We start from the raw sequence: 225,105 nt of genomic DNA on the forward strand, positions 1-225,105 counted from the left end.
TGGACCTCTACGGCAAACCCCGCCTTGCCGACCTTCTCAAGGCACTCGGCGACGTGGAGATCCCCTGGATTCGCGTGCACTACGCCTATCCCACGGGCCTCACGCCTGAGGTTCTTGCGGCCTATCGCGATGTTCCCAATGTGCTGCCCTATCTGGATTTACCGCTTCAGCACAGCCATCCTGAGGTGTTGAGAGCGATGAATCGCCCTTGGCAAGCCGATGTCAATGAACGATTGCTGGATCAGATTCGTGAACAACTGCCTGAGGCCATTCTTCGCACCACATTGATTGTGGGATTTCCCGGCGAAACAGAGGAACAATTCGAACATTTGGCCGGATTTTTAGAACGTCAACGCTTTGATCACGTTGGCATCTTCACCTTCTCGCCAGAAGACGGCACGGCGGCTGCAACCCTCCCAAATTCAGTCCCTGAGGAGATTGCCATCGCGCGCAAGGACAAGTTGATGACCTTGCAACAGCCCATTTCCGCTGCTCGCAATGCCTCTTGGATTGGCAAAACCGTGGATGTTTTAGTGGAGCAACACAATCCCTCCACCGGGGAAATGATTGGCCGATGTTCCCGATTCGCGCCGGAAGTGGACGGAGAAGTGCTGGTGCAGCCAGGGGATAACGGACTGCAAGTCCATCCCGGAACCATGGTGCCGGTTCAGATCACAGGCGCAGACATCTATGACCTCACAGGCCGAGTGGTCGGTGCTGCTCACATGGTCGCCGCAGCTCGCGGTGCGACGTGAACAGAAGCCCCAGCTGGCATGAACGGCAACGCACCATTTTTCTCATTGCCTCAGGGTTAAGCACAGCTGGTTCTTTCGCAGGTCTCACCGCCAAAGGTTGGATCTTGATGAGCGGCACCGACAACGCCATGTTGCTCGCCCTGCATTTTGCAGCTCTCTCACTCCCGACCCTGATCGTGAGTGGAGCCGCGGGTGTTCGCACCGATCGAATCGGCTGCGAGCAGGTGCTCATTCAGGCGCAGTGGGCGCTCCTCGGAGCAGGGCTCCTTGGGGCCCTATCGATTCCTCTTTTGGAGGGAACAGCCCAGGTTGCTGTGCTGCTCGCCAGCACCCTGCTCATGGGGATTGCCAGTGCCTACGAACTCACTGCCCGCAACAAATACTGCGCCTTGCTGGTGGATGACCCACGCACATTGGCGCCGTACCTCACCAGTTTTTCGGTGGTTTTCAATGTTGGGAAATTAGTCGGACCTCCGATCGGGGGGTGGCTTGTGGCTTTGACGGGACCAGCCACAGCCCTCAGCCTCGATGCCCTCACCTATTTATTACCCATTGCCAGCGTGATCTGGCTGCTGAAGCCAAACCGATCGATTGAACAACTCAGCAGCACGACAAGCTCCACCACTTTGAAGGCTGCCTGGAAAGAATGCGGACCCGTTTTACGGCACGTGCTCAAGTTCACAGGCTTGATCTGCATCGTGGGGTTCTTTCACCCAGGCCTGGCACCCCTGATTGCCGCCGACACCCTCGGTCCAAGCCCTCAAGACCTCGGTTTATTCACAAGTGTGCTGGCCGCAGGAAGCATCACCGGTGGGATTGTCTTGCAACGCAACAGCCACAAATTCAGCAGCCGTCCCGGCCTCACGCTCGGTTGTTTCGGCTTGATTACAGCGATCGCTCAACTTGGAATGGCCAGCAGCAAATTTGTTCCCATCGTGCTGTTGATGGTTTGGCTGATTGGCGCTGGAACCGCTGGACTTCTCAGTAGCGCCAATTTGATCACCCAGGTTGGCTCAAAGCAGGTGCTCAGAGGACGGATGGCCGGATTAAGCCAAATCGCTTTTCTGGGTGGTGGAGGGTTAAGTGGCCTGATCGCAGCTCAACTCACAATCAGTCTTGGACTGCAAACAACATTCGCGATTGCAGGAGGAATTGGCCTGATTCTCTCCTTAGGTGAGATCTGGCGTCGCGGTGGAATGCCGATGAACGAAATCAAATCAGCTTGATGCCGCGCAGAATCGTGCTGAGAACAAAAGCTGCGACCAAACCGGCAGCCACAAGACCCAAATAGATGGCGACGCCCATAACAGACACAGATTGCAGTAACCATTAGATCAGAAACCTTGCCGAGATGCTTGCAAACACGCTTAAGCTTGTACGCATCGAAATCTACGGATTAATATCCGGTCTGCATTGAGGGTTGGCCGGCTTCCCAGAACGCTTAGCTCTCCCGATACCACCATGCGCACCCTTTTCGTCTATCCCCAATTTCCCAAGACGTTCTGGAGTTACGAAAAAATTCTGGAACTGGTCAACAGAAAGGTGTTGCTACCGCCTTTAGGCCTCGTCACGGTTGCAGCCCTCCTTCCCCAGGAATGGGAGATGAAGTTGGTGGATCGCAACGTGCGCGAAGTGACCTCTGCCGAATGGGATTGGGCCGAGCTGGTGGTGATCTCAGGAATGATCGTCCAGAAGGACGACATGCAACAACAGATCAACGAAGCAAGGAGTCGTGGGATTCCAGTAGCGGTTGGAGGCCCCTACGCCAGCTCCACCCCTGATGCGCCAGAAATTGCGGACGCCGATTTCAAAATCTTGGATGAGGGGGAAATCACCCTGCCCCTGTTTATCGAAGCCATCCAGAGGGGGGATCGCAGCGGTCGGTTCAGCGCAGAAGGAGAAAAGCCTGATGTGACCTCCACCCCAATCCCCCGCTTTGACCTGCTGCAGCTCGAGGCCTATGACTCCATGAGCGTCCAGTTCTCGCGGGGCTGTCCATTCAATTGCGAATTTTGCGACATCATCGTTCTCTACGGACGCAAACCACGCACCAAAACACCTGAGCAGTTGGTTGCTGAATTGCAATCGCTTTATGACCTTGGATGGAGGCGTTCGATCTTCCTGGTCGATGACAATTTCATCGGCAACAAGCGCAACGCGAAGCTTTTGCTGCCGCAAATCAAAGCCTGGCAAGAAGACCGTGGCTACCCATTCAGTTTTGCAACTGAGGCATCCGTCGATCTAGCCGATGACGACGAAATGATGCGAATGATGCACGAAGCTCGTTTTGAAAGCGTGTTCCTTGGCATTGAAACCCCCGATGAAGCCAGCCTAGAAACCGCGAGAAAAGTTCAAAACACTCGCAATCCACTTGATGCCGCTGTTGACCGCATTACGGCCAATGGCATTCGGGTGATGGCTGGATTCATCATTGGTTTCGACGGAGAAAAAGATGGTGCTGGCTTACGTATCGTTGATTTCGTAACCCGTACAGGAATTCCTGCAGCCATGATGGGAATGCTGCAAGCCCTTCCCAACACAGCCCTATGGCATCGTCTTGAAAAAGAAGGTCGCTTGATTCAAGACGAATCGGCTGCCAAGGGTGTTAACCAAACGAATTTGCTTAATTTTAAACCAACCCGACCCATTCGTGACATTGCCAACGAATATGTCGAAGCATTTTGCACGCTTTACGAACCCAATGCCTACATGGATCGGGTTTATTCCTACTACTTAAAAATGGGAGCGCCACGCTGGAAAGGAACCAGCAAGTTGCCTACCTGGACTGATATCAAAGCACTATCGATCGTGATCTGGCGTCAAGGCCTAAAACGCGATACTCGCGGGCGCTTTTGGCGCTATCTGTTTGGAATGGCTCGCCAGAATCCAGCCATGCTTGAGCAGTTCATCGTTGTCCTTGCACACAACGAACATTTCATGGAGTACAGAGCAATTGTGCAACAGGAAATCCGTGAGCAGCTGGAATCATTGCCACCAGAAGAACCCAGCAACTCTCGCGAGCTTCAGCCTGTTTGAGGGATTAATCCTGAACGTAAGGACTTCCTTCGCGCAAACACTGTTCTGCCTTCTGAAGTTCCCGACCCAAATACATCGCATGATCCAAACGGCTTAGGGGATGGTTTCCGTCCCCTTCGCACAAGGCAATCCCCAATTCTTTTGCCGTACGCCCACGCAACACGGCCGTGGGCGTTCTAGGACCACCCTTCCGGCAAGCAATCACTTCCCCGGAATCTGGATCCCGCGCAAGGCCTTGCTCATCAATCGTGTTGCCGTAGTGCTCAACAACCAATTCAGCGGCAGCAACATCCACGCGAATCAAGAAATAACCCAACGGATCTAAGGCTATAAATCGCTGCGACAACTGATCATCCAGCTGAGCACAGGCGTTGAGGTCTATGGCACTGTTGGTCTGGTTCAATCTGGCTGCAAGGCTCTTCTCAACTTACAGAGCAAGGGATGGCGTCTCTTTTCGAAAAGGGAGCTCAGCATTGATCGCCTCAATCTCCTCGAGCATCAGTGGATTGACCTTGCCGAGCCAGCCACGAATCAATCCTTCCATCTGGGGCTCATACCAGCGATGGAGGCTGGTATGAGGTCGAGCCACAAACCCACGCCGACGTTTGTGGCTCCCCCCTGCTCCTGGATCAAAACTCTTCAGTCCCTGCTTCAAAGCCCACTCAATCGGAGCGTAATAGCAAACCTCAAAATGCAAACAATCAATCTCTTCATGGCTCCCCCAGTACCGCCCCCAGAGCGATGCATCGTCATGCACGCAAAGTGACATAGCCACTGGCTCATGGGGGTTGCCACGATGCGCACTAAAGAGAACAATCCGCTCACGCAATGCATTCGTAGCCAAGGCATCGAAAAACGATGCTTCGAGATACTTGCTACCCCACATCCCCCAACGAGCACAGTGCTGTTCATAAAATTGATGCATGCATTGCATCAATGAAGGATCGAGATCCTCACCACAAAGGGGGGTAATCTCGATGCCTGCTGCACGAACCGCCTTCCGCTCTCGTTTGATATTACGGCGCTGATTGGCATTAAACCCTGCCAAATAGTCGTCAAAATTGGCCTGCCCATCTGATGTCCAGAGACTCTGCTGATTCAACCAAGCAGCACAACCTGCAGCTTCTGCTAAAGGACGCCAGAGCGGATCAACGTAGAGAAAATTACAGCTGAGGATGCCATTATTACGAGCAAAGGTATCAATCAACTCCAGCATGAGTTGGGTCAATGCCGCAGGATCTTCATCTGCAGCTATGTGGAAGCGATAGCCCTGTACCGGGCTGACGGGGCTCATCCCAATCAACTTTGGGTAATAACGAAGACCAAGGTCGCCAGCGAGCCGAGCGAACGCTTGATCAAACACAAACTCCCCATAACTGTGACCCTTGAGATAGAGCGGAGCGACCGCACAAAGATGCTCCTCTCCGCGCCACAGGGATAGGTGCAGTGGCTGCCATCCCTGATCGGGCGCCACGCTCCCAGAATCTTCAAGGGCCGCCAGCCAATTCCAGCGATAGAAGGGAATGACCTCAGGACCAAGCAGCTGTTCCCACTGCTGTTCGGGTATCTCCCGAATCGAGCGATGCCAACAAGCCTTCAGGGATGCCATGACCGGCGAAGACAGCGGCGAAGAAGAAGACCCTAACCAGTGAGAGCCAATGGAGTCACACTGAACGCAAGCCAGTTTTTGCCAACCTGCTGTGAACCGTGCGACGCCAGGAAAACAGCAGGTGGTGTTCACGCTCTTGGCGCTCAGCTTGATGCTGAGCGGAAGTGCCGTCCAAGCAGGGCTACTGCAGCCATTGCTGCAAATGATGCGTCCAAAACTAGAGAGCCAGCTGGCTGATCAATGTCAGCAACTCGCGAAACAAGCCCTTAAAGAGGCTGAACTCAACCTTGAACCATTCAGCCGCATGGGAGAGCAGTCGTGTCAGGCGCTAGCCAAGCCCGTCAGTGAATGCCTGATCCGTGAAACCAGTCGCGCTGGCAGAGAGTTGGGTGTGATCAGCGAACTCTTGTCAGGGCGAATTGGAGATGACGCCGAAGTGGTGATCAAACGCTGCCTGGCGTCGCTGCTGGGACTCCAGGCAACGGACCTAGAGAAGGTCCCGCTCAGCGAGCTTTTTCAGCGGCTGCGTCCATAACGAACCAACAGCTCATTTCCGCTCAGTCGATCGGCCGATAACAGCGTCCAAGCATCGGGCTGCGATAAAGCCAATGGCATGGTGCATCCTTCATACGGAATCCAGCTGAACCGACCTCCCAGCAGGCATGGGCTCAGAGTCAGCTGCAGCTCATCCACTTGATCGGCTTCCAGAAGGGATGAACAGAGGCCCGCTCCTCCAAGAAGAACGAGGCGATGAAAGCCCAATGCCGCAAGCTCCACCAGGGTGGTCTCCCAGGATGGTTGCAAGCGATGAATGGCAGAGAAACCATCCACGGAGATCCGATCTGGGGTCAAGAGCTGACGCTCAAGCGCTTGTTGAAAAAAAGGCCACTCCAGACCAAAGTCTGGACGGCGACTCACCACCAGCGCCGTTGGCTGTAACGGCCTGCCCTCTTGCTTGCGCTGCGCCAGAAGCTGTGGTTCATGAATCAAACAGGTGCAGCGATGGGCCCGCAGCGTTCCTGCACCGATCAGAACCGCATCGGCCCAAGCCAAAGCCTGTTCAAGGACGTGCCGATCGCCAGCACCGCCGAGCTGAGCAGCCCCTCCAGACGCAGGAGCAAGCCGCCCATCCAAACTGACGGCTAGCACCAGACGAACCGATGGTCGCTGCACGTGGAAACAGCCTCAGTTGAAACAGCCCTAGCCGTTAACGGCAGAATGCATTGCTTCGGGCATCGCATTGAGTGCAGGAGCTTCGGCGTACACCTCTGCAGCGTTGTTGGGGCTTTCCTGAAGCCGCACCTTGTGCAACTGAGCACCAATAGCGCGAACGGGGGTGCTCAGTCGATCAACGATATGCAGGGCAATGTTTTCAGCCGTCGGAACACAATCGGCGAAATGGGCGACGTCCTTATTGAGGAAGGTGTGATCGAAAGGCTCCACCACGAGGTCGCTGACGAGACGTTGAAGCGCCGCTAGGTCGCAGACCATCCCCGTGCGGGGGTCAATGCTTCCGCGCACCGTGACATCCACCAAGTAGTTGTGGCCGTGGCCATGGGGACGGGCACATTTGCCGTAAATCTGCTCGTTCTCCTCTTGGCTCAACTCTGGTCTTGCCAGACGGTGCGCAGCAGCGAAATGAGTGCGGATAGTGAGATAGGCGTCCATGGTTTGTCCGAGATAGTCGGCCCACAGGCCTGATGATTCATAAAGGCGCAGCGCCACAAGCGGCAGCTGATTGGCCAACCGAGACCAGATGATCCGAACCAAAGCTTCGGTGGTTGGCAGGCAACCCTCCGGATTGGTCACATCGAATTCTGGCCAAGCCTCATTGAGGAAGCGAAAATCGAGTTGTTCGGTGACTTCCGAACGAATCGCATGCTTCACATCAGAGAGGTTCAGCACCATGCCATTGGCGTCAAGGCCACCGGCCATGGACACAATGAGTTCGTAATTGTGTCCATGGCCAGGGGCAATCGCACAGGATCCAAAACGGGCTGCGTTGTCGTCAGCACTTAATTCCGGCAACCAATAACGGTGGCTGGAGCTAAAACAGGCTCGGCGGGTGATGACACAGCCACGACCTTGGCCGTGCGGTGCCGTCGTGATGGCATCAGTCATGACGTGGTCTGACCAGCGATCATCCTAGTGAGTTCTCCCACCTGCCGAACCGATGGCTGACGGCGCGACGACGACACCCCATCCTTTGAAAGCCCGTTTGGGCGGCCGGAACCTCTACCTGATCGGAATGATGGGGAGTGGTAAAAGCAGCACGGGGCGCCCCCTAGCCCAACGCCTGGGCTACGGCTTCGTTGACGCCGACGGCGTCGTGGAAGCGCTGGCTGGCCGCCCGATCCCCCAAATCTTTGAGACAGAGGGAGAGCCAGGCTTCCGAGCACTCGAAAGTCAGGTCCTGCAAGCCATTGGCGAACGCCATTCGCTCGTGGTTGCGACCGGTGGTGGTGTGATCACGCAGCCAGAAAACTGGGGCGTTCTGCATCAAGGGATCGTGATCTGGCTTGCCCCTGAACGGGACCAACTCCTGGCGCGTCTCCTCGCAGATCCAGGAGCCAGGCCTCTGCTTCAAAATCAAAATCCTGAAGCGGCTTTAGACGCGCTCCTGGAAGCTCGTACCCCTCTTTACGCCGAGGCCGATCTGCGGATCACGGTGGGCGACGAGACGGTCAACGCTGTGACAGATCGAATCCTTGAGGCCGTCCCTGGCATTCTCAAACCCCATGAACTCATGTTCCAGGCTCCAGGCGCACGGCAAACCACTGAAGATTGAACCCTGGAGCCAGCTCGAGATCGCAGGCTGTGTCCAAGAGCCTTTCTGCGGCGGCAGATGACGATCCAAACGCACGCAAATCACTTGGTAGCACTGACATATTGTCCAGCTGATCCGTCAGCCATGTCAGGGTGTCATCGGAACTGAGCAGTCGTTCTGGCTTGCCCGGCTCAAGCACCACATAGTGATCACAAGCACGGATGAGGGGATCGGACATGACGCGGCCACTGCTGGCACTGATCATGGCCGTGCTTCTTCTCGCTGGACCAGCAACACCAGCCTTAGCGGACAACACAGAACACCATCAGCAGCTCGAAGCACGCCTCAAGGATTGGCCAGCCTGGTCGGATCCTGCTCCTCTGCCGCGGCCACGCGCCAACCAGGACCTGGTGTATCCGGATTGGTTTGCAGGGCTTTGGGAGGTGGAAAGCCTGGATCTTTTGGCGAACGGCACGGTGGACGAAACATTGCCCCCCTTGCAGCATCTGGCCCAGTTTCAGCTCAATCCGCAGAACGAGGTGGTGGGGAATCGACCGTTTAATGCCAGAGCGATTGGTCAGGCGCTCTTAGGCGAGCAACTGATCAGCGTGGAGCAAGCCCCTCAGCAAGTGAACCGTCAGCTCGCTCGACTCAGCGACGATCGCCTGCTGGAAACGACGGTGATCGGCAGGGAACAAACATCGATCAACGCCGCAACCTTTCTGAGTGATGAGCTTGTTCTCCAGGTGATGCATGGGGCAAGGGCCCCAAGACTCAGCAGAATTGAAACCCTCAGTCGCTATCGGCCATGCCCAAACGAGCCAGGCGCTGAAATTATCAGTCGAATCTGCGGGGAGCAATGGCAACAGACCTATCAAGCTCCAGGGGAAACCAGCGAATCGTTTGTGCAACGACCAAGCCGTTACAAGCTCACGCTCACACGGCTGCAGGATCCTGCTGAAGCAGGCGAGCATCCAGCCGATCGCGCCACTCAAACAACGGCTGAAGGCGGGGATGATCACTGAGACCAGCGACCCCACGGCCAGCCAATTGGGGGCCTGATGAAGCGGGGAAGCGCAACAGGGATAGCTGCGCCGCTACGGCCAAATCAGCCAGGCTGAGGGACTCGCCAACCAAGACGCTGTCCGCCGTGAGTCCATCCGCAATCGCAATCAAGTTGTTGAGCATGGCGGAACGCTCCTCCTGGCCAAACAGCTCATTCATCCCACTGAGCCAACCCGTGGGAACGCCGGTCATCACCTGCCGAATCGGGCCCGGTACGTCATCGGGCAAAAGGGCCGCACGCAAATCTGGGTCATCCACAGCAGCCTGAAGCAGAGCCGCGCGGACGGATCCAGCCAAGGTTGTATCGGCCCAATCTTCGATCAAATGAACCTGGGCCACAGCGCGGCGATCCTTCGGGAAGAAGGGCGGTTCGGGCTGAAGCTCCTCCAAATAACGACAAATCGCGCTGGAATCTGCCACCACCGTGTCGCCATCCACGAGCACCGGAACTTGCCTTTGCCCTGACAAACGGAACACGGCTAATTGACCGATTCCAGGCGTAACTTCCACTTCTCGAAAGCTCAAACCTTTGGCGTGCAACGCCATCCGCACCTTGAGGCAGAAGGCGGAGTGACGGAATTGATGCAGCTCCAACATGACCGTCTTTGCCCTATGCCGGCACAGTAGCTATCAGATTGATTTTCCTGCCAGGACCATGCGCGAGTTTTTCGTCAATGTGACGCGTTACCCGCGCTACCTCATTGCCTTCAGCCTTGGAGTCCTCAACTCCGTTGCAGAGCCTTTAGCGAAGCGGCGCAGCAATCCCGTCACGGCAGTGGCTCTGATCGGGGCCTTGATCAGTGGCTTCATCACCCTTGGGCTGGTGCTCCGTGCCATGGTGACCTCAACAGCACCACTGAGCTGACGATGGCCCAGGGACGTCGAGTTGAACGGGTTGCCGCCTTAATCCGCAAGGAAACCAGCGAGCTGCTGATCAATGGGATCCGTGACGAACGGGTCCATCAAGGCATGGTCAGCATCACCGAGGTGGAGGTCAGCGGAGACCTCCAACATTGTCGAATTTTCGTGAGTGTCTTCGGCGAACAGGCGCAAAAAGACGAAGTCATGGATGGACTAGAGGCCGCTCGAGGATTCCTTCGTGGGGAGCTTGGCCGTCGTCTGCAAATGCGCCGCGCCCCTGAGATCGTGTTCAAACTCGATCTTGGAATTGAGAAAGGCACCAGCGTGCTCCATTTGCTTGGGGAACTCGAACGGGAGCGGGATGAACGAGGAGATGTTCCAGAAGGAACCGAACTCCCGGAGAGTCCATGAATGCGGGTGAGCTCGGTCAGGGCGAGCTCCGAGAGGCCGTCGCCCGATTGTTGGTGGTGCGCGCCAGCGGTCATGCCACAGACAGGCAACGGCGATACCCACGCTGGGAGCTCAGCAATCACGAGCTGGAGCAGCTCCTAGGCGCTGGGGTCGGGGGCGTGATCCTGCTCGGTGGAACAGCCACAGAATTGCAACAGCGCTGCCGCACCTTTCAGCGCTGGGCTAGGCAACCCATCCTGTTGTGCGCCGACGTTGAAGAAGGCGTGGGCCAACGGTTTGAGGGAGCCAGCTGGCTCGTGCCGCCGATGGCGCTCGGACGGCTCCATCGCAGAGCTCCGAGACAGGCCGTAGAACTGGCTGAAAACTACGGACGTTGCTGCGGCAATCAGGCAAAACGCTGCGGGCTGAATTGGGTCCTGGCACCGGTTTGCGATGTCAACAACAACCCCGACAACCCGGTCATCAACGTGCGGGCATGGGGTGAAGATCCAAACACCGTGGGGGAGTTAACAGGAGCTTTTCAGCGTGGACTGGCGGCAACAGGCGTCTTGGGGTGCGCCAAGCATTTCCCTGGGCATGGCGACACCGCCAGCGATTCCCACCTGGAACTTCCTCTGCTGCAACACAGTCGCGAACGCTTAGAGAGCCTTGAACTTCAGCCGTTTCGCACCCTGATCCAGGCGGGAGTCAGCAGTGTGATGACCGCCCATCTTCTTATTCCGGCATTGGATGAACAGTGGCCGGCCACCCTCTCCACCAACGTGCTCACCAGGCTGTTACGGGATGATCTTGGCTTCAAGGGCCTTGTGGTCACCGATGCCTTGGTGATGGAGGCCATCGCGGCTCGCTACGGAGCAGGCGAAGCCGCAGTGCTGGCATTCGCCGCAGGTGCTGACTTGATCTTGATGCCGGCCGATGCCGTGGCCGCCCTCGACGCTCTCTGCGATGCGCTGCTTTCCGGTCGCGTGCCCATGGCCCGTCTTCACGACTCGCTCAATCGCCGCCAGACGGCTTTGCAATCCATCCAGCTGCCGCTCGATTCGAGCGACAACGAGCACACGATTGAAACAGCGGAGGAGAGAACGCTCAGCTTGGAGCTCGTCAAGCAGTCGCTGGAGATCGCCAGCCCTGCCTTCGCCAACGAGTTAACCCAGCCCAAGGAGTCAAGCCAGGCCAACCCCATCGAGGTCATCAACCTGATCCGGGTGGATGGTGTTCTTCCCTGCCCGGTGCTTCCTGCCAATGCACCTGCCATCCTTCTTCCCAAAGCCCTCGGCTTCCAATCCCTCGTCAGCCATCCCCTAGGCATTTCCCCGTGGGCGAATCCAGCGGATCCAGCAGCCCCGCTGGCGCTCGATCGCATCGGGGAAGGGCCTCTGCTCCTGCAATTATTTGTCCGAGGCAATCCGTTTCAAGCCAACCGCAGCGCTCAGGAGCCCTGGACTGATGCCATCAAACAGCTGATTGGCTTGAACCGACTTTTCGGCTTGGCGGTGTACGGAAGCCCCTACGTCTGGGAGGCACTGAGCGCCCTGCTGCCGAGATCCATTCCAGCGGCTTACAGCCCTGGGCAAATGCCTGACGCACAGCAAGAGTTGCTTCAACAGTTGCTTCAACAGTTGAAGCAACATCGCCTGAATCCGGATCCTGCTTCAGCGCCATCAACGTTTGCCATCAACGAATTCACCGACTGAACGCGCCTAGCCTCTGCCCCAATTGTGCCCAAGACCATGCTCAGCCTCTCCATGATCGTGCGCAACGAGCAAGAGCGGCTAGGAGCCTGCCTGGACTCCGTAAAAGCCTTCGCCGATGAAATGGTCATCGTTGACACGGGCTCGACCGATCAGACCATGGCCATCGCGAAGGCGGCAGGTGCACGGGTCGAACAGTTGCCTTGGCCAGGCGATTTCGCTCCAGCTCGTAATGCCGCCCTGGAATTTGTGACTGGCGACTGGGTGCTCGTGCTTGATGCGGATGAATGCCTAAGAGCTGAAGCGATTCCTGCGCTCAAGGCGCTCATGGCCCAACCTGATGTGCTGGTGATCAACCTGTTGCGCCATGAGCAGGGTGCTGCCATGGCCCCTTATTCCAGCGTGAGTCGCCTGTTCCGCCGCCATCCCCGCATTTGCTGGAGCCGCCCGTATCACTCGATGGTGGATGACAGTGTGCGCGAACTGCTCAAGGACGAACCCCACTGGCGGATCGCCGACTGCCCAGAGCCAGCACTGCTTCACGACGGTTACCGGCCGGAGCTACTGCAAGGAACGGATAAGGCTGCCCGTCTCCGCCGGTCCATGCAGGAATGGCTGGAACAGGAGCCAGGACATCCCTACGCCTGCGCCAAGCTCGGGGCCCTCGAGGTGGCAGATGGGGATCGGGTTCAAGGCATCGCCCTGTTGCGCGAAGGGCTTGCCAACCTTGGCGAAGGTGAAGAGCACGCTGCAGAACGCTACGAGCTGTTGCTCCATCTGGGCATTGCCCTGAGCGCGGAGGACACCGACCAGGCCATCGCGTTCTACAAACAAGCCCTAGCGCAAGCTTTGGACGTCCGTCTTGGCCTTGGCGCCAGGTTGAATTTGGCCGCCCTGCTGTTGCAAACCAACAAGCTCGATGAGGCCATCCAACTCACCAAAACGGCATGCCAACGCGCTCCGGAAGTAGCCCTTGCCTGGTACAACCTGGGGCTGATGCAACGCCGCAAGGGTGAGATCAAGGACGCGTTGCAGTCCTATGAACGAGCGATCAGCCTGGAACCCAGCCATGCCGAATGCCATCAGAACCTTGCTGTTGCAAGGCTCGTCGGTGGAGACATCGACGGGGCGAGAGCCTCGTTCCGAACGGCGATCGCCCTGCTCAACAGCCAGAGGAAAGGAGACCAGGCAAGAGCCTTGGAACAGCAGGTAAGCGGACTGGTGAAACTGAATGAGGTGAATGCATGATTGCCGGAAGCAGTCCCGGTCTGCAGGGGCGCACCATCGTCGTCACCAGGGCTCGTGAACAACTGGGGGAAGCCCGGAAACTTTTGGAACAAGAGGGTGCCAGGGTGCTCGACCTACCGGCTTTGGAAATCGGCCCTCCCGATGAATGGGGACCTTTGGATGATGCCCTGGCTGAATTGGATGAGTTCCACTGGGTGGTCTTCTCCAGTGCCAATGGGGTGCAAGCCGTTGATGAACGTCTGCGGCTACAGGGAAGCAGCCTGGGCCGTAGGCCTGCCGGTCTCCGTATTGCTGCTGTTGGACGCAAGACCGCACGCGTTCTGGAGCAACTGGGAGCCCCCGCTGATTTCGTGCCACCAGATTTCGTGGCAGACAGCCTGATCGAACACTTTCCTGTTTCAGGTTGGGGACTAAGACTCCTGCTGCCAAGAGTGCAAAGTGGTGGCCGCACGCTGCTCGCTGAAGCCTTTGGAGAGGCGGGCGCCAGGGTGGTAGAGGTGCCTGCCTACGAATCCCGCTGTCCAGCCGACATCCCCGACACGACGGCCACAGCCTTGGCCTCAGGGGAGGTGGATGCCATCACATTCAGCAGTGGGAAAACCGTGCTCCATACAGCGGCACTGCTAGAGCAAAGATTGGGAGCTGAACTAGCAGCTCGAGCCATGCGCTCCGTAGCCCTGGTCTCGATTGGCCCCCAGACCAGCCGACATTGCCTTGAACAATTCGGACGGGTCGACCAGGAAGCCAACCCCCATGATCTCGATGGTTTGACCCAAGCCTGCCTTCAGGTGATGCAAACCCGCTGAGATCTCCCGGCCTGAAGCACGGTTAGGCAGCCCGTACGGATGTTGATGGTTTGCACCTCAACGTCCATCGGGAAAAGCTGCTGAGCCTCGCCAGGGCAACGGCCTCCTGCCCCCAGACACACCACTCCCGATCCCTCAGTCGTGCTGATCAGTGCACGCAATTGATCAGCCACAGAGAGCACACCAAGGACCTTCCAGTCCTGATCTCCCGCGGCACCGAGATCGGGCCCAGAGGTGCGTTGCGGGAAAGGGGCAAAGGGATCGGTGCGCCCCTCTGGAACGGAGACGAGCACCTCATCAACACTGGGTAAAACGGTTAAAGCTGTTGGAGGGAGGGACGGCTCAACCGTCTCCTCAGGGAACTGCAAGGGGGGTGCATTCACTTCACTGGATTGGCTGACATCCGTTGGATCAGCGGAACATCCAGCGATCAACGCCCCGAACATCAGCGTTGAAAGGGCAAAGCTCGAGACTTGACGCAACTCAAGGCTCCGACCGTGGTGAGTAACCGCTTTCCACCAAATCCCTAAAACGATCAAGGTTTGCCTGGAGCTCCTTGGTAACGATCCCTCCCAGGATGCTCGGTTCCATCAACGGTGCCAAGACTCCAGGAAGTTCGTAGCTCACGCTCAGCTTCACAGCTGTGAGCTCTGGCTGCTCTTGATAGAACCGAACGCCACCTTTGGTGGGGAGTCCCCCCACCGATTCCCACAGCAGTTGCTGCTGTTCGATGCGGCTGGTGATCCGCGCTTTCCATTGAAAACGAAAACCTTGGGCTGCCAAAGTCCAATCCGTTAGGTCCGGGTCTTCTCGGGTCTTCACGGATTCAATCCAGCGCATCCAGCGAGGCATCGCTTCGAGATCACTCCAAACAGTCCACACCTGATCGACAGGTGCTTGAACTTCGGTGGTTACCGTGTGGTCGAGCCAACGTCCCATCGGTTCAGGCCACCGCGGCGTTTGTGGCCAACTTTGCCGACGTGCCAAGAATGGCTGCAGCAGCAAGATGACCACTCATCGTGGCTCCCTCCATGGAATCGATGTAGTCCTGTCGGGTGTAACTACCAGCAAGGAAAAAATTGCTGACCGGTGTGCGTTGATCAGGGCGATAGGGCTCCATTCCAGGGGCCTCTCGATACAGAGACTGAGCCAACTTCACAACATGGCTCCAAGTGAGGTTCAAGTGCTGCGCTGATGGGAAGAGTTTGCGCACCTGAGCATCGGTGTGGGCAACGATGTCATTAACTGATTTTGGAATCCAAGGGTCGCCTGGGGTCAGGACGCACTGCAGCAACGATCCTTCTCCTGGCTTTCGGTAATCCTCAGGACTCGCCAATGCCAAATCCGCAAAACAACTGAAGTCTGCGTCAGCGGTATAGAGCAAATTGTTCAAACCAATGGGATGGGACAGATCCTTCCGGCGCGTGTCTGCCATATCTCCGTCCGCCAATTCCGTCACCCATCCGTCGTAGCGCAACTGCACCGTGGCGACCGGAACAGCTTCCAAACGATGAATGGCATCGAATTGCTCATGCTTACGCCATGCATCGGGAAGAAGGCGCTGGATCCCTGGAACATCACAGGCCGCCAAATACACATCCGCCTGAACATTGCACTCACCCTCGGGAGTGCTCAGGGTGAGGGAGGTCACCTTCGGGGTCTCACCCTCCTCGTAATGCACCTCCTTCACGCGGTGGCGAAGATGCAACGTGGCGCCTCGTTCTTGGATGTATTCCAAAATCGGCCCCGTGAGCCAGCGATGCGGAGAACCTTTCAGCAAATTGAGTTTTGAAGCCTCTGTTTTGGAGGCAAACATCATAAAAATGGTCAACATGCAGCGCGCCGAAATGGCTTCGCAATCGATAAAGCCCAAAGCGTAAGCAATCGGATTCCACATCCTGCGAATGCTCTCCAAGCTGCCGCCATGGCTGACAAACCAGGTCTGGAAACTCACGGAATCCAGGGCACGAATCGTGCGCATCGCCCCTTCGTAATCCACAAGGCCACGCACAATTGGACTGGTGCCTAAGGCCAATGCATTACGCAACTTGTCGATCCAGGTCAGCTGCGGAGTCGTAAAAAAAGCCTTGAGTCCATTGAATGGAGCACCAATCGGGAAACGGAAATCCAGTTCCCGCAGATCACCGCCGCTATTCACAAACAGGTGAGTGTGATCTTTTGGCAGCAAATTATCAATCGCGCCCACCTTGCGCATAAGAGCAAAGAGATTGGCGTAATTGAAAAAGAACACATGCAATCCCATCTCGATGTGATTGTCGTTTTCATCCACCCAGCTGCCGACTTTGCCGCCCATGAACGGGCGCGCTTCGTACAGATCCACCTTGTGACCTGCGTCCACGAGGTCGACGGCAGCGGCTAGGCCGGCCAGTCCTGAGCCCACAATCGCGACCTGCACCAGCACTTCTACCAATAATTCAATGACTCTATGAATCCGAACGCCTCAACTGCTTTAAGCAAGAGACGCGCGGGTTCAATACAGTGACGGCAGGCCAGCTGGACTCTTGACCCATGACCACCTCCACCCCCAGTACTGCGACCCACACAGCCAAAGGTGGAAAAGGCATTCAGATCACGGATCCAGCAATGCTTCAACTCTCGAAGCTCTGCCGAGAGCAAGGAGATGAGCAAATCCTTCGTGTTGGTGTGCGCTCTGGCGGTTGCAGCGGCATGAGCTACACCATGGACTTTGTGCCCGCCTCTGAGATTGAGGAAGGCGATGAGGTTTACGACTATGCCGCCCCCTCGGGTGCCGCCTTTCGGGTGGTCTGTGATCCCAAAAGCCTGCTCTACATCTATGGCATGCAGCTGGATTTCAGCACGGCCCTGATTGGGGGCGGGTTCAATTTCACCAATCCCAATGCCACCCAAACCTGTGGATGCGGGAGCTCCTTTGCGGTCTGAGCGACACCGCGTGGGAATCTGATGACAATTTCCAGAGAATCAGAATCAGCAATGGAGTCCCAGGAATCTCAGGAATCCAGCCTGTTCGAGCAGGCGATGGCCCGTTATCAAAGTGGAGCACCAGCGGCAGAGTTGATCGATGATTTTGTCGCGATCACCGAAGCCGCACCCCGGCAATCGTCTGGCTGGACCTGCTTGGCTTGGCTTCTGTTGCTCTGCGATAGGCCAGACGATGCGTTGCGTTCTGCTCGGTTGGCGGTAAAGCTCAATGGTCAGGATCCTCAGGCTCGGATCAATCTGACCCTGGCCATGCTGGAAACCAAAGCGAAGGGCGTTCGTGATCAAATTGCTGTCGTGCAACAGGTCTTAGCGGTTGCTCCCGAAATGGGAAATGAGCTGAAAGAGTCGATCAATGATGGCTTTAAACGTCGGCCGGACTGGCCCGCCCTTCTCAAAGTGAAGAGTTGGTTGGAGCTCTGACGTGGCTCGGCTGCTGCTTTTAAGCAATGGTCATGGCGAAGACCTCTCGGGTGCTTTGCTTGGACAAGCCTTGAAAGCGCAAGGGCACTCCGTGGAAGCACTGCCCCTGGTGGGTCGCGGCAATCCCTACAGCGAAGCAGCCATACCGCTGGTGGGTCGTACGCGTGAATTCAGCACGGGTGGGCTTGGCTACACAACCTTTCGAGGGCGCCTCACGGAGCTGATCCAGGGTCAGGTGATCTATCTTCTAAGCCGCCTACTCAGGTTGCTTCGCAACGCAGGCCGTTATGACTTGGTGGTAGTGATCGGGGATGTCATCCCCGTGATGGCGGCATGGCTCTGCCACCGGCCCGTGGCGACGTATCTGGTGGCTTACTCCAGTCATTACGAGGGTCGATTGCGACTGCCATGGCCCTGCGGAAGCTGCCTCAAGTCTCAGCGGTTTAAAGCGGTGTTCAGTCGCGATGCCCTCACAGCCTTGGATCTCAGCGAACAGCTGAAGCGCGAGGTGGTGTTCGTGGGCAATCCTTTTATGGATTCTGTGTTGAGCCCTAGCCAGCGCCTTCCCTACGCCAAAAGACGTCTGGGGCTCTTGCCCGGCAGCCGTCGACCAGAGCTGGAACACAATCTGCTGCTGCTTCTAGGCGTGATCGACCAGATCCCGCTCTCGCAGCACAGGCCTGGGGCGCTTGAAATCGATCTAGCACTCGTTGGAGCGCTCGGAGATGACCCCTTGCACAACCTTGCCCAGTCCCATGGCTGGTCTCTTGTTCGGGAGCAAGGCAGCTTTCCAGCACGCTTGGAGAAGGACGGGCGGCAGATTCAGGTGAGACGGCAGGGTTTTAACTCCGTGCTTCTCGGCTCAGACCTCTTGCTATGTATGGCCGGCACCGCGGCTGAGCAGGCCGTGGGCATGGCCAAGCCAGTGCTGCAACTCCCTGGCCAAGGGCCCCAATTCACCGCTGGCTTCGCGGAAGCTCAGCGACGGTTGCTTGGTCCAACCGTTTTTTGTGCTGCGGCCCCTGATGAAGGAGAGCAACGTCTAAAAGCAACAGCCAAACTGGCGGTCGAACTGCTGGAACGAAGCGTGAATGACCCAGACCTTCGTCGTGATTGTCGGGAACAAGCGATGCAACGGTTGGGCCCCCAAGGCGGAGGCAGCAAAATGGCTGACTGGATCAGTGGGCTGCTGGGAAAGAGCTAGATGACATCAAAAAACCTTGAACCCCCATGGAAAAGCTGGCTGGATCGGCTCCTCGTTGTGGATGTGTTTCTAGTCTTGGGGGGTGCGGTTTGGTTTGCCGTGGCCGTCATCGCAGACGGACAAGGCCTCAAAGCGCCCATGCAGCAATTTCAGCGGCTCTGGGACCCCCTCTTCACCCCAGCGATTGGAGTCCTGATGGCAGCCGCCCTGATCAACGGGCTGTGGAGCTGGTGGCAGCGTCGAATGCAGCAGGCAGCTCAGAGAAACGACAGCTGAAGTCCAACGCGGCTTGACGTGCTGACTGGACCCGCTGTCCTTCCAGCACCACCCTCGCTCCATCGCCAAGCAACAATTTCAAGAGTGGGCCGGGGACCGGCAGCAGGCTTGGACGCCCCAAACAACGACCCAGACTTGCCGAAAATGTGGCCATCGTGACCGGCGTTGGAGCCACGGCATTCACGGCCCCCGACCAAACATCATTCTCCACAGAAGCAAGGATCATCCGACAAAGGTCGCTGCGCTCAATCCAGCTCATCCACTGACGACCTGTTCCAATCGGTCCACCGAAACCGATCCGGAAGATCGGCAGCATTTTGCCTAGCGCACCACCATCGGCCGCCAGCACGATCCCGATGCGCAATACCACCAATCGCGTGGCGTCAGGCTTGTCCGCCGCTGCCGCTTCCCAGTGTTGGCACAGCCCAGCAAGCACATCGTCGCCACAAGGGCTGGATTCTTCAAAACACTGGTCTGCACTGGTTCCGTAATACCCAACAGCTGAAGCGTTGATCAACACGTTGGGAGGCTGGGCCAACTCCCTCATCGCCTTCACAAGCTGGCGAGTGGTTTGCAGGCGACTGTCTTCCAGCAATTGAAGATGCGTTGAAGTCCAACGCTTCTCTGCAATCGGTTCCCCTGCCAAGTTCACAACCCCTTGCGCTTGCGCCAATGCCTGCTGCAGCGGACTCGATGGCGCCCAACTGCTCGAATCGGCTGGATTGCACTGCACCCACGACAAGCCTGTGAGGCAACGAGGAGGAAGTCCGGCCGGAGCTGACCGACGACTCACGATGGTGAGTTCGTGCCCAGCGCTTTGAAGCATGGGAACCAAGGCACGACCGACCAGTCCGGTGCATCCGATCAGCAAAAGTCGCATGGTGGATCCATCTTGTCTGCTTCGAGAGGCTAGGCAGCAGCGTCCGGATCATGTTGCCGAGAGGGCAGCGTGAGATTCATGCGTTCAGCCAACGGAACAAGCGCAAAGCCCTGAAAAAACAGGCCACAAAGCACAACGGCAAGGGCAAGAGGAGGCATCGACGCCCCCCAGGGAATGCCAGACGACCAGGCATCGATGGCCAGTGCGATTGGAACCGCTCCACGCAATCCCGCGCAGCTCACGAAAATTCGTTCATGCCTGGTGAAGGTGGTATGCCAAAGCAGGGCATGCACCATCAGGAATCTCACCGCCTGCATCAACAGAAAGAGAACAAAAGCCCAACCAGAGGCGTACACCACATCCTGCGGGGCAACGACAAGCCCCATGCACAAGAACAGCAAAAGCTCAGCCATTTTCGCGTAACTGGAATGGGCCCCAGCAAGCGCCGTTCGATCCAGGGTTGGGCCATTACCAATCACTAAGCCCGCCACATAGGCCGCAAGCAATGGGCTCCCACCCAGCAACAAGGTTCCACCGGTTAAGACCATCAGCAACGCCAAGCTCACGACCGGGAGCATGGCGGCATGGTTAAGGGTGAGACGCGTTCCAAGCAGTTGGAGGGTGAGGGTGCCGCCGATGAACCCCAGCAAGATCCCGAGCACAAACTGGCGGACGACATCTGTGACCAACACCCCAGCAGCAACGCCATCTCCACCGGCTAGAGCCAACGCCAATCCAGCCAAAACAACAGCCATTGGATCGTTGAAACCCGACTCACACTCGATCAAATCAATCAATCGCTTTGGCAATCGCCCAGCCAAGGGACGGAGAAGGACCAAAACGGCAGAGGCGTCCGTACTTGCCACCATGGCTCCAATGAATAGAACCCGCGGCAGGGTTGCTGGATTCGTTCCAACACCACTGGCTGCGCTCAGTCCGAATCCGGCCCATCCAATCAAGGCCGCTGTGATGACCACTCCAACCGTGGCCAAACGCGCAGCAGGTTTGATCACACCGCGAACCGCAGACCAATTGGTGGTGAGACCACCAAAAAAAAGCACGAGCACCAGGGCGGCCTGACTGATCTGCTGCGCTTGATTGAGGTTCAGCAGAGTGATTTGCTGGCCTCCCACCACGCCCATGTGGTTTTCAATCAGCAGGCCCAAAACCAGCACCATGAGGATGCCGGGGACCCTGATACGCGCGGCAAGATCGTCAAGAAGGACTGATACGAGCAGCAGCCCTCCAAAGGCCACTAAATACAAGGCAAGAGGGTGGGACAAACATCAGCCTTGTTGGTAGGGAGGTTTTAGCCTGGTTTCGATTGATCGTCTCTCCATGGCTGAACCATCCGCTGAGTCCACCCCAACCACCAAACCAGCGGCAACGCTCAAAAAGGGGGCGCTGGTTCGCGTCAACCGCTCGTCCTATCTGGGAAGCGTCGAGGCATCAGCCAGTGATCCCAGACCACCCGAATACATCTTTGAGGGACCGGGAGAACTTCTTTTGGTGAAAGGGGACTACGGCCAAGTGCGCTGGAGGCGTCCTGTTCCAGACGTCTGGCTGAAGCTCTCTCAATTGGAAGTGTTTTCCTGACTGTTGAGGGAATTCTCCACAGCACGCACGGCCGCAGGGAGTGACTGCACTGCCTCTGGCAACCTCCAGAGCGCCCCACCCAACACAGCAGAGATCGCATCCAAACCCACCAAAACAGGCTGATTGCCATGCTTTTGCCGAGCAGCAGCAGCCACAAAAGAGGCTCCCCAGGGATTCCAACCGGCAAGGGTCACGACACTTCGATAGGCACTCGGCCAAGGATTGTCAGGAAGCAGAGCTTCCAGAGCAGCAAACTGCTCGGCCGCCTCTGTTGGCCGATTGGCCAACACAGCGAGGAGAGCCAAGGTCCAGCGCGCTTCTTTGTCTGAAGGATTGGTAGCGAGACGGCTTAGAGCCTCCTTCTTCAGCGGGTCGCGATAAAGGAAGTGTCCATCAAGCATGTGCTCCACAGCAATGGAACTGAAGACAGCGTCTAAACCCGCAGGTCCCTGAGACAGACCTGCCGCGAGAGCGGGAAATCGTTCCTGAAAGAACACAGGGTCCACGCTGCCTGCGTCACGACGCCACAGTGAATACGTCCCACCCTGCGGCCTAGGAAAGGTTTCAACCTGCTCAAACACTCCGCTCGTGCGCACGGCGAGATCAAGTTTTTCAGCACTGCCTCGCACCGAGCCCTGACCTCCTTCCGCCAGCAACACCCATTGCGCCTGCTCGAGCACAGGCTTCACATCGGACCTGCTGCTGCCCAATTGCCTGCCAACCAGCCGTCCTCCTGCTCGGCGACCGTAGTAGCTCACATTGTGCTGATTGAGATCAGGCGTACTTGGCACCACAATCAGCGTCACGGGCTGCGATCGGGGATCTGCGCCGCCAGCCCGACGCACAATCGCGTCCAAAGGACCTTGATGGCCTTGGCTCAAGCGCATGGTCTGCATGGACCACCCCGTCCAAACCATGTTGCAACCACCCAACAGCAAAGCCAATCCGGGCAACCAACTGAAAGGCGCCGGCCAGCGCTGTTTGACCCAGAGGCCCCACTGCCAAACGCCACGCGTCAACAGAATCAGGAGCATGGGCAGCAAGGGGGCGATGTAGCGGTCGTCCTTGTTGGGGCTGAGATGGGTAAAAATCCAACCCGCCATGAGGCTGAGGATCAACCAACGCCATGCAAGCCCCTCATCGCCGTTGCGAGTGTGACGCTGCCAAGACCAAAGGATGACCCCACTCCCGCCCAGCAATAACAACCCCCAACCAATCTGATCGGGGAGCAGACGGACATACCAAAGCCACCCCTCCAGACTCAACACCCCGGGATCACCCTCGAGAGCCGCCGACTCGAGCACGGCGCGGTTGGTGCCACCCAAGGTGGTGATCCAGTTGTGCCTTAACCAGGGCAAAAGCGCCGCAATCACGAGACTCAAGCCCATCACAAACTGCCAACGGCGCGCGACAAAGCGACTGCCACGGCCAAGCGAAACGCTCACCACGACCAACAGAAGCACTGGGATCAGAATCAACAGCGCGCTTTGCTTCACGAGCAACGCCGCCGCGATCGAGAGCGCAGCCCAGAGCGCCTGCCTCCAACGCCCCCCATGCACGGGATGCCACCAAGAACCAAGACGCCAGAGCGCTAGGGCGACCATGGCGGTGAGCGGCAGCTCCAGCACGTAATCGGTCCGAAGCTCCAGAAGGAGGGGAGCCATCGCGACGAAACCGCTGCAAAGCAGGGCAAATTCGCGTGCCGCTTTCAAGGGCTGACGCAACTCCAGCGCCCAGGACGCCACCACAAACAGCAACAGTCCATTCCACAGGCTCAGGCTCCAGGCCGCTTGCTGAGGCCCGTCACCGGCGAAGGCCATCACCGTCCCATTCACCAGTGAGGCCAGGGGGGGGATTTTGGGCGAAAGATCTAATAAAGATCCCCAACCTTGCCAGCTGCCACCAGGGAGAGCGGCCAAGGCACGACCATGGTCAAGAGCACTGTTGAGGTAATCCGCCTGATCCCAAGCGGGCAGGCCTCCATCACTGCGCCACCAGACCCTGTCGATCAAGGTTGAGAGCAGCCAAATCAAAGCCAGCAACCCCCGAAATTGCCAAGACTTCATCAACCGATCTCCAAGCGGCGACGTTCCTCCTGAAGACGCTTGCGCCTTTGCCTGGCTTCTCGCAACATCTCACGACCATCGTGGAGATAACCATCCACGTAGCCCATCGTGTAGCGCTCCAATTCGCCAATCGCATCCTCTACCTCCGACAGACAGTGATAAAGACTCAGCCCGAATCCTTTTGCCGATGAGGGCGTAGGGAGGGATTGGAAGAGATCTTTCACCTTGTCCAGTTTGCTGCGACTTTGCTCCAGGTAATGACAGAAACCTTCCATCAAACGGTCGTCATAGGGATCTGCCGATAACTCACGCAATTCGCTGGCAAAGGGATTGATCACCTGGCCGAGCATGCGATCAATCGGTGTGTACACCTTCTTCAACCAATTCGCTAGGGCATCATCTTCAGCGGCACCATGCCCAGAGGCACGACGAGCAGCCTGACTCGCTCGAGCATTTCTTACGCCACGGCGGCGTGCTTCGTCTTTCTCTGCAGCCCTAGGAGACCGTTGCTGGTCGAAGGCGCGCCGTCGCTCGCGATCGCCAAGCAACTCCCAAGCAGCATTCAAAACAAGGATTCGTTCGGCATCTCCACCCGCATCGGGATGATGTCTCTTCACAAGTTGGCGATACGCCGCCTTGATTTCAGCCGCAGTGGCGCTACGACTCACCCCGAGCGCCACATAAGGATCACCACCTTTGGCCTCAAGCTGAGGGGAATGGCTCAAAGCTGACCATCCCGCCACGCCGTTGGAGCAGCCGAAGCACTGAACATCGGTGTGGACAGATAACGCTCACCGAAGCTGGCAAGAATCACAACGATCCTTTTCCCTGCCATCTCGGGCCTTTGGCCAAGCCGGAGCGCAGCCGCCACAGCAGCTCCACTACTGACCCCGGAGAGCAGGCCTTCTTCCCGGGCCAAACGGCGCCCCACGTCCATCGCTTCTTGATCACTCACCCCAAGGATTTCATCAATCAAGCTGTGGTCAAAGACAGAGGGAACAAAACCAGCACCAATGCCCTGAATGCGATGGGGGCCCGGTGCTCCACCCGCCAAGACAGGACTGGCTGCCGGTTCTACCGCAATCACTTTTAGGTCAGGATTGCGCTGCTTTAGGACCCCGGCACAGCCTGTGATCGTGCCACCCGTCCCGACTCCAGCCACAAGAGCATCAATCTCACCTTCGGTATCACTCCAGATCTCTTCTGCCGTGGTGGCGGCATGGACCGCTGGATTTGCAGGATTATTGAACTGCTGCAGCAGATAAGCCTCGGGGATCTCGGAGACAAGCTCTTTGGCGAGATCTAACGCCCCTTGCATTCCTTCATTCCCTGGGGTGAGCTGCAACTCAGCCCCATAGGCCCTGAGCATGGCGCGACGCTCGGTGCTCATGGTGTCCGGCAAGGTGAGGATTAACCGGTAGCCCCGAGCTGCTGCAACCATCGCTAAAGCGATTCCCGTGTTTCCACTGGTGGGCTCAACAAGCACGGTGCGTCCTGGAGCGATGGTTCCAGCTTGTTCAGCAGCCTGAACCATTGAACCTGCAATCCGATCCTTCACCGAAGCCGTGGGATTGAAGCTTTCCAGCTTTGCGACCAATTCAGCCAGGCAACCACTGCGCTCGGGAAGCCGGTTGAGACGTACAAGCGGAGTATGACCCACCAGATGGGTGATATCAGGAGCAATTGGCATGCTTTTATCCAATCAGATGACGCCGCGGAGTCTTTGTGGTCTAAGACACAAACAGAAATCTACATAAAAAAGACTTTCACGCCTGAGGCATGCCCCAAAAGAGATCAGTTTAGGAACAAAATCTCCATAAAAAAATCCCATATTGCATCTGCAATATGGGAGACAAGTCAACAAGGAGATCCCTCCCAAGAGGGATCAAGCTTTAAGTGATCAGAACTTGAAGGTGGTCTTCAGGAGGCCACCGAAGTTGTTGAAGGTGTCATCGTTGTTACGATTACCACCGAAGGCGCGGCCACGACCATTAGTCAGATCGCCGTAAGGGCGGCTGAGGTAGTAGATCGCAGGAGTCACAGAGATGTTGTCGGTGACTTGGAACTGGTACCACCACTCCCAAGCGTAGTTGCCGTCAGCAACGAAATTGGACTTTTCGTCAAAGTCGTTGCGGTAGGAGACGTCAGTCACGAAGGATGGCTGACCAACGGCCATACCCAAGGTGTTGCCTTTCAAGAAGGCATCGGCCCACTGAAGACCCACGTACCAAGACTGCGTTGTTGCAGAACGGAACACAAACGTGTCGTCACCGTCGGTAAGGCTGTTGTAACCGTAACCAGCACTGATTGAAGGGAACCAACCTGCTTCTTCAGGAGACCACCATGCACTCAGGCCAACAGAAGATGTATTACCAGCGTTGGTGAATGCAGCCGAAAGAGGTGTTCCGTTGAGCTGACCAACACTTGTGGAATTCTTGGAAGAATACGTGTAAGCAGCTGCTAAGCCCCAATTCTCGGGAGCGTAGGCGATCTGAACAGTACCGTTGGAACCGGCACCATCAGTGGCGATACCACCCTCGTTGGGATCAGAGAATGAACCATTCGTGCTCACATAGTTGGCACTAATGCTGAAATCATTAGATTCCCAGCTCAAACCACCACCAGCACCCAGTGCAAGGTTGTAGGTAGAAGGAGCACCGGCGTAGGTGAAGAAGTCGAGAATCGTGTCAGCTGGATAAGCACTAGGCCATACAGCCAGCATGTCGTCCTGACGAACCACACCACCAACGGTTGCAGTGAAGCTGCTACCAACGGGGAACTGATACCAAAGGCGGTTCACGCCAACGCTGTTCGGACCAGAATTCTCTTGGAAAGCAACCTCAAGTGCGTCCAAGCCGACATAGCCATCTCCACCAAAAGCAGAGTTAGCGAAGTTGCCTGAGCGCAGAACGGTACGAAGCAAATCCTTGCCAGTGAAGCTGGTATCAAGGAACAACTTAAGGTCGTAATTGAAACTTGTACCTCCTGATGAAGCTGCAGCAGCATCAGCACGCTTGGTACCAGCGCCGCCAGATCTCCAGCCTGATGAATCTATTCCATCTTGGAAGTTTCCATCGCGCACTGAAGCATTGGTGCTAAAAACCGCATCCAGTACACCTTGCTTGGCGTCGCCACCGAAGCTGTTAGCACCGATCACGAAGGTGGCTACACCTTTCAGCTTGGTGGTGGTGGAGAACTGAGTGGCTTCCAGTTCGCCAACGCGGGCCTCAAGTCCGTCAACACGGCCCTTGAGGATGGCGAGTTCCTTTTCAAACTCTTTCATCAGGCGCTTGAGCTCGTCGGTCACTTCGGTGACGCGGTCGAGACAGGCGTTCAACAGAGCAGCCGCTTCAAAGCGGGTCATCGCCCTGTTACCGCGGTAGGTGCCGTTGGGATAACCAGCAACACAGCCGTAGCGCTCGATCAGGTTGCTGAGTGCCTGATAAGCCCAGTCGGTTGGGTAAACGTCAGAAAACTGAGTGATGCTGGTGACTTGCTCGCCAGTAGCGGCGTAGTCAGACACACCGTTGATGTTCAGCTCAGTGGCGTTAGCAGCCACAGGCGCCAGAAGGCCCAGGGCAGCTGGGGCCACCAGCAGTTGATGGAAAAGTTTCATTTTCGGTCCTCACACCAAAAAATTGAGGTATCGAGACGCTAGGCGTCGTGTGTAATTTGATACCAAGTGATCCTGACGCCAATTCTTTGCGTACCAGATGAGGTAATGGCACACAGGCAAGAGCCCTTGACTTCATCAATCCATCAATGACTGCACTCTCCGCAGCCAGCCTGAAAAAAAAGACATCTTGCGAATGCCTAGACGCCAGCCTCATGGCATGACAGTTGCTCGATTGACCCACGAAAAAAGAGCTGCCCCCGCCCTCTCAAGATTGGACACCAACAGCGCCAAGGCACAACTTTTTCAAAGCGGAGCGGCAAGAACAAGAACCGGCGGTATGGGGCACACATGCCAACAATCAGCCAAACAAAAGCCCCCTGGAGGACTAATTATCTTCCAGGGGGCTAATAAGGATTTCAGCCTCAAACAAGGACTCGAAACAAGTCCTTATGTGTCAAAGAGATCAGAACTTGAAGGTGGTCTTAACAAGTCCACCAAAGTTGTTAAAGGTGTTGTTGTCATCCCCACGGTTGCCACCGAAGGCCTTGCCTTGACCATTCGTCAGATCGCCATAAGGGCGGCTGAGGTAGTAGATCGCAGGAGTCACAGAGATGTTGTCGGTGACTTGGAACTGGTACCACCACTCCCAGGCGTAGTTGCCGTCAGCAACGAAATTGGACTTTTCGTCAAAGTCGTTGCGGTAGGAGACGTCAGTCACGAAGGTGGGCTGACCAACGGCCATACCCAAGGTGTTGCCCTTCATGAAGGCGTCGGCCCACTGGAGACCCACATACCAGGACTGCGTGGTTGCAGAACGGAAGACGAGCGTGTCGTTGCCGTCAGTGATGCTGTTGTAGCCCCAACCAGCACTAATGCTGGGGAACCAGCCTGCTTCTTCTGGGGACCACCAGGCACTCAAACCAACGGAAGAATTGTTACCTGCGCCAGTGAAGGCGGTTGCAAGGGGAGTGCCGTTACCTCCGTAGAGCGTTCCAGCATTCAGAGAGGTGTAGTTGTAGGCAGCTGCTAGACCCCAATTCTCAGGTGCGTAAGCAATCTGAACGGTACCGTTGGAACCTGCGCCATCAGTGGCGATACCACCAGCGTTGGGATCGGAAAGAGCACCATTGGTGCTGACGTAGTTAGCACTGATGCTGAAGTCGTCAGACTGCCACCACAAACCACCACCAGCGCCTAAGCCGAGGTTGTAGGTCGCAGGAGCACCTGCATAGGTGAAGAAGTCAAGAACGGTGTCGGCTGGATAAGCACTAGGCCAGACAGCCAACATGTCGTCTTGACGAACGACACCACCAACGGTTGCAGTGAAGCTGCTACCGATGGGGAATTGATACCAGAGACGGTTTACAGCAACGCTATTAGCACCTGAAGGCTCTTCGAAAGCGGTCTCCAAGCCGTCGAGGCCAACATATTCACCACCACCGAAGGCACTGCTACCGAAGTTACCGGCACGCAACATCGTGCGGAACAAATCCTTACCAGTAAAGCTGGTATCCAGGAAGAGACGCAGGTCGTAGTTGAAACTTGTTGCGCCCGATGAGGCTGCAGCTGCACGTGCACGCTTGGTACCAGCGCCGCCAGATCTCCAGTCTGATGAAGAGATACCTCCAGAAAAGTCTCCGTCTTGGACGGAAGCATTAGTGCTAAATACCGCATCCAATACACCTTGCTTGGCATCGCCACCGAAGCTGTTAGCACCGATCACGAAGGTGGCTTGACCCTTCAGTTTGGTGGTGGTGGAGAACTGAGTGGCTTCCAGTTCGCCAACGCGGGCTTCCAGTCCGTCAACACGGCCCTTGAGGATGGCGAGTTCCTTTTCGAACTCTTTCATCAGGCGCTTCAGCTCGTCGGTCACTTCGGTGACGCGGTCGAGACAGGCGTTCAGCAGAGCAGCCGCTTCAAAGCGGGTCATCGCCCTGTTACCGCGGTAGGTGCCGTTGGGGTAACCAGCAACACAGCCGTAGCGCTCGATCAGGTTGCTGAGTGCCTGATAAGCCCAATCGGTTGGGTAAACGTCGGAAAACTGAGTGATGCTGGTGACTTGCTCGCCAGTGGCGGCGTAATCAGACACACCGTTGATATTGAGCTCAGTGGCATTCGCAGCCACAGGTGCCAGAAGGCCCAGGGCAGCTGGGGCCACCAGCATTTGATGGAAAAGTTTCATTTTCGGTCCTCACACCAAAAAATTGAGGTATCGAGACGCTAAGCGTCAAAAAGAAAGATATTTAATCAACCAATTAATTCGAGCCTTGATGTGCCAGAAAGTGCTATTGGATGTATCCAATACGACAAAAAGCAGTCCGATTTGTATTGCAGGCAACAAAAAAAATTCCAAAATGTATTGCATGACACAAAATGTCTGCGAAAAGTATCAAATTTAACAAAAACATCAAATTAAGTATCGCAAGCAACAAATCAATCGCCTGGGGAATCGCTCCATCAGCGGAAGTGAGACAGCATTTTTGGCAAGAGGCTGGCCTCAGGCTGGCCTCAGCATGGAGATGACCATCCACTATTGATAAGGAACTATCCCAAGGCCTTTGCGGATGCCTGCACCGCTCTCAAAGCCCACCAGGTCAGCTCTGGTTGCTGCGCTGATCTTTGCAGTTGCCGCAATCCTTCTGCAGGCTTGGCGCTCCCACGTGCTGCTCGCCAGTTACGACCAAGGCATTTTTCAGCAAGTGCTGTGGAACAGCCTGCGCGGGCACCCCTTTGAGAGCACACTCTCCTCACAGCTCTCTACCAATGTGATCCACAGCGGTGAACCCGCAGGCTTGGGCTATGCGCGTTTAGGGCAGCATTTCACACCCTCCCTACTGCTTTGGGCACCTTTATTCGGGTTGATCGGAGGCGCCGCACTTCCGATTGTGCAAGTGGGGCTGATCGTCTTTGCAGGATTCGTCCTGCATCAACTCGCCCTTCAACTTGTTCCAGCAAGGACGGCGAACTGGCTTACGTATGGGTTCTACGGAGGGAATGCACTCATCGGTCCCACCCTGGGAAATTTCACTGATCTCTGCCAGCTTCCCCTCGCTGTTTTTGCCCTGATGCTGGGTCTTCAGAGGCGAATGGGGTGGTTGATCCTGATCGCCGCTGCCCTGATCCCGCTCATTCGAGAAGACACGGGCATCATGCTGATTGCCATCGGATTGTGGTTGCTCTTACGAGAGCCAAAACGCTGGCCAATCGCGGTCGCCCTCATCATCTGGGGAGCGGGATGGATGGTGCTGGTCACCAATGCCTTGATGCCGCTCTTCTCGGACGACAACAGCAAGAGATTCATGGTAGAGAATTTTGGCCAATATCTGGATGGGGATCCGAGCGAAGGAGCCAGCAGCCTCTCGATGTTGCAACAGGCTTTGAGCCAGCCGCTGATCGTGCTCAGGGAACTGATCTCCCCGCCAGGTCAAACCTTTTTGTACCTGCTGGGTCATGGACTGCCATTTCTGATGGTGCCCCTGATCAGCCTCGATGCATGGATCCTTGCAGGCCCGTCACTCCTGGGCCTATTTCTGGCCCAAGGCAGCAATGACCCGCTCTCGATCACCATTCGCTATACGCTTCTCGTGGTCCCCGGCTTCAGCCTCGGGGCCCTGCTCTGGTGGAGCCGTCGCCAGCTACCAACCCCCGGCCGCCGCACTCGCCTGGCGTGGGGAATCGCCATCAGCCTTTCTCTCCTGCTCACCGTGAGCAGCAACCCCCATCGCAGCCTGTCGTGGATCGTGCCTGACAGCATCAAACCGATGGTTTTTAGCAATCCCATTCAGCAATGGGAGCACGGACAAGATGCCCGCCAAGTTCTGGATCTGATCCCCCAAGACGCTTCTGTGAGCGCGAACACGCCTCTCATTCCGTTGATCGCTCGACGTGAGGTTGCGGTCCGTTATCCCGAATCGCTGCATTACCTCGACCGAAACAAAAACAAACTCTCGGTGGATTGGATTGCCGTCGATCTCGACTGGCTGGAGCGCTACAGCGTGGCGTTTAGAAGTGATTGGCGTGAGCTGAAACGCATCCAGCAGGAGCTGCCTGATCAGATGGACAAGTACCGGGTGCAAGCGTTCAAAAATGGCATCGCCGTTTTGCAACAGAACGGGCCTCACAAGCCTGAATTAGAGAGGCAGTTACGTGAACGGCTCGCAACGCCTTTGGCCCCTCACCCAAAACGGCCTCCCAACAAAAAGTCCTAAAACGATGCCCCCGACCAGAGACTGGCCGGGGGCTCTCGCCGGGTCCGCTCTGGCGCGGAACCGATTGATCAGTTAGAGGACAATGCCGTCAGCCGGCGTTCTCCGCGATCAGCAGACCCTGGGTCAAACAACTGGAACTCATGGACACCTCCTCCTGGATGGATAGATGAACGCCGGCGATGCATTCGATCTCATTCATGGACCCGAAGGTTGAGGATGAGACCACATCACTGCGATCTAGTCCCTTGCAAGATAACGGACGCTGGCGGCTTGTGACAGTGCCATTGCCTCTTTTGCTCTGGTTGCTCACCCTGCTGGTTTGGCTCCCTTGGATGGGGAATCTGCCGTTGCGCGATTGGGATGAAGCTCTCGTCGCAGGAGTCTCCCGCTCCACCACAGCACAACCGGCTTGGGACTGGCTTTTAGCCATTAAAAACAGTGAGGCGATTTACCTCAACAAACCACCAGGACTGCACTGGCTCATTGGGGCCTCGATCCAGCGATTTGGGGAAGATGAATGGGCCGTACGGCTGATGCCAAGTCTGCTCTCCAGCTTGGCCGTACCACTCATCGTGATCCTGCGTCGCCAACTGAGCCATGGACAAGGCGCTGAGCGCTCCGCCCTTTGTTCTGGTTTGATCCTGATGACCCTGTTGCCCATGGCTCGCCATGGCCGGCTCGCGATGCTGGACGGAACTCTTGTGAGTTGCAGCCTGCTCCTGATCAGCGGTTGGCTCAGCAGCAAGCGCTGGCCTTGGCGTGGCTTGCTTGCCGGATTGGGGGGAAGCGGCATCTTGCTCCTGAAACCACCGGCCCTAATTGGCTACTTGGCCATGATCGGGATCATCACTCTGCTCGATAGGCCCTCCAGCAGAAAATGTTCAGCCTTGGGCTGGGCGATGAGCGGCCTGATCCCTGGAGCCATCTGGCACCTTTGGCACCTTGGGCAGCGCGGCAGCGATGCACTCGTGATGTGGGGCGGCCAGGGATTTGGTCGCGTGACCGAAGTCGTCGGCGAAAACAGTGGGGCCTGGGTGATGCCACTCACAGAGATTCTTGAAGGCGGGTGGCCCTGGATCCTGCTCCTACCCAGCGGCGTGGTCTGGGCATGGCGCCATCGCAAAACATCAACGGGCCGATGGGAACTCGGTCTCCTGGTCGGCAGCGCGCTGATGGTGTTGCCCTTGCGGACCCAGTTGCCTTGGTACAGCCACCTGCTCTGGCCACCCATCGCCCTTCTATGTGGAGAAGCCCTGGCTGAACTCTTGAAGGAGGGGCGTCCCCATTGGATCCCAAAAGCATGGCAATGGATGGGAGCTCTCCTCCTGGTAAGCACAACGGTTCTTGTGGCGATGAAGGCCAGGGCGGCGCTTCCCTTCCCAGCCTTGTTTGCCGCAGGCCTTGGCTTGCTCATCGGCGGAGTGATGCTCTCCAAACCCCCGCAACGTCAACGCCAACAGGGACTCGCCGTGCTGATCACGGGGTGGAGCCTTGGCCTGCTTGCCCTTTGGCACAGTCATCTATGGCTATGGGAGCTCAATGAAATCTGGGATCCAAGGCCTGTAGCAGCACAAATTCGATCGCTCCCACCTGATGCGGTTGTGATGCTGGATGGATCCACGCGCCCCTCACTCAACTGGTACGCAAAGCGTCCTTTAAAGGAATTGAAGTCCAAGACTCCAGCGGAGTTTTGGCTCGTGAGCAAGCGCTCCCGCCAAAGCTGTTCGAGCACGACCAATCCACCACACGCTGATGATTGGGCGCTCTGGCACTGCTCTTCCACCGACCAGCCATGAACAGCACGCCACCCGCACGCCTCTGGTGGACATCCTTTGGCATTGGAGTCCTTGGTTGGGGCTTAGCGGCTTCTCGCCATTGGCTGCTTCAGAGCAATGCCTATGACCTTGGGCTCTTTGATCAATGGGCCTGGTTGCTCGGCAATGGGTTACCACCTGTTTCCTCAATGGAGGATGTTCATGTGCTGGCTGATCACGGCGCCTGGATGTTCTATGGGTCCGGCTTGCTGTATTGGTTTCAACCATCCGTTCATTGGCTGCTCGCAAGCCAAGCGCTGGCCCTCAGTCTTACCGCAATCCCTGTTTGGATCTTGGGAACTCAAGCAGGTCTATCCAGACGACTCTGCTGGTTCAGCTGCCTGTTGTGGTGGCTGCAACCATTGGTTTTCAACGTCAATTTGTTTGATTTCCACCCTGAAACCTGGGTGATGCCAGCGCTCGCCTTGGCGATTTGGTGCCAACGCCAGCAGCGCTTTGGTGGGTGGCTTTTGCTTCTGGTCTTGATGTTGGGATGCCGCGATGGCCTCGTTCTGATCACGCTTGGGCTCAGCCTCAGTTTGCTAATCCAACGGCGCTGGCGTTGGGCCATCGCGGGCGCAGGACTCTCCGGCGCCTGGGTTCTGCTGCTGAGCCAGTGGCTGTATCCCTTGTTCAGGGGTGGAGAAGGGCCAAAAGCCGCCGGTCGAATGTTTTCTCATCTCGGTAACAACTTTGGCGACATTCTGTTCATATTGATGAGCCGACCATGGCTTGCATTCACACACATCGACTTCGGCGACGGTGCCTTCTACCTCCTGGTCTTAATCCTTCCCACTCTGCCTTTCTGGAGACGTCGGTCGCTCGTGATCTTGAGCGCCGCAGTCCCACTTTTGCTCGTCAACCTGAACGCAGAGGCATCGTCCTATCGAACGCTGATTCACCACTACAGCCTTCCTCTTGCCGTCCTCAGCGTGACAGCCGCAATCGACGGATTAGCCCTAAGGCCAAGACAAACTTTTCCTTGGAAAGGTGTGATTTGGGCAGTCACTCTCTGGATCGCGCTAGCCAAACCCTGGTTTTTCACTGGCCCCTATCTCAACAGAGTAAATGTGATTGGTGATGCACAACAAGCCATCTCCAAACTCACACCACAGGATCGCGTTCTAACAACCAGTTACTTCGTACCCCAGATTAGTCAAAGGCAGCACGTTGCCTTCGCCAAAAAATCGCAAAGCAAGCAAGCCTTTCGCAATGGCTGGACAGTGTTCTTACTTAATCCAAACGATCCAGGCTGGGGGTCTAAAAAAAGACTCCAGGCTGATTTGCTCAGTCAGGCAAAAGACAAGAATTGGACTTGTCAAAGCTGGGATTCTGGTCTTGAACTTTGCCGGAAACCCGACGCAAAATCAACGCTCCTCCCTCACAAAAAACCGGTTCATAGCGTCCCTCAGCCGTAAGTCTTTCCACAGCATGCAAAATGCCTCTTTGCTGTTCGGTTTCTCGCTTAAATAAGGGCACAAGAGGTGAGTAATAGCCAGGAAAAGCGGCGATCCAATCCACCTCCTGAATTTGGTCCTCTCGATCGAGGTAGCGCACACCATGAGGGAAGCGAATGGCTACCTCACGCTGAGCCAGCCATGGGAGCAGAGGAGTATCTGCACTAACTGAAGCTGTCGGCGGAATCAAGGAGAGGGCTTTGCGCCCCACGGCACGTCGCTTCACCATCGCCGAGGGAGACACATGAACCCATGGTGAAAAACTGTCTGGCACTAAGGCCGAAAAGGTTCGGTGCGGATTACTCACAATCGTAAGCAACAGCCCCATACTCAACGCAGCAGTCCAACAGGGTCGCAACCAACGCTTCTTCCAAATTGACGGGTTGGATTGCCACCACAGCAACGTACCGATGTACAGGCCTGGAACAAGAGCCAACACGTAGCGAAGCGTCACAGCCAGAGCAGTACGACCCTGCGATAACAAAGCAATCAGCAATGGTGCACTCACAATCAACGCCGCATCAACTGAGAACAGAGGCACCAGTAAGAGCGGCAGAGAAAGTGCAATTAGAAAGCCCAGGGTGGCCCCTGGCGGACTGACCAAGGCTTGCAAAAGGGCTACTGGCTTTTGCAGCATTTGGAACAACACTGACCAAGTTCCGCCAGAGACATCCTCAACCAGATGCCCAAATTTTTCTTGGAGAAAACGATCAGATAAGGAAGCATCGACAGAAGGCTGAATCAACCCCGTCACAAGAAAGACCCAGGCAGATGAGATCAGCATCAACCCAATACCTATTCCACGCACATCAGACCTACGAACAGCGGCCCAAACACCAATCGAAAAGAGCAATAAACCACTGTCTTCTCTCACCAACAACAAGGAAAAAGACGAGACAATGACCAGTCGCAAGCGGCGATCGAGCAATCCCCCCAGGATCAAAAATCCAAGCAGGGGGTACCAAATCAGGTCATGAAAGTTCTCCAACATCGGGCCAAATACAGCCCCACTCAAGAAGTAACTCAACACGAGACGCCAAGCCAACTCCTCAGGCAACCGCGATTGAGCGATACGCCACAGGACTAACCCGGCCGCTGTTAATGCTGTGACTTGTGCAAAAGGAAGAACAACCCAACCGAAAGCAGCGACCGCTGGAGCCAAAAGCAGCGTCAATGCATTGGCGTGCTGACCCAAATGGAGATAGGAAACTTTCGGCAGATCGCCATTCACCGCAACAGCAGATGACAGAACGGATGACAAACTGCTTTCGAAAGGGCGGCCTTGCGCAGTCGACCACAACTCCTGAAGGAATAAGGCTTGGTCGTAGGTAGACCCGAAACTTTCCAGCCGCCAAATCTGAAGGAAGAAACCAATCAGCCAAAATCCAGCCGCTAAACATAAAACAGCAGGTGGCCAATATCTGGTGAGCCGATTCCAGATCTTGAACGACGCCATCGGATCGGTTCTTTTTTCCAAAACGCCCCTATTAAAAGACAGCAGCCCGAAGGCCCGAAACTATCGCAACTTCATCCCCTTGCCCTATGTACGCAAACGGAGAGTCAACAGAGCATCAAAGCTTCCGCAATCCATACAAACAGGGTTAAAAGGCTACAGCAACTTCAATCAAAACCAATCACTCCTTCATACGGCATAAGCGAATGTAACTATTCGGCTGATCACAAGTCATACCAGACGCCTTTGCCTCTTCAAGGATGCGGCTCATTTTGCGTCCAACTTTTGTCTTGCCAACCTCCCGAAGCCTTCCCCGTACATTAATCAAGGCCTTTTCGCTAGGAAAAATAATTACATCAAAAGGCCATTTTTGCTGATAATCATCTTTTTCAATTTGAGATATGCGCTCACGCCCTGCCAGGTGAACCACATAATTAGAAGAGGCCAGAACAGACTCTTGAGGACCTATATCAGAAACAACTGACTGAAAAGCAACTGCTTCTGGCAAGCGTGGCAGGTATCGGGATTTAAAATAAATCATTCTTGAGTAACCCAAGAAAGCCACCAAGGACAAGACCAAGGTGGTATTGAATATATTCTTCTGAATATGACGCGCCTTGACTGAGATCGCTGGCAATGAATCAAGACAGCCGGCAATCAAAAAGGCCAGGATGGGAATGGAGTAGTGATGATTCAACTCACGCTGAATCCCCGAATCTGAAATAATGTTCACTAAGTAAACTGGAGCTGCGCCAAGCAAACATGCCAATGCTGGCTTACGCAGAAGAGCAAGAAAGGGAAGCGAGAGTCCCAAGGTATAGAGAAAAATATCTGAGGGGGAGGCAACACTAAAAACAATCCATGGCCGCACAAGCAATGTCGTAAGCATCTCGAGCTTCGTATCACCTAAATAACCCAAACGGATTGCAACATGATCTCCTCCAGCAGAAGAAAGATGCGTTGCCAAGAACCACCAAAAAATTGAAATTACAATTGCAATCAACCCCCTTAGATATCTACTCCTAGCGATCGCATACAAGCCCAAACCTAAGCCAAACAGAGCCTGAGCATTCTTGGCAAAGAGTACGATTAACAGACAAAAATAGTATCGCCATCTTCGCTCCTGAGTCGCCTCAAAAATCGCAATAATCATGAATGGGATCGTGAGGACATCTGGATGAAAGTCCCCCCTGTTGACCAAAAAGCCATAGGGACAAAGAACAATGGCGCACATTAAAGCCCAAATAAGCAACTGCTTAATTTGTCGCTTCACAGCCAAATAAGCAACAACAGCAGGGAGCGATCCCAACGCCATCGACTGCAAACCGATCAAGGTAAACGTAGAAGGGAAGACTTTATAAATTGCTCCTAACGGCAGGAGGAGAAGCGAAAAATGATCCTGCAAAGGAGTGACCTGCCTCAAGCTACTAATCGCCGCAGCCTTGCCTTCAGCAATCAGCCAACTAAATTGCTCAAAAAGCCCAATATCCCAAACTTGAGTACCAAACAGATAATGCTGAACAGCAGCCGTTAAAAAAAGAATACCGGCATAGACGACAGAAACAATCAAGGCTGCGCGCTCAATCGAGGAACGATCTTTAAGACTGAAACCCATTTAGCCTCACATCTACCACAAAAGTCTTAAAACCAATCCATACGGTAAACGATAACTCCGCAACACCACTTCTATCCCCATTGATTTCAGCAGTCAACCCTTTACTCCATTAGCCCCACAACAAAAAGATGGCGTTCAACATTGTCTTGAATTGCACAGGTCTTGCAAAGCACGGTTCACGGCTTGCCTTCATCCAACACCCATCATCCATGGCTTCTAAACCAATATCCGCAAACAAACGCTTCCAAACAAAAGCTTTCAACTAAGAACTTTCAACTAACCATTAAAAAAGCCCCCATGCGGGGGCTATAAGAAGACCAAGTCGGAAATCAGAGAGCGTTGCCGCGGGGCAGAACCTCTTCAGGGAAGACGAAGTTTTCGTGCGGCTGGTCAGCCGGTGCCATCCAGGCACGCAGACCTTCATTCAGAAGAATGTTCTTCGTGTAGAAGGTTTCAAATTCAGGATCCTCAGCAGCGCGGATTTCCTGTGACACGAAGTCATAGGCACGCAAGTTGAGTGCAAGGCCGATGATGCCAATGGAACTGGTCCACAGGCCCATCACTGGCACGAACAACATGAAGAAGTGCAGCCAACGCTTGTTGGAGAACGCAATTCCGAAGATTTGGCTCCAGAAACGGTTGGCGGTGACCATCGAATAGGTCTCTTCTTCCTGGGTGGGTTCAAACGCCTTAAAGGTGTTCGACTGTTCACCATCCTCAAAAAGGGTGTTTTCCACAGTCGCGCCGTGAATGGCGCAAAGCAGTGCACCGCCAAGAATGCCGGCCACTCCCATCATGTGGAATGGATTCAGGGTCCAGTTATGGAAGCCCTGGAGGAACAACAGGAAGCGGAAAATTGCAGCCACACCAAAGGAGGGCGCAAAGAACCAGCTGCTCTGCCCCAAGGGGTACATCAGGAAGACACTGACGAACACCGCAATCGGACCTGAGAAGGCGATGGCGTTGTAAGGACGAATGCCGACCAAACGAGCAATTTCGAACTGACGCAGCATGAAGCCGATCAGTGCGAAGGCGCCGTGGAGTGCGACGAAAGCCCAGAGGCCTCCAAGTTGACACCAGCGGACAAAATCACCCTGGGCTTCTGGGCCCCAGAGCAAGAGAAGGCTGTGACCCATCGCGTCAGCGGGGGTAGACACAGCAGCGGTGAGAAAGTTGCAACCCTCGAGGTACGACGACGCAATGCCGTGGGTGTACCAAGAAGTTACAAAGGTGGTTCCCGTTAACCAGCCACCAATGGAGAGGTAGGCCGTGGGAAGAAGGAGAATGCCGGACCAGCCGACAAAAACAAATCGGTCGCGTTTGAGCCAGTCATCGAGGACGTCGAACCATCCCCGCTGCGGCATGCGACCTGCAGCGATCGTCATGAGAGAGCTTCATGAAGCTTTACGTTTGTGAGCCTAGAGGCCTTGGCTCTTTTTGCAGGGGCAACACAGCCGAGAAACTCATAGATGAGTGAAAATACCCAAGCCTCCGTTTCCAGCTCCTAGTGAGGAGAATGGAATCACAAACACTCTTTTATCTGTGTACGTCGTCGAATTAGCTCTTCGCATGAGCCCGATGCCTATCTCTGTTCAACGCAAGGAATCGGGAGATGCCGAATCTGTGTATCAGCAGGTTCGGCAAGCCCTTGAGCAGGGACAGCCACGCTTGCTCGAGATGACCTGCGAAAAAGTAGAAGGCAAACGACTCAGCGTTCTAACGAGCGACGTTTTAGCGGTTCAGATTTACGAGAAGACAGCAGCATCCGTGGGGAGCAAACGCCCAGGCTTTTCACTCGACAGCTAAATCCCTGTGGGAACGGACACCAACGAGCGGGTTCTTCAGTTTGAAAGCGTGAGTTTTTGCTGGCCCTCTGGCACCCACGCTCTGGACCGCTGCAGCTTCAGCGTTCCAGGGCCAGGCCTTTGGATGCTTGTAGGGAGCAACGGCAGCGGAAAGAGCACTCTCTTTCGCATGATCGGAGGCTTGATCCAACCTCAGTCAGGACGAATGGACTGCAACGTCCAAACAGCCTTGGTGTTCCAAAATCCCGACCATCAACTGCTACTTCCCAGTTGCGGCAGCGATCTTCTCCTCAACCTTCCCCCCACGCTTGCCCCGGCCCTCAAACGAAAGCGGATCGCCCACCTGCTCGAACAGGTTGGGCTCGCCGGTATGGCTGGCCGCCAAATTCACACTTTGAGTGGAGGCCAAAAACAGCGCCTAGCGATTGCTGGTGCTCTAGCCAGCGAAGCCAAACTTCTGCTGCTTGATGAGCCCACAGCCCTGTTAGACCCATGCAGCCAAAGCTCTGTCCTGGCAACCGTTCAACAGCTTTGTCACCGCTCACTCAATCCACTCACAGCTCTTTGGATCACGCATCGACTGGATGAACTGGACCATGCTGACGGTGCAGCACTGATGGAAAAGGGCATGATTGGCCCCTGGGAAAAAGGCCTCGCCTTGCGCCGCACACTCAAGGCACTTGCCTAAGTCAGGGCCTGGCAGTTAAGGTCTTTTGGTCTCAATCCTCGGTAGCTCAGCGGTAGAGCGGTCGACTGTTAATCGATTGGTCGCAGGTTCGAATCCCGCCCGGGGAGTTTCAAACGAATGTCATCACCTTCACGGTGGTGACATTTTTTTTGCTTAGGCAGCAATGATTTTTCTTTATTCAGAAAAAACTGAAGCCCAGCATCCTCCAAATCAGAAGATTTCCTGTAGAGCCTTAGGCGTCAATCTCCGCGTTACTCCAGCAAAACCCAGTCAGGCATTCAATTTCCAGGGACATGCCAACCAAAAAAGCAAGCACCGGAATTCTGCACAAACAGGTTGATGTTGAGAGAATAACTCCTTAAAGACGCGGCCTTACCTCGTCCAACTGTTTTTTCGCCAGCATTTAGATGAAGCCTTCCATCCTGCTGATCGAAGACGACAGGGACATGAGCGAACTGGTAGGCGGCCACTTAGAACACAGTGGTTTTGATGTTCAACGCGCCGACGACGGTATTAAGGGTCAGGCTCTCGCACTGCAATACACCCCGGATTTAATCCTTCTAGATTTGATGCTGCCCAAGGTGGACGGGCTCACGCTCTGCCAACGACTACGCAGAGATGAAAGAACAGCTTCCATTCCCATCCTGATGTTGACAGCTTTAGGTGGCACGAAGGACAAGGTGAGCGGATTCAACTCAGGAGCTGATGATTACCTCACAAAACCCTTCGACCTCGAAGAGCTTCAAGCACGCGTGAAAGCGCTTCTGAGGCGTAGTAACAGAGCTCCTATCGGAACATCCGGGAATCATCACGAAATCCTTAGCTATGGACCGCTAACCCTGGTTCCGGAACGTTTTGAGGCCATTTGGTTCGATCATCCCGTCCGCCTCACCCACCTGGAATTCGAGCTTCTTCATTGCCTGCTCCAACGCCATGGTCAAACGGTTGCCCCCTCGCTCATCCTTAAAGAGGTTTGGGGTTATGAGCCAGACGACGATATTGAAACGATTCGCGTTCACGTCCGTCACCTACGCACCAAATTAGAACCAGACCCACGCAAGCCCCGTTTTATCAAAACGGTTTATGGAGCTGGGTACTGCCTTGAACTGCCCACCGGGTCTCAACTCGATGGACTCCAAGATGTGCTCGCTCAAGCGCGCCAAGATCGAGAGCAAAAAGCTGAAGCCACGAATCGGGCCACCGCTTGATCTTGAGCGATTAGAGCCCCATCAAATCCAGAAACGTCACTTCCCAGGCCAATCTGGGTTGCACAAACGAAAGCAATTGAACGCGTAATTTCTCGAGTTTTCTGAGAATATGCCCGCTCTTTTGTTTCCTCCAATTGTGCTGCTGTAGCCAATTGATGAGCCAAAGCTGTTGCTCACCATCAAGGGCCTCAGTGAGATCACGGGCGAGTCCGAGGGCTTCAATCGGCTGGGTTGGCAAGGCGTGCAAACGTCCCATCAAATCGGCAGAAACCCGGGACCACTGCTTGACATGACCCAGTAGCGCGCCTGGAGAGCCCCCAGCCATTGCAACCAACTCAGGCTGCATGAGCGCTTGCTTTGCCGACTCTTGGTCGACTTCAGCGGGCAAACGCTGGAGCACGGACTGCATGTCTTCCACACTTAGCTGGATCAATCGAATCAACTGACAGCGGGAACGAATCGTTGAGAGCAACCGTTCAGGAGCCGCTGACAACAAAATCAACACTCCATGGCCTGGTTCCTCAAGAGTTTTGAGCAGAGCATTCGCGGCGGCTTCCGCCATCGCTTCAGGCTCCTCAAGCACAACAAGACCTCGCGACGACTCCAGAGGTTGGCGTGACAAGAAACGACTGATGTCGCGAATCTGATCCAACCTCACAAGGGGAGGGGTTCGCCGACTCACGCCGGCCTCTTCAGCTTCAGAGCGGGAGAGCAAACGTCCCTGATGGCTGTAGCTGGGTTCGACCCAGAGGAGATCAGGGTGGTTGCGCTCTGCCAAGCGACGCCGCTGGCGCGGATTGCACTGGCCTTCACTGAGCACACCCTCGAGGAATCTCAAAACAGCCAGGCGACGGCCTACGCCTTCTGGACCAGCGAAGAGATAGGCAGGAGCGAGGCGGTCTTGCTGCAGAGCTGCCCTTAAAAGGGTCTCAGCTAGAGGCTGGCCCACCAAATCAGCAAACAGATCTTGCTCTTCGCGCAACACCTGGCTCATGGCTGCCAAGCTGCCGCCCGGGTGAGCAAGGCGGTTTGAATCGCCTCCGCAACCTCCAGAAGCGGACGGTCAGCCACAACCGACACCCAGCCTCGCGTCTTAGCCAAATCAGAGAAACCCTTGGCAACGCGTTCTAAGAAAGCAAAACCTTCTGCTTCCATTCGGTCTTCCTCACGACTTCCGCGGCGCTGAACGCTCAATTCCAAAGGGAGATCAAGCCAGATCGTCATGTCGGGGCTGAGCCCTCGCGTGGCAATGCGTTCAAGCTCAGTGATAAGCACACGGTCGAGACTTCGTCCATATCCCTGGTACGCCATCGTCGATCCCGTGAACCGATCACTGAGCACCCAATCACCCCTCTCCAAAGCAGGCTGAATGACTCGGTCCACATGTTGGGCACGATCCGCTGCATACATCAACAACTCTGCTGTTGGCCCCGGGTCAGCATCTTGAGGGGGGTGGAGCAGAAGCTCACGCAGGCTTGTCCCCAAGGCCGTTCCTCCCGGTTCTCGAGTGACAATCAGCTGAGACCCCGCGGGCATCAGTCCGCTCGTCGGGAGCCAACTCGATAGCTGCTGAAGCTGGGTGGTTTTGCCACAACCATCAATGCCTTCCAGCACCAGCAGTCGTCCCTTGCTCCTGCCCATGGTTAACGAAGCCGCAGGCTGAGGGCATTCAGCACAACTGACACCGAGCTAAAGGCCATAAGCAACGCTGCTAAGGGCGGGGACAGGAGAAGTCCAAAGCCGGGCAGAAGCACACCAGCCGCAATCGGCAAAGCAATGAGGTTGTAACCAAAAGCCCAAATCAAGTTCTGACGGATCTTGGACATCGTTCGCTTCGCCAAGCAAAGGGCCTCTGGCACCGCTTCAAGCCGGTCACCAAGCAGCACAAGATCAGCCGTGTCCTGAGCGATTTGAGTGCCAGTGCCGACGGCGATGCCAAGGTCGGCTGCCGCCAAGGCGGGGGCATCGTTAATGCCGTCACCGACCATCGCCACAGCTCCCTGCTCGCGCAAAAGCTCAAGCCGTTCAAGCTTTTGATGCGGCAAGAGCTGCCAAGCCAGATCAGAGTCCGCAAAGCCAAGCTCACGTCCCACCCGTTCCACGGTCTGGCGACGGTCTCCACTCAGCATCGCGACGGACTGGCCCTGATCTCGTAAACGCTGGATCGCGAGCGATGCATCCGGGCGAAGTCGATCGTCGACGGTGACGAGACCCAGTGGATTTTCAGCCAAAGCAACAGCCACTAACGACTGCCCACGCTGGACAGCCGAATCGAGCGTTTGTTGCTGTTGCTCCGTCCAGGACACCCCTTGATCCCGCAGCCATTCCGGAGAACCAACGCGGACCAGACCTTCCACTCCCTGCAAACGACCTTCCATCCCCGCACCCGGAGTGGTGCGGCTGGACTCAACCCCGAGAAGAGGCAGCTGAAGTCGTTGTGCCTCCTGCAACAGCGCGTGGGCCAGTGGATGACGGCTCGTCTGCTCAAGACTGGCAGCCAGCTGAAGCGTTTGAGGAGGATCTTCGCTGGCTAATACCGAATCAACCAGGGGTCGCCCGAGCGTGAGCGTGCCCGTCTTATCGAACACCATGCGCTGCACGGAGGCTGCCAGCTCGATCACATCTCCTCCTCGAAACAACCAGCCCTGCTTCGCGGCCAAGCCTGACGAGACGGTGATCACGGTGGGAGTGGCCAATCCCAAAGCACAAGGGCAAGCCACCACAAGCACCGCAATGGAGAGTTGGAGAGCGAGACCAAGAGGCGTCTCAGCTCCCGCACCAAGAGAGCCATGGAGACCATGCGCATGGCCGTGATCCATCAAGGCCACAGGGACATCAAGGACCTGAGGCCAAAGACGACAACCGACCTGCCACCAAAACAGGAACGTGAGAATGGCAAAACTCACCACCGCATAACAAAACTGGCCGGCTACACGATCGGCAAGCCCCTGAATCGGCGCTTTTCTTGCCTGGGCTTGCTCCACCAAATCAATGATCCGAGCCAGAGCGGTTTCACGACCAATCCGCTGCACCTCAACCATCAGGGTGGCTTCCAGATTTAGGCTGCCGGAACTGAGCTCAGCGCCTGGAGAAGCATCCAGCGGTAAGGGTTCACCCGTCAGGCTGGAAAGATCCACAGCCGAATGCCCCTCACGCACGATTCCATCCACCGGGACGCGGTCGCCGGCCAAAAGCTGAACACGCTCTCCTGGGCGCAGCGCCGAAACGGGCACCTCACGGATCGTGCCATCGTCCATCAACAGGCGCGCCACATCAGGCTGGAGAGCCGCTAAGTCCTGCAGCGCCCGGCCCGTGCGGCGGCGCGCCCGCTCTTCCAGAAAGCGGCCGAGCAACACAAAGCCCAGGAGCATGACCGGCTCGTTAAAGAAGCAGGGCCAACCCACCTGAGGCCAAACCAAAGCGACCAAGCTGGCCAGGTAGGCACTTCCAACACCAAGGCTCACCAAGGTGTCCATCGTTGGCACCCCCATGCGGGCGGATCGCCATCCAGCGATCAGGATGGGTCGCCCAGGCCCCACCAAAGCAACCGTGGCCAAGCCGGCGTGAAAAGGAAGCGAACCAAGAGGTGGAACGTGGACGGTTCCGGCTTCAGCCAGGTGCCCCACCACGGACAACACGAGCAGGACAAGAGCAACGATTAATTGACGCCACTGCTGCCACCACCCCCAGCTGCGATCAACCTCAACCGATGAACCGAACGCATTCATCTCTCGAGGATGGGCACTGAAACCTCGCGCCGTTAAAGCCTCTACGACGCCATCAAGATCAGCAACGGCATCGTCTTCAAAGCGAAGCCAAGCGCTCCGCGTGACCAGGTTGACACTGGCTTCACACACCCCGGGTTGATCCAGAAGCGTGCGCTCAACCGAACGCACACAACCACCGCACTTCATGCCTTCCACGTCTAGAAGCATCGTGGGGGGCGACTTTGTGGCGTGAGCGGAATTTGTCACAACTGCAGAACGCATCAAAGAACGCTAGGCAGGGCTGCTGATTCCAGTCAGGATGGAGTCACACCTTTTTTGGCTTCCTGTGCCGCGCAGCAACCGAAACGACAATTTTATCGACAAAAGCTTCACGGTCATGGCCGATCTGATCGTGAAGCTACTGCCGATTAATGCACGCGCCAAAGAAGCTTATGTGTATTACCGCGACGGGCTCTCGGCCCAGAACGACGGTGATTACGCCGAAGCCTTGGAAAACTACGAGGAAAGCCTGAAGCTTGAGGAAAATGCGATCGACCGAGGCGAGACCCTGAAAAACATCGCCATCATTTATATGAGCAATGGCGAAGAAGATCGAGCGCTAGAGACGTACCAAAAGGCCTTGGATGAGAACCCCAAGCAACCATCGTGCCTGAAAAACATGGGCCTCATTTATGAGAAACGCGGCCGCACGGCGGAAGAAGAGGGGCGTCGTGATGATGCTGACGGCTGGTTTGACCTTGCCGCAGACGTTTGGACCCAAGCCGTCAGGCTCAATCCAGGTGGCTATCTCGATATCGAGAACTGGCTGAAATCAACCGGACGCAGCAACGTCGACGTGTATTTCTGAAGGTCACGCTTGGTCATCGGCAGGATTCACACCCAAAGCAAGGACAAGCGCTTCCGTGATCGAGCCCGCTTCGTGCAGCTCCAAGTTCAAGATGGCTTCCCCCGTTGCAAGTCCGCAACCTTTCGGCACCACCGCTCGTCTGAATCCAAGACGAACGGCCTCTTGCAAGCGCAACTCCAGCTGACCAACAGGCCTGAGCTGACCACCAAGACCAAGTTCACCGAGGAGGACGGTGCCTGCCGGCAAAATGAGATCGCGATAACTAGCTACAACGGCCGCAGCTACGCCCAAATCGGCCGCTGGCTCCTCCACATCGAGACCACCCGCCACAGCGAGGTAGCAGTCAAAACGCGACAAGGGCAGGCCCATGTGCTTTTCGAGCACAGCCAAAATTTGATGCAAACGATTCACGGCAATCCCTGTGGCCGTCCGCCTTGGGCTCGCATAGCTCGTCGTACTTACAAGGGCCTGAAGATCCACAACAAGAGGCCTGGTGCCCTCACAGGCCACGATCGTGGCCACTCCGCTGGCCTCATCTCCACTCAGGAACAACTCACTCGGGTTATTGACCTCCACAAGACCTTGGCCCTGCATTTCGAAGACGCCAAGTTCATGGGTGGCACCAAAGCGATTTTTAACCGCACGAAGGAGTCGATGACTGGCAAAACGATCCCCCTCGAAGGTGAGCACGGCATCGACCAAATGCTCGAGAACCTTCGGTCCTGCCAACATTCCCTCTTTGGTGACATGACCGACAAGCAACAAAGCCGTGTTTTGACGTTTGGCTAAGCGCTGCAGAGAGGCGGCGCATTCGCGCACCTGAGCCACAGATCCGGGAGCGCTCGACAAATTGGCGTCATGCAGGGCCTGAATGCTGTCGATAATCGCCACATCGGGCCGCAGAGCCTCGAGCTCTTCCAACACCAACTCCAGATCTGTTTCAGCAAGCAACTGGAGCCCTTCACTCTCTCCTCCCAAACGCAACCAGCGCAACTTCACCTGCTGGGCTGATTCCTCAGCGCTGACATACAAAACGGAAAGTCGGTTGGCCATCACCGATGCGCTTTGCAGCAACAGCGTGCTTTTGCCAATCCCTGGGTCACCTCCCACAAGCACGAGCGAACCGGGCACAACGCCTCCGCCCAACACCCGATCTAATTCTGGGTAGCCACTCTCAAGGCGTTGAATCGGCCGATCACCCAGATCGGCCATGGCGGTGGAACGTCGCGCCACTGGAGCCGCTGCTGACTCAGCAGGAGCGCGTCTACGCCGACCGTCCTGTTTCGGAGCGGATTGCTCGACGAGGGAATTCCAGCTCCCGCAACTGCTGCAGCGGCCAAAAAACTGCCGCGTCTGCGCACCACAGCTCTGGCAAACGAAGACTGAAGAGGGTCGGGACACGTCGAACTATGAAGAAAGTTGGCTTTCGGTGAATGAACGGGGCCTCCGTCCACTTATCTGTAGCCAATACCTGTACGAAATAAGTTCGGATATGACGGCCACAGCCGCCAGCAAGGAAACGATTCTGGTTGTCGACGACGAGGCCAGTATTCGACGCATTCTGGAAACTCGTCTGTCGATGATTGGTTATAACGTTGTAACCGCCTGCGACGGCACTGAAGCTCTCGAAAGCTTTGAACAGTGCAATCCAGACCTGGTGGTCTTGGACGTGATGATGCCCAAGCTGGACGGCTATGGCGTCTGCCAAGAATTGCGCAAGGAGTCGGATGTTCCGATCGTGATGCTCACCGCCTTGGGTGACGTTGCAGACAGGATTACTGGCCTTGAGCTCGGTGCTGACGACTATGTCGTCAAACCGTTCAGTCCCAAAGAGCTAGAAGCAAGAATCCGCTGCGTTCTTCGCCGCGTTGAGAAAGAACAGGTGGCTGGCATCCCCAACTCTGGGGTGATTCAAGTCGCCGATCTCCGCATCGACACCAATAAGCGTCAAGTGTTCCGTGCGGATGAACGCATCCGCCTCACCGGAATGGAGTTCAGTCTCCTCGAACTGCTCGTGGGTCGCTCTGGCGAACCATTCAGCCGCGGTGAAATCTTGAAGGATGTGTGGGGATATACACCTGAGCGTCACGTGGACACGAGGGTCGTGGATGTTCATATCTCACGGCTTCGCTCCAAACTCGAAGACGATCCGGCCAATCCCGAGCTGATCCTGACGGCTCGGGGAACCGGTTACTTGTTCCAGCGCATCATCGATTCCGTTGCACCCGAAGGATCCTGAATTCAGCCCGGCTGACGAAGCCCGGAGCAAACCACGCCGATCAAAGGCGGTAAGGAGGCTTGTGATTTGGTACCGGCGCAATAGCGCCGTGACCAGTCTCGTCGACACCGCCACCACCTCTGCCAGCGCTGCAGGCAACGTTGCTGAATCGGTGGGATCGATGGCGGGGCAAATGCTCCAACCGGTGATGGACCCGCTACGCCGCTTGCAAACCGCAGAGGTCGGTGATGACGGACGCATCAACGACAGTGATCGCCTTTGGGTCGCTGTGGATGGAATGGGTGGAGATCATTCCCCTGGGGAGATCCTGGAGGGCTCTCTTCAAGCCATCGATCGCCTGCCCTTGCGAATCCGCTTTGTGGGCGAAACCAACCGGGTCATGGAGGCTGCTGCAGCCTCTGGACTCACTGAGCCACTCAACAACGCAATCAACGCGGGGCACCTAGAGCTGATCCCCAGCGGACCCTCCGTGGAAATGCATGAGGAGGCCACCGTTGTGCGCCGAAAGCGTGATGCCAGCGTCAATGTCGCGATGGATCTGGTGAAGCGCGGAGACGCTTTAGCGATTTACTCCGCGGGAAACTCTGGTGCTGTGATGGCTTCGGCCATCTTTCGCCTTGGTCGCCTTGCCGGGATTGATCGCCCCGCCATTGGAGCCCTATTCCCCACCAAAGACCCGGGCCAGCCAGTACTGGTCCTGGATGTGGGAGCCAATATGGATTGCAAGCCTGCCTATATGCATCAATTTGCGTTACTCGGCAACATCTATTCCCGAGACGTTCTCCAAGTTGATCGCCCGCGAATTGGCTTGCTCAACATTGGCGAAGAGGAATGCAAAGGCAATGAACTCGCCCTACGCACCCATGAATTACTAAGGGAAGAAACCCGTCTTCATTTCGCAGGAAATTGCGAGGGGAGAGATGTTCTATCCGGTGAATTTGATGTGGTGGTTTGCGATGGCTTCACCGGAAATGTGCTTCTGAAATTTCTTGAATCGGTGGGCAGTGTTTTGCTCGGCGTGCTCAGAGCTGAATTACCGAGGGGGCGACGCGGCAAAGTTGGTTCAGCCTTCCTGCGCAGCAATCTCAAACGGATCAAGAAAAGGCTCGATCATGCTGAACATGGCGGCGCACTTCTCCTTGGGGTGAATGGGATTTGTGTGATCGGCCATGGAAGCAGCAAAGCCCTCTCCGTCGTGAGCGCTCTTCGCTTGGCTCACTCCGCTGCAAGTCATGGCGTGATGGACGATCTCGCCGAACTCAGCAAGCCAGCACCGCGCAAAAGCTGAAGCGACCTGTCTGGACTGTGATTGACTGACGCCAATCACAGCGCTTCCACATTGGCTGGATCTCCCCCACCCTTCCGTGGCATGGCTCTGGTCGCAAGTGGCAGCGCCCAGGCGAACCAAACCATCAGCAATGCTGCCCTCAGCGAGCGGGTGCAGACGAGTGACGATTGGATTCGCACACGCACCGGAATCCAGTCGCGACGCGTCAGCACGCCGGACGAATCGCTGAACGATCTTGCAGTCCGTGCTGGGCAACAGGCCCTGGCGATGGCCCAGTGGGAGCCTGACAGCCTCGATCTGGTCTTACTCGCCACCTCCACCCCTGACGACCTATTCGGATCAGCACCAAGAGTTCAGGCCGGATTGAAAGCGCACAATGCCGTGGCCTTTGACCTCACGGCGGCCTGCAGCGGCTTTCTGTTCGCACTCGTGACAGCCGCCCAGTACGTGCGCACTGGCGCCATGCAACGGGTGCTAGTGATCGGCGCCGACCAATTGAGCCGATTTGTCGACTGGGACGACCGAAGCACCTGCGTGCTGTTTGGTGACGGGGCTGGCGCCGTTGCCCTCGAAGCCACTTCTGCAGAAGCGGACGGCTTGTTGGGTTTTCGGCTGCGCAGCGATGGCAGCCGCGGCCATTCCCTGACCTTGCCTCAGATCCCCACCAGTCTTCCCCTGGTCAACACCACCCGCCATCAATGCGGTGGCTATCTACCGATTCGGATGAATGGACAAGAGGTGTACAAATTTGCCGTGCGCGAAGTGCCTGCCATCCTCAAGGAGCTTCTAGAACAAACATCCACAACCCCAGAGCAGCTGGACTGGCTGCTGCTCCATCAAGCCAACCAGCGCATTTTGGATGCCGTGGCGGATCGATTTTCGATCCCCCACTCCAAGGTCTTGAGCAACTTGGCGTACTACGGCAACACCTCTGCCTCCACGATCCCGCTCATGCTTGACGAAGCCGTGCGCGACGGACGCGTAGCACCTGGTCACCTGCTGGCCAGTAGTGGCTTTGGCGCTGGCCTCAGTTGGGGAGCCGCATTGTTGCGTTGGCAAGGTCCCGCTTAGGCTCCCAGCCATCTTTACCTGCCAACCGATGACGATTGCCTGGGTGTTCCCCGGACAGGGGTCTCAGAAGTCGGGCATGGCTGCGCCCGTGCTGACCCTTCCTGGAGCGGAAGAACGATTTGCACTCGCCTCCCGTCTGCTTGGCCGAGATTTGCTGGCGATCTGCCAAGGCGAGGCCGATGGGGACGCTGATCCAGCCGATCTCAACGACACCCGCAACACGCAACCAGCGCTCTTCGTCATTGAAAGCCTGATTGTGGATGAACTCCGCAGGCAAGAGCGCGAGCCCGCGTTTGTCGCTGGCCATAGCCTCGGGGAATTGGTAGCTCTTTATGCCGCTGGTGTCTTTGATGTGTCCACAGGCCTTGCGTTGATGCAGCGGCGCTCAAAGCTCATGGCAGCCGCTGGAGGCGGAGCGATGACTGCCGTCATCGGCTTTGACCGCGATCAGCTTGAAAGCCTTGTCAACAGCACGGCCAGCGTGGTGATCGCCAATGACAACAGCGCTGCGCAGGTGGTGATCTCAGGGACAACGGACGCTGTAAAAAGCGTGAGTGAGCAACTCACCTGCAAGCGCGCGATTCCCCTCCCCGTCTCCGGGGCCTTCCACTCGCCCTTGATGGCAGAAGCGGCTGCAGCCTTCAAGGACCATCTCGAGGGCCTGCCTTTCGAAGATGCTCGCGTCCCCGTGCTGAGCAATAACGATCCAACCCCCTGCAGCGACGCCGGTCAACTGAAGCAGCGCTTGTCTCAGCAGATGACCACGGGCGTTCGCTGGAGAGAAACCATGGAGACACTGACCTCAGCAGGAGTCGACACTTTGATCGAAGTGGGGCCAGGGAAAGTGCTCAGTGGCTTGGCTAAAAGGTCCATGAAGGGTGTGACAATCTCCCAGCTCTCGAGCTCCGCTGATTTGGGTCTCTAAAAAGCCATGTCTCCACTTGTGTCCACCACGGACGACAGCTCGGCTGTTGTGACATCCATCACGCCTAAACCCAGCCTGATCTACCAACTCGTTAGCTACTTGCTGGTTTTTCCTGTCTTTCGAGGACTCTTAAAAGGTCGCACGAGCGGCAACGCTTTGGTGCCTCTTCAGGGGCCATTGGTGGTGGTTGCGAATCACGGCTCCCATCTCGATCCACCGTTGCTTGGCCACGCCTTGGGCCGTCCTGTGGCCTTTATGGCCAAGGCCGAGCTCTTCCGGATTCCAATCTTGGGGGCCCTGATTCGGGCCTGCGGTGCGTATCCGGTGAAACGGGGAGCCAGTGATCGAGAGGCGGTTCGTACAGCAACAGCTCGGCTGGAAGAAGGCTGGGCCATTGGTGTCTTTCTGGATGGCACCCGTCAAACGGACGGCCGCGTGAATCAACCAAGACCAGGCGCAGCCCTCCTTGCAGCGCGCAGCGGCGCCCCCCTTCTCCCGGTGGCCATCATCAATAGCCATCGCGCCCTAGGCGCGGGGAGAAGCTGGCCAAGACTCGTTCCCGTTGAACTTCGCATCGGAGAGCCAATCCCTGCTCCTACAGGACGCAGAAAGCCAGAGCTAGAGGCCACCACCCGGGAGCTTCAGCGGCGCATCAATGCCTTGATCGATCAAGGCGTCGGAAAGCCTTGAGGCCAATTCCTTAGCGCCCAAGGCTTGAGATCCTGACCTGTGATGACCCAGGTCAGCGCCCTGATCCCATCACCCAAACGCTTGCCCCACGTCTCCTCTAGACAGGCGGGCTGACAGGCCACAGGCACTCCCGTTAAGCGAATCCCCCGGCTTCCTGCCACAAGCCGTCCCACGGTCATGGCGCGGGCCAAATGATCTTCACTCGTCACCAAATAAACGTGCCGCACACCGTCGCGTTTCAAGTCATCGACCAAGGATGTGAAGTTACTGAAGGTGCCTTTGGCTCTGTAATCCAGCAAGACACGGCTCTGATCCATCCCCGCATCCCTGACGAGCCACTGTGCGTACTCCGGATTGCTGCCACCACTGACAACCAGGGGCAAAGACAATTGCTGAGCCAAGCGCAGTCCCACCCTTTCGCGATCAAGGTCTCCGCCCAGCACGAGAATCCGTTGAGGAGGCTGAACGGTGGTGAGGGCCTGACGAAACGGCCTTAAGGGGCCTGCAGTGCTTGCCCACGCCAGAGCCGCAAGGATCACAAACGTGGAACGCCAACCTGGGGCCATCAGACAGGTCCCACCGGAGACGTGGGGTAAATGGGCAGCACAAGCTCCCAGGGCCCTGGAGCGGCCTCCTGCTCCCAGTGACAACAACGCTGGAGCAGATGCAGCACATCCGACGCAACATCCAGCTCCATGCTGAGAGCTGGAGAGGGGTCCTCGTCCTCGCTGAGTAAATGAGGACGTTCCAGCTCTTCCACCGGAATGGAGCCAGAGAGTAGGCGGTAGCGACCCGCCACTCGACCACGACGGGGAAGGATCTGCACGATCGAGAAGGGCTCCAAAGCCTGACTGGCCGACAAGGCCACGGATAACCGTGGGGCCATCAAAGCGAAACTGCTCTCACCGTGTAAAGGGCACCCCAACTGCTGGGCCAGGGTGCGTGCCATCACCACGGTCAGGCGAGTTCCCGTGAATCCTCCAGGACCTGTGCTCACAGCCAAACGGCCAATCGAAGCCCATTCCGCTCGTGGGAGCAGCTCCTCAACAGCAGAAATCAAACCATTGGTGAGCTGACGTCCCATCGAGCGAGACAGGATGCGAGTCCCCCCAGCAGGGTTTTCAGCGTCGCAAACGGCAAGACCAAGGGTTTCGCTCGAACTATGCAAAGCCAACAGCCAACGGCTCATCGAGGCAACTCCTGCTCAGGGCACAACCGCTGCCATCGTCCGTAATCAGCCACAAAGCTGGTGCAAGCGCGCACATCCCATTCCACGCCGACACCACCCCCGCTCAGGTCATGAAGACTGATATGGATGCGAGGTTCTTCAGGACACACGTCAGGCCTGTCCGTGAGATGAGCCACACCATGCTGCCGCTCCACCGCGTGATAGGCCTGACAACGATCCACCCAGCGGCAATCCACGCAGATGCACATGCACCCCACCTCTGCAGAGGACTCCATTCTGGAGGGGGATGCCGGCCAGATGGCAGGTCAACTCATGACCCGGCTGCAGCCACAACGCTGGCCGATCCCTCTCGATCGCTTCCCCGCAGAAACGGTGCTGGTGGGCGGAGCCGTCCGTGACGGATTGCTTAACCGTTTAACGGAGCATCCAGATCTCGACATGGTGGTTCCAGACGATGCGCTGGGACTGGTCCAAAAACTCTCTCAAGAGTTTGGGGGCGCCTGTGTGGTGCTTGATCGATACAGGGACATGGCCCGCCTGGTTCTGGGGAGATGGACCATCGATCTTGCAAGACAAGACGGTGATGATCTCACCGCTGATCTGTTGCGAAGGGACTATCGAATTAACGCCATTGCTCTCACCCTCACAACGGAACCAAAACTGTTGGATCCCAGCGGTGGACTTGCGGATCTACGCGATCAACGCATTGCGGCCGTTCACGAACAGAACCTGCTGGATGATCCCCTGCGGTTGCTTAGAGCTCCAAGACTGGCCGCCGAGCTCTCGATGAGGATCGACGAGGCAACACTCGAGATGATCGCGCGCCATCGTCAGCAATTGCCCAGGGTGGCACCAGAACGGATACAAGCGGAGCTGCTGAAGCTCGTTCAAGCCAACAACGCCGATCAAGCGATCAGCTTGCTGCATTCTTTGCAATTGATCGCGCCATGGTGTTCCGATCAAACGCCAAAAACTTTCAACACAAGCGCTTTAACAGCAGCAGAACAACAACTCGCCTTGCCGCTAGCGCGCATAACGCAATTACTCAGCGATCAAGGCTTGCGCGATTTACGGTTTAGCAGGAAACAAATCCAACGCTGCTTGCGACTGAGAACCTGGTGGTTGAGAGATCAACAGCAAAGCGCTGACACCCTGGAAGAGCAGAAGCGCTTAAAACTGCATCAAGAGCTTGAAGAGGATCTCCCGGCCTTCACATTGGCTTGGCCATTTGAGCGCCAAAAGGAATGGCTCAGTCGCTGGCGTGACCAGGAGGACACGCTGTTCCATCCCAGTGCACCACTGAATGGTCGAACGTTGCAGGCAGAACTTGGCTTGCGTCCAGGCCCCGAGCTGGGGGAGCTGATTCATCATCTTTGCCTTGAACGGGCCTTCGGGCGGATTGGCAACAAAGCCGAAGCCATTCAGTGCGCGCGCGACTGGATTAATAGGCCGCTGTGATTAACTGACTTGCCTTAACGACAGCGATCGGCCTGATAGGCAGTTTTCTTCTCTCCCCCCCGTCTCATGAGCGTGCGTCTTTACATCGGCAACTTGCCTCAAACATTCGAAGCCAAAGAGTTGGAGACCCAACTCACCAGTGTGGGGGAGGGAATCCGCTTCAAAACCGTTCTCGATCGAGAAACGGGAGCGTGTCGTGGCTTTGGATTCGCCAATGTTGACGACGAAAAAGTTGCCGATGCTTTGATCGAGCAATTCAATGGCAAGGATTTCAACGGCAACACCCTGCGCGTAGAACGCTCTGAACGACGCGAGAGCAACGCGGGTGGTGCAGGTGGTCGCCGTGGTGGCCCGGGCGGTCCTGGCAATGCCCCAGGCTCAGCACGGAAAGCCGTCAACAAGGTGGTTCACAGCGACGCAAAAGCAGAATCGGCACCCGATCCCCGCTGGGCTGGAGAACTATCCAAACTCAAAGATTTACTGGCAGATCAGAAGACAACAGTCTGATTTTCTTGGGCTTTGTGATCACTTAGCGAGACTGAGCGATCACAAAGCATCTTGGAAGTTCAAGAGCTTTACTCAATTTTCCAACGAAGGCGCGTCGATTAAAGACGTCATAATTGTTGCGCTCAATTGCATTAAGAATCCCTCTATACATGCGCAGTGACGTCCACACAGGCCAGCGGGCGTCTGCTGACAGCCAGCGCACCCCAGCTTCCGAACGAACGAACCATTCCCTGGCACGGGCCAGTTGAAACATCATCAGCTCGATCCAAGCCTCATTGATCTTTCCGGCCAAAAGATCATCTTCACTGACTCCAAAGTGGCGAAGATCTTCTTGTGGGAGATAGATACGACCTCGCGCACGATCTTCACCAACATCACGAAGAATATTGGTGAGTTGATTCGCAATCCCCAAGGCAACGGCTGCGTCAGAAGGATCAGGACACTCACTCCAAGGGGCTGAAGTGTATGCCTCATCGACACCCATCACTCCCTGAGTCATCAAGCCAACAGTTCCTGCAACGCGGTAGCAATAGAGCTTTAAATCTTGAAAAGTGGGGTAGCGGGTCCAAGACAGATCCATCCGCTGACCTTCAATCATGTCTAGGTAAGGCTGAATACCCTGCGGATATCGCTGCAAAGTGTCTTGCATCACCGCATCCAAATTGTCCTCGACATGGCCGTCGAAAAGTGCTCTGGTTTTTTCTTCCCAACGATCGAGTCGCTCGGCAAGCTCCTCGACCGGACGTAATTGAGCTTCCTCGCTATCCATGAGTTCGTCGGTCCGTCGACACCAGACGTAAATGGCCCAAATTGCCCGCCGCTTCTCAAGCGGCAATAACAAAGTGCCCAAATAAAACGTCTTTGCCCACTCGGCTGTCTCAGAGCGACAAGCCTCAAAGGCTGCATCGAGATCCGAAGCTGCGAGGGTCATGACTCAGGCCGAGACGGGCTCGCTGACAGAAGAGGATGATGACAGCTGATCATGCTTGCGGTCTACAGCCTCAGCACAAAGTTTGCCGCTCAACACAGCACCCTCCATTGAGGCCAGATAGCGCTGCATGGTGTAGTCGCCCGCCAGAAAGAAGTTTTTAATAGGAGTCGTTTGATCAGGTCGAAGCTGCTGACAGCCAGGCGTCGTTTTGTAGACAGACAAAGGTGTTTTTACAACCTTAGACTTTCGAAGCTTTGCAGGATTATCAGTCCCAAAATGCATTGGGAACAATTTCTTAAGTTCGCCCATTGTTGCTTCAATAATATCCTCATCACTCCGGCCAATCCAATCCTTCGCAGGTGCAAAGACAAGCTCAAGCATTGAACGATCCGGGTCTTCGTACTCCTTACACGCAATACTCATATCGGCATAAACACTCAGCAGAGGTGAACGACTGAACAGCAAGTGATCGATGTCCGTGAGCTTTCGATCAAACCAGAGATGAATATTGATCACCGGCACTCCGCGGAGACCATCCAACTTGCGAAAGACATCCATTTGTTGCCATTCCTCTGGTATCAGCAACTTGAAAGGGTCCACAGGAAGTGCGCTCACGTAAGCATCAGCAACAAGATCAAAACTTTCCTTACCCTTCACTCCTCCGATATGAAAAGCAGCAACGCTTCCATCAGGGTTGAGTTTAATCTCTCTCAATGGGCTATCCAGATGAACTTCACCGCCTAATGATTGGACATGTTCCACAATTGGGTCGCAAAGACGTTCTGGAGGCGCTCCATCGAGAAAAGCCATCCGAGAGCCATTTTTCTCCTGCAAAAAACGATTGAGAGCGGTTAGCAAGACCGTGGATGAAATTTCGCCAGGATCAATAAAGTTCAAAGCCTTGCTCATGGCAATGAAGACTTCATCATTCACACGCTCAGGAATGTTGTGAAGCTTGAGCCACTCAGTCCATGAATATTTATCGCACTCTTCCACATAACCCTGCCCCCTCAGCATTGCTGGCACCAGGCCAAGACCAAAACTGATTTTTTCTGGCCAGGACAGCATGTCATTGTTACCCAAAATTGCCGCAACACCATTAATAGGTGCCGGTAAGTCTGGAAAATCAAAGCGACTATAAGTACCAGGCTCTTCTGGCTGATTGAAAATCATGGAGTGGCTCTTCCATTGCAGCCTGTCCTCAATATTCAATTCTTTGAACAACTGAAGCATATTTGGATAAGCCCCGAAAAAGATATGCAGACCCGTTTCGTACCAGTCGCCGTCTTCATCTTTCCAAGCAGCAACTTTCCCGCCAAGCACGTCCCTGGCTTCCATGAGGATGGGGGTATGACCGGCGTCCGCCAGATATTTCGCACAGGAGAGACCCGCCAGACCTGCTCCCGCAATGGCGATACGCATGCTTCAAACCACAATTTGAAGACAACCTTAAAAGGATCACTGCCCGGTTCGCTTCCTAAAGTCTTCGACAACCGCAAGCGCGGTGTCCTTACGCAATACAAGCCCCATGGCCGACACCCTGCTGAAGAGCACCACTCGCCACGTGCGCCTATTCACAGCTCGAGTGGATGACGGGCGGCTCGTCCCAGACCCCAGTCAGCTCACTCTCGACCTCGATCCAGATAATGAGTTCCTTTGGGACGAAAGCTGTGTTCAGACGGTTCAACAACGCTTCCGTGAGCTGGTTGAAGACCATGCAGGACAGCCTCTGAACGATTACAACCTTCGACGAATCGGCTCGGAACTAGAGGGAAGCATCCGCCAGCTCCTGCAGGCAGGCCAGCTGAGCTACAACCCTGATTGCCGGGTTCTGAACTATTCCATGGGCCTGCCCCGCACACCTGAACTGCTGTGAGCCGCTCCCCCTACGACCGTCCACGGGGCGGAGATCCCCGTCGTCCTGATAAGCGCAGAGGAGGTCGGTACAACCCTCCGCCACCGGGCAACAACGAGGGTGGAGATGGAGGCGGTCGTTTCAACACCACCAGAATTGCTGTCCTCGCTGGAGTTCTGGTGGTGGGGATCGGAATCGGCAGTGCCGTTACAAGCACCACCCAGGGAGATCAAGGCAACATCGCCAGCAGCCAGCAGTTGGATATGGCGGTGCCCGATCCAGAGTTCTGCAGGCAATGGGGAGCCAGCGCCTTTGTGATGGACATTGAGATGTACACCACACTCAACCCATCCAGCAGCTTCGTCACGCAGCCCACCCTCCAACCAGGCTGTGTGATTCGCCGAGAAAACTGGGCTGTATTACGCAAAGAAGGCGCCGTCACCGCCGCTCAGGAAAGGCAATGCAAACAAAGGATGAACACCTTTGCTTACATCGGATCCGTGAGGGACAAACCCGTTGTTCGCTGCGTCTACCAAACCGATATCACGCAGAACAAATTCCTCACCAAGGGGATCGCCGACGACACCGTGGGAATCACCCCAGAAGCTGATCAGTTTTAAGGCGCGTCAAGATCTGTGATCACGGGCTCTGGCCCAACAACCGCAGGTCTTGGCTGACGCAAAGGACTATCGGCGCTGGCAAACACCGGCAAAACATCACACCGAAACGCCTCTGCCGCCCGTGAGCAGTAGCGAGCTGGATGGGTAATCAGCCTTAATTGACGCCGCACCTGCAGGCCGGCCACAGATGGCTTGTGCAAACTACCTGCCGTGAGCTCCCTCTCAATCGAGACCACCGGCAGGAAAGCCGCACCCAAGCCTGATTGCACAGCATTTTTGATGGCCTCAAGGGAATTGAGCTCCATCTCAATCCGCAATCTCTGCACATCCAAACCAGAACGCGCCAGCAGCTGATCCACCATCTTGCGCGTGGTGGACTGGGCATCTAAACAAACAAATCCCAAGCGATAGAGATCCTCCTTACTCAGTTCAGGCAGGCGAGCCAGGGGGTGCTTCACCGGAAGCACCAAGGCCAATTCATCACTGGCGTAAGGAACCACCTGCAGCAACTCGTTCAACTCAGCGGGTAATTCGCCGCCGATGATGGCGAGATCGATCTGGCCATTCGCCACGCTCCAACCGGTTCGTCTCGTGCTGTGAACATGCAGCTGCACGGCCACATCTGGGAATTTTTGCCGAAACAGACCAATCATTCGGGGCATCAGGTACGTCCCCGTGGTTTGGCTAGCACCCACCACGAGAGATCCCCCCTTCAGGTTGTGCAAGTCATCCAAAGCGCGACACGCCTCATGGCATTGACTCAGAATTCGATCGCAATAGCTCAGCAGCAAGTGACCGGCTTCGGTGAGCTGAGCCTTGCGACCTCCACGATCAAACAAGGACACCTCAAGCTGCTTCTCCAGGTTCTGGATCTGCAAACTGACCGCTGGCTGCGTCACATAAAGACTGTCAGCAGCTTTTTTGAAGCTGCCTTCGCTGACGATGGCGCGGAGAATACGCAGCTGATCCAGTGTGAAAGGCAGATCGGCCATATGCGACAGCCGACCCGGCAGGGATAGCTTCAAAATTTTATAGGGAAGAAACCCACCGCCCGGCAGAATTACCCTCCATGCAGCAACTCTTTGGATGAGCTCCTAGGCGGCGGAAGGCATCACTCCAGCGTGGTGATGCTGGTGCTGCTTTTGGTCTTCGCTGTGATTCACAGCGGTGGGGCTGCCCTTCGCACGCGCGCTGAAGCCAAAATTGGGGCCAGGGCCTGGCGCTTGCTGTTCGCTTCCTTGAGTATTCCTTCCGCGATTGTCGTCATCGGCTATTTCCTTGCCCATCGCTATGACGGCATAAGGCTCTGGAATCTTCAAGGCATGGAGGGCTTGGTGCCCGTGATCTGGGTGCTCACAGCCATTAGTTTTCTGTTCCTTTATCCAGCCACCTACAACCTGCTGGAAATCCCCGCTGTCCTAAAACCGCAAGTGCGTCTCTACGCCAGCGGCATCATCCGGATTAGCCGTCACCCTCAAGCCGTTGGCCAGGTTCTCTGGTGCTTTAGCCATGCCCTATGGATCGGCAGCAGCTTCATGGTCGTGACCTGCATCGGCCTGATCGGACATCACCTGTTCGCTGTTTGGCATGGAGATCGACGCTTACAGGCTCGATTTGGTGATGACTTCGTAAAGCTGAAACAAAGCACATCCGTGCTGCCTTTCGCAGCTGTCCTTGATAGACGTCAGACCCTGATTTGGAGCGAATTGCTGCGGCCAGCACAACTCGGCATCGCGATCGCGGTGGGGGTTTTCTGGTGGGCCCATCGGTTCATTTCATTGGGAGGCATCGCGTTCCTTCACTCACCTCTTGAAGGGCTTTTGAGCTGAGCTGCCTACACTCAAATCACTCTGCTTCACTCGGATGCCTTCGGCTGCCGATTTTGCCTGGCTGATCCCAGTGCTCCCCCTCGTTGGGGCACTGATCACAGGTCTTGGTCTTATTAGCTTCAATCGCACCATTAACCGGCTCAAAAAACCGGTGGCCTTGCTGCTGATCAGCTGCATTGGAGCTGCAGCGGTCATTAGTTATGCCGTTCTGTTTGAGCAGTTGGGTGGAGCCCCCCCCGTTGAGCATCTGTTCATCTGGGCGAGTGCTGGAGATTTCAGTCTTCCGATGGGGTACGTCGTCGACCCGCTTGCAGCAGTGATGCTCGCCTTGGTGACTACGGTGGCGCTGCTGGTGATGATTTATTCCCACGGCTACATGGCCCACGACAAGGGCTATGTGCGCTTTTTCACTTACCTCGCCATCTTCAGCAGTTCCATGTTGGGACTTGTGGTGAGCCCCAACCTTCTGGAAATTTATGTGTTCTGGGAGCTGGTGGGGATGGCCTCCTACCTCTTGGTGGGCTTCTGGTACGACCGTGAAGGCGCTGCTCACGCCGCCCAAAAAGCATTCGTCGTCAATCGCGTTGGCGACTTCGGTCTCCTGCTCGGCATCCTCGGGCTTTATTGGGCCACTGGAAGCTTCGGCTTCCAGGGCATTGCCGATGGCTTATCTGCAGCCATTAGCAGTGGTGTCGTGCCTGGATGGGCTGCACTCGCTCTCTGCCTATTTGTCTTTATGGGGCCAATGGCGAAGTCGGCCCAATTCCCACTCCACGTGTGGTTGCCTGATGCCATGGAGGGGCCCACACCGATCTCTGCTTTGATCCACGCGGCCACCATGGTCGCCGCAGGCGTTTTCCTCGTCGCCAGGCTGGAACCTCTTTACAGCCAATTCCCAGCGGTAGAAACATTTATTGCCGTCATTGGAACGATCACCTGTTTCTTGGGAGCCTCCATCGCTCTCACGCAGATGGATCTCAAGAAAGGGCTTGCTTACAGCACCGTGTCGCAGCTGGGTTACATGATGCTGGCCATGGGGTGCGGCGCTCCCGTTGCTGGCATGTTCCACCTGGTGACCCATGCCTTCTTCAAGGCGATGTTGTTCCTTGGATCTGGATCTGTGATCCATGCCATGGAAGATGTGGTGGGTCACGAACCTGTCCTCGCCCAAGACATGCGGCTGATGGGTGGACTGCGCAAAAAGATGCCGATCACGGCCATCACTTTTTTAATCGGGTGTGTTGCCATTAGTGGAATCCCCCCCCTGGCTGGCTTCTGGAGCAAGGACGAGATTCTTGGCCAGGCCTTCAACAGTTTCCCGCTGCTCTGGGCTGTTGGCTTCGCGACTGCAGGCATGACCGCCTTTTATATGTTCCGCCTTTACTTCCTGACCTTCGAAGGGGAGTTCCGGGGGAACAACTCTGCTCTGCAACAGGAGCTCATGGCTGCCGCAGGGAAACAAGTCGAGGAGGGTCACGATCACCACGCCGCCGGCAGTGTCCACGAGTCACCCTGGTCCATGACCCTTCCCCTAGCGGTTCTCGCAGTGCCCTCAGCCCTGATCGGCCTGCTCGGCACCCCCTGGAATAGCCGTTTTGCTGGGCTGCTGAATCCCGAAGAGGCTGCGGAAATGGCCGAACACTTCAGCTGGGGAGACTTCCTTCCGCTCGCCGGAGCGTCCGTTGCGATTTCCGTCACCGGACTCACGGTGGCCGTTCTCGCCTACGCCCTGCGCAGGATCGACCTCGGCGAACTGGTGGCAGCTCGCTTCCCAACCATCAATGCCTTTTTGGCGAACAAGTGGTACTTAGATGCCATCAACGAGAAATTATTTGTACGCAGTAGTCGCAAGCTGGCCCGCGAAGTCCTGGAAGTGGATGCAAAGGTTGTCGATGGCGTGGTGAATCTCACCGGTTTGCTCACCCTTGGCAGTGGCGAAGGCCTCAAATACTTCGAAACGGGTCGAGCCCAGTTCTATGCCCTGATCGTGTTCGGTGGAGTGATTGCCATGGTGGTTCTCTTCGGCGCTCTGGGCTGAGCGATTCGTTGATTTGCAACCTTCAGGAGTGAGGGTTATGTGTGTCAACGCCTATCGAGTGGATGCGCATTCGCCCAAGATTTCTACACTGCCAAAAGTGGTGAAAGACCTGTCCCGTGCTCGAATTTGCCGTTAGTGCACCCTTTGATCCGGCATTCGACATCTCAAGCGGTATCGTTCCGGCCACTTTCCCGTGGTTGAGCCTTTCGATCTTGTTTCCCATCGTTGGGGCCTTCATTGTTCCCTTCGTGCCAGACGATGGAGATGGCAAACAGGTGCGCTGGTTTGCACTCGGAATTGCCCTCACCACCTTCCTGATTACAGCGGCGGCCTATCTCACGGGATATGACCCCAGTTACAGCGGACTCCAACTATCGGAACGGGTCAGCTGGCTGCCCAATCTCGGGCTCACATGGGCTGTTGGGGCCGATGGCCTCTCCATGCCGCTGATCCTGCTCACAAGCTTCATCACAGCCTTGGCGGTTTTGGCCGCCTGGCCAGTGACGTTTAAGCCCAAGCTGTTCTTCTTCCTGATCCTGGCGATGGATGGCGGCCAAATTGCCGTCTTCGCTGTTCAAGACATGCTTCTGTTCTTCCTCGCCTGGGAACTGGAGCTACTTCCTGTGTATCTCTTGCTGGCCATCTGGGGAGGAAAAAAACGTCAATACGCGGCCACAAAGTTCATTCTCTACACAGCTGGCAGCTCTCTGTTCATCCTCTTGGCGGCCCTTGCCATGGGCTTTTTTGGAGGGGGCGTGCCCAACTTTGAATACAGCGTTCTTGCCCAAAAGGGTTTCAGCACTGGATTTGAGTTGCTCTGTTATGCGGGGTTATTGATTGCCTTCGGGGTGAAATTACCGATTGTTCCCCTCCATACCTGGCTTCCTGATGCCCATGGTGAGGCCACGGCACCTGTTCACATGTTGCTGGCAGGCATCTTGCTCAAGATGGGTGGCTATGCCTTGATGCGCTTTAACGCCGAAATCCTGCCCGTCGCGCATGCCCAATTCGCGCCCCTCCTGGTGGTGCTGGGAGTCGTGAACATCATCTATGCAGCGCTCACCTCCTTCGCTCAACGCAATCTCAAACGCAAGATCGCTTACAGCTCCATCAGCCATATGGGTTTCGTGCTCATCGGCATTGGCAGCTTCAGCGAGCTGGGGACGAGTGGAGCCATGCTTCAAATGATTAGCCATGGATTGATCGGCGCCAGCCTGTTCTTCCTCGTGGGTGCCACCTACGACCGCACTCACACACTTCAGTTGGATGAGATGGGGGCATTGGCCAAAAGATGCGGATCATGTTTGCCCTGTGGACTGTTTGCTGCCTCGCCTCCCTTGCCCTGCCTGGGATGAGCGGCTTTGTGAGCGAACTGATGGTCTTCACAGGCTTTGCCACCGATGAGGCCTACACCCTCAGCTTCCGAATCGTGATTGATGGCCTGGCTGCCATCGGCGTGATCCTGACTCCGATCTATTTGCTATCGATGTTGAGAGAGATCTTCTTTGGGAAAGAAAACAGAGAACTCGTTTCTCACTCCAATCTTGTGGACGCTGAGCCCAGGGAGGTTTACATCATCGGTTGCCTGCTCGTTCCAATCATTGGCATCGGCCTCTATCCAAAGCTGATGACCGACAGCTACAGCAACACGATCTCAGCGCTTGTCAGGCGTGATGTTGACGCCATGGAGAGGGTGACGCGACCCACAGCGCCTCTCATCCGCAGCAGTTCCCTTGTGCCAGCGCTCTTCTCGGCACCAAAACTGACACCAGCGTCTCAGCCCGTCTCGTAAAGATCTTCTTCCTTTCTCTGGAAATGCGATTCAGACCCTGAATCGCTCCTTAATTTTTAGACGCCTGTCGCACACTCTGTTCGCCATGCGTCAGATCAATTTCAGTTTAATTTTCATCTTCGGCCTCGGCACGGTGTTTTTCACGTTGGAGAACACCGCCCCCACAACGGTGAATGTTTTGCCATGGATGCACTACACCTTGCCTCTGGCCGCTCTGCTGCTCTTAGCAGCGGGGATCGGAGCTGCTGCTGCCTGGCTTTTTGCAAGCTGGAGCGGAATGCTCAATACGGTGGAGCGATTGGGCAAAGCCACTGAATTCGAAGCTCAGCAGGTTCGCATTCAAGAATTAGAAACCGACCTCGATCGCTACCGCTCAACGGTGCAGACCCAGTTAGGACTGCTGCCATCAGGCAACAGTGACTCGGCCTCAACCACAAGCGCGAATCCCACCGTCGACATCGATTCCAATTCCTAAAAACGAAAGGCTTGACGGGAAGAAGGAAGCGAATCTCCTGTGGGGACTGGCGTCCCCTGGATTGGGCCGATACCTTGCCATCAGATTGAGGTTGTTTTTGTCTGATGCTGGCCTGACCTCAAAAGCGGATGCCGGCGCCCGTCTTGCAATCCGTCTTCTCCAAGATGCCGCACAAAGTGGCACGCTTGATCCTTGGGATGTCGACGTCATCTCAGTGGTCGACGGATTTTTAGATCAACTCAGACAACGCATCGACGTTCCCCGACGGGTTGCTGCTCAGCTGGGCCAACAGGGCGGAAGCTACGAACGTGATTTGGCCGAAAGCAGCGAAGCCTTTCTTGCTGCTTCCGTGCTGGTGGGGCTCAAGGCGGAGGTGCTTGAAGCCAGCACCCTCCCTCCAGACCCTGTCGTGGAAGACGCCTTTGACCCCGACTTCATGGAACAGGGTTGGCTGGATCCCCGTTTCAATTTGCCGCACCATCCTGAACGCCACCTCTTAAGACGCCCTGTGGCTCCACCTCCCCTGAGGAGGCCGGTCACGCTTGGTGAACTGATCGAACAACTGGAGACCATTGCCGAGCAACTGGAGACAGACGAACTGGACATGCGCCGGCGTCAGCGCCAGAAGCGCTTCAGCAATCGAGAGGCGATTGCCCAGGTCGCAGCCTTGGCCCATCGGGAAAAACTTCCTGAAACCACTGCCGCCTTGGGAGTTTTCTTGAAAGAATGGGAGCAGGCCTTGCACTGGGTTGATTTTGAGCTTCTTGTCAGCCGTTGGGCAGAGGCGGCGGCTCCCGACCTCGACACAGACCGCGTTGGGGTGTTCTGGGCCCTGTTATTTCTGTCCTCTCAGAGTCAGGTGGAACTAGAGCAAGTGGGCTCGCTGCATGCACCCATTCGTTTAAAACGCCTGCTCGTTGCCGGTGAAATCACTCAGTTGCCGATTAAAAGTCCGGAAGTGCCAGATATCACGCCGACCTTGCCCGCGATTGCCGCTTAATCACCCTCGTATGTTGAAGGTCACGTTTTCAAGCTTGGTACGTCAATGAAGGCCATGATCCTGGCCGCAGGCAAGGGAACCCGGGTACAACCGATCACGCATGTGATCCCGAAACCGATGATTCCGATCCTCCAGAAACCGGTGATGGAGTTCCTGCTGGAGCTCCTCAAAGAGCATGGTTTCACTGAGGTCATGGTCAACGTGTCCCATTTGGCCGAGGAAATCGAAAACTATTTCCGAGATGGTCAGCGTTTTGGTGTCGAAATCGCTTATAGCTTCGAGGGAAGCATTCAGGACGGCGAACTGATCGGAGACGCCCTGGGTTCTGCGGGTGGTCTCAAAAAAATCCAAGATTTTCAGACCTTTTTTGACGACACCTTTGTTGTGTTGTGTGGTGATGCCCTCATCGACCTCGACCTCACCGAGGCCGTCAGACGTCACCGCGCCAAAGGCGCATTGGCCAGTCTTGTCACCAAAACGGTCCCGAAAGACCAGGTGAGCAGTTATGGCGTTGTGGTGAGTGATGACGATGGCAAAATCCAAGCCTTTCAAGAGAAACCCAGTGTTGAGGAAGCCTTAAGCGACACGATCAACACCGGCATCTATCTCTTCGAGCCTGAGATTTTCGAGCACATTCCCTCCGGAAAATCCTTCGACATCGGGGCAGATCTCTTTCCCACTTTGGTGAAGCAAGGAGCTCCGTTTTATGCCCTCCCCATGGATTTTGAATGGGTCGACATCGGCAAAGTGCCTGATTACTGGCAAGCCATTCGCAGCGTTCTCCAAGGAGACGTTCGTCAAGTTGGCGTTCCGGGGAAAGAGGTCAAGCCTGGTGTGTTTGCGGGCCTGAATGTGGCCGCCAATTGGGACAAAATCAACGTTGAGGGCCCGGTCTATGTCGGCGGAATGACCAAAATTGAGGATGGTGCCACCTTGATCGGTCCCACGATGATTGGACCAAGCTGCTATATCTGCGAGGGTGCAACCATCGATAACTCGATCATTTTTGATTACTCAAGGATCGGGGCGGGCGTGCAATTGGTGGAAAAACTCGTGTTTGGCCGCTATTGCGTTGACAAGGAAGGCGATCACATCGATCTCCAGGAAGCTTCACTCGATTGGTTGATCACGGATGCCCGTCGCCAGGATTTGGTGGAGCCTTCTCCTCAACAGAAAGCGATGGCAGAACTCCTGGGCACCGATCTCACCCAGGCAAGCTGACGCCAGCCTGTTTCAAAATCGCTGGAATGCGTTCTTCTGCTTTGATCGCCATCAGATGAACGCCTTGAGCCACTCCTAGGTATCGCTGAACCTGTTCGGCAGCAATTTGAATGCCTTCTACCGCCGGGTCCGCCGCGGCCTCCAAGCGGGTGATCAGAGTGTCGGGAATGCAAGCACCAGGCACCATCCGATTGATAAACCCTGCATTGCGCGCCGACTTCAACAAGAAAACACCCGCTAGCACTGGAAGCTCCATGGGCTCTGCGATCTCACGGCAAAACCGTTCCAACACAGAAGCATCCATCACCATCTGCGTCTGAACAAAACGCGCTCCTGCGGCTTTTTTTCGCTCCATCCGTCGCACCAAGCCTGACCAACTTGCACATTGGGGATCTGCCGCCGCTCCAGCGAAGATGTCGGTAGGACCATCGGCAAGATCACCCTTCACCGGATCATCTCCCCGATTGAAGGCCGTGACCTGCTGCAGCAAGCGCACAGATTCCAGTTCATTCACAGGACGGGCCTTGGGCTGATCACCAGCACGAACAGGATCCCCGGTGAGGCAAAGAAGATTACGGATCCCCAATGCATGGGCACCCAACAGATCCGATTGAATTGCAATGCGATTGCGATCGCGACAGGCCATCTGCAGCACGGGCTCGATGCCTTCGTCCAGAAGGAGGCGAGCCACAGCAAGACTGCTCATCCTCATGACGGCACGACTGCCATCCGTGACATTGACCGCATGAACAAACCCCTTGAGGGCCCTTGCCATCTTGAGAGCATGGGATGGGTCTCCACCTCGTGGAGGCATCACTTCAGCCGTAATGGTGACGGCTCCAGCCTCGAGGCTGCTTTGCAGCGCTGAACGCAAACGAATGATCGCTACTGAAAACCACTATGGAAGATCAGGTTCTCCATACCTGCTTAAGATGCAAACCATGGTCCAAGAAGAATGGCCATCGGTGAGGAGCCCTGTTCAATGACTGTTTCCCTCTCCAGCCGTGAAATAGAGATCATCGAACTGGTAGCCGAGGGGCTGACCAATCAAGAGATCGCTGAACGACTGACGATCAGCAAACGTACGGTCGACAATCACGTGAGCAATGTGTTCACAAAAACCGGCTCCAAAAATCGCGTGGCTTTGTTGAACTGGGCAATGGATCACGGAAAAATTTGCCGAGATGGCTTCAATTGCTGCACCCTTCCCCCTGATGCCTCCGACGCGTCCTGATCGGAAGAGGAACAGGGATTGGGATATCCGTTAAGGAGCAGCTCGCCAAAGAAAGCCCAAACAAACTGGCATAAGCGAGGCAGGCTTCACGATCCAATCCTGTGAAACGCAGGATCCCATCAGAGTCATATAGACCGAACATGCCGTCTCACCTTGCAAACCATGCTCCAATTCTAAAGGAAATCAAAAGATTTTTTAGGTTTGCAGCCGATATTCGTCGATCCAATCCTTAGGCCAGGTGGCAAAAGGCTGATAAGCCAGTGCTGCATTGCTCCAGCGCGGATCCCCTGTGATCTCAACACCACACCAGTCGGGGATCGTTAAGGGGCTATCGGGGGCCTCAAGCTCAACCTCAGCAAGAATTAACGGTGAATTGCTGCCTTCAAAGCAATCAACGACCCAATCCCCCCCTCCCTGCTGAAGGGAATAGCGCGTTTTCGTGACGCGATGGGACGCAAGTGCCCAAAGCTCTTCCGCATCCGTTCCGGGAATGTCATACTCGAATTCATGGCGAGCAATCCCGGCAGCAGGGGCCTTCAATGTCAGCCATGCCTTGCCGTCAGCGCGCAACCGCATGCGAACGGTGAATCCATCGGGCGAGGCGGACAGATACCCCTGTCGCAGCGCTTGGGGGGGACCTGCCACACGACGCCATCCGGGATGGGTCACCAGGAATCGCCGTTCAATCTCCAGGGCCATCTCAGTTTGAGGAGGGAGCACTATCCAGCAAACTTCCCGCCCAGTGAAGTTTGCGTGACAAGGTTCGGTAATAGGAAGGACTTTGATCCAGCTGGACCATCAACGCATGATGGGCAGCCTGCTGAATCACGCAGCATTCACCTGGGCCAAAAACCTCTCCAGCCGCCCCATCTTTCCAAAGTTTCACCTGACGACTGGCATCACCCAGAGGCCAAATCACAACCCTGGAGCGAGGAGGCAGCACCACGGTGCGACTTGACAAACTCATCGGACAAATTGGACTAACCACAATCGCATCGATCCCTGGATGCAAGATCGGGCCGCCAGCCGCCATCGCATAACCCGTTGATCCCGTAGGCGAGGCCAAAATCAAGCCATCTCCTCGAACTTGATCCACAACCTCTCCATCGATCTCCATTTCAAGAATGCAGGTTGGAGACAAATCCTCGTGATAGGGCTTTAGGTAGAGGTCATTCAGTGCCCAGTGAATCTCCTGATCGTCAGGGAGACCATCGTCTGCTCCAGAGGTCTCCTCATCCTCAGAACCATGCAGATCCCCCATGCGCTGGATCACCGCCTGCAACATCATGCGCCGCTCCAAGGCAAAACGATCTTCCAGCACGCGCTCCCAGAGCCCTTCACTCCGAAGCAAACCGGGATCATGCGTGAGAAAGCCAAGATGACCTCCTACGTTGAAACTCAGAATCGGGACATCCAGAACGGCGAGATGTCTGGCGGCACCGAGCACGGTTCCGTCACCACCAAGCACCACCGCCAAATCCGGTAGCCGAGGCTCAGAGGCCAGCAAACCGGGGAACGGGTCTGCCGTCAGGCCACTCATCGCCAAGACGCAGGTCACGCCAATCGTCTCAAGCTCATCGGCGCAACGACGCGCCTCTTTGAGGGCCAGTGGGCTATCTGCGCGATAAATCAGCCAGACCCGTTGAAGGCGCATAACAGCGTGACGTCTTTACCAGCGCAAAAGATTGAAGCGCTCCATGTCCACAGTGACTCTGTTCCTGTAAAGCGACAACAAGATCGCCAAACCGACGGCAGCCTCAGCGGCGGCAACGGTGATCACAAACACTGAGAACACCTGGCCACGAATCAGTTGGCCATCGACGTAGGAAGAAAAGGCCATCAGGTTGATGTTCACTGCATTGAGCATCAACTCAATGCTCATCAACACGCGAACAGCATTTCGGCTGTTAATGAGACCCCAGACTCCCGTACAAAACAGGACTGCTGCCAAAAGCAAATAGGCTTGGAGAGGAACAGAACCAGAAAGCAGCTCAGAGAGCATCACAAAAAAGGAGAAAGAATTCAGGCGCGAGGCTGGTCGGTCAATAGAGGGGTGCGTGCCTTTTCGATTAGGCCCTGATCAACCTCTTCGCCAGTGACAGGATCTACAGATTGAACGTCACGACGGGCCAGAACAATGGCCCCAATCATGGCCATCAACAATAAAACAGATGCCAACTCAAAAGGGAGCAAGTAGTCGGTGAACAGATGTTCACCGATGCGCACGGTTGAATCCTCCCCAATCGGCATTGGGCCCTTGGCCCAGGGCGTGGTGACCACAACACGGGTCAAGAGTGCAAACAGGCCTACACACACACCACCGGATAGAAGACGGCGTATGGGGAGTCCGGGGATCGGAGCCAGATCCTCCTTTTTGTTCACCAGCATGATCGCGAACAGGATCAAGACGTTGACGGCACCCACGTACACCAGGACCTGGGCCGCCGCGACAAAACTGGCGTTAAGCAGGAGGTAGAGACCTGCCACTGCCAAAAACACACCGCCTAGGAGGAAGGCTGAATAGACGATGTTGCTCAAGAGCACCACGCCGAGGGCTCCCAGGACGATGACGGCACTCAGAGCCAAAAAACAAATGAGCTGCGTTGACGCGGCGATCGTCATCCTGCGCTCTCCTCCTCGTTGGAAGCTGATGAAGATGATTCTCTCCCATCCTCGGCAGCCTTCCTGGATCCAGCGGCCTTGAGCTCCTCAAGGATTTGCTCAGGAAGCTTGCCCGCTCGGGGGCGATCAGGAGAAACGCCATGGGGCTGAACTTCCCCAGCGGGCAAATACACCAGTTCCCGCAACGGCTGGACCGATGGATCTGTCGTCACACTGGTTGGCAGGCGACCTAAGGCAACGTTGTCGTAATTCAGGCTATGGCGATCGAAGGCGGCCAATTCATATTCTTCGGTCATCGATAAGCAATTGGTGGGGCAGTACTCCACGCAGTTGCCGCAAAAAATACAAACCCCAAAATCAATTGAATAATTGCGTAGCTCTTTTTTCTTCGTCTCCTTGTTCATCACCCAATCCACCACGGGAAGATTGATGGGACAGACGCGCACACACACCTCACAGGCGATGCACTTGTCGAATTCGTAATGAATCCGTCCTCGATACCGCTCCGACAGGATCAGCTTCTCATAGGGATACTGCACCGTGACCGGACGGCGCTTCATGTGGTCGAAGGTGACCGACAGACCTTGCGTGAGATTACGGGCCGCATCCACTGCATCCCTGGTGTAATCACCAACCTGTTTAAGGAAGCCGAACATGGTTTGGAATCGGGGAAGGGAACGATCGAGGAATCAAAACCCGGCTTTCATGATGCCGCCGGGAGAGGGGAAGTGACGAGATCAGCCGCCAAAAGCAACCGGAAAGGCCAGCTTGAGGGCTGCTGTGACCAGGAGGTTGACCAGGGCCAAAGGCAACAGGAATTTCCAGCCAAGATCCAACAGCTGATCGATCCTGACCCGTGGAGTGGTCCAACGCAAAAGGATCGCGATGAAGACCAGCAGGTAGGCCTTCAAGACCGTCATCACGATGCCCACGGTGCCTGTGATCAACTGCACCAAAGGCGCATCAATCGGCTGGTTTAACCAAGAAGCCAACCATTCAACGGGGATCGGGAAGCCCCAACCACCTAGATAGAGGATGGAAACAAGGAGAGCAGAGAGAACCAGATTGATGTAACTGCCCAGGTAGAAGAGGGCAAATTTCATCCCTGAGTATTCGGTCTGATAGCCAGCAACCAGCTCTTCCTCCGCTTCTGGGAGGTCAAAAGGCAGACGCTCACATTCCGCAAGCGCACAGATCCAGAAAATCAGGAAGCCAACCGGCTGACGCCAGATGTTCCAACTCAGAACACCAGCTCCAGTTTGTTGATTGACAATGTCGACGGTGCTTAAGGAGTTGCTCATCATCACGACGGCCAGGACGGCCAACGCGAGCGGAATCTCGTAACTGATCGATTGGGCTGCCGCACGAAGACCTCCCAACAACGAATATTTATTGTTTGAGGCGTAGCCACTCATCAGAAGGCCAATGGGCTGAACGCTGCTCAGCGAGATCCAAAGGAAAATGCCAACGCCCACATCGCTGATCAAGAGGTTCTGACCGAAGGGCACGATCAACCAAGATAAAATGACCGGCACCACCACCAGCACAGGGCCGAGGGTGAAAAGAATGCTGTCCGCTCGGTCAGGAATGATGTCTTCCTTGACGAGCAGCTTGAGCCCATCGGCAAGAGGCTGAAGAACACCGAGGGCTCCGGCGTACTCAGGCCCAACCCTTTGCTGCACGGCTGCAGAAATCTTTCGTTCCAGCCACACCGTGACCAGAACCCCCACAACAGCGGCCACAAGGACCAGCAACATCGGGAAGGGAAGCCAGAGCATGCGAGCAGCCTGGGCCGAGAGCCCAAACCCCTCCAGGGCCTGACTAAAGCTCTGCTCAAGGTCAAGACCCGGGCTCACCAGAGCCGGCGCGGTGGTGGCGAGGGAAGTCACCATGGTCAGAGAACAGATAGATGCAACTTAAGCGCCCGCGGCATTCACCCGCTCGTCTGCAGGGACCCAATGACGCATGGATCTGCCGGTATAAATCTGAGAAGGGCGAAAAATTCGATTGGCACCGAGCTGCTCCCTCCAATGTGCCAACCACCCGGCCACCCGGGAAATCGCAAACACCGGGGTGAACAGATCTCTTGGAATCCCAAGTTTCCTGTACACAAGCCCTGAATAAAAATCAACGTTGGGATAAATCCCTTTGGGCCCGAGGCGAATCGCGGCAGCCGTTTCAAGGGCATGGGCCACGTCATAAAGATCGTCGTGACCAAATCGAGCAAACAACTCCTCAGCCAAGGACTGAAGGATCACGGCACGCGGATCTTTCACTTTGTACTCGCGATGCCCAAAACCCATCACTTTGCGTTTGCTCGCCACGGCTGACTCGAGGTAGGAGTCGGCCTGTTCCGGAGTACCAATCTCCTCCAACATCGCCAGAACATCTTCGTTAGCGCCTCCATGGAGAGGGCCCGCCAGCGTTCCGACCGCCGATGCCACGACGGCATAGGGGTCGGTCAACGTGCTCGCCGTCACCCTGGCGCTGAACGTACTGGCATTGAGGCTGTGCTCAGCGTGGAGGATCAAACAGCGATCAAAGATTCGAGAGGCCAGGGGATCGGGCTCTTGCTCCGTGAGCATGTACAGAAAGTTGGCGGAGTAAGCCAGGTCGTCGCGGGGCTGGATTGGATCCTGGCCTTTTCGGATCAACTGGAAGGCCGCCACCATGGTTGGAATCTTGGCAATCAGCCTGACAACAGCGTCGTAGATGTATTGCGGATCATCGATGGCCCGGCGGGAATAGAAAAGCCCCAAGGAAGCCGCGCTCGATTGCAGCGCATCCATCGGATGCCCGTTGGCGGGGAAGCACTTCATCATGTCGCGCACCCGAAAGCTGACGCGGCGATGCATCTGCACTTCGTGCTCAAAATCACGAAATTGCTGCGGTGTAGGCAGTTCACCCCAGATCAACAGATAGGTGGTCTCCAGGAAACTGCTGTGGACCGCAAGGTCATCGAGGGAGTAGCCCCGATAGGAGAGACGCCCTTGGAGGCCGTCAATGTCGCAAATCGAAGATTGGGTGGCCGGGACACCCTCCAGGCCGGGTCTAAACACCAACCCCGTGCGTTCATGCCTGATTTCGCTCCCGCCGGTCTGACTCACCACCACCCACAACGACAACTCATCAACGCAACTTAAACGCAGCCCGGCAACAACAGACGTGGCCTAAGTAACCCCTGCAGCTGCGCTATCCCACGGGGATCTTGATGGGATGGGTCCCAACGGAGATGGCAGAGCCCAGCCTTGCGCAGGCGCAGGCCATCCGATCGCGCACCTATCAGCTCCGCAGCCAGCTGGCTCAAATCAGGTTCATGACCCACAAGCAAACACGAGCCTTGCAAGCGCTGAACCAAGGGCCATGGATCCCCTCCAGGCTCAAGACAACGGGCGAGCTCAAGCTCAGAAGCCAAACCACTTTTCACCGCAAGCTCAGCTGTTTCACGCGCTCGCCGATAAGGGCTGCTGTACGAGCGGTCGGCGATCAATCCGAGATCGCGCAGACGGCAGCACACCTTGAATGTGCGCTCGACTCCCAAAGGCGTCAGACCACGATCTGGATGATCCACGCCTTGGTGGCGCTCAACCGCGATGCCATGACGCAACAGCAGCAGGTCAACCAAATCGCAGCTGGGCGCGGAGTCGTAAGCGGTTAGAGCCTGCTTGACCAGCGCCTTCCTCTTGGTCCGGACCAGCAGCCAAAGCAAGTTCCTGCACCGCTGGGAGCAGGGGCTTGCCAGCCACCGACTGAATCAAACTCCAGAGCCGCCACTTTTGGAGCTGAGCGCGGCTGGGCTCCGTCGCCAGGGCCAACTGCTGTGCCAGAGGCGCCGCCCCATCGTCTTGCAAGGCCCGTAGTTGATCCAAGCGCGGCTCAAGGGCGGAGTGATCCTGACGCATTGTCAGAGCATCCAGGGTCTGCCCCCACCAGTCTTGACCAGATTCACGCTCCAAGGCCACCGCAAGCTGGGCCTGTAGAGAGGCTTCACCCCGCTGCCGCTGCCGGGCCAGCCGGGTCCATACCTCAAGGGCCGATCCATCAGACGGCAGGGCTGAACGCACGAGCCCCTTGACCTGGAGGTCCGCATCCACGGCCTCCAAACCAGGCTGATCACTGGATGTTCCCAATAGCCATCCCTCTACACCCTGCTTCCAAAGCAGGGGGCCCGCATCCAACCCCACCACAGCGGAAGCCCCCTCGGCTCCCAGGGTTTGGAGAGACTCCTCAAGAACAGGCGCCAACCATTGAGCGACGGGGTCCTGATCATGAGGACTTAGGAGCCCTGCAGGATCCGAGAGCAAAGCCAGGGCAGAGGCTGATCCACCGGCTGAACGCATCAAGGATTGCGACTGCAGGCCGTCAGTCCCTGAACCTCCAAGCGGCTGACGAAAACGCAAGACAGCATCCAGATCGAGAGCGGTCCCTTTAGGTTCAAGTGCTGCGACCAGACCAACCAGGTCGTCGTCATTAGCAATGGAGCGTGGCATTCCAAGCCACTTCGCCATCGCGACAGGATCAGCCGTTAGCAGCGCCGCACCCCGACCAAGCTGCTGCAAATCAGCCATGAGAGCTTCGTCTCCAAGCTGGTGCAAAGCATCCAGTTGAGACACATCCAAAGACTGCTCCAGCACACCACGACCGGAGGCGATTAAGAGCAGGTCATCGTCGATCAAGGCTGTAGCGATGGGCTGTGGGTCTTGACCGAGCAGCGCTCCGCGGCCGCTGATCACCCCCATTCCCCGGTAACGACTGATTTGCAGATCGGTGCCTGCCAAGCTGCGCGTTTGCCAAAAGCGTTGCAGGAAACGCTTGGCCCCGTCTTGATCAAGGCTGGTGAGAGCGAGCACCCAACCCGCAGGAGCATCGGAGACGGGCGCAAACAAAGACAAACTGACCTGGGGACCGATCCAATCCGCGAGTTCTCCCACAAAATCCAAGCCCGCTAGAGCAAAGGCGCCATCCCGCAATTGCTGGGTGCTGTCCCGCGCTTGGCGTCGGCGTGACACCGGAGCCACGGCCTGGGCATAGGCGGGCATGCGCCCAGGATCAGCAAGCAAATGCAAACTCAGGGACGCATTTCTCGGAACGAACCGAGCAGCTCGTGGCAAGACGAGGGGTTGCCCGACAATCTTGAGGGGACTCTGCTGAGCCATCGCCCACCACAGGCCCAATGCGGTGATTAGCAGCAACACCACCGTTGCAGCGACAGCTAAAAGGAAGGAACGCGCCTTCATGAAGCAGCAGGCGTGGGACTGGCCTCATCTTTGTTCATGATGAATCCCATGACACCCTCTTCACCCCAATCGATCAGCGCCAAAGACCTTCACGCGTGGCTAGCGAGCGGCAGTGCCCTTCAGCTCGTTGATGTTCGCGAGCACTCCGAACTGGAGATCGCTCCCTTCCCCGGGCAGGTGGAACATCTACCGCTAAGTGAATCAAACCTATGGCTTTCCGATCTGCCCGCAAGGCTGACCACCAGCAAACCCATCGTGGTCATTTGTCACGCCGGGATCCGTAGCCGAAATTTTGGCTGCTGGCTCTTAGAACAAGGACCGGATTATGAGGTATGGAACCTAGAAGGCGGCATTCATGCCTGGAGTGTGGACGTCGACCCGAGCGTTCCCCGTTACTGAGCAGCGGTTCATGACAACGCCACCAATCCGAGGGGAAACCTCCGTACGATCACAACGCTGATTGTGTGCCTGTGCAGCCGCTGCCCCGCCGACAACAGGAGGTGCTCAAGGCCACGGTGCATCACTACGTTGACACGATTGAGCCAGTAGGGAGCAGAACCCTCGTTCAGAGGTTCGATCTGCAAGCCAGTGCTGCCACCGTGCGTTCAGCCATGGGGGCTTTAGAGCAGCGGGGTCTTCTCACCCAACCACATACATCTGCCGGACGGGTTCCAAGCCCCAGTGGATATAGGCATTACGTGGATTGTCTGCTTCCGAAGCCTGGAACCATCGCCCAACATCTTGATCAGGAGTTAACCCAACTGAGCCTTCGATGGGCAGCGCTTGATGATCTGCTCCAAAATATGGCGAGAAGGCTCACCGATTTCACGGGACTGATGAGCCTGATCACGCACCCCAGCCAAGGGCACCCCGCACTGGAAGCGATCCGACTGGTGCGCAGCGAGGAGCGCTTGCTGGTGATGTTGGTGAAGAATTCCAGCCAAGCCAGTCACCTCAATCTTCGGCTGCCCCACGGCAGTGAGCATCAAATCGAAGCGATGGATCAATGGGCGCGTCGGCAGCTCGACGGCAACGGCCGTTTGAATTGGAATGCACTGCCAAGAGAACTGCAGGCCTGCGGCAGAGCCCTCCGCGATGCCATTGACAGCCATCAGACCTTGCAAACCACCCAAGAAACCAAAGCGCTCTTTCATGGCGTGTCTCGGCTCGTCGCCGAGCCCGAATTCAGCCAAAGCTCCAAGCTCAGACCACTCCTTGAATTGATGGATCAGAGTCCTGCAGCCCTAACCCTGTCCGCTTCCGGTCCTGGATATGGCGTCTGGATCGGCCAAGAACATCCCGAACAGGCTTTGCACCACTGCTCAGTGGTCCAGGCCACCTACACAAGCGCCACAGACGGCGTGGGGCATGTGGCGCTTGTGGGGCCAATGCGCATGGCCTACGCCACAGCACTCGCTGCCGTTAAGAGTGCCGCCCATCATCTCGACTATCTCCTGAACTGACATGGCATTCCAAGGAAGAGCCCTGTCCCCCCCGCTGACCATCGTCCTAGGACTCGCCATCGGGGGGGCCTTGTTTGCCCTTTGGAGCGGTGTCAACCAGACAACAAAACAGGAGCGACTTGAGCCCGCGCAGAGCAGCTCGATGACCTCGAACGAGGCGGGACGAAGCCTTGCCAGTGAGAACCTTGATTCCCTTCTTAACGAAGAACCCCGCCCTTGGTTGCTGGCACAGTCCCTTCCCCTGAAAGGCCCCTCTGGACATATCGGAGAGCGCTTCGCCCTAGGAATCGACACCGTTTTACGGGAGCTCAATGATCGGGGGGGCATCGCCGGACGCCCCGTCAAGGTTTGGCGGATCGATGATGGCTATGAGCCAGAAAATACGCTGCGTAACACCCGCTTGTTTGCGGCCGAGCCTGATGTTTTGGCCCTCTTCGGCTTTTTTGGCACGCCCACGAGCAAAGCGGCCCTACCGATTGCCAAGACGGCGGGACTCACCCTTGTTGCTCCTCTCACAGGTGCTAGCGCCCTCAGAGAACAAGGTCAGACCGAGGTGTTGCACTTCCGAGCCAGCTATGCGGAAGAAGCTCGGCGGATCGTCAATCACCTCGTCAACGACGGCTTCGTAAGGATTGCAGTGGCATATCAGAACGACGCCTATGGAAAAGACGTGCTTGCCAGCACAGTGGAGGCCCTGAAAAAGCACAATCTCAGTGCTGTCAGCACAGCGGCTCTGCCACGAAACTCCATTGAAACAACGCAAGCCGCCAACACGATTATCAAATCAAAGCCCGATGCCCTCATCGTGATCTCACTGAGCAAAACGATGGCCTCATTGGTGAACAACCTGCATCGAAATGGCAGCCGCCCGCAATTAATGACCATCTCTCCAACAGGAACCAAAGCGCTGTTTCGGGATCTGCCGCAAGCAGCCGCCTTTGGCGTTGGTGTCACACAAGTTGTGCCCTTCCCTTGGGATGCACGGCACCCAGATGTCGCGAGCTATCAACGACTCCTACGCCAGCAGCAGCAGGATGGTGAAGTTGATTTCGATTTCTACAGCCTCGAAGGCTTCATGGCAGCGCAATGGCTCGTTGAGGCAATGGAATCGATCGCTCCAGATGTCACCCGGGATCGACTCGTCGATGAACTGAGACGCACCACTCCAGGATTACATCGCAGTATCGATTTGGTCTTCCTTGGCAGCGATCCCTGGGAGCCCTAAAAAGGTTGCTAGATCAACAACCAGCTAGCTATTGACAACAAAACCATAACGACAAGAGAAATAGGAGGCCAAAATTGCTCATAAAAGTGAATACGTCCCAAAATCAAATCTCGACGCTCATTGGTCTCCAAACCCGCTCGTCTCTTGAGACTCTCAAGATAGAGAACGAGCGCAAAACTAACGATTGAAAGGATGTAAGCAATCGCATAAATCGAGTCTAGAAACGAAAGGTAAGGGAGACTTGGCAGCTCTGATCTATATCCATCTTGCAAGAAGATCAGCGTTAGCAAAACGGCGATCGGAATCTCAACACGAAACTCTGTCAGCACCCGGGTAATCAAAACAATCGAGGCCATCACCACAACCAGGGGCTGAATCAAAGTCCAGAATGCAGACCAAGAAGACTTTTGATAAGACACATCAAAAATAAGCTGGCTGTATTCCTCATCCACAGTGCTAACGCCAAGTCCCGAGGCAAAGTGATGCCGAAATTCCCCAAAAGACCAGCCCCGTGTGAGCCAGCCAAAGAGATCAGAATACTGACCAATCCCGCTATCCCTTAAATCAGGAATCAAACGAAGACTTTGATAGGTCAGATCACCAACAGGATCATCAGCTTCAAGAACAACAGGGAGACTCACCGAGTTAAAAGGAAACCTCCGTAAGTCCAAGTTGTCGATGTAAAAATCCCCTGTGTACAACATCCCTTGCCCAAAAGTGCCGTCTTCAAATTCACGGACATCCCGCAAAGGCGTGATTACAGATGTTTCCGGATTGATATCATTTTCAAGTCCAATTACCTCGGAAATAGCCAAGCCTCTTTCTTCCAAGTAATCCTGGAAAGGCTTTCCCCAACGCATCCAGATATATCCCTTGCTAGAAAAGCTAGGAACCTCCAGGTCCAAACTGAAGTTATTCGCGACGTAAATACCTGCATAGACCTTGTATTTTGCCGCTTCCAGAAGTTCCGAATCACGCAGAACTTCCGCCCCCTTTAATGGCCTGCCACGAGCCGCAGCATCAGGCGCTTCATTACGAATGTGAGGAGTACTCGTGAGCCGAAGCAATTCTCGAGAACTGATCACATCTAAATTTTCTCTACCAAGAAATTGAACCAAAAAAATCCCAGAGATTGCAATCACCAGGACGAGGAGAAAGTCCCAAAAGTTCAATCTGATGCGCAACATCTTGGGATGCTTCAACAAGCGCTGAAGCACAGTCTTCAAAGCTGACTTCCAAGTTTTTCCGCCACGGTGTTCACATCCTTATCACCACGACCAGAACAATTGATCACAATTTCGCTGCCGCTGGGAAGCGTGGGGCACAACATTTCCAGCCAAGCAAACGCATGGGCGGTTTCCAAAGCGGGAATGATTCCCTCCAACTCACTCACAAGCCGTAAAGCGGAGAGCGCCGCATCGTCCGTAACGGCAGCGTATTCAGCGCGGCCGATATCCCGCAGATAACTGTGCTCTGGCCCCACACCGGGATAGTCAAGACCAGCACTGATGGAATGCGCTTCCTGCACTTGGCCGTCCTGATCTTGAAGAAGCAGGCTCATCGCCCCATGCAGCACCCCCACTCGGCCCTCCGTAATCGTGGCGGCATGACGGCCAGTTTGCACTCCATCACCTGCGGCCTCAACGCCAATCAGACGAACAGAGGTGTCTTGCACAAACGGATGGAAGAGCCCCATCGCATTGGAACCTCCACCCACACACGCCAACAACACATCAGGAAGCCGCCCAAACGACTCCATGCATTGCTCACGCGCTTCATTGCCGATCACTGCATGGAAGTCACGCACCAACATCGGATAGGGATGGGGACCAGCCACGGATCCAAGGATGTAGTGGGTGGTTTCCACATTGGTCACCCAATCGCGGATGGCTTCGCTCGTCGCGTCCTTCAAGGTGGCGGTTCCTGCCGTGACCGGCTGAACGGTGGCTCCCAATAAGCGCATCCGGAACACATTCAGCGCCTGACGGCGCATGTCTTCAGCCCCCATGTAGACCACGCACTCCAGGCCGAAACGAGCGCAGACCGTTGCGGTGGCCACGCCATGCTGACCGGCACCGGTTTCAGCAATGATTCGCTTCTTGCCCATACGCAAGGCCAACAACGCCTGACCAAGGGCATTGTTGATTTTGTGCGCACCCGTGTGATTGAGATCTTCGCGCTTCAACCAGATGCGTGGACCCCCATCGGAACGGCGATAGTGAGCGGTGAGACGCTCCGCTTCGTAGAGGGGTGTGGCTCGCCCTACATAGGATTTCAGCAGCCGATTGAGCTGAGTCGTGAAGGCTGAATCCTTCCACGCTTCAGCCGCCGCTTGTTCAAGCTCAGCAAGCGCTGGCATCAGCGTTTCGGGAACGTACTGCCCTCCATAACGACCAAACCGACCGTGAGCTTCAGGCCGAACCGAAGGCGTCAGGCTGGCTGGATCTGGGGTGCTGGCAGTCGGCAGAGTGCTTGTCACAGGTCTGGCATGCCGCTGAAACGGCGTCTTGCGGTAAGTCAGCGTAAACAGGCAATTACACGATGTCGTGGATCACAGGCCTCAATACGCAGATCTCGAAACCCTGCCTGCAGAAGAGCGGCGCCCATATCGAGGCCGAAATAGTCCTCGATGTAGGGCTCGGTGCTCTTCAGCAGGGTCGCAACGGCGGCTGGCAGGCGTTGCAATACCGATGAAGCTGGATCCTGATCCACCATCAGCAACACGCCCCCCGGCTTCAGAAGACGCGCTGCTTCTTGCAAGACCTCACGGGTGGCGCTTTGAGGCAGCTCGTGGCAAACGAACTGAAGGCTGATGAAATCAATGCTCTCACTCACCAAAGCGGTGTGTTCGGCAGCGGCATGGCGCCACTCACTGATCAAGCTGTCGCGATCTCTGACCCTTGCTACAGCCAGCATCTCCGGAGAGAGATCCAAACCGATCAGCCGTGGCCTGTTCAGACCACGTTGATCGGCCCGAGCGTTCAACCAACGGGCAAGCGCCTGGGTGCTGACGCCAACGGAACAACCCAGATCCAAAACCTCGCGGGTGGAATCGCTGAGAAGCGGTTCCACCACCGCATGGATCGCATCGCGGAGTCGCGTCTGAGCCTGGAGCGGCTCCAGCGCTTCCTTTGGCCAGATTCGCAGGGCCATCGCATCGGTGGCTTGCTCAGCCTCCGATGCCGCCTGCCAGCAGAGATTGCCCTGCTCATAGGCATGGAAACGCGCTTGGTAGTAGGCGGGAGGAACCAGGCCCTCGGTGCGACTCTCCGCCAGAAGGGGAGCGGCCGCCTCCCACAATTCCGACCGTCGCTTCCGCCAAGGAATGCCGTTGCGCTCAGCCGTTCGGATGATCAGCTGTCGTGCCTGAAAAAACAGGGGGCGACGCAACAGGGGGATGCCGATCAACCGTTCAATCCAGCGGCCGAGCCCCCGACTGGAATCAGCCCATTGGGGAGCGGGAGCAGACCCACTCATGGTGAGAAACGGCAGGATAGGAACGGATGCGAATAGCTCATGCGCAAGGGAGGCTGGCAAGAATTCAGCAGTGCTGACAGTCTGCAACGCCCAACTGGACCATCAGCAGGCGCCACACCCAAGAATGAGCAGGTGGTTCGCGTGCAGCCCACCCGCGGGGGGAAAGGGGGCAAAACCGTCACGGTGATCCGCGGTCTTGAATTAGATCCGGATGGCTTGAAGTCCCTCCTCAAAAAGTTGAAAACGCGCATTGGCAGTGGCGGCACCGCAAAGGATGGCGTGATCGAGTTGCAGGGGGATCAGGTTGAGCTCAGTCTCGAATTGCTTAAAAAAGAGGGCTACAAACCCAAAAGAGCTGGAGGCTGAGACCTCAGCGGCTTCATGCCGAGATTGTGCCGTCGTCGTTTACGCCAGGAGATAATGCCATCTTTCGCGCTCCGTTCATGGCCGCCGCCGACAACACAAAAGCAACCAACATCGTTTGGCACCAGGCCTCGGTTGATCGCGACACTCGCGCTAAACAACGGGGCCACGGCAGCTCAATCCTCTGGTTTACGGGCTTAAGCGGGGCTGGCAAAAGCACCTTGGCCAATGCCGTGAACGCTGCTTTGTTTGAGCGTGGACTGGCGACTTACGTGTTGGACGGCGACAACGTTCGCCACGGCCTCTGCAAGGACTTGGGCTTTTCCGACGCCGACCGAGAAGAAAACATCCGGCGCATCGGCGAGGTGGCGAAGCTGTTCCTCGATGCCGGCGTGATTGTGCTGACGGCGTTTGTGTCTCCTTTTCGGGCTGACCGCGACAAAGCAAGAGCTCTTGTGAACGCAGGAGACTTCATCGAGATCCACTGCGCAGCCGATCTCAGCGTTTGCGAAGAACGTGACACCAAGGGGCTCTATGCCAAAGCGCGTGCGGGGGAAATCAAAGAATTCACCGGGATCTCCAGCCCCTATGAAGCACCGGAACATCCTGAACTCAATATCAACACCGGCAACAGCAGCCTGGACAGCTGCGTCGAGCAGGTGATCCATTATCTGGTTGAGCAAAAGATCATTCCTGCGCAGATCTGATCGCTTTTGAAGGCAGATCAAAGCCCTGACGATCAGCCCAGGCATCAATCAGGGTTTTGATGCAACTCGCCACTGGCACGGCAAGCAACAGGCCCAGAAGCTCTCCAAAACCGAACAAAGCGCCCGCGCGTGCACCAAGCGGGAGAGCAATCAGCAGCCAAGCCGGCTGCAAGCCAACGATGCTCCCCATCAAGCGTGGCTGGATCAACTGATCCACAACCTGACCGACGCCAATCGCGGCCGCCAGGATGGCGAGGCCCATTCCAGGATCTTGCACGGCCAACAAAACACTCACCGCAACGATCGTGAAAGCACTGGCGTAGGGGATCAACGTTGTTAGGCCAATCAAAACAGCAAACAACACGCCATAAGGAATCTTCAGCAAGGTGAACACCGCAATCTGACCAGCGCTCAAAATCAAAGCGAGCACGACCTGACCGGCGAAATAGCCCCGAAAGGTGCGCGTGATGGTGACCACCACCAGCTCACGCCACTCCTGCGGCAACCACCGCACCAACCCTGCCGTAATGGATTCGCCTCCCAGCAGAAAGAACACCGCCAGCACCAGGACGATGACGGTGTTGATCGTGGTGCCGAGGGTCGCCCCAAGAAGGCCTAGCAACTGTTGACTGAACTGGCTCGCTAAACGACTGGCACGCGTCAAAACATCGCTGCTCAGATCTCCGAATTCACTTGGCAATCCACGGGCCATCGCCCATTCCTGGAGACGGCCGATCAACCCTTGGGAGGCTTCAAGCCAACCTGGCAAGGCATTGATCAATTGCGCGAGTTGGTCAATCAAAAGGGGCACCAATGTGATGCCTGAGATCACCAAAATTCCTACGGCCAGCAAAAACACCAGGGAAATCGCAAGCCAACCCGGAAGCCCCCGGGCACGAAGCCAGCGGGAAGGAATGCTGAGGAGGAAGGCGATCAGGGCCGCGGTCAAAAACAAACCCGGAAAGGGCGCCAGCGGCACAAGCAACTGACGCAACACGAATAAGTTGAGCGTTAACAGAGGTAGGGAGAGTCCCCAACGCATCCAGGCAGGACCGAACATCAAACGTTCCGTTGAGATTGAATTGTGAAACTGACCACGACCAACGGTGTGTGATCAGCTACTCGACATGGAATCCAGATACGCGTCAGCACCGAGATTTTTGAGGCGGGCATCCTTGGCAACCACCATGTCGTGGAGTTGCTGGCGGTAGGCCTCAAGTCGTTCAGAGAGGGTCGAATCACTGATCGCCAGAATCTGAGCGGCCAGCAAACCAGCGTTTAAACCGCCGCCAATCGCCACCGTGGCCACAGGGATACCACCAGGCATCTGAACAATGGAGTGCAGGGAATCGACCCCGGAGAGCGCGCGACTCTTCACAGGAACGCCGATGACAGGAAGCGTGGTGAGCGAGGCCACCATGCCTGGGAGGTGGGCAGCACCGCCGGCACCAGCAACGATTACCTGAAATCCCATGGATTTTGCATGCCTTGCAAAGTCCACCATTTCCAGGGGAGTGCGATGGGCCGAAAGCACACGCACCTCAACGTTGACACCCAGGTCTTCAAGGACCGAAACCGCTGGCTTCAGGGTCGGCAAATCAGAATCACTTCCCATGATCACTGCAACACGGGACGTCGCAACGATTGTGGGCTCCGATGGCTTGGACACAGCAAGCTTGCAGCGAGACTGCCATCGTCCCGCACTGGCTTCAGAGGACCCTTCCCCATGCGCCGGATCACACACGTCTGTCTGCCCCAAAGCACGAGCAAGGACGGGCACTCACAGCAGTGGTGGCTGCAACTCGATCGAGAAGCCCGCATTGTGGATCGAGGATTGATGCCTGAGGGGACGGCCCTAGCCGGTGAAGGCTGGGGCGGAGACGTGCTCAGCCCGATGGGTGTAGACCTCCAGATCAATGGGGGTTTGGGACTGCCGTTCCCAGAGCTGACCGATGCTGCGTTGCCACAACTCCTGCAGCTCCTCGATCAGCTCTGGCGCGATGGCGTGGAAGCGATCAGTCCCACTCTTGTGACCTGCGGCGTCGAGCCCTTGCGTGAAGCTCTCACCGTGCTCAGGCAGGCGCGTGCCGCTCACCAGCCCTTCCGCTGCCAGCTGCTTGGTGCCCACTTGGAAGGACCTTTTCTGGCCGAGGCAAGACGGGGAGCCCATCCACGCCAACACCTCGCCAGTCCCACCATGGACGAACTCAAGGCACGCATCAGCGGCTTTGAGCAAGAGATTGCCCTGGTCACCCTCGCTCCAGAACGCGATGGCGCCGCGGCCTTGATCGAACACCTGTGTGGTCTGGGCATTCGCGTGGCCCTTGGTCACAGCACTGCGGATGCCACCACGGCCAATGAAGCCTTTAACAAGGGCGTATCGATGCTGACCCACAGCTTCAATGCGATGCAGGGGTTGCATCACCGCAATCCCGGACCGATCGGAGCTGCCTGCCTACGGGATGACGTTGCACTCGGCCTGATTGCTGATGGGGTTCACGTGGACCCCACGATGGCGGTGCTCTTGCAGCGGCTGGCGGGCGATCAACTCGTGCTGGTCAGCGATGCACTCGCCCCCTACGGACTCGAAGACGGAGTGCACCATTGGGATGAGCGTGCGCTTCTGGTGAAGAACGGCACCTGCCGGCTTGAGGATGGAACCCTTGCGGGCGTGACCTTGCCGCTGCTTGAGGGAGTGAAGCGGCTGGCACGCTGGAGCTCCCATCCAAGTGCTGCCATTTATGCCGCAACCGTTGCACCCAGGAAGGCCTTGAATTCCCAAGAAACCTTCCAACTGCTGGGACGACCTCTGAACGAGCTGTTGCGCTGGCATTGGGATGACGAAACCAACAACCTCAGCTGGCAACACGCTGCCTAAAATTCCGCGACCCTTCTGACTGATGCCATGCCACCCGAGTCCCTGCTGGACGACACGCAGGCTGAAAAGCAGGAGGTAAAGGGGTACTTCGAAACCACAGGGTTCGAGCGCTGGAATCGTATTTACAGCGAAAGTGATGATGTCAACAAGGTTCAACGCAACATTCGCATCGGACACCAAAAGACCGTGGATGAGGTGTTGAGCTTGATCAAGCAAAGTGGCGAGCTCAGTGACGTGAGCTTCTGTGATGCAGGGTGCGGAGTGGGCAGCCTCAGCTTGCCTCTAGCAGAGATGGGAGCTGGCTCCATCGATGCCAGTGACATTTCTGAAGCGATGGCGCAGGAGGCTCAGCGCCGCGCAGAAGAGGCGGGCTTGAACATGGGCAAGCTCCATTTCTTCGCCAGTGATCTCGAAAGTCTTAGCGGCTCCTTTCACACCGTCTGCTGCCTGGATGTGTTCATTCACTATCCACAACCAGCTGCGGAGGAGATGGTGCGCCACCTCTGCAGCCTCACCGAGCAGAGGCTGATCGTGAGCTTTGCTCCCTACACCCCTTTGTTGGCATTGCTCAAAAGCATCGGCCAACTGTTTCCTGGTCCAAGCAAAACCACCCGCGCTTACACCCTGAAAGAAACAGGAATTGTGAAAGCTGCTGAATCCTGTGGATTCAAGTTGATTCGTCGCAGTTTGAATAAAGCACCTTTTTACTTCTCGCGCCTTGTGGAATTCCAAAAGAGCTGAACTCAGTCAACGCATTTCACTCAGTTCGAATCACTTCAGTGGTTGATCGTCGCTTCAACGCTCAGCATCGTCTCCATCTCTCAACCACTTGGGCGGCTGAGCACGGAGTGTTAACTGCGTAGTGGGCGGCCAGCACAAACCCTCCAGGCGCCAAGCATGCAAGTGATACCCACCATCACCTGGTGTTGCTGTTGCAGACAGCCCCTGATCAGATTGATACAAGGGATCTCCCAACAAGGGACAGCCCAGTTGGGCGAGATGGATGCGGATCTGATGGGGGCGGCCTGTATGAATCCGCACTTCCAAGAGATCTCCCGTTCGCCTTCGCTCCCTCAATTGCACTGCAGAGTGAGCCGATAAGCGCTTCCGCAATCGCTCCAGCGTTGTTGGCTCTGGCCCCCAAATCCAACCGAGCAAAGGATGTTGCCGTTCGACAACGTCGGTTTGGATGACAAGCGTCTCACCGTGCTGAAGGCTCTCCAAACGAGGCGTCAAGGCCAGGTACGTTTTACGGCAATCACCTTGCGGTCGAAATTGCTTCGACAATGCAGCCCGGGTTTCGGGACGACGGGCGCAAACCTGAAGACCAGACGTGAACCGTCCGAGGCGATGAATGGGCTTCGGCACCAAGGCCTCGCCCTCAGAGTCGCTACTCCGCTCCAACAATGACGTCAGCGTGTGTGCCAGGAAGCCGCCACCTGGCATCACCGGTAATCCTGAGGGTTTATTGACGACCAGCACATCGCCGTCATCGTGAATGACCTCCCATTGATCCGGAACCGCAGCCTCAACCCAGGGAGGACGCGCCCAACGAATCCAATCGCCAGCCTTGACCTCGACGTCATCGGGACAAGCCAAACCATTCAGGGTGATTTCCCCGCTCGCCAAGCGCTGCTGCCAGATCGCTGCACTGGAATGGTGGTGGCGTCGTTCCATCACATCGCTCAATCGGGTGGACTGTTCCCCTGGTCGAACACGATCGCAATACGTCCAGCCGTGGTTCAACGCCGCCGGCCGCCATCCCGCCGGCACAGCCATCAGTTCACGAGGTGATGTTGAAGGGCATAACGCACGAGCTCCGTGCGGCTGGAGGTTTCCGTTTTGATGAAGAGCCGGCTCACATACTTCTCCACATTGCGAATCGAGGTCTCCAGCTGCCGGGCAATCTCCTTATTCATCAATCCCTCAGCCACGAGCTGCAACACACTGGCCTCCCTCGGCGTGAAATTGTGTTGGGCTGGGTCCTGATTGGGTAGGGCATCTGCCTGGGCAAGAAGCGAGCGGATCTCTGTGATCTGCTTGGCCATCTGACCCATATCGGTGTCAGCGAACCGTGCTGCCTCCTGCAATAACCGCTGCTGCCGCTGGGCCACATTTCGGACCCTGGCGACGAGTTCATCAGGGTCGAATGGTTTGGGGATGTAGTCATCAACGCCCGCGAGATAGCCCTGCGTGCGATCCGCCGTCATCCCTTTGGCAGTGAGAAAAATCACTGGCGTTCCGCCCAAACGCTCGTCTTCGCGCAGCTTGCGAAGCAAGCCATAGCCGTCAAGGCGAGGCATCATCACGTCGCTGATGACGAGATCGGGCAGCATTTGCTGAGCTTTACTGAATCCTTCTTCCCCGTCCTCGGCTGTCGTGACATCAAATCCCTCATCCTCTAAATAGGCCTGAACGGCAGTACGCAAACCAGGCTCGTCATCAACGAGCAGCAACCTTGGGGTCAGAACCTCGCTGGGAGTCTCCGTCATGGACCTGACGCATCTACGCGAAATCTAGAGGCGCTATTGGCTTGGCAACCGCAAAATCTCTTGGGATTCCTTCTGGAGCGTGGAGAAGCCCAACGCCTTGGCCTTCTCTGTCAAGGCAGAGGGATCTTCACCAGCAAGCTCTGGCTGACAGGCAGCCCACCACACCAAATGGTTTTCCCGATTCGCCAAGGTAACCAAACCACCCGGGTTGAGGCGCTGAAGATAAATCGCATTCTGATCGCGTGTGACACGCATGGGATCAGTTCGACTGCAACGCACCGATTCCGTTGGGATGATCAGATTCTCAGGAGATTCCCTCCAAAGCTTGTATCGCCTTAAATCAGGATCAGCCGAATCCACCTGGATGGCAAAAATTCCGAGAAGGGAAGTGCCACCTAGCTCACGCGTCTCGAGAACGACCAAGTCGGCAGGCCTCGACGCCCGCATCTGTTCAAGAACCTTCTCACGCAGAGATGGCTCTGCCAAGCCGGGTTGCAGAACACTGATCGCGAGCACACTCAAGCTGGTCATCCAATAAGCCGCACGCATCAGATAGAACGACAGACTCACACCATGCTGCCAAGCCCCGAAGCCGTCTTGACTCAATCGGCACCGATTGCCCTCGACCATCAAGCCACAACGCCGTGTCACCAGGATGTGGTGACGGCCATGGAGCCCTGGTGGAGTGAACAATGGGGAAATCCTTCCAGTCGGCAACATCGGCTCGGACTGACGGCCGCCGCTGCCGTTCAGATGGCCCGAGAACAATTAAGCGATTGCCTGAACTGCTCAGATGAACAGCTGATCTTCACCAGCGGGGCCACAGAGGCCAACAACATTGCTCTGCTCGGACATGCACGCGCCATCGCTCGCGAGAGGGGAAAACCAGGGCATCTGATCAGCATGGTCAGTGAACATCATGCTGTTCTCGACCCCCTGCAGCAGCTTCAGCGCGAAGGCTTTCGCATCACCCTTCTCTTACCAGAGCCGGATGGTCTCCTCGACCCAAAAAAGCTTGAGGCCGCCATCACGGAAGACACCCAATTGGTGAGTGTGATGCTGGCCAATAACGAAATCGGCGTCATCCAGCCACTTCCTGAAGTCGCCGCCCTTTGTAGAGCTCACGGGGTGACGCTGCATAGCGATGCCGCTCAAGCCTTCGGCCACATCCCCCTGGACAGCCAACGTCTTGGCGCAGATTTCCTCAGCCTGAGCGCCCACAAACTGAACGGGCCCAAAGGGGTTGGTGCTCTGATCAGCAACCCAGACTTAACGGTCGAGCCGCTGCAATGGGGAGGGGGGCAAGAACGGGGGTTGAGACCTGGCACCTTGCCGGTGCCGCTCATCATCGGATTTGCCAAAGCGGCGGAGTTGGCCCTCAGCGATCTCGCTAGCCGCCGTCATCGCCTCGAACGTTTGCGCAATCGACTTTGGGAGGGCCTCAAGCAGAGTCAGCCAGCGCTACTTCTCAACGGACATGCCACGGCTCGACTGCCGCACAATCTCAACATCACCATTCCAGACGTCTCGGGAAGCAAGCTGCATCGAGCCCTGCGATCTCGCGTGGCCTGCAGCAGTGGCTCGGCCTGCAGTCGCGGCGAACCTTCCCATGTGCTGATGGCGTTAGGTCGAAGCCGCCAAGAAGCTGAAGCTTCCCTGCGGCTCAGCCTGGGGCGCAGCACCTCGGACCGCGACATCGACCTAGCCATCCAGGCCATAAACGATGCCATACACCAATTACGTCATAAAGCGTGAAATAAATAGTGCGCGTCGCTACTTTCCGGCCAAGCCTTTCAATCAACATCTGGCAATGAGCGACACCACGGAGAGCAGCAGGCTCCACGTCCTGCAAGCCATCGAAGATGGCTGGAACGCATTCGCTAAAGCACCCTGGACCTTTCTTCTGTTTCAAGCACTGGTCGCAGTCATTGCATTGCCCTTTGCAGCACTCGCGGGCCTAAGCGGAGCTCGTTTAGCAGCAGTGGAAGGGATTCCTGAAATTCACCCTGCAGGTGCGGCATTCCTTTTGGTCGTTGGCCTGGTTGGCTATGTGATTGTCGTTCTTTGGGGTGTGGTGGGCATCGTGCGCGGTGCCTGGTGCAGCCTTGAAGGCCAAAAGCCTTCTTTCAGCACTTTTGTTCGCTGGGATGGCAACGCAGCTGGACGACTCTTTATTCGTGGAATTGAACTCTTTGTTGTCTTGTTGATCATTGGTTTGATTTGCTCTTTGGTCGGTTTTGGTCTCGGCCAGATCAACCAGGCGCTTGCTGTCATTCCTGCGCTCGTTGCTCTTGTTCTGTTCATCTATTTGGGGATTAACCAGAAGTTTTTGCCCTTCATCGCTTTATTTGGCAAGAACGCCTCTTTTGCAGCAATCCAACGCGGACGCTCTGTGGTTGACCCCTCTTGGTGGACGGTCCTGTGGTTCTTCATCCTGGAAGCGGTGATCAACGCCATTGCCGCTGGATTCCAGTACGGCGGTTTGTTCGTTGTTGTTCCTGTCTTGGTGTGCATCTCGACAGCGGCTTACCGTCAGCTTTTCGGCACTGAGGACCAAGCCGGTCTGATCAACGAAAACTGAGCCCAATAAAAGCCGCAATCCCAAGCAGCGCCAGGAACAGTTGAGCCAGACGGCTGACGAGGAGGCCGGCCACTACCGCCAAGCCCACCACGGCTCCTTGGCGTAAGGCTTTGAGCCACCCGAAATTCACGGGTGGCTTTTTTTTGACCCAGGTCTCCACCACTAGAGCCCCAAGCCAGGGGCCGAACAAGGCTCCAAGCAATGGACCTCCAAAAGGGAGGGCCGGGAGAAGGCCGAACACCCCTAAGAGCAGACCCACCCCCGCCCCCGCCGCTGACCAACGGCTGGCCTTCAGGCGCATCGAGGCCAGGCCCAATGCCAATAGGTCGGCCACAAGGCCAAGACCGAACAAGACCAAAGCAACAACGAGCTCAGGCCAGGCCTGTTGCCAGCCAACAGCACCGGTCCAAATCAATCCACCTACAGGAAGCCAGATCAAGCCTGGAAGCAGGGGCAAGAGCGTGCCAGGAATCGCCAGCAGCTGCACCAACAGAGCAATCCACCACCACCATTCGGAAGACCAAGGAATGCTCATCGCTCAGACGAAGCGGTATCGGGCCTCCGCCTGGCAATTCTTAGTTTTGCGCTGCGACTGCGCGGGTTGTCCGCCTGCTCCTGTTCTGACGCCATCAACGGTTTACGCGTCACCCGCTCGAGCCGCTCCTCCTGAAGGAAAGCGGTTTTAACCCGGCGATCTTCCAACGAATGAAAACTGATGATCGCCAGGAGACCATCAGGCTTCAGCCAACCGGGCGCAATCTGAAGCAATTGGTCCAGCACTCCCAGTTCATCGTTCACAGCAATCCGCAATGCCTGAAAGGTGCGCGTGGCGGGATGAATCCTTCCCCGCCTGGCTTTCGGGGGGTAACAACCAGCGACGGCATAGGCCAACGCCGCCGTGCCTGCATAGGCGCCTTCTGCCGCCAAATCCGCCTTGATCCGTCGCGCAATCCTGCGCGACAAGCGTTCCTCGCCAAAGGCATAAATCAAGTCGGCCAGGGCATTCACGTCCAACCGCTCGATCAGCTCCGCTGCCGTTTCAGCTCCAGCCGCTGGGTTCATGCGCATGTCTAAGGGCCCGTCCAGCCGGAAGCTGAATCCTCTGGAAGCCACATCCAATTGGGGACTACTCACCCCAAGGTCTGCCAGCACCAGCGACACCGGTTCCTGTGGTTCAAACGAAGCAAAGTTGACCGGAACGATCTGCACACGCTCCAGGAAGGGCTCCAGCCTTGAAGCAGCAGCAGCCCTGGCCGTGGGGTCCTGATCCAATCCAATCAAATGCACGCCAGGACAGCGTTCGAGGATGAGCTTGCTATGACCGCCACCGCCAAGAGTGGCGTCGATCACAGCTGTGTTCTGCCAGAGGGATGGGGGCTGCTCAGACAAAATCTGCAGCAGCGTTTCAGCCAATACGGGCACGTGGCTGAAGGCCACACCAGAAGACAGCGAGTGATCGGGCATCGGTCCTTCCTAAGATCCCGATAACGCAATGAACCTCGGCTCACCATGACGCAGCTGGAAACGCGCACCGAGCCGATGGTGGTCAACTTCGGCCCCCATCACCCCTCTATGCATGGGGTGTTGAGGCTCGTCGTCACCCTTGACGGAGAAGACGTTGTGGATTGCGAGCCGGTGATCGGCTATCTCCATCGCGGCATGGAGAAGATCGCCGAGAACCGCACCAACGTGATGTACGTGCCCTACGTGAGCCGTATGGACTACGCAGCGGGCATGTTTTATGAAGCCATCGTGGTGAACGCTCCAGAGCGCCTCGCCAACATCCCGGTGCCCAAAAGAGCCAGCTACATCAGGGTGTTGATGCTGGAGCTCAACCGGATCGCCAACCATTTGCTCTGGCTTGGCCCCTTCCTTGCTGATGTTGGTGCTCAAACACCGTTCTTTTACATCTTCCGTGAACGGGAGATGATTTACGACCTCTGGGAAGCGGCCACTGGCCAGCGACTCATCAACAACAACTATTTCCGCATCGGTGGTGTTGCCGCCGACTTGCCCTGGGGCTGGTTGGAAAAGTGTCGTGATTTTTGCGACTGGTTTGGTCCAAAAATTGATGAGTACGAAAAACTGATCACCAACAACCCCATTTTTCGTCGTCGCATCGAAGGGCTCGGCGTCATCGGCCGAGAAGAGGCCATCAATTGGAGCTTGTCAGGTCCAATGCTGCGGGCCTCCGGAGTGCCTTGGGATCTCCGCAAGGTGGATCACTACGAGTGTTACGACGATTTCGATTGGGATGTGGTCTGCGAGAAGGAGGGTGATTGCTTTGCTCGCTACCGCGTGCGCATCGAAGAGATGCGTCAATCGCTAAAAATCCTGCGCCAAGCCTGCGACATGATCCCCGGCGGCCCCACCGAAAATCTCGAAGCCCAGCGCATGGCGGAAGGCAAAGACAGCCCCTTTGCCGGATTCGACTATCAATATGTGGCCAAAAAAGTGGCGCCTACGTTCAAAATCCCCAATGGTGAGCTTTACACCCGCCTGGAATCAGGCAAAGGCGAAATCGGGGTGTTCATCCAGGGCAACAACGACGTCACCCCCTGGCGCTTCAAGATCAGGGCCGCTGACAGCAACAATCTCCAGATCCTTCCTCACATCCTCAAAGGACACAAAGTTGCCGACATCATGGCGATCCTGGGCTCGATCGACGTGATCATGGGATCGGTTGATCGCTGATCGCCCTGAACGTCGTTCTGCGCCGATTCCGCCAGTCAGGGTTCCTCGTCCCAAGCACCCTGACCATGCTCCTCTGGTTCAAAGGACGCTACCCGCAAATCCCAGGCTGGGACTGCCCATTTCGCGGTATCACAGGAATTCCCGGCCCAGGCTGCTATCTAACGAGGGCCACCTCCGCCGCTCTCACTGGTGACCTTCACCGTGCCTTGGAGTTCCATCTGTTTGGGCCGATTGTGGCGGCAGCATTGCTGAGCTGGAGCGTCATGGCCCTTTGCAAACGGCGGCTCATCCCGGTGCGTTTCAGGCTTGCAACCATCAGCATCGTTGCTTCAGCCTTCGCTCTGTATTGGCTCCTTCGGCTGGTGGTCAGCTATGGCTTTGGAGTGGTTGGTTCGCCGGGCTTTCCAGCTCCAGGCTGAACCAATCCACCGAGCTTCTTCGTCCCCTTGTCCATCACCGTGCCATCCCCCAACCACTGGCTTCAGCTTCAACGCAACGTGCGCTTTGGGGAGACCGATGCGGCCGGCGTGATGCATTTTTATCAGCTGCTTCGCTGGTGCCATGAGGCCTGGGAAGAGAGCCTTAACCGTTATGGCATCGGCGCAGGCACCATCTTCCCTGGCTGTCGAGATGCCAGTGAAAGGCCCACCATCGCCCTACCGGTGGTGCATTGCGAAGCCGATTTCCAACGGCCAGTGCATGGCGGCGATGACCTGAGAATCCTGCTCGAACCTCAACGGCTCAACCCCGGCTGTTTCGAAGTGAGATACCGCTTTCAGATCGAGGAAACGGAGGTTGCCCGTGGTCTCATTCGGCACCTTGCCATCGAAACCGAAAGTCGCAGGCGCTGCGCCTTACCCGAGCCGATTGATCTCTGGCTGGAGGCCTCAACCGTAGGAAGACTCGAAGCGATCTAACGGCAGCGGCGCTGCAAAGACACAGCCGTGATCGCCCACACCAATCCAGCCACCTGGAGCGGCAGCATGCAAGCCGCAATCACCAAAGGGTGAAAGCCGTCATGGGCGTGGGTTGATAAGGCCGTTCCACTCACGCAGGCTGCGATCGCGAGCAGCAGGGTGGGGGCGGATGGCCAGAAACGGGGCTTCGCCATTAAAACCAGGCCTTTTGCTGCTCGAGATACATCTCCCTGAATTCATCTGTGGATTAGGTGAGGTAAATGATGCCTTCAATCATTCCGATCACGGACATCACGCCGGTCGCGACACCACAGGTCACAACCCCGCCAGCCAGGCTCACCACCAACATGATGATTCCGGCGTTGTTGTATCCCAAAACAAACTTGTGAATACCGAATGAGCCCAAAAAAATTCCCAACAGACCTGCTGCCAGCTTTTTGTTGCTGATTTCGGTTTCCGACAGCACGGTCATGGACTTAGCGCAGAAGACTTAATTCTTGCGACTCCAGCCAGCGCTGCCAACGACCCCGCTCCCATTTGCCCTCCAACGAGGGTTCAAGAACCGCGCACTCAAGCCATTGCAACGGTTGCTCGGCCGGTAGCCAGCCTGAGGTCATCTTGCGCATCGATGCTTGCACCGACGCCCAGCCCTCGGTCTCAATCCAGCCATCACGGCAACGAACCAACGCCACCAAACGCTGCCCCCATTCCTCACTAGGGACGGGCAGCAGCAGCACCGCTTCCAGCGGCAGACCCTGCTCCTGCGCATGAAGCAGGAGGCGTTGGCTGAGCTGCTCAGGAAACACCGTTTCACCCCCGGAATGGATGGCACCATCAACCCGGCCTCGTATCTGCACGCGCAGATCCCCCTCCCCTGCGGAAACGAGAGCGGCCGCATCTCCGGTGCACCACCAGCCCTCGGCATCCACGAGGGGATCCAGCCGACCATCACGCCAGCGAGCCAGCGCTAAACGCTCCGTTCGCACCCTCAACACACCAGCCCGGTCCAGCTGCAGCTCCACATCATCGAGGGGCGCACCACAGCCCAGCTCCCCTTGAAGGAAGCGATCGGGCGCCTGCGCCACCACCATCGCAGCGGTTTCGGTGGCGCCATAGCAAGGAGCAAGGCGAATCCCCTGATCGCGAGCACGCTCCGCCAAGGGGCCAGGCAGCCCGGCTCCTCCCACCCAAACCAATGCCAAATGCCGCAACCAAGCCAGCCCCTCGGGGTGATCCAGCAAGCGTTTGAGCTGGGTTGGAACCAAAGACACCACGGCCGGTTTCTGGCCCCAACCAGGGACGTCCCGACAGGTCGCCAGCAAGGACGGCGGATCTTTCATCAGCAAAGGCGGAAGCAGAACGTGCTGTGCTCCCCAAAGGCAACTGCGCCACCAAGGCATCAAGCCACTGATGTGGTGAACCGGCAGGGGATTGAGCAGGATCACCCCCTCTGGGCTGAGGCCAATCCCCCCGAGCCAGCGTCCACACGCTGCCGCAGAGCCATCGAGGTGAGCCCACGGCTGCAGGCACCAGCTCCGCCCCCCCTGACTACCACCACTGGCCAACACCACACCCCCCTTGCGCGGCCAAGCAAGGTCGGAGAGTGCATCAGGGAGTGAGTCGGGGAGTGAGAGGTCTCCATCGGTTAGACGTTCACCATCCTGGCCCACCTGCAAGTGCAACCAGGCCCCCGCCTCCACCGCTTGCTCCAGGGCGGCGAACGTCGCCATGCCTCCCCCAGGCTGCACCACCCATCGAACCAATCCTTGGAAGCCTGCGCTCACCCGCCCCCCCCGGCTGCTTCCCACACCTCTGCAGGATCAGAACTGAACAGGGGGCCAGCCGGACACCATCCCGGAGCCAGCCCAGGCGCCGCCGGTATTTCCCCCTGTGCCTGCAGGGCCGCCAAGTGCGCCAACCAGCGGCCACCGATCCCGGTTTCAAACGTTGTGCTCAGCATGAGGCGAGGCTTGCCCCGAAGCAAATCCCGCAGTAGAGGCCTTGGGTCTCCTTCCAACAACGGTCGACGCACCTGCCAGCCCTCCCACTGATCGCGCCAGGTGGGATGCGCCTGCAAGGACTCATCCAAAGCGACCGGCACCACAGCAGCGATCGCCTCAAGGCCCTCCCAATCATCAGCGGCAAGCGGTTGCTCGAACCACTCCAACCGTGAATCCCCGCGCAGCTGCTCCACCCATCGCCAAGCCTGCCGCCTGTCCCAGCCGCCATTGGCATCAAGCCGCAATCGCGCTGAAACCGGAAGCTTGTCGAGCAGACCCTGCAGCAAGCCCAACTCCTCCTCGTGGTCGCAGGCCGCCACCTTCCACTTCAGCGTGAACGGCAGGTTGGGATCCACTGAAGACAGCAGGCAATCCAGGGCATCCCCCATCGCCACTCCTGCCGGCAACAAGAACGCCGAGGTTGGCGCCTGTAGCCAACCAGCAGAGGAGGCACTCCCCAGCTCACCATCCAGCTCAGCCAGGGCAGCCCCAAGGGCGAAAGCCAACGCCGCTGGAACAGATACGAGCAAGTGTTCAAGGCTGCTGGCAGTCCAGACCACCCCAGGCTCCATCATCGGCACCATGGCCTCTTGGCAGGCCTCGAGCTGCTGGAGATCCAAGGGCGACACCTCTCCCCATCCAAGACGGCCAGCCGAGTCCTCCAAGCGCAACAACCAACCCCGACGTTGCTCCAAGACACCATTAGCAGTCCGGAGTGGGCGCGTGAGCTTGAACGCATAGGGCCTGATCTGCACGCGCAGCTCCATGGGTGTCAACTCAGGAGGGGGCCGAGCGCTAATCCCGCACTTAAGCCAAGACCGTTGAGAGCCTGAAAACGGAGCGCCAAAAATTTGCTGCCAGCGATTCGATCAGGTTCGGCATGGTGATCACGAAGCAAACGAATCAGCGCTGCTGCTGCTGGTAGGCCAATCGCGCTGAACAGGGCCGTGAGCGGCCAATCACCGTGAACAACTGGCACCCACTCGAGCGCGAGGGTGCCGGCCACAAACCAGGGCACCAAGGAAGCCGCTTTGGCCGTCCCCAAGCGCACCACTGGGGAGCGTTTGCCATGGGCTGCGTCCTCATCCACCTGATGAAAGTGGGAGCAAAACAACACCAGAGACGTGGCCAACGCAGGGCCTGAGCCCAGCAACAACGCGAGCTGCCAAGGCACTCCCGCCTGATCAGTAGGAGCCAGCACCAGCAATGCCGCCGCCGTCGCAAAGGGACCAAAAGCAAGCCAGCAAAGCGGCTCCCCCCATCCCCGATAGGCCAAGCGAAAGGGTGGACCCTGATACAGGTATCCGAGTCCACAGCTCACCAGCACAAGGGGGAGCACCACGAACGAGCTGCGCAGGGCGAGGATCAGCATCAGGCCTAAGCCCAGCATCAACGCCAAACAGGCCCAACGACGGACAGACCGTCGCTGCCCTACCAGCGCCACGATCGAATGGGGCTTGCCAACCACATCCACACCGGTGTCGGCATCAAACAAATCATTGCTGAGGTTTTCCCAAAGAAGAAGCAGCACCGCCGCGAGCAAAAAGCCTGAGAACTGGGACCAACGCACTGACTCCTGGGCCCCCAGGCGCCAACCTGCCGCCAACAGCACGGGCATCACAGCAACCGAGTACATCCGCCACTTGATGGCGGCCTTCCACAGACGTCGGCGATCGGACATGGAGTAACGGGTTGCAACAGCCTGGGGACCTGGCATGGGCAGGATCGAGACACACTGCGATGTGGCTCATACATTTGAGCAGGACGCTGCACTGATTCGCCGGGCCATGACAGCCGCACTTCAACAACCAACGGCTGCTCAGCGTTTCGGCACACTGCTCGACACCGCTCAGCGCGCTTGGCATGAGCGCCAAGTGGAGGAGGGCACCTTCAGCATCGCCGTGCAGGTTCCCGCTCAGGATCCGCTCAAGCAATTGCCATGCCTGGCGGGAGAAAGCGCTTTCCGGTTCCTATGGGACAGCGCCCCAGGCCTCTGCCTCGCTGCGGCCGGTCAATGCCAAAACCTTGAGCTAGCAGGTCCGCGGCGATTTGAGCTGGCCCAACGTTTCAGCGACACCACCCTGCAACGCCTGATCGATGCCAGCCCTGAGGCGCCGTGCCAGGCCCGCTCCCGGGTTTTGCTCGCCTTCAGTTTCTTCGAGCAGAACCGGGAACAGCAGGGCAGTCTGAACACAGTCCCCTGCCTGCAAGCGCTGCTCCCCCGCTGGCAACTCAGCAGACATGGCCAACAAAGCTGGTTGCGCATGCATGGCCATGCCTCCGATGCCTCCGATGTGCGGGTCTTGGTGGAAGCGCTTTGGCAGATGGCCGAAGCGCTCAACGCAAGCTCGCCTCATGATCGGCCAGGCGATGCAACGGTTCTGGGGACCCCCGTGGGCTGCTGGCAAGAGCGCTATCAACCAGCACTTGAACAAGGCTTGGCGTTGGTAAATGAGGGAGCACTGCACAAACTGGTGCTGGCCGTTCGTCAGTCGATCGAACTCACCACACCTCTCTCCCCCTTGCCGCTGCTGGAGAGCCTGCGGCATCAGCAAACCGGGAGCTGCCGCTTCCTCTGGCAACGAGGACCCAATGATGCTTTTTTTGGCGCCTCGCCGGAGCGTCTGCTGAGCCTGCGAAACGGACGGTTGCGGAGCGATGCCCTAGCCGGCACTGCTGGTCGAGGTGAAGGCGGCGACACCCTGATGCAATCGAGCAAGGACCGCCATGAACATGAGCTGGTGGTGAAAGCGATCAGCGAGAGCCTTCATGAGGAAGGGCTTGAACCCCAGAGCCCCCTGCGGCCCCAACTGGCGCGCCACGGGCAACTGATCCATCTGCACACCCCGATCAGTGCCGATGCCACAGGGCATCAAGCCCTTGCCCTCGCCGCCGCACTGCACCCAACCCCCGCCGTCGCGGGACTGCCCAGGCGGGAGGCCATGCATTGGCTGCAAACGCTTGAACCCTTCGAGCGGGGTGGGTATGCAGCACCCATCGGCTGGATCGACAGGGCTGGCGATGCGGAATTGCGGGTTGCGATCCGCTGCGGACACCTGCGCGGGCACCAGCTCGACCTCACCGCAGGCGCTGGCCTGGTGCGGGGATCGATTGCGGAGCGGGAATTACAGGAGGTCAGCCAAAAGCTGGCCGTCCTCGCCGACCAGCTTGATCTTCATTCAGGGAGCAGGGAGCAGGGAGCGAACGCAGTCGCCACTTCATTGATGACGGCTTGAGAGGATCTCTCGCCTGAATTCAGGACGAACCACTCAGACGTGCAATCACCATGTCGGCCAAAGGCACATGCATCAGCCGCTCAACCTCACGAATACCGGTTGGGCTGGTGACGTTGATTTCACTGAGCATCCCGCCAATCACATCGATACCCACAAAAAACAAGCCTTCCGAGCGCAACGCGGGAGCCAAGGCCTCGCAGATCAAGCGTTCCCGCTCCGTGAGCTCCGTGGCCTCTGGAAATCCCCCAACAGCGAGGTTGCTGCGAAACTCCCCCTCTTTGGGCTTGCGGTTCACGGCTCCCAGTGGTTCTCCATCCACCAACAGGATCCGCTTATCGCCATCGGTGACGGCCGGCAGAAACCGTTGCGCCATCACCGGAAGGGAACCCTGTTCCGTGACCAGTTCCAGCAAAGCCCCTAGGCCTGGCGCTGACGCGGAGACGCGCACAACACCTAAACCGGCACGGCCACCGAGGGGCTTGAGCACCACTTCCTCCTGTTCGCGCGCAAAAGCCGATAGCTCCGAAATTCGGCCCGACACCAACGTTGGGGCCATCCAGCGACTGAAGCGCAGGGCACCAAGCTTTTCGTTCCAACTGCGCAGCGATGCCGGACGGTTCAGCACCAGGGCTCCTGCTCGCTCGGCCACATCGAGCAGGTGGGTTGCGTAGAGGTAGGCCTCATCAACGGGAGGATCTTTCCGCATCCAGATCGCTCCAAAGCGCCTGAGCGGGCAGCGTTCTGGTTCACCGATCTCAATCCAGGGATCCGGCTGCACCGGCACAGCCACCGCTAGGGGCTCATCACCGAGGGCAATCAAATCAGCAGGCGTAGACGCCCAGACCGCATGGCCGGCGCGCTGGGCCGCCTGCATCAACGCGGCTGTGGAATCTTTGGCGGGGTTGATCCGATCCAGCGGATCCAACACAAAGAGGTGGCGCATGGCAGACACCGATTCAGCCCTGACCGGCGAGCAGGGCATCCAGTTTCCCCGCACGCTCGAGGCCATGAAGTTCGTCGCAGCCACCTACGTGTTGGTCATCAATGAAAATCTGAGGAACACTGCGTTTGCCGTTGCCTCGCGCGGCCATCGCATCACGTCCAGGCTCATCCCCATCCACCGAGACTTCGCTGTAGGTCACACCCTTTCGGTCCAGCAAACCCTTGGCGCGCACACAAAACGGACAGGTGCTCCAGGTGTAGATCTCAACCTTGGCCATCGAACTGCCGCATACGAAGGCTGAATCTTATGCAGGACGACCGCGCTGATAGCGTCGAGATCAGAAGACTCCCTTGCTCCATTGCTGGACCTCACAGACTTCAAACGCGATCTTTCCGAGCTCACTGACCGCCTGGGCCATGCCCAGGACTGTCTTTGACGTCCCTGCACTCAACGCCAGGCAGCAGGATCTCGAGCAACTCGCCGCTCAACCCGAGTTTTGGAACGATCAGCAAAACGCCCAGAAACAGATGCGGCGCCTCGACGAAGTCAAGGCGCAGTTGCAGCAACTGGTGGATTGGCGTGGAGCGATCGACGATGGACAAGCCACCCTTGAGCTCTATGACTTAGAGCCTGACGAAGACCTCCTCGAAGAGGCTCAGCAGGGACTCAATCAGCTACGACAAGCCCTGGATCGCTGGGAGCTGGAGCGCCTGCTCAGCGGTGAATACGACAAAGAAGGTGCTGTTCTAAGCATCAACGCCGGTGCCGGGGGCACTGACGCCCAGGACTGGGCCCAGATGCTGCTGCGCATGTACACCCGCTGGGCCGAAGACCAAGGGATGAGCGTGAGCGTCAATGAGTTGTCGGAGGGTGAGGAAGCAGGCATCAAAAGCACCACGATTGAGATCGAAGGTCGTTACGCCTACGGCTATTTACGCAACGAAAAAGGCACCCATCGGTTGGTGCGGATCTCACCCTTCAATGCCAATGACAAGCGGCAAACGAGCTTCGCGGGTGTGGAAGTGATGCCCAAGCTGGATGAGGAGGTAGAGCTCGATATTCCTGAAAAAGATCTCGAGGTCACCACCTCCCGCTCTGGCGGGGCCGGTGGGCAGAACGTCAACAAGGTGGAAACGGCCGTTCGCATCCTTCACGTGCCCACCGGCCTGGCCGTGCGCTGCACCCAAGAGCGCTCCCAGCTTCAGAACAAGGAGAAGGCCATGGCCCTGCTCAAGGCGAAATTGCTGGTGATCGCCCAGGAGCAGCGTGCAGCAGAAATTGCCGACATTCGCGGTGACATCGTTGAAGCGGCCTGGGGAAATCAGATCCGCAACTATGTGTTTCACCCCTACCAAATGGTGAAAGACCTGCGCACCCAAGAAGAGACCACCGATGTGCAAGGCGTGATGGATGGAGATCTCAACCCCTTCATCCAGGCGTTATTGCGCCAAGGTGTGGATCGCCCAGGCAGCGACGACGACACATGACTCAGGCTCCCGAAAACGACAGCAGCCCCTCCACCCCCCAAAGCGACGACAAGGGAGCGCCACCGCCGAGCTTCGTGAAATTGGCCATGCGCAACATGGTGCGCAAAGGCGGGCAGAGCCTGTTCCACTTCGGCCTAACCGCTGCAGGGTTCATTGGTTTCATTCTTGTGGTGGCCTGGTTAGGGCGACCCACACTCCCGCAATGATCACCCTCGACCTGGCCTTCAGCCCCGCAGCCGCTGATCTCATTGATGCGGCGGATGACGCGAGCACGCGCTCCAGGCTGCAGCAAGCCAGAGACTGGGAGTGTGACTTAAGCGCTTGGATTGAAGACCTTCGCCAGGGTCGCGACCACCCCTGCCCCGAAGCTGTGAGGAGCTGCGAGTCGGTCAGCCTTGGGGTCTCGCTGCACGATGACGCCAGCGTCGCCGAACTGAATCTTCGCTGGCGCCAGAAACCCACGCCAACAGACGTGCTCTCCTTTGCGGCCCTGGAGAGTGAGATGCCGATGGGTGCTGGTCAGGAGCTTGAGCTAGGAGACATCGTCGTGTCGGTACCCACCGCCCGTCGTCAAGCCTTGGAACAGGCGCATGACTTGGAACGGGAACTGCGTTGGTTGGTCAGTCACGGGCTTCTGCACTTATTGGGCTGGGATCATCCCGATGAAGACTCCCTCGCTGCCATGCTTCAGAAACAGGAGCACCTACTTGGCATGGGCGGTAACGTTCGTTCCTTAGTTGAGATCAATTGTGAATCAGCAGACGAAGTCACTGCTGAACCCTGAAGAGGGAGCACCGGTGTCAGAGGAGATCAGCCAGCGCAGCACCAAGCGAGCCCACCGTGCCGCGAAGCGGGGTGCTTGGCGGATCGCGGGAGATCTCCCCTCCAGCTTCCGCTACGCAGCTCAAGGTCTGGGCTACGGCTTCGTTAGCCAGAGGAACTTTCGTATCCACGTTTGTACGGGTGCGCTGGTTCTAGGAATGGGGATTTGGCTCCAGCTGCCCGCGATCCAGCTGGCCGTGTTGGTGCTCACGGTGGCTGTCGTGTTGGTGCTGGAGCTGCTCAATACGGCCATCGAGGCGGCCGTGGACTTGGCGATCGGCCGCCGATTCCATCCCCTCGCCAGAATTGCCAAGGATTGTGCCGCTGCCGCTGTGCTTGTCTCTGCGATCAGTTCCATGCTGATTGCGCTCCTTCTTCTCGTACCACCCCTGATCCTGCGCCTGGGCCTCTGAACAATGCTCCTGGTTATCGATAACTACGACAGTTTCACGTTCAACCTGGTGCAATACCTGGGAGAACTCGCCAGCCAGTTCCCCGTGGCGACCGACTGTCGCGTCGAGCGAAACGACGCCCTCAACCTTGAGGAGATTCGCGACCTGAATCCATCCGCGATTTTGCTTTCACCTGGGCCAGGCGATCCGGATCAAGCCGGTGTTTGCCTTGAAGTTCTCCGCCAACTCTCACCCACCATCCCAACCCTTGGTGTGTGCCTCGGCCATCAATCGCTTGCGCAGGCCTACGGCGGACGCGTTGTGAGAGCCCGCGAACTCATGCATGGGAAAACATCACCTGTTCAGCATCGCGGTGAAGGCGTCTTTGCCGGGCTTCCCCAACCCCTGACCGCGACCCGATATCACAGCCTGATTGCTGAACGGGAAACCCTTCCTGAGTGCCTTGAAGTCACTGCCTGGCTGGACGACGGAACCATCATGGGGCTGCGCCATCGCGACTACCCCCATCTCCAGGGAGTGCAGTTCCATCCGGAAAGTGTGCTCACAGAAGCAGGGCACCAGCTGCTGGCCAACTTCCTGCGCCAAGCAGAACCCCAGTGACAACACTGCTAGCTTCCAGGACAAGAAGACGATCAACAATGTCGGTCCACGAACGGGTTCAGAGTCTTTTCCGCATTGTTCTGAGTGGTTCCGCCCTGCTGGCGGTCGGAACGGTGGCTCCCGTTTGGGCCGCAGGCGTCACCGTGACCAATTACGGCCATAGCGCCTTGCTCATCCGCGGAGGTGGCCAATCCGTGATGGTGAATCCATTTCGGGCGGTGGGCTGCGCCAAGGGACTGGCTGAGCCTCGCGTGAACGCAACGGTGATCCTCGCCAGTTCGGAATTACCTGATGAAGGGGCCCGCATCGGGGGCGGCACCTACTTGGCCAAACCAGGCTCCTATCGGGTCGGTGGCCTCAAGGTCGAAGGGTTCGGCGCTCCCCATGACCGGGTGGGTGGCCGTCGTTTTGGCCAAGCCACGGTGTGGCGCTGGCAACAGGCTGGTCTCAACTTCGCCCATCTCGGCGGCACCGCCGCCACCCTCAGCGGTGAGGACAAAGTGCTTCTCGGTCGCCCCGACGTCTTGATCATCGGTGTCGGCGGCGGGGGCAAGGTCTACAACGGAGAGGAGGCTGCTGCAGTGGTGCGCGCACTCAATCCCCGCCGGGTGATTCCCGTTCAATACGTGAATGGGGAGCCTCCTTCCGGATGCGACCTCGGCGATGTTCAGCCTTTTTTGGATGCGATGTCCGGTACCGAAGTTCGCAAAGTGGGGCCAAACCTCAACTTGCCTGGAAACCTCGGTGACAACACCGTGATCGATGTCATGCGTTAATCGCGAACGAAGCCAACAGCGCTGATAGCTCGGCTCGTTCCATCCCAGCCATTAAGGCCAAGATGAGCAGAATCCTTGCCTTCTGGGGGTTGAGAATTCCTGCAGGCAACAAGCCAAGCTCATCCTGAAGCTCAGACGGATGGACAGGACCACTACCGCAACGACTCGACCGCAACATCAGGGGCAACACACCAGGCCAGGTTTTTATGGCCTCAAGCTCTCCCGCAGACAACTGACCTGCCCCGGTGCCGGTCCAGACCACACCTTTAACGCCTTCGCGAAAGAGAGCCGACACCATGGCCAACGACGGATCCACGCAGCCATAGAGAATGGCCACCTCGGGCCACTGAGCAGGCAATACAAGCGTGGCGAACGGTACGGATCGGGAGCTTGGCGCCACTGGCAAGTGCACTCCGCCGTCATCCACCCAGCCCAGGGGGCCCACATCTGGGCTTTGAAACGCACCCACACCCTGGGTGGCCACCTTGGTGACAGCCCTGGCTCCATGGATCTGGCTATCCATCACCACAAGCACCCCGTGGCCACAGGCCTGAGGGCTACAGGCCACTTGCACCGCCTGAAACAGATTCAGCGGACCATCGGCACTGAGCGCTGTGGCGGGACGCATCGCTCCCACCAACACTACGGGCCGCGGATCATCAATGAGTAACTCCAACAACCAGGCCGTTTCTTCCAAGGTGTTGGTGCCGTGGGTGATCACCACTCCCGCCAGTTCAGGGGACTGAGCCAACGCCTCACGGATGCGCTTCACCAGCTGGATCCAATGCTGAAACTGCAGATCCGCACTATCCAGATTGGTGAGTTGCTCCACCTGAACCTGAGCCAGCTCCTGCAGCTGCGGCAGCTCCTGGAGCAGTTCCGATCCCGCCATCGCCCCCGCGATGTAGGCGTTAAGGGAGGTGCTTTTGTCAGCGCGGCCAGCGATCGTGCCGCCCGTGGCAAGCAGGAGCAACTGCGGTGATGATGCGGACTGATCGACCATCAAGGCTCTGAATCGATCGCTTGATAAGCCTGCCAAAAGCGCTGCATCTGCTCAGTGGTGCCAATGCTGATGCGCAGCGAACCATCGATCTGGGGCTTCCCCGCCATGGAACGCACCAAAATCCCTGCCGCCCGCAGCTCCGCTTCAACGGTTTCAGACGAACGACGGGGCCAAAGCAACAGGTAATTGCCGCCAGCCGCATGATAAATAGCACGCTGACGAGTTAACTCAGTAACGAGCCAGTTACGAGCTCGTAGCACTTCCTCGACATAGGCATCGGTATAGGGCTGATCGGCCAAGGCCGCCATCGCTGCCGTCACGACCAAGCTATTGACGTCATAGGGACCCGTGACCCTTCCCACCCGGTCCACAACATCGGGATGACCAAGCGCAAATCCGATGCGCAAACCAGCAAGGCCAGCGGTTTTCGCCAACGACCGGAGCACGAGCAGATTGGGAACGTCGTGAAAATCAACCGACGGCAAGACGCTGTCTCCCGTGAACGCCTCGTACAACTCATCCACCACCACGAGCGTTTCAGGCGCCGCAATCGCTAGCTCCAACACCTGGGCCGCAGGCAAACGGGTTCCCGTGGGGTTGTTGGGATTGCAGAGCATCAAAATGCGCGGCTTGCGCAACAAGGCGGCGCGAATCGCCTGCATCGGGAACACAAATCCGGGCAGCTCATGGGGCACGGCCTCTATCGCCATCCCCTGCATGCCCGCACAGGGGGCGTAATACCCAAAGGTGGGGCTGGTGGTCAGCAAGGTGTCGCCGGCCGCGCCATAGGCATGAATCACGGCATGAATCGCAGCATCGACACCGTTGAAGATCCCGACATGCGCGGGCGTCAATGCAGAGGCCAGGCCTGCTGGCGACGACTCGAGATTGGCGAGCAGGGCTTCGCGAAGGCCGTCGTACTCGGGATAAATCGCGATCTGGTCGACCGGGAACGCGCGAATCGCCTCCGCGACCCTCGGGCTGGGGCCCATCGTGTTTTCGTTGAAGTCCAGCCGCAACAAGTTGCGTCGCCCTTCAAGAGGAGCGCTATAGGCCTTCAACCTCTCAACCTCCGGCCGAGCTTGGGGAGAAGGAAGGGCCACTAGCTCCAAGGGTTTTAGATCTCTCAACACTGACAGACAACAGCGTCAAGCGCTCCCTCCCGTCCTCAACGGGGCCGTTCAGGGAAGGGGGGAGGTTCACTTGTTTTGATCCCCTCTGGATGCTCACCAACCAGCAAGGGAACATCAAGCAGAGCGCATTGCGCCGTTGGTGACCTCGGGAACCATTCGCTATCCCTCCAAACCATGTCTCCAGCACGCAAACCATTTCGGTATTGATTTAATTCAGCGAAAAATCCTTCCAGTTCAACTCTTCGAGGCCCATCAGGGCGTAATTGGGCTCCAGGCCCAAAGAAGAGAACGATCAGAAACACAGAGCATGAGGCAACAACGAAACCCCGATCGATCTGTCGGGGCGTCGCGATACCCACAACATTCATCTGCGCAATCAACGCCTCCAACACCAAGGCCATGCCCAGCAACAGGAAGGGCAAAATCACCATCCCAGCGTAAATATGAAAAACAAACAAATTTTTCATGACGACAATCCAAAGAAGTGACGTCAGCCCCGTGCTCCAGAGCATCGAGTGCCGCAATTGATATTTTTCAGTAGAGAGCGAATCAACGGGAGCAACATTAAAAGCTGATGCCGAATAACCCAGGCGTGACATTATCAAACAGATCAAAATCAACAGCGCAACAACAATCAAAAGCGGAGATAGATACTCCGACAGGTAGGACGCCAACTTGGGAATTGCCCCTCCTAGCCAGCGCGTTCGCTCTACGGCACTCCCAGGAATGTCGACGAAGCCCAAACGACGCAACGCTGATTGAACCACTGAGGTGCTCTGCCAGGAGACCTGATTGAGGCGAGCTTCCCAGACCACGTTGTATGCGGTGGCAACAAAAACCGCCCCAAAGGCGAGGGGCACCCCGAGCCATACCCAGGGCAGGGCTCGGGCGCCGGCTTGAGACTCTCCATCAAAGGGGGAAGGCTTGAGCACAAGCAAAAGCAACGGCAAGACCAAGGAAAAAATGAGCACAACCGCGGAACGACCCGTCATTGCCCCCAACAACAGAACCCCCAGATACCAGCGCAGGTTGGGAGAAGGCTTGATCAACTGGCGCACCACCACCACCAACAGAACCCCATAGGCCAGCAAAGCCGGCTGATCAAAATGAAACATGCTGCGGTATTCCAAAACCACAGGCGCTGAAAGGGTTAACAAGATCGATGCGATGGCAACCACCCGAGAAAATCGCAAGGTGCGCAACAACCCCCAAAAGGCAAAGCCTGTGGCGATGAAAATTAGATTCATCCACTGCCTAGCTGCATACAGCCAAGACGCTGCATCACTCGAAAAAGGCTGCAGAACGAGACGACTCAGGACAGCGAATGGAAGCGGATAACGGTTGAAATATTCATAACGATCGCCTGTTAGTCCATCCAACTCTTTGCAGCCGTAGCCAACACCTCCATGATCAAAACTACTGTTATTTGCGATCGCTAACGAATCAAGAGAAACCCAATTAACATGGCCTCTTTGAAAGAAATCTATGATTCTTGGCTCAGACAGAAGAACCGCGAACGACACCCCAATAGCAACCGCTATCAACCACCGGTTCTTGAAGCATCTGAATAACTGAAACCGGTTCAATCCACTTCTTCCAGGAAGATTTAGAAAATATTATCAGCAAGAAGCGCGAAGACGATTCAGCCTTCTATTTCTTAACCAAGTGGGCTCACATTCGCTCCAAAGTGGAGATACCCAATAATCCCAATCCTGATTTCAGGGTATCGGCGGTGAGTCGGCACAACGCCAAACGGGATGACAAAGATTTGCCTTCGGCTTTGAGCACTGGAACCTGGTCATAAAAGCGATTAAACACCTGCGACAACTCGAACAAATAACTGCAAAGACGATTGGGCAGCAACTCCTCCTCAACCTCGGCGATCACCGCATCGAATTTGAGCAATTCCCTCACCAAAGCCCACTCCTGAGGCTCGCTGAACTGCAGCATTCCGGCATCCACCTCCAGGTCCCCACCCTTGCGTGCAATTCCAGCAATGCGCACTACCGCATACAGCAGATAGGGGGCCGTATTGCCTTGCAAGGCGAGCATCCGATCGAAGCTGAACTGGTAATTGGTGATTCGGTTCTGACTGAGGTCGGCGTACTTGACCGCCGCGAGCCCCACCGTGCCAGCCACGTGCTCAATGAACTGGTCATCTTCATGACGCCCCTCCTCCTCCAAGCGCCGACGTAGATCAGCTTCTGCCCGTTCCACCGCTTCATCGAGCAGATCGCGCAGACGAACCGTGTCACCAGAACGGGTCTTGAGTTTCTTGCCGTCCTCGCCCTGAACCAGCCCAAAGGGCACATGCTCCAGTCGGCCGTCCTCAGGAATCCAATTCGCCCGTTTTGCCACTTGAAACACGCCGGCAAAATGATTCGCCTGTCCTGCATCGGTCACGTAAATGACCCGGCGTGCACCATCTCCCTCTGGGTTCTGGGCAAAGCGGTAGCGAATCGCCGCCAGGTCGGTGGTGGCGTAATTGAATCCACCATCACTCTTGCGAACAATCACCGGCAAGGGCTTGCCATCCTTCCCGTTCACGCCCTCAAGGAAGACACACTCCGCACCGTCATCAGTGACGAGCAAACCAGCCTCCTTCAGGCCACTGAGAACATTCGCCAAATAGGGGTTGTAGAACGATTCGCCTCGTTCGTTCAGACGAATATCAAGCCGGTCGTAAATCGCCTGGAACTCTCTTCTGGACTGATCGCAGAGCAATCCCCACGCCTTGAGGGACAGCGGATCCCCGCTCTGCAGCTTCACCACCTCCTCGCGAGACGTGGTCTGAAAGGCTTCGTCGTCGTCGAAACGCTTCTTGGCCTCGCGATAAAAGGCCACCAAATCTCCAAGATCAACCGCATCGGCCCTGTTGAGGGTCTCGGGAGCCACCTGCTTGAGGTGAGTGATCAACATCCCGAACTGCGTTCCCCAATCCCCCACATGGTTGAGGCGCAGCACCCGATGGCCGCGGAACTCGAGCACCCGTGCCAACGAATCGCCGATGATCGTGGAACGCAGATGCCCCACATGCATCTCCTTGGCGATGTTCGGGCTGGAAAAATCCACCACCACTGGTGCAGCGTTCTCCACCGCCGGCACCCCAAGCCGTTGATCCCCCAGTCGAGAGGCCAATTCCGCAGCCAAACGCTCAGGGCGGATCGTGAGGTTAATGAAGCCCGGCCCTGCGATCTGTGGGTCAAAACAGAGGGCTGTGAACTCGGCATCGGCCTGCAACTGCTCCACGATCGCCGCTGCGATCTGACGTGGCGACTGCTTCAGGGGCTTCGCTAGGGGAAGAGCTCCATTGACCTGGAAGTCGCCGAATTCCGGCTTGCTCGCTGCTGCAAGTTGGGGATCCAGCGGGGCATCCATCTCCGGAAAGGCACGCTGCATCGCACCACGCAACTGGGTGTTGAGAACCTTGGCGATGCGCAGCATGGAAAGCGGAGAGGAACGAAGTCAGCACCCGATCATCCCCCGGCGCAGGGGTCCCCCAGGCACCAACCCACTCAGCCGCTGCAGACAAGGGAACACCAAGCCAGCGACAGGCGGGCCATCTAACCTGCGATTTTCAGGCTGAGGGCAACGTTTGGACCGCAAGATCTTTTACGACTGCGTTCGAGATGATTTGTTCAACGGGGTGCTCAGGCAGCAGAACGTGAATGGCATGGAGGCCATCCTGAACTTCTGGGACGCACCACCCAACCCACCAACAGGCGTATTCAAAACCAACTGGGACATCCGCTCCATCGGGTGGCTGGCTTACATGCTCGCCACAACAAAACACGAAACAGCCTCAACAATGCAACCAATTGATGAATACGGAGATACCGCCTATTTCACGCGGATGTATGAGAATCGCTCTGACCTTGGCAACACTGAGCCTGGTGATGGAGCGAAGTTTCACGGTCGAGGATTTGTGCAGCTCACGGGCCGGGCGAACTACACAGCAATGACCAGCGTGGTGCAATCCATCTTTCCTGACGCTCCCGATTTCACAGACCAACCCGATGCTGTGAAACATGATCGCTATGCAGCAGTGATCATGTTTGACGGCATGTTTTGTGGAGTATTCACAGGATGGGCTCTGAAGAACTTCATCGGAGATCCTCTTCAAGGGCAGATCGTGGACTACTTTCATGCCCGCAAAATCATCAACGGCATGGACAAGGCCGATCTAATTGAACGTTATGCCAAAAAATTTGCCACCGCACTCGACAAGGCAGGGGCGACGGGATAAATAGTTTCTAGAAATGCTGAACAGACCTTCTCAACCTGGTCCGCTTGGACGACTGGGAACCGCGATCCAGCTGATCTGGTGTTGACGCAACCTTGCGTCTGTTGCGCTCAACTCCTGCTCTCGATTGCCATCTCCATAAAGAGCCAGCTCGTAGAGCAGATTCATGCAGAATTTGCCTTGAAAATTAACCACCGTGGCAATCAATTTTGCTGATTTTTAAAGGGCTGGCAAGCACCATGAGCAACGTGGCAGCGTAATTGAAAAACCTCTGCGCGGCATTGCGAGCCGTGAACGCACTGAGATAACGCACCCCATCGTCGTAATCGGTGCAGTCGATCACATTGAGCGGGTAGCCAATCCATCGCTGACAGCGGAATGTTCTGTTATCACAGATGCTTTGCGTCCGCAACGCCCCATGCAGCTCAAGGTCACTCAGGTCGCCCACATGCTTGCCATAACCTTGCGCTTGCGTGCGGCCTTTGATGCTCAGATTGCCGAGCCGGTAGCCACCAATGCGCGTCCCCGAGGGAAACACGAAGTAGTTGGCGAAGGTTGAGGCCAACCGCAACACCATGTCGGCATCATTGACGAACAGAAAGGTCTGGCGAAAACGGCGCAGGCAACTGGCCAGGTAATTGGACCGTCCTGTGGTGATGGTCCAGACAGGAATGTCGGCAGCAACGAGGATCAGACGATCAAGGCTGAACAGATCGCCAATTTGCGCCAGCTGTTCTGGCTGTCGTTCGTTCGCTTGCTCATCGAAGGACACCGGGCAACTTGGACCACCAAACGGACCCGAGTGGGCATTGGCCGACAAGAGGTGAGAATCCGCTTCGGGATCGAAGACATTGGTGAGCACACGGATGAGCATGGTTGTGAGAAAAGTGCCCATGCTGTGACCCAGGAAACTGAGGCTGATCCGCGGCTCCTTGCCACTCTTGAGATCCGCCAGATAAGGGCTGTCAGCAAGGATCTCCTTCACCAGATGGTGAAGGACTCGCACCATCTCCACGGCATCAAACACACCAAATGTGCTGGCCCGTTCACGATCGCGGAAGTAGGTGACCATGCGCAGCAGCGTGAGCGTGATGCCAATCCCTAAACACAACTGGCCGATAGACGCAAGCCAACCGCCGGCAAAGAAAGCGAGCAAGTTGCCGAGCGCGAACAGCTGCCACAGCTCCATCGGCATGGAACAAATTCAACGAAAGGGACCCCCGGCACCGATCCGTTCGGGCGGCCAGGCGTAGTGCACAAACAGCAGGTAATCATCCGGTGGTGAGTCCGTGAGCCGGCAGGCGTTATCTCTGAAGGTGCGCTCCGCCTGATGGTATTCCTCCTTCACACTGCTCAGGGGAACGTTGTAGCCGTGGATGCGAACCACCTCCGCACACTCTGCGGACTGCCGCTGTTCTGCTGCCGTTGGAAGAACGCGGAGCGATGGGTTTGAGCTCTGCAAAATGCTGAGCGGTGTGGTCGAAACCAGCCTGGGTGAGATCCAGCCGACAGGGCCGCTCCGCCTCAAGGGGAGCTGTGCTGCACACCAACAGGTGGCAGAAGCAAGGGGTCCGCTCTAAGGGGAAAGGCTTGTATTCGAGAAGCGCCAACGCCCCAGGCTGCTGTGTGGTGGTTGACATGGTGAGTGGCTCCACACACGGATCACCCCTTTGGTAGCCATCTCCCAAGAATCAGCAACGGACCTGAATCGCTACCTGCAATCCATCCTTGAATCGCAGCATCAACGCAGTAACGACAGCATTCCATTTGAGCTTCCTGTCGCAAAGAATTACTCCACTGACAATTTAGTTATCAAGTCGAAATCATGAATGCGTCTCCTCTTGACGAAAGGAGTCCTAATTTAAGGTCTGATCCCCAGAAAACGAGAATCGACAATCTCAAGCAAGAGGCAATCTAACTTGAGCATGCATAGGCAAAGCCTTACCCAAAACATCTCTAAAAAAATTGGCATCCATAGGAAGGCACATCTCATGGCGGGAATCCAGCAAAAAAGATGCAGAATCAAATGAATGCAATGACCCAATAAATTCCAGCCAATTTAAACAGGCGGAACTCAGATATTTATCACCATGGCGTGCATTCTTTCAAGAAGAACTCATTGCCGTCCGAATAAAACTTGTCATCATCGTCAAACACATGAACCTTCCCTTTTATATACCTATCGCCAGGACCTTTATCAGCATCACAAAGTAACATATGATAAACGGCTGTATAAGGCGGCCAACCAGGACTTCTGCCATCACTTAAGGCATTGGCTCGTTGTCCGCAAATTGCATCAAATCAAGCCTGCCGTACTGATCAAACCTTCCATCGTCAATCGGAACCCACTCTTTTTTACCGGATCCCATGCTTTTTTACCAGGACAATCAGCCTCTCTCCAGCTGAACAAAATAAACTGAATAGCGTAGCAATGTTTAGCAGGATCATGCCATTAGATATAAGGCTTTGGAATTTTTTTTGCCAGATCGCTAATGCATCCGTGCGACCTTGATCCCCACAATCCTCTACTTCCATCTTGATTACAGCCAGCACTTACCTGCCAATCAGCAATGCCATTTTCATGAGTTTTGGGTGATCCATCAGGATTGTGACCATCACGACCACTAACCCACCAACCCGAGTCGCACCATTTGCAAGTCTTTTTTGAGCACTCCTTATAGAAAGCAGTGTATCTCCTTCCATCTTTATTCCAGGAAGCGTAGCTATCACAATTAGAGACAAATTGCTCTACATACTTAACATCACCGGCATAGCCTGACTGAATGCAAGAGCCATCAAAGAAATGAAAAACAAAATAGTTTTAATATTGATTGTGCGGATCTTTGCTCGGATCGTACGAGTAATCAAACCAAGCAGCGCTCGTAAAATACATGTTGTCGCTGCCCGTCAATGCAGACGTGCAATCACTTGTATAATAATTGGTATCGCCACCACTTTCAATCCACTTTACCCAATCCTGATTTGTTTTGTTAATGGTCCATGGACGAGTACAGAAAGGTGTGCAAACCAAGGATTTCGGCACAGACTTGTCTTTATATTCTTTGCAGCAGTTTGCATAATCTTGTATTGTCACGGCCGATGCAATGCGAACAGCATCATATAGCTAAAGCGTATCGAGTCAAGCAATTTTTAAGCATTATTGATATTCGCATTTTGCTAATTGTTTGCTAAAAAATTAAATTAATGCAAATCCTGCAGGTGTTCAAGCTGGACTCCATGAAAACCCAAGACTTCAACAAGGGTCTGAAATTCCACGGCGCAAAAGTTCAGCTCATGAGAAAATGTCCGATTTTACAATTCGCCGGGTAACTAAATCAACGATTTTGTTTCCCGACCCAGCAAAGAAAAAATGACTTCGTGCAGCACTGCGCGCTTTCGTGACGCAATGAATTTGACTCGCTCAAGAGAACTAACCACCTGCAGAGCCAAGTCTAAAACCGTTAATTAACTCTGATGTCCGCAAAATTTTATCGAATTTATCAAACATTATGTAGAATGAATGTTGTCTCGACTTGCTTTACCAAGGCAGCCCTTGTAGGCAACATCAGGAATGGAAAGCGGACTGAAAATGGACACGATTCAATCAATCCATGCTCAAAAGATTATGGACACCAGCATGATTGTCATCCACCTTCATTCCGTAGAGCCTCTTGTCAAACGAAACCCAACCCACCTTGAATCACTCAATTCAAGACAATCACTGAAGACACTTTGAAATGAAAGTTTCCGAACGATTAAGGCCAGGCCAGGCCACAACTCAAGAGGCTTTGGAGGTGTTCGATTCCCTTGAACCCGTCGATGTTGATTTTATGATTGGCACCTGGAAGGGCGAAGGCTTCCATACCAACCACCCCATGGATGGTCTTCTCGAGAGCTATCACTGGCATGGGAAACACTTTGAAAGCCTTGAAGATGTTCATCCATTGATTTTTTCAACACTTCGCGGTGGCTTCGCCCGTGTCAACCCCGGCTTGATGGAACCGACATTAACTGTGCCCATGCCAAGGTCAGCCATCGTGGGGCGCCTCTTCCAGACACTGTTGCCCTTTCTCGCAACATCCCGCTCCTCAGCGTGGTTGCGCATGACAACGTATCGAGGCCAATCAAGCGCAACCATGATTTACGACCAGCTACCGATTCACGACGTGTTTCGTCAAATCAATCAGGATGCCGTTTTAGGCGTTATGGATATGAAAGGAATGAACTTACCATTCTTCTTTGTCCTTCGGCGCGAAACAGAATCCAATAATTTCTAGACGGCTTTGAGATTGATTGAGCTTGCTCTAGTACTTATGAGCGGTTCGTATTCATGACGGTTAGATTCATAACAAACAACGGGCCAATTCGAATCTGCGTTTCAAACCAAAACCAAAAGCTGTTGCCTAGAGGAAAGTTAATTCACACAAGCCTTAACTCAACAATTGCATTCGCCTCAATCCAGCATCATGACCCAGTCATCAGGCAACTCTGCTCCCTTGGACATCGCGATTATCGGTGCAGGGCCTGGCGGACTCAGTGCTGCACACGCCTTGGCAAACCGTGGGTTTTCTGTCGGTATTTTTGACCGAACCCAGAGTCTGCGACCGATTGGCGCGGCTCTTGGACTTGCCGAACAGGGATACGAAGCACTCAACAACATCAGTTTGAGTCTGTCCAAGCAGGTTCGTTCCAAAGCCATCAATCCAAGACAACAACTGCTCATGCGACCAAGTGGAGAAGTCTTGTTCGCAGATGAATCGCCGATGGCAGGCACGAGCTTCACCTGGCTGGGATGGTTCAACTTGCAATCCTGTCTTAATGCAACCTGAACCACAGCCTCACTGCATTCATGACTGATCGGCCCGATGCACCGATTTGCCTCAAGTTTCGGGATCAGGCTGACCAATGGGCTCGGATTCTGGTGGGAGCCGATGGCTATCGCTCAGTCGTCAGAAACAAAACAGTTGGAGATGGTCCACCTCTCTACACAGGCACGATGACCTGGCGAGGCATCGTGCACCGAGAACAGTTAGAACTTTTGGAGATACCTTTCAGTGAAGGTGCTGGTTTTCAGCTGGTTGTGGGAGACCAAAAGAATTTCTGGATGATGGATGCTGGTTCCGATCAGATCGCCTGGGGTGGCACAGCGCCGCAAGACAGCTCAGAGACAAGTGAATCTGCTTTCAAGACTGCACTCCTTGTTTTCAAGGATTGGCCTTCCATTGTGCAAACGATGATTCAGACAACTGATCCCTTGAGCATCATTGAAACAGGCGTCTTCGGTCGGAAACCTGTGTCTCAATGGGGAGATGGTCAACGCGTCACCCTCTTGGGTGATGCCGCCCATCCGATTCGGCCATCCCTGGGTCTTGGAACCACTCTCGCTCTCCAAGATGCAGTGACGCTTGCCGCAATGCTTGACGGCGTACAACTGACAGACATTGCATCGGTTTCAGCTGCGCTCACGCGATATGAACAAAAGAGGATTGAGATCACGACACCCCTGCAACAAAAAGCCTCGGAACAGGGCTTGGCGTCCCACGCTGATGATCAAGCGGATCGACTCAAAATGGGGTTTGAGGCCGCATTAGCGAGCCGAAGAAAATACTTGTCTCCCCTTGCGTTGCCATTCCAGTGATCTTGCGCTGAACCACGGATTCAACTCAGATGTCATCTTCGGAGCGCAGGGCCCATCAATCATTCGGATTGACCGCAACATTCTCAACCAGGATGGTGCCAAACATGCTGTGCAGTGCTGCGAGATGGATTGGAGATAGGGGCGTTTGTTCGCGATCAAAGAAGATTCATGCAAGCTTTCAGGGTGCGATCCCAACGTCCGCTGTCTGGCTCTCTGCTGAGGAGCCGAACACTTGAAAGCGCATAACACCGTGACAGCGACGAACACATCGATGACGCATTCCGATTCTGAACCAACCGCCGGGGAACAGGGAGAGAAGCCATTGGATCCAGTCGTCCTGGAACGATGCCGTTTAGTGGGATTGCTCTTCCCATGGGACATGAACCGGGCACTGGAACTGACCCTGCTCAAAACCTTCTGCCTACCGTCGATCTCAGGCTTGCTACACCAGACCGGTGAGTTCGAACAACGCCCCCGCAAGCGCTAAGACGATACGGCCTTGATCGTTGCAGAACTGGTCAGGCTTGGCCCTGATACCCCTGGAGGCCGGGCCGTGATCCAGCGGCTCAACCGCATTCACTCCACCTACGCCATTCGCCAGGAGGATTACGCCTACGTGCTCTCCGGCTTTGTGGCCGAACCGATTCGCTGGATCGAGAATTACGGCTGGAGAGTTCTCCACCCCTTTGAAGAAGAGGCCTTGTTTCTGTTCTGGGATCACGTGGGCAGCTTGATGCAACTTGAGCAACACCCCGCAGTTTGCACTGGACCAGATTGGCCCGCCTTCACTGTTGCAACGACTGAGCCCGCTCCAGTCATCCTGATAACTAGAGCGGCCAAAGGTTTTGAAATAACCCAACTCTTTCAATCAATTCTACAAATTGATCATTTGTAGAATTGATCAAGCATCAAGTACGAGTGCAATAAATGATCAGTTCATTGCATTTTTTTGCATCGCCACAGGGATACGAGGTACGGGGAATCCGGCTTGGCCTAAAACATCTACAATCATGCGATTGGTGTCAAAATAGACCTGCCAATAATTGCTGGTGTGTGTGTAAGGACGGACCGCCAAACGAGGCCCTCTCTCACCGAACTCAAGAACCTCGACGTCGGCTTCAATTCCACTCGCTTGATTGGAAATTTTTTTAATCCCTTCCTTCAACAATTTGATCGCCTTGGCCACATCGGCACTATTATCGAGTTGAGCAACAAGCTCAACACGGCGATAAGGGTTTGCTGAATAATTCTTTATTGTGTCGCCAAACAGTTTGGCATTACCAATAATGTTCACGACGTTGTCGGGGGAGGTGATCGAAGTGACAAAGATGTTCACTTCTTTCACGGTGCCTTCCACACCACCGCCCTCGACGTAATCGCCAACCGAGATTGGCCTGAACAGTTGCACGAACACACCTGCAGCGAAGTTGCCCAGCATTCCGCTCCAAGCGGCGCCAATTGCTATACCAGCACCGGCGAGCAGGGCAGCAAAACTCGTGGTTTCGATACCAAAGAACCCGAGGATCGCAACAACAAGAACAACCCGAAGCCCCACACCGATGATGGTCAACAGGTAGTTCACCAGTGTTGGGTCAAGCGAGCCCTGTCGGAAGAATCGACGCAGCAGCTTGAGAGCCAGACCAATCAACCAGCCGCCGACAATCCAGAGAGCAACCGCACCTAACAGCTTGAAAACAAAAGGAACGATCAACGCCGTAATGGCATCAACACTCAACGTTGCAAACATCGAAGGGTAAAACCCCATGAGATCAAAAAAGAGAATTACTGCATAACAAGGCTGGCGAGCCTGTCCACTGGTGTCAGCCTTCAGGCCGCAAAATTAACAAAATCTTGATACCCACAATCAACCAGGCAGCAGCTCAGCTGAAATCCATCTCAATGGATGCCTAAATCAAATCAATCGCCCGAGACGAAGAAGGACAAGGCAAGAATCCTAATCACAACTTTCTAAATAGCTATTAAGATAAATCATATTGGAGAGCTGGTCTTTTCATTACATTCACCAACTCTTGAATGCATAGAATCCACATGATCCATACCGAGCCTTTCCCTCTATTCTTTTACTCCATAAAAAGCATACGATGCCATGACAACAATGTGCACGCAAAGAGGACTCGCTGTCCGATCGTATCGAGAGGAAACCAATACGGGAACAAGATTGATTTCCAACTAAAAACAAAAAGTCAAAAGACAATGCTTTCCGTCCCTGCATTCATTAAAAATACAGGGTTAATGATGAGTGATTGCATGCTTGATGGAGGCAGCATGGGTTTCTTCACTCCTGACCAACCATCACCAATGAGCCCTTCGATCTGACTCATCACAACATTCACACATGGGTTCGTCGATCACGCTCCAACAATCCAATGAATGAAGACACACTCAGTGGACGCTTGAAGGCGCAAAATCGCCTTCAAGGGGTGATGCAATCCTGAAACTAATGCCTAACGACAACCAAAACACAATGGCTTGCCAACCCAGATCTGAACGCAACACATGACATTCAGCCGGCTCGCTGCAGAGCACCTGCGGTTCTCGCCGCTGTTCTTAGCCTTAATGATCTGAACTCCATCCGAACGATGCATTTCACCAATCTGAGAGACCTTGAGGAAATCGGCGTCTCACATAATCACAACATCCGAAAGAAGGTGTTCATTGAACCCAACACCCTGCAAAACCTAATCTATTTTTCACGCGCCGTGTTCCCACCAGGTGAAACAGCAAAAACACACAATCACAGCGATATGGCGGAAGTTTTTTATGTCTCATCAGGCTGTGCGCAGGTCACTGTGAATGGCAAGGATTTCATCTGCCGGGAGGGTTCATGCATCACTATCGAACCGCACGAGAATCATCAACTCACCAATACCGGCGATCAGGACTTGATCCTTCTTTATCTCGGGATTCAGGCCTGAACAGCATGGTGCATCCAACACTTGCACCGATTCATCAATCTGAGAAGAGATCAGCAGCAAGCAACGCGTAAGGCACAACCAGCGACGAGCAGGGACGGATGAAACAGGGTCTGTTGCAAAGCCTCTCAACAACGGTGGCTGCAATCAGAGCAGCCTGCTAAGAAAAGGAAGCTTAGTTTGACTGCTCTCGTCACACGACAGCAGTTGGAGGTAGAGACATGGCAACAGATCGAATCAATGACAAGTCTGACCCCAAGCTTGGTTATTATTAAGATCCCGGCTGGGAATGGCAGAAACCAGCACCAAAGCGTTACTTAGTTGATCACCATTTAGATCAGTATGCCCAAGGCTGGATCCTGAACTTAGTGGAGCTGGTGCACTGGCTCCCCTTCATCCCTACCTTCATTCTTGCTTACCTGATTTCTCAACACGCCAATGATCTCAACCCCCTTCTCGGAGGCAGCGACCTGCGCGTGTTTCTGCTGCTACTCATCCCACTGATCCAGACCTTCGGCGGCTTGATGGGGATCACCATGCATGAATACAAAGGCTGGCAAGTTGCTTTTTTTCAGAACCCACTCGACAGTGATGTTGCACTCAAAGACTGCAACAACGAATGGTTGCGTGAAGTGGCCTACAAGCTGCTGTTTCTGCTGCAGGGTGCTGGTTTGCTGGCGTTCTCCCTCGCCGTGTTCGGATTCAACGCCATCACCATCCCGTTCGCAGTGCTCAGTGGTCTGATTGCCTTCATCGGCCCTCAGAATCCCAAGGCCACCTTTCCATTCAACGGCCAGCCGGTCTTTCCCCTGGCGGTTTCCATCCTGGTGGTGTTCATTGTCAACGCCGTCGTTAATTTGATCGCCTATTTCGTGCTGCTTGGTGACCCCCTTGCCTCAGCAGGCCTGCCCCGTGCCCTGGCAGCACTTGCACCCCTGCTGCTGATGCTTGGAGGCATGATTGAAGGTGTGATCGCAGAATCCAGCTTCAATCAATGGTGGCACTTCACTGCCGTTGTAGTATTTCTCAACCTTGGAATGATTGCTCAAATCGCTCTCTTCCCTGTGCTGTGGCGATCAATACTGATATGACGCACTTTTCTTATGATTTTTGCCGTCCAATCAAGCGCTATTCACTGCCCGACCAATACAAGGAAATTTCTGGCTTATCACCGTTAGGAAGCAACAATACCCTGGCTTTCGTGCAAGATGAGGCTGTTCAGATTCATCTGTTTGATCTCAATTCCGGAACAGTAACGGAACATGCCAAGCATGATGATGGTGATTCGGAAGACATTGTAATTACAGGCAAGACGGCCTACTTGCTGAAAGCAGGCAAGCAGCCGGCGATCTACAAAGTAACTCACTTCAACCGTGAAGATGCTCACTGTGAACGGTATAACCTGGACCTTCACAAGGACCAAGACCCGGAGGGATTATGCCACGACATTCCACACAATCGCCTGTTAATCGCCTGCAAAGGGTCATCCAAAAAAAAGACCAAACGCGTGGCATCTACGCCTTTAACCTTCAATCCATGCAGATGGATTCTTCGCCGTTGTTTGCAATCGATAGCCGAGATTTTCTTGACAGCGCAGAAGACACCTTCAACCCTTCCGGTCTTGCCATCCATCCGCAATCCGGGCTGCTCTACATCATTGGTTCCAAAGGAGAAAAAATGATTGTGTGCTACGGATTGGACGGCAATTTCAAAGAAGCCCTGAAACTGGATAAGAATCAGTTCATCCAGCCGGAAGGAATCACGTTCATGCCTTCCGGGGAACTTGTGATTTCCAGTGAAGGCAAAAAGGGCAAGGATGCCGCAATCATGATCTTCTCTGGCCAGTAACCGGTTTGCGCCACCCTCATCGCCAGCTCAACCGTGTTCAGGCCCTCCAGACCCAAAGCCACAGCAAGACAGTGACACGATTCATTCAACGCCGCTGGCTCCACCTGAGCGCCATCCTGCTTGCGTGCATCACAGCGTTGTCGTTACATCCCCTCAACACGCTTCCCGAGGTTCCAGGTTCCGATAAAACCCATCATTTCGTTGCCTACGCAGCGCTCGCCTTTCCAACCGCACTGCGCAAACCCAGGCGATGGCCGCTGATCATCTTCGGTTTTGCGCTCTACAGCGGCCTCATCGAACTGATCCAGCCCCATGTGAATCGCTATGGAGAGTGGGAAGATTTTCTAGCCAATGCCTGCGGACTTTTGCTTGGAGTTGGGTTGGCCTTTTGCATCAACAGGCTGGAGAGACATCACAGCATCCCTTAACTCCGTCCATCGATGATAGGGATGAAAACACCTTGCCTTGAAGGAGCCCTCTGCCGGGTGATGCCGGCCACGCGCATCACCCGGCAGAGGTGAAGCGCATGCTCAGATCCAGCCAAGAGCTGCGCGTCATCGGCGCACTCGTGGAGATCAGATCAATCCCAGTGGCCGCATAGGCGGCGAGCGCAGATGGCTGGATCCCAGAGGCCTCCAGCACCACCGGTGCAGCCCCCCTACGGCGGGTCGCGTGGTCCCGAAGTCGCGGCACCAACGCCACCAGCTCCTCCGGGCTGAATTCATCCAGCAGCACCCCATCGGCTCCGGCCTGCACCGCCGCGATCGCTTCCAAGTCAGTTTCCGCCTCCACGATCACACGGGCAGGCCAGGGGGCCTGAGAGCGAACCGCGAGGATCGCAGCGGTGACCCCACCCGCCCAGGCCAGGTGGTTTTCCTTCAACATCGCCGCATCATCTAAACCCATGCGGTGGTTCACTCCACCACCACAACGCACGGCATATTTCTCCAGCTCCCTCAGCCCTGGGGTGGTTTTACGCGTATCAGCGAGTGCTACACCAGTGCCTTCCAATTGGGCCACAAGAGCGGCCGTTGCCGTGGCAATCCCCGACAGCCGCATCGCCAGATTCAGGGCCGTGCGTTCCATCGCCACCAACTGGTCCGCCGGCCCCCTGAGCTCCAGCAATCGCTGCCCAGCCTCGATGGGCGTGCCGTCATGCACGAGCACACGCGATTCGAGCCCCGGTGCTGAAGGCCCCAGCAATTCCTGGAGCAAGGGCTCCACCAACACGCCGCCACAGAACATCCCGTCCGCCTTGGCCTGCCACTGAGCTTCCCCCTCTCGCCCGCGCAGGGCGGTAGCGGAGAGATCGCCGCGACCGAGATCCTCCTGCAACCACTCCCCCAACTGCCGGCGAAGCCGTGGTGTGATCGAGAGATCTGCTCGTGCCAAGGCTCATAAAACAGTGACTGCTTCCATGATGAACTTCAGCTCCCTGCCCGAATCGCACGCCGTGCCCCCGAAGCGCAGCACTTGCGGCAGGGATGACGACTCTTGGAACCGGGTCAGACATGGGTGGATCCACGCGGATTCCCTGTGCCTTCAATGGCCTCTACGGATTCAAGCCTCCCTATGGACGGAACGCACCGCCTCCGGCTTCAACCTTCATGTTGCCTGCAACGGAAGGGCCGATGGCCCGAACATTCGAAGGAATGGTGCGTTTGCAAAACGTGCTCAGCGGCCCAGCTCCATACACTCCAACTGCCCTGAGACCCAAGTTGGAGCTTCCCCTTCGTTACCCCTCGATCAAGGGCATGCGGATTGCCTTCAGCATGAATCAAAGCTGGGCCGAAATCGATGCCGATACGCAGGCGAACACCCGTGAGGCATTACGGGTATTTGAGCGACAGGGAGCTGTGATTGAGGAGGTTGACCTGAATCTCGGCGTGGACGGCCCCGGATTGGAAACCGCCCTCACCAATGCCCTGCTCAGCGGTGGATTCGGAGCAGATCTACAGCAGCTCAACACCTACAGCGACCAGCTGACCAGCTATGGCCGTTACTTCTCCGAGATTGCCGCGACAGCTCGTGGCAGCGCCGAAGCCAAGCAAGCAGAAGACATGATCAATGCGCTCTACAAACGGATTCAGGATGCTGTTTTCCTGAATGGGTACAGCGCTGTGCTGATGCCGACACTGGCTACCAGCGATGTCGCAGCCGACTTCGACCCAACGAAGGACACCATCAGCATCAATGGACAACCCGTGGAGCCCAACGTGGGCTGGGTCCTCACAGCTCTTTGGAATCTCCTGAATTGGAACCCGGTCGTCTCCATCCCCACGGGTCTCAATCGCAATCAAATGCCAACGGGTCTTCAGATCTGCACAACCACCTATGACGACGCAACCGCGATGCGGATTGCTTCGGCCTTTGCCTCCGAAGCACCCGCCCTCTTCACAGGCGACCAGTTCCCTGAATTCCTGAACCAATCTGCAGTCATGTGAATGCGACCAACCACAAGGACACACGTGCAGCGGCTGTCATGTCCTGAGAGGAGCTCTTACGGCGCTCAGGGTTCAAAGCTGGTTCCCAGCAGATCGAGCTGGCAGCTGAATCCTGGCTTCAGGCCGAAAGCCACTGCAACGACACCCTGCGCTGGCGTGGTCCGTCTAGCTCAACAAGCATCACCTCTTGATACTGCCCCAACTGCAACTCTCCATTGCTGACATTCACGGTGACCTCATTGCCAAGCATCAGAGCTTGTAGATGAGCATGGGCATTGCGCGGTTCATCATCAGGAATGCCCTGCCTCAGTTCCAGGTCGTCATGCTTCCAGTCAGCTCCTGGGGGGACCTGCTGGCTCAACCACCGCTGCAGATCCATCAGCAGCCGTTCCTCCATTTCATTGATGATCACAGCCGTGGTGGTGTGCTGACCTGACACCACCACGGCACCATCCTGTCCACCATGCACCTGAACGAAGCGACGGAGCTCGGTGGTGAGGGATAAGCATTGAAAAGGAGCCTCGGTGCGGAGGCTCAGGAACTGATGGGTCAAGGAAATTTTGCAAGGCCCTGAATCCACTTTGAAAGGAAATCCGCCGAAAGCAAGGAGCTGGTCATCGCGATCGTGGCGTTAAGAGCGCAGAGGCGCCGATGAAGACAAAGCATGATGATGACGCCAGTCTCAGCTGACCATGCGGTTCAAGGTACAGCGCCTCATCGGACCATGGTGGCCAGGCGACCTGGATGGGTTTCTAGCCCTGGGGCTCAACAACCTGATCCAAATTTTGCTGATCATCAGCCTCTGCCGAAGTGTGCTCGGCTATCCGAATGCATTGTTATTCGGACAAATCTTGCCTGCCGCCGGCGTGAGCCTTCTGGTGGGGAACCTCGCCTACACACGACTGGCCAGGCAACTGGACGCCGATGAGCAACGGGACAACTGCACCGCCATGCCCTACGGCATCAACACCGTCAGTTTGTTTGCCTACATCTTTCTCGTGATGCTTCCAGTGAAGCTGGCAGCACTCAATGGTGGGATGACAGAGGCTGAGGCCATCAGCCGTTCTTGGCATGCGGGAATGGTGGCCTGCATGGGATCCGGCCTGATCGAAATCGCAGGAGCCTTCAGTGCCGACCGCTTAAGACGCTGGCTCCCGCGAGCCGCCCTGCTCTCCACCCTTGCCGGGATCGCCCTCGGTTACATCGCACTGGGCTTCCTGCTGCGGACCTATGCCCACCCTCTGGTCGGACTCACGAGCCTGGCTGTGATCGTTCTCGGTTATTACGCCAAGGTGCGCTGGCCGTTGCCCACAGGCCTGATGGCGGTTCTTCTGGGCATGGTTCTCGCCTGGACTAGCGGCTTGATCGCTCCCAGTCCAGGCGCTTGGCAGGACAGCATCCGCACCATCGGCTGGCATCCACCAACCCTTCAGCTGCAGATTCTTTGGGACAACCGAGCCGACCTCTTCCCCTGGCTTGGGGTGATCGTGCCGATGGGGCTTTTCAATGTGATCGGATCCCTGCAAAACCTTGAAAGCGCAGAAGCCGCGGGTGATCGCTACGCCACCCGCACCTGCCTGCTAATAGACGGTGTTGGGACACTCGCAGCGGCAGCACTCGGCTCCTGCTTCCCCACCACCATCTACATCGGCCATTCAGGTTTTAAGGAGATTGGGGCCCGCTCGGGCTATTCCTGGCTGAACGGTGTCGTGATGTCGGCAGCGTGCTTCTTTGGCTTGTTTGAGTTGCTCGCGCTCTTGATTCCGATCGATGCCGGCATGGCGATCGTGCTGTACATCGGGATTGCGATGACCGCTCAGGCCTTTCAGGCCACACCCTCACGCCATGCACCCGCCGTGGTGCTCGGACTTCTGCCTGGCCTGGCTGGATGGGGCGCCCAATTGCTGAAAGCTGGTTTACGCGCAGGCGGTCTGGGCACTGCAGAACGACCTTTCAACCAAGAGATGGTTCAGCAGCTCTCCAGGGGAGATGTCTGGGCGGCAGGTGCGTTTGCGCTGGAGCAAGGACAAATCATCACAGCCATGCTGCTTGCCGCTTTGCTGGTGTTTGCCATTGAAGGCCAGTTCCTCGCCGCCGCAAGCTGCAGTGGATGCGCGGCCGTATTCGCTTGGTTTGGCGTGATTCATGCCTGGCAATTTTCCACCGGTGACACCGTTGTGCACTTGGGTTGGGGAACGGGTCAGCCCTGGGCCATCGCCTATGCGGGGATCACCGTGTTGGTGTTGATCGCCCGACGCTTACCCAAACAGCAGCAAGGGAACTGATCACTTGCCGATGCAGAAGCGAGAAAAGATCCGATCCAACACCGATTCCGTGAGTTGCTCACCGGTGATCTCACCCAGGCTGCGAATCGCCTGACGCAAGTCAATCGTCCAAAAATCCCAAGGAAGGCCATCGGCCGCCACCTGCTCACTGCGGGCCAGGGCCTCAGCCGCAGTGGACGCCAGATCGGACTGACGCTGATTCAAGGCCAAGAGCAAGGGCTGCTCGCTCAAGCCTCCACAACGCTCCAACACCGCACGGACGAGATCCTCCTGCCCCTCTCCAGTGACGGCGCTGAAGCGCACATCGGCAACCGATAGGGAAACCGACGAGGAAAGAGGCCCAGCAACGCAATCAGCCTTGAGAGGAAGGTCGGCTTTGTTACCCACCCGTATGCAGGGAACTCCCTCAGGGATCAGGGCAAACAAGGCCTGATCGTCATCCGACCACCCCTGGGCGAGATCAAACAACAGCAGCACCAGGTCGGCACTGGCCAGGGCATCGCGGCTGCGGGCAATCCCCAACTGTTCCACGGCATCATGGGTGGCCCTGATCCCTGCAGTGTCGAGCAGGGTGATCGGTACACCATCCATCACGATCTCACTTTCCAGCAAATCTCTTGTGGTGCCTGGCCAGTCGGTCACGATCGCCCGCTCCCGACGACTTAACAGGTTGAGCATGGAGCTCTTCCCCACGTTGGGCCGGCCCACCAGCGCCACCCTCAATCCATGGCGCACAACTGATCCCCGCTCGCCATCAGCCACCAGCGTGTTCAACTCCATCCGCACAGCCTGCAACTCCTGCAGAAGCGCCTCACCATCCAAAGGGGGAAGATCCTCTTCAAAGTCCACACGGGCCTCCAACTCACTGAGCTGATCGAGCAAGCGCTCCCGCAGGACCACCATTTTTTTCTGGATCCCGCCATCAAGACCCGCCATCGCCAGCTGCGCTGCCCGCTGGCTGCGCGCTCCCACCAGATCACCAATCGCCTCCGCCCGGGTGAGATCAAGACGGCCATTCAGCACAGCCCGCTGGCTGAATTCACCGGGCAGGGCCCGTCGCACTCCTGGCTGCTCCAAAACGCGCGCCAGCACCTGCTGCACAGCGATCACCCCGCCGTGACAGTGAATTTCGACCACGTCCTCCCCGGTGAAACTGCGCGGCGCCAACATCACGAGCACCAGCACCTCATCGAGCCGTTCCACACCACCGGCAGCCACCACATGGCCATACAAAATCCGGTGGCTCTCCCACAGCTGTTGACCAGGAATCACCGTGATCGCAGCAGCGGCGCGCACAGCACTGGGACCCGACAAGCGAATCACGGCGATGCCCCCCTGCCCCGGTGCCACAGCCGTAGCGATCGCGGCGATCGAAAGTGCCTGATCTGGCCCAATCCCAGACATTCCCCGATCCCTGCCGCCATCACGCACTCCTTCCTACGATCCCGAAGCTTCCACAGCCGCACGATCGGCAAGCAGTTTCGATGAAGCGGTTGCGGAACAAATTTCAGCGACGCTTAAACCGATGGCTGCAGTGGATCTGGCGGCAGGAGGGAACGGCAGGCCAACGCGCCCGCGGACTAGCCGCAGGGGTGTTTTGTGGCTGCTTTCCCTTTTTTGGATTTCAAACCCTGCTGGGAATTGGCTTGGCAAGCCTGGTACGCGGCAACCATCTGCTGGCCGCCGCAGGCACCTGGATCAGCAATCCATTCACCTATGTGCCGCTGTTTTGGTTCAACTACCGCCTAGGGGCCATGATCCTCGGGGAAGGCGCTGGCTGGCCGGGGCTCAACAATCTCAATCAAGAGCTGCTCGCCACGGCGGGGTGGGATGTGATGAGCCGGCTTTTGCTTGGCTCCAGCCTGACTGGAACAGTGTTTGGTGGCCTGAGCTGGTGGCTCACCCTTCATTGCCTGCAACCCAAAAGAACTGGCAACCGCAACCCTCATCGTCGCGAGCGCGTCCAAAGGTAACCCCCTTCCGTGCGCTCTCAGGCCTTCATCACAGAGGCAATCCACGTTCCAAGAGGCAGCCAATCATCTTCTTGATCAATCGGCTCCCAAAGCGATTCGATCACGGGGCGGGTGGGTGTCTGGCTCAAGTTCCAGCGCCTCAAGCGTTCCGACACCGAGGCTTCTGGCTCAGATGCTGCTCGTGCCGCTCCTCGTGCCTCGCTGGCCTGGGTCTGCCACCACCAGGCATCGCGCCAGGCTTGCCACACCTCCCTGCTAGGTGCTTCTCCATCGCTCAAGACAACAGGCAAGCCGTCAGGCTCTTGGGGCAAACCAGCGGATTGAATCGTCGAAGCGAGACCAGCAAAAAAGTCTCCATAAGCAACGGGCCAGCTCGCGATTAGATCCAGCGTTGCGCTCACCAGGCGATCATCACTGTCCACCTCAGGATTGGGGGTCAATCCCAATCGCCTCAGCAAACAGAAGCGAAAGTGATTTTGATAGGTGCTTGCATACTGCTCAAGCGACTGCTCCATCGGCGACCGAGCGAGCAACATCGCCAAAGGGTTTTGGAGAAGCTGCAAATTCTTTCGGCAGATCGCTGGCTGGCGTCCATAGGAATACAGCCCGGTCTGATCGAAATAGGCCGCCGTAAAACTCGGATCCCAGCGATCTAAAAATGCAAACGGTCCGTAATCAAAGCTTTCACCAACGAGTGACATGTTGTCGGTATTGAGCACGCCATGCACAAACCCTGCTGCCATCCACTCAGCGGCCAAGCGAGCTACCCGCTCCACCAACTCTCCATAGAAGGCGAGAAGCTGATGCTCCAAAGCCGGGCGATCGCCATCAGGGGCTGGATGGGCTGCCGCCACATCGGGGTAATACTCCGCCACCACATGGCGGAGCAAGCGCTCCAACCCCTGGGGGTCACGCAAATAAAGCAGCCGTTCACAGCTCCCGAAACGCAGATGGGTCCGTGCCATCCGAACCATCACCGCACTCCGCGTCGGCGATGGTTCGTCACCACGCCAAAGGTCCTCACCGGTTTCGATCAACGACAACGTACGGCTCGTGGTCACACCAAGACGATGCAACGCCTCGGAGGCGATCACTTCACGCACCCCTCCTTTCAAGGTGAGGCGTCCATCCCCACCACGACTCCAAGGGGTGGTGCCACTCCCCTTGCTGCCGAGGTCTTGAAGCAAACCGGTTCGATCGCGCAGTTGGCCATAGAGAAAGCCGCGGCCATCTCCAAGCTGGGGGTTGTAGGTGCCGAACTGGTAGCCGTGATAGCGCAGAGCAAGCAGGGGCACACGCTCTTCAAAACGGCCATAGGCTCCCTCGAAGTCTGGATCCGACACAGCCTCTGGCTCCAACCCCAGCTGACGCAACAGGGCGTTGTTGCGAAAGCGCAACTGCGTTCTCGGGAACACCGCCGCCTCCACCACATCCCAATACGACTCACCCAAACCCTCGATGGAGGGTTCGAACGGCAGGGACAACAGAGGATTGCTCAACTCTGGCCAGTTCGGGCGATGTCGATCACATCGGCCATCGAGCGGATCTGGTCCATCGTGCGCTGCAGCTGCGCTGAACTCCCAAGCTCCACCATCAAATCGATCCGAGCCGGCTTGCCGTAGGCCGTTCTCACCTGCGCATCACTGACATTGATCGAACCATCGGACAAACGCATCAGGATGTCCTTCAAAATGCCAACGCGATCAATCACCTCAATGCGCAATTGAGCAGGGAATCTCGATCCCGCTTCTTGTAGCGATGGATTCCAACGAACCGGTAAGCGACGTTCCGTCGGGATCGCTTCCAGGTTGGCGCAGTCTTGACGATGGATGGTGATGCCGTGATTACCAAGGGCCACAGCACCCAGGATCGGCTCTCCTGGCAGCGGACTACAACAACCACCAAGGCGATGATCCAAGCCCTCCACCCCAAGGATGGCCGCCGCTCCCGCAGACGGCACCTCACGATGGGGCGTGTGCTCGGACTGCTTGAGCAGTTGCTTGGCAACCTCCTCATTGCTCAGGGGGGCCTCCACCGCAGCCGTTTGCAGGCGAATTTCTTCGCGCAAACGATTGAGCACCTGATGCAGCGTTAACGCCCCAAAGCCCAGACCAGCCAGCAGATCTTCCGTGGTTTGCAGGTTGCAACGCTCAGCCACCCTGCGCATCGCTTCACTGCCCAGCAAGGCATCAAAACCACTGCGTCCCAGCTCGCGCTCAAGCAACGCTTTGCCGCGATCGATCGTCTCATCACGATGGCTACGTTTGTACCACTGACGAATACGATTTCGTGCGGTTGGCGTGGCTACAAAATTGAGCCAATCCAAACTTGGATGGGCACTTTTTGTGGTGAGAATATCAATGAAGTCACCATTTTGAAGCGGGGTCGACAAGGGCACCAGCCGATCATTAATTCTCACGCCATGGCAATGATTTCCCACCTCGGAGTGAATGCGAAAGGCAAAGTCAACGGCCGTTGATCCCTTACGAAGCCCCACCACATCGCCCTTCGGCGTAAACACAAACACTTCCTCGTCGAAGAGGTCTTCCTTGATCGACGCGAGGTAGTCGTTGTGATCATCCGAGCCCCCCTCCTGCTGCCAATCCACCAGCTGACGCAGCCAGTTGAAACGCTCGGTATCCCCTCCGGTGGCCGGGGATCCACCCTCTTTGTATTTCCAATGTGCGGCAATGCCAAATTCCGAGACTTGATGCATTTCCCAGGTTCGGATCTGCACCTCGATCGGACGATGCCGACCAATCACAGCGGTGTGAAGGGATTGATAACCATTGGGCTTCGGCAGCCCGATGTAGTCCTTGAACCGGCCAGGGATCGGCCTGAACGTGTCGTGAACAACGGCGAGGGCGCGATAACAGCTCTCAACATTCGGCGCAAGGATCCTCAACGCCGCCACGTCGTAAATCTCGTGAAACTCCTTTTGCTGGCGCTGCATCTTTGTCCAGATGCCATAGAGATGTTTCGGACGACCACTCACCTCACAGTTGTCGAGGCCCACGGCAGCCAAGCGACCGCAGAGCAACTGAACCGTGACCGAGAGGCGATCCTCCCGCTCACTGCGCTTGGTTGAAACCTCCTGCTGCATTTCACGGAAGGCCTCAGGCTCCAGCAACTTGAAGGAGAGATCCTCCAGTTCCCATTTGAAGCGTCCAATCCCCAAGCGATTGGCCAGCGGGGCATAGATCTCACGCGTTTCCCTGGCGATGCGCTGCCGTTTCTCCTCTTTGAGCGCCCCAAGCGTGCGCATGTTGTGCAAACGGTCCGCCAGCTTCACCAACACCACCCGGATGTCACTGGCCATAGCCAAAAACATCTTGCGCAGATTCTCGGCTTGCGCCTCCGTGCGATTGGTGAAATGCAGGCCGCCCAGTTTGGTAACGCCCTCCACCAACTCACGCACCTCCGGTCCAAAATGGCTTTCGAGCTGATCGGGGGTGACATCGGTATCTTCCACCACGTCATGGAGGAAGCCCACTGCAATCACGCTGGCACTGGCACCGATGTCTCGCAAAAGATCCGCGACGGCCACCGGGTGGACGATGTAAGGGTCACCGCTGGCGCGGAACTGCCCCTCGTGCAGTTGAAACGCAAAATCAAAGGCAGCCGCTAAGAGGGCCTCTGGATCGGTTGGACAACTGTGTCCGATTCCAGGAGGAACGTGCGTCAAACATTGCTTCAACCACTCGGGAAGCTCGATGCCGTAGTCATCCGGCGAGCGAGCGGGACGTTCACGCAATGCCGTTAAACCGCAGGCCGCAGGAGTCGATCCAGACTGAGTCTGGGAGGGATCCGGTGCAGAGGTTGCGTTGAGCATCCGACCCGACGGGTGCATCCATGGTATGTAGGCATGAGGCACCGTGCTTTCTTTCATGCCCAACGCGCCAGGAACGGTTCTGTCGCTGAATCAGTTGCGTCTGCGCTACCCGGGAAGTCCGTCCTGGACGCTGGATGGATTGGATCTCAGCCTGCAATCGGGAGATCGCTTGGCACTCGTTGGTCCGTCTGGATGTGGGAAGAGCACCGTGGCAAGAGCGGCCTTGCAACTGCTGCCTCCGGGGAGCTGCTGCGAAGGAGATCTCCTACTGAATGGTCAAGATCCACGCCAACTGAGTCGGCCCGCCCTGCGCGCCCTGCGCGGGGAAGCGGTGGGCCTGGTGTTTCAAGACCCGATGACGCGGCTCAATCCATTGATGACCGTGGGCGGCCACCTCCTGGACACCTTGGCCGCTCACCGGCCAGGCATGGGGCATCACGAGCGGAAAGACCGCGCAGAAAGCTTGCTGGAACAGGTAGGCATCGGGGCCGAGCGCTTTCAGGCCTACCCCCACGAATTCAGTGGTGGCATGCGCCAGCGTTTAGCCATCGCCCTGGCCATTGCCCTGGCACCACCGCTGGTGATCGCCGACGAACCCACCACCAGCCTGGATGTGGCAGTGGCGGGGCAGGTGATGGCGGTGCTGCGCAATCTCTGCGAAGAGCTGGGCAGCGCCCTGCTGCTCATCACCCATGACTTGGCCATGGCCAACCGCTGGTGCGAAGACATGGCGGTGTTGGATGGGGGCCGTCTTGTGGAACAAAACAGCAGCGATCAGGTGCTGACCCATCCCCAATCCGAGATCGCCAAGCGGCTTGTTAGCGCCGCCAGGGCCAGAGAGGGAGGCGATACGCCGGAAACACCTGACGGCACCCCCGTCCTGCAGGTGGAAGGCTTGCGCTGTTGGCACAACCTCGGCGGACCGCCCTGGTCTCCCAACTGGCTGAAAGCGGTGGATGGCGTGAGCTTCAGCTTGCAATCCGGAGAATCACTGGGAGTGGTCGGCGGCTCTGGCTGCGGGAAAAGCACCCTGTGCCGGGCCTTGATGGGACTCACGCCCATTCGCGGGGGCGACGTTTGGCTGCAAAACCAGAACCTGCTGCAACTGCGCGGCAGCGCTGAACGCCAAGCACGACGCACCATTCAGATGGTGTTTCAAGACCCGCTGGCCTGTCTGAATCCAGCCCTCAGCGTTGCCGACGCCATCGCAGACCCCCTGCTGATCCATGGACTCGCCTCACGGGCAGCCGCTCGAGAACGGGCAAGGGAGCTCCTGGAGCTGGTGGGACTATCACCAGCGGATCATTTTCAAAATCGACTGCCCAAGCAACTCTCTGGTGGCCAGCAGCAACGCGTCGCCATTGCACGCGCCCTGGCCTTAGACCCGCAGGTGCTGATCTGCGACGAAAGCGTGAGCATGCTCGATGCGGAGATCCAAGCCGAAGTCCTGGCACTGCTCAGAGGTCTGCAGCATGACCTCGGCCTGGCGATGCTTTTTGTGACCCATGACCTCTCGGTGGCGAGCGGCTTCTGCCACCGCGTGATCGTGCTCGATCACGGGCATGTGGTGGAAGAAGGCCCCGGAGATCGGTTGCTCCATCAACCGCAAGCGGCCATTACCCGCACCTTGGTGGAAGCCTGTCCACTGCTGCCAACCAGCACCCCATGAGCAGCGGCCAGCATCCTCTCAGTGATGCCAAAAGGGTCTTACGCATCAAGGCACTCGTCCATGACATCGACGTCGTGGTGTGCATGTACCCATACACCTTCATGTTCCAGCAGCTGGCCAAGGTGATTGGGATGGACAGCGCGAAAAGCAGACATTTTCTTTCAGCAAGACACGAGGCCCTGAGCGTTCTCAAGCAAGCCCAGGCTCCCCATCTGGTTTTGATCTCTGATCAGCTGAATGATGGATCTGGACTCGATCTCCTCCGAGACATCAAACGCTTGGATCCTGATCATCGCTGCATCGTGGTGCTCAACCAAAACAGCGTGAACGCCCAACGCCTGGCTCGACAGCTCCATGCGGACGCCTGCATTGATGAAAACAGCCTCCAAGAACGCACGGGTGCGCTGATCAAAGCGCTTGAGGCGGTTCAACAAGGCAAGACCTACACGGATCCAAGACTTCAAGACCTCAAGCCGTCCGTCCACCCCGCTGATGGCCAGCCACTCTCGGAGCGCCAGCAGGAAATTTTGCACTGGGTGGCAGAAGGCCTCAGCAATCGTGAAATTGGCCTCCAACTCAACATCACGCCCAACACCGTTCGCGATCACCTGAGTGAAGTGATGCGACGCCTTGAAGTCTCCAATCGGGCCAGCGCTGTCTCAACAGCCTTCCGTCTGGGTTTGCTGCCTTAAACCAAATAATGGGGAACAAAACCATCCATTTGCAGGATGGTCATTCCGATCGAATCGGACGGGAATGGGGAAGCACAACCACCCATCTCTGCCCTGAAAACATTCAGACACAGGTTCTGCTTTAGGAGTCAGAACTTGGTTGGAATTCAGAGCTGAGATGACATCGTTCCCCCATATCGAGAACCATGCCATCCACACATTCCCTGCGAGCCTCCATCAGCGGTGATCGCTGGTGGGGAGGCTTCACAGCTGAGATAACGCTTACCAACACATCCACACAAGATCTTTCGAGCTGGAGCTACAGCTTTGATAGCCCCCACCTCATCAACACCGCTCCTTGGGGAGCCGAGATCAGTGCTGTTCTTCTCGACAACGGCCTCACCCGCTACACCCTGACGGGAAAAGACTGGGGAGAAAAGATTCCAGCTGGAGAGTCGATCACCATTGGATTCAATGGAACCCAAGGCACAGATCTAGGCAATGAAGGGGAACTGTCTGCGGCCATGCTCTTCGGCTCAGATAGCGCGGAAGCCGTGATATCTCAGGTAAGTGAAGTGAGCTCTGAGAGTTCTGCCACGACGACTAATCCAGGGCTTGAACCAGTTCTTGAAACACCTCCGATGACGTCACCGATGGAGTCAACCATGGCGTCACCGATGTCGGAGCACGGCATGGGAGATCACGAGATGCCCCATGGTTCCAGTTCTGGGGATTACATCGACATCAGCACCTGGGGTTCGTTTCATGGCTCCAATCACAACTCCGAGCACAACGAACTCGTCGGTGGGCGAACAGCGATCACGACAGAAGCGATGGTTGCCTACAACGGCTTGCGTGCCTTTGCGGGCCTGGATGTTGTTGAGATTGAGGCGGTTGGTGAGTGGGCATTCGCCCAGGGTCTGACGAACAACTCCCAGGCTTGGGGTGATGACACCAAAGGGGTTGGACTTTGGTTTGCCATGCAGGGAGCCAAGGTGGGCTGGATCGCCGATGCGTCTTACGACCCGCAAATTCTGGCCGACATTCAACGCACGGCCCGGTTGGGCAGCAGTGGCGACGTCATGCAGATGGTTGAACAGTTTGGCCATGAAGGATTTGCCACTTATCTAACAACCAATCAACTCGAAGAACATTTCATCAATACCCTCAAGATGGAGCCGCATTATGGCGGCTGGATGCATGCCAGAACCCATGGCTTTCTTAGCATCGAAGGGGTGGCTATTGCCCACGATATTCATCATTTAACAGTTTTGGGATGGGATCAAAACGAACCCTTTATGAATGACACCTTTGACTGGCCTCAGTGGCCGGCCCTCGATGTCAGCGACAACACTGTGATCAACTATTACCAAGGCATTGTTGAGCTGGGAGATCCACTCTCAGAGAACCTAAACAATCTTTCTGGAACCACACCACTGATTGTCTCAACCGATTCAAATTCTTCCCTTAACCCCTCACCCTCTGATCCCGGAACTGTGCAACCGGATCCTCTCACTGGCTCTCCCCTGGAGATTCAGGTGAGTGGTGATCTTTGGGAGGGTGGCTTCACCGCCTCACTGAACGTGACCAATCAAAGCAATCAATCAACCGACGATTGGGGGGTGAGTTTCATCAGCACGCATCAATTTTACGGAGAATCTTGGGGGGTTGATGTCTCTACGCAAGAGCTTGGAGACGGCCTTTACCGCTACGAGCTCACAGGGGCTGATTGGGCGCAATCGCTCGCCGCTGGGCAAAGCATGACGGTGGGGTTCAATGCGTTGAGCGGAGAGGACCTCAGCGGGGATTCGTCTCTCACATCCGAACTGCTGATGGCCCCTGGCACAGAGCTCGCGCTCCTTTAAGTGGTCCTCTAATTGCTCCTTCTCCGCAGCACGTTCAACAGTTTCTCCATCACAGGAGGCGTTGGGGCTTCAAACAACATCCGCTCTTTCGTAATCGGATGATCGAGGCCCAACTGGAAGGCATGCAGGGCTTGCCCAGGAAGCTCCACCGGCAGTTTCCTGCAACGGCTATAGGTGATATCTCCCACCACGGGATGATTGATGTGGGCGCAATGCACGCGGATCTGGTGCGTGCGTCCCGTATCGAGCTTGAAGCGCAACAGGGAGTAATCGCCAAGCCGCTCTTGGAGGGTCCAGTGCGTGCGGGCGTAGCGACCGCTTTCATCACTCACCACCGCATATTTTTTGCGATCCACAGGATGACGGCCAATCGCTCCAAGGATCGTTCCCGACTCTCCATGTGGCACCCCATGCACCACAGCCAAGTACTCGCGGGAAGCAATCCTTTGTTGGATCTGCGCCTGCAGACGCACCAACGCCTCCTGGGATTTCGCCACCACGATGCAGCCCGTTGTGTCTTTATCGAGGCGATGGACCACCCCAGGCCGTAATTTGCCGCTGATTCCCGGCAAGTCCTGGCAGTGATGCAGGAGACCATTCACCAGGGTTCCATCCTTATTCCCAGGAGCCGGGTGCACCGTGAGTCCAGCCGGCTTGTTGATCACAATCAAGTGCTCGTCTTCAAACAGCACATCGAGCTCCATCGGCTCGGGCTTGAGGTAGGGAAGCGGCTCTGGCGGTGGCATCCAGAGCTGCACTTGATCTCCGTTGCGCAAGGGGGTTTTGGCCTTCCCCGTCTTGCCATTCACGCGCACGTAACCGGCATCAATGAACTTTTGAATCCGAGACCGACTTTGCTCAGACCGCTGACTCACGAGCCAGCGGTCCAAACGCATCGGAAGTGGTTTGGAATACGTAAGGGTGACGAGTTCTCCTTCCCCCTCTCCGAATCCATCCGTGAACACTTCCTCAGGCAAAGGGGGGCGCTCAAACCCTTGGCCCTGTCCGCTCAAGACTCCCCCTGTTCCGGTAATTCCAAAGAGATCGAACCCAACAGCGAACGTCGGAAATCATCCAGCAAACGCTGTGCCATTCGTGCCGTATCCCCAGAGGTATGGCGTTCGGCTGTGGCCTCCAGCCAAAACGCTGGATCAGCGGTCTGCCCAGACACCGGAGTGCCATACCTCTGTTCAAGGACGGACAGCACAACCCCGGAAGCCTCCCGTCCCTGCGCATCAATCAAGATTCTCAAGAACGCCTGAGCCACCAACTCGCCGTCATAGGCCGCTTGGCCGATGTCATCACAGAGGGCAAGATGCAGCGCCGCCCGTTGATCATCCAAACGAGGTGGCAAGACGCCAGGAGCATCGAGCAAATCCAAGTCTTGACCAAGCCGCACCCAGCGCAAGGTGCGCGTCACACCGGCCCGGCGGGCACTCGCTACCACCTTTTTCTTGACCAGCCGATTGATCAAGGCCGACTTGCCCACATTGGGAAAGCCGAGGGTGAGGGCGCGCACCGCCCGCGGGCGCATCCCCCGAGTCTTCCGCCTCTCATTGAGCTGATGTCCAGCCCGAATTGCCGCCTGCTGCACCAGCTTCACCCCGGTACCGGCCTTGGCATCACACCAAACCGTGCGCTGCCCCTGCACCTTGAACCACTGATCCCAGGCCTCCCATGCCGCAGTCGTGACCATGTCGCGTCGATTGATCACCAGCAAATGCTGCTTCCCTTTCAACCAACGGTCGAGATGGGGGTGTCCGGTGGCAAGAGGGATACGGGCATCACGCACCTCAATCACCAAATCCACCTTGTCGAGGTTGCGCTTGAGCTGCTGTTCCGCCTTAGCAATGTGCCCTGGATACCACTGAATTGGAGGTGTTTTCACGGCACCACCAAAACTGGACAAGGCGCGAGCTGAATCACACGCGCTGCCGTGCTGCCGCTCTCGGCTTCAAGATTCACGCCGCGGGTGCCCATCACAATCACATCCACATTCAACTCGTCTGCCACGTCGCAAATCACAAACGCTGGCATCCCCTCACGCTCCACCACCTCACAGGGCACCCCAACCTGCTCAAAGCGGGCTTTGGTTTCGGCCAATAGCGTTGCCACCACTGCATGGTCATGCATCTCAGGGCGCTCGGACTGAACCACGGACAACAGGATCAGCCGGCTGTTGTGACTGCGTGCCAAGTCCAGAGCTTTGCTCGCCGCTTCCAGAGCTTCTCGGCTGTGATCAACGGGAAATAAGACGGTTTCGAACATTGGGCCAGCTCCGGTAGTACCCCTCTTTTGCAGTGCTAGCGCGTAATCGGGTTAATCTCGCCCCGATTTCACACCTCACGACATAACCACATGGCGAAGCGTTCCCTGGCAAAACTGAATACCGGCGACTTGAGCGGAAAACGCGTTCTCGTGCGGGTCGACTTCAACGTGCCTCTGAACGACGCCGGTGCCATCACAGACGACACCCGCATTCGTGCAGCACTGCCAACCATCAACGACCTGATCAGCAAAGGCGCGAAGGTAATCCTCGCGGCACACTTCGGCCGCCCCAAGGGTCAGGTCAACGACGCGATGCGCCTCACCCCAGTAGCGGCACGCCTTAGCGAGCTGCTCAGCAAGCCTGTGACCAAGACCGACAGCTGCATCGGACCTGATGCGGAAGCCAAGGTGGGCGCCATGGGCAACGGCGACGTGGTGTTGCTCGAGAACGTGCGCTTCTTCTCAGAAGAAGAAAAGAACGATCCCGCCTTCGCTGAGAAGCTCGCCGGCCTCGCCGACGTTTATGTGAACGACGCCTTTGGTGCTGCTCACCGCGCCCATGCCTCCACACAAGGCGTGACCAAGTTCCTCAAGCCATCGGTGGCTGGCTTCTTGATGGAGAAGGAACTTCAGTACCTCCAGGGTGCCGTGGATGAGCCCAAGCGTCCTTTGGCCGCCATCGTTGGTGGCTCCAAGGTGAGCAGCAAGATCGGCGTCCTTGAAGCCTTGATCGACAAGTGCGACAAGGTGCTGATCGGCGGCGGCATGATTTTCACCTTCTACAAAGCACGCGGTCTGGCTGTCGGCAAGAGCCTCGTTGAAGAAGACAAGCTGGAACTGGCCAAGGAATTGGAAGCCAAAGCCAAGGCCAAAGGCGTTGAGCTGCTGCTTCCCACCGATGTGTTGCTTGCCGACAACTTCGCTCCTGATGCCAACAGCCAAGTGGCAGACGTCACAGCGATTCCCGACGGCTGGATGGGCCTCGACATCGGCCCTGATGCCATCAAGGTGTTCCAAGCTGCCCTAGCTGATTGCAAAACCGTGATCTGGAATGGCCCGATGGGCGTCTTCGAGTTCGACAAGTTCGCGGCTGGAACGAATGCCATTGCCACAACCCTGGCTGAACTCAGCGGGAAAGGCTGCTGCACGATCATTGGCGGTGGCGATTCCGTTGCTGCCGTTGAGAAAGCAGGCCTGGCCGAAAAGATGTCTCACATCTCCACCGGTGGTGGCGCCAGCCTCGAGCTGCTGGAAGGCAAGGTGCTTCCCGGCGTCGCCGCACTGGACGACGCCGCTTGATTCAAACCACTACACCAATCAGCTGATCGATCAGCTGAATTCAGGGCCGTTCCAATTGGAGCGGCCTTTTTTTTGTAATCTTCGCCGCTCTGGCATAGGAGGAAGTCCCAGTCGCTGCCGTTCAGCCGTCATGGCAGCGCGTGCCTCCTCAAATAATTCACGTCGGCCTTGGCGTTGCTCCTGCTGACACACCCGAAAGGCATCGATGGTGTTGGCCGATTGAATACATCGTTGCTTGGCTGCCAACAAAGCCTTTTGCTGATCAAAACTGCTCAACTCCCAGCGGCGCCGTGCCTCAAAAAGCTGCTGCTTTTGCGCATCCGTAAGTGTTAATCGAGCCGCGCGCGACTTCATTGGAGACTCAGCCCATCCCGTAGCGGGGTGGAGAGCGGCGGCGGCAAACGCGGCACAAGGGATGACCAGATACCGCTTCCAATGCTTAGGCGTAACCATGGGAATCATTCACACAACGCATTCATCCTGAAAGCAAGATTCCGTCAAAGTCTGACCAAAATGGGCCTCAAGCATGACCGGATCTAACCAGGACGCTTGATCATGCCGCTCCACTGCGATGCGCGGATGCGATGCCTGGATGCGATGCCTGGAAAAATGAATCAGCTGTCGACCAACCATGCGCCTATGAATTCGCCTGCTGCGGTGGCCATGGTGGGGCTCGGCGCTCTGGGGTTACCCATGGCGATCAACCTGCGCGAAGCCGGCTACAGGCTTCATGTGCACACCCGCAGCCGCATCGCAGAGAGCGATCCAAGCCTGCAAGCAGGTGACTCCTCAGCAGCGGCTGTCTGCTGTGCCTCCCCCGCCGCAGCCGCCGGCGGCTGCCAAGCCCTATTGCTCTGCGTCAGCGATGACGCCGCCGTGGAAGCGGTGCTATGGGGAGAGCACGGAGCAGGCTTTGCCCTCGCACCAGGAAGCTTGGTGATCGATTGCTCCACGATCGCGCCAGCCACAGCGGAAGCGATGGCGAAACGGCTCGCGGAACGCAACGTGCACTACATCGATGCGCCTGTCACCGGAGGAACGGAAGGCGCCAAAGCCGGCAACCTCACCGTGCTCTGTGGTGGCGAAGCCATGGCACTGGAGCAGGCCAGGCCGCTCTTGGAGGTGATCGGTGGCTCGATTCATCACTTCGGGCCCGTTGGCAGCGGCCAACAGGTCAAAGCGGTGAACCAGGTGCTGGTGGCCGGCAGCTATGCCGCTGTGGCAGAAGCCATCGCCCTGGGGCAACATCTCCAGCTGCCCATGCACCAGGTGGTGACCGCCCTGCAGCACGGAGCCGCGGGGTCATGGGCCCTGCAACATCGTTCAGCCGCGATGCTTGCGGATCACTACCCGCTCGGCTTCAAGCTCGCACTCCATCACAAAGATCTCAAGATCGCGCTGGAGGCCGCCAAGGAGCAGCAGTTGGAACTCCCCATCACGCAACGCGTCCTGGAACAAGAGTCGGAACTCATGCAACAGGGGCTCGGAAACGCCGATGTGTCCGCGCTAAGGCGTTGCTACCCAGCTGATCCCCATTAAGGCTGGAGCTGGCGTTTGTCATCGACAACGCGCACCTGCTTGCTGACGCTCACCACACCCTCTGGGTGCACCAACAACGCTGCCCACGTTTGGATGCCGGGTTGCAATGGAGCTTGCACTGACTTAAATAAGCCGCCCCCGCCGAGAGGCTTAAGCTGGATATCTGGACTTTCTTGCCCCAACACCTGCTCAGGGGTGAGGGCGATCAAACCACCCGCCAACAGTGCATCACCCAAGGGCTTGTCCACCACAACATCAACGTCATAGCGACTGCCGGTGAGCACACTGTCGGGAATGAGCAAGCTGATCGGCAGAGACTCCTTGGCAGTGGTCATGACCGATTGATCGCTCAGAATTTCCTGATTCGTAATCAAGCCGCTGTCCGTGGTCACCGCGAGATGCTGATTCGCATAAAAGGAAAAACTCAAGCCATCCTGCTGGCGTCTCCCGCTGACGGCAATCCGCATGGTCGAGCGACCATCTGAGGTGGCAGTGCCGGGCCTCACCGACCAATTCAGCTGAGGGAAACGGCTGCTGAACAGGCGATAACGCTCCTCCAGGCCAGCGAATTGCTCCGGCGTAAACAGAGACTTCAACGCGGCAACATTTCCCTCTGACTGATTGAGGGCGGTTTCCAACCGCTCACTCAAATCAAACGGAGCTTGGGTCACAGCCCGCCCGGACAAGGGGAGTGCCAGAGCGGAGCCAAGCAGAAATGACACCAACGAGGCACGGAGAGCCCGAGACATGAAAGACAACCCCTGAGTGCCTTTAAGTTAAGTCGCTCTTTCTCATCCTGCTCGTCCTCATGCCTCGGCTTCTAGTTGCTGCCAGCGGCACCGGAGGGCACTTGTTTCCGGCCCTTGCCGTTGCGGATGCCCTGCCGGAGCCATGGAGCGTGCGTTGGGTGGGCGTTCCCGACCGCCTGGAAACAAGCCTGGTCCCAGGCCGCTACCCCCTCACCACCGTCAAAGCCGGTGGATTGCAAGGTCGAGGACTGCGCAAACTGATCCAACTGATCCAATTGCTGGCCGCCAGCGGCGGCATCCGCCGCCTGATCCAACGGGAAGGCATTGATGCGGTCTTCACCACAGGCGGATACATCGCTGCACCAGCCATTTTGGCAGCGCGATGGTGCGGGATCCCCGTGGTGCTTCACGAATCCAATGCCATTCCCGGCCGGGTCACACGCTTGCTGGGACGCTTTTGCACCCGCGTTGCCGTGGGGCTTGAAGCGGCCGCACCACGCATCCCTGGCTGCCGAGCGGTGGTGACCGGCACCCCGGTTCGGGCTGCTTTTCTCCAGCAACACTCCCTACCGGAGTGGGTGCCTCAGGGCGACGGCCCCCTGCTTTTGGTGATTGGCGGCAGCCAAGGCGCTCTGGGGCTGAATCGGATGACGCGCGTGATTTTTCCCTCCCTGCTCAATGGCGGCTGCCGCATCGTGCATCTCACCGGCAGCCATGACCCCGACGTGGGTTGCATCGCACACCCCTTGCTGGTGGAGCGACGGTTCAGTGATGAGATTCCGGCCCTGCTCCAACACGCCGACCTCGCCATCAGCAGAGCCGGTGCAGGCAGCTTGAGCGAACTTGCCGTGAGCGGAACACCCACCGTGCTGGTGCCCTTCCCCCAAGCCGCCGATCGCCATCAAGACGCCAACGCTGTGTGTGCAGCCGCCATCGCCGCTGCCGTGATCGTGCATCAACACGACCCGAGCGAGACGACTCTTCGCGACACGGTTTGGCGCCTGCTCGGATCCAAACTGCAGGGAGGCGATTCAGGCGCTAATCCACTGCCCGAGATGGGGCAGGCCATGCGGGAACTTGGCGTGGAGGATGCGGATCAGAAGCTGGTGGCCCTGCTCCAAGCCCTGTTGGCCTGAGCACGCTGGAGCGCGCGAAGGATGCGTTGATTGCCTCGCCGATCTTGCAAGCCAATCCGCAGCCAACACTCCCCCAGACATTGGAAGGATCGGCAATCCCGGAGCAAAACGCCCTGTTGCGCAAGCTGCTCGCGCAGCTCCAGCAAGGACTGCTCTCCTTGAATCAACAGATAGTTGGCAGCTGAGGGGTAAGGCTTGACTCCAGGAATGGCATCGAGTTGTGCCCGAAACCACGTGCCTTCCTGTTGCACCCACTGCTGAACGCGGCCTTGCCAACGCTGCAAGCCAACTGGGTCGTTCATCACAGCCACTCCAGCCGCAATCGCCAAGCCATTCACCGGCCAGGGATCTCTCCATCCATGCCATCGCTGCAGACGATCGGGTGCCGCCACGGCATAGCCAAGACGCAAACCCGCAATCGCAAACAATTTCGTGAGACTGCGGATCACCACAAGATTGGGGTGGTCTGCCACCAAGGGCAGTAACGACTGATCTTCCCCCCCTGGCACCAGGGGCAGGAAGGCCTCATCACAGATCACCAGCTCGTATTGAGCCAGCAAGGGTTCCAACGAAGCACGGCTCCAAAGCTGACCGGTGGGGTTGTGAGGATTGGTGATCCAGATGACATCGCTCGCCTCGCTTAAGGCAGCCAACGGGAAGGGTTGCGGCCAACCATCGCCCCACTCCAAAGGCAAAGGCTGCTGCTTTATCGCGCCACCCCAGCAGGCCAAAGCGCGGGAATAGTCGGCAAATCCAGGCTGTGGCAGAACACTGAGCCCAGCGGCGGTGGCATCACGAGCCGCCCAGGTGAACAATTCCGCGGCCCCATTCCCTCCCAGCACCTGCTCAGGATCCAGCCCATGCCATGAGGCGATCGCCGAGCGCAAATCAGCCTGAGAGCGGTCGGGATAATCACGCAGGGCCTGACCCTGAATGGCAGAGGCGAGAGCCCTACGCAGAGCGCGAGGGGGACGAAATGGCACCAAGGAAGCGCTGGCATCCAGCAGCTGGGAGGGCTGCATCCCCAGCCGCTGGGCTTCCTGGCTGAGATTGCCTCCATGGGGAGGAAGGCGGTTACTCACGCCGGCTGGTGCTGGATTCACCCATCCTGCCCCGACTCCTCTCGGAGCCAAGGTCGACGTAGACCAAGAAGGCCGATACAACGCAGTACAACCAAGCAAGTTCACGTGTTGAACCCGTCCCGCTGGATGCCCTTGCTGGGTTTATGGCTGATCGCCATCCCTGTGCATGCCGAGAACATGGACGATCTCATCAAAGTGCTCGAGGACGGTGAGTGCCGCAACTGCCGTCTGGCCGATGCCGACCTTGTGCATGCCGATCTACGCGATGCCGACCTAAGGGACGCGCGCTTGCAGCGAGCCAATCTCGGCGAAGCCCAATTGGATGGGGCTGACTTGAGCGGGGCCAATCTCAGCTTCACCAGCTTGCGCGGGGCTTCCCTCCGTGGCGCCAATCTCGAAGGCAGCGTCTTGCATGGCACCGACCTGCGCGATGCCGATCTCAGTGGTGCCCGGCTGAGTCCAAACGCTTTGGAGGAAGCCCACTGGCAGGGCGCAACAGGAATCAACCGAGCGATGCAGAGCCATGCCGCTCTGCACAACGCCGGGGTGGAAGCCTCGCAATCTGGCCGTTGGTCTGAGGCTGAACAGCTGTTCAGTGCAGCGATCCTGCGCACCCCAGAGGAGCCCCTGAGCTGGGTGGCACGAGGGATCAGCCGCAGCGAACAGGCCAAAGACCAGCTCGCGGAGCAGGACTTCCGTTACGCCGCCGTCTTGTATGAACAACAAGGGGCCGATGCCTGGGCCAACCAGCTCTACAACGCTGCCGATTCAATCAGCACGCGCCGGTTCGAACCAACAGAGCAAAAAGCTGGCAACGGTCTCGGCAATCAGCTTCTGGAAGGAACCATCAATGGGTTCAAGATGCTTGCCCCATTGGCAGCCAAGGCACTGATTCCACTGGGGTTAGGCCTTTGACATTGGGGAGAAGCAATGATTCAACTTCCCCCTAAAAACTGCTCATCACTTGCCTGGCTGCAGGAAGACTTGGCCTGTAACCGTAACCAAAGCGACCTCCCTGCTCGTCATTGATGATTCGAGGGGTCACGAGAATCACTAATTCGTTCTTCGTTCGATCTCCAGAGGAATTACGGAAAAACTGTCCAATCAACGGCAAGTCACCAAGAATTGGCCATTTTCTGACTGCTTGAACATCAGAATCCGAAATAACTCCAGTCAAGATCAACGTTTGGCCATCACGAACCCGCACCGTACCAGTATCAAGAGACCGCTTGTTAATTGTAGTAATATCACCACAATTTCCTCCAGTTTGAATACCAACAGCAGCCGAGATTTCCGGAGACAACGAAAAAGAAACGAATCCGTTGTCATCAATTTTTTCAACACGGGCGCCAAAAGTAAGTCCCGCATTATCTAAATTAGGAGAACAGAATAAATTCCCCTGTTCATCTTTCAACAGGTCAAAGCTAGTAACAAGCTCAGTGCCAACCCTGACCAAAGCCTCGTTGCTATTTTCTCGACCAATCTTGCCATCATTTGAAATTGGGGCATCATCAGTTCCAGAAGTTTTACTAGAACCCTCTTGCAGGATCAGAGTTGGATTAGCAAGAATCTTGGCCGAAGAAGAGGTAATTTGCGCTCTTAGAAAATCAAAAAATTGGTTCTGAGGATACTGGAACAGGGTAGGAGATTCATATGTAAGCTTTCCATCATCATCAATTTCATTAACACCTGGCTGCAAAGGATTTCGCTCCGTACCAAATTTTGGTCGTGCCGGAAACCCGCGCACTCCAAGTACATCAGAATTAGATCCGGGCAAAGGGAAGGACCCTTTAGGTTCATCTACAAATACACCTGCATCATTAACAGATCCGGTTCCCGTTACAGGAGTGGTACGCTCTAATCCTGTATAAGTACTAGGCAATCCACCGGCGTCGCTTCCTGGCGGTTTATAAGCTCCAAAGTTGGCCAGCAATTGCCCATCATTATTGACTATAAAAGTATTACCAGTTCGAAACGCAAAACTGTTATCAATTTCAGAGTCGTTTTCAAGGCTGATATCAAGGATTTGCACGGTCAAAGCCACTTGCCTCTGGCGCAGATCAATCTGCTTCAGGTAACTTTCCCCAATCGCAACAAGCCTGGAATCCCCCACCAAAGTGATCGTCTGTAGACGCGAATCGGTGGTTCCAGTTAATCCTCGCAAAGGGCCGATTGATGCTCCATAGGTTTCAACATTACTGAGTGTTGTTGTACTGGCCGTGGAGTTAGCCGTATTATTGGCTGGGGTCCCTGTTGAAGCTGTTTCCTGTGACGTTAATCGCGTCGTGATCACCTTGCTGATTGAAGCACCCAGGCTTGCCAAATAATCTGCTGCCGATGTCGCACTTGCCTGATTGAGCCTGTAGATCTTTGACACCTGCGGCCCAAAGGTCTTGGCAGACACCGCAGTTCCCACCAACAAAGTCCGCCCGTCGAGCTTGCCCTGATACCCAGAGGCCAGTAACACCCCATTCAAGGCTCTGGCATAACTCTCACGGTGGAAGGACATGGAAACGGTCCGCACATTGCCAGCGGCACTGGGGGCAGACCCCGAATCAGACTCATCAGCCACATAGACAAAGCCATAACCACCCAACCTTGCCAAAGCCATCAAGGCATCTTTAGCTGGAGCATTGTTGAGTGTGAGTGTCACCGGCGGCCCGCTCACATTCACAAAGCTACGGTTCTGCAGCACCATCGTCCCCACTGCCATATCGCCTAAAGGAGGCGCAACGGCGCGCGGGCGCAGAGGGGGGGCGTACTGCGTTTGAGGCACACGCCCCGGCGTGTTCAGGTTGAGGCGTCCCGTCTGAAGCGTGGGAGCTGCCCCCAACCCGGAAAAGGTGAGGATCAGATTGCGGCCATCCGCGCTGACCAGCGGATCCTGCAAAGGCCTTCCAGCCACTGGCTTCAGTTTGAGTTCATAGGTGCTGCCGCTACCGACCAACGTGGCGGACTCAATCCCAACGGCACGGTCGGAGAGGCGGACCTGACCATTGCGCACCCCGGGCTCGCCTTGTGTCTGCAAACGCCCCTCCCAAACGGAGCCGTTCAGGCGCTGCTGCAGAACGGGCTGATCTCCAACTCCTTCAATGACAAGTTCCACGCCTTCATTGCCGCGGCGCAAGCGCAAGTTCATGGAGCCCTGGCTTTGAGCCCTGATCACCCCAGCACCTCCGAGCCCGAACACCACATCACACTCAGCGAGTGCAAGGCTGCCAATCAACGCCAATGGAATCAGCCGGGAGGGTCTCGAGGGCATGCCCACGCCTGATTCACAAACACTATGGGCGGATGGTATCGAGCGAAACCCTTAGGAGCCAGCCCTAAAAAGCAGCATTGAATTGATTCAGGATGGTGCCCTGACCCTGGACTGAGCCTCCGATTCCACGGGCTCCTTTGCGTCCGGATCCCCATCCGTTGTCTTGTCAAAAAAGCTCAACCTGAGCTTGAGATCGGTCAACGGAGGTCCCTCAGGACCCCCTTCAGCCTTGGTCTCTAGCGGGACTGCCTTGAGCTCAAGATCACTGGGCTGAACTAGGAGTTCCAATGTCTCCATGGCACGCAAGAACTGCAGAACCCCTACATAAGGTCCACGCACCTGCAGCAGCACCGCCGTTTTCTCATATCCCTTCAAATCAGAAGGAGCATCATCTTCACCTCCAGCGTCCCCTTTTTTGTTTTCTTGTCGGGGAGAATCAGTCACAACAGGTGCATCTGGGACCGGTTCATAACGTTCAATCACCACACCAGTCTCAGCCGCCGTACGACTCAGCTGGGTGAGGAAGGTCTCGATCTCGCCGCGACCCGCCACCAAGTTCACCACCAGATCTTGCTGTTGTTGCGCCAACACAAGCTTTTGTTGCTCTTGCTTGACCCGAGCGGCAATCAAGAGAAGTGACTGCTGCTGCACTTTGAGCGCAGCGATCCGACGCGTCCGTTCCGATGATGCCAACCAATGGGGAAGTCCAAAAGTTGCAAACAGCCCGGCACCTACTAAGACACCCATCAGCAATGGGGCACCAACCAACACCCGTTGACGAGTGACATGCTTTTGCCATGGACTCCCACTACCAATCAGATTCGTCACAAGCTCACCCCACGTCGCTTGAGGAGTCGATATCGATAGGCCAAGCCGATAGCCTCCAAATCCTGAAGCTGAATCAGGGATAAGCGCACCTTCGGATTGAGCGCCCAATCCACGCTGAAGGTCACAGCAGGATCATCCCCGTCCTCCCTCGTGATCTTGGTCACCTCGACGCCCTGTTCTCGGGTGATGGGCAGTTGAGACAGGGAGAGCACAAGGGCATTGATGCGTTCCAAAGGACCTGGAGTCTTTCCAATCTGTACCCAGCCCAGCAATTTGATTTGCGCCTCACCAACCAACAGCTCCTGCAATTGAATGCCCTCAGGCGTAATGCGTCTGAGCTGCTCCAACAGAGGAGATCCACCGGGGAACGCCACCAGCTGTTGCGCGAATACATCGGTTTTCTTGTTCACCGCGGTGGTTTTAGTCTTCAGCCGCCGCAACTGTGCTTCTGCAGCCGTGACACGTTGTGCGACCGGCTCAAGCAACTTCAGCTGCTGCTGTTGCTGCTGTCCCCGCCAGTTCACAGCTGCGGTGATGGCTCCACTCACTAACAACACAGCCCCACCCAGCAACGCACCTCGACGCAACAAAAGGCGGGTGGGAACAAACGGGGCGGGCTGAGCAGGCAAACCCAACTCGATGCGCCGCTCCCGGAGCAAATCAACAGGGGCTCCTGCCTGTCCCCTCACGCTGCGATCTCCGCGGGAGGAGCCTTCAAGGCCAACTGAAGCAGTGACATCTCACCATCTGAAACAAGCGGGCCTTGGAGACCAGCACCATGACCTTCCGCCCAACGTCCCTTCCATCTTGGCCCTGCCGTAATCCACCAGCTGCGCCTTGCACCAGCCTGCCGTTGTTTCTGATCCCATGCCTCGAGCAGGAACAGCACCTCCTCTCTGATGGACGGAAGCTGCGTGGCTTGCAAGCCAACATCCAACTCCGGCAGGCCATCGCACAGCAACACAAAACGCCAAACCCCTTCCGACTCAATCAGCCAGGCCCACTCTCCTTTGAGGGGTGCGTTGAGAGCCTGCAGTGCTCGCCAAGCAGCAACCAACAGCCACTCCGCTTGGCAGAGATTGAGATCTGCTAATGCCACCGTATCGATCCAAGCCTGCAAGGTCAGGCGATCAACTCCCACCACCATCGCCATCTCCTTGTCTTTCAACGAGGTCAAAGCGAGGTAAGACTCCGTCCATTGCAGCGGCCACTTCATCTCAGGCGCAATCGCACGAAGCGAAATGGCATCTTCCAGACCAGGGGCACCTTCCAGCAATCGCCAATGACAACTCGGAAAAGGCAACAACAGTTCCAGATCCACAGTGACCGGCGCCACACCTTGTTCCACCAAAAGGTCGGCAACCATGTCAGCCAGCACTTGGCGTTGGAAGGGCACCCCCTTTGCACAGAGATCGGGGGGAAGATCGAGATGAATGATTTGCTGCTCACCCTGATCCCACCACGCCAAACTGAGAACACGATCAGAAGCAGCAAGAACCACACGCCGTGGCGCGAAGAAGCCGATGATCCGAACCAACAGGCCATCAAGGGCAGGGAAGCGATCGCGCAGATCAGCCAGCTCCAAGTTCTGCTCCTCGATGCGTCTGAAGGATGTGCAGGAAGCGTATCGACTACTTCCAGGGCGCGCCGCTTCCGATCGCCTCACTCAGATGGCGAAAGCCATGGAGATCGAGCTGGCTGATCAAACCCTCAAGGATGCGTGGAACCAAATCAGGACCTTCAAAAATCCAACCGGTGTAAAGCTGCACGAGGGATGCTCCAGCAGCGATGCGTTCCCAGGCCGCCTCGGCCGATGAGATCCCCCCCACACCAATCAACGGCAAAGCCGGACCGGCACTGGCACGCAGTCGCCGAATCACTTCTACAGCGCGATGACGCAGAGGGTCCCCGCTGAGGCCACCCGCCTCTTCTGCGAGGGTGCGGCCGGTCTGCACGATCAGCCGCTGGCCTAAGCCCAGTCGATCCAGACTGGTGTTCACAGCAATCACACCGGCCAAACCCTCCTCGTAGGCCAATCGAGCGATGCCATCAATGGCATCGTCCTCAAGATCCGGCGCAATCTTCACCAGCAGGGGCGGGCAAGCGGGCAGCCGACGCAAGCGCTCAACCAAACGACGCAATTGGGTTGAATCCTGCAGATCTCGCAAGCCAGGAGTGTTGGGAGAGCTCACATTGATCACGGCGTAGTCCGCCATGGGCGCCAGACATTCCAATGACGCGGCGTAGTCATCAGGGGCCTGGTCCAGAGGCGTGAGTTTCGACTTCCCGAAATTAATCCCAAGCACCGCTGGGCGATGACCTGGCGCCGGCAACGCCTGCCGCTCAAGGGTGCGTTGCATCGCCTCAGCACCGTTGTTGTTGAACCCCATACGGTTCAGAGCAGCCCGTTCCGCGGCTAAACGAAACAGGCGGGGCCTGGGGTTGCCTGGTTGACCATGCCAAGTGACGGTGCCCACTTCGGCAAATCCGAACCCAAAGCAATCCCAAACCCCAGCTGCAACTCCGTTTTTATCGAACCCCGCCGCCAAACCCACTGGATTGCTGAATCGACAGCCAAACAGAACTTGCTCGAGTCGCAGATCCCGACGCTGAAGCTCCGTGGTCACACCATCCAGCACGGAGGAGATCCCAGGCCAACGACGGCGCAAGCTCACCTGAGCGAGAGCCTGCAGCGCCGTTTGGCTGAGCTGTTCGGCGTCCACCCCATCATCCCGGGACAATTGCGGGCCCAACCAGCGCCGATAAAAACCGGCGGTGGATAACACCCCGGGGGATGACGCATCAGCCATCTGGGCTCCTAGGTCTGTTTCGATCCTGACGGATCGCGTCGCAACCGCCAACGATCACTCCCTACAGGCTCCACCAGCCAGTCACGCCATCGCCAAGAACCTTGACGTTCTGACAAACGATTGAGGGGCTGCTCCACCAACTGAGCCAACTCCACAGCCGTTAACGCATACCCTCCGGATGCCAGGCGATCCGCCAGTTCCATTCGTGTGAGGAGCTTCTGCAGAGACACCGGAGCTGGATCGACCGAGGCCTGATGTGGAGCAGCTTTCGCTGAACCAGACGATTTCGATGAACCAGAAGATGGAGATGGAGATGGAGGAGCTTGCTTCCGTCCTTTGGAATAGGCCACGGCAATTTGATCCACCCTGTCGTTGTCAGGGTCTCCGCTGTGGCCTTTCACATAGCGGAGTGGCACCTCAGCAAGCCGAGCCTGATCCAACGCCTGCCAGAGATCCTGATTGAGCACTGGCTTGCCTGCCGCAGTCCGCCAGCCCTTGCGCTTCCAACCGGCCATCCAACTGCCGAGTCCGTCGATCAGATATTTGCTGTCGGTGCGCAGCGTGAGATCGGGATGAAGCGGTAATTCAGCCAGGCGTTGCAACGTGGCAAGTGCAGCTTGTAACTCCATCCGGTTGTTGGTCGTGGCCGGATCCGCACCGCCAAATTCCTCCACACTCCCGTCTTCAAAACGAATCAACGCACCCCAGCCACCAGGCCCTGGGTTGCCACTGCAGGCACCATCCGTCGCTGCTGCCACGACGCGACCACGTCCATCAGGTCCATCAGCCATTGATTCCACCACCGGATGTTCGGTACAACAGGTCGTTGTTCTCCACTTTGGAGCCCCCGTTTATGCGGCGAACCTACCTCCGGCGGCTCCTTTTGACTGGAACAGCCCTGATCCTGGGGGCCAGCTCCGCTGCCTTGCCAGGGGGGACCCGATCGCTATTTGACAGCAAGCCCCTCAACCAAGAGCAGTTTGCGATCCTGGCCCGCGCCGTTGGTCGTGACAGCTGGAAACTGTTGGTGCTTGAGCAGATCAAAGCCCGTCCTCTTTGTTGGAAAGATCAAGCCGATGGATTGGTTGAACCATCGTTGAACAGCTTTGACTTCACGGGCATTTGCAGCCGCTATCTCGATAGCAATGGATATTCACTGCGCACGGCAGGAGAAGACACACAAAAATCGGTTCGCTTACGCCTTCGACAAGGACAACGGGGGCTGGAGCTTCACGCCCTGGACCCCAACCGCAGCACAGCAGTCGTCGTAGCCAGGGCCCGACAAGCCAGACGCAACAAAGATGCTTTCGTTAAACTCAAACTGGAACCAGGTTGGCAACTGGAGCGTCGGGCCTATCAGGGGCGAACCCTGAGCCACGTGTATTTCGCCAACAGTGAATCGCTCAATCAATTGCGAGCAAAGGCCTCAAATCGTCCAAGCCGTTCGGTTCGGATGGCGACAGTGGCCCAAGCGCCAAGGGCACCACGATCCCCATCCAGCTACGCCGGGAAGGGGCCCATCCCCCTTGAAGTGATTCCATTCCGCCCTTAAACAAAGCATCAGGGACAGTTGGATGAGCGACAACCTGCCATCACCCCAACCAAGCAAATCTGCTTAGGTTCCAATTGTGAGGAGTGCTGTTCGCCTCTTCAGGGTCGAAACAAGGAAAGACTCCTGAATGCGTTGTTCTTTAAAAACTCTGCCTTTGGCAGGTTTTTTTTATGGGCAAAAGCCGCAGGCTGGAGGCCATCAAAAAAGCCGGTTCAGAGAACCGGCTAGGGATGATTGGAGGGATAGAGCCCTGTTGCTTAGAAGCAAGGGCTCCAACAGATCACTTGATGGTGACCTTGCCACCCACCTCTTCGATGGCCTTTTTCAAGGCTTCAGCGTCATCCTTGGAGACACCTTCCTTGATGGCCTTTGGAGCAGCCTCGACCATGGCCTTGGCATCGCCCAGGCCGAGACCTGTGGCTTCGCGAACAGCCTTGAGCACTTTGATCTTGGCGGCAGCATCAAAGCTTTCCAGCACAACATCAAATTCGGTCTTCTCTTCAGCCGCTTCACCACCACCGGCAGCGCCAGGAGCAGCCATCACTACACCAGCAGATGCAGCAGCAGACACACCAAAAGCGTCCTCGATTTGCTTGACAAGCTCGGAAGCTTCAAGCAATGAGAGTGTCTTCAGTGATTCAAGAATTTCGTCGGTTTTTGCAGACATGATTGGGAATCAGCAACAGATCAGGAAAAAAAAGTGAGGTCGAAGACGTTCAGCTTTCGCCGCTATCGGCGTGCTGCTTGAGCGCTCTTGCAAGACCGGATGGAACCTCGTTGACACCCACAGCAACCTTGGTGGTAACTGCGTTGATGGCGCCTGCGATCTGGGCCATGAGCGCTTCCTTGGAAGGAAGTTCCCCAATAGCTTTGATCTCATCCTGAGACAGAAGCTTGCCTTCGAAAAGGCCGCCCTTGGTCTCGGATTTTTTCGTCTCTTTTTGGAAAGCTTGCAGAGCTTTACAAGCACCGCCGACATCACCCTTAACAAGGATGAAGGCGTTGGTGCCACTCAAAAGAGAGTCGAGGCTTGACCAGACACTGTCACCATCAATGGCACGACGCATCAAGGTGTTTTTAGTCACCTTGCAAACGCCGTTGCTGGCCTGCAGACGAGTCCGCAAATCAGACATTTCCTTGATGGAGAGGCCCTGATAATCCAGGACCAGTGCCATTTCGGCCTCGCCAAGAAGCTGTTTAAGCTCCTCGACGATCTGTTGCTTGCTCTCCAGAGTGCGGCCCATAGGGATTAGATCGGAGGAACAAGCTGGACACGCGGACGTTTCAGGGCTCCAGAGGGAGACGAGGCCGCGTGTCGATCCAATCCAATGGGAAAAAATCGTCGCATTTACCTCGGCAGGACTTATGAAACATGCTCAACGCTGTTGAGATGGAACAACCTGCTGTCTTAGGCCGGGCGCGTGCCCGTGGACTGGCTAGTGCCAGTCCATAAATTTACATCACTGTGTTCAAGCTTCCTGCTCGATATCCTGCAGCAAAGCAATATCAACTTCGACAGAAGGTCCCATCGTGGATGTGACATACAAACTTTTCCAGTAACGACCTTTCGCGCCACTGGGCTTGTTGCGATCAATGGTTTCCTGCAAGGTCTTGAGGTTTTCCAACAAGGCCTCAGCCGTGAAACTTGCTTTGCCAAAGCGGACGTGGACAATTCCGGTGCGATCAGCACGGAATTCAAGCTTGCCTGCCTTGAATTCCTGAATCGCTCCAGCCAAGTCGGTGGTTACCGTTCCGGCTTTGGGATTAGGCATCAAGCCCCGTGGACCAAGAACACGACCCAATTTGGCCACCTTCGGCATCATGTCCGGGGTCGCGATCAGAAGGTCGAAATTCATTTCGCCCTTGGAGATGGCCTCCACAAGGTCCTCATCACCGGAGAGTTCAGCGCCGGCGGCCTTGGCCTCAGCAACTTTTTCACCGCGGGTGATCACCGCGATGCGGACGGTTTGACCCGTTCCTTGTGGAAGAGCGACTGTTGTACGCAGCTGCTGGTCGGTGTATTTGGGATCGATCCCAAGGCGCACATGCGCCTCCATGGTTTCGTCAAATTTGGCGTTGGCGTTCTCCTTGACCAATTGAATGGCTTCAAGAGGTGAATAGGCACGGTCCTCGATTTTTGTAACGAGGCTGGCCAGGCGTTTGGAAAGTTTTGGCATGACAGGTGTGGGGTTCGAACGGCACTGAGGCCTCCCCCGAAATCAGTGAACGGAACAAACAACGAACACAAGGCGTTCAGTCGCTAACGGCAACACCCATGTTGCGGGCGGTGCCTTCAATGATGCGCATCGCCGATTCAACACTGGTGCAGTTGAGGTCGGGAAGTTTGGTCTTGGCGATCTCCTCAAGCTGGGAGCGATTGATGGAGCCAACACTGCCCTTAGCGGACTCACCGGAACCCTTTTGAATTCCAGCGGCCTTGGTAATCAGAACCGAGGCAGGAGGGGTTTTCGTGATGAAGGTGAAACTGCGGTCTTCGAAAACCGAAATTTCAACCGGAATCACGTATCCGGCCTTGTCCTGGGTACGAGCGTTGTACTCCTTGCAGAACGCCATGATATTGACCCCGTGCTGACCGAGGGCAGGACCCACCGGTGGTGCGGGGTTGGCTTTGCCGGCCTGAAGGGCCAGCTTGATCACAGCTACGACTTTCTTGGCCATCGGCAAGCGGAGTTAAACATCTGCGGATCACCGACCTCGGGGGGCGGTGCGGCGAAATGGCGAACCATTTCATAAGGCCGTCCTCCGCAGGAGACGGCCGCCGAATCAATCAGTTTTGTTTGCTGATTTGAGAGAACTCAAGCTCAACTGGGGTTTCTCGACCAAAGATCGACAACAAGGCTTTGAGCTTGCTGCGTTCCCCAGACACTTCGATGACCTCGCCTTGGAAGTCTTTGAAAGGGCCCGCGGTCACAAGGATTTGATCGCCCTCTGCGAGATCGACTTTGACGACGGTCTTCTTCTCGGCTGCGCGCTTGAAAATACGGTCCACCTCCTGACGACTAAGGGGGCGGGGCTTGATGTGACCACGGGCTTTACCCGTGGCACGACGATCTTCAGCACCCACAAAGTTGATGACATTTGGCGTGCTTCTCACCGCCATCATCGTGTCTTCATCCAGAACCATCCGGACGAGCACATAACCGGGGAACACCTTCTCCTCGGTGGATTGACGACTGCCATCCTTTTTGACTTTCACCGCCGGAGTCTCGGGAATTTCGATCTCAAGAATGCGATTGCTCACCCCAAGGGTGACGGCACGCTGCTCGAGAGTGGCCTTGACCTTTTTCTCACAACTGGAAGCCACCTGAACCGCATACCAACGGGCGACCGATGTGCGTGCAGGCATCGACTCAAGCGTGCCTTCCTCTCCCTCATTGGGTGCTGGCAGATCAAGCACCTCGGTGCTCTCCTGCTGGGTGGTATCGAGGTCAGACACGGATGCGGACAAAAAGTTGGGACAAAGGCGATCTGCTGTGAAAGCAACAGATCAAAGGAACACCTGAGAGGCGGCCCAAGCGTAGAAACGACTGAGGGCTGAAATGGCCGCGGCCGAGAGGCTCACCATCAAGATCACAGCCACTGATTCGCTGAATAGCTGCTGACGGCTGGGCCAAACCACCAGCTTGAGCTCTTCGAAGGTGGCAGCTAAAAAACCACCCCTTCGGCCTGTTTCAGCCGGTGTTTGCGGGGAGGCTGTTTCGGTGTCCTCGGAGGTAGGGCTGGTCACGAATCTTGCGATGCCGGAACTGACGCCGGTGCCTTGGGCACGTGACGGCAAACAAGCATCCTACTGGACGCTTATCAACTGTTCATTCCGCTTCGAATCGAAACGACTCGGTTGAAGTATCACCGGAATACACCCGAACCGCCTGAGCCCCGTTAAACCGCTCTTCCAGCAATTCGGTCGCCAGCGGATTTTCGATGCGACGACGCAACACCCGACGCAACGGTCTCGCGCCATATTCCGGCTCATACCCCAGGGTCGCCAATTCATGCGCCACCGCATCATCCACGCGCAGTTCAAGTCCTTGTTCCGAGAGCAAGTGGGCTAGATCGTCAAGCTGCAAGCGCACAATCCGCTCCAGATCTTCCACCCCAAGCGGACGGAAGCGAATGACCTCATCGATCCGATTCAAAAATTCTGGTCTGAAATGGTGGGCCAAGGCATCGTCCACAGCGGTCTGGAGCGCCTGAGCAACTCCGGCCTCATCCCCCGATTGCGCTTGTCGGGCCGAATCGAGAATCGCCCGACTGGCCAGATTGCTGGTCATCACCACCACGGTGTGGCGAAAGTCAACGGTCCGTCCCTGCGAGTCGGTGAGCCGTCCATCGTCCAGCACCTGGAGCAGCACGTTGAACACATCCGGATGGGCTTTCTCCACTTCATCCAGCAGCAACAGCGCATAGGGGCGACGCCGAACAGCCTCCGTGAGTTGGCCGCCCTCCTCGTAGCCCACATACCCCGGAGGAGCCCCAAGCAAACGCGCTACAGCGTTGCGCTCCATAAACTCACTCATGTCGAGGCGAACAAGAGCCTCCTCCTCGTCGAATAACAGAGCGCCAAGCGCTTTCGCGAGCTCCGTCTTGCCCACGCCTGTCGGTCCTAAAAACAAAAATGAGCCCACCGGACGGCGTGGGTCTTTCATGCCAGCACGGGCACGACGAATCGCCGCCGCTACGGCCTGCACTGCCTCCGGCTGACCAATCACCCGCTCGGCGAGGCGTTGTTCCAGTTCCAACAACTTTTGACGCTCACCAGCGAGAAGGCGCTGGATCGGAATCCCCGTCCAACGCGCCACCACATCAGCGATATCAGCCGCTTCCACCTGTTCTCGCAACAGCGCAGATCCCTCCTCCTGGGCCTGACTCAGCAACTGTTCAAGATCGGCGCGGCGTTGCTGGACGCGATGCAATTGGTCGTACTGAAGCCGGGCAGCCTCCTCCAAATTCCCGTCCCGTTCTGCTTCGGCAATGGCATGGCGAAGGTCTTCATCGTCCTGAAGCAACTGACGCAACTCCTCGAGCTGCTCGCGTTCGGCCTGCCAACGCTCCCGGAGCTGACCAAGTTGGTCAGACGCCTCAAGACGATTGCGCTGGAGCTGAACCCGTTCCCCTTCCGGCGCATGCTCCGCAGCGAGAACCGCCAACTCCACTCGGCGGAGATCAGCCTCGGCATCCTCCACCACCTGGGGCTTGGAGGTCACATCCATCTTCAGCTGAGCAGCGGCTTCATCGATCAAATCGATCGCCTTGTCCGGTAAACAGCGGTCACTGATGTAGCGATCCGCCAACTGTGCAGCCGCCATCACCGCCTCATCGGTGATGGTCACCCCGTGATGCAGCTCATAGCGCTCCTTCAATCCACGGAGGATCTCCACACTGAGGTCGATCGATGGTTCCTGAATCGGCACCTTCTGAAAGCGCCTGTTCAAGGCCGGATCCTTCTCCACGGTGCGGCGATAGTCCTCTGGAGTGGTGGCGGCGATACAACGCAACTCCCCGCGTGCGAGGGCTGGTTTCAACAAACTGGCCGCATCCGCACTGGATCGGTCACTGTTCACCACCGTGTGGAGCTCATCAATGAACAACACAACGGCCGCTTCCGGATCGCTCACCTCATCGAGCACAGCCCGAAGACGTTCCTCGAACTGACCGCGGAACTTGGCTCCAGCAATCAAAGCCCCACCATCCAGCGCCACGAGCCGCAAGCCCTGCAGTGATTCGGGCACCTCACCAGCCACAATCCGTTGGGCCAAGAGCTCTGCGATCGCGGTTTTACCCACGCCAGGCGCACCAATCAGCACAGGGTTGTTTTTGCCGCGTCGAGACAGCACCTTGATCAAGCTGCGAATCTCGCCATCCCTACCAATCACTGGATCGAGCCGTCCAGCAGCTGCAGCAGCGGTGAGGTCGCGGCCATAACTCTCCAGCGCGGTGGGTTCACTGATTAGCTCATCAGCCCCGTCCATCCCATCGCCCATTCGCTGAGGCAATGCAGCCGACGCCCCTTGCTGTATTTGAGCTGAAGGCTGTTGGACTGAAGGCTGTTGGACTGAAGGCATCTGCTCTGGAGAGATGGACGCAAGGGCAGGCGGTGATGCCGGAGGACGAGATCGTTGGGATCGCGGGGATCGTTGGGGAGGAGGCGCAGCAACGCTGGAAGGTGAGCGATCGGGAGCACGGGTCAGTTCTGCTTCAAGGCGATCGGCGGGCAGTCCAAATTGCGCAAAGAGCTCTGCACCCACACGAGGGTCGCGCCCCATCGCAATCAAGAGGTGGGAGACATCGATGAAACGGGAGCCCCAAAGCGAGCGCACCCGATCCGCCTCCTCCAGCAAGGATTCGAGATCCTCGCCAACGAACAGATCTTCGCCCCGCGCCATCGGCTGCTCAGCCAAAAAGCCCTCGAGTCGATCGAGCAGGCGATCCATCGGCAGAGGTAAAGCCCCAGCGACACGTCGATAACGCTCATCGCTGAAGAGCACTTGAAGAAGATGCTCAACATCGAGATCCTCATGACGCCAACGACGGGCCACATCCTGCCCAGACAGCAACAGCTCCCATGCGTCATCACTGAAGCGATCAGGCTCTGACGTCAGGCTGATCGGAGGCTCAAGGCTGGTGCGGGAGGTGGATGTCATTGGGTTGGGGCGCGATTAGGCCGCGTCTGATCGGGAGGACAGCTGAATGAGCTCCACCTTGTAACCATCTGGATCCTCCACAAACGCAATCACAGTGTTGCCATGTTTCATCGGACCTGGCTCACGGACAATCCGCCCACCTTTTTCTGCAATCGCAGTGCACGCGGTATCAATGTCATCGAGACCAAGGGCGATGTGGCCATAGCCATCCCCAAGGGAGTATTCCTGCGTATCCCAGTTATGGGTGAGCTCAAGAACGGTGTTGTCGCGCTCATCCCCGTATCCCACAAACGCAAGCGTGAAGCGACCGGAGGGATAGTCCTTCCGACGCAGAAGCTGCATCCCCAACACCTCGGTGTAGAAACGGATTGATTTCTCCAAATCGCCCACCCTGAGCATGGTGTGAAGCATGCGCATGCTGCTGAGTCCGCCTGTTATGCCTCCATGCTGCCAAAGCACAAAGAGACGCGGCAGGGGGCGTTCCATAAGATCTGTTCAGTCTTATCACCACCGCCCGTGCTCGATTCTCTCGATCTCGTCATCGACACCATCGTGGCCAGGGAGGTCTTGGATTCCCGTGGGAACCCCACTGTGGAAGCAGAGGTCTTGCTGGAAGGCGGTGCCAGTGGCCGCGCCATTGTCCCCAGCGGAGCCAGCACCGGCGCCCATGAAGCCCATGAGCTCAGGGACGGAGGCGACCGGTACATGGGGAAGGGCGTCACCAAGGCCGTCGATCACATCGAAGATCGGATTGCTCCAGCGCTCTGTGGCCTGTCGGCTCTGGATCAGGCCAGCGTGGACGCAGCCATGCTTGAACTCGACGGCAGCGACAACAAATCAGGCCTGGGTGCCAATGCGATCCTCGCGGTGAGCATGGCCACAGCTCGCGCCGCCGCCAATGGCCTCGGCCTGCCTCTGTATCGCTATCTGGGAGGCCCCATGGCAACGCTGCTGCCGGTGCCTTTGATGAATGTGATCAATGGAGGCGCCCACGCCGCCAACAACTTGGATTTCCAAGAGTTCATGCTCGTTCCGCACGGAGCACCCAATTTCAGGGAAGCCCTGCGAATGGGCACGGAGGTGTTCCACACCCTGAAGAATCTGCTCAGCGAACGAGGCATGAGCACCTCGGTGGGAGATGAGGGCGGCTTCGCTCCGGATCTGGGCAATGAGGAAGCCGGAGAAGTGCTGGTCCAGGCCATCGAAAAAGCTGGATACAAGCCAGGCGAGCAAATTTCGCTCGCATTGGATGTAGCGAGCACCGAGTTCTACAGCGGCGGACGCTATGCCTTTAGCGGCGGCAGTTATTCCAGCGCCGAGATGGTGGACCAGCTGGAGCAACTCGTGAATCGTTTCCCGATCATTTCGATCGAGGACGGCTTAGCAGAAGACGACTGGGACGGCTGGGCCCTGCTCACCGAACGCCTCGGCAAACGCGTTCAACTCGTTGGAGATGACCTGTTTGTCACCAACACCAAACGCCTGCAGCAGGGGATCGATGCCAATACCGCCAATTCAATCCTGATCAAAGTGAATCAAATTGGCTCGCTCACCGAAACGCTTCAAGCCATCGACCTGGCCGGTCGGTCTGGTTACACCAGCGTGATCAGCCACCGCAGCGGTGAAACAGAAGACACCACCATTGCTGATTTAGCCGTCGCCACGCGCGCCGGGCAGATCAAAACTGGCTCGCTAAGCCGCAGCGAGCGGGTCGCTAAATACAACCAACTACTGCGGATTGAGGACGAACTGGGCAATCAAGCGGTGTATGCCGGAGCAACAGGCCAAGGGCCACGGGGTCGCGAGTAAGGCTCCAGATCCCTCGTCCCCACTCTGGGGGGACACCAGCAAAGGAGCAAAGGGTCACTGCTCATGCAGCTGACCCGACGAACTCCACGCATCTCAACGGAAGGTCTGTCGCTAGATCAGGGATGCAAGGAGCTGGAGCTGCCACTCCAAGCACCAACGAAAGCAACATAAAGCAGTTTCAATTCTGCAGGGATTGAGAGCTTTATTCGAAGAAATAGCGCTCGACAATTGTCACTTAGCAATCGATCGGCTCGAACAATGAGTCAATCGTTCCATTAACCCAACGCAAGGCATTCATCCTTAAAAGAAACAGTGCCGATCAGGATCAACGTTCCGTTCCTGACAAATTCTCAATCCGTGCATCCCGGCGCAGTTTCATTTGCAGCTTTAACCAACCCATCCCAACCGGAAGGGCCGCGCCTAATGGGAGTAATGCCCAAAGGGGCCGAGAGCTGGCACCCATCAAAGCGGCCGCTACGGCAAGGCCGCCAAGCAACACCGATTGACCGATCGAATGCTGAGCCGCCACCATTCGTCGGAACTGACGGTCTGACTCACCCATGCGGATCTGGAGTTGCAGATCCCCTTGCTCAAGGCGCTCCAGGCTTTCATCCAACCGACGAGGCAGGCCAACAGCCCTTGAACTAATAGCACCGACCTGACGGCCAAATTCATTCAAAAGATCGTTGGAGCCAGATCCACTGGAAGTCATGAGCGGCAGCAGATAGGGCTTGGCAATCGCTACAAGGCTAAAGCCGGGATCAAGGCTTTTGCCGACCCCTTCAAAGGTGGAAAGGGCACGCATCACAAAGATCAGCTCCACTGGCAAGCGGAACGGCTGCCCATACACCAGTTCGTAAAGGTCGCCCGAGAGTTTGTCAATCACGGAGCTACTGAATGGCGGCGTGAGCGCCTCCTTCAGCATCAAACGCACCAAGCGCCGCACCGGCCCCACATCAACACCCGTGGCGATGACGCCAGCCGCTTGCATCTCATCCACAAGGGACGCAGCATCCCTTGCCGCAGCAGCTCTCACCATCCCCCCCAACCGCCTGCGTAGGCGTTCAGAAAGCTGCCCCATCATCCCGAAGTCGTAGTAGATCAGCGCTCCATCGGCCGCGACCGCCAAATTCCCGGGATGGGGATCGGCATGGAAAAACCCGTAGCGCACCAACTGCTGCAGATAGCTCGCCGAGCCGATTTCCGCCACCTGGGAGGGATCAATGCCAGCGTCTAAAAGGGCCGCACGATCGTTGATTTTGATCCCTGGTAAATAGTCGAGACACAGCACGCGCCTGGTACTGAGTTCCCAGACCACCCCAGGCACTCGGATGTTCGGATCATCGAGAAACTGCTGTCGAAACCGTGCGGCGTGCTGAGCTTCAAGACGGAAATCAAGCTCTCGGAGCAACACACGCCTGCACTCCTGCGCCATCGCCACCCAGTCGCGCCCACGTCCCCATTTGGGATGACGCTGCAGCACAGCAGCCACCTGCTGCATCACCTCGAGATCCAGCCGAAACACGCTCTCCAATCCAGGGCGCTGAATCTTCAGCACCACCTGGCGACCACTGCGAAGACTCGCCCGATGCACCTGGGCCAAAGACGCCGCCGCGATCGGCTGCTCATCTAAATCAATGATTTCTGCGCAGCGCGCACCAAGCTCGTCCTCAAGAACGGACTGGGCACGGTCAAAGGAAAAGGAGGGAACACGGTCCTGCAGTGCCGCTAATTGAGAGACCCAACCAGCTGGCAAGACATCAGGCCGAGCCGACAGCAATTGACCGAGCTTGATAAACGCCGATCCCAGGTGAAGCAGCTCCTGCGTCAGCCAGCGAGCACGCAACTGCTGGCGCGCTTCACGCCGCTCCGGTGTTGGACCTCCCGGATAGCTGAAGGCTCTGGCATCCCACCACAAAAACAACAGCAGGGTGAAAACAGCACGCCAAATACGTAGTCCGCGGAAGGCCCTTCGCAGCAGGGCCTTCAAGCGAGTGAACAGGATCACGGCCGCTCCTCCATGCGCATCCCGAGTTCAGCGACCCGGGCTCGCAATTGATCAATCTTGGTTTGCAAACTCTCCTCTTCCGCAGATGAAGCAGGCGAGGACTCCGCATCCACGCCACGTCCAGCCCCTTCGCGATCAAGCCTCTTGGCTTCAGCTTTCACTTCTTCCTGAAACAAATCCCATTCCTGGCGAACGCGATCGGGAGCATCTTGCACAATCACCGCCAATCCAGCCGCGGCATCGGCCATGCCATGACCCATCCGAGCGAGCACACGATGCATCGCAGCTCTAAGCAGAGCATCTCGGGAGGTCATGGCCATACATCTCGACACTGGAACTGTGGCAGATTCAGCCCCCGATCAGCGACATGCGATCAAGGAGCAGGAGTCGACTCCACTGGCGTCACGAAAAGCTCAGGCTCAACCGGTTCAACCGGTTCGGGTTCGACAACGACGGACTCCACCATTACTGAAGCTTCCAGCTCTGCTGCGGGGGTCGGCTGGGTCAACGTTGAGGGCTCTGTCGGAAACGCGTTTGGCGCATCCAAAGGGAGTTCTGGATCCAGCAACTCAGTAGGAGCGTCGGCCTCCAACAGAATCGTTTCATTCAGGGTTGGCATATCTTCAAGGGGACTGGGCGTATTCAGTACGGCTTGCTGACTGCGATCACGCTCCATCGCTGCCGCAGCAATGCGCTCGGCTTCCTCTTTCGCTTTGCGCTGCTCCAATTCCTTAGCGAGCTTGGCTTTTTTCAGCGCATTCGCCTGCTTGGATGCCTTCGCTTCGATTAATTCTTTGGCCGCGACATCAGCCTCAAGCGTCCCGGTCTCTCCATAGCGAAGCCGCAGCGCCTCGAGGCTTTCCCCTGGAAAGGCACGCGCCCTAAAAGACTGAGGCTCAGCCTGCTCCAAGCCAGATCGGATCAAAACAACGCGCTGTGTAATGCCATAACCAAGCGCGAAGCACGCCCCTGCAACCAGGGGACCAACCCAAAAGCGCGGACGAGCCGGACGCTTGGAGTTCGGCTTAGAGGCATTGGTCTCGGCGGGCATCAACAGGTCCTCCTCAGCGCAACCATCTTTGCAGCGATGTCCAGGCCTTAGGTGGTGTAGTCGGCATTGATGCGAACGTAACCTCATGGCTCCAGTCATACCAACGGTTCTGGGTGAATTGCAGAGCTGTTACCCAGGTGTTACCCTTGACTTACATCGAGCAAATCCCAGTCGTGACGACGTTGGTGTTACCCATCCGTTACCCAATTCGGCATTTTTAGAGATGCCTGACGGGAACATCCTCGACAAGAGAGGCATACCAACAGACAAAAATGCTTATGTATATCGCCGAGCAGACAAAGGCGGACGATGGTATCTCTATTTTTACGATAAAGAGTCGGGAAAGAGACATCGTTTTGCCTTAAAAACTCAAAGCGATGACATTCCTGAGCCAACACCAGCAGGATCAGAGAAGGCATGGATGCTAGGCGTCGAGAAGTTTATCGAATTAAAAGGAAAATCCGAAAGAGGAGAATCAGTTAGAGGGCTAAAATTTGGCGATATGGTTGACAAGTTCTTAGCAAAAGAGCACAAGAAAATAAGCAGAACGCCACATACAGGAATATCAGAAGCACGATTCCGGTTGCTTAAAACTCAATTGCGATGGATGAGTGAATTTGTTGGAGATACTCGAAAAGAGATACACAAGATAAGGCGGAACACGTTTCTCAACTATGAGGTATGGAGAAAAGAACGCGCTTTTCAATATGGCAAAGATACTCCACAAAACACAACCATCAACCAAGAAATATCAACACTGCGACGAGCATTCAACGAAGTTGCAGTGGCAGAAGGATTTATCAAAAGGGATTCAATACCAGAACTACCAAGTGTCAAACTTCCAAAAGACAAAAAGCACAGAAGAGATGATTTAACCGAGAACGAATGGTTAGAACTAGAAAGATGCTGTCGACTCTATTGGATTAAGGGAAAGACAAGAATCCTGAATGATGACTATGAGATGGAGAAAAACTCTCAAGGCAAATGGAAGACAGAGACAAACATACAAATAGGTAGCGAGAGAGGAAGGACTCAACTAATACACCGCGAGATGCTTTATCTTGCGATGAGAATATCAATGGATAGCGGGATTCGTCCAGGCTCACTAAGAAAAATACAGTGGCGGCATATATCAGAAAACACGACAATTCCAGTTGCTGAACGTAAGACTTGGGTATTAATTGACGTTCCCGCAGAAAACACAAAGACTGGGAGAAGTTATCGCTGCAGTGCACCAATAGCAAAGCACTTGGAAAGATTGAGAAAAATAAGCACATACACCAAGCCAAACGACTTTATCTTCCTCAACCAATCAAGAGGAACACAGATGAGCGAGCGTTTGTGGAAAGATTCCATCTCAGAAGCATTGGTAGAAGCACGTCTTGCAGACTGGAGTGAGGATGACAGTAACAACTGTCGAAAAGTTGACGTACACAGCGGCAAGAACATAACTTGGTACAGTTTCCGCCACACACATATCACTTTACGACTGAATGCGGGAACACCAGTTCCTGTGATTGCTGCCAACTGCGATACGAGTATGAAATACATCGAAGAGCATTACTTCCATTACCGCGCTGCAGAACAAACCGAGATACTTGGCAAAGGAAGAAAATCACTGGGCAAAGCAGAAGAACATTTGGATTGGGTTGACGAACTTCCAAATACCCACGTAGGAAAAGTAACAACTGTCGCTACTAACCGTCGTCGCTCTTCTGCAGAGCAGGTAAACAAATAACCACAACTTCTCTATACACTCTGTAAGACTCTCAAGCGGCGATTAAATGCGTGTTAGAGAATTCCACCTATCATACCTTTAACGCGCCTTGTAGAAGCGCAGAGGTGTCAGTTATTCACATTCACCACCCATATCTATGCCAAAAAAGCTAACCAAAGACCAAAAGTACAACCGAAAACTGAGGAAAGAGGGACAAAAGGACTTCAAGCGTGTACCTCGAGAAGGAAAGACTGCAAGTATGAGAGTTACTCGACGCCCACTGTGCGTTCGTGTCTCTACAGAAGTGGCAGAACGGTTAAAGACAATGGCGGATGACGCTGATGTTCATCTATGGCAGATGGCGACACGCATCATTCACCTAGGAATTCCTGGATACAACAATGGTTATGGGTATCGCTTCTATAATCCAGAAACTGGCGACATGGAAGAGTATGAGATGGATTCGGATTTATCCAAGAGCATCAGATACAAAGGTGAAACTGGTGATGTTCAACTCAATCTGAGAATCAACTCAACTGCTTGGAATAAACTTGATAGTTATTCAAGTGATGTCAAAGTCAGACAGTCAAAAGCACGTGTCTTCCAACGACTTGTTCTTGAACACAAACCACTAACGAAGGAACAGCGAGAGAAACAAAAACAGAGACGTAGAGAGCAGCAAGAGTATTACTCTGAATGGAAAGGAGTTGCAAATCAACCTGCTAAGAAACCCAAATTCAGAATCGATAACTATCAAATCATTCACGTCAAAGGCATTTCCAACGAGTTATGGGATGACGCTGAGTGGGAAGAATATGAGCGGTTGCAAGCGGATGTAGAGCAACGTATGCAAGAAAAACTCAATGGTGATTAATCGCCTATCACAATTGACGCTAGTTGCCTCTTAAACCTCAGTCATAGTCTTATTGGCGCACGTATGAGGGAGAGATCCCCCCCGTATACAGGGAGAAATAACCCTAAAACCAACACGACACAAAGTCAATGAGTCTCCAAGAGCGTAGCGATTGGACAGACGAATTGATTAACTAACTACTAATAAGAGGATTCAAAGAGACTGAATACTGATGAAACAGATGTCCCATGGATAGACATAATGTTCATCCTTATTCTACTACCCCTGAACCCTTTTAATTAATTAAATCAAAGTATTATCTATGGCATCTAACAACGGCTTGACTCTTAAAGACTACAACTGGATTAATAGCAAGTGTCGCTCCATCGCCAAACTAGAAGCGCATGGAGTTACAGATAAGTTTATTAGGAACGAACTATATGTGCTTGGTGTCTTTGCCTTCCGTCAGTTTCATAAGGCGGGAATGCCAGCAGATATGCTCCATCCTTCTTTGACTTATCAACCGCAACCCAAAGAGTTGGAAGCGGTTTAAACCAATACCTACCACCTCAATATGAATACCTTAATGCGTATTCAAGGATATGTGACTAATGCGCATGTCCTTGAGCCATACGCTAAACATTCCTACGACATCAAGCGATATGAATTGCTCTTGTGTCCGTCTGATTACACTCACTTTTACGACTTAGAGTATCGCATAGAGGAGTTAAAGCGTGAGTATGAACAGCAACAACCTTTCCATTCCTCACGCGACTCAAATCACGATACCCATCCTGCTCTTAAAGATAGAGTATTCGATGGTGATTGTCTAAAATTCGAGTCACTACACAGTCCAAGATTGGAAGGCGAGTTCTCATTGCTCGCCTATGATGATCAGTTGATTGGCAAGTTTGTCCAGGTTGTTGGACATATGCAAATACAAGAGCTAGGTAATTGTTTCTTGTCTTTCCATATCCTTGAACCAGCAGTTCATCCCGCTCATGGATGGGATGACTGACTTTATCGCTGGCATTGCACCAGCACTCGACTGAGTTGATACAGACGAAAAATTTGGTGGTGTTTGTTCGTCTCGATGGTTTGATTCCATCTTCAGTCATTGCCATCAGAACAGCGCATTCTGAATGGTGTTGAACGTAAGAGCGCGTTTCTAGAAATAACTACTAAAACAAATGCATAAAAATAAATATCAGAAGAGGAGAGGAATGCGTCCTTCAACTTCTGCTGCTTCAGCAACACAACAAGAACTTATCCAAGGACCAATTCAACAACCTTCTGGTTCTCAATTGTCTGATGATTTAGGTAGAGAGACAGCAAGACAACTAAGGGAGAATGCAAATCCCAATACAAGGTTTATTGATAAGCCAACACCAACTACAGATAGGAACCTTGTGGATCAAGCTGCAAAACGACAGCAATCAATGATTAGGGATGCTCAAAGACAAGCCTTTGGACAACCTCGTTTGTCTGTACCCACTAATCAATTCAACGCACCAAGGATTCCTCAATATGAAATGAAGCCAGTATTGAAGGGAGGTTCAGTACGTCTACAAGCAATACCAAGAGCGTCAATCATAACTGGTGTTGCTGGCATTGCAGCCGATATGCTTGTGCAACCAGTAGGTGATGTTATTAGTGACTATTTAATAAATCCATTGATTGGTGCTGTCTTAGGCAAGGACATCCCATCTGCTGAAGAACTTCGTCGTATCGAAACGATGAAGAAAGAGATTGAATTAAGAGATGCAGAGAATGAGCGTCTTTATCAACAGAAATTAAATGAAGCTCAATTACCAATTATTGAAGGTGAAGCACCGCTACCTCCTGTGCTCCCTGAGCGTGCTTCATATGCCTCTAGAGCAGCTCCAAGCCCATATCCGCATAGAAACAATGGTGAAGTTCATTTAGGCTCGTCACAGAGCCATCTCAGCGGAGCGTCTAAAACACATTCACGATCAGAAGTTGATCCCAATCGTGAATACAAGATTCAACGAGCTGCACTTGGAGACAATCCAACAAAAGAAGAAATGGATGCTGTTGTTGCTTATGGATTACAGCAGCATAGAAAGAATTTTCCGCATATGTATTCCAGCTAAACTTTCTTACGTAATGAATTGATTATTGGACAATATTTATCCGCAACAGCCCTTGCAGTTGGATCGTAATAAACGTCCATCCATCCTTTATTAATCAAGCCTTTTGCCTTATCACCTTTACGGTTATAAGTTCTATCTCGACAATCAAGCTCGTACTCAAACCATCTAGCTTGAATGCCACCAGACGTACCAGGTGTATAGCTAGGAGCTACATAGCCGCTTCGAGAGCAATTAGTAGAAGTTGATCCATAGCCATAGCTTGTAGAGGTACAGTTAACACTTCCTGCGCTGCCAGGATTGTACGAACCTGATGTTCCTTGGTATTCATTCTTGCTTCTACCCCAAAAACTCAAATATCTTCCATATGAACCCCTTATTTTCAATTGTCTGACTGAACTATTTCTATAGGTAAATCCATTCTGGACTTCAGTCTCGTCTTTTTCAAAGAATCTATTGGCATCTACCGAATTATTTATTGTTAATTCTTGGTTGCTATTTATTGGATTTTCAAACAGAGAGCTTCCCTCACTGACTTGTACAAAAACTGAACCGCAACCAGACATATCTTGTTTAGCGCATATGCCTGACGTTTTTAAACTTTTCTTTTCATTGGCTTTTCCCTCCTGTATTAATACGCATCCCGCATAATCCTTTGCTTCTATGCAAAGCTTATGAATCTTGGGATCAACCTCTGCAAAGGCTGGCAGTGAAACTGCAAGGAGCAATGGCGCTAATAGGATTTTCATTTTTGTTGATGAGTGTAGTTTTTTAGTCAATTACTATCCACTCCCGTTGAGCATCTATTATCTCATAGTCATCTATCACTTCGTCATCCTTGCAAAGAATTAACTCCATATCAATCTTGCTGAACTTATCCTGTTCGGTCTTTTCCTCCTCCCATAGTTTCATGATCTCCTCGTGAGATTCAGAAGACCATTGGGTTTCTGTCTCTCCAGTTGTTTTGTTAAGGATGATTGTATAGGTAGTCATTGCCTTTACTTAGAACCTTTGACACAATAATAGCTTTTATCCTTGCCATTGATTCCATCTATCGCTGTAGTCTTCCATCTCTTACCTTCCTTCTCGCACTGACTGATGTCTGGCATTGGGAAGGTTGAGTGAGCTGAAGATTTCACTCCTCGGACACTAGGTTCAATGTCCAATCATAAAGTATTCTCGGCTATGCAATAAATAGTTATCGAAGTAAATTATTCCATTGCTGTTGTCTCTGATATTGCTGTTGATTTCTATTGTAATTTTGCTGCTGGTTTAGCTGCTGCTGTTGTCGCCATTGTTGGGCTTGTAATCTTCTCAGGTCATCTCGTTGTCTTTGCTCTCGCTGTCGTCTATAAACATCTGCACCCTTATTTGAATATGGATATTGAGCGTTTGCTGCAATTGGCATTGAAATCGCTATCAATGCAAATACACAATTAAAAAGAAAGCGCAAAATTCAAAAAATAGACAATGCAGAACCTTAAGGCAATTTTTTTATTTTTCGAGTGATATTAGCTTCTGCAATGATTATGCGTTAATTGCATAAATTTTTATGATTATTGGTGGTTACCGTTTGTGGCGTTACTTGCAATGCACCTTTGAAGCACCCAAGACGCTTCTAAGTGCTGCTTTAAAGCGTTATTGGAGCAACTTCTCCTCCAAAGAAAGGATTCAACGCTTCTCAGGAGCACTCAGAGCACAACGACGAGCACCTAAAAAGTGACAGAAATTTTTGAATCGATTTACATATACCTTTCTGCATACAATATCCCCCATGCGTTACCCGTAGAAGCTCAAATAGATAGAGCGGTATTAATTAAGGCGACATTATGCCTGGCAAGTATTGCTTTGCTGGACTTCTTCACACAGAGATGCACTTTCTTGGCAACATTTGTATCACAGTGAACACTCTTAGCGAATTATTGGCTTTTTATCTGTTGAGGTAGAACCAGTATCACTTCAGCTTCTGTTGCTTTCGATAGACTGAAGTAGACAACAGTTACGTTGTTGAAGGGTGTTACCGAGGTGTTACCCATGAAAACAGAACCTCGACTAAGACCATGATTACTAGGTTCTTGGCTTACGTAGTATAATCGGCATTAATGCGAACGTACTGATCCGAAAGATCGCATCCCCAGGCGATTGCCTGACCTGCACCATCACCAAGAGACAGGCGAATCTGCACCGTGTCATCCACGAGATAGCCACCACAAGCGCGTTCACTGAGATAAGCCGCCGCTCTAGCCCGATCGAATGGCAACGGCTGTCCCTCTGACATCAGCTGATGGGGGCCAATCCAAAGAGCCACCGCACCGGCGTCAAACCCAACACCTGCACGACCCGCTGCCGCCACGATCCGTCCCCAGTTGGGATCCCTTCCGTGAACGGCCGTTTTGACCAACGATGAGCCACAAATGGTGCGCGCGATCTGTCGCGCCTCCGCCTCTGAATCGGTGCCCTCCACCTGCACTTCCATCAAGCAGGTGGCGCCCTCGCCATCCCGGGCAATCGAGCGAGCCAGATGCTGGGCCGCCATCGTGACCCCCTCCTCCAATGCCTCGAGCTGATCCTCTGGCAGTGGCTCTCCTGCCGCGAAGGCCAAGAAGGTGTCATTGGTGCTGGTGTCACCATCCACGGTGATGGAGTTAAACGAACGATTCACCGCCCGGCGCACCATGTCTTGCCACAGGTCACAGGGCACAGCGACATCACAGCTGAGATATCCGAGCATCGTGGCCATGTTGGGGTGAATCATCCCGGACCCCTTCGCCATCCCACCGATCCGCACCCGGCGCCCGCCCAACACAGCCTCCAAGGCGATCTGCTTCTCCACCAGATCCGTCGTCAGGATGGCCTGAGCAGCTGCACCACCACCATCAGGGGCTAAGGAGCTCACCAAGGGATCCACCGCGGCAAGAAGGGGATCGATCACGATCGGTTCACCGATCACCCCGGTCGAGCAAATCAAGACCTCGTCCTGAGATAAACCCAGACGATCTGCAACCGCTTCTGTGATCAGAAGGCTGTCGGCAAGACCCCGATCACCGGTACAGGCATTGGCCTGCCCAGAATTGGTCACCACGGCTCGCACGCGACCGGACGTCACTTGCAGACGATCCGCACAAAGATCCACGCAGGCGGCGCGGACAACGGATGTGGTGAAGGTGCCAGCACAGACCGCAGCCTCTGGTGCCAGCAAAAGGGAGAGATCAGGTTTCCTGGATGGCTTGAGACCTGCGCTTAATCCCGCCGCCTTGAAGCCGGAGGGAGCAGTGATTCCTCCGGAGATTGGAGACCAGGTCACAGATGGCGTCATTGATCAGGTTGCAAAACCAACCGAGCAGCTCTTTCTATGCTTTTTACGACGGCATCGCCCAGCTCTGAAAGAGACGGCAAGGTCATACTTTCAAGGGACGAACCCCTTTCCTTGAGTGAAAGACAACGCTGGGAAGGACGGCAACGGCGCATCGGCCTAACCGGTGGCATCGCCAGTGGAAAAAGCAGCGTGGGGCATTTTCTAGAACAACAGGGCATTGCCGTTCTTGATGCAGATCTCTATGCCCATGAAGCGTTGGCTCCGGGCACTCCGGCGACTCGTGCGGTGCTGGAGCGCTACGGCGTAAAAGTACAAAGCGAGCTCAGTGAAGGCCTTGACCGTGCGGCACTCGGCTCCATTGTGTTCAACGATCCACAAGAACGGACTTGGCTGGAATCTCAACTGCACCCGCTGGTGCGACAACGTTTCGACCAGGAGCTGCAGACGCATGTCGGCGAGAGTGTTGTGGCATTGATGATCCCTCTGCTGTTTGAAACTGGGTTGGAGAGTCTTTGTTCGGAAGTCTGGGTGGTGTACTGCTCGCCAACCCAGCAAAGACAACGACTCATCACCCGTAATCAGCTCTCTCTTGAGGAGGCCGAGCAACGCATCAGAGCCCAATGGCCTACGGATCGCAAGATTGAACTTGCTGACTCTGTCATTGAAAACAGGGGCTTTCCGCAGAGCTGGACGTCACAGGTCCGTGAGCTGCTTTATGCACCGCCGCAACTTGATTGATCCGATTCTTTCAACGGACAGCAAACTCCACGCAATGACCGAAGCAGCGGCAAACCCCAGGCAACAGGAGGTGCAGAGATAAAGACGAGCGATCGGCAGAGCATGAGCATCACGCGTGACGCCTCAGTCGGACCCTGTCACATCAGACGCCTTGACCAATCGACAAATAGCTCACTACGTTCCAAGGCTTTAATGCACCAGGTGGCCATGAAACGGTTGGCTAGCTCACTGGGATGGACAACGCTGCTATTCCTCACTGCGCAATCTGCACAGAGCGACCCAGTCGAATATCAATGTTTTGAGAGGAGCACGCGACGTCCGGTGGCGGCAAGCCTGGTCGACCTCAGCACGCCTGAGGTGAGCTGCGAGCCCACCACACTGAAAACCCCAAGCGTTGCAACCCCCGAGCTGGAGAGCAGCGCCAAACCTGACCGGCCTCCTGCAGATCCAGAGGTCAGCACCGGCCCCAGCCCTTACGCCGACATCACACCCGACCCAGAGTCCGTGAATCTGTTTGTCCGCGACAATCCTCTTTCGGCAAGACGTGCCCTGAATCTGGCCCGCGGTGCTGCAACTCGACGTAACGGGGGCCTTCGGGTCTATCGCCCGGGAACCTGCATGTATGGGAGTGCGACCAACAATCCTTGCCTCCTCCATGCAGGTCCAGAAGGCTTTGAATTCAAAATTCCTGGCGGTACACCCGGCTGGGAACAGGCCGGAGATCCTCCAGCCCTGACAACGCGGATTCTGATCGCAGCCGATGGCCGCTCATTAATGCAGAGCGACCAATCAGAAGCCGCTATCCCTTGAGTTTCATGCTGAGGATCTGATTGGCCAATTTGGGATCAGCTTTACCGCCAGTTTTCTTCATCAGCTGCCCCACAAAGAAGCCCTGCAGTTTATTTTTTCCACCACGGAATGCCTCTACCTCATCAGGATGAGCAGCCAGCAGCTCTTCCACGATCGCAGTGATGGCCGCAGGATCGCTGATCATCCCCAGTCCACGTTCATCCACAATCGCTTTAGGAGAACCACCCTTCTCAAGAAGCTCGGGGAGAATCTCCTTGGCGATCTTGCCGCTGATCTTGCCGCCATCAATCAGCTTGACCATCTCGGCGAGCTGTTCAGGGCGAAAGGCCAAGGCATCGAAGTTCAGGCGATTGCTGTTGACGTAAGCGGCAATATCACCCGTAATCCAATTCGCTGACAACTTGGCGTCTGCGCCGGCGGCCACAACGGTTTCGAAATACTGCGCCATCGAACGTTCGTCGGTCAGCACGCGCGCGTCGTACTGAGACAGCCCAAGGGCATCGGCATAACGATGGCGCTTAGCCGATGGCAGCTCCGGCAGTTCACTCCTCCAGGCTTCGCGCTGATCAACGCTCACCTCAATTGGACCAAGATCCGGATCGGGGAAATAGCGGTAATCGCTTGCTCCCTCCTTGCTGCGCATGCTCTTGGTGAGCTGTTTGCTCTCATCCCAAAGACGCGTTTCCTGAACGATCAGCTCACCACTTTCATAAGCCTTGATCTGCCGCTGAATCTCGTATTCGCAAGCCTTCTGAATAGCAGAAAACGAGTTCATATTCTTGATCTCCACCTTCGTGCCAAAGGGAGCATCAGGGCCCCGACGCACGGAGATATTGACGTCGCAGCGAAGGGAGCCCTCCTGCATGTTTCCATCGCTCACACCCAGATAGCGCATGATCCGGCGGATCTCAGAGGCGTATTCCGCCGCTTCCCGACCGTTGCGCAAATCGGGCTTGCTCACGATCTCGGCGAGGGCTACGCCCGCTCGGTTGTAGTCCACGAGCGAATGCGTCGAGCCCGCCAGGCGATCGCTTCCTGCGTGCACCAACTTGCCAGCATCCTCCTCCATGTGCAGGCGCTCGATTCCGATCTTTTTCAGGTAGGTGTCTTTACCTTTCTCTGCAACTTCCACCTCGATCCAGCCCTCTTCTGCAATCGGCTCATCGAATTGAGAAATCTGGTAGTTCTTCGGCAGATCTGGATAGAAATATTGCTTGCGATCGAATTTGCTGTGTTCGGCAATGTTGAGATTCAGCGCCATCGCCGCCTTAACGGCGTACTCGAGCACCTTTTGATTCAAAACCGGAAGCGTGCCTGGCAGTCCACACACCACGGGATCGATATGGGTGTTGGGGTCATCCCCGTAGGCCGTGGAAGCGGACGTGAAAATCTTGCTGTTGGTACCCAGCTGCACGTGGGTCTCCAAACCGATCACGGCTTCCCAGGCCAGTTCCGTTGCTACAGGTGCTGCCATCAGCTGTGAGCGTCGTCAAAGCAAAACAATTCTATGGCGTGACAGCAATCAGCAGGTTGGGAGGCTGCAGCAAGTCATTCCGACCTCCCATACAGCAACGCTTCACAACTTCGTTAAAAGAAGCATCACCCAAATGAAAAAGATCAGCGGCAAAAGCGATAACGTAAGTCATCACTGAACCAATAAAATGTATCTCGACTGCCCAACACCGCCGATCCCTATCGAAAGATCGTACAGGGCAGATGATAGCCATAAAAATATTCTAAACATCACTGTCTTCGGCGACAGCATGAGCGATTTTGGCTCAAGATCGGCCGCCATGTACAAACAGGTTCTCTATCCCAACGCCCGTCCTGGATGGAGCGGCAAAACGTTTAACTATTCGAACAATAACTGGCAAACCTTCTTACGCCAATCCATTGGCACATCCACGCAGAACAAGTTTTGTTCAGACATTACCAATCGCTTCATCGGGGGAGGTCCAAGCCCAATCACCGCAACCGACGAGAACCCCTCCTATGCACTTGGCGGCGCCCTGACTGGCCGAAAGACGATCTTTGATGTTTTGAATGCTTTTGGACAGTTCCCAACAGAGCTCCTTAAGCCTCCTTATGCCGTCAGCCAACTAGGGATACGCTCACAGATTGAGCATTTTTTCCAACGCGATCGCCGCGATCTTTCTGCCCAACTCACTGTGATATGGGGCGGAGGAAATGACATCCTGGCGACGGTACTGCAACAACAGAATCTCAACACCGCTTTTGAGCAGATTCTGAACAACAGCAAAGCCAATCTGATCACCTTGCTGCGCAATAGCAATGCAAAAACTGTTTTAATCTCTAGTGGGGCCCCGATCATTGGCAGCGTGGATGGGGTGAACTATGTCCTGCCCTACATCAGAGATCTTCCACAGAGCTGGCAGGAGCAAATTCAGTCTGGCGCCAACTCGATCCTACACATCAAAACCCAACAGATAGCAAACGAAATCACAAAAATGTTCCCCTATGCAACGATTATTTCCTTCAATAACGAATACGAATACAACTGGAAGCGTTTTGGTGACAAACTCGGAAACTTCAAACAATATGGCATTATCAATACAACTGATGCTGCACAAGAAGAAGCTCAGCTTGACCAGAAAGACGGAATTCTATACAATCTGCCTACAGTTGCTGCAGAGAATCAGACATCCCACCGGAAACAAACCGAAGCTGGTTTTCTCTACTTTGACTCATTACATCCGACCGAAGCCGGCCACAGAATGCTTGCGAAAGCAATCGAGCTCACACTTGCGGAGCATCAGGCAGCAATCGAATCATCATTAACACAAACAATCACCTCTGCAGAAAACTTTATTTATACTGGAACATCAGGCAACGATTTCATCACTTCATCTCCCGATGGCAGCACACTTCATGGTGCAGAGGGGAATGACATTCTTCAAGGTCAAGCCGGAGATGATGATCTCAAGGGTGGGCTTGGCAACGACAAACTTGATGGCAAGGGCGGAAGCAATCGCTTGCAAGGAGGACTTGGTGCAGACGTGTTTGTCATCAGCCTCAAAGGGCTGATCGATGGCCCGCAGATCATTGAAGATTTCAACAGTGGGGAAGGAGACAGAATTCTGCTTTCACCTGTTCTAAGTGAACTAATGGGAGACCCCTTTCTTGTTCCCACAGCTGCCCAATGGGAACAAGCTGTTAAAATCGGGCACACCAAAGATGGAAATCTGAGGCTTGAGATACCTCTAAGCCCAATCAGCGAACGGACTGGAATCATGATCCTGAACAACATCAAGGCCTTGAAGTTCAATTCTCTGTCCTGACCGACAGCTGAGGCTTAGGGAGAGATACGAGCAGCACATCAGACATCATCCTGAGACAACACGACGGGAAATAACAGTCCGGAACCCGACATGAAGGCAGGCAGCAACACTTTCAATAATCAAATTTTAATCCTCGGCGGAGGACTCATGGGCCTCGCCATCGCCCATCAGCTAGCCCGGCGCGGCCGTTGCGTCACCGTTCTGAGCAGGCGACGCAACGAGGCAGCTGGCTTCGTGGCTGCAGGAATGCTGGCTCCCCATGCCGAAGGATTGCATGGCGATCTCTTGCAACTTGGCCAGCTGAGCCTGGAGCGCATTCCCCGCTGGGTGGCGCAGATTGAAGCCGACAGTGGACTTCCCTGCGGGCTGCGCGCCACGGGGATTGTGGTGCCCTTTCTTGATGCAAAAGAACGAGATTGTTATCCGACGGCCGCTTTTGGCGAAGCCCTGAATCGAGAACGGCTTGAACAACTGCTACCGGGTATCGCACCGGCCTGGCAGGCCGGCCTGCTCTTTGACCAAGACGGGCAAATTGACAATCGCCGTCAACTCATGCGCTCCTTAGAAAGTGCCTGCGTTGACAGGGGCGTGAATTTCCAGGAAGGAGTGGAGGTTCTCGACGTCCTGCAACGAGATGGTCGCCTCAAGGGTGTGCAAACCCGTGATTCCGAAGGCCAGGTCGCCACTCTGGAATGCACGACAGCCGTTCTGTGCAGCGGGGCCTGGAGTGCTCAACTTCTTCCTGAATTGCCGGTCTTCCCAGTGAAGGGGCAGATGGTGTCACTACAAACCCCTCGCGGCGCCCTCAAACACGTCATTTTCGGCCCGGGCACGTATCTCGTCCCTCGCGAGGATGGTCTCGTGGTTGTAGGGGCCACCTCAGAGCCAGAAGCCGGCTTCAAGGAAGGGTTAACGCCTCAAGGGCAGCAACATCTCAACAAGGGGATCGCGGCCCTGCTTCCGGAAGCAGTGAACTGGCCGCCCATGGAACGTTGGTGGGGTTTTCGTCCCTGCACTCCTGATGAAGGTCCTTTACTGGGAGAAGGGCCCATCCAAGGACTATGGCTGGCCTGCGGCCATCACCGCAATGGCGTTTTGCTAGCAGCAATCACAGCGGAATTGTTGGCTGGCGCCATCACCAACCAAACGTCCAGTCCCGATACATCAAAGCTTTTTAATGCCTTTCGCTGGAACCGTTTTCAGTGATCCAGAGTGATCAAAACATCCCCCCAGGAGGTCTTCCCGAGGGGATATCAAGCCAAAAAGGCCTATCAACTTCTAAGGATCAACCTTCGACGCGCCAGGCTTGATCGGACGGAGTCCAATCGCTCAATTCAGAGGGTTGAAACCAAAGCCCAATTTCAAACTGAGCCGTTTCTGCTGCATCAGAACCGTGAATCACATTGCGGCCGATGTTGACGGCCAAATCGCCACGGATGGTGCCGGGCTCAGCCTCCAAAGGCTTCGTGGCACCGATCATTTTGCGCGCGCTGGTGATCACACCATCGCCCTCCCACACCATGGCCACCACAGGGCCTGAGGTGATGAAGTCCACCAAACCAGCAAAGAAAGGGCGCTCTTTGTGTACGCCATAGTGCTGTTCAGCCAGCTCACGGCTTGGGGTGAGCTGCTTTAGGCCCACCAGCTTGAAGCCCTTTCGCTCAAAGCGACCCAGGATCTCGCCCACAAGACCGCGTTGAACGCCGTCGGGCTTGATGGCAATAAAAGAGCGTTCGGCAGCCATAAAATTGAAAAAACAGTCGTCATCGTCAACGCCAGATGCCCTAATTGGCAAGCGCAAGACTGGCAATGGGGTTGAAGCTCCTTAGATTTCCCCCATCTGATTGATCTCCGTTCCCATGGTGCTCGCCGATTCCATCACCTGGACGGGGAGCGATAGCGCCCAGCTTTATGGGCTGGAGCGCTGGGGTGATCCTTATTTCTCGATCAACCCACGTGGACATGTCAGTGTGCAGCCACGCGGAGACCGTGGCGGAAGCCTTGATCTGATGGAGCTGGTAGCTGGCCTGCAGGACCGCAGCCTTGGACTCCCCCTCCTGATCCGCTTCGACGACATCCTTGAAGACAGGCTGGAACGCCTGCACGCTGCATTTGAACGGGCGGTTACTCGCTACGACTACGAGGGCCGCTACCAAGGCGTCTTCCCCGTGAAGTGCAACCAACAGCGTCACGTGGTGGAAGAGCTGGTGACCTGCGGGAGGCGCTGGCATTTCGGTTTAGAGGCAGGCAGCAAAGCCGAACTCCTGATCGCTCTCTCTTTGATGGACGATCCTGAAGCCCTTCTGATCTGCAACGGCTACAAAGATCAGCGCTACATCGAAACGGCCATTTTGGCCAGAAGGCTCGGCCGAAGGCCCGTTGTGGTGATCGAACAACCCGACGAAGTGCAGCGCATCATCGATGCCAGCCAGGAGCTGGGAGCCGCACCGCTGATCGGCATTCGTGCGCGTCTCTCCAGCCGAAGCACCGGACGTTGGGGTAGCTCCGTGGGAGACAAGGCAAAATTTGGGCTACCCGCTCCCGAAATCATCAGCGCCGTTGAGGCCCTGCGCGACGCCAACCTGCTCAGCGAGCTGCGCCTTCTGCATTTCCATGTCGGCAGCCAAATCAACGACATCGCCGTAGTAAAAGATGCATTGCAGGAGGCCTCTCGTCTGTATGTGGAGCTTCATGCCCTTGGAGGCCCGATGGGCTACTTGGATGTAGGCGGTGGTCTCGGAATCGACTACGACGGCAGTCGCACCGCCACGGCAGCCTCAACAAACTATTCCCTGCAGAACTACGCCAACGACGTTGTCGCAACGGTGAAAGAGGGGTGCGAACCCAACAATGTTCCCGTACCAACGCTCGTCAGCGAAAGCGGTCGAGCGATTGCGAGCCATTTCTCAGTGCTGGTGTTCAACGTTCTGGGTAGCGGTGGGCTGCAGCAACCGGTACCGCCGGTTGAAGAGAATGAACCCCTGATCGTTCGCAATCTGCGTGAAACCTTTCAAGGCATCCAAGCCTTACCCACCGAAACTCCTGTTGACCCATCTCGCCTGCAGGAAGCCTGGAACGATGCTCTCAAATTCAAAGAGGATGCCTTGGCCGCCTTCCGGCTCGGCTACTTGAGTTTGAAAGAGCGCAGCATGGCGGAACAACTCACCTGGGCATGCGCCAGGGCCTTGCTCGACCGCCTGTCCGATCAAGCCAAACTGCCCGACGACCTCAAAACCCTTCCGGCTGTCTTAGCGGAAACCTATTACGCCAATCTTTCGATCTTCCGCTCCGCACCAGACACCTGGGCCATCCAGCAACTCTTCCCACTGATGCCTCTGCATCGTCTCAACGAACAACCCACACGGCTCGGGCATTTCGCCGATTTAACCTGCGATTCCGATGGCAAGCTGAACCGTTTCATCAACGACGGCCAAAACAAACCCCTGCTCGAGCTTCATCCCCTAAAGCCAAGTGAGCCCTATCTGATCGGAATGTTTCTCGGTGGTGCCTATCAAGAGGTGATGGGCAACCTGCACAACTTGTTCGGCAGCACTGATGCCGCTCACATTCGGCTAGCCCCAGGAGGCGACTACCAAGTCGATCATGTCGTGCGTGGCGACACCAACGCCGACGTGCTGGAAATGATGGAACATGACCCAGTTCAACTCCTCGAACGACTGCGGATGGCCAGTGAGAAAGCAATCAGCAGCGGCACATTACGCATCCATGAATCCAGACGATTGATGGATCACCTGGAAATCAGTCTGCGCCAGAGCACCTATTTACAAAGCTAAATCAATCCGCACTCCATTCCATCAATGTGCAGATGTTTCATCGCATTTCGCTTCGATCACATTCCCTGAGGCCATCGTCAAAGAGAGACTGGCTAGGCAAACTGGATCATCCACACATTTGAAATGCACCTCAAATTGCGCGAGCGTCTGCAAAATTTGAAAATGGTGGCCGCTTTAGCCAGCTTTCTTAAAACCCCAGGGTCCTTAGACAGCGTTTTTGCTGTAGCAGACAGTGTTAAAGACGGTCCTCTTGGGGAACAAGCCCTTCGCCACCTTCTCTCTGACAGACACTTCAAAGCCCTTGTTGATGAAGAGTGGAGACCGGACCGAATTGATCTGCAAAATCTACAAACCCTGCCGGAGGGCAGCCTCGGACGTTGCTATGCCGATCAACTCATCAGCCAAGGCATCACTCCCGACACCTTGATCGATCCAACACCAGTCACCAATGCCAATGAATTCGTTGTTCACAGGGTCAGGGAAACCCACGACATCGTTCATGTACTGACCGGTTTTGGCCTTGATGGTGATAGTGAAATAGGCCTTCAGGGCTTCAACCTCGCTCAGAATCGATCCCCAGTGGCGGTGATGCTCATTTTTGGGGCGATGCTCAGCAGCCTTCAAAACGATGAACCACTTGAGCCACTACTCCGCGCACTGGCCCACGGATTTCAGATGGGCCTGAATGCAGATCTGGTGATCGGCCGCAAGCTGGAGGAGGGCTGGGAACGTCCACTCAACGACTGGCGTGAAGAGCTGAAATTACCCGTAGACAACCACGCATGAACCGTGAGAAACAACTGTATTCAACTTGTTAACTTTGGTCTGTCTTGCTTATGAGTCAATGATGAAGTTCACGCTCAATGATTGATGAGAGCGAGGAATTACCACGTATCAACAATCAGATCGATCTCACACGTCCGGACGGATCGTTCGATCCGGTTTAAACCAACGCGCTTCCAAATTCTTGATGAAAACATAAACAGAGGGGACCACACCTAAAGAAAGAATGGTTCCCACGAGAAGGCCGCCGAACACAACCGTGCCAATCGACTGCTGAGCATTTGCTCCTGCATTCCTTGCAACCACGAGGGGCAAGAAACCTGCCAAAGAAGCAATGGATGTCATTAGAATCGGGCGTAATCTAGATTTTGCAGCTTCGAGAGCTGCTTGAGCCGCCTCCAAGCCATTAGCCATACCCTGATCAGCAAATTCTACAACAAGAATGGCATTCTTTGCAGCAAGGCCAATCAGCATGAGCAAGCCCACCTGAGAAAATACATTAATATCCATAGACCTCATTTTAACAAAAAGCAGACTTCCCAATATGGCAAGAGGAACAGTCAATAAAATTGTAGTAGACGTAATATAGCTTTCATATGTTGCCGAAAGAATCAAAAACACCGCCAATCCAGCCAAAGCGAATAATATCAAAATCTGACTACCGGATTGAACCTGAGTACGCGCGAGACCATCAAACTCAACACCAAGATCCTTGAAATTATTCTCAGCAAAGATTGCTTCGAGGCGATCAATCACTTGCCCCTGCGAGAATCCAGGAGCAGCCTGAATCGAAAATTTAACCGACCGATTAAAACTAAAATGATCAATAGATGGAGGAGTACTGATTAATTCAACATCAGCAAATTGTCTTACTTTAACCATATCACCAGTCTTCTCTGACTGAACAGAGTAATTCAAAAGGTCATCAATTTCATTCCTCCCTCTTGAATCACTAATCATTCGAACATCCCTGAGGCCGCCAGGAATTGATGTCTGATTCACTCTGGAACCCCCAGCAAGCTCAGAGAGTGTATTCATCGCCTTATCAAAATCAACACCTAGAGAAGAAAGCTTAGAACGATTAATTGTTATTTCATATGCAGGAGAATCAGGGGAAAAGGTTGTATTAATACTCGCAATTGACGGGTCTCTTTGAGCCGGTCCTCTGAAGCGCTGTGCAAATTCATTCAACTCCTCAAATGTGTACGTCCCATTACTCTTATCTACAAGCAACATAATGATAGAAGAATTCTGCGCAACATTAATCATTGGCTCCTGAAAAAATGTAGGAGGGAAAGAAGTTGGTAGAGTGAATAATTTTGCAGCGAGAGATAGCTGCTGCGCATCTGCACCTTGTGATTTCTTAGGACGATCCTCAAGGGGCTTAAGAGAGGCATAAACAAACATGCTTTCCGGGCTTCCAGCACCTGCAATGACAATTGCATCTTTAATGGCAGAGTCTTTCGATTGCTGCTCTTTTTTCAGAATAGAAGATGCTTGCGCAGCAACCTTGGCCGTTGCTGGGAGGGACGCACCTGAGGCTAACTGCATTGTACCAAGCAAAGTATTCATATCTTCTTGAGGAATCAAACCTGAAGGCGTTGATTTAAATAAGAAGAACGTAAGCATGAAAGCTGGAACCAAGCAGGCAGTCACAACACGATGCTTATGGATCAAATACTCCACAAGAACCGCAAATCTTTTTTCAATAGCGGCGTATACAGACTCAAAAGCCTGGAACACTTTGTTTAGATAGAATCCTGCAACACCAAAAAAAGCAATCGCAATTGGGACAATCAAATCACCGAAGTTTGCACGAGTGAACATGCCAAATAGAGCACCTACTATTAATCCCCCTATTCCAGTCACCCATTTAGATGCAGTTTTTTGGTCACCAGGAAGCAGTATCAAACCCGCCATCATTGGCGAAAACGTTAAAGCATTAAATGTAGATATTGCAATCGCAAAAATAATTGTAACGGCAAACTGCTGATAAATCTTTCCTACAGAGGAAGCTATCAAAGTGACTGGGACAAACAAAGTGATCAAGACCAGAGAGGTAGAGACCACAGCACCTGAGAGCTCATTCATCGTGGAGAATGCAGCTCGTTTTGGTGGCATGCCTGCTTCCATATTTTTGGACACAGACTCAACCACCAGAATTGCATCATCAACCACTAAACCGGTGGCAAGAACAAGTCCAGTAAGAGTAAGAAAATTTAGAGTAAAATCAAATAAGCCTAAAAACAAAAAAGTACCAACGATTGCCACTGGAATAGCCAAGGCAGGGATCAATACTGTTCGCCACTTTTTTAAAAACAACACAAGAGTAACTAACACCAAGACAACGGCCAACCCAAGAGCATCTGTTACATTTTCAATAGAATCCAAAATAAAAGACTTTCTATCTGTCATCTGCACAACCCGTATACCAGGGGGGGCTAATTTTTTAAAGTCGTTGATAACTTTTTCTATTTCTCTCGCAACCTGGACCGCATTACTGCCTGATTTTTGATTAATAACTATAAAGCTTGCAGGATAACCATCAAGAGTCTTCAAAGAAGAGGCTGGGTTTGAAATATATTCAACGTTACCGATATCCTTCACTCGAATCAGTGCTCCAGAGGGTGCTGTTCTCACTGCAAGATTTTCAAATTGCTCTACTGTCTGAATATATCCACCATCTTTAACCAGTACTGGATAAGAGTAGGAGGCATTATCAGTAATAAAAGGTGCTCCGACATTACCGGCTGATGATGGGGAATTTTGTGATCGTATTTGTTGAGCAACTTCCTCAATTGTTAAATCATAGGCTTTAAGCAAATCAGGGTCTAAAAACACCTGAAATCGGGAATCTGTGGGATAAATAGTAACTGTACCTACACCATTAATGAGCTGAATCTGCTTTTTCAGAGTATCCTCGATCAAGGTTGCAAGATATGCTGAATTATATTGACCTTGATCAGATGTGATCATATAGCCACTGAGCGTAGTATCAGTAGACTGGCTAACACTCACACCCATATCTTGTGTGACTTGTGGCAAGTTTTGGATCCCTTTTTGAATGCGATTTTGCGCATCCAACATTGCCGTATCAGCAGAGGTTTCTGGCGCCAAATACATCTGTATGGTGCTAGAGTCTGCTGTTGAACTAGATATTAAGTAATCTACACCAGGCGTATCGGAGAGCAAATCCTCTAACTGATCAGTGACTGATTTTTCAACAATGCTGGCATTTCCACCAGGATAAGTAGCAGAAATTCGTATCTGGGATGGCGCAACATCAGGAACAAATTCAATTGGCAGCGTTTGAGAAACGACTAGTCCAGCAATAAAAATTGCAATACTACAAACACTCGTAAGAACGGGTCTTTTTATAAAGGGATCGGCAAATGACATCAGATTATTTTGCTGGGAGATTTGGGAGAATTTTGACTGGCATTCCACTACTCAATACTTTTGTCTGACTAATTGCGACCTTGTCGCCAGCCACTAATCCTTTTAGGACAGGGAATTGGTTATCCTGAAGCTCGCCTAAAGCAACAGGTGATTCAACCGCAATTAAAGAATTAGGAGGCAATGCTTTCAGCGGTTTACTTTGTTGTTCATCTAGCTGATTTAAACCAAGATAGGTCTTAACAGGAATCAGCTTAAATACAAAGGGTTGCTGTGCTTTCATTGAGATTGCACCTGTGGGTATGGCCGGCAGATTGCGGACACCTGTTTGGATTTCTGCTTGCAATAACTCAAGAGGCTTTAGACCAACCTGTACATTTGGGAATGAGGCTTGAACAGTCAATGTATTTGCTGGACTTGAAGAATTACCTTCAGAATTAACATCAAAAAATGGGGCGACATAATTAATTTGCCCCTCAGCAATAGGCTTATCGGCTCGATCTCTATAGATACGAACTGATTGACCCAAAGCAATTGCTTTTGATTGGACTGCCGGAACGTTCATTTGGACACGAAGCTCGTCGTTATTAACAAGATAGAAAATAGTGTCCCCCTCTTTAACATAGGTGCCAACATTAACGATAAAATCTGATCCAACTACGCCATCAAAAGGTGCTTTGATGTATCGATAGCTCAATTGAACTTGTTTGTCGATATAATCATTGGCTTGAGCTATTGCACCAATCTTTTTCTGTTCTGCATCTTCTCGGGAAGCTGCTCCCACAGCAGCCAAAGATTGATATCTAGAAGCTTCAATCTTTGCCTCCTGAGCTTTGGCTCTCGCAGTATCTAGAGCGGCAGATTCTTGCTGATGCTCTAAAACAAGCAAAACCTGACCCTTTCGAACCTTTTGACCAGCATCGACTAAAACTTGAGTAACGATACCACTTTGCGATGGCTTAAAAGGAACTGCATTGATATTTCCTATCACTCCTTCAGCATTCACCACCTGTCTAAAATTATTTTCAACGATCGTATCCGCATAAAGAGGCAAGGGCTGAGGTGCTTTTGATTGAGAGCTACAACCAACAACCAAAAAACTAAATGAAAGACAAAGTAGGCGCAAAGGATATTTTTTGTTGCAAGCTTGTCTTAGCGATTGAAGCCGCAAAATCATCACATAGCAAATGCTCGCAAAACTATAGGGCGCTCACCTGAAAGTTGCCTTAGTAATGGCTGAGAAAGCGACCCCTGCAGAGTGCCTGAGGGTGTCAAGCGCTTTGCTGATCTGTCTTGGATGCAACAGGTAAATGTTTCCTTGTTTTCAATCCAGCAACGCCGGATTCATCCCAAAGTCTTCTTCAATTCAGCACGCGCCGTATTGAGTGCGGCGTCCAAAGCCGCCCCGTCACGGCCTCCAGCCTGAGCCAGGTTCGGACGGCCACCACCACCACCACCGCAAAGCTTGGCGATCGCACCAATGAATTTGCCAGCTTGCTGGCCACTAGCAATCACCACCTTCCCAAAAGCTGCCACCAAAATCACCTTCCCTTGATCGCTCGGATCAGGCAAACCTCCCAACACAACAGCCGAGGCATCGCCCAACTGATCCAGCAATCCCAAAGCGGCGCCTTGCAATCCATCACCATCCACACCATCAAGGCGAGCCACCAACAGCTGATAGTCACCAACCGCTACAGCTTGGGTAGCCATGGCCGCCGACTTCGCGACAGCTAATTCAGCCCGGGCCGCAGTCAACGCCTTTTGGCTGCTCTTCAGTTCCTCTTGCAACGCCACAACGCGCTCAACAATCTCGCCAGGCTGCGCCTTGAAGCGGTCACCAAGCTGCTTCACCACGGCCTCACGCTCATTGAGATAGGCCAACACGGACGCACCGGCCACCGCTTCAATCCTGCGGATCCCAGCAGCAACACCGCTCTCGCTCACGATCTTGAACAAACCAATCTCGGCCGTGTTGCTCACATGGGTGCCACCACAAAGCTCCATCGACACGCCGGGAACATCAACCACGCGAACCACATCGGCATATTTTTCGCCAAACATCGCCACGGCACCAGCAGCCTTCGCCTGATCAATCGCCATCTCATTAACTTCAAGACTGTGCGCATCGCTGATCCAGCCATTGATCAAGGTCTCGATCTGCTCAAGTTCGCCAGGTTTCACGGCCCTTGAGCAGTGGAAATCAAAACGCAGTCGCTCAAAATCAACGAGCGATCCGGCCTGCCCTATTCCCGGATCCACCACCTGCTTCAAGGCTGCTTGCAGCAGATGTGTCGCTGTGTGATTCGCCTGGGCGCGACGGCGGCAGGCGCGGTCCACTTGACCATGCACCAGATCACCAACCTCGAGGCGGCCACGCTGAACCCTGCCGCTGTGGACGAACACCCCACGGTTGCGGCTAACGCCCTCAATCACGACGATCAAGCCGTTGCCATCCCGTCCATCACTCACCAAAAGACCGCGATCACCCACCTGACCACCACCTTCTCCATAAAAAGGGGTGCGGTCCAACACCACCTGCACCGCATCACCATCCGAGGCGGATGTAGCGGCTTCGCCATTAACCAATAAGGCCTGCACGCTGCTGTTGGTCGGCGTTAGCAGTTCATACCCCTCAAATGCTGTGGCATTGAGATCAGCCGCCACTTGATCGATCGCATCCTGGAGCGTGAGATCGATACTGACTGCCGCGGCCTTCGCCCGCTGACGCTGTTGCTCCATCGCCTGCTCGAATCCAGCTAGATCAACATCGAGGCCTTGCTCTTCGGCAATTTCCTGGGTGAGCTCCAGAGGGAAGCCATAGGTGTCGTAGAGCTCAAAGGCTTGGGCACCACTGATCTGTTTGGGCTTGCTCTCCAGAACATCTGCCAGCAGCTTCTCCCCACGCTCCAGGGTTTCCAAAAAGCGCGACTCCTCCCTCTGAAGCTCGGCCAAGATCACGTCCTGGCGCTCAAGCACCGAGGGATGAGCGTCCTGGAGAAGGGCAATCGAAGCTTCTCCCATCGTGACAAGAAAAGGCTTGTGAATGCCCAGCAAACGGCCGTGCCTCACCACCCGGCGCAAGAGACGGCGCAGGATATAGCCGCGGCCCAGGTTGCTCGCCGTGACGCCATCACAAATCAGCTGCGTCACAGCACGGCTGTGATCACCAATCACCTTGAGAGACGTTTGTTTTGCATCGTCGAGCTGGTGATAGTCAATCCCAGCAAGATCAGCCGCCGCTTGAATCAGCGGAAAAATCAGGTCTGTTTCGTAGTTATTAGGAACCTTCTGCAGGATCTGAGCCATCCGCTCCAGGCCCAGACCGGTGTCGATGTTTCGATTCGCGAGCGGCGTGAGGGTGCCCTCAGCATCGCGGTTGTATTGCATGAACACCAAGTTGTAAAACTCGATGAAGCGGTCATCGTCCTCGAGATCGATTCCTTCATCACCGCGTTCGGGCTTGAAGTCGTAGTACATCTCGGAGCAGGGGCCACAGGGCCCGGTCGGGCCAGATGCCCAAAAATTGTCGGCTTCGTCCATGCGGATGATCCGCTTGGGGTTCACCCCCACCACATCACGCCAAATCTGTTCCGCCTCCTCGTCTTCACGGAAGACACTTACCACCAGATGCTTCGTGTCGATACCAAAGACATCCGTACTCAGCTCCCAGGCCCACTCAATCGCCTGCTGCTTGAAATAATCGCCAAACGAAAAGTTGCCGAGCATCTCAAAAAACGTGTGATGCCGCGCCGTACGGCCCACGTTCTCGATGTCGTTGGTGCGAATGCACTTTTGACTACTTGTGGCCCGCGGCGCTGGCCGCTTCTGCTGCCCGAGGAAGACCGGCTTAAACGGCAACATCCCCGCAATGGTGAGCAACACCGTTGGATCTTCTGGAATCAGGGAGGCGCTTGCCATCACCTTGTGGCCCCGCTCCTCATAGAAGCTCAGGAATGCCGCCCGAATCTCCGCACCGGTGCGGGGGGTGGCAGCAGCGGATCGCGACGAACGTGCAACAGCCATGGCGGATTCCGCGTCAACAACAGATCGAACGGCCATGATCGCCCCTGAGCCGCCGCGCCCCGTCGTCGCACCGTCTCCTTCCACCGACAGCCGCGATCGCCTGCGCCGCCTCTCCATTGGCTGGGCCTGTCTTGCTGGCCTAACAGCAGGCCTTTGCAGCCTCCCCTTTGGGCTTGAAATAGCCGTGCGATCCGGTGGCTGCGGATTGTTTTATGGCCTTCTGGCCTTTCATCTCGAGCGCGTTGACTCCAACGACTCTCACCTGCGCGCTGGCCTCGTTGGAGCGGTCTGTGGGTTACGAAGCCTGGGAATGTCGTTACCTTCCCCCTTGGCAGGGGCCGATGCCCTGGCAGTATTGGGATTGGATCTCCTCATTGGGTGGTTGCCGTTGATCGGCAGTGCACTCGTGGTTTACGGAACCCAACGCATGTTTTCTGCGTCGCGGCCATGAGCCTGCTGCACGCCACCTGGCTCCCAGCCATTCGTACTCCGACCAGCTCTGGACGAGCTGCCCTTTTAGTGTGGGCTGACACGTGGCGCGTTGCCGAACCCGCAGGCCCAAGTACAACCCCCGCCCTTCACCCCTTCACCCTCAGCCCAGATGATCTCAGGGCCTTGCTGACGGAACGGGATCTCTTGCCCGACGGCATTATTGACGCCATGGCATGCCTCACTCTGCCGAGCCGCAGCGTGAAGCCCCGAAAGAAACGTGGCACAGCAACCAGCAGCACTCAAGAACCGGGCTGGACAGGCCTTCCCTTACAAGCTGGAGAGCCGATCCCCAAACAAACAGAGTGGTGGCCTTGGCAGGTACAGGGCCTCGCCATTGAACCAATGGCAGCTACCGCCTGGCTCTCCAAACTTCCTCTTTCAGGACGACATCCTGACTTAGCTGATGAGTTGCGCTGGTGGAGTCACATGCAGCGATGGTCCCTCAGCCTCGTCGCACGAAGTCGCTGGCTCCCGCAAGTCGAGCTAAGCAAGGGTGAGGGCTATCCCCATCGCGCCCGCTGGGTACCGCTCCTGAATCGGGAAGAAGACCGGCGCCGTCTTGAGGACCTGGCCTCAGGGCTTCCTCTCGTTGCCACCTGTGCCCTGCCTTGGCGAGAACCCACCGGCAAACGCAGCAACCGGATCACCAGGCTCAGACCAGAAGCCATGCGCGCCGCGAATCCAGTGGCTTGCTGCCGGCCTCGCAGCGGACGACTACGGGTCGCCACGCTGTTGGCCGATCTGATGGATGCGCAACTGCGCAAAGGCTTCACCCCTAACCATGAAGGCTTGGATCCCCTGCTACGCGCCTGGGAGGAGGCCTTGAGCTCGGAGACAGGTGAGCTCCAACTCAGCGATGAAGACACCGAGCGCCTAGCCACCGCCAGTCATCACTGGCGTGAAGGGGTTGCTGGAAATGTGGCAGCGGCCCGCGCCTGCTTGGAACTGGCAACACCAGCAGACGATGAGGACCTGTGGCCACTGCGCTTCTTCCTGCAAGCGGAAGCAGATCCAACCCTCAAGCTGCCCGCGGGAGCAGCCTGGGCGGCAGGCCCCAGCGGCCTCCAACTCGGGGAAATCAAGGTGGATCAGCCCAGCGAGGTCTTGCTCGAGGGCATGGGCCGAGCCCTGACCGTGTTCCAGCCGATCGAACGCGGGCTGGACAGCGCCACACCCGAGAGCATGCAGCTCACACCAGCTGAAGCCTTTGTTTTGGTGCGCACAGCAGCCAGACAGCTACGGGATGTGGGCGTAGGCGTTGACCTACCACCAAGCCTTTCTGGAGGGCTGGCCAGCCGGCTTGGCCTCGCCATCAAGGCAGAGCTCTCCGAGCGCTCGCGAGGCTTCACGCTCGGTGAAAACCTCGACTGGAGCTGGGAGCTGATGATCGGCGGGGTGACGCTGACCTTGCGAGAACTTGAGCGACTGGCGGGAAAGCGCAGCCCTCTGGTGCGTCACAAAGGCGCTTGGATCGAACTACGCCCCAATGACCTCAAAAATGCGGAGCGCTTTTGCGCCGCCAATCCAGACCTGAGCCTCGACGACGCGCTTCGGCTTACTGCCACCGAAGGCGACACGATGATGCGCCTGCCGGTGCATCAATTTGATGCTGGTCCGCGGCTGCAAGCCGTGCTGGAGCAATACCACCAGCAGAAGGCACCAGACCCTCTCCCCGCCCCCGAAGGATTTTCAGGTCAACTCAGGCCCTACCAAGAGCGAGGGCTCGGCTGGCTTGCCTTCCTGCATCGCTTTGACCAAGGCGCCTGCTTGGCCGATGACATGGGCCTCGGCAAAACGATCCAGCTGCTGGCCTTTCTGCAACACCTCAAGGCAGAAAACGAACTCAAGCGCTCGGTGCTTTTAATTGCGCCCACATCCGTGCTCACCAATTGGAAGCGGGAGGCAACAGCGTTCACGCCCGAGCTCAATGTGCATGAGCACTACGGTCCAAAACGCCCCAGCACCCCAGCAGCACTGAAGAAAGCGCTGAAGGATGTGGATCTCGTGCTCACCAGCTACGGCCTGTTGCAACGCGACAGTGAACTGCTCGAAAGTCACGATTGGCAAGGTCTCGTGATCGATGAAGCGCAGGCGATTAAAAACCCCTCCGCGAAACAAAGCCAAGCCGTCCGTGACCTGGCCCGTCCCAAAAAGAACAGTCGTTTTCGCATCGCACTCACTGGCACACCGGTTGAAAACCGCGTCAGCGAGCTCTGGGCCCTGATGGACTTCCTCAATCCACGGGTTCTGGGAGAGGAAGAATTTTTCCGGCATCGCTATCGCATGCCAATTGAGCGTTACGGAGACCTGTCCTCCCTTCGCGACCTCAAGGCCAGGGTGGGACCGTTCATCCTCAGACGACTGAAAACCGACAAATCGATCATCTCGGATCTGCCCGAGAAGGTGGAATTGAGCGAATGGGTGGGTCTGAGCAAAGAGCAGAAGTCGCTGTATGCCAAAACCGTTGAAGACACCTTGGATGCCATTGCCCGCGCTCCGCATGGCAAACGTCATGGTCAGGTGTTGGGGCTGCTCACCAAGCTCAAGCAGATCTGCAACCACCCTGCCCTTGCCCTCAAGGAGCAGGGTGCAAGCGAGGATTTCCTCAAGCGGTCCGTGAAGCTGCAGCGTCTCGAAGAAATTCTGGACGAGGTGGTTGAAGCAGGGGATCGAGCCTTGCTCTTCACCCAGTTCGCGGAATGGGGCAAGTTGCTCCAGGATTATTTGCAGCGTCGCTGGCGCAGTGAAGTTCCCTTCCTCAGCGGCAGCACCAGCAAAAGTGAACGGCAAGCCATGGTTGATCGCTTCCAGGAGGACCCGCGCGGGCCTCAGCTTTTTCTCTTATCACTCAAAGCTGGTGGTGTCGGCCTCAACCTCACGCGCGCCAGTCATGTCTTTCACATCGACCGTTGGTGGAATCCCGCCGTTGAGAATCAAGCCACGGACCGCGCCTATCGCATCGGCCAAACGAACCGGGTGATGGTGCATAAGTTCATCACCAGCGGCTCCGTTGAGGAGAAAATTGACCGCATGATTCGGGAGAAGTCCAGACTGGCGGAAGACATCATTGGCTCCGGCGAAGACTGGCTAGGAGGACTTGAAATGGGACAGCTCAAAGAGCTCGTAAGCCTGGAGGACAACCAATCATGAGCATCACCCCACCAAGCGGGATTAACACCTCGATCAGTGACGACGGCCTATCCCAGCAACCCTGGTGGGTTGAGCAGTGGATGGAGCTCATCAATTCCTACCGCTTTAAAAAGCGCTTGGAACGGGCCTGGGCCTACGCGCGAGAAGGTCATGTGACCTCCATTCGCTTCGAAGGCAGGCGGGTGCATGCCCGCGTCCAAGGCACAGACGAAGACCCCTACAAGGTGAAGCTCTGGCTCGACGTTCTGAAAGATGAGGACTGGCGCTACGTGCTCGAAGCGCTCACGATGAAGGCCCGCTGGTCCGCTCAACTCTTGGCCGGGATCATGCCAGCCGACATCGAACGGGCCTTCGCTGCCAGTGGTCGGCGTCTGTTCCCGTTCAAGCTTCAAGAGGTGAGGAGCGAATGCAGCTGTCCAGACAAAGCCAATCCTTGTAAGCACATCAGCGCCGTTTACTTCTTGATGGGAGAACGGTTCAGTGAAGATCCGTTTGTGCTGTTCCAGCTGCGCGGTCGCACGCGAGCCAAGTTGCTGGAAGACCTGGCCGCCCATCGCCTTCAGGCACTCCAAACGATTGCTGAGAGCGCCAACAACGAAGAAGAAGAACCGCTTGCGCTCGACGCGAGCAGCAGCGAACTCAATCCTCCCCATCCTGCGGTTCTGGATCCAACGCTCTGGTGGCGCTATGACGCTGGCCTCGACGGAGACCTGGTGGTGATCACCCCAGCCATGGAAGGGGACACGGGACTGGACGCGGCGGGAGAACTGCCTCTGGCAGAAGAGCCCCGCTTCCCGGAGGCCCGCCCCCGTTTCTTGCAGCACCTGCGCGACCAGAGCCAAACCATGGCGCAACAGGCCATGTTGGAGGCGATGGCAGCGGGGAAATAGGCCATGACGGGCATGATTCCAAGCACCAGCGCTCCCTGGTTGAGACCCGAGACCCAGGCGTTAAGCCAGCGCTTGCTGATCTCCTATCAACGAGCTTTTGCGCAACATCTCCTGGTGTGTGATCAGGAAGTCCAGTTCCAGCGCACAGCAGCGCAAGAGCTGTTCGCGAATCCCATGGCCGTCCTAGCCCATGACCATAGGGCTGACCCGTTGCTGACCTATGCCAACAGCACAGCTCTGCGGCTCTGGGGGCACCGTTGGCAGACCATGGTGGGCATGCCCTCCAGGCTGACGGCTGAAGAGAATGCGCGAAGCGAGCGTGCACGCGCCCTTCAGCAAGCCCATCAACGAGCTGGCTTCAGGGGCTATGGCGGGATTCGCGTGAATCATGAGGGCCGACGTTTCATGATTCACAACGCTCAGATTTGGCCCCTATGGAATGAACAGAATGAAGTCTGCGGCCAAGCCGCTGCTTTTTCCAGCTGGTGGTGGCTTTAACCACTGAAATAAGCAGACTGCAGTGAGCAGGATGACTGCTTGTTCAGGCACCCCAACCAAACGCCGACCAACCGATAAACAGCAAGCTAAAGCCTGTCAAAAAGGCCAGGCCAAACCAAGTGAGTACTTGCATCGCAGGACCATCGCGATGCTCCACAGCCACCAAGTCACTGTTCATCGTGTCCATGGCCATCCAGGCAAAGACCGGAGCTGTCAGAAAGCTTCCTGTCATTGCACCAAACACAAAATCTTTCACTCCAATCCCACCGCTGAAGGCAAATAGCAGGGCCACCAATGCAGCGAAGAGATGAAGAACTAACCAAACAGTGAGCCGACGCTGCTGAGGAGCCGAGGCCAAATCCCCTCGATCGGAGCCCTGAAGCAAGCCTTGGATCGCAGAAATACTGCGTGGATAGGCATCTAAACAGACAAGCGAGGTGCCAAACATTGCCGCAAAGGCCGCCGGCACAATCACCCAAGCAGCCCAGCCACCCATCGCTTCGGTGTAGAGACGAATGAGGTTCTGAGCAAAAGACACCCCACTTCCGGCAAACATTCCCTCCCCGGTTCCATACATCGTGTAAGCCCCCAAAATCACAAAGAGGGTTGCTGTGACAACAGTGACCACATAGCCAAGGTTGAAATCAAATTCGGCTTCCTTAAACGTGGCTTGATGATGGCTATCTACAGCGCGAGAGAACATCCACAACGACGGCCAAACGCACATCTCAACAGGACCGGGCATCCAACCCATTAAAGGGATCAAGAACGCCAAATTTGCTGCGGTCCAGGGAGAGGGAGTCGTGCCCAACCAGGTCGCTGCCACATCCCCAACAGGGCCTCGGAACAAGAGCGTCATTGCTGCCACTCCAGAAAGGATGGTCAACAAAACAACCAGCACTTTCGAAAGACGATCCAGCACCCGGTAGTGGCCAAATAGAAGGATCAGACCACTCACCGCCAGCACGGCGATGGCCAAGCCAAAAGTATTGAAATTCGCCAACATCGGCACATTGGTCAGCAAGAGCCCAGCCACAAAGCTGACTGCCGCAATCGTGAGCGTTCCGGTCACCAAGCTGACCAAAAGATAAAGCGGAAGATAGAGGCGATTACGACGCTGGAAGCCCTCCAACAACGTCAATCCTGTGGCGGCAGTGAAGCGAGTGCCTACCCGCAGGAATGGATACTTCACCAAATTGGTGAGCAGGATCAGGCCCAACAACGCAAAACCAAACCTTGCCCCAGCCGTTGTGGATGACATCAAATGAGACCCGCCAATACAGGCTCCCGCCATCAAAATGCCCGGACCTAGACTCTGCCTCAAACCAGCGAATGAACGTGCGGCGGAGGTAGTCATAGGAAATGAATGGTTGACGGCCATTCTCCTATTCAGCCTCACGTCATGGACCATCCGTTTATCGGTCGAGATCAAGAAGCTGAACGACTTGAACGCGCACCCAAGGCGGTCGAACACGAACGAAGCCAGAAGTCCAAGCTTAGTTAATGAACAAGGGGTCAATTTTCGTCCTCTGCGATGAGAGCAAAGGAATTTGCAAGCGAGAGCCCTCCCTCCTCAGAGAGAGGTGGCTTGATCTCGATCTATCCCCCGTTCGGCTCTCACGACTTCTCAGTGGCAGCAACCGAACCTGGTGGTCTAGACCGTACCAAAAAGGGCGGTTCTTACACTCCCATCTGAGATCAATTCAGCGCAGATTGGCGTTGCGGGAAACACAAACTTCCTGAATTTCACAGCCAATTTGAGATTTACCCATGATTACCCTTCGCACATCACCCTTCGATTTACTGGATCGCCTTGAGCAGCAAGTTTCACAAGCTGAGCGCGTTCCTGCTGCCGAAGTCATCGAAACCAACGCCAGCTACACCGTGCGGCTGGAACTACCAGGCGTTGACCACGATTCCATTGATGTCAAAGCCACGGATCGTTCGCTGGTGATCAGCGCTGAACGGCCACCAACCATTCCCGCGGCAGCCAACCCAACCCCTCCCGAAGCAAACGCAAATGCAGAAGCCGACGCAAACGCAGAAGCAGACGCGCAGCAATTGCTGAGTGAGTTCCGAACCGGAACATGGAGCCGCAGTTTTCGTTTCGCCAAGCCGCTCGATCGCGACCAATTAGAAGCCTCCTATCGCGACGGCATTCTTGAGATCAGGGCCGCAAAAAGCGACAACCGCACCACCGTGTCGGTGAAGGTAGAAAGCTGAAACACCCTGGTGACCACCAGCTGAAGACCACGCGTTCAACGGAAAAGAGGTACGGGGCTCCTCGCCAAGGCGGGGGGCCTTTTTGCAGACCACTGACATACAAAAATCAGACGAAACAGAGGGAAAAGAACTACTCGATAAGATCCGTGGTTGTGCCGTCGCTGAATCGACGGGCTCCCTGAGGATGCAAGCCATGCAACGACGGCAGCTGCTTCTTTGCGGTGGTCAAGCGGCAGCGGCAGCGGCAAGCGCCGCAGCTTTGAGTGCCTGCACGATCCGCCGAGCGGAAGAGTCGCGCGCCAGCGGCCTACCCCAAGTGCGCTGGCGCATGGCCACCAGCTGGCCCATCTCCCTCGACACCATCTATGGAGGTGCCGTCACCATCTGCCAACGCGTTGAGGAGATGAGTGGTGGAGCGTTCCGGATTGAACCTTTTGCAGCCGGCGAAATCGTCCCCGGCCTGGAGGTACTGGATGCCGTTCAAGCGCGTTCCGTTGAATGCGGCCACACCGCCAGCTACTACTACATCGGAAAAAATCCAGCCTTTGCCTTTGGGACGGCCGTGCCATTCGGCTTGTCTGCCCAACAGCAAAACACCTGGCTGTATTACGGCGGCGGCAACGAGGACATGAATGCCCTGTTTGCCGATTTCGGAACCATGAGTTTGCCAGCTGGAAACACCGGCGGGCAACTGGGAGGTTGGTTTAAAAAACCGATCCAAAACCTGGCATCCCTTCAGGGCTTGAAGATGCGCATCCCCGGGCTAGGTGGAAAGGTGATGGCCAAATTGGGCGTCAATGTTCAGGTGCTTCCTGGTGGAGAGATTTACCTGGCTTTAGAGCGGGGCACGATCGATGCCGCCGAATTCACCGGCCCCTATGACGATGAAAAGCTTGGGTTAGCCAAAGCCGCGAAACACTATTACTACCCCGGTTGGTGGGAGCCAGGGCCAACACTGATGGCGCTGGTCAACCGCAAAGCCTGGTCGGACCTCCCGAAGGAGTATCAAGCCATGTTCAGCACGGCCTGTTACGAAGCAAACCTGGGAATGTTGAGCGATTACGAATGGCGTAACAGCGAAGCCTTGCAACGCATCACCCGCCAAGGCATCAAGCTCGAGCGCTACAGCGATGACATCCTCAAAGCCGCTCGCAGCGCAAGCGCAGAGATTTTTCAAGAGCTCGCGGATGCCGACGCAGGATTTAAAGCTTTGCTCGAGCGCTGGCGCTTGTTCCGCCGAGACACCAGAAGGTGGAACAACATCAATGAATTACCTCTCGCTGAATTTGATGACAGCAGCGAAGGAGATCAACCAGGAGACCAGAGATGAACGGTCGCTTTGCAGGTCTCGTGCGCGCGATCGACGGGCTGAATGCCGCTGCGGCCTGGATAGCGCGCTGGGCAGTGTTGCTGATGCTCGCGATCGGCTTCTGGAATGTGGTGGGGCGGTATGTGGGATCAGCGATCGGAATCAACCTCAGCAGCAATGGCCTGATCGAAGCCCAGTGGTATTTGTTTGCCCTGATTTTTCTACTCGGACTGGGCTGGACGCTGCAAAAAGGCGGCCACGTTCACGTTGATGTCCTTCAAAGCCGTTGGAGCCCCCGCCGCCGGGATCGCCAAGAACTGAGTTCACTTCTGCTGCTGTTGCTGCCCTTCGCCTTTGGCGTCATGGCCCTATCGATCGCACCGGCACTACGCGCTTGGAGCATTGGAGAAATGTCTCCCGATCCGGGTGGCTTACCCCGCACATGGTTAAAGACTCTGATTCCAGTGGGGTTTCTGTTGCTGGGCCTCCAAGGAGTGGCGGAAGCCTTGCGGCTGCGCTGGAAGCTGATGCATAGGGATGAGCGATCCGATGGTCAGCAACCAGCGGAGGGAGGCCCGGACCTGTGATTGAAATCGAATCCATGGGTTGGGTGCTGAGTTTCGACCCCTCAGCGGTGCTCGCACCCGGGATGTTTCTGGCCCTGATCGTGACCCTGCTGAGCGGATTCCCAGTGGCTTTCTGCCTGGGAGGCATCGGCGTGATTTTCGCGCTGTTTGGGATGCTCAGCGGCGAAATCGAACCTCAATTCGTGAGTGCGCTTCCCCAACGGATTTTGGGAATCATGGGCAACTTCACGTTGCTGGCGATCCCCGCTTTCGTGTTTATGGGGTCGATGCTGGAAAGCTCAGGGATCGCCGAACGCTTGCTGGAGAGCATGGGTCGCGTGCTGGGACGCGTCCGCGGCGGACTGGCCCTCGCCGTGGTGCTGGTTGGCTCACTGCTTGCCGCCACCACCGGTGTGGTCGCGGCAACGGTCACAACAATGGGAATGATTTCTCTGCCGGCCATGTTGAAGGCTGGCTACGACAAAACGCTGGCCACGGGCGTGATCGTGGCATCGGGAACCCTGGGGCAGATCATCCCTCCCAGCATCGTGCTCGTCGTCCTCGGCGATCAGCTGGGAATCTCGGTTGGAGACCTCTTCATGGGCGCCTTGCTTCCTGGCCTGTTGATAGCGGCGGTGTTTGCGATCTATGTGCTGGTCATCAGTGCACTCAAGCCCGAACTCGCCCCCCAACTGCCTCAGGCTGAACTGGGCGCCACCCAGCCGCTGCAGCTGGTGCAATCGATGCTGCCGCCTTTGTCCTTAATCCTGATCGTGCTGGGGAGCATCTTTTTCGGCATCGCCACCCCAACGGAAGCGGGCGTGATTGGTGCGGTAGGCGCAATCCTTCTGGCCGCTCTCAATGGAGGCTTCAGCCGCAAGCAACTCTCCAAGGTGTGCGAAAGCACGATGAGAACTACGGCCATGGTGATGGCCATCCTGCTGGGATCCACCGCCTTCAGTCTTGTCTTCCGCGGCATCGGCGGCGATCAACTCATTGCTGACGTGCTCCTCAACCTCCCGGGAGGTCGGGTTGGATTCCTGGTGTTCAGCATGCTGATCATCTTTTTGCTCGGCTTCTTCATCGATTTCTTTGAAATCGCATTCATTGCAGTGCCGTTGCTTTTACCAGCAGCGCGGCAGCTGCTGGGCCCCGATGCTCTGATCTGGTTTGGCGTGATGATCGGGGCCAATCTGCAAACGTCCTTTCTCACCCCACCCTTCGGATTCGCTCTCTTCTATCTCCGCGGCGTTGCACCCAAGGAGGTGAAAACCCGGGATATCTATCGGGGGGCCTTGCCTTTTGTTGGCTTGCAGGTGGCCGTTTTGACTTTGATCATCGCCGTTCCAGGATTAGTGGACTGGTTACCTCGCCTTACAGCTGCGATGACACCTGGACCATTGGCCTGACGTTCTCCGTAGAGTTCAGGTCAGCGAGTAACTGCTATGGCCACCTCCAGCTTGAAGCCATCAGTGACTGCATCCAGCACCAGTCCGAGGCTCACCCTGCAATCGGAAGTGATTGCTGCTGACAGCAGCACGATTCGTTCCCTCGACTGGGAGCGAAGTCGTTTTGATATTGAATTTGGCCTGCGCAACGGCACCACCTACAACGCGTTTCTGGTGCGGGGTGAACGCACCGCCCTGATTGATACGAGTCACGCCAAATTTCGCGACACCTGGTTGCCGCTCTTAAAGGAGCAAATCGATCCCAAACAGATCGATTACCTGATCGTGAGCCATACCGAACCAGACCACTCAGGGCTGATTGGCGACCTGATTGACCTAAACCCTGAGATCGAAATTGTTGGATCGAAGGTGGCGATTCAATTCCTAAACGACCAGGTCCATCGTCCGTTCCGCTCTCGAGCCGTCAAAAGCGGAGAAGAGCTCGATCTCGGCATCAATCCTGAGAGCGGCGTGCAGCATCGCTTTGAGTTTTTAAGCGCACCCAACCTGCACTGGCCAGACACGATTTTTTCGTTTGATCACGGCAGTGGGATTCTCTACACCTGCGATGCCTTTGGGCTGCACTACTGCTCAGAAGAGGTCTTTGACAGCGACCCTGGCGCCATTGCACCGGATTTCCGCTTCTACTACGACTGCTTGATGGGGCCCAATGCCCGCAGCGTGCTTCAAGCCCTCAAGCGTATGGATGGGCTGCCCGAGATCAACACGATCGCAGTGGGTCATGGCCCTTTGCTTCGCCACCACCTCAGCCACTGGATCAACGATTACCGCGAATGGAGCGGGCAACGCAATAAGGGCGAAAGTTACGCAGCGGTCTGTTATTTGAGCCAATACGGCTTCTCTGATCGCCTAAGTCAGGCGATTGCCCACGGCATCGGCAAAACCGACGCCCAGGTTCAGCTGATCGACCTGCGCGCCACCGACGCCCAAGAGCTCACAGCCCTGATCAGTGACGCCAAAGCTGTGGTGGTTCCCACCTGGCCAGCAAGCCCTGATGCTGAACTACAAAGCAGCATCGGCACGTTGTTGGCTGCCTTGCATGGCAAACAGCTCGTGGGGGTCTACGACGCCTTTGGTGGAGATGATGAGCCGATCGATTCGGTGGCCGGACAGCTCCGCAGCCAGGGACAAAAAGAGGCCTTTTCCCCCCTCCGCATTCGCCAGCTTCCTCAAGGTGGCGACTACCAGCGCTGCGAAGAATCAGGCACCGACCTGGGCCAACTCTTAACGCGCGACAAAACGATCGCAGCCATGAAAAGTCTGGACGGCGATCTCGACAAAGCGCTTGGCCGTCTCAGCGGTGGGCTTTATGTGGTTACTGCCAGCCAGGGCGATGGCGACAGCCTGCGCCGTAGCGCGATGGTGGCGAGCTGGGTCAGTCAGGCCAGTTTCACGCCACCAGGCATCACCGTGGCCGTGGCCAAGGACAGGGCCATCGAGGCTCTGATGCAGGTTGGCGACCAATTTGTGCTGAATATTCTCCGAGAGGACAACCATCAACAACTTCTCAGACATTTTCTTAAACGCTTCCCACCGGGCGCCGACCGTTTCGCAGGCATCAATGTGCTGGAGGAGGAGGCCGAAGGCGGTCCCGTCCTCGGAGACGCACTGGCCTACCTCGGCTGTCGCGTAGAACAACGCATGGAAGGCCCCGATCACTGGGTGATCTATGCCGTGGTGGAACAGGGGAATGTCGCTGACGCCAATGCCATCACTGCCGTCCATCACCGCAAAGTCGGGAACCACTACTAATGGCAACATCGAACCTCGAGGCCCCTGCAGCAACGACGCGGCAAGTGATCAGCCTGCCCATCGATGACGGACTCACTTGCCTGCGGGGGCTGAGTCCTCAACGGCTCCGATTCGAATTGGAATATGCGCTGGAGCGGGGCAGCACCGCCAATAGCTTTTTGTTTGATGCCGGCACGGATGGCGAGGGCCAGCATCAGACCGCACTCCTGGTGCATCCTCCCGGCAAGGCCTATGACAAGGCCTTCCTCCCGGCTCTTGCCGGCCTGCTTCCCGCCGAAACCACCGCACTCAAGGTGGTGGTTGGCCACGTCAATCCCAACAGGGTGGCGCTGCTCCGCGATCTGGCAGGCCTCTACCCCGAGCTCGAACTGGTTGCCTCCAACGCTGGAGCCAAGCTCCTAGGAGAACTCTGGTCACAACGCAAACCTGCACCCCCGGGACAGGAGAGCGAACAGCCAGAGATCCCTGACCTGCCATCCATCCAGGTGATCCGCCAAGAGCAAACCCTCTCTCTCAGCCATCGGCACCAGCTTCAACTCGTTCCCGCTCCCACCCCCCGATGGCCAGGGGGTCTGCTGGCGTTTGAAGAATCCCTCGGACTTCTGATGAGCGGCAAGCTGTTTTCGGCGCACATCTGCACCCATGAATGGGCTGAGTCCGGACGCAGTGCAACGGAAGAAGAGCGGCGTCACTTTTATGACTGCCTCATGGCACCGATGGCAGGCCAAGTGGACTCGCTTGTGGAGCGCCTTGAAGAGCTGGATATCACCACAGTGGCGCCGGGTCACGGTCCAGCCATCGACACCAGCTGGCGCAGTTTGTTCAATGACTACAGGCGCTGGGGCGAAAGCCAACAGCAAGCCAGCTTGTCGGTGGCCCTGCTGTTTGCCAGTGCTTACGGAAACACGGCTGCCATTGCTGATGCTTTAGCTCAGGGTGTTGGCCGCACTGGGATTCGCATCACCAGCCTCAACTGTGAGTTCACACCTCCCGACGAACTCATCAACACGATCAACCAAGCAGACGGCATTTTGATCGGCTCACCAACGCTCGGCGGCCATGCGCCAACCCCGATCGTCTCCGCCTTAGGGACACTTCTTGCCGAGGGGGACCGCAGTAAGCCCGTGGGCGTTTTTGGCAGCTTTGGCTGGAGCGGTGAAGCCATCGACCTGCTGGAGAACAAGCTTCGTGACGGCGGATTTCACTTTGCATTCGACCCCATCCGGGTGAAGTTCAGCCCCGACGCAGCGATGATTCGAACCCTCGAAGAAACCGGCACCCGGTTCGGTCGCGAGTTGCATCGAGAGCAACGCAAACAGCAGCGACGTAGCGGCGGCGGGCTCAGTGAAAGCCGCAGTGATCCTGCCGTTCTTGCCCTCGGTCGGGTCGTGGGATCCCTCTGCGTTCTCACCGCGCGCAAGGGTGAACTCTCCGGCGCCATGATTGCGAGCTGGGTCACCCAAGCCAGTTTCACGCCACCGGGATTCACCGTGGCCGTTGCGAAAGATCGAGCCGTTGAAGCCCTCCTGCATATCGGCGATTGCTTTGCCTTAAACGTGCTCGCCGAAGGGCGCGAGAGCGGGCCCATGAAGCAATTCCTGCAACCATTTGAGCCTGGAGCGGATCGCTTTGCCGGCCTGGAATTGAAAGCCAGTCCACGGGAACAGCCCTTGCTGCCAGATGCCTTGGCCTGGATGGAAGCAACGGTGAAACAACGCATGGAATGCGGCGATCACTGGCTGATTTACGCCGAGGTCTCCCATGGAGGCGTGCTCGATTCCGAAGGCGGCACGGCGGTGCATCAGCGGCGCAGCGGCGCGAACTACTAACGGACTCCGCGAAGCAAGCGCATTGACCCCGAGCGCTAACTCATAGTGAGTATGAGTTAGCGCTAGTATCAAATGATCGGCTCATCAATCTATGGATCTTTCCAAGCCTTCCACCCAGGCCAACATCGAAGCGGCCTTTGGCGGCGAAAGCATGGCCAATCGCAAGTACCTGTTTTTTGCCGATGTCGCCAAGAAACTCGGCCGCAGCGATCTCGCCAAACTTTTCCGCGACACCGCCGCCCAAGAAACAGAGCACGCCTTTGCTCACTTCCGGCTGCTCCATCCAGAGCTCGTAGTCAGCGACCCCAGTGCGCTCAGCGACGACGACAAACAGGTCTTGCTCAGCCGCTGCCTAGAGCTTGCCATCGAAGGCGAAACCTACGAATACACCACGATGTATCCGGAGTTTGCTGCGCAAGCCCGCAACGATCGTGATCACGGAGCTGAAGCTGAGTTCAAGGAACAGACCAGCGAATCCAAAGAACACGCAGGCATCTTCAAAACAGCGGCCAAAAACTTCGGACTGCTCACACCCATCGAACAGCACCATGCCGAGTCCTATGGCGTTGCCCTCCAAGCCCTTCAAGGCAAGGGCCAAGCAGGACAGGCCGATGAGGCGGTAGCCGGCAAATGGATCTGCAAGGTCTGCTCGATGATTTACGACCCAGCAGAGGGTGATCCCGACTCCGGAATCGAGCCCGGAACCCCCTTCGAAGCGATTCCAGATGATTGGTCTTGCCCCATCTGCGGTGTTCGCAAAGCCAGCTTCGTGCCCTATCGAGAAGCGGAATTAAAGGCCGCCTGAAGTTCGCCACAGGCGTGCAGATCATCCAGCACTGCAATCACTCAAGGTCAAGGTCCGTCAACGTGCATTCCACTCGCGGCGGAACCTGCGGCCTTACCAATAACGGATAGCTCTGCGACGGCAGCCATGCCCTGAAAGCAGAGATATCAGCCAAAATTCAGCGTGCATGGTGGAAATTCTGGGCATGAACAAAACAAACACAAGCGATGTGTTGGTGATCACAGCAAGCAACGGCGAAAACCTCAAGCTGGCCCAGCGCTTTGTTGAGACGGCGGGAAACCTAGGCCAATCGGCAGAGCTACTCGATCTCACAACCATCGACCTGCCCTTATTCACCCCCAGAGCTCAAACGCAAGGCACACCGGAGGCGATCGCCCCCCTCGAAGCCCAACTCATGGCCTCCCCTCGCTGGGTGATCTGTGCACCCGAATACAACGGCTCGATTCCGCCCTGCCTCACCAATGCGATTGCCTGGCTATCTGTGCAAGGCGACGACTTTCGGGCGCTCTTCAACAGCCGGCCAATCGTCATCGCCACCTTCTCCGGAGGCGGGGGCATGGAACTCCTTCTATCTCTTCGCATCCAGCTCACCCATCTCGGGGCCGAAGTGGTGGGTCGTCAACTGCTCAGCAATCACGCCAAACCAGCCAAGGACGACACCATTCAGGACTTACTGCATCGCCTAGGACAAAAACAGGCCCTCCAATGACGCCTCCCTCCCACACCTGCCATCCATCGCTTGTCTTTCGTCCAGCACAAGAGCGCTTCCATAGCTCCAACAACTGGCTGGAGTCATGGCATAGCTTTTCGTTCGCGGGTCATCACGATCCCAACTGGATGGGCTTCGGGCCTCTACGCGTCATCAATGACGACACGATTGCAGCAGGCCGGGGGTTTGGCATGCATTCCCATCACGACATGGAGATCATCACCGTGATGATCGAAGGAGAACTGCAACACCAGGATTCGGAAGGACACAGTCGTGTGATTCAGGCTGGCGATGTGCAGCGCATGAGCGCTGGAACCGGAATCATGCACAGCGAAAGGAACGAAAGCGAACAAACCTGCAGGCTGCTGCAGATCTGGATCGAACCCAGCCGCCTAGCACTCGAGCCTGCCTACGAGCAACGCAGGATGGCCCTTGCCGATCAGGGTTGGACTTCAGTGCTGGATCCAGACAGCAACGAAGCCATGGCGATCGCGCGACCTGTCCAGCTTTGGCGAACGAAGCTTGCAAAAAACGAAAGCCTTTCGTTACCGCAACTCGCCTTCTCAAAGGCCTGGATTCAAATGATCAACGGCGAGATCTCGATCTCAAGCGAAACCAGCGCATCCCAAGCAGATCTTCGCCGAGGCGACGGGCTTGGATTTCATCCAAGCCAAGCAAAGATGAACCAAATCCATTCCTTGAGCGATCAAACCGACTTGCTCCTGTTTGGATTGGACTGAACGCACCAACAACATCGGTACACCAAGCCTGAACTTTTTGTTGTATCAAATGCCATTAAAACCGCTCAAATCACAACTTCGACTAGCCAAATATCCAACAGAATCCTCAAAAACAATCAAACACTGACAAACAGAAAAGCAAAACCTAAAGAAAATCAGTTGTTAGCACTTAAATTTATTTTTTAGCCTTGAAATAGTTTCAATCAACGTGAACTAACCCCAGCCCCCATGGGATTTCTTGGCGAACCACAATTCGCAGTGCGTTACCGCGGATTCATTCTTTTGCAACAGCCAAATCAAAGTTGGCTCGTTCGGCCAGAACGCAGCCCGATGCAATTGCTTCCCTTCAGGACAGCCATCTGTTCGATTGACGATGCAAAATCATTAGTGGATTGGAAACTCGAAGCCAATCCAAATTTCATCGAAGTTGCCTAGATAAAAAGTTTTTTAAGCCGCTTGTGGAGGGGTTGGAGATCCATGAGGCTGCAACGGCAACACCAACGTTGCCCAGCGCTCTGGACGCTCCGGGCGTACTCGGCGAGAACGACGCACTCCGAAAGGAACACGAACCACGTTGGTGCCCTCAGTCACGAGAGTATGACCTCTGCCTAATGCTGCCTGGAGGCACTCGGGGAGATCAGGCAACTGAAGAGAATCGCGTGATGGAGTTGGAGTTACCGCTCCTTGACCGTGAATGTTGGAAATGTCGCTGCTCATGTTGTCTCCTGAGACGGAGCAATTGCCGATCAGTGTGCAAACAGGTCAGCATGCGTGGTTGAAATCGAAACGTTTATTTCCGATTTCCGTGAACTTAACGCATTGCAAGGGGTTCGGCCATCTCTTCAACGCTTGGACAGGTGCAAATCAAATTTCGATCGCCATAGGCATTGTCGATGCGTGCCACAGAAGGCCAAAACTTGTTGCTGGCTTGTTCAGGAAGCGGAAATGCAGCCTGCTGCCGGCTATAAGGGCGATCCCAGCTATCCGCTGTGACCGCAGCCAAGGTGTGCGGTGCACGGCGCAGAGGATTGTTCTCCCGATCACTGGATCCGTCTTCGATTGCTGCGGCTTCAGCGCGGATGGCAATCATCGCGTCGCAAAAGCGATCCAGTTCTTCCAAGCTCTCGCTTTCCGTGGGTTCCACCATCACCGTGCCCGCCACAGGCCAACTCACCGTTGGGGCGTGAAAGCCAAAGTCCATCAAGCGTTTCGCCAGATCATCCACTTCCAATCCAGCGGTTCGCTTCAAGCCCCGCAGATCAAGGATGCATTCATGGGCCACCAGGCCACTCTCCCCTCGGAACAGCACGGGGTAGTGCGCATCCAAGCGACTCGCGAGGTAGTTAGCGGAGAGAAGGGCGATCGCCGTGGCCTGACGCAGGCCAAAAGGGCCCATCAAACGCAAATACATCCAGCTGATTGGCAAGATGCCCGAACTTCCCCAAGGGGCAGCAGACACGGCCTGAATGGCCTGCTCTCCACCACAGTCCATTAGGGGGTGTCCTGGCAAAAACGGCAGCAGATGTGCTGCCACCCCAATCGGACCGACCCCTGGCCCACCACCACCGTGAGGGATGCAGAAGGTCTTGTGCAAATTCAGATGACAGACATCAGCCCCAAAGGCGCCAGGCCTGCAAAGCCCCACCTGCGCATTCAAGTTGGCACCGTCGAGATACACCTGCCCTCCGTGCTCATGCACGAGCGCACAAATTTCGCGAATACGAACCTCAAACACGCCGTGCGTTGAGGGATAGGTGACCATCAAGGCCGCGAGAGATGCGCTGTGCTGCTCCGCTTTGGCGCGCAGATCCTCCACATCCACATTGCCCTCGTCATCACAGGCCACCGGCACCACGCGCATGCCCGCCATCACGGCGCTCGCTGGATTGGTGCCATGGGCACTCGTTGGGATCAAGCAAACATTTCTAGACGCCTCGCCGCGGGAGCGATGCCAGGCGCGAATCACAAGCAGACCTGCGTATTCACCCTGCGATCCGGCATTGGGCTGGAGCGACACACCAGCAAAACCGGTGAGTGCCGCCAACCAGGTTGAGAGGTCTTGAACCATCCGCTGGGACCCCTGCTGCTGATCGAGCGGAGCGAAGGGATGCATCGCCGCAAACTCCCGCCAACTCACAGGCACAAGCTCTGAAGCCGCATTGAGCTTCATGGTGCAACTCCCCAGGGGAATCATTCCGTGCACCAAGGAAAGATCCTTACTCACCAATCGCTGGATGTAGCGCATCAGCTCGGTTTCACTGTGGTAACGGTGAAACACCGACTGCTGAAGCCAGGGCGCTTGGCGAGAGGGAACGCCACTTAGAGGACCATCCGTGCTCAGCTCGCCGAGATCCGTTGGGACTGGAGCCTCCACCGCTTGTGCCAAGACCGCGATGAGACGCTTGATTTCGTCCGAATCCGAGAGTTCATCCAGGCTGATTCCAAAGCCCTTAGCCGTCTCGACTGAGGCTCCGTCAGGCAAGACACGGAGATTGATGCCTTCGCGTGCTGCCAGGCGATGGACCTGGGGAGCCATCGATCCGTAGACATCAAAACTGTCAAAGCGAGGCGCGGCCTCAAGCGAATAGCCCAACTGACGCACCGCCTCTTCAAGCTGAAGACGTAGTGCCACCAGCTTGTGCGCCATCGCTTCCAGCCCTTCAGGGCCGTGATGAATGGCATAAAACGACGCCATCACAGCCAGCAGCACTTGGGCCGTACAAATGTTGCTCGTGGCTTTGTCGCGTCGAATGTGCTGCTCGCGGGTCTGCAAGGCCAACCGAAACGCTGGCTGGCCATCCGCATCGCGAGACTGGCCGACAATCCGGCCGGGCACCTGGCGGCGAAACGCATCGCGGGTGGCAAAAAACGCGGCATGGGGGCCGCCACCGCCCATGGGCACTCCAAAACGCTGGGTGCTGCCAACAGCGATGTCGGCACCGAGCTCACCAACCGGTGCCAGCAACACCTGGGCAAGGGGGTCCACGGCCACGGTGACAAGGGCACCGCTGTCATGGGCAGCAGCGATGCAGGCGGAGGGATCCCAAAGCCGCCCACAACGTCCTGGCAATTGGAGCAACACCCCAAAGACATCGTCTCCCCAGCGGAACGACTCGGGCTCCACCACCTCCAGCTCCACCCCAATCGGTAGGGCCCTGGTTTGCAACACGGCCAAGGTCTGGGGCAACACAGCTGCGTCCACCAAAAAGCGCTTGGCCTGCGGCCGGCGACAGGCGGCAAAGCTCAGGCCCATCGCTTCTGCAGCGGCCGTGCCTTCATCGAGGAGCGAGGCGTTGGCGATCGGCAAGCCAGTGAGCTCACTGATCAGGGTCTGAAAATTGAACAACGCTTCCAGGCGACCCTGAGCGATCTCAGCTTGGTAGGGCGTGTAGGCCGTGTACCAAGAGGGGTTTTCGAGCACCTGACGCTGAATGACCGCTGGCGTCACGGTGTCGTAGTAACCAAGACCGATCAGCGATCGCCTGAGCTGATTGGTGTCAGCCAAGCCACGCAGCTCCGCCAGAGCACTGGCTTCCGTACACCCTCGGGGAAGGTCCTCAACAGGAGGAAGTGCATCAAAAATATTGGCCGGAACAACCGCACGCAGAAAGGAATTGAGATCCTCAAACCCCAGCGCCTTCAACATCCGTTGTTGCGCCTGATCCCCGGGTCCGACATGCCGGCTCACGAATGGAGACAGGGTCTCTGCCACCGACGCGTCAGACACACGCTGTTCAAGCAAGGTCAAAAGGCCGGATGCGGAGAGGGCGACTGTAAGGAAGTCCCCGCCGCATTGACGGCCTAATCAAGCCTCGGTTAGGCAGCCGCCACCTTGGCGGAGTAGGTCGCTGAATCCATCAACTCCCCAATCTGGGCTGGATCTGACGGGCGGATGACCAAGAGCCAACCCTCCCCATGAGGATCGTTTTGAAGCTCCTCAGGATTGGCCAACACCGCTTCATTGCGCTGCACCACTTCGCCCGTAATCGGCGCGTACATCTCCTCAACGGCCTTCACCGATTCCACCGTTCCAAAGCTGGTTCCACGGCTGAGCTCAGACCCCAGCTCAGGCACATCCACAAACACAATGTCGCCGAGCTGATCCACGGCGTAGGCGCTCAGGCCAACCCTCACGAGCTCCGCTTCCTGCCGGACATATTCATGACTGTCGGCGAACCGAAACTGGTCGGGAAAGTCGAAGGCCATCGGGCCAGGAGATGCGGTTGTCACCCAGTCTGCGCCAGATCAACCCAACCTGCCGTCCGCAACGCGCAAAGGGCCTTGATCAGTGCCAGTTCAACATGGGCGCGATGGGTTCCACCTTGCACGTAGAGATTGAAGGGCTCTCGCAGGGGAGCATCCGCCGAAAATTCACTGGTGCTGCCATCGATGAAGGTGCCGCCGGCCATCACCAAATCACTGACATAACCTGGCATCGGCCCTGGCACCGGGTCGAGATAGGACCCCACTGGCGAGATCCCCTGGAAGGCCCGACAAATCACTTTCAAAGCATCTGGGTCTCCGATCTGCACCGCCTGAATGAGGTCACTGCGTGGCTCCCCTGCAGAGGGCTGCACTGGATAGCCCAGATCCGCAAACACAGCCGCCACCAAATCAGCACCAATCAAGGCTTCCGCCACCATCTGCGGCGCGAGAAACAAGCCCTGCAACAGCAGGCGATGCAGGTCAAAACCACTGCCGCCCTCGCTTCCAATCCCTGGAGCTGTGAGCCTGCAACAAGCCTGTTCCACCAGCGAGGCTTTACCTGCCACGTAACCGCCGGCGGGAGCGATCGTGCCACCGAGATTTTTTATGAGTGAGCCTGCCACCAGATCGGCACCGACCTCAGGAGGTTCCCGCTCCTCCACCAGCTCTCCATAACAGTTGTCGACGAAACAAACGCAATCGGGCTGCCGCTGATGAATGCGCTCACAAAGGCGTCCAATCGTGTCGATGGAAAGCGATGGCCGCCAGCTGTAGCCACAGCTGCGCTGAATCAACACCAGCCGGCGGGGGGTTTCTAACGCCGCATCCAATGCAGCCTCATCGACCGCTCCAGAGTTGAGCAGGGGAAGTTCCTCGTAGTGCACTCCGAAGTCCCGGAGAGAGCCCTGCCCCTCTCCCCTCAAACCAATCACCTCTTCAAGGGTGTCGTAAGGACGACCCGTAATCGAGAGCATCCGCTCTCCAGGCCGCAACACCCCGAACAAAGCGGCGGCAATCGCATGGGTGCCACTCACAAATTGGAGTCGCACAGCGGCAGCTTCAGCACCCAGCACCCTGGCAAACACGCGATCGAGCACCTCTCGCCCTTGATCGCCATGGCCATAACCACTTACAGACGCGAAATGCTGGGTCCCAACGCGCTCAGCAGCGAAGGCATTCAGCACCTTTTCCAAGCGCACCGACACGCCCTCCGTGCGTTGCTCTGCCATGGGCCTGAGCCGATCTCTCGCTTGCCGAATGCGCGCTTTTGCCCACTGCTCAACGCTCGCAGCATCCGTTGCGCCATCCCCAGTATTTGAATCCATCTGTCCTTATTCGCACTTTTTGTGCTCAGTTCTTTTACATTCGCATCTTCCAGCCGACTCAAGATTCGCCGATTTCTCGTCGTCTGAATCTCTAGATCCGGTGCAAGGAGACTCTTTTGGTTACATCCACCCCGGCTGACGCCAGCACCCAACGCGAGCTGCGCATGCGCGCAGCTGTGATGGCTCCGCGTCAGACGCTCCCCTCAACACAGCGCCGCCTTAAAGGTGGGACCACCAGCTTCATGGTGGTGATCCACGTGCTGGCAACGGTGGCCTTACTCCCACGCTTTTGGAGCTGGCAGGGGTTAGTTGCCTTCGGCGTTCTGTATTGGATGACCGTGCTTGGCGTCACCCTCGGCCTGCATCGGCTTGTGGCGCACCGCAGCTTTGAAGTGCCCGGCTGGCTGGAGAGGGTTCTTGTGGTGATGGGCACGCTGGCCTGCCAAAGCGGACCGATCGATTGGGTGGCTCTCCATCGCCACCATCACCGCTTTTCCGATCAGCCCAATGATCATCACGATGCAGGCCGAGGCTTGTGGTGGAGTCACAGCGAGTGGATGCTGCATGACATTCCTGCTCTCAAAGAAAAGCATCGCTATGCGGGCGATCTTCTGAACGATCGTTTCTACGTGTGGCTCGACCGCTGGTTTTTAGTGCTTCAAATCCCACTGGGATTAGCGCTGTATTGGTACGGAGAGGCCGCAGGAATTCACGGAGGTGGTGTTGGCCTCGTTCTATGGGCCATCCCTTTGCGTCTTGCTGTGGTGTATCACGTGACTTGGCTGGTGAATTCCGCCACTCACGCGTTTGGCTACCGGAACTTCAACAGTCCTGATCTGTCACGCAACTGCTGGTGGGTGGCGGTGCTGTCCTTTGGAGAGGGCTGGCACAACAACCACCATGCCTATCCAGATAGCGCGCGCCACGGCTTGCGCTGGTTCGAATTTGACATCACCTGGATGCACATCCGCCTGCTGCGCAGACTCGGACTCACCCGCAAAGTGCGCCAAGCCCGCTATTCCGGCTGATCGCTCAGGGTTGCCTTAAAGGGGAGGCGACGCCGCAATTCATCAAGAAATGCGGCTGGCGTCGCCCCGTTTTGACCATCCAGCGAGAGATAGGTGGCGTGGAGATCGAGAAACTCCCCATCAAGCTCCTCAGCTGAGTAATCACGCAGACCGGCCATGACGGCAGCGAAGCGTTCACGCCGTTGGGTTTTGCCAACCGGATAGGCGCTCATCAATTGATCGCGACACTGACGCCAGGACTGCCCTCGGCAGAGGCAATCGGCGAGCGCTGCACTCAAAGCGGCCGCTTCCATCGGATCAATGCGCCAATCGAAACCCGGTGGCAAAGGGGCAAGGCCTACAAAAATCTCCAATAACTGGCCTGCCCCCAACGGCTTGCCGTTGGCACTGATCACGGGCACAGCGCTCACTTTGAGTACCTTGAGCAGATCGGGATGCACCTCGGCGAGATGGTCTTGGATCGGATCCAAGCCTGCATCGAGGATCGCATTGGCCTGCCCGAGAGCCAGAAACACCTCGGGGCCGGGAGAGGCGAGCTTGCCGTTGCGCAAGTTCGAGATTTGGGAGTTGTGAACACGGCCGAGATCAAGGGCATCAGCGAGGGCTGGCAACACCTTGTGAGACCAGCCATTGCGCTCGTGCCAGACATGGATCAAGTGCGCCATCGCCCGACGGCCCTCATCGAGCCGATCCCGGTAACCCTTGGTCACATGATCAGAAACGGCTTCCCCCTTGGTCACTTGATACGGATCCTTATTGGGTGTAGTTTATGGACATCAAGCGGATTAGGCATGGTTTCAAGCACGATCAGAACTCCGTCGCCACCCAGTCGGCCGGCAGCTTCGCACCTGGCAGCAGCTCAAGCAAGACTTCTTCATCGTCCACGCAAGGGACAGCCTGCGGCCAGCCCTAAAAATCACCAGCATTCCGTCACGATTGGATTCATGATCGTGATCCACGCCCTCGCGGTTGTGGCCCTTCTGCCTGGCTTCTGGAGCTGGCCTGCTGTGACCAGCCTGCTGGTTCTGTACTGGGTCACGGCCTGTCTCGGCGTCACCCTTGGCTATCACCGCCTCCTAACGCACCGATCCTTCCGCCTACCGCAGTGGCTGGAACGATTTTTCGCAACCTGCGGCGCCTTGAGCTGCCAACACGGTCCGATCGACTGGGTGGGGCTGCACCGGCATCACCACAAGTTTTCCGATACAGATGCGGATCATCACAACAGCCATCGCGGCTTCTGGTGGAGCCACATGGGTTGGATGTTCCACCCGATCGAGGCCATGCCTGCGGTGCCCCGTCTCACTGGCGATCTTGTGGGCGATCCCTACTACCGCTGGCTGAATGCTCACTTCCTCTGGCTCCAGCTCCCCCTTGGCTTGCTGTTGTTCTGGATCGGCACCGCGACAGGCGCCGGCGGTTGGGCCCTGGTGTTGTGGGGAATTCCCTTGCGCTTAGTGGTCGTATATCACGTCACCTGGCTTGTGAACTCCGCCACCCATTGCTGGGGAAATGTTGTCTTCGATAGCGGTGATGCATCACGCAACAACAAGTGGGTTGCAGCCCTCACCTTCGGCGAGGGCTGGCACAACAACCATCACGCCTTCCCCCATTCCGCACGCCACGGCATGCAGCCGGGTCAGATCGATCTCACCTGGGAACACATCCGTCTAATGCGCGCTTTAGGGCTCGCCACCAAAGTCCGCCTACCGGTCGCGTCGTAAGCTTCGCAATCGCTTCTCATCGTCAACCTCTTCTAAATCGCCATGGCCAAGCGCGTACAAGTCGTACTCAATGAGGACATCCTCAGCCTGGGCCGTAATGGCGATCTGGTTGATGTGGCACCCGGATACGCCCGCAACTTCCTGCTTCCCTTCGGGAAAGCTGTTCCCGTCACCCCCGCGGTGATGAAGCAGGTGGAGCACCGCAGGGCCAAGGAGGCCGAGCGCCAAGCCACCCTCAAGCAGGATGCTGTGGCGTTCCGCACCGCTCTCGACACGATCGGACGGTTCACCGTGAAGAAGCAAACCGGCGGAGACGACGTGCTGTTTGGCACCGTGACCAATGGCGATGTCGCCGAAGCGATCGAAGCAGCCACCAAGAAAGAAGTGGATCGCCGCGATATCACCGTGCCCGATATCCACCGCACAGGCTCCTACAAGGTGCAGGTGAAGCTGCACAGCGAAGTCACAGCAGAAATCAATCTCGAAGTTGTTAGCTATTGATGCTTGGCATGGCCTCACGGCCAGCCAGAGTGTGAAGACTTAACGGCGCCAAATCACTTCCATGATGAGTGTCTCCCAACCCGATCACAGCGCGAGTGAAGGTGGGGGACAGCGGGGCTACGGCAAAGGCCGTCAACGCGATGAGCCCCATTTCGAAGCCCTCCCCGATTCGCTTCCGCCCCAGAACCTGGAAGCGGAAGAAGCGGTTTTGGGTGGGATCTTGTTGGATCCCGACGCGATCGGCCGGGTTGCCGACGTGCTCCAACCTGAGGCGTTTTATCTAGGAGCCCACCGGGAGATCTTCCGCACCGCGGTAATGCTCCATAGCCAGGGCAAACCCACCGATCTCACGGCGATGACCGCCTGGCTGGCGGATACGGGATCGCTCGAGAAGGTTGGCGGTAGCGGCCGCTTGGTGGAGCTGGTGGAACGGGTGGCCTCCACGGCCTCGATCGAACAGGTGGCCAGGCTGGTGATGGACAAGTTCCTGCGCCGGCAGCTGATCCGCTCGGGCAATGAAGTGATTCAGCTGGGCTTTGACCAAAGCCTGCCGATGGAGCAGGTGCTGGATCAAGCCGAACAGAAGATTTTCGCCATCAGCCAGGAGAAACCGTCCAAAGGCCTCACACCCACCGCCGAAATCCTTACCAGCACGTTCAACGAAATCGAAAGCCGGTCACTTGGCACCTCGGTGGCAGGCATTCCGGTGAACTTCTACGACCTGGATGCGATGACCCAAGGACTGCAGCGCAGTGACCTGATCATCGTGGCGGGACGCCCAGCGATGGGCAAAACCTCGATCGTGCTCAACCTGGCCAAAAACGTGGCGCAATTACACAACCTTCCGGTGTGCATGTTCAGCTTGGAGATGAGCAAAGAACAACTCACCTACCGGCTGCTCTCGATGGAGGTTGGCATCGAAGCGGGCCGCCTGCGCACCGGCCGGCTGCAACAGGAGGAATGGCCCTTGCTGGGCCAAGGCATCAACACCCTGGGGCAATTACCGATGTACATCGATGACAAGCCCAACTCAGGGGTGCTCGAGATGCGCTCGCTCTGCCGGCGGCTGATGGCCGAACAAGGAAAAGAACTTGGCCTGGTGGTGATTGATTACCTGCAGCTCATGGAGGGATCCAGCCCCGACAATCGAGTGCAGGAAATCTCGCGGATCACCAGGGGGCTCAAGGGCATGGCCCGCGAGCTGAACGTGCCGGTGATCGCCCTCTCTCAGCTCAGCCGCGGAGTGGAATCACGCACCAACAAACGCCCCATGCTCAGCGACCTGAGGGAATCAGGCTCGATTGAGCAAGACGCCGATCTGGTGCTGATGATCTACCGCGATGAGTACTACAACCCGGAAACCCCAGACCGAGGCATCACCGAGGTGATCGTGACCAAGCACCGAAACGGCCCCGTTGGCACCGTGAAACTGCTGTTTGAGCCCCAGTTCACCCGCTTCCGCAACCTGGCGGCCTAGGGAATCAATCGGTACGTGGATTGGTCGCATTTTGCTTTTGGGCGTGGGCTCGTCCTACATCTGCCGTTGGATGCTTAAACCACAACGGCATCGCAACTACGTTGCTGGATGGCTGAAAGCTCTTCGCAAAACCACCGGTTGGCTGCCGCGTGGTCGTGGCAAGGTGAGGCGATTCGGGATCCGCATGTTTCGCTCCACACTCAGTCCAAGCAACCGCCAATAGCCAGATTCAGTTAGGGAAAAGTACCTGCCATTGGGTGCGAATTGTCCAGTCACCCAGTAACTCCTCACCAGCAAACTGCGGCTTTACAGCGTTGTAGTAGCCCTCCAAAGACACCTGCATCGGCTGCCCTCCCAACCGAAAGGAATACCCCAGCCCACCGCCAACAGGCACAATCCAGCCTTTGCCCTCTGGTTGAGTCCAATCAGAGGCAATGATTGGGGAGGAGATTAAATACCAGCTGCGGTTGAGCTGATAACGCAATAGTCCTCGCACCACCAAAGTATTAACGTCGTCTCGCTCTGGGTCGCCCGAAAAGGACCAAATATTGCGCATCCGGGCACCAACAATCCATGGGCCGCGATGATAAAAAGCCAGAAAGGCTGGACCTGCAGACACCTTTCCGCTATCAACCGTGCCATCACCTGTAGGGAAGACGATCGACGAACCAAGCCCAACTGTCCAGTCTGAACCGAGGTTGGGAACAAGAAAAGCTGTGGGACTGACATCTGAGAGGCCAGCCTGATTCTTTTGATCGAAACCCAAAACTGCTGGAAGCCCAGCAGGGGAAACACCGAGCACAGGATCGGCTTGGGGCAAAGAAACAAAGCGAAAGATCGTTCGCATTAGCACTGTCCAGTCATCATTGATCCGAAATGGAACAACAGGCTGCAATTTGAAGATTTGAATTGACCTGTCCGGAGTTGCAGAGGGGTCAATCGATCGCGGAGCCCATTGCGTATTAGGGACAACATCCCATTCCGCCCAAAGACGGGTGTATGACGTAATTGGATTAGGACGAGCCCTAACTAAGGCCGGAACAGACTCAAGAGAAAGAATCCCAATAGAGCATGCAAAAAGTCGCAATAAAACAAGAGCGATGTGCATCCTTAATGAAAGGCAAACCGCAGACATCTACTCAATTTTAAAATGCATATCAACAAATTAGCTATACCACTTTAATCAAGCAATGGAGTCAATTCCAATTCAAACTAATGGAGCATTGAGAAAGAGCAAAAGCAATACAATCAACTAGAAGTCTTGATCCGCAAGCCGCCTTTTCGCCAATGTGTAACGAGGAGTTTCGTTAAATTCGTCCTTATACAGGCGCGAAAAATGAGAACGTCCGACAAAACCAAAATACGATGCAACACCAGCAACACCGCCAATACCATGCTCAGTACAAAATTCAAGATCCATAAGAGCATGTCTGACTTGATGCAAACGCACAGTTCTCACGACCTGGAGGGGAGACATATTGAATTTTTCCTTGCAACCATTAAAGAGTGATGTACGCGATTGATGCAACAAAGAGCATAGATCTTGTATTTCAAAAGGCCTTGTCGGCGACGAAGTCGCAAAAGACAAAACCTGCAATGCAGCCGCGTGGCGATCACACCGTTTAAGCGCAATTCCAACCCTTCGATCGGCATTACTTGTGAAGCACTCAAGCAGAGTTAGCAAAATCTCCTCTACAACAACCTGCTCTGAAGTAGAAATATTATTTACATTTAACCAAAATCTTCTCAAGTACGGAATCAGGATGTCACGAACAGGACCACTGAAGAAAATATTATACTTGTCCATAACATGTTGCACTTTTGTGCAATTATACTGAGATAATTTCTGAGCCAAGAAATCATTTTCAATGCTGATCGTACAAAAGCAACATTCCGAATGGAGCTGCAGATCAAGATCAAATAAGCCCGAATTAAACCCAAAAATAGCAGGCTTTTCAATATTCACACCCTGAGCAACAATGACCCTGTTGCCATAGGAAAGATTTTCCGATAAATTGACGGAAAAGAAACTCTGATCACCTTTCCTTTCAGCGCCAATAGCTACTTTTTTATTAAGCCTTAGCAGCGATAAATTAATATTTTCGAAATTAATAATCTGCATAGAGCCTTCAAGCGCTCCTTGCTCCAAACATAGAACTGAAGCACCAGAAAACTTTCTATTTAATATTAATTCTATGTCAGCAGCACTTTTAATTCCTTCTCGAACAGGAACCAGGCCCAACTGAGAACAATAACCGCTTTCAATAGCTTACACCAAGACAGAGGAGAAAAGCTCAGCAGAAAGTGTCAAAGGCTACAACAGACATAAAACAACCCTAATATGCAATGCGCATGACCGCAGCATTAGAAAACAAATGCGTTCTACATATACAATACCGTCTAATAATTACCGAGACCATCAATTCAGAAAAGAGGTCTTACTATCCACGAATTCACAACGCAACGCTTAAACAACCTCTCAAACAGATTTACGGTGGTTGACCTTTATCATTTTTTCTAAAAAATCATTGTAATCGCTGTAGCAGTTACTAGAAAATTCATCGCTTGAAGGATCCTCTACATACAATAAAAGATTATTAATCGCTTTCAGGCGATTAATTTTAGATTTCAACCGTTCATACTTTCGCAATCTGATTTCATTCTCATTCTCTAAGCTTTCAATCTGATAATTTATCTGTCGTATGCGGGAATTTAAATCTTGTTCATCATTCAACAAATTCAGAAAATCTTCAATCATGGGGATCTCAAAGAAAAAACTTGAGCAAAAGGCACTAATGGAATTGAGTCGAAATGAATTACCTGTACGGGCATATTTAAAAGGGATGGACTTTCATCGGAAAATCGAGAGTATGCCATTTCTACTTCCTGAGCAATGCATGAGAGAAGGGTGAGAGACCGACTTTGAGAATCGTTATCGAACGGAACCAAACAGTTGACCTCTTGGGCTAAAAGCAAAACGATTTCGGCTCAATATCGCGAACAAATGAGCTCATTGTATTCAATCTAACAAAACATCAAAACCCCACGCATCTCCTATCAAGAGCCAAGCAAAGCAATTGCCACCACCAGAAAAACGTCTTTTCTCTTTGCTTGACGGATACATCCCTTCTGCAGGGACCAACAAAACAAGGATCAAAGTAAAAGTCCTTCGCAGCAAAGTCAACGCACGTTGCGGGGTCAAAAACCAATCGGTTTAACTGGCTAGAGGCTGACAATTCGTCTTGCCTATTAGGAAGAAAAATCCCTGTTCGCAAAAGCGTTAGCAATATGCTCTGACGTCTCCCCAAAAACAGCTTCCACATCTAAACGTTATTAAATATGGTGTCACTAATCCTATCTTTTTAGGCTCGTAAAACCAAATCAATCGCCGCCATCATCAGTTTCAATGACCGGGCCTAAAGACACTTCATATTTCTGCCAATCTCAAAACGGAGTGCACTGCTGTGCAAACCCCAAACGAAGTGTTCTCTAAATACGGATAATGGGGATATGAGCTTCTCTGCTGCCCCCACCGAATGCTTCGACATGATTGTCGTAGGGGGCGGTCATGCCGGTTGTGAAGCAGCACTTACAGCAGCGCGGCTTGGCTTGAACACCGCCTTGTTTACCCTCAACCTCGACCGGATCGCCTGGCAGCCCTGCAATCCTGCCGTTGGTGGTCCGGCCAAAAGCCAACTCGTGCATGAAGTGGATGCCCTCGGTGGCGTGATCGGACGCCTTGCCGATGCCACCGCCATTCAAAAACGAGTACTCAACGCCAGCCGCGGCCCTGCCGTTTGGGCATTGCGCGCCCAGACCGACAAACGCCATTACTCCCGGGAGATGCTGAAGCTGCTGCATCACACCCCCAACCTGGCCCTGCGCGAAGCAATGGTGACCGGCTTGGAAGTGGATGGGGATCCAGAGCAAGCCGGCCAGGCGCGAATCACAGGAGTCCGCACCTACTTCGGCAGTATGTACGGCGCCAAAGCCGTGGTGCTCACCGCTGGCACCTTCCTTGGTGGTCGCATCTGGGTGGGCCATCAATCGATGTCTGCCGGGCGCGCTGGCGAACAGGCTGCTGAAGGTCTAACCGACGCCTTGAAGCAGCTGGGCTTCCACACCGATCGACTCAAAACCGGCACCCCTGCCCGCGTTGATCGGCGCAGCATTGCGCTCGACCAATTGGAAGCACAACCCAGTGATGCCGCTGATCGCTTCTTTTCATTTGACCCAACGGCCTGGGCCAGCGGCGAACAGATGAGCTGCCACATCACCCGCACCACAGCATCAACGCATCAGCTGATCAAAGACAACCTGCATCTCACTGCGATTTACGGCGGCATCATCGACAGCAAAGGCCCGCGCTATTGCCCCTCGATCGAAGACAAGATTGTGCGCTTTGCCGATAAAGACTCCCACCAAATCTTCCTCGAGCCAGAAGGACGCGACACCCCAGAGATTTACGTGCAGGGCTTTTCTACAGGATTACCTGAAACGATCCAACTGGAACTGCTGCGCACCCTGCCTGGCTTGAAGCACTGCGTGATGCTTCGGCCGGCCTATTCCGTGGATTACGACTACCTGCCAGCCACCCAACTCAAACCCTCCCTGGAAACCAAACGGGTACGCGGTCTGTTTAGTGCCGGGCAACTTAACGGCACCACTGGCTACGAGGAAGCCGCGGCCCAAGGCCTTGTCGCTGGCCTCAACGCTGCACGACTAATAGGAGGGCAAGAGTCCGTGCACTTCCCCAGGGAAAACAGCTACATCGGCACGATGATCGACGATCTGGTGAGCCAAGACTTGCGCGAGCCTTACCGGGTGCTGACCAGCCGCAGTGAATACCGCTTGGTGTTGCGTGGTGATAACGCCGACCGGCGTCTCACCCCTCTGGGCCGTGAGCTGGGACTGATTGACGACCGGCGTTGGCAGCTGTTCAACGACAAGCTCCAGGCCATGGACAACGAAAAACAGCGCCTTGAGACGGTTCGCCTCAAAGTCAGCGACCCAGTCGCCCCCACCATTGAGAAAGAAAGCGGGGCTCCGATCCGAGGCTCGATCACACTCGCGGACCTATTGCGTCGATCAGGGGTCCACAGCTCTGATCTCGTGCGCCATGGCCTGGCCGATCCCGAACTTCCCCTAGCCGTGCGGGAGGGCGCGGAAATTGACATTAAATACAGCGGCTACCTGCAGCGCCAGCAACAACAGATCGATCAAGTGAAACGCCAAAGCCTGCGCAAACTCCCCGCCGATCTCGATTACGCCAGCATCGGCACCTTGTCGCGGGAGGCGCGCGAAAAGCTCACGGCCATTCAACCCACCACGTTGGGCCAGGCCACCCACATTCCTGGCGTCAGCCCAGCAGATCTCACCGCCCTGCTGCTTTGGCTCGAGCTGCAAAAGCGCCGCTCCCAAAAGAGTGAGGGTCTCGCCAGCGGCGCCAACTCTCGATAACTTTGCTTCAACAAAAGGTTTGCAGTGCCCTCTCGCCTCCCCACATCCACGGCGTATTGGAATCTGCGCGCTGAACAGGTGATGGATCAGGTGTTCCACGCAGCGGAACCCTCGCTGAAAGCCGTTGACATTCAAGTGGAGCCGGCACCAGATCCAGCCAACAATCCCGTTGCGGCACCCCTGCCAACAACGCGTCTCAGTATTCAGCCGTGGCAGCAGCTCACCCTGGTCGGTGTGACGCTCGGCGCCCTGCTCTGTAGTGCATGGTTGGCACGCAGCTGGCAGCTCTCCGAGCAAGCCCTCTACCGCGAGCGCAATCTGGCTCTCACTGAAAAGCTCAAAGCACGCGCCATCCCCTCACCCTCTGCACCTCCGAAAGCAACTGAACCTGAAGCAGAACCTGAGACGGTCGCCACACTGCCCAGCCTCGAACCACTCACGCTGCCGCTCAGTGAAGCGATTGCGCCAATCACAGTCCCACCCGGCGCCTCCCCCTCCAGCTCAGAGGCAGGTCCTACAGCGCCAGCTCCTATGAGCCAGCCCGCTCTCGTGGGAGTTGTACACGCCGAAGTGGGGGGATCGGCCATCTTCCAATTAGACAATCAATCACTCTCTGCCACCCCTGGCGAAAGCATCGGTAACAGTGGCTGGTCCCTGCTGAGCCTTTCCAGCACCGGTGCCGTGATTGAACGCAATGGTGAACGCCAATCCCTCTCGATCGGCGGCGCCTTCTAGAGAGAAAGATTCAATCCCAAGTCTGCCAATTGTCGGATGAATAGCAGAGTTGCATTCTCTCGAATGAGAGATACAACCAGCTCATTGTGGTTCCAGCCGGTGCATCGACAGACATTTGCCGTATTGCTGCTGAGCGCAATTCTTGCCAGCACAAACGTAGAAGCCAAGCCAGCAAAGCCAAGGAATACGCCAATCCTGACGAGCGTCTCAGACCTTGCACTTCTGGGGCCAAAAGTAAGGCCGCTGCCTCAACGCTTGTGGCCAATACAACGTGGAGAGAGGATCAGACTCAAGTATCCACTCACCTATCTCGCCCAGGAAGTAAGCCCTTACGGTTGGCGATTTTCAGACCATAGAAAGAAGTGGCGTTTACATACAGGACATGATTTGATCGCACCCGCTGGAACAGGAGTGTTGGCTGCACTCTCCGGTAAAGCCTTGATCGTGCAACCCATCTCTGGATACGGACTGACTGTTGTGCTGGATCATGGCAATGGTTGGCAAACCCTTTACGCCCATTTGCTCAGCGCTCGAATCAGACCCGGTCAGCTCGTACAAACGGGTGATCGCATCGGAAACGTAGGGAAAAGCGGCTACGCCAGCACCGCCCATCTCCATTTCGAGCTCCGTCGCCTCAAGAATGAGCAACTAATGGCGATTGACCCTGCCCCACTTCTTCAGCTGCACAAGGCATCGAGACGTTGAGAGAAGAAATCAAGCGAAAGCCTGACGACACGTGAGTCAAAGCACTTATCGAAAAACGCATCCATGCCCCCTCATTAGACATTTATGAATTTAGATCGGTAAATCAAAGTGTAGAAACGTTGCCTTTCGCCCAGCAAAGCTGGGGGGTTCAGCCTTACTGACACGAACTTCATGAAGTTGAGTGAAATCAGTGCAGCAAATGCGTCTGATGATTCATTCATGAAACACGTCTCAATATTGGAGCTCGAGATTCCATTTAGATTTTTTGGAGCGTTAGTCGTGGGTTCTGCCCTAATGATCATGGCTCGTTCTTTTAAAGAAGCTGCATTACTTGGCGGAACCTTTCTCTGTGGACTTGGCGCCCTTGAGCTAGCCCTTCGTTTCAGTGGGTACTGAACTGGTATCCATCCACACGCCACCAAAGCTGATCGACTTCTGTTCTGCGCACAGGTAAGGCTCGTTAGGGTGCGCCAGATTTCACTGATGCAGCAGGATTTGCAAAGCAAAGCTCCCAACATCAATCGCGATTCCGTTTCGGTGGGAGGTGCGCTCTGACCTCACCTTTAGGGCTGGCATTGTCCTCTGGGCTCTTGCCCTCTCCCACTTGTTTATGGGAAGCACCCGCTGCAACGGTTCTGGCCGGTGATGACCCAGGGGATTTACCCGGCCCTTGGAGACTGATGCTCCTCGGAGACGGCAGTCCAACCCGTCACCTGCGTCTGCTCACAGGACATCCAGTGTCCGTGGAATTAGTGGCTATGGCAGAAGACCCAGAGGGGCAAGCTGCCCTCGGTTGCCCCAGCGAGGTGAAGGAACTCACGACTCCCCTCCTCCGCCGTCAAGTCTGGTTGAGCTGTGGCGAACAAACCTTGGCTTGGGCTGAAAGCTGGTGGAACCAGGATGAAGCCAACCAGCACCTGCAAGACCGCAACCTGCCGATCTGGCTCAGCCTCACCCAGGGGCGCTCAGAGCTCTTTCGCGAAGTGGATGGCTTAGCGCTGGTGCAAGAACCCTGGCTTGAGGACAGGTTTGGCTGCTCGGGGCCGTTTTGGAGCCGCCATTATCGATTTTTCCGTCAAGGACGAGAGCTCACGGTGATTCGCGAGGTGTTCAGTCCTGCTTTAGAGGAATGGCTAGGGGCCACTCCACGCCAGCCTCTTCATCTAACTAGATGAAGAAACCGAGCGTTTTCGCCACATTCGTGCATTTCAACTTGCAGCAGCTCTAGCGATCGGGATCATGTCGCTAGTTGCGATGGTTTCATGACAACGTCCCAGTGGCTAACCCTCTCCGACCTCGGACACAGATTTGGCCTCTCAGTAAGACATTGCGGCCGTGTTCTTGACCATGAAGGATGGCGTGACCACAGCGGACATCCAACCCAAGCTGCGATGACAGCTGGTGCCGTCCAGCAGCACAACAGCCATCACCACATTCCCTCAAATCGCTGGAACGCGGACATCTGCGCCGCCGTGCTCTCCGGCCATGGCCAACGTCCGATCAAGCGCAGCGAACAGGTTTCACAGTGGGTGACATTGCTTGAGGCCATGGAAGAAGGATCGGCCTCGATCTCCATGAGCACCGAACAAATGGCCGAAGACCTGCCCAACGATCTCATTGACGACGTGAACCATCAGCTCAGCCATCGAGGCTGTCGCTTTCAGGTTCAG

At 55.9% G+C, this 225,105-nt stretch carries 226 protein-coding genes, 1 tRNA gene and 3 pseudogenes (2 of these 230 running past the window's edge); 118 read left to right on the plus strand and 112 right to left on the minus strand.

All coding sequences use genetic code 11. From position 1 onward, the window contains the following. Positions 1 to 755, plus strand: the 3' portion of a protein-coding gene (rimO, locus tag SynROS8604_RS13770) for a 30S ribosomal protein S12 methylthiotransferase RimO (RefSeq protein ID WP_186544411.1). It extends 643 nt beyond the left edge of the window; 755 of the gene's 1,398 nt are visible here — the last part of the coding sequence; its start codon lies off the left edge, out of view; the stop codon is at positions 753 to 755. Continuing rightward, a complete protein-coding gene (locus tag SynROS8604_RS13775) occupies positions 752 to 1,981 on the plus strand; it encodes an MFS transporter (RefSeq protein WP_186544412.1) in 1,230 nt (409 codons plus the stop codon). The genes rimO and SynROS8604_RS13775 overlap by 4 nt, the downstream gene beginning before the upstream one ends. Here SynROS8604_RS13775 and SynROS8604_RS13780 read toward each other — a convergent pair. Next, the gene (locus SynROS8604_RS13780) at positions 1,968 to 2,060 is read right to left on the minus strand and encodes a hypothetical protein (RefSeq protein ID WP_006854551.1); all 93 of its coding nucleotides are present in this window, start codon (positions 2,058 to 2,060) and stop codon (positions 1,968 to 1,970) included. The two genes, SynROS8604_RS13775 and SynROS8604_RS13780, sit on opposite strands and share 14 nt — an antisense overlap. Positions 2,061 to 2,216: 156 nt before the next feature. Here SynROS8604_RS13780 and SynROS8604_RS13785 point away from each other — a divergent pair, with 156 nt between their 5' ends. Then, positions 2,217 to 3,791 carry a B12-binding domain-containing radical SAM protein gene (locus SynROS8604_RS13785; protein ID WP_006854552.1) on the plus strand — a complete coding sequence of 525 codons (1,575 nt, stop codon included), beginning with the start codon at positions 2,217 to 2,219 and terminating at the stop codon, positions 3,789 to 3,791. Positions 3,792 to 3,795: 4 nt separating this feature from the next. Here SynROS8604_RS13785 and SynROS8604_RS13790 read toward each other — a convergent pair whose 3' ends face one another. After that, positions 3,796 to 4,194: a DUF4346 domain-containing protein gene (locus SynROS8604_RS13790; RefSeq protein ID WP_186544413.1), complete on the minus strand. Its 399-nt coding sequence runs from the start codon at positions 4,192 to 4,194 to the stop codon at positions 3,796 to 3,798. 24 nt (positions 4,195 to 4,218) lie between these two features. After that, positions 4,219 to 5,400 carry a GNAT family N-acetyltransferase gene (locus SynROS8604_RS13795; protein ID WP_186544414.1) on the minus strand — a complete coding sequence of 394 codons (1,182 nt, stop codon included), beginning with the start codon at positions 5,398 to 5,400 and terminating at the stop codon, positions 4,219 to 4,221. Between the two features lie 91 nt (positions 5,401 to 5,491). Here SynROS8604_RS13795 and SynROS8604_RS13800 point away from each other — a divergent pair, with 91 nt between their 5' ends. After that, positions 5,492 to 5,935 (plus strand): hypothetical protein, encoded by a 444-nt coding sequence (locus SynROS8604_RS13800; RefSeq protein ID WP_186544415.1) that lies wholly within the window; start codon positions 5,492 to 5,494, stop codon positions 5,933 to 5,935. On the opposite strand, the gene SynROS8604_RS13805 is transcribed toward SynROS8604_RS13800, so the two are convergent. Further along, positions 5,917 to 6,573: a dihydrofolate reductase family protein gene (locus tag SynROS8604_RS13805; RefSeq protein ID WP_186544416.1), complete on the minus strand. Its 657-nt coding sequence runs from the start codon at positions 6,571 to 6,573 to the stop codon at positions 5,917 to 5,919. The two genes, SynROS8604_RS13800 and SynROS8604_RS13805, sit on opposite strands and share 19 nt — an antisense overlap. Before the next feature lie 27 nt (positions 6,574 to 6,600). After that, positions 6,601 to 7,521, minus strand: a complete 921-nt coding sequence (locus SynROS8604_RS13810) for a 6-carboxytetrahydropterin synthase (protein WP_006854557.1) — start codon at positions 7,519 to 7,521, stop codon at positions 6,601 to 6,603. Between the two features lie 52 nt (positions 7,522 to 7,573). On the opposite strand from SynROS8604_RS13810, the gene SynROS8604_RS13815 reads away from it, so the two are divergent. Then, complete coding sequence (locus SynROS8604_RS13815) at positions 7,574 to 8,188, plus strand: shikimate kinase (protein WP_186544417.1); 615 nt, start codon at positions 7,574 to 7,576, stop codon at positions 8,186 to 8,188. On the opposite strand, the gene SynROS8604_RS13820 is transcribed toward SynROS8604_RS13815, so the two are convergent. Continuing rightward, the gene (locus SynROS8604_RS13820; protein ID WP_006854559.1) at positions 8,145 to 8,405 is read right to left on the minus strand and encodes a chlororespiratory reduction protein 7; all 261 of its coding nucleotides are present in this window, start codon (positions 8,403 to 8,405) and stop codon (positions 8,145 to 8,147) included. The two genes, SynROS8604_RS13815 and SynROS8604_RS13820, sit on opposite strands and share 44 nt — an antisense overlap. Here SynROS8604_RS13820 and SynROS8604_RS13825 point away from each other — a divergent pair. Next, positions 8,404 to 9,192, plus strand: coding sequence for a DUF6816 family protein (locus tag SynROS8604_RS13825; protein WP_370586519.1), 789 nt, complete (start codon positions 8,404 to 8,406; stop codon positions 9,190 to 9,192). The two genes, SynROS8604_RS13820 and SynROS8604_RS13825, sit on opposite strands and share 2 nt — an antisense overlap. Here SynROS8604_RS13825 and SynROS8604_RS13830 read toward each other — a convergent pair. Then, positions 9,104 to 9,829, minus strand: coding sequence for a glutathione S-transferase family protein (locus SynROS8604_RS13830; protein ID WP_186544418.1), 726 nt, complete (start codon positions 9,827 to 9,829; stop codon positions 9,104 to 9,106). The two genes, SynROS8604_RS13825 and SynROS8604_RS13830, sit on opposite strands and share 89 nt — an antisense overlap. A 58-nt stretch (positions 9,830 to 9,887) precedes the next feature. On the opposite strand from SynROS8604_RS13830, the gene SynROS8604_RS13835 reads away from it, so the two are divergent. The 5 genes from SynROS8604_RS13835 to SynROS8604_RS13855 are packed head-to-tail and all read left to right on the plus strand — an operon-like array spanning position 9,888 to position 14,249. After that, positions 9,888 to 10,097, plus strand: coding sequence for a DUF751 family protein (locus SynROS8604_RS13835; RefSeq protein ID WP_115070977.1), 210 nt, complete (start codon positions 9,888 to 9,890; stop codon positions 10,095 to 10,097). A gap of 2 nt (positions 10,098 to 10,099) precedes the next feature. After that, entirely contained in the window at positions 10,100 to 10,504 is a 405-nt protein-coding gene (gene rbfA, locus SynROS8604_RS13840; protein ID WP_186544419.1) for a 30S ribosome-binding factor RbfA, read from the plus strand. Further along, entirely contained in the window at positions 10,501 to 12,198 is a 1,698-nt protein-coding gene (locus tag SynROS8604_RS13845; protein ID WP_186544420.1) for a glycoside hydrolase family 3 N-terminal domain-containing protein, read from the plus strand. The genes rbfA and SynROS8604_RS13845 overlap by 4 nt, the downstream gene beginning before the upstream one ends. 36 nt (positions 12,199 to 12,234) lie before the next feature. After that, positions 12,235 to 13,443 carry a glycosyltransferase family 2 protein gene (locus SynROS8604_RS13850; protein WP_186544421.1) on the plus strand — a complete coding sequence of 403 codons (1,209 nt, stop codon included), beginning with the start codon at positions 12,235 to 12,237 and terminating at the stop codon, positions 13,441 to 13,443. Next, positions 13,440 to 14,249 (plus strand): uroporphyrinogen-III synthase, encoded by an 810-nt coding sequence (locus tag SynROS8604_RS13855; protein WP_186544422.1) that lies wholly within the window; start codon positions 13,440 to 13,442, stop codon positions 14,247 to 14,249. The genes SynROS8604_RS13850 and SynROS8604_RS13855 overlap by 4 nt, the downstream gene beginning before the upstream one ends. Here SynROS8604_RS13855 and SynROS8604_RS13860 read toward each other — a convergent pair. From SynROS8604_RS13860 to zds, 3 genes are read right to left on the minus strand one after another with little or no spacing between them, the layout of a single operon-like run. Continuing rightward, positions 14,228 to 14,731 carry a hypothetical protein gene (locus tag SynROS8604_RS13860; protein ID WP_255445079.1) on the minus strand — a complete coding sequence of 168 codons (504 nt, stop codon included), beginning with the start codon at positions 14,729 to 14,731 and terminating at the stop codon, positions 14,228 to 14,230. The two genes, SynROS8604_RS13855 and SynROS8604_RS13860, sit on opposite strands and share 22 nt — an antisense overlap. A gap of 1 nt (position 14,732) precedes the next feature. After that, the gene (locus SynROS8604_RS13865) at positions 14,733 to 15,188 is read right to left on the minus strand and encodes an SRPBCC family protein (protein ID WP_006854569.1); all 456 of its coding nucleotides are present in this window, start codon (positions 15,186 to 15,188) and stop codon (positions 14,733 to 14,735) included. Between the two features lie 4 nt (positions 15,189 to 15,192). Beyond that, positions 15,193 to 16,665, minus strand: a complete 1,473-nt coding sequence (gene zds / locus SynROS8604_RS13870) for a 9,9'-di-cis-zeta-carotene desaturase (protein ID WP_186546000.1) — start codon at positions 16,663 to 16,665, stop codon at positions 15,193 to 15,195. Between the two features lie 113 nt (positions 16,666 to 16,778). Here zds and SynROS8604_RS13875 point away from each other — a divergent pair, with 113 nt between their 5' ends. The 4 genes from SynROS8604_RS13875 to SynROS8604_RS13890 are packed head-to-tail and all read left to right on the plus strand — an operon-like array spanning position 16,779 to position 19,131. Next, positions 16,779 to 17,171 (plus strand): iron-sulfur cluster assembly accessory protein, encoded by a 393-nt coding sequence (locus SynROS8604_RS13875; RefSeq protein ID WP_115070966.1) that lies wholly within the window; start codon positions 16,779 to 16,781, stop codon positions 17,169 to 17,171. Between the two features lie 51 nt (positions 17,172 to 17,222). After that, positions 17,223 to 17,651 (plus strand): hypothetical protein, encoded by a 429-nt coding sequence (locus SynROS8604_RS13880; protein WP_186546001.1) that lies wholly within the window; start codon positions 17,223 to 17,225, stop codon positions 17,649 to 17,651. Between the two features lies 1 nt (position 17,652). Further along, positions 17,653 to 18,855, plus strand: a complete 1,203-nt coding sequence (locus SynROS8604_RS13885) for a lipid-A-disaccharide synthase-related protein (RefSeq protein WP_186544423.1) — start codon at positions 17,653 to 17,655, stop codon at positions 18,853 to 18,855. Further along, complete coding sequence (locus SynROS8604_RS13890; RefSeq protein ID WP_186544424.1) at positions 18,856 to 19,131, plus strand: hypothetical protein; 276 nt, start codon at positions 18,856 to 18,858, stop codon at positions 19,129 to 19,131. It abuts the gene before it with no gap. Here the strand turns inward: SynROS8604_RS13890 and SynROS8604_RS13895 are convergent. Both SynROS8604_RS13895 and SynROS8604_RS13900 read right to left on the minus strand, forming a co-directional pair. Beyond that, a complete protein-coding gene (locus tag SynROS8604_RS13895) occupies positions 19,067 to 20,011 on the minus strand; it encodes a TIGR01777 family oxidoreductase (protein WP_186544425.1) in 945 nt (314 codons plus the stop codon). The genes SynROS8604_RS13890 and SynROS8604_RS13895 overlap by 65 nt on opposite strands. Positions 20,012 to 20,040: 29 nt before the next feature. Then, the gene (locus SynROS8604_RS13900; RefSeq protein ID WP_186544426.1) at positions 20,041 to 21,294 is read right to left on the minus strand and encodes a cation:proton antiporter; all 1,254 of its coding nucleotides are present in this window, start codon (positions 21,292 to 21,294) and stop codon (positions 20,041 to 20,043) included. 55 nt (positions 21,295 to 21,349) lie between these two features. Here SynROS8604_RS13900 and SynROS8604_RS13905 point away from each other — a divergent pair, with 55 nt between their 5' ends. Next, a complete protein-coding gene (locus tag SynROS8604_RS13905) occupies positions 21,350 to 21,607 on the plus strand; it encodes an NAD(P)H-quinone oxidoreductase subunit O (RefSeq protein ID WP_186544427.1) in 258 nt (85 codons plus the stop codon). Here the strand turns inward: SynROS8604_RS13905 and SynROS8604_RS13910 are convergent. The 5 genes from SynROS8604_RS13910 to SynROS8604_RS13930 form a co-directional block, all read right to left on the minus strand. Continuing rightward, positions 21,586 to 23,673: a phospholipid carrier-dependent glycosyltransferase gene (locus SynROS8604_RS13910; protein WP_186544428.1), complete on the minus strand. Its 2,088-nt coding sequence runs from the start codon at positions 23,671 to 23,673 to the stop codon at positions 21,586 to 21,588. The genes SynROS8604_RS13905 and SynROS8604_RS13910 overlap by 22 nt on opposite strands. Beyond that, entirely contained in the window at positions 23,673 to 24,398 is a 726-nt protein-coding gene (locus SynROS8604_RS13915; RefSeq protein WP_255445080.1) for a J domain-containing protein, read from the minus strand. The genes SynROS8604_RS13910 and SynROS8604_RS13915 overlap by 1 nt, the downstream gene beginning before the upstream one ends. Continuing rightward, on the minus strand, positions 24,395 to 25,363 hold the full coding sequence (gene cysK, locus SynROS8604_RS13920) for a cysteine synthase A (RefSeq protein ID WP_186544430.1): 969 nt from the start codon (positions 25,361 to 25,363) through the stop codon (positions 24,395 to 24,397). The genes SynROS8604_RS13915 and cysK overlap by 4 nt, the downstream gene beginning before the upstream one ends. A 210-nt stretch (positions 25,364 to 25,573) precedes the next feature. Continuing rightward, positions 25,574 to 27,289 carry an iron uptake porin gene (locus SynROS8604_RS13925; RefSeq protein WP_186544431.1) on the minus strand — a complete coding sequence of 572 codons (1,716 nt, stop codon included), beginning with the start codon at positions 27,287 to 27,289 and terminating at the stop codon, positions 25,574 to 25,576. Between the two features lie 463 nt (positions 27,290 to 27,752). Further along, positions 27,753 to 29,471, minus strand: coding sequence for an iron uptake porin (locus SynROS8604_RS13930; RefSeq protein WP_186544432.1), 1,719 nt, complete (start codon positions 29,469 to 29,471; stop codon positions 27,753 to 27,755). Between the two features lie 382 nt (positions 29,472 to 29,853). Here SynROS8604_RS13930 and SynROS8604_RS13935 point away from each other — a divergent pair, with 382 nt between their 5' ends. The 3 genes from SynROS8604_RS13935 (at position 29,854) to SynROS8604_RS13945 (ending at position 34,729) form a co-directional block, all read left to right on the plus strand. Further along, entirely contained in the window at positions 29,854 to 31,497 is a 1,644-nt protein-coding gene (locus SynROS8604_RS13935; protein WP_186544433.1) for a DUF2079 domain-containing protein, read from the plus strand. A 197-nt stretch (positions 31,498 to 31,694) separates the two neighbouring features. Further along, positions 31,695 to 33,293, plus strand: a complete 1,599-nt coding sequence (locus SynROS8604_RS13940; protein ID WP_186544434.1) for a glycosyltransferase family 39 protein — start codon at positions 31,695 to 31,697, stop codon at positions 33,291 to 33,293. Then, entirely contained in the window at positions 33,290 to 34,729 is a 1,440-nt protein-coding gene (locus SynROS8604_RS13945; RefSeq protein ID WP_186544435.1) for a DUF2079 domain-containing protein, read from the plus strand. Before SynROS8604_RS13940 ends, SynROS8604_RS13945 begins: the two co-directional genes overlap by 4 nt. Positions 34,730 to 34,739: 10 nt before the next feature. On the opposite strand, the pseudogene SynROS8604_RS13950 reads toward SynROS8604_RS13945, so the two are convergent. The 3 genes and pseudogenes from SynROS8604_RS13950 to psbD all read right to left on the minus strand — a co-directional run. After that, a pseudogene (locus tag SynROS8604_RS13950) lies at positions 34,740 to 36,224 on the minus strand (DUF2079 domain-containing protein); the annotation flags it as partial. Between the two features lie 178 nt (positions 36,225 to 36,402). Further along, the gene (locus SynROS8604_RS13955) at positions 36,403 to 37,836 is read right to left on the minus strand and encodes a DUF2079 domain-containing protein (RefSeq protein ID WP_186544436.1); all 1,434 of its coding nucleotides are present in this window, start codon (positions 37,834 to 37,836) and stop codon (positions 36,403 to 36,405) included. A gap of 329 nt (positions 37,837 to 38,165) precedes the next feature. Further along, a complete protein-coding gene (psbD, locus tag SynROS8604_RS13960) occupies positions 38,166 to 39,221 on the minus strand; it encodes a photosystem II D2 protein (photosystem q(a) protein) (RefSeq protein ID WP_006853965.1) in 1,056 nt (351 codons plus the stop codon). A 157-nt stretch (positions 39,222 to 39,378) separates the two neighbouring features. Between psbD and SynROS8604_RS13965 the strand changes: the two genes are divergently transcribed. From SynROS8604_RS13965 to SynROS8604_RS13980, 4 genes are all read left to right on the plus strand, one after another. After that, complete coding sequence (locus SynROS8604_RS13965) at positions 39,379 to 39,642, plus strand: hypothetical protein (RefSeq protein ID WP_186546002.1); 264 nt, start codon at positions 39,379 to 39,381, stop codon at positions 39,640 to 39,642. 6 nt (positions 39,643 to 39,648) lie between these two features. Next, positions 39,649 to 40,329, plus strand: coding sequence for an energy-coupling factor ABC transporter ATP-binding protein (locus SynROS8604_RS13970; protein WP_186544437.1), 681 nt, complete (start codon positions 39,649 to 39,651; stop codon positions 40,327 to 40,329). Positions 40,330 to 40,364: 35 nt separating this feature from the next. Next, positions 40,365 to 40,436: transfer RNA gene (locus SynROS8604_RS13975), tRNA-Asn, on the plus strand. A 300-nt stretch (positions 40,437 to 40,736) separates the two neighbouring features. Next, the gene (locus tag SynROS8604_RS13980; RefSeq protein WP_186544438.1) at positions 40,737 to 41,537 is read left to right on the plus strand and encodes a response regulator transcription factor; all 801 of its coding nucleotides are present in this window, start codon (positions 40,737 to 40,739) and stop codon (positions 41,535 to 41,537) included. 10 nt (positions 41,538 to 41,547) lie between these two features. Here the strand turns inward: SynROS8604_RS13980 and SynROS8604_RS13985 are convergent, their stop codons facing one another. From SynROS8604_RS13985 to SynROS8604_RS13995, 3 genes are read right to left on the minus strand one after another with little or no spacing between them, the layout of a single operon-like run. Then, positions 41,548 to 42,531 (minus strand): DNA polymerase III subunit delta', encoded by a 984-nt coding sequence (locus SynROS8604_RS13985; protein ID WP_186546003.1) that lies wholly within the window; start codon positions 42,529 to 42,531, stop codon positions 41,548 to 41,550. Then, positions 42,528 to 43,178: a dTMP kinase gene (gene tmk, locus SynROS8604_RS13990; RefSeq protein WP_186544439.1), complete on the minus strand. Its 651-nt coding sequence runs from the start codon at positions 43,176 to 43,178 to the stop codon at positions 42,528 to 42,530. Before tmk ends, SynROS8604_RS13985 begins: the two co-directional genes overlap by 4 nt. Positions 43,179 to 43,180: 2 nt before the next feature. Next, positions 43,181 to 45,526 (minus strand): cation-translocating P-type ATPase, encoded by a 2,346-nt coding sequence (locus SynROS8604_RS13995; protein WP_255445081.1) that lies wholly within the window; start codon positions 45,524 to 45,526, stop codon positions 43,181 to 43,183. A gap of 37 nt (positions 45,527 to 45,563) precedes the next feature. On the opposite strand from SynROS8604_RS13995, the gene SynROS8604_RS14000 reads away from it, so the two are divergent. Further along, complete coding sequence (locus SynROS8604_RS14000) at positions 45,564 to 46,112, plus strand: photosystem I assembly protein Ycf3 (RefSeq protein WP_370586520.1); 549 nt, start codon at positions 45,564 to 45,566, stop codon at positions 46,110 to 46,112. Between the two features lie 3 nt (positions 46,113 to 46,115). On the opposite strand, the gene radA is transcribed toward SynROS8604_RS14000, so the two are convergent. After that, positions 46,116 to 47,513: a DNA repair protein RadA gene (gene radA / locus SynROS8604_RS14005; RefSeq protein ID WP_186544441.1), complete on the minus strand. Its 1,398-nt coding sequence runs from the start codon at positions 47,511 to 47,513 to the stop codon at positions 46,116 to 46,118. Positions 47,514 to 47,604: 91 nt separating this feature from the next. On the opposite strand from radA, the gene rpaB reads away from it, so the two are divergent. From rpaB to SynROS8604_RS14030, 5 genes are all read left to right on the plus strand, one after another. Continuing rightward, entirely contained in the window at positions 47,605 to 48,351 is a 747-nt protein-coding gene (gene rpaB, locus SynROS8604_RS14010; RefSeq protein WP_011620489.1) for a response regulator transcription factor RpaB, read from the plus strand. After that, a complete protein-coding gene (gene plsX, locus SynROS8604_RS14015; RefSeq protein WP_186544442.1) occupies positions 48,332 to 49,639 on the plus strand; it encodes a phosphate acyltransferase PlsX in 1,308 nt (435 codons plus the stop codon). The genes rpaB and plsX overlap by 20 nt, the downstream gene beginning before the upstream one ends. Before the next feature lie 81 nt (positions 49,640 to 49,720). Beyond that, complete coding sequence (locus SynROS8604_RS14020) at positions 49,721 to 50,710, plus strand: beta-ketoacyl-ACP synthase III (RefSeq protein WP_186544443.1); 990 nt, start codon at positions 49,721 to 49,723, stop codon at positions 50,708 to 50,710. Positions 50,711 to 50,738: 28 nt separating this feature from the next. Next, entirely contained in the window at positions 50,739 to 51,635 is an 897-nt protein-coding gene (gene fabD / locus SynROS8604_RS14025) for an ACP S-malonyltransferase (protein ID WP_186544444.1), read from the plus strand. Between the two features lie 6 nt (positions 51,636 to 51,641). Next, on the plus strand, positions 51,642 to 52,325 hold the full coding sequence (locus SynROS8604_RS14030; RefSeq protein ID WP_186544445.1) for a 1-acyl-sn-glycerol-3-phosphate acyltransferase: 684 nt from the start codon (positions 51,642 to 51,644) through the stop codon (positions 52,323 to 52,325). Here the strand turns inward: SynROS8604_RS14030 and SynROS8604_RS14035 are convergent. The 3 genes from SynROS8604_RS14035 to SynROS8604_RS14045 are packed head-to-tail and all read right to left on the minus strand — an operon-like array spanning position 52,304 to position 53,762. Next, a complete protein-coding gene (locus tag SynROS8604_RS14035) occupies positions 52,304 to 52,891 on the minus strand; it encodes a YdcF family protein (RefSeq protein WP_186544446.1) in 588 nt (195 codons plus the stop codon). The genes SynROS8604_RS14030 and SynROS8604_RS14035 overlap by 22 nt on opposite strands. Continuing rightward, positions 52,891 to 53,514 carry a tRNA (adenosine(37)-N6)-threonylcarbamoyltransferase complex dimerization subunit type 1 TsaB gene (gene tsaB, locus SynROS8604_RS14040; protein ID WP_186544447.1) on the minus strand — a complete coding sequence of 208 codons (624 nt, stop codon included), beginning with the start codon at positions 53,512 to 53,514 and terminating at the stop codon, positions 52,891 to 52,893. Before tsaB ends, SynROS8604_RS14035 begins: the two co-directional genes overlap by 1 nt. Further along, a complete protein-coding gene (locus tag SynROS8604_RS14045; protein ID WP_186546005.1) occupies positions 53,511 to 53,762 on the minus strand; it encodes a Ycf34 family protein in 252 nt (83 codons plus the stop codon). Before SynROS8604_RS14045 ends, tsaB begins: the two co-directional genes overlap by 4 nt. Between SynROS8604_RS14045 and SynROS8604_RS14050 the strand changes: the two genes are divergently transcribed. Beyond that, positions 53,755 to 54,972: a CCA tRNA nucleotidyltransferase gene (locus SynROS8604_RS14050; protein ID WP_370586521.1), complete on the plus strand. Its 1,218-nt coding sequence runs from the start codon at positions 53,755 to 53,757 to the stop codon at positions 54,970 to 54,972. The genes SynROS8604_RS14045 and SynROS8604_RS14050 overlap by 8 nt on opposite strands. A 66-nt stretch (positions 54,973 to 55,038) precedes the next feature. Next, the gene (locus SynROS8604_RS14055) at positions 55,039 to 55,479 is read left to right on the plus strand and encodes an RNA-binding protein (RefSeq protein ID WP_186544448.1); all 441 of its coding nucleotides are present in this window, start codon (positions 55,039 to 55,041) and stop codon (positions 55,477 to 55,479) included. A gap of 22 nt (positions 55,480 to 55,501) precedes the next feature. Here the strand turns inward: SynROS8604_RS14055 and SynROS8604_RS14060 are convergent, their stop codons facing one another. Together SynROS8604_RS14060 and pds are read right to left on the minus strand one after the other, a co-directional pair. Then, the gene (locus SynROS8604_RS14060) at positions 55,502 to 56,410 is read right to left on the minus strand and encodes a phytoene synthase (RefSeq protein ID WP_186544449.1); all 909 of its coding nucleotides are present in this window, start codon (positions 56,408 to 56,410) and stop codon (positions 55,502 to 55,504) included. Positions 56,411 to 56,413: 3 nt separating this feature from the next. Then, positions 56,414 to 57,832, minus strand: coding sequence for a 15-cis-phytoene desaturase (gene pds / locus SynROS8604_RS14065; protein ID WP_186544450.1), 1,419 nt, complete (start codon positions 57,830 to 57,832; stop codon positions 56,414 to 56,416). 106 nt (positions 57,833 to 57,938) lie between these two features. Here pds and ndhM point away from each other — a divergent pair, with 106 nt between their 5' ends. Both ndhM and SynROS8604_RS14075 read left to right on the plus strand, forming a co-directional pair. Next, positions 57,939 to 58,286 (plus strand): NAD(P)H-quinone oxidoreductase subunit M, encoded by a 348-nt coding sequence (ndhM, locus tag SynROS8604_RS14070; protein WP_186544451.1) that lies wholly within the window; start codon positions 57,939 to 57,941, stop codon positions 58,284 to 58,286. Next, positions 58,283 to 58,885, plus strand: a complete 603-nt coding sequence (locus SynROS8604_RS14075; RefSeq protein ID WP_186544452.1) for a DUF3172 domain-containing protein — start codon at positions 58,283 to 58,285, stop codon at positions 58,883 to 58,885. Before ndhM ends, SynROS8604_RS14075 begins: the two co-directional genes overlap by 4 nt. Here SynROS8604_RS14075 and SynROS8604_RS14080 read toward each other — a convergent pair. Then, positions 58,882 to 59,877: a LysR family transcriptional regulator gene (locus tag SynROS8604_RS14080; protein ID WP_186544453.1), complete on the minus strand. Its 996-nt coding sequence runs from the start codon at positions 59,875 to 59,877 to the stop codon at positions 58,882 to 58,884. The genes SynROS8604_RS14075 and SynROS8604_RS14080 overlap by 4 nt on opposite strands. 135 nt (positions 59,878 to 60,012) lie before the next feature. Between SynROS8604_RS14080 and SynROS8604_RS14085 the strand changes: the two genes are divergently transcribed. From SynROS8604_RS14085 to SynROS8604_RS14110, 6 genes and pseudogenes are all read left to right on the plus strand, one after another. Next, the gene (locus SynROS8604_RS14085; RefSeq protein WP_186546007.1) at positions 60,013 to 60,714 is read left to right on the plus strand and encodes an NnrU family protein; all 702 of its coding nucleotides are present in this window, start codon (positions 60,013 to 60,015) and stop codon (positions 60,712 to 60,714) included. Positions 60,715 to 60,748: 34 nt separating this feature from the next. Then, positions 60,749 to 62,752: an NAD(P)H-quinone oxidoreductase subunit 5 gene (locus SynROS8604_RS14090; RefSeq protein ID WP_186544454.1), complete on the plus strand. Its 2,004-nt coding sequence runs from the start codon at positions 60,749 to 60,751 to the stop codon at positions 62,750 to 62,752. Between the two features lie 116 nt (positions 62,753 to 62,868). After that, positions 62,869 to 64,544, plus strand: a pseudogene (locus SynROS8604_RS14095) (NAD(P)H-quinone oxidoreductase subunit 4). An 85-nt stretch (positions 64,545 to 64,629) separates the two neighbouring features. Then, positions 64,630 to 65,019, plus strand: a complete 390-nt coding sequence (locus tag SynROS8604_RS14100; protein ID WP_186544455.1) for a lipopolysaccharide assembly protein LapA domain-containing protein — start codon at positions 64,630 to 64,632, stop codon at positions 65,017 to 65,019. A gap of 97 nt (positions 65,020 to 65,116) precedes the next feature. Then, positions 65,117 to 66,019: a segregation/condensation protein A gene (locus SynROS8604_RS14105; protein WP_186544456.1), complete on the plus strand. Its 903-nt coding sequence runs from the start codon at positions 65,117 to 65,119 to the stop codon at positions 66,017 to 66,019. Positions 66,020 to 66,064: 45 nt separating this feature from the next. Next, positions 66,065 to 67,240, plus strand: coding sequence for an NDP-sugar synthase (locus SynROS8604_RS14110; RefSeq protein ID WP_186544457.1), 1,176 nt, complete (start codon positions 66,065 to 66,067; stop codon positions 67,238 to 67,240). Here SynROS8604_RS14110 and SynROS8604_RS14115 read toward each other — a convergent pair. Then, positions 67,224 to 68,114, minus strand: coding sequence for a methylenetetrahydrofolate reductase (locus SynROS8604_RS14115; protein ID WP_186544458.1), 891 nt, complete (start codon positions 68,112 to 68,114; stop codon positions 67,224 to 67,226). The genes SynROS8604_RS14110 and SynROS8604_RS14115 overlap by 17 nt on opposite strands. Positions 68,115 to 68,195: 81 nt before the next feature. On the opposite strand from SynROS8604_RS14115, the gene SynROS8604_RS14120 reads away from it, so the two are divergent. Continuing rightward, entirely contained in the window at positions 68,196 to 68,474 is a 279-nt protein-coding gene (locus SynROS8604_RS14120; protein WP_006853997.1) for a helix-turn-helix transcriptional regulator, read from the plus strand. Between the two features lie 195 nt (positions 68,475 to 68,669). Here SynROS8604_RS14120 and SynROS8604_RS14125 read toward each other — a convergent pair whose 3' ends face one another. From SynROS8604_RS14125 to SynROS8604_RS14165, 9 genes are all read right to left on the minus strand, one after another. Continuing rightward, positions 68,670 to 69,173, minus strand: coding sequence for a CYTH domain-containing protein (locus SynROS8604_RS14125; protein WP_186544459.1), 504 nt, complete (start codon positions 69,171 to 69,173; stop codon positions 68,670 to 68,672). A gap of 1 nt (position 69,174) precedes the next feature. Next, entirely contained in the window at positions 69,175 to 70,128 is a 954-nt protein-coding gene (locus tag SynROS8604_RS14130) for an NAD(+) kinase (RefSeq protein ID WP_006854000.1), read from the minus strand. Positions 70,129 to 70,143: 15 nt separating this feature from the next. Further along, the gene (gene nuoK / locus SynROS8604_RS14135) at positions 70,144 to 70,476 is read right to left on the minus strand and encodes an NADH-quinone oxidoreductase subunit NuoK (RefSeq protein WP_006854001.1); all 333 of its coding nucleotides are present in this window, start codon (positions 70,474 to 70,476) and stop codon (positions 70,144 to 70,146) included. A 20-nt stretch (positions 70,477 to 70,496) separates the two neighbouring features. Beyond that, a complete protein-coding gene (locus SynROS8604_RS14140; protein WP_186544460.1) occupies positions 70,497 to 71,096 on the minus strand; it encodes an NADH-quinone oxidoreductase subunit J in 600 nt (199 codons plus the stop codon). Then, complete coding sequence (gene ndhI / locus SynROS8604_RS14145) at positions 71,093 to 71,752, minus strand: NAD(P)H-quinone oxidoreductase subunit I (protein ID WP_186544461.1); 660 nt, start codon at positions 71,750 to 71,752, stop codon at positions 71,093 to 71,095. The genes SynROS8604_RS14140 and ndhI overlap by 4 nt, the downstream gene beginning before the upstream one ends. Before the next feature lie 81 nt (positions 71,753 to 71,833). Continuing rightward, entirely contained in the window at positions 71,834 to 72,952 is a 1,119-nt protein-coding gene (gene nuoH / locus SynROS8604_RS14150; RefSeq protein ID WP_170952871.1) for an NADH-quinone oxidoreductase subunit NuoH, read from the minus strand. 60 nt (positions 72,953 to 73,012) lie between these two features. Further along, a complete protein-coding gene (locus tag SynROS8604_RS14155; RefSeq protein ID WP_370586591.1) occupies positions 73,013 to 74,203 on the minus strand; it encodes a citrate synthase in 1,191 nt (396 codons plus the stop codon). Positions 74,204 to 74,235: 32 nt separating this feature from the next. After that, the gene (locus SynROS8604_RS14160) at positions 74,236 to 74,721 is read right to left on the minus strand and encodes a histidine phosphatase family protein (RefSeq protein ID WP_255445082.1); all 486 of its coding nucleotides are present in this window, start codon (positions 74,719 to 74,721) and stop codon (positions 74,236 to 74,238) included. Then, the gene (locus SynROS8604_RS14165) at positions 74,714 to 76,333 is read right to left on the minus strand and encodes a DUF3352 domain-containing protein (protein ID WP_186544462.1); all 1,620 of its coding nucleotides are present in this window, start codon (positions 76,331 to 76,333) and stop codon (positions 74,714 to 74,716) included. Before SynROS8604_RS14165 ends, SynROS8604_RS14160 begins: the two co-directional genes overlap by 8 nt. A gap of 48 nt (positions 76,334 to 76,381) precedes the next feature. Between SynROS8604_RS14165 and SynROS8604_RS14170 the strand changes: the two genes are divergently transcribed. The 3 genes from SynROS8604_RS14170 (at position 76,382) to SynROS8604_RS14180 (ending at position 79,021) form a co-directional block, all read left to right on the plus strand. After that, on the plus strand, positions 76,382 to 76,732 hold the full coding sequence (locus tag SynROS8604_RS14170; protein ID WP_115070935.1) for a rhodanese-like domain-containing protein: 351 nt from the start codon (positions 76,382 to 76,384) through the stop codon (positions 76,730 to 76,732). Positions 76,733 to 76,803: 71 nt separating this feature from the next. Further along, entirely contained in the window at positions 76,804 to 77,796 is a 993-nt protein-coding gene (gene hrcA / locus SynROS8604_RS14175; RefSeq protein ID WP_186546010.1) for a heat-inducible transcriptional repressor HrcA, read from the plus strand. 1 nt (position 77,797) lies between these two features. Then, the gene (locus tag SynROS8604_RS14180; RefSeq protein WP_186544463.1) at positions 77,798 to 79,021 is read left to right on the plus strand and encodes an ABC transporter substrate-binding protein; all 1,224 of its coding nucleotides are present in this window, start codon (positions 77,798 to 77,800) and stop codon (positions 79,019 to 79,021) included. A gap of 8 nt (positions 79,022 to 79,029) precedes the next feature. On the opposite strand, the gene SynROS8604_RS14185 is transcribed toward SynROS8604_RS14180, so the two are convergent. From SynROS8604_RS14185 to SynROS8604_RS14195, 3 genes are read right to left on the minus strand one after another with little or no spacing between them, the layout of a single operon-like run. After that, positions 79,030 to 80,208 (minus strand): hypothetical protein, encoded by a 1,179-nt coding sequence (locus SynROS8604_RS14185; RefSeq protein WP_186544464.1) that lies wholly within the window; start codon positions 80,206 to 80,208, stop codon positions 79,030 to 79,032. Between the two features lie 35 nt (positions 80,209 to 80,243). After that, a complete protein-coding gene (gene trpB, locus SynROS8604_RS14190; RefSeq protein ID WP_186544465.1) occupies positions 80,244 to 81,500 on the minus strand; it encodes a tryptophan synthase subunit beta in 1,257 nt (418 codons plus the stop codon). Positions 81,501 to 81,538: 38 nt separating this feature from the next. After that, positions 81,539 to 82,498, minus strand: a complete 960-nt coding sequence (locus SynROS8604_RS14195; RefSeq protein WP_186544466.1) for a class I SAM-dependent methyltransferase — start codon at positions 82,496 to 82,498, stop codon at positions 81,539 to 81,541. Between the two features lie 39 nt (positions 82,499 to 82,537). On the opposite strand from SynROS8604_RS14195, the gene SynROS8604_RS14200 reads away from it, so the two are divergent. Continuing rightward, complete coding sequence (locus SynROS8604_RS14200) at positions 82,538 to 82,864, plus strand: translation initiation factor (RefSeq protein WP_186544467.1); 327 nt, start codon at positions 82,538 to 82,540, stop codon at positions 82,862 to 82,864. 77 nt (positions 82,865 to 82,941) lie between these two features. Next, complete coding sequence (gene cysC, locus SynROS8604_RS14205; protein ID WP_186544468.1) at positions 82,942 to 83,568, plus strand: adenylyl-sulfate kinase; 627 nt, start codon at positions 82,942 to 82,944, stop codon at positions 83,566 to 83,568. On the opposite strand, the gene SynROS8604_RS14210 is transcribed toward cysC, so the two are convergent. After that, the gene (locus SynROS8604_RS14210; protein ID WP_186544469.1) at positions 83,549 to 84,628 is read right to left on the minus strand and encodes an AI-2E family transporter; all 1,080 of its coding nucleotides are present in this window, start codon (positions 84,626 to 84,628) and stop codon (positions 83,549 to 83,551) included. The two genes, cysC and SynROS8604_RS14210, sit on opposite strands and share 20 nt — an antisense overlap. Positions 84,629 to 84,682: 54 nt before the next feature. Next, entirely contained in the window at positions 84,683 to 85,237 is a 555-nt protein-coding gene (gene purE, locus SynROS8604_RS14215; RefSeq protein WP_255445083.1) for a 5-(carboxyamino)imidazole ribonucleotide mutase, read from the minus strand. A 57-nt stretch (positions 85,238 to 85,294) separates the two neighbouring features. On the opposite strand from purE, the gene SynROS8604_RS14220 reads away from it, so the two are divergent. Both SynROS8604_RS14220 and bchM read left to right on the plus strand, forming a co-directional pair. Next, positions 85,295 to 86,446, plus strand: a complete 1,152-nt coding sequence (locus SynROS8604_RS14220) for an amidohydrolase family protein (RefSeq protein ID WP_186544470.1) — start codon at positions 85,295 to 85,297, stop codon at positions 86,444 to 86,446. A 27-nt stretch (positions 86,447 to 86,473) separates the two neighbouring features. Next, positions 86,474 to 87,187 carry a magnesium protoporphyrin IX methyltransferase gene (gene bchM, locus SynROS8604_RS14225; protein WP_186544471.1) on the plus strand — a complete coding sequence of 238 codons (714 nt, stop codon included), beginning with the start codon at positions 86,474 to 86,476 and terminating at the stop codon, positions 87,185 to 87,187. A gap of 54 nt (positions 87,188 to 87,241) precedes the next feature. On the opposite strand, the gene SynROS8604_RS14230 is transcribed toward bchM, so the two are convergent. From SynROS8604_RS14230 to SynROS8604_RS14240, 3 genes are read right to left on the minus strand one after another with little or no spacing between them, the layout of a single operon-like run. Next, positions 87,242 to 88,225 (minus strand): RNA pseudouridine synthase, encoded by a 984-nt coding sequence (locus SynROS8604_RS14230; RefSeq protein ID WP_186544472.1) that lies wholly within the window; start codon positions 88,223 to 88,225, stop codon positions 87,242 to 87,244. Next, positions 88,225 to 88,938 carry a response regulator transcription factor gene (locus SynROS8604_RS14235; RefSeq protein WP_186544473.1) on the minus strand — a complete coding sequence of 238 codons (714 nt, stop codon included), beginning with the start codon at positions 88,936 to 88,938 and terminating at the stop codon, positions 88,225 to 88,227. The genes SynROS8604_RS14230 and SynROS8604_RS14235 overlap by 1 nt, the downstream gene beginning before the upstream one ends. A 33-nt stretch (positions 88,939 to 88,971) precedes the next feature. Further along, a complete protein-coding gene (locus tag SynROS8604_RS14240) occupies positions 88,972 to 89,487 on the minus strand; it encodes a hypothetical protein (protein ID WP_186546014.1) in 516 nt (171 codons plus the stop codon). 24 nt (positions 89,488 to 89,511) lie between these two features. Between SynROS8604_RS14240 and SynROS8604_RS14245 the strand changes: the two genes are divergently transcribed. Both SynROS8604_RS14245 and SynROS8604_RS14250 read left to right on the plus strand, forming a co-directional pair. Further along, positions 89,512 to 90,693, plus strand: a complete 1,182-nt coding sequence (locus SynROS8604_RS14245; protein ID WP_186544474.1) for a cysteine desulfurase family protein — start codon at positions 89,512 to 89,514, stop codon at positions 90,691 to 90,693. A gap of 55 nt (positions 90,694 to 90,748) precedes the next feature. Then, positions 90,749 to 91,519, plus strand: a complete 771-nt coding sequence (locus tag SynROS8604_RS14250) for a hypothetical protein (RefSeq protein ID WP_186544475.1) — start codon at positions 90,749 to 90,751, stop codon at positions 91,517 to 91,519. On the opposite strand, the gene SynROS8604_RS14255 is transcribed toward SynROS8604_RS14250, so the two are convergent. Then, positions 91,506 to 92,054, minus strand: coding sequence for a DUF456 domain-containing protein (locus SynROS8604_RS14255; protein WP_186544476.1), 549 nt, complete (start codon positions 92,052 to 92,054; stop codon positions 91,506 to 91,508). The two genes, SynROS8604_RS14250 and SynROS8604_RS14255, sit on opposite strands and share 14 nt — an antisense overlap. Further along, complete coding sequence (gene rsmH / locus SynROS8604_RS14260; RefSeq protein WP_186544477.1) at positions 92,051 to 92,983, minus strand: 16S rRNA (cytosine(1402)-N(4))-methyltransferase RsmH; 933 nt, start codon at positions 92,981 to 92,983, stop codon at positions 92,051 to 92,053. Before rsmH ends, SynROS8604_RS14255 begins: the two co-directional genes overlap by 4 nt. A 45-nt stretch (positions 92,984 to 93,028) precedes the next feature. On the opposite strand from rsmH, the gene SynROS8604_RS14265 reads away from it, so the two are divergent. The 3 genes from SynROS8604_RS14265 (at position 93,029) to SynROS8604_RS14275 (ending at position 95,130) form a co-directional block, all read left to right on the plus strand. Next, positions 93,029 to 94,213, plus strand: coding sequence for an NAD(P)H-quinone oxidoreductase subunit H (locus SynROS8604_RS14265; RefSeq protein WP_186544478.1), 1,185 nt, complete (start codon positions 93,029 to 93,031; stop codon positions 94,211 to 94,213). A gap of 65 nt (positions 94,214 to 94,278) precedes the next feature. Next, the gene (locus SynROS8604_RS14270) at positions 94,279 to 94,632 is read left to right on the plus strand and encodes a DUF2752 domain-containing protein (protein WP_186544479.1); all 354 of its coding nucleotides are present in this window, start codon (positions 94,279 to 94,281) and stop codon (positions 94,630 to 94,632) included. Positions 94,633 to 94,671: 39 nt separating this feature from the next. After that, positions 94,672 to 95,130 (plus strand): thioesterase family protein, encoded by a 459-nt coding sequence (locus tag SynROS8604_RS14275; protein WP_186546016.1) that lies wholly within the window; start codon positions 94,672 to 94,674, stop codon positions 95,128 to 95,130. Here SynROS8604_RS14275 and SynROS8604_RS14280 read toward each other — a convergent pair. Genes SynROS8604_RS14280 through menA form a run of 5 tightly spaced genes read right to left on the minus strand, consistent with a single transcriptional unit; the run spans position 95,127 to position 98,847 of the window. Further along, the gene (locus tag SynROS8604_RS14280) at positions 95,127 to 95,324 is read right to left on the minus strand and encodes a hypothetical protein (RefSeq protein WP_186544480.1); all 198 of its coding nucleotides are present in this window, start codon (positions 95,322 to 95,324) and stop codon (positions 95,127 to 95,129) included. The genes SynROS8604_RS14275 and SynROS8604_RS14280 overlap by 4 nt on opposite strands. Positions 95,325 to 95,377: 53 nt before the next feature. Further along, on the minus strand, positions 95,378 to 95,602 hold the full coding sequence (locus SynROS8604_RS14285; protein ID WP_186544481.1) for a TM2 domain-containing protein: 225 nt from the start codon (positions 95,600 to 95,602) through the stop codon (positions 95,378 to 95,380). A 4-nt stretch (positions 95,603 to 95,606) separates the two neighbouring features. After that, on the minus strand, positions 95,607 to 96,860 hold the full coding sequence (locus SynROS8604_RS14290) for an AMP-binding protein (RefSeq protein ID WP_186546018.1): 1,254 nt from the start codon (positions 96,858 to 96,860) through the stop codon (positions 95,607 to 95,609). Between the two features lie 50 nt (positions 96,861 to 96,910). Continuing rightward, positions 96,911 to 97,897, minus strand: a complete 987-nt coding sequence (locus tag SynROS8604_RS14295; protein ID WP_186544482.1) for an o-succinylbenzoate synthase — start codon at positions 97,895 to 97,897, stop codon at positions 96,911 to 96,913. A gap of 5 nt (positions 97,898 to 97,902) precedes the next feature. Then, complete coding sequence (gene menA / locus SynROS8604_RS14300) at positions 97,903 to 98,847, minus strand: 2-carboxy-1,4-naphthoquinone phytyltransferase (protein ID WP_186544483.1); 945 nt, start codon at positions 98,845 to 98,847, stop codon at positions 97,903 to 97,905. On the opposite strand from menA, the gene SynROS8604_RS14305 reads away from it, so the two are divergent. Next, positions 98,846 to 100,366: an isochorismate synthase MenF gene (locus SynROS8604_RS14305; protein ID WP_370586523.1), complete on the plus strand. Its 1,521-nt coding sequence runs from the start codon at positions 98,846 to 98,848 to the stop codon at positions 100,364 to 100,366. The two genes, menA and SynROS8604_RS14305, sit on opposite strands and share 2 nt — an antisense overlap. 19 nt (positions 100,367 to 100,385) lie before the next feature. On the opposite strand, the gene gshB is transcribed toward SynROS8604_RS14305, so the two are convergent. Both gshB and grxC read right to left on the minus strand, forming a co-directional pair. Beyond that, positions 100,386 to 101,309, minus strand: a complete 924-nt coding sequence (gshB, locus tag SynROS8604_RS14310) for a glutathione synthase (RefSeq protein WP_186546021.1) — start codon at positions 101,307 to 101,309, stop codon at positions 100,386 to 100,388. Between the two features lie 13 nt (positions 101,310 to 101,322). Then, positions 101,323 to 101,586: a glutaredoxin 3 gene (gene grxC / locus SynROS8604_RS14315; RefSeq protein ID WP_186544484.1), complete on the minus strand. Its 264-nt coding sequence runs from the start codon at positions 101,584 to 101,586 to the stop codon at positions 101,323 to 101,325. Positions 101,587 to 101,667: 81 nt separating this feature from the next. Here grxC and prfB point away from each other — a divergent pair. The 6 genes from prfB (at position 101,668) to SynROS8604_RS14345 (ending at position 105,407) form a co-directional block, all read left to right on the plus strand. Beyond that, positions 101,668 to 102,796, plus strand: a protein-coding gene (prfB, locus tag SynROS8604_RS14320; RefSeq protein ID WP_186544485.1) for a peptide chain release factor 2 whose coding sequence is annotated in 2 segments (ribosomal slippage) — positions 101,668 to 101,742 and positions 101,744 to 102,796 — 1,128 coding nt in all. Because the reading frame shifts where the segments join, the coding sequence is not laid out codon by codon here. Then, complete coding sequence (locus SynROS8604_RS16120) at positions 102,793 to 103,002, plus strand: DUF3285 domain-containing protein (RefSeq protein WP_255445085.1); 210 nt, start codon at positions 102,793 to 102,795, stop codon at positions 103,000 to 103,002. The genes prfB and SynROS8604_RS16120 overlap by 4 nt, the downstream gene beginning before the upstream one ends. After that, positions 102,999 to 103,580, plus strand: coding sequence for an rRNA maturation RNase YbeY (gene ybeY / locus SynROS8604_RS14330; RefSeq protein WP_186544486.1), 582 nt, complete (start codon positions 102,999 to 103,001; stop codon positions 103,578 to 103,580). The genes SynROS8604_RS16120 and ybeY overlap by 4 nt, the downstream gene beginning before the upstream one ends. 13 nt (positions 103,581 to 103,593) lie before the next feature. Continuing rightward, positions 103,594 to 104,031, plus strand: a complete 438-nt coding sequence (locus tag SynROS8604_RS14335) for a diacylglycerol kinase family protein (RefSeq protein ID WP_255445311.1) — start codon at positions 103,594 to 103,596, stop codon at positions 104,029 to 104,031. Positions 104,032 to 104,034: 3 nt separating this feature from the next. Further along, on the plus strand, positions 104,035 to 104,631 hold the full coding sequence (locus SynROS8604_RS14340; RefSeq protein WP_186544488.1) for an aminodeoxychorismate/anthranilate synthase component II: 597 nt from the start codon (positions 104,035 to 104,037) through the stop codon (positions 104,629 to 104,631). Positions 104,632 to 104,669: 38 nt separating this feature from the next. Continuing rightward, entirely contained in the window at positions 104,670 to 105,407 is a 738-nt protein-coding gene (locus tag SynROS8604_RS14345; RefSeq protein WP_186544489.1) for an MBL fold metallo-hydrolase, read from the plus strand. Here the strand turns inward: SynROS8604_RS14345 and SynROS8604_RS14350 are convergent. From SynROS8604_RS14350 to argS, 4 genes are all read right to left on the minus strand, one after another. Next, a complete protein-coding gene (locus SynROS8604_RS14350; protein ID WP_186544490.1) occupies positions 105,397 to 106,410 on the minus strand; it encodes an asparaginase in 1,014 nt (337 codons plus the stop codon). The two genes, SynROS8604_RS14345 and SynROS8604_RS14350, sit on opposite strands and share 11 nt — an antisense overlap. After that, the gene (locus tag SynROS8604_RS14355; RefSeq protein ID WP_186544491.1) at positions 106,410 to 107,513 is read right to left on the minus strand and encodes a histidinol-phosphate transaminase; all 1,104 of its coding nucleotides are present in this window, start codon (positions 107,511 to 107,513) and stop codon (positions 106,410 to 106,412) included. The genes SynROS8604_RS14350 and SynROS8604_RS14355 overlap by 1 nt, the downstream gene beginning before the upstream one ends. Before the next feature lie 65 nt (positions 107,514 to 107,578). Continuing rightward, positions 107,579 to 108,922: a hypothetical protein gene (locus SynROS8604_RS14360; RefSeq protein ID WP_255445086.1), complete on the minus strand. Its 1,344-nt coding sequence runs from the start codon at positions 108,920 to 108,922 to the stop codon at positions 107,579 to 107,581. 292 nt (positions 108,923 to 109,214) lie between these two features. Beyond that, positions 109,215 to 110,987: an arginine--tRNA ligase gene (argS, locus tag SynROS8604_RS14365; RefSeq protein WP_186544493.1), complete on the minus strand. Its 1,773-nt coding sequence runs from the start codon at positions 110,985 to 110,987 to the stop codon at positions 109,215 to 109,217. Between the two features lie 151 nt (positions 110,988 to 111,138). Between argS and SynROS8604_RS14370 the strand changes: the two genes are divergently transcribed. Continuing rightward, positions 111,139 to 111,789 carry a hypothetical protein gene (locus SynROS8604_RS14370; protein ID WP_186544494.1) on the plus strand — a complete coding sequence of 217 codons (651 nt, stop codon included), beginning with the start codon at positions 111,139 to 111,141 and terminating at the stop codon, positions 111,787 to 111,789. Between the two features lie 30 nt (positions 111,790 to 111,819). Here the strand turns inward: SynROS8604_RS14370 and SynROS8604_RS16125 are convergent, their stop codons facing one another. The 3 genes from SynROS8604_RS16125 to SynROS8604_RS14380 are packed head-to-tail and all read right to left on the minus strand — an operon-like array spanning position 111,820 to position 113,314. Then, positions 111,820 to 111,954 carry a hypothetical protein gene (locus SynROS8604_RS16125; protein WP_255445087.1) on the minus strand — a complete coding sequence of 45 codons (135 nt, stop codon included), beginning with the start codon at positions 111,952 to 111,954 and terminating at the stop codon, positions 111,820 to 111,822. A gap of 19 nt (positions 111,955 to 111,973) precedes the next feature. Further along, on the minus strand, positions 111,974 to 112,981 hold the full coding sequence (locus tag SynROS8604_RS14375) for an alpha/beta hydrolase (protein ID WP_186544495.1): 1,008 nt from the start codon (positions 112,979 to 112,981) through the stop codon (positions 111,974 to 111,976). Between the two features lie 9 nt (positions 112,982 to 112,990). Further along, positions 112,991 to 113,314 (minus strand): hypothetical protein, encoded by a 324-nt coding sequence (locus tag SynROS8604_RS14380; protein WP_186544496.1) that lies wholly within the window; start codon positions 113,312 to 113,314, stop codon positions 112,991 to 112,993. A 2,266-nt stretch (positions 113,315 to 115,580) separates the two neighbouring features. Here SynROS8604_RS14380 and SynROS8604_RS14385 point away from each other — a divergent pair. From SynROS8604_RS14385 to SynROS8604_RS16135, 5 genes are all read left to right on the plus strand, one after another. Next, entirely contained in the window at positions 115,581 to 116,063 is a 483-nt protein-coding gene (locus SynROS8604_RS14385; RefSeq protein WP_255445088.1) for a DUF4334 domain-containing protein, read from the plus strand. A 189-nt stretch (positions 116,064 to 116,252) separates the two neighbouring features. Next, positions 116,253 to 116,615: an NAD(P)/FAD-dependent oxidoreductase gene (locus SynROS8604_RS15535; RefSeq protein WP_222930113.1), complete on the plus strand. Its 363-nt coding sequence runs from the start codon at positions 116,253 to 116,255 to the stop codon at positions 116,613 to 116,615. A 20-nt stretch (positions 116,616 to 116,635) separates the two neighbouring features. Next, entirely contained in the window at positions 116,636 to 117,424 is a 789-nt protein-coding gene (locus SynROS8604_RS14390) for an FAD-dependent monooxygenase (protein ID WP_222930114.1), read from the plus strand. 271 nt (positions 117,425 to 117,695) lie between these two features. Next, a complete protein-coding gene (locus SynROS8604_RS16130) occupies positions 117,696 to 117,911 on the plus strand; it encodes a hypothetical protein (RefSeq protein ID WP_255445089.1) in 216 nt (71 codons plus the stop codon). 12 nt (positions 117,912 to 117,923) lie between these two features. Beyond that, a complete protein-coding gene (locus tag SynROS8604_RS16135; protein WP_255445090.1) occupies positions 117,924 to 118,319 on the plus strand; it encodes an oxygenase MpaB family protein in 396 nt (131 codons plus the stop codon). A 36-nt stretch (positions 118,320 to 118,355) separates the two neighbouring features. Here the strand turns inward: SynROS8604_RS16135 and SynROS8604_RS14400 are convergent, their stop codons facing one another. Together SynROS8604_RS14400 and SynROS8604_RS14405 are read right to left on the minus strand one after the other, a co-directional pair. Further along, positions 118,356 to 119,189 carry a mechanosensitive ion channel family protein gene (locus SynROS8604_RS14400; protein WP_255445091.1) on the minus strand — a complete coding sequence of 278 codons (834 nt, stop codon included), beginning with the start codon at positions 119,187 to 119,189 and terminating at the stop codon, positions 118,356 to 118,358. Positions 119,190 to 119,628: 439 nt separating this feature from the next. Further along, positions 119,629 to 119,766 (minus strand): hypothetical protein, encoded by a 138-nt coding sequence (locus tag SynROS8604_RS14405; protein WP_186544498.1) that lies wholly within the window; start codon positions 119,764 to 119,766, stop codon positions 119,629 to 119,631. A 258-nt stretch (positions 119,767 to 120,024) separates the two neighbouring features. Between SynROS8604_RS14405 and SynROS8604_RS14410 the strand changes: the two genes are divergently transcribed. From SynROS8604_RS14410 to SynROS8604_RS14430, 5 genes are all read left to right on the plus strand, one after another. Then, on the plus strand, positions 120,025 to 120,360 hold the full coding sequence (locus SynROS8604_RS14410; RefSeq protein ID WP_186544499.1) for a cupin domain-containing protein: 336 nt from the start codon (positions 120,025 to 120,027) through the stop codon (positions 120,358 to 120,360). 374 nt (positions 120,361 to 120,734) lie between these two features. Continuing rightward, complete coding sequence (locus tag SynROS8604_RS14415) at positions 120,735 to 121,448, plus strand: hypothetical protein (RefSeq protein ID WP_222930115.1); 714 nt, start codon at positions 120,735 to 120,737, stop codon at positions 121,446 to 121,448. Then, positions 121,427 to 122,038, plus strand: a complete 612-nt coding sequence (locus SynROS8604_RS14420) for a hypothetical protein (protein ID WP_186544500.1) — start codon at positions 121,427 to 121,429, stop codon at positions 122,036 to 122,038. The genes SynROS8604_RS14415 and SynROS8604_RS14420 overlap by 22 nt, the downstream gene beginning before the upstream one ends. A 14-nt stretch (positions 122,039 to 122,052) precedes the next feature. Next, positions 122,053 to 122,205, plus strand: coding sequence for a hypothetical protein (locus SynROS8604_RS14425; protein ID WP_186544501.1), 153 nt, complete (start codon positions 122,053 to 122,055; stop codon positions 122,203 to 122,205). A 5-nt stretch (positions 122,206 to 122,210) separates the two neighbouring features. Next, positions 122,211 to 122,633 (plus strand): VanZ family protein, encoded by a 423-nt coding sequence (locus tag SynROS8604_RS14430; RefSeq protein WP_255445092.1) that lies wholly within the window; start codon positions 122,211 to 122,213, stop codon positions 122,631 to 122,633. A gap of 76 nt (positions 122,634 to 122,709) precedes the next feature. On the opposite strand, the gene nadC is transcribed toward SynROS8604_RS14430, so the two are convergent. Continuing rightward, entirely contained in the window at positions 122,710 to 123,597 is an 888-nt protein-coding gene (gene nadC / locus SynROS8604_RS14435; RefSeq protein WP_186544502.1) for a carboxylating nicotinate-nucleotide diphosphorylase, read from the minus strand. A gap of 83 nt (positions 123,598 to 123,680) precedes the next feature. Here nadC and SynROS8604_RS14440 point away from each other — a divergent pair. Continuing rightward, a pseudogene (locus SynROS8604_RS14440) lies at positions 123,681 to 124,649 on the plus strand (amidase family protein); the annotation flags it as partial. A gap of 118 nt (positions 124,650 to 124,767) precedes the next feature. On the opposite strand, the gene SynROS8604_RS14445 reads toward SynROS8604_RS14440, so the two are convergent. Beyond that, positions 124,768 to 125,202: a secondary thiamine-phosphate synthase enzyme YjbQ gene (locus SynROS8604_RS14445; RefSeq protein ID WP_186544504.1), complete on the minus strand. Its 435-nt coding sequence runs from the start codon at positions 125,200 to 125,202 to the stop codon at positions 124,768 to 124,770. A gap of 139 nt (positions 125,203 to 125,341) precedes the next feature. Here SynROS8604_RS14445 and SynROS8604_RS14450 point away from each other — a divergent pair, with 139 nt between their 5' ends. After that, positions 125,342 to 126,934 (plus strand): NCS2 family permease, encoded by a 1,593-nt coding sequence (locus tag SynROS8604_RS14450; RefSeq protein ID WP_186544505.1) that lies wholly within the window; start codon positions 125,342 to 125,344, stop codon positions 126,932 to 126,934. On the opposite strand, the gene mnmE is transcribed toward SynROS8604_RS14450, so the two are convergent. Next, a complete protein-coding gene (gene mnmE, locus SynROS8604_RS14455; protein ID WP_186544506.1) occupies positions 126,935 to 128,338 on the minus strand; it encodes a tRNA uridine-5-carboxymethylaminomethyl(34) synthesis GTPase MnmE in 1,404 nt (467 codons plus the stop codon). Between the two features lie 80 nt (positions 128,339 to 128,418). Here mnmE and SynROS8604_RS14460 point away from each other — a divergent pair, with 80 nt between their 5' ends. Then, positions 128,419 to 128,907 carry a DUF2062 domain-containing protein gene (locus SynROS8604_RS14460; RefSeq protein ID WP_186544507.1) on the plus strand — a complete coding sequence of 163 codons (489 nt, stop codon included), beginning with the start codon at positions 128,419 to 128,421 and terminating at the stop codon, positions 128,905 to 128,907. 17 nt (positions 128,908 to 128,924) lie between these two features. On the opposite strand, the gene SynROS8604_RS14465 is transcribed toward SynROS8604_RS14460, so the two are convergent. After that, complete coding sequence (locus SynROS8604_RS14465) at positions 128,925 to 130,391, minus strand: YdiU family protein (protein ID WP_255445093.1); 1,467 nt, start codon at positions 130,389 to 130,391, stop codon at positions 128,925 to 128,927. A gap of 11 nt (positions 130,392 to 130,402) precedes the next feature. Then, positions 130,403 to 132,739 carry a bifunctional (p)ppGpp synthetase/guanosine-3',5'-bis(diphosphate) 3'-pyrophosphohydrolase gene (locus SynROS8604_RS14470; protein WP_186546027.1) on the minus strand — a complete coding sequence of 779 codons (2,337 nt, stop codon included), beginning with the start codon at positions 132,737 to 132,739 and terminating at the stop codon, positions 130,403 to 130,405. 55 nt (positions 132,740 to 132,794) lie between these two features. Here SynROS8604_RS14470 and SynROS8604_RS14475 point away from each other — a divergent pair, with 55 nt between their 5' ends. The 3 genes from SynROS8604_RS14475 to SynROS8604_RS14485 all read left to right on the plus strand — a co-directional run bounded on the left by SynROS8604_RS14475 (position 132,795) and on the right by SynROS8604_RS14485 (position 136,944). Next, positions 132,795 to 134,408: an ABC transporter ATP-binding protein gene (locus SynROS8604_RS14475; protein WP_186544509.1), complete on the plus strand. Its 1,614-nt coding sequence runs from the start codon at positions 132,795 to 132,797 to the stop codon at positions 134,406 to 134,408. After that, positions 134,405 to 135,100, plus strand: coding sequence for a response regulator transcription factor (locus SynROS8604_RS14480; RefSeq protein ID WP_186544510.1), 696 nt, complete (start codon positions 134,405 to 134,407; stop codon positions 135,098 to 135,100). The genes SynROS8604_RS14475 and SynROS8604_RS14480 overlap by 4 nt, the downstream gene beginning before the upstream one ends. A gap of 185 nt (positions 135,101 to 135,285) precedes the next feature. Next, the gene (locus SynROS8604_RS14485) at positions 135,286 to 136,944 is read left to right on the plus strand and encodes a cellulose binding domain-containing protein (RefSeq protein WP_186544511.1); all 1,659 of its coding nucleotides are present in this window, start codon (positions 135,286 to 135,288) and stop codon (positions 136,942 to 136,944) included. Between the two features lie 8 nt (positions 136,945 to 136,952). Here the strand turns inward: SynROS8604_RS14485 and SynROS8604_RS14490 are convergent, their stop codons facing one another. From SynROS8604_RS14490 to SynROS8604_RS14500, 3 genes are read right to left on the minus strand one after another with little or no spacing between them, the layout of a single operon-like run. Beyond that, the gene (locus tag SynROS8604_RS14490; RefSeq protein WP_186544512.1) at positions 136,953 to 137,957 is read right to left on the minus strand and encodes an RluA family pseudouridine synthase; all 1,005 of its coding nucleotides are present in this window, start codon (positions 137,955 to 137,957) and stop codon (positions 136,953 to 136,955) included. Then, on the minus strand, positions 137,954 to 138,832 hold the full coding sequence (gene ylqF / locus SynROS8604_RS14495) for a ribosome biogenesis GTPase YlqF (protein ID WP_186546029.1): 879 nt from the start codon (positions 138,830 to 138,832) through the stop codon (positions 137,954 to 137,956). Before ylqF ends, SynROS8604_RS14490 begins: the two co-directional genes overlap by 4 nt. Then, a complete protein-coding gene (locus tag SynROS8604_RS14500) occupies positions 138,829 to 139,212 on the minus strand; it encodes a universal stress protein (RefSeq protein WP_186544513.1) in 384 nt (127 codons plus the stop codon). Before SynROS8604_RS14500 ends, ylqF begins: the two co-directional genes overlap by 4 nt. A gap of 90 nt (positions 139,213 to 139,302) precedes the next feature. On the opposite strand from SynROS8604_RS14500, the gene pgk reads away from it, so the two are divergent. Then, complete coding sequence (gene pgk / locus SynROS8604_RS14505; RefSeq protein WP_186544514.1) at positions 139,303 to 140,511, plus strand: phosphoglycerate kinase; 1,209 nt, start codon at positions 139,303 to 139,305, stop codon at positions 140,509 to 140,511. Between the two features lie 30 nt (positions 140,512 to 140,541). Here pgk and SynROS8604_RS14510 read toward each other — a convergent pair whose 3' ends face one another. Continuing rightward, on the minus strand, positions 140,542 to 140,964 hold the full coding sequence (locus tag SynROS8604_RS14510) for a hypothetical protein (RefSeq protein WP_186544515.1): 423 nt from the start codon (positions 140,962 to 140,964) through the stop codon (positions 140,542 to 140,544). A gap of 186 nt (positions 140,965 to 141,150) precedes the next feature. On the opposite strand from SynROS8604_RS14510, the gene SynROS8604_RS14515 reads away from it, so the two are divergent. After that, positions 141,151 to 142,050 carry an NAD(P)-dependent oxidoreductase gene (locus SynROS8604_RS14515; protein WP_370586592.1) on the plus strand — a complete coding sequence of 300 codons (900 nt, stop codon included), beginning with the start codon at positions 141,151 to 141,153 and terminating at the stop codon, positions 142,048 to 142,050. Here the strand turns inward: SynROS8604_RS14515 and SynROS8604_RS14520 are convergent. Next, positions 142,047 to 142,799: a hypothetical protein gene (locus SynROS8604_RS14520; RefSeq protein WP_186544516.1), complete on the minus strand. Its 753-nt coding sequence runs from the start codon at positions 142,797 to 142,799 to the stop codon at positions 142,047 to 142,049. The genes SynROS8604_RS14515 and SynROS8604_RS14520 overlap by 4 nt on opposite strands. A gap of 59 nt (positions 142,800 to 142,858) precedes the next feature. Here SynROS8604_RS14520 and SynROS8604_RS14525 point away from each other — a divergent pair, with 59 nt between their 5' ends. Then, on the plus strand, positions 142,859 to 143,935 hold the full coding sequence (locus SynROS8604_RS14525; RefSeq protein WP_186544517.1) for a glycosyltransferase: 1,077 nt from the start codon (positions 142,859 to 142,861) through the stop codon (positions 143,933 to 143,935). Here SynROS8604_RS14525 and SynROS8604_RS14530 read toward each other — a convergent pair. Next, positions 143,896 to 145,017, minus strand: coding sequence for a histidinol-phosphate transaminase (locus SynROS8604_RS14530; protein ID WP_186546033.1), 1,122 nt, complete (start codon positions 145,015 to 145,017; stop codon positions 143,896 to 143,898). The genes SynROS8604_RS14525 and SynROS8604_RS14530 overlap by 40 nt on opposite strands. 108 nt (positions 145,018 to 145,125) lie before the next feature. Here SynROS8604_RS14530 and SynROS8604_RS14535 point away from each other — a divergent pair, with 108 nt between their 5' ends. Beyond that, entirely contained in the window at positions 145,126 to 145,932 is an 807-nt protein-coding gene (locus tag SynROS8604_RS14535) for a pentapeptide repeat-containing protein (protein ID WP_370586524.1), read from the plus strand. Between the two features lie 31 nt (positions 145,933 to 145,963). On the opposite strand, the gene SynROS8604_RS14540 is transcribed toward SynROS8604_RS14535, so the two are convergent. Continuing rightward, on the minus strand, positions 145,964 to 147,730 hold the full coding sequence (locus SynROS8604_RS14540) for a type II secretion system protein GspD (RefSeq protein ID WP_370586525.1): 1,767 nt from the start codon (positions 147,728 to 147,730) through the stop codon (positions 145,964 to 145,966). Between the two features lie 54 nt (positions 147,731 to 147,784). Between SynROS8604_RS14540 and SynROS8604_RS16290 the strand changes: the two genes are divergently transcribed. Further along, positions 147,785 to 148,291 carry a hypothetical protein gene (locus tag SynROS8604_RS16290; protein ID WP_370586526.1) on the plus strand — a complete coding sequence of 169 codons (507 nt, stop codon included), beginning with the start codon at positions 147,785 to 147,787 and terminating at the stop codon, positions 148,289 to 148,291. Positions 148,292 to 148,366: 75 nt separating this feature from the next. Here the strand turns inward: SynROS8604_RS16290 and SynROS8604_RS14545 are convergent, their stop codons facing one another. From SynROS8604_RS14545 to SynROS8604_RS14565, 5 genes are read right to left on the minus strand one after another with little or no spacing between them, the layout of a single operon-like run. Further along, the gene (locus SynROS8604_RS14545; RefSeq protein WP_186544519.1) at positions 148,367 to 149,107 is read right to left on the minus strand and encodes a hypothetical protein; all 741 of its coding nucleotides are present in this window, start codon (positions 149,105 to 149,107) and stop codon (positions 148,367 to 148,369) included. Further along, positions 149,104 to 149,796: a PilN domain-containing protein gene (locus SynROS8604_RS14550; protein WP_186544520.1), complete on the minus strand. Its 693-nt coding sequence runs from the start codon at positions 149,794 to 149,796 to the stop codon at positions 149,104 to 149,106. Before SynROS8604_RS14550 ends, SynROS8604_RS14545 begins: the two co-directional genes overlap by 4 nt. Then, positions 149,793 to 150,692 (minus strand): hypothetical protein, encoded by a 900-nt coding sequence (locus SynROS8604_RS14555; protein WP_255445094.1) that lies wholly within the window; start codon positions 150,690 to 150,692, stop codon positions 149,793 to 149,795. The genes SynROS8604_RS14550 and SynROS8604_RS14555 overlap by 4 nt, the downstream gene beginning before the upstream one ends. Positions 150,693 to 150,738: 46 nt before the next feature. Then, the gene (locus SynROS8604_RS14560; protein ID WP_186546037.1) at positions 150,739 to 151,917 is read right to left on the minus strand and encodes a quinone-dependent dihydroorotate dehydrogenase; all 1,179 of its coding nucleotides are present in this window, start codon (positions 151,915 to 151,917) and stop codon (positions 150,739 to 150,741) included. A gap of 8 nt (positions 151,918 to 151,925) precedes the next feature. Continuing rightward, entirely contained in the window at positions 151,926 to 152,708 is a 783-nt protein-coding gene (locus SynROS8604_RS14565; RefSeq protein WP_186546039.1) for a ribonuclease H, read from the minus strand. Between the two features lie 62 nt (positions 152,709 to 152,770). Between SynROS8604_RS14565 and SynROS8604_RS14570 the strand changes: the two genes are divergently transcribed. Beyond that, a complete protein-coding gene (locus tag SynROS8604_RS14570; protein WP_186544522.1) occupies positions 152,771 to 153,469 on the plus strand; it encodes a DUF3747 domain-containing protein in 699 nt (232 codons plus the stop codon). Between the two features lie 280 nt (positions 153,470 to 153,749). Here the strand turns inward: SynROS8604_RS14570 and rplL are convergent, their stop codons facing one another. From rplL to gloA, 8 genes are all read right to left on the minus strand, one after another. Further along, positions 153,750 to 154,136, minus strand: coding sequence for a 50S ribosomal protein L7/L12 (gene rplL / locus SynROS8604_RS14575; protein WP_186524078.1), 387 nt, complete (start codon positions 154,134 to 154,136; stop codon positions 153,750 to 153,752). 49 nt (positions 154,137 to 154,185) lie between these two features. Beyond that, complete coding sequence (gene rplJ, locus SynROS8604_RS14580; RefSeq protein ID WP_186544523.1) at positions 154,186 to 154,713, minus strand: 50S ribosomal protein L10; 528 nt, start codon at positions 154,711 to 154,713, stop codon at positions 154,186 to 154,188. Between the two features lie 225 nt (positions 154,714 to 154,938). Beyond that, on the minus strand, positions 154,939 to 155,646 hold the full coding sequence (gene rplA, locus SynROS8604_RS14585) for a 50S ribosomal protein L1 (RefSeq protein WP_186544524.1): 708 nt from the start codon (positions 155,644 to 155,646) through the stop codon (positions 154,939 to 154,941). Between the two features lie 76 nt (positions 155,647 to 155,722). Further along, a complete protein-coding gene (gene rplK / locus SynROS8604_RS14590) occupies positions 155,723 to 156,148 on the minus strand; it encodes a 50S ribosomal protein L11 (RefSeq protein ID WP_048347448.1) in 426 nt (141 codons plus the stop codon). A gap of 109 nt (positions 156,149 to 156,257) precedes the next feature. Next, entirely contained in the window at positions 156,258 to 156,926 is a 669-nt protein-coding gene (gene nusG / locus SynROS8604_RS14595) for a transcription termination/antitermination protein NusG (RefSeq protein WP_115070923.1), read from the minus strand. A 51-nt stretch (positions 156,927 to 156,977) separates the two neighbouring features. Further along, entirely contained in the window at positions 156,978 to 157,217 is a 240-nt protein-coding gene (gene secE / locus SynROS8604_RS14600; protein WP_115070922.1) for a preprotein translocase subunit SecE, read from the minus strand. 82 nt (positions 157,218 to 157,299) lie between these two features. Further along, a complete protein-coding gene (locus SynROS8604_RS14605; RefSeq protein WP_186544525.1) occupies positions 157,300 to 160,131 on the minus strand; it encodes an ATP-dependent Clp protease ATP-binding subunit in 2,832 nt (943 codons plus the stop codon). Between the two features lie 15 nt (positions 160,132 to 160,146). Then, positions 160,147 to 160,548 carry a lactoylglutathione lyase gene (gene gloA, locus SynROS8604_RS14610; protein WP_186546041.1) on the minus strand — a complete coding sequence of 134 codons (402 nt, stop codon included), beginning with the start codon at positions 160,546 to 160,548 and terminating at the stop codon, positions 160,147 to 160,149. 99 nt (positions 160,549 to 160,647) lie between these two features. Between gloA and eno the strand changes: the two genes are divergently transcribed. Then, complete coding sequence (gene eno / locus SynROS8604_RS14615) at positions 160,648 to 161,940, plus strand: phosphopyruvate hydratase (RefSeq protein ID WP_186544526.1); 1,293 nt, start codon at positions 160,648 to 160,650, stop codon at positions 161,938 to 161,940. Between the two features lie 325 nt (positions 161,941 to 162,265). Here eno and SynROS8604_RS14620 read toward each other — a convergent pair whose 3' ends face one another. From SynROS8604_RS14620 to SynROS8604_RS14630, 3 genes are read right to left on the minus strand one after another with little or no spacing between them, the layout of a single operon-like run. Next, positions 162,266 to 163,948 carry an AarF/ABC1/UbiB kinase family protein gene (locus tag SynROS8604_RS14620; protein WP_186544527.1) on the minus strand — a complete coding sequence of 561 codons (1,683 nt, stop codon included), beginning with the start codon at positions 163,946 to 163,948 and terminating at the stop codon, positions 162,266 to 162,268. Further along, the gene (locus tag SynROS8604_RS14625) at positions 163,945 to 164,262 is read right to left on the minus strand and encodes a hypothetical protein (protein ID WP_186546043.1); all 318 of its coding nucleotides are present in this window, start codon (positions 164,260 to 164,262) and stop codon (positions 163,945 to 163,947) included. The genes SynROS8604_RS14620 and SynROS8604_RS14625 overlap by 4 nt, the downstream gene beginning before the upstream one ends. A gap of 59 nt (positions 164,263 to 164,321) precedes the next feature. After that, entirely contained in the window at positions 164,322 to 165,086 is a 765-nt protein-coding gene (locus SynROS8604_RS14630) for a hypothetical protein (RefSeq protein WP_255445095.1), read from the minus strand. Here SynROS8604_RS14630 and SynROS8604_RS14635 point away from each other — a divergent pair. The 5 genes from SynROS8604_RS14635 (at position 165,085) to SynROS8604_RS14655 (ending at position 169,683) form a co-directional block, all read left to right on the plus strand. Further along, the gene (locus SynROS8604_RS14635) at positions 165,085 to 166,737 is read left to right on the plus strand and encodes a site-specific integrase (RefSeq protein WP_255445096.1); all 1,653 of its coding nucleotides are present in this window, start codon (positions 165,085 to 165,087) and stop codon (positions 166,735 to 166,737) included. The genes SynROS8604_RS14630 and SynROS8604_RS14635 overlap by 2 nt on opposite strands. A gap of 304 nt (positions 166,738 to 167,041) precedes the next feature. After that, positions 167,042 to 167,590 (plus strand): hypothetical protein, encoded by a 549-nt coding sequence (locus tag SynROS8604_RS14640; protein WP_186544529.1) that lies wholly within the window; start codon positions 167,042 to 167,044, stop codon positions 167,588 to 167,590. A 301-nt stretch (positions 167,591 to 167,891) separates the two neighbouring features. Continuing rightward, the gene (locus SynROS8604_RS14645; protein WP_186544530.1) at positions 167,892 to 168,122 is read left to right on the plus strand and encodes a hypothetical protein; all 231 of its coding nucleotides are present in this window, start codon (positions 167,892 to 167,894) and stop codon (positions 168,120 to 168,122) included. A 33-nt stretch (positions 168,123 to 168,155) separates the two neighbouring features. Then, complete coding sequence (locus tag SynROS8604_RS14650) at positions 168,156 to 168,587, plus strand: hypothetical protein (RefSeq protein ID WP_222930116.1); 432 nt, start codon at positions 168,156 to 168,158, stop codon at positions 168,585 to 168,587. A gap of 205 nt (positions 168,588 to 168,792) precedes the next feature. Then, positions 168,793 to 169,683, plus strand: coding sequence for a hypothetical protein (locus SynROS8604_RS14655; RefSeq protein ID WP_186544532.1), 891 nt, complete (start codon positions 168,793 to 168,795; stop codon positions 169,681 to 169,683). Here SynROS8604_RS14655 and SynROS8604_RS14660 read toward each other — a convergent pair. From SynROS8604_RS14660 to argJ, 3 genes are all read right to left on the minus strand, one after another. Further along, positions 169,680 to 170,459, minus strand: coding sequence for a hypothetical protein (locus tag SynROS8604_RS14660; RefSeq protein WP_186544533.1), 780 nt, complete (start codon positions 170,457 to 170,459; stop codon positions 169,680 to 169,682). The two genes, SynROS8604_RS14655 and SynROS8604_RS14660, sit on opposite strands and share 4 nt — an antisense overlap. Then, complete coding sequence (locus SynROS8604_RS14665) at positions 170,452 to 170,673, minus strand: hypothetical protein (protein WP_186544534.1); 222 nt, start codon at positions 170,671 to 170,673, stop codon at positions 170,452 to 170,454. The genes SynROS8604_RS14660 and SynROS8604_RS14665 overlap by 8 nt, the downstream gene beginning before the upstream one ends. Positions 170,674 to 171,760: 1,087 nt before the next feature. Beyond that, positions 171,761 to 172,996: a bifunctional glutamate N-acetyltransferase/amino-acid acetyltransferase ArgJ gene (argJ, locus tag SynROS8604_RS14670; protein WP_186544535.1), complete on the minus strand. Its 1,236-nt coding sequence runs from the start codon at positions 172,994 to 172,996 to the stop codon at positions 171,761 to 171,763. Between the two features lie 111 nt (positions 172,997 to 173,107). Here argJ and coaE point away from each other — a divergent pair, with 111 nt between their 5' ends. Together coaE and SynROS8604_RS14680 are read left to right on the plus strand one after the other, a co-directional pair. Then, entirely contained in the window at positions 173,108 to 173,734 is a 627-nt protein-coding gene (coaE, locus tag SynROS8604_RS14675; RefSeq protein ID WP_186544536.1) for a dephospho-CoA kinase, read from the plus strand. Positions 173,735 to 173,941: 207 nt separating this feature from the next. After that, positions 173,942 to 174,544 carry a hypothetical protein gene (locus tag SynROS8604_RS14680; protein ID WP_255445097.1) on the plus strand — a complete coding sequence of 201 codons (603 nt, stop codon included), beginning with the start codon at positions 173,942 to 173,944 and terminating at the stop codon, positions 174,542 to 174,544. Here SynROS8604_RS14680 and gatB read toward each other — a convergent pair. Together gatB and SynROS8604_RS15540 are read right to left on the minus strand one after the other, a co-directional pair. Next, positions 174,534 to 176,018 carry an Asp-tRNA(Asn)/Glu-tRNA(Gln) amidotransferase subunit GatB gene (gene gatB, locus SynROS8604_RS14685; RefSeq protein ID WP_186544538.1) on the minus strand — a complete coding sequence of 495 codons (1,485 nt, stop codon included), beginning with the start codon at positions 176,016 to 176,018 and terminating at the stop codon, positions 174,534 to 174,536. The two genes, SynROS8604_RS14680 and gatB, sit on opposite strands and share 11 nt — an antisense overlap. 31 nt (positions 176,019 to 176,049) lie before the next feature. Beyond that, the gene (locus tag SynROS8604_RS15540; protein ID WP_222930117.1) at positions 176,050 to 176,190 is read right to left on the minus strand and encodes a hypothetical protein; all 141 of its coding nucleotides are present in this window, start codon (positions 176,188 to 176,190) and stop codon (positions 176,050 to 176,052) included. 15 nt (positions 176,191 to 176,205) lie between these two features. Between SynROS8604_RS15540 and SynROS8604_RS14690 the strand changes: the two genes are divergently transcribed. Together SynROS8604_RS14690 and SynROS8604_RS14695 are read left to right on the plus strand one after the other, a co-directional pair. Next, positions 176,206 to 177,843: an SGNH/GDSL hydrolase family protein gene (locus SynROS8604_RS14690; RefSeq protein WP_255445098.1), complete on the plus strand. Its 1,638-nt coding sequence runs from the start codon at positions 176,206 to 176,208 to the stop codon at positions 177,841 to 177,843. 147 nt (positions 177,844 to 177,990) lie between these two features. Beyond that, complete coding sequence (locus tag SynROS8604_RS14695; protein ID WP_370586527.1) at positions 177,991 to 179,049, plus strand: FAD-dependent oxidoreductase; 1,059 nt, start codon at positions 177,991 to 177,993, stop codon at positions 179,047 to 179,049. Between the two features lie 79 nt (positions 179,050 to 179,128). Here SynROS8604_RS14695 and ndk read toward each other — a convergent pair whose 3' ends face one another. Then, entirely contained in the window at positions 179,129 to 179,587 is a 459-nt protein-coding gene (gene ndk, locus SynROS8604_RS14700) for a nucleoside-diphosphate kinase (RefSeq protein ID WP_186544541.1), read from the minus strand. A gap of 115 nt (positions 179,588 to 179,702) precedes the next feature. Here ndk and speA point away from each other — a divergent pair, with 115 nt between their 5' ends. Together speA and SynROS8604_RS14710 are read left to right on the plus strand one after the other, a co-directional pair. Then, on the plus strand, positions 179,703 to 181,637 hold the full coding sequence (speA, locus tag SynROS8604_RS14705) for a biosynthetic arginine decarboxylase (RefSeq protein ID WP_186546047.1): 1,935 nt from the start codon (positions 179,703 to 179,705) through the stop codon (positions 181,635 to 181,637). A 123-nt stretch (positions 181,638 to 181,760) separates the two neighbouring features. After that, complete coding sequence (locus tag SynROS8604_RS14710) at positions 181,761 to 182,423, plus strand: Coq4 family protein (protein ID WP_186544542.1); 663 nt, start codon at positions 181,761 to 181,763, stop codon at positions 182,421 to 182,423. Positions 182,424 to 182,549: 126 nt separating this feature from the next. Here SynROS8604_RS14710 and SynROS8604_RS14715 read toward each other — a convergent pair whose 3' ends face one another. The 3 genes from SynROS8604_RS14715 to alaS all read right to left on the minus strand — a co-directional run bounded on the left by SynROS8604_RS14715 (position 182,550) and on the right by alaS (position 189,842). Beyond that, entirely contained in the window at positions 182,550 to 185,819 is a 3,270-nt protein-coding gene (locus SynROS8604_RS14715) for an efflux RND transporter permease subunit (RefSeq protein ID WP_186544543.1), read from the minus strand. A 4-nt stretch (positions 185,820 to 185,823) separates the two neighbouring features. Next, positions 185,824 to 186,993: an efflux RND transporter periplasmic adaptor subunit gene (locus SynROS8604_RS14720; protein ID WP_186544544.1), complete on the minus strand. Its 1,170-nt coding sequence runs from the start codon at positions 186,991 to 186,993 to the stop codon at positions 185,824 to 185,826. Between the two features lie 167 nt (positions 186,994 to 187,160). After that, positions 187,161 to 189,842: an alanine--tRNA ligase gene (gene alaS, locus SynROS8604_RS14725; protein ID WP_186544545.1), complete on the minus strand. Its 2,682-nt coding sequence runs from the start codon at positions 189,840 to 189,842 to the stop codon at positions 187,161 to 187,163. A gap of 34 nt (positions 189,843 to 189,876) precedes the next feature. On the opposite strand from alaS, the gene SynROS8604_RS14730 reads away from it, so the two are divergent. From SynROS8604_RS14730 to SynROS8604_RS14745, 4 genes are read left to right on the plus strand one after another with little or no spacing between them, the layout of a single operon-like run. After that, positions 189,877 to 190,293: a hypothetical protein gene (locus SynROS8604_RS14730; protein ID WP_186546049.1), complete on the plus strand. Its 417-nt coding sequence runs from the start codon at positions 189,877 to 189,879 to the stop codon at positions 190,291 to 190,293. After that, positions 190,290 to 193,484 (plus strand): DEAD/DEAH box helicase, encoded by a 3,195-nt coding sequence (locus tag SynROS8604_RS14735; RefSeq protein WP_186544546.1) that lies wholly within the window; start codon positions 190,290 to 190,292, stop codon positions 193,482 to 193,484. The genes SynROS8604_RS14730 and SynROS8604_RS14735 overlap by 4 nt, the downstream gene beginning before the upstream one ends. Then, the gene (locus tag SynROS8604_RS14740) at positions 193,481 to 194,374 is read left to right on the plus strand and encodes an SWIM zinc finger family protein (protein WP_186544547.1); all 894 of its coding nucleotides are present in this window, start codon (positions 193,481 to 193,483) and stop codon (positions 194,372 to 194,374) included. Before SynROS8604_RS14735 ends, SynROS8604_RS14740 begins: the two co-directional genes overlap by 4 nt. Before the next feature lie 3 nt (positions 194,375 to 194,377). After that, a complete protein-coding gene (locus SynROS8604_RS14745; RefSeq protein WP_186544548.1) occupies positions 194,378 to 194,872 on the plus strand; it encodes an MEKHLA domain-containing protein in 495 nt (164 codons plus the stop codon). 43 nt (positions 194,873 to 194,915) lie between these two features. On the opposite strand, the gene SynROS8604_RS14750 is transcribed toward SynROS8604_RS14745, so the two are convergent. Next, the gene (locus tag SynROS8604_RS14750) at positions 194,916 to 196,229 is read right to left on the minus strand and encodes an NRAMP family divalent metal transporter (protein WP_186544549.1); all 1,314 of its coding nucleotides are present in this window, start codon (positions 196,227 to 196,229) and stop codon (positions 194,916 to 194,918) included. A gap of 413 nt (positions 196,230 to 196,642) precedes the next feature. On the opposite strand from SynROS8604_RS14750, the gene SynROS8604_RS14755 reads away from it, so the two are divergent. From SynROS8604_RS14755 to SynROS8604_RS15545, 10 genes are all read left to right on the plus strand, one after another. Further along, a complete protein-coding gene (locus SynROS8604_RS14755; RefSeq protein ID WP_186544550.1) occupies positions 196,643 to 197,095 on the plus strand; it encodes an Hsp20/alpha crystallin family protein in 453 nt (150 codons plus the stop codon). A gap of 193 nt (positions 197,096 to 197,288) precedes the next feature. Then, on the plus strand, positions 197,289 to 198,425 hold the full coding sequence (locus tag SynROS8604_RS14760; protein ID WP_186544551.1) for a TRAP transporter substrate-binding protein: 1,137 nt from the start codon (positions 197,289 to 197,291) through the stop codon (positions 198,423 to 198,425). Beyond that, a complete protein-coding gene (locus SynROS8604_RS14765) occupies positions 198,422 to 198,991 on the plus strand; it encodes a TRAP transporter small permease subunit (protein ID WP_186544552.1) in 570 nt (189 codons plus the stop codon). Before SynROS8604_RS14760 ends, SynROS8604_RS14765 begins: the two co-directional genes overlap by 4 nt. A 14-nt stretch (positions 198,992 to 199,005) precedes the next feature. Beyond that, positions 199,006 to 200,379 (plus strand): TRAP transporter large permease subunit, encoded by a 1,374-nt coding sequence (locus SynROS8604_RS14770; protein ID WP_186546051.1) that lies wholly within the window; start codon positions 199,006 to 199,008, stop codon positions 200,377 to 200,379. 36 nt (positions 200,380 to 200,415) lie between these two features. After that, positions 200,416 to 202,191 carry a diflavin flavoprotein gene (locus SynROS8604_RS14775; protein WP_186544553.1) on the plus strand — a complete coding sequence of 592 codons (1,776 nt, stop codon included), beginning with the start codon at positions 200,416 to 200,418 and terminating at the stop codon, positions 202,189 to 202,191. Then, complete coding sequence (locus tag SynROS8604_RS14780; RefSeq protein ID WP_186544554.1) at positions 202,191 to 204,020, plus strand: diflavin flavoprotein; 1,830 nt, start codon at positions 202,191 to 202,193, stop codon at positions 204,018 to 204,020. The genes SynROS8604_RS14775 and SynROS8604_RS14780 overlap by 1 nt, the downstream gene beginning before the upstream one ends. 91 nt (positions 204,021 to 204,111) lie before the next feature. Next, complete coding sequence (locus SynROS8604_RS16165) at positions 204,112 to 204,825, plus strand: rubrerythrin family protein (protein ID WP_186544555.1); 714 nt, start codon at positions 204,112 to 204,114, stop codon at positions 204,823 to 204,825. A 166-nt stretch (positions 204,826 to 204,991) separates the two neighbouring features. Continuing rightward, entirely contained in the window at positions 204,992 to 205,534 is a 543-nt protein-coding gene (locus SynROS8604_RS14790) for an NADPH-dependent FMN reductase (RefSeq protein ID WP_186544556.1), read from the plus strand. After that, complete coding sequence (locus SynROS8604_RS14795; protein ID WP_186544557.1) at positions 205,531 to 206,274, plus strand: pirin-like bicupin family protein; 744 nt, start codon at positions 205,531 to 205,533, stop codon at positions 206,272 to 206,274. Before SynROS8604_RS14790 ends, SynROS8604_RS14795 begins: the two co-directional genes overlap by 4 nt. 228 nt (positions 206,275 to 206,502) lie before the next feature. Further along, the gene (locus SynROS8604_RS15545) at positions 206,503 to 206,709 is read left to right on the plus strand and encodes a hypothetical protein (protein WP_222930118.1); all 207 of its coding nucleotides are present in this window, start codon (positions 206,503 to 206,505) and stop codon (positions 206,707 to 206,709) included. A gap of 12 nt (positions 206,710 to 206,721) precedes the next feature. Here SynROS8604_RS15545 and SynROS8604_RS14800 read toward each other — a convergent pair whose 3' ends face one another. The 4 genes from SynROS8604_RS14800 to SynROS8604_RS14815 form a co-directional block, all read right to left on the minus strand. Continuing rightward, entirely contained in the window at positions 206,722 to 206,991 is a 270-nt protein-coding gene (locus tag SynROS8604_RS14800; RefSeq protein WP_255445099.1) for a hypothetical protein, read from the minus strand. A 94-nt stretch (positions 206,992 to 207,085) separates the two neighbouring features. Then, positions 207,086 to 210,022, minus strand: coding sequence for an aminomethyl-transferring glycine dehydrogenase (gcvP, locus tag SynROS8604_RS14805; RefSeq protein ID WP_186544558.1), 2,937 nt, complete (start codon positions 210,020 to 210,022; stop codon positions 207,086 to 207,088). 68 nt (positions 210,023 to 210,090) lie between these two features. Beyond that, positions 210,091 to 210,480, minus strand: coding sequence for a glycine cleavage system protein GcvH (gene gcvH / locus SynROS8604_RS14810; protein WP_186525673.1), 390 nt, complete (start codon positions 210,478 to 210,480; stop codon positions 210,091 to 210,093). 20 nt (positions 210,481 to 210,500) lie between these two features. Beyond that, positions 210,501 to 211,805 carry a methionine gamma-lyase family protein gene (locus tag SynROS8604_RS14815; protein WP_186544559.1) on the minus strand — a complete coding sequence of 435 codons (1,305 nt, stop codon included), beginning with the start codon at positions 211,803 to 211,805 and terminating at the stop codon, positions 210,501 to 210,503. Between the two features lie 164 nt (positions 211,806 to 211,969). On the opposite strand from SynROS8604_RS14815, the gene SynROS8604_RS14820 reads away from it, so the two are divergent. Continuing rightward, positions 211,970 to 212,833, plus strand: a complete 864-nt coding sequence (locus tag SynROS8604_RS14820; protein ID WP_370586593.1) for an acyl-CoA desaturase — start codon at positions 211,970 to 211,972, stop codon at positions 212,831 to 212,833. Here the strand turns inward: SynROS8604_RS14820 and SynROS8604_RS14825 are convergent. After that, positions 212,821 to 213,573 (minus strand): hypothetical protein, encoded by a 753-nt coding sequence (locus tag SynROS8604_RS14825; RefSeq protein ID WP_186544561.1) that lies wholly within the window; start codon positions 213,571 to 213,573, stop codon positions 212,821 to 212,823. The genes SynROS8604_RS14820 and SynROS8604_RS14825 overlap by 13 nt on opposite strands. Positions 213,574 to 213,624: 51 nt before the next feature. Here SynROS8604_RS14825 and SynROS8604_RS14830 point away from each other — a divergent pair, with 51 nt between their 5' ends. From SynROS8604_RS14830 to SynROS8604_RS14845, 4 genes are all read left to right on the plus strand, one after another. Next, the gene (locus tag SynROS8604_RS14830) at positions 213,625 to 214,557 is read left to right on the plus strand and encodes a fatty acid desaturase (protein WP_186524110.1); all 933 of its coding nucleotides are present in this window, start codon (positions 213,625 to 213,627) and stop codon (positions 214,555 to 214,557) included. 42 nt (positions 214,558 to 214,599) lie between these two features. Further along, complete coding sequence (gene rplI, locus SynROS8604_RS14835; protein WP_006854159.1) at positions 214,600 to 215,058, plus strand: 50S ribosomal protein L9; 459 nt, start codon at positions 214,600 to 214,602, stop codon at positions 215,056 to 215,058. A gap of 61 nt (positions 215,059 to 215,119) precedes the next feature. Next, positions 215,120 to 216,535, plus strand: coding sequence for a replicative DNA helicase (gene dnaB, locus SynROS8604_RS14840; protein ID WP_186544562.1), 1,416 nt, complete (start codon positions 215,120 to 215,122; stop codon positions 216,533 to 216,535). A 43-nt stretch (positions 216,536 to 216,578) separates the two neighbouring features. After that, positions 216,579 to 216,758: a hypothetical protein gene (locus SynROS8604_RS14845; protein ID WP_186546110.1), complete on the plus strand. Its 180-nt coding sequence runs from the start codon at positions 216,579 to 216,581 to the stop codon at positions 216,756 to 216,758. A gap of 6 nt (positions 216,759 to 216,764) precedes the next feature. Here SynROS8604_RS14845 and SynROS8604_RS14850 read toward each other — a convergent pair whose 3' ends face one another. From SynROS8604_RS14850 to SynROS8604_RS14860, 3 genes are all read right to left on the minus strand, one after another. Further along, entirely contained in the window at positions 216,765 to 217,382 is a 618-nt protein-coding gene (locus SynROS8604_RS14850; RefSeq protein WP_370586528.1) for a neuromedin U, read from the minus strand. 405 nt (positions 217,383 to 217,787) lie between these two features. Then, positions 217,788 to 218,777 carry a helix-turn-helix domain-containing protein gene (locus SynROS8604_RS14855; protein WP_186544564.1) on the minus strand — a complete coding sequence of 330 codons (990 nt, stop codon included), beginning with the start codon at positions 218,775 to 218,777 and terminating at the stop codon, positions 217,788 to 217,790. 237 nt (positions 218,778 to 219,014) lie between these two features. After that, positions 219,015 to 219,293, minus strand: coding sequence for a hypothetical protein (locus tag SynROS8604_RS14860; protein WP_186544565.1), 279 nt, complete (start codon positions 219,291 to 219,293; stop codon positions 219,015 to 219,017). A gap of 752 nt (positions 219,294 to 220,045) precedes the next feature. On the opposite strand from SynROS8604_RS14860, the gene mnmG reads away from it, so the two are divergent. From mnmG to SynROS8604_RS14885, 5 genes are all read left to right on the plus strand, one after another. Beyond that, positions 220,046 to 221,995 (plus strand): tRNA uridine-5-carboxymethylaminomethyl(34) synthesis enzyme MnmG, encoded by a 1,950-nt coding sequence (mnmG, locus tag SynROS8604_RS14865; RefSeq protein ID WP_186544566.1) that lies wholly within the window; start codon positions 220,046 to 220,048, stop codon positions 221,993 to 221,995. 24 nt (positions 221,996 to 222,019) lie between these two features. Then, positions 222,020 to 222,730 carry a DNA polymerase III subunit beta gene (locus SynROS8604_RS14870; protein ID WP_255445100.1) on the plus strand — a complete coding sequence of 237 codons (711 nt, stop codon included), beginning with the start codon at positions 222,020 to 222,022 and terminating at the stop codon, positions 222,728 to 222,730. Positions 222,731 to 222,829: 99 nt separating this feature from the next. Then, entirely contained in the window at positions 222,830 to 223,435 is a 606-nt protein-coding gene (locus SynROS8604_RS14875; protein ID WP_255445101.1) for a M23 family metallopeptidase, read from the plus strand. Between the two features lie 590 nt (positions 223,436 to 224,025). Then, positions 224,026 to 224,610 carry a chorismate lyase gene (locus tag SynROS8604_RS14880; protein ID WP_186544568.1) on the plus strand — a complete coding sequence of 195 codons (585 nt, stop codon included), beginning with the start codon at positions 224,026 to 224,028 and terminating at the stop codon, positions 224,608 to 224,610. A gap of 87 nt (positions 224,611 to 224,697) precedes the next feature. Then, positions 224,698 to 225,105 carry the 5' portion of a hypothetical protein gene (locus SynROS8604_RS14885; RefSeq protein ID WP_186544569.1) on the plus strand. 27 nt of this gene lie beyond the right edge of the window, so 408 of the gene's 435 nt are visible here — the first part of the coding sequence; it begins with the start codon at positions 224,698 to 224,700; its stop codon lies beyond the right edge, outside the window.

Origin of the sequence: Synechococcus sp. ROS8604 (genome assembly GCF_014279655.1) — a bacterium.
In the GTDB taxonomy this organism is placed as follows: domain Bacteria; phylum Cyanobacteriota; class Cyanobacteriia; order PCC-6307; family Cyanobiaceae; genus Synechococcus_C.

What these genes read in the sequence shown, in the direction of transcription:
- SynROS8604_RS14655 (WP_186544532.1), top strand. Translation starts at nt 168,793, where the DNA reads ATGCGTCCTTCAACTTCTGCTGCTTCAGCAACACAACAAGAACTTATC.
- SynROS8604_RS14285 (WP_186544481.1), bottom strand. Translation starts at nt 95,602, where the DNA reads ATGACCGTGCTGTCGGAAACCGAAATCAGCAACAAAAAGCTGGCAGCA.
- SynROS8604_RS13930 (WP_186544432.1), bottom strand. Translation starts at nt 29,471, where the DNA reads ATGAAACTTTTCCATCAAATGCTGGTGGCCCCAGCTGCCCTGGGCCTT.
- SynROS8604_RS14130 (WP_006854000.1), bottom strand. Translation starts at nt 70,128, where the DNA reads ATGCGCCTTCAACGGGTCTGGCTGATTTATCGCGCAGATAGCCCACTG.
- SynROS8604_RS14525 (WP_186544517.1), top strand. Translation starts at nt 142,859, where the DNA reads ATGCCTCGGCTTCTAGTTGCTGCCAGCGGCACCGGAGGGCACTTGTTT.
- SynROS8604_RS14400 (WP_255445091.1), bottom strand. Translation starts at nt 119,189, where the DNA reads ATGGGGTTTTACCCTTCGATGTTTGCAACGTTGAGTGTTGATGCCATT.
- SynROS8604_RS14045 (WP_186546005.1), bottom strand. Translation starts at nt 53,762, where the DNA reads ATGTGCATCTGCGTGGATTGCCGCTGGGTGGATCGTTGTCAGGCCTAT.
- alaS (WP_186544545.1), bottom strand. Translation starts at nt 189,842, where the DNA reads ATGGCTGTTGCACGTTCGTCGCGATCCGCTGCTGCCACCCCCCGCACC.
- SynROS8604_RS14790 (WP_186544556.1), top strand. Translation starts at nt 204,992, where the DNA reads ATGGTGGAAATTCTGGGCATGAACAAAACAAACACAAGCGATGTGTTG.
- SynROS8604_RS13880 (WP_186546001.1), top strand. Translation starts at nt 17,223, where the DNA reads ATGGAGTCCCAGGAATCTCAGGAATCCAGCCTGTTCGAGCAGGCGATG.
- SynROS8604_RS14140 (WP_186544460.1), bottom strand. Translation starts at nt 71,096, where the DNA reads ATGACGATCGCCGCGTCAACGCAGCTCATTTGTTTTTTGGCTCTGAGT.
- SynROS8604_RS14470 (WP_186546027.1), bottom strand. Translation starts at nt 132,739, where the DNA reads ATGCTCAACGCAACCTCTGCACCGGATCCCTCCCAGACTCAGTCTGGA.
- SynROS8604_RS13830 (WP_186544418.1), bottom strand. Translation starts at nt 9,829, where the DNA reads ATGTTGGAGCTGCATCAATTCCGTCACTCCGCCTTCTGCCTCAAGGTG.
- SynROS8604_RS13985 (WP_186546003.1), bottom strand. Translation starts at nt 42,531, where the DNA reads ATGAGCCAGGTGTTGCGCGAAGAGCAAGATCTGTTTGCTGATTTGGTG.
- SynROS8604_RS14390 (WP_222930114.1), top strand. Translation starts at nt 116,636, where the DNA reads ATGACTGATCGGCCCGATGCACCGATTTGCCTCAAGTTTCGGGATCAG.
- nuoK (WP_006854001.1), bottom strand. Translation starts at nt 70,476, where the DNA reads ATGCTCTCTGAGCTGCTTTCTGGTTCTGTTCCTCTCCAAGCCTATTTG.
- SynROS8604_RS14450 (WP_186544505.1), top strand. Translation starts at nt 125,342, where the DNA reads ATGCGGTTCAAGGTACAGCGCCTCATCGGACCATGGTGGCCAGGCGAC.
- SynROS8604_RS14830 (WP_186524110.1), top strand. Translation starts at nt 213,625, where the DNA reads ATGGTTTCAAGCACGATCAGAACTCCGTCGCCACCCAGTCGGCCGGCA.
- SynROS8604_RS14680 (WP_255445097.1), top strand. Translation starts at nt 173,942, where the DNA reads ATGAAACGGTTGGCTAGCTCACTGGGATGGACAACGCTGCTATTCCTC.
- SynROS8604_RS13785 (WP_006854552.1), top strand. Translation starts at nt 2,217, where the DNA reads ATGCGCACCCTTTTCGTCTATCCCCAATTTCCCAAGACGTTCTGGAGT.
- SynROS8604_RS14290 (WP_186546018.1), bottom strand. Translation starts at nt 96,860, where the DNA reads ATGGCGACGTTCGCCGCCCTGGAGCAAGCGGTGGAGGCGGGGGCCTGG.
- SynROS8604_RS14565 (WP_186546039.1), bottom strand. Translation starts at nt 152,708, where the DNA reads ATGGCTGATGGACCTGATGGACGTGGTCGCGTCGTGGCAGCAGCGACG.
- tmk (WP_186544439.1), bottom strand. Translation starts at nt 43,178, where the DNA reads ATGGGCAGGAGCAAGGGACGACTGCTGGTGCTGGAAGGCATTGATGGT.
- SynROS8604_RS15535 (WP_222930113.1), top strand. Translation starts at nt 116,253, where the DNA reads ATGACCCAGTCATCAGGCAACTCTGCTCCCTTGGACATCGCGATTATC.
- mnmG (WP_186544566.1), top strand. Translation starts at nt 220,046, where the DNA reads ATGAGCTTCTCTGCTGCCCCCACCGAATGCTTCGACATGATTGTCGTA.
- rbfA (WP_186544419.1), top strand. Translation starts at nt 10,100, where the DNA reads ATGGCCCAGGGACGTCGAGTTGAACGGGTTGCCGCCTTAATCCGCAAG.
- SynROS8604_RS14755 (WP_186544550.1), top strand. Translation starts at nt 196,643, where the DNA reads ATGATTACCCTTCGCACATCACCCTTCGATTTACTGGATCGCCTTGAG.
- SynROS8604_RS14515 (WP_370586592.1), top strand. Translation starts at nt 141,151, where the DNA reads ATGAATTCGCCTGCTGCGGTGGCCATGGTGGGGCTCGGCGCTCTGGGG.
- SynROS8604_RS14195 (WP_186544466.1), bottom strand. Translation starts at nt 82,498, where the DNA reads ATGAGTGGGTCTGCTCCCGCTCCCCAATGGGCTGATTCCAGTCGGGGG.
- psbD (WP_006853965.1), bottom strand. Translation starts at nt 39,221, where the DNA reads ATGACGATCGCTGCAGGTCGCATGCCGCAGCGGGGATGGTTCGACGTC.
- SynROS8604_RS14295 (WP_186544482.1), bottom strand. Translation starts at nt 97,897, where the DNA reads ATGGAGCTGCGCGTGCAGATCAGGCCCTATGCGTTCAAGCTCACGCGC.
- gcvH (WP_186525673.1), bottom strand. Translation starts at nt 210,480, where the DNA reads ATGGCCTTCGACTTTCCCGACCAGTTTCGGTTCGCCGACAGTCATGAA.
- SynROS8604_RS14240 (WP_186546014.1), bottom strand. Translation starts at nt 89,487, where the DNA reads ATGCGTGCGGCTTATTGGATGACCAGCTTGAGTGTGCTCGCGATCAGT.
- SynROS8604_RS14500 (WP_186544513.1), bottom strand. Translation starts at nt 139,212, where the DNA reads ATGTTCGAAACCGTCTTATTTCCCGTTGATCACAGCCGAGAAGCTCTG.
- SynROS8604_RS14760 (WP_186544551.1), top strand. Translation starts at nt 197,289, where the DNA reads ATGCAACGACGGCAGCTGCTTCTTTGCGGTGGTCAAGCGGCAGCGGCA.
- pds (WP_186544450.1), bottom strand. Translation starts at nt 57,832, where the DNA reads ATGCGTATCGCCATTGCGGGAGCAGGTCTGGCGGGTCTCTCCTGTGCG.
- SynROS8604_RS14480 (WP_186544510.1), top strand. Translation starts at nt 134,405, where the DNA reads ATGAGCAGCGGCCAGCATCCTCTCAGTGATGCCAAAAGGGTCTTACGC.
- SynROS8604_RS14280 (WP_186544480.1), bottom strand. Translation starts at nt 95,324, where the DNA reads ATGGCGAAGCCCCGTTTCTGGCCATCCGCCCCCACCCTGCTGCTCGCG.
- ndhI (WP_186544461.1), bottom strand. Translation starts at nt 71,752, where the DNA reads ATGTTCGGCTTCCTTAAACAGGTTGGTGATTACACCAGGGATGCAGTG.
- SynROS8604_RS14340 (WP_186544488.1), top strand. Translation starts at nt 104,035, where the DNA reads ATGCTCCTGGTTATCGATAACTACGACAGTTTCACGTTCAACCTGGTG.
- SynROS8604_RS14510 (WP_186544515.1), bottom strand. Translation starts at nt 140,964, where the DNA reads ATGGTTACGCCTAAGCATTGGAAGCGGTATCTGGTCATCCCTTGTGCC.
- SynROS8604_RS14770 (WP_186546051.1), top strand. Translation starts at nt 199,006, where the DNA reads ATGGGTTGGGTGCTGAGTTTCGACCCCTCAGCGGTGCTCGCACCCGGG.
- tsaB (WP_186544447.1), bottom strand. Translation starts at nt 53,514, where the DNA reads ATGAGCCGTTGGCTGTTGGCTTTGCATAGTTCGAGCGAAACCCTTGGT.
- argS (WP_186544493.1), bottom strand. Translation starts at nt 110,987, where the DNA reads ATGCTGCGCATCGCCAAGGTTCTCAACACCCAGTTGCGTGGTGCGATG.
- SynROS8604_RS13980 (WP_186544438.1), top strand. Translation starts at nt 40,737, where the DNA reads ATGAAGCCTTCCATCCTGCTGATCGAAGACGACAGGGACATGAGCGAA.
- SynROS8604_RS13995 (WP_255445081.1), bottom strand. Translation starts at nt 45,526, where the DNA reads ATGCGTTCTGCAGTTGTGACAAATTCCGCTCACGCCACAAAGTCGCCC.
- SynROS8604_RS14630 (WP_255445095.1), bottom strand. Translation starts at nt 165,086, where the DNA reads ATGAGGTTACGTTCGCATCAATGCCGACTACACCACCTAAGGCCTGGA.
- SynROS8604_RS14265 (WP_186544478.1), top strand. Translation starts at nt 93,029, where the DNA reads ATGACGCAGCTGGAAACGCGCACCGAGCCGATGGTGGTCAACTTCGGC.
- SynROS8604_RS13795 (WP_186544414.1), bottom strand. Translation starts at nt 5,400, where the DNA reads ATGGCATCCCTGAAGGCTTGTTGGCATCGCTCGATTCGGGAGATACCC.
- SynROS8604_RS14560 (WP_186546037.1), bottom strand. Translation starts at nt 151,917, where the DNA reads ATGGCTGATGCGTCATCCCCCGGGGTGTTATCCACCGCCGGTTTTTAT.
- SynROS8604_RS14635 (WP_255445096.1), top strand. Translation starts at nt 165,085, where the DNA reads ATGGCTCCAGTCATACCAACGGTTCTGGGTGAATTGCAGAGCTGTTAC.
- SynROS8604_RS16120 (WP_255445085.1), top strand. Translation starts at nt 102,793, where the DNA reads ATGACTCAGGCTCCCGAAAACGACAGCAGCCCCTCCACCCCCCAAAGC.
- SynROS8604_RS14350 (WP_186544490.1), bottom strand. Translation starts at nt 106,410, where the DNA reads ATGGTCGATCAGTCCGCATCATCACCGCAGTTGCTCCTGCTTGCCACG.
- SynROS8604_RS15540 (WP_222930117.1), bottom strand. Translation starts at nt 176,190, where the DNA reads ATGACTTACGTTATCGCTTTTGCCGCTGATCTTTTTCATTTGGGTGAT.
- SynROS8604_RS14165 (WP_186544462.1), bottom strand. Translation starts at nt 76,333, where the DNA reads ATGAAGGCGCGTTCCTTCCTTTTAGCTGTCGCTGCAACGGTGGTGTTG.
- SynROS8604_RS13875 (WP_115070966.1), top strand. Translation starts at nt 16,779, where the DNA reads ATGACCACCTCCACCCCCAGTACTGCGACCCACACAGCCAAAGGTGGA.
- SynROS8604_RS14125 (WP_186544459.1), bottom strand. Translation starts at nt 69,173, where the DNA reads ATGGCCCTGGAGATTGAACGGCGATTCCTGGTGACCCATCCCGGATGG.
- SynROS8604_RS14795 (WP_186544557.1), top strand. Translation starts at nt 205,531, where the DNA reads ATGACGCCTCCCTCCCACACCTGCCATCCATCGCTTGTCTTTCGTCCA.
- SynROS8604_RS13905 (WP_186544427.1), top strand. Translation starts at nt 21,350, where the DNA reads ATGGCTGAACCATCCGCTGAGTCCACCCCAACCACCAAACCAGCGGCA.
- SynROS8604_RS13845 (WP_186544420.1), top strand. Translation starts at nt 10,501, where the DNA reads ATGAATGCGGGTGAGCTCGGTCAGGGCGAGCTCCGAGAGGCCGTCGCC.
- SynROS8604_RS13945 (WP_186544435.1), top strand. Translation starts at nt 33,290, where the DNA reads ATGAACAGCACGCCACCCGCACGCCTCTGGTGGACATCCTTTGGCATT.
- rplA (WP_186544524.1), bottom strand. Translation starts at nt 155,646, where the DNA reads ATGCCAAAACTTTCCAAACGCCTGGCCAGCCTCGTTACAAAAATCGAG.
- SynROS8604_RS14085 (WP_186546007.1), top strand. Translation starts at nt 60,013, where the DNA reads ATGCTGGTGCTGCTTTTGGTCTTCGCTGTGATTCACAGCGGTGGGGCT.
- SynROS8604_RS16130 (WP_255445089.1), top strand. Translation starts at nt 117,696, where the DNA reads ATGACGCATTCCGATTCTGAACCAACCGCCGGGGAACAGGGAGAGAAG.
- SynROS8604_RS13955 (WP_186544436.1), bottom strand. Translation starts at nt 37,836, where the DNA reads ATGGGTTTCAGTCTTAAAGATCGTTCCTCGATTGAGCGCGCAGCCTTG.
- ndk (WP_186544541.1), bottom strand. Translation starts at nt 179,587, where the DNA reads ATGGCTGCCGAACGCTCTTTTATTGCCATCAAGCCCGACGGCGTTCAA.
- SynROS8604_RS14000 (WP_370586520.1), top strand. Translation starts at nt 45,564, where the DNA reads ATGGAGTCACACCTTTTTTGGCTTCCTGTGCCGCGCAGCAACCGAAAC.
- SynROS8604_RS14540 (WP_370586525.1), bottom strand. Translation starts at nt 147,730, where the DNA reads ATGGCAGTGGGGACGATGGTGCTGCAGAACCGTAGCTTTGTGAATGTG.
- SynROS8604_RS14055 (WP_186544448.1), top strand. Translation starts at nt 55,039, where the DNA reads ATGAGCGTGCGTCTTTACATCGGCAACTTGCCTCAAACATTCGAAGCC.
- SynROS8604_RS14475 (WP_186544509.1), top strand. Translation starts at nt 132,795, where the DNA reads ATGCCCAACGCGCCAGGAACGGTTCTGTCGCTGAATCAGTTGCGTCTG.
- SynROS8604_RS14715 (WP_186544543.1), bottom strand. Translation starts at nt 185,819, where the DNA reads ATGTCATTTGCCGATCCCTTTATAAAAAGACCCGTTCTTACGAGTGTT.
- SynROS8604_RS14235 (WP_186544473.1), bottom strand. Translation starts at nt 88,938, where the DNA reads ATGACGGAGACTCCCAGCGAGGTTCTGACCCCAAGGTTGCTGCTCGTT.
- SynROS8604_RS13935 (WP_186544433.1), top strand. Translation starts at nt 29,854, where the DNA reads ATGCCTGCACCGCTCTCAAAGCCCACCAGGTCAGCTCTGGTTGCTGCG.
- SynROS8604_RS14460 (WP_186544507.1), top strand. Translation starts at nt 128,419, where the DNA reads ATGAAGCGGTTGCGGAACAAATTTCAGCGACGCTTAAACCGATGGCTG.
- SynROS8604_RS14270 (WP_186544479.1), top strand. Translation starts at nt 94,279, where the DNA reads ATGCTCCTCTGGTTCAAAGGACGCTACCCGCAAATCCCAGGCTGGGAC.
- SynROS8604_RS14305 (WP_370586523.1), top strand. Translation starts at nt 98,846, where the DNA reads ATGGGCAGGATCGAGACACACTGCGATGTGGCTCATACATTTGAGCAG.
- SynROS8604_RS14405 (WP_186544498.1), bottom strand. Translation starts at nt 119,766, where the DNA reads ATGAGTCAGATCGAAGGGCTCATTGGTGATGGTTGGTCAGGAGTGAAG.
- SynROS8604_RS14820 (WP_370586593.1), top strand. Translation starts at nt 211,970, where the DNA reads ATGCGCGCAGCTGTGATGGCTCCGCGTCAGACGCTCCCCTCAACACAG.
- ndhM (WP_186544451.1), top strand. Translation starts at nt 57,939, where the DNA reads ATGGCCGACACCCTGCTGAAGAGCACCACTCGCCACGTGCGCCTATTC.
- SynROS8604_RS13890 (WP_186544424.1), top strand. Translation starts at nt 18,856, where the DNA reads ATGACATCAAAAAACCTTGAACCCCCATGGAAAAGCTGGCTGGATCGG.
- SynROS8604_RS14665 (WP_186544534.1), bottom strand. Translation starts at nt 170,673, where the DNA reads ATGACTACCTATACAATCATCCTTAACAAAACAACTGGAGAGACAGAA.
- SynROS8604_RS14250 (WP_186544475.1), top strand. Translation starts at nt 90,749, where the DNA reads ATGAGCGACACCACGGAGAGCAGCAGGCTCCACGTCCTGCAAGCCATC.
- SynROS8604_RS14695 (WP_370586527.1), top strand. Translation starts at nt 177,991, where the DNA reads ATGGGCCTCGCCATCGCCCATCAGCTAGCCCGGCGCGGCCGTTGCGTC.
- ybeY (WP_186544486.1), top strand. Translation starts at nt 102,999, where the DNA reads ATGATCACCCTCGACCTGGCCTTCAGCCCCGCAGCCGCTGATCTCATT.
- SynROS8604_RS13865 (WP_006854569.1), bottom strand. Translation starts at nt 15,188, where the DNA reads ATGGGACGTTGGCTCGACCACACGGTAACCACCGAAGTTCAAGCACCT.
- SynROS8604_RS14220 (WP_186544470.1), top strand. Translation starts at nt 85,295, where the DNA reads ATGCGCCGGATCACACACGTCTGTCTGCCCCAAAGCACGAGCAAGGAC.
- SynROS8604_RS14740 (WP_186544547.1), top strand. Translation starts at nt 193,481, where the DNA reads ATGAGCATCACCCCACCAAGCGGGATTAACACCTCGATCAGTGACGAC.
- SynROS8604_RS14200 (WP_186544467.1), top strand. Translation starts at nt 82,538, where the DNA reads ATGCGCAAGGGAGGCTGGCAAGAATTCAGCAGTGCTGACAGTCTGCAA.
- SynROS8604_RS14230 (WP_186544472.1), bottom strand. Translation starts at nt 88,225, where the DNA reads ATGGCTGTGCCGGCGGGATGGCGGCCGGCGGCGTTGAACCACGGCTGG.
- SynROS8604_RS14735 (WP_186544546.1), top strand. Translation starts at nt 190,290, where the DNA reads ATGAGCCTGCTGCACGCCACCTGGCTCCCAGCCATTCGTACTCCGACC.
- SynROS8604_RS14410 (WP_186544499.1), top strand. Translation starts at nt 120,025, where the DNA reads ATGCATTTCACCAATCTGAGAGACCTTGAGGAAATCGGCGTCTCACAT.
- SynROS8604_RS16125 (WP_255445087.1), bottom strand. Translation starts at nt 111,954, where the DNA reads ATGAATCTGCTCTACGAGCTGGCTCTTTATGGAGATGGCAATCGAGAG.
- SynROS8604_RS13940 (WP_186544434.1), top strand. Translation starts at nt 31,695, where the DNA reads ATGGACCCGAAGGTTGAGGATGAGACCACATCACTGCGATCTAGTCCC.
- SynROS8604_RS14255 (WP_186544476.1), bottom strand. Translation starts at nt 92,054, where the DNA reads ATGAGCATTCCTTGGTCTTCCGAATGGTGGTGGTGGATTGCTCTGTTG.
- SynROS8604_RS14800 (WP_255445099.1), bottom strand. Translation starts at nt 206,991, where the DNA reads ATGAGCAGCGACATTTCCAACATTCACGGTCAAGGAGCGGTAACTCCA.
- SynROS8604_RS14860 (WP_186544565.1), bottom strand. Translation starts at nt 219,293, where the DNA reads ATGATTGAAGATTTTCTGAATTTGTTGAATGATGAACAAGATTTAAAT.
- SynROS8604_RS14745 (WP_186544548.1), top strand. Translation starts at nt 194,378, where the DNA reads ATGACGGGCATGATTCCAAGCACCAGCGCTCCCTGGTTGAGACCCGAG.
- SynROS8604_RS14765 (WP_186544552.1), top strand. Translation starts at nt 198,422, where the DNA reads ATGAACGGTCGCTTTGCAGGTCTCGTGCGCGCGATCGACGGGCTGAAT.
- SynROS8604_RS14210 (WP_186544469.1), bottom strand. Translation starts at nt 84,628, where the DNA reads ATGTTCGGTCCTGCCTGGATGCGTTGGGGACTCTCCCTACCTCTGTTA.
- SynROS8604_RS14605 (WP_186544525.1), bottom strand. Translation starts at nt 160,131, where the DNA reads ATGACATCCACCTCCCGCACCAGCCTTGAGCCTCCGATCAGCCTGACG.
- SynROS8604_RS14815 (WP_186544559.1), bottom strand. Translation starts at nt 211,805, where the DNA reads ATGGATTCAAATACTGGGGATGGCGCAACGGATGCTGCGAGCGTTGAG.
- SynROS8604_RS14345 (WP_186544489.1), top strand. Translation starts at nt 104,670, where the DNA reads ATGTCGGTCCACGAACGGGTTCAGAGTCTTTTCCGCATTGTTCTGAGT.
- SynROS8604_RS14185 (WP_186544464.1), bottom strand. Translation starts at nt 80,208, where the DNA reads ATGTTGCGCATCAGATTGAACTTTTGGGACTTTCTCCTCGTCCTGGTG.
- cysK (WP_186544430.1), bottom strand. Translation starts at nt 25,363, where the DNA reads ATGCCAATTGCTCCTGATATCACCCATCTGGTGGGTCATACTCCGCTT.
- rplL (WP_186524078.1), bottom strand. Translation starts at nt 154,136, where the DNA reads ATGTCTGCAAAAACCGACGAAATTCTTGAATCACTGAAGACACTCTCA.
- SynROS8604_RS14645 (WP_186544530.1), top strand. Translation starts at nt 167,892, where the DNA reads ATGGCATCTAACAACGGCTTGACTCTTAAAGACTACAACTGGATTAAT.
- SynROS8604_RS14035 (WP_186544446.1), bottom strand. Translation starts at nt 52,891, where the DNA reads ATGGCCCCAGGTTGGCGTTCCACGTTTGTGATCCTTGCGGCTCTGGCG.
- bchM (WP_186544471.1), top strand. Translation starts at nt 86,474, where the DNA reads ATGCCACCCGAGTCCCTGCTGGACGACACGCAGGCTGAAAAGCAGGAG.
- rplJ (WP_186544523.1), bottom strand. Translation starts at nt 154,713, where the DNA reads ATGGGCCGCACTCTGGAGAGCAAGCAACAGATCGTCGAGGAGCTTAAA.
- SynROS8604_RS14375 (WP_186544495.1), bottom strand. Translation starts at nt 112,981, where the DNA reads ATGCCGATGGAGCTGTGGCAGCTGTTCGCGCTCGGCAACTTGCTCGCT.
- SynROS8604_RS13835 (WP_115070977.1), top strand. Translation starts at nt 9,888, where the DNA reads ATGCGCGAGTTTTTCGTCAATGTGACGCGTTACCCGCGCTACCTCATT.
- SynROS8604_RS13780 (WP_006854551.1), bottom strand. Translation starts at nt 2,060, where the DNA reads ATGGGCGTCGCCATCTATTTGGGTCTTGTGGCTGCCGGTTTGGTCGCA.
- SynROS8604_RS15545 (WP_222930118.1), top strand. Translation starts at nt 206,503, where the DNA reads ATGGGATTTCTTGGCGAACCACAATTCGCAGTGCGTTACCGCGGATTC.
- gshB (WP_186546021.1), bottom strand. Translation starts at nt 101,309, where the DNA reads ATGCGCCACCTCTTTGTGTTGGATCCGCTGGATCGGATCAACCCCGCC.
- fabD (WP_186544444.1), top strand. Translation starts at nt 50,739, where the DNA reads ATGACGATTGCCTGGGTGTTCCCCGGACAGGGGTCTCAGAAGTCGGGC.
- SynROS8604_RS14050 (WP_370586521.1), top strand. Translation starts at nt 53,755, where the DNA reads ATGCACATGCACCCCACCTCTGCAGAGGACTCCATTCTGGAGGGGGAT.
- SynROS8604_RS14110 (WP_186544457.1), top strand. Translation starts at nt 66,065, where the DNA reads ATGAAGGCCATGATCCTGGCCGCAGGCAAGGGAACCCGGGTACAACCG.
- SynROS8604_RS13895 (WP_186544425.1), bottom strand. Translation starts at nt 20,011, where the DNA reads ATGCGACTTTTGCTGATCGGATGCACCGGACTGGTCGGTCGTGCCTTG.
- SynROS8604_RS14625 (WP_186546043.1), bottom strand. Translation starts at nt 164,262, where the DNA reads ATGACCTCCCGAGATGCTCTGCTTAGAGCTGCGATGCATCGTGTGCTC.
- SynROS8604_RS14170 (WP_115070935.1), top strand. Translation starts at nt 76,382, where the DNA reads ATGACACCCTCTTCACCCCAATCGATCAGCGCCAAAGACCTTCACGCG.
- menA (WP_186544483.1), bottom strand. Translation starts at nt 98,847, where the DNA reads ATGCCAGGTCCCCAGGCTGTTGCAACCCGTTACTCCATGTCCGATCGC.
- SynROS8604_RS14750 (WP_186544549.1), bottom strand. Translation starts at nt 196,229, where the DNA reads ATGACTACCTCCGCCGCACGTTCATTCGCTGGTTTGAGGCAGAGTCTA.
- SynROS8604_RS14650 (WP_222930116.1), top strand. Translation starts at nt 168,156, where the DNA reads ATGCGTATTCAAGGATATGTGACTAATGCGCATGTCCTTGAGCCATAC.
- speA (WP_186546047.1), top strand. Translation starts at nt 179,703, where the DNA reads ATGGTGCTCGCCGATTCCATCACCTGGACGGGGAGCGATAGCGCCCAG.
- dnaB (WP_186544562.1), top strand. Translation starts at nt 215,120, where the DNA reads ATGATGAGTGTCTCCCAACCCGATCACAGCGCGAGTGAAGGTGGGGGA.
- mnmE (WP_186544506.1), bottom strand. Translation starts at nt 128,338, where the DNA reads ATGTCTGGGATTGGGCCAGATCAGGCACTTTCGATCGCCGCGATCGCT.
- cysC (WP_186544468.1), top strand. Translation starts at nt 82,942, where the DNA reads ATGGCCGCCGCCGACAACACAAAAGCAACCAACATCGTTTGGCACCAG.
- SynROS8604_RS13850 (WP_186544421.1), top strand. Translation starts at nt 12,235, where the DNA reads ATGCTCAGCCTCTCCATGATCGTGCGCAACGAGCAAGAGCGGCTAGGA.
- SynROS8604_RS13825 (WP_370586519.1), top strand. Translation starts at nt 8,404, where the DNA reads ATGACGCGGCCACTGCTGGCACTGATCATGGCCGTGCTTCTTCTCGCT.
- rpaB (WP_011620489.1), top strand. Translation starts at nt 47,605, where the DNA reads ATGACGGCCACAGCCGCCAGCAAGGAAACGATTCTGGTTGTCGACGAC.
- SynROS8604_RS14100 (WP_186544455.1), top strand. Translation starts at nt 64,630, where the DNA reads ATGCGTCAGATCAATTTCAGTTTAATTTTCATCTTCGGCCTCGGCACG.
- SynROS8604_RS13910 (WP_186544428.1), bottom strand. Translation starts at nt 23,673, where the DNA reads ATGAAGTCTTGGCAATTTCGGGGGTTGCTGGCTTTGATTTGGCTGCTC.
- argJ (WP_186544535.1), bottom strand. Translation starts at nt 172,996, where the DNA reads ATGACGCCATCTGTGACCTGGTCTCCAATCTCCGGAGGAATCACTGCT.
- SynROS8604_RS14850 (WP_370586528.1), bottom strand. Translation starts at nt 217,382, where the DNA reads ATGCGAACGATCTTTCGCTTTGTTTCTTTGCCCCAAGCCGATCCTGTG.
- SynROS8604_RS13925 (WP_186544431.1), bottom strand. Translation starts at nt 27,289, where the DNA reads ATGAAACTTTTCCATCAACTGCTGGTGGCCCCAGCTGCCCTGGGCCTT.
- SynROS8604_RS13855 (WP_186544422.1), top strand. Translation starts at nt 13,440, where the DNA reads ATGATTGCCGGAAGCAGTCCCGGTCTGCAGGGGCGCACCATCGTCGTC.
- SynROS8604_RS14030 (WP_186544445.1), top strand. Translation starts at nt 51,642, where the DNA reads ATGTCTCCACTTGTGTCCACCACGGACGACAGCTCGGCTGTTGTGACA.
- SynROS8604_RS14775 (WP_186544553.1), top strand. Translation starts at nt 200,416, where the DNA reads ATGGCCACCTCCAGCTTGAAGCCATCAGTGACTGCATCCAGCACCAGT.
- SynROS8604_RS14180 (WP_186544463.1), top strand. Translation starts at nt 77,798, where the DNA reads ATGGCATTCCAAGGAAGAGCCCTGTCCCCCCCGCTGACCATCGTCCTA.
- SynROS8604_RS14730 (WP_186546049.1), top strand. Translation starts at nt 189,877, where the DNA reads ATGATCGCCCCTGAGCCGCCGCGCCCCGTCGTCGCACCGTCTCCTTCC.
- SynROS8604_RS14090 (WP_186544454.1), top strand. Translation starts at nt 60,749, where the DNA reads ATGCCTTCGGCTGCCGATTTTGCCTGGCTGATCCCAGTGCTCCCCCTC.
- rsmH (WP_186544477.1), bottom strand. Translation starts at nt 92,983, where the DNA reads ATGCCCGATCACTCGCTGTCTTCTGGTGTGGCCTTCAGCCACGTGCCC.
- gloA (WP_186546041.1), bottom strand. Translation starts at nt 160,548, where the DNA reads ATGCGCATGCTTCACACCATGCTCAGGGTGGGCGATTTGGAGAAATCA.
- SynROS8604_RS14690 (WP_255445098.1), top strand. Translation starts at nt 176,206, where the DNA reads ATGTATCTCGACTGCCCAACACCGCCGATCCCTATCGAAAGATCGTAC.
- rplK (WP_048347448.1), bottom strand. Translation starts at nt 156,148, where the DNA reads ATGGCCAAGAAAGTCGTAGCTGTGATCAAGCTGGCCCTTCAGGCCGGC.
- SynROS8604_RS13815 (WP_186544417.1), top strand. Translation starts at nt 7,574, where the DNA reads ATGGCTGACGGCGCGACGACGACACCCCATCCTTTGAAAGCCCGTTTG.
- pgk (WP_186544514.1), top strand. Translation starts at nt 139,303, where the DNA reads ATGGCGAAGCGTTCCCTGGCAAAACTGAATACCGGCGACTTGAGCGGA.
- SynROS8604_RS14780 (WP_186544554.1), top strand. Translation starts at nt 202,191, where the DNA reads ATGGCAACATCGAACCTCGAGGCCCCTGCAGCAACGACGCGGCAAGTG.
- SynROS8604_RS14485 (WP_186544511.1), top strand. Translation starts at nt 135,286, where the DNA reads ATGCCATCCACACATTCCCTGCGAGCCTCCATCAGCGGTGATCGCTGG.
- SynROS8604_RS14060 (WP_186544449.1), bottom strand. Translation starts at nt 56,410, where the DNA reads ATGACCCTCGCAGCTTCGGATCTCGATGCAGCCTTTGAGGCTTGTCGC.
- SynROS8604_RS14710 (WP_186544542.1), top strand. Translation starts at nt 181,761, where the DNA reads ATGCACCTCAAATTGCGCGAGCGTCTGCAAAATTTGAAAATGGTGGCC.
- SynROS8604_RS14245 (WP_186544474.1), top strand. Translation starts at nt 89,512, where the DNA reads ATGCTGCCAAGCCCCGAAGCCGTCTTGACTCAATCGGCACCGATTGCC.
- gatB (WP_186544538.1), bottom strand. Translation starts at nt 176,018, where the DNA reads ATGGCAGCACCTGTAGCAACGGAACTGGCCTGGGAAGCCGTGATCGGT.
- SynROS8604_RS14120 (WP_006853997.1), top strand. Translation starts at nt 68,196, where the DNA reads ATGGCCATCGGTGAGGAGCCCTGTTCAATGACTGTTTCCCTCTCCAGC.
- SynROS8604_RS14570 (WP_186544522.1), top strand. Translation starts at nt 152,771, where the DNA reads ATGCGGCGAACCTACCTCCGGCGGCTCCTTTTGACTGGAACAGCCCTG.
- SynROS8604_RS14020 (WP_186544443.1), top strand. Translation starts at nt 49,721, where the DNA reads ATGGCTCTGGTCGCAAGTGGCAGCGCCCAGGCGAACCAAACCATCAGC.
- SynROS8604_RS13820 (WP_006854559.1), bottom strand. Translation starts at nt 8,405, where the DNA reads ATGTCCGATCCCCTCATCCGTGCTTGTGATCACTATGTGGTGCTTGAG.
- SynROS8604_RS14720 (WP_186544544.1), bottom strand. Translation starts at nt 186,993, where the DNA reads ATGATTTTGCGGCTTCAATCGCTAAGACAAGCTTGCAACAAAAAATAT.
- SynROS8604_RS13810 (WP_006854557.1), bottom strand. Translation starts at nt 7,521, where the DNA reads ATGACTGATGCCATCACGACGGCACCGCACGGCCAAGGTCGTGGCTGT.
- grxC (WP_186544484.1), bottom strand. Translation starts at nt 101,586, where the DNA reads ATGGCCAAGGTTGAGATCTACACCTGGAGCACCTGTCCGTTTTGTGTG.
- SynROS8604_RS14080 (WP_186544453.1), bottom strand. Translation starts at nt 59,877, where the DNA reads ATGGCCGATCTGCCTTTCACACTGGATCAGCTGCGTATTCTCCGCGCC.
- SynROS8604_RS16165 (WP_186544555.1), top strand. Translation starts at nt 204,112, where the DNA reads ATGGATCTTTCCAAGCCTTCCACCCAGGCCAACATCGAAGCGGCCTTT.
- SynROS8604_RS14520 (WP_186544516.1), bottom strand. Translation starts at nt 142,799, where the DNA reads ATGTCTCGGGCTCTCCGTGCCTCGTTGGTGTCATTTCTGCTTGGCTCC.
- rplI (WP_006854159.1), top strand. Translation starts at nt 214,600, where the DNA reads ATGGCCAAGCGCGTACAAGTCGTACTCAATGAGGACATCCTCAGCCTG.
- SynROS8604_RS14640 (WP_186544529.1), top strand. Translation starts at nt 167,042, where the DNA reads ATGGCGGATGACGCTGATGTTCATCTATGGCAGATGGCGACACGCATC.